Genomic DNA, 199,950 nt, shown 5'->3' on the forward strand with positions numbered 1-199,950 from the left:
GCGTCTTCTACGTGGTGCGCCGTCGTCGCTCCGGGGACGACCGGAGCACCGCCGAGCAGAGCTCCGCCTGACATGGGTGCGGGCCATGCTCACAAGCTCTACCGGCACGGGCACTCGCCGGTCCACGGGCTGCCCGCGCACTGCAAACTGGTGGCCGTCCTGTGCTTCGTGCTCGTCGTGGTCTCCACACCGCGCGAGGCCGTGTGGGCGTTCGCTCTGTACGCGGCGCTGCTCGGCACCGTCGCCGCGGTGGCCCGGATCCCGGCGGGCTTTCTGCTCAAGCGGCTGCTGATCGAGATCCCGTTCGTGGCCTTCGCGCTGCTGATGCCGTTCGTCGTCCCCGGAGAGCAGACCCAGGTGCTCGGCGTCTCGCTGAGTGTCCAGGGCCTGTGGGGCGCGTGGAACATCCTGGCCAAGGGCACCCTCGGCGTCGCCGCGTCGGTGCTGCTCGCCTCGACGACCGAGCTGCGTTCCGTGCTGCTCGGGCTGCAACGGCTGCGGTTGCCGTCGCTGCTGGTCCAGATCGCTTCGTTCATGATCCGCTACAGCGATGTGATCGCCGACGAGATGCGCCGGATGTCGATCGCCCGCCGCTCGCGCGGCTTCGAGGCGAGCGGGGTGCGCCACTGGGGCGTGCTGGCCAAGTCGGCGGGTGCCCTGTTCATCCGCTCCTACGAGCGCGGCGAGCGGGTGCATCTCGCGATGGTCAGCCGGGGCTACACCGGGACCATGCCGGTCCTGGACGAGGTGCGCGCCACCCCCGCCCAGTGGTCGTACGCCGCCGCACTGCCCGTGACCGCGCTCGCGGTCTGTCTGCTGGGATGGACCCTATGACCCCTTCGCTGGAAGTGCGCGGGCTCGCGTACGCCTACCCCGACGGTCACCAGGCCCTGTTCGGCGTCGATCTGACCGTCGGGCGCGGCGAGCGGGTCGCCCTGCTCGGCCCCAACGGCGCGGGCAAGACCACGCTCGTGCTGCATCTCAACGGCATCCTGGGCGGCGGGGTCGGCTCCGTCACGGTCGCCGGGCTGCCGGTCGCGAAGGCCAACCTGGCGGAGATCCGCCGGCGGGTCGGCATCGTCTTCCAGGATCCGGACGACCAGCTGTTCATGCCGACCGTCCGGGAGGACGTCGCCTTCGGGCCCGCGGCTTCGGGGCTGCGCGGCGCCGAGCTGGAGGCGCGCGCCATGGCGGCGCTCCGGCAGGTGGGCATGGAGGAGTTCGTGGACCGGCCGCCGCACCACCTCTCGTTCGGCCAGCGGCGCCGCGTCGCGGTCGCGACCGTGCTCGCCATGCAGCCGGAGATCCTCGTCCTGGACGAGCCGTCGTCCAACCTGGACCCGGCGTCCCGCCGCGAACTGGCCGACATCCTGCGCTCGTTGGACGTCACCGTCCTGATGGTGACGCACGATCTGCCGTACGCGCTGGAGCTCTGTCCGCGCTCGGTGATCCTCAGCGACGGCGTGATCGCCGCCGACGGCACCACGCAGGAGCTGTTGGGCGACGACGGGCTGATGCGGGCTCATCGTCTGGAGCTGCCCTTCGGCTTCGACCCGAAGTCCGTGACAATGGGCGCGTGAACCGCTTGAAAGAGGACCCGACCGGGTCGGCCGCCCCCTCGCTGCTGCTCGACGACCAGCTGTGCTTCGCGCTGTACGCGGCCCAGCGCGCGGTGACTGCGGCCTATCGGCCGCTCCTCGCCGAGCTGGGACTGACGTATCCGCAGTATCTGGCGATGCTCGTGCTCTGGGAGCGCGGTGAGGTACCCGTCAAGGAGCTGGGTGCCGCACTGCGGCTCGACTACGGCACGGTCTCGCCGCTGCTCAAGCGGCTGGAGTCGGCGGGGCTGGTGCGGCGCGAGCGTTCCGCCGCCGACGAGCGCTCGGTGCTGCTGGTGCTGACCGGCGAGGGCGAGGCGATGCGCGAGCGGGCCGAGCGGGTGCCGGAGAGGCTGCTGGTGAGCACGGGCCTGGAGGCCGCGGAGATCGCGCGACTGCGGGGCGAGCTGCACCGGCTGGCGGAGCGGGCCGCCGCGGCGGCGCCCGAATGACGTTCTAAACCCCCGAGTAATAAAGACGTACCCGTCTCCGATACATTGTGCGCAATGTATTTCTGTTGCTGATACGGCTTGCCGTGCCGAGACCTCGGGGACGCATCATGAGCGAGACGGTCGAAACCCTCGACACCCGCCCGACGAAGATCATGTACGTGGCGGAGGCCACCGCCCACGGCGGCCGCGACGGCTTTGTGACCAGCCATGACGGCCATATCGACCTGCGCGTCGCGATGCCGCCCGCGCTCGGGGGCGACGGCAACGGCACCAACCCGGAACAGCTCTTCGCGGCCGGCTACAGCTCCTGCTTCCACAACGCCCTCGTCCTCGTCGGCCGCCGCGCGGGCCTCGACCTGACGGCATCCACGGTCGCCGCCAAGGTGGGCATCGGGCCCAACAGGGCCCGGGGCTACGGACTCGCCGTCGCGCTCAGCGTCTCCCTCCCGCTCGTCGACCAGGAGCTCGCCTCCCGGCTCGTGACCGCCGCGCACCAGGTGTGCCCGTACTCCAACGCCACCCGCGACAACATCGACGTCTCCATCGTCCTGAGCTGACCCGGCCCCGAGCAGACGTCCGTCCTCGGCCGGCGCTCCGACAGGGGCCGCCCCGCGGACCGGGCGGTCTGGACCACGTTGCACCATGGGGGGATGGACGGCAGCGAAGGAGCAGACGTGGTGGACGTCCGGGGCACGGTGACGGACGGCTTCGAAGCGGTCCGGGACGCCTTTGTGCGCAACTTCGAGCAGCGCGGCGAGCGCGGAGCGGCCGTCGCCGTCTACCGGGACGGGCGCAAGGTCGTCGACCTGTGGGCCGGCTCCCGGGACGTCGACGGCCACGAGCCGTGGGCCGTCGACACCGCACAGGTGGTCCGCTCGGCGACCAAGGGCGTGGCCGCCGCCGTCGTCCTTCTGCTGCACCAGCGTGGACAGATCGACCTCGACGCGCCCGTGGGCACCTACTGGCCGGAGTTCAAGGCGGCCGGCAAGGAACGCGTCCTCGTACGTCACCTTCTCTCCCACCGCGCCGGACTCCCGGTGCTGGACCGGCCCCTGACCCCCGCCGAGGCCGCGGACGGCACGAGCGGCCCGGCCGCGCTCGCCGCCCAGGCCGTCGCCTGGGCGCCCGGCACCGCGCACGGCTATCACGCGCAGACCTACAGCTGGCTGCTCGGCGAACTCGTCCGCAGGGTCACCGGCCGTACCATCGGCCGCTGGGTCGCCGAGGAGGTGGCCCGCCCTCTCGGCCTCGACTTCTGGATCGGACTGCCCGCGGACGAGACCCACCGCGTCGGCACGATCGGCCCCGTACCCGAGCCCGAACCCGCCGACGGCGGCGGTCTGAAGCTGCGGCCCAAGCGTGCCGTCTCCGAGGCGTACCGGGACCCGGCGTCGCTGACCCGCCGCGCCTTCGGTGCCATCGACCCGCTGCCCGACGAGAACGACCCCGCCTTCCGCGCCGCCGAACTGCCCGCCTCCAACGGCATATCCACCGCCCGCGCCCTCGCACGCTTCTACGCCGCGACCCTCGGCGAAGTCGACGGCGGCCCGCGCCTGTTCGCGCCGGCGACTCTCACACTTGCCCGCACCGAGGAGTCCGCCGGACCCGACCGGGTGCTCGTCGTCCCCACCCGCTTCGGCCTCGGCTACATGCTGCACAGCCCCGCGTCGCCGATGCTCGGCCCCGGTTCCTTCGGCCACGCCGGCCGCGGCGGCTCCCTCGGCCTCGCCGACCCGGAGTCGGGCATCGCCCTCGGCTACGTGACGAACGGGATGCGCAAGGGAGTCACCGCCGACCCCCGTGCGCAGGCACTGATCCGCGCGATACGTTCGGCCCTGTGAACCGCTTCGAGGGGTACGCCGTACTGATCACCGGCGCGGCGCGCGGCATCGGTGCCGCGACCACCCGCCGTCTGGCCGCGGAGGGTGCCCGGGTGCTCCTCACGGACATCGACGAGGCGGCCGCGGAGCAGACCGCCGCGACGGTCCACGGAGCGGAGCCCTTCCGCTGCGACGTGGGCGACCGCGCATCGGTCGAGGCCGCCGTCGCGTATGCCGTCGAGCGCTTCGGCGCCCTCGACGTCCTGGTCAACAACGCGCTGTCGGCCGCCATCGACCCCCCGCTGCTGGAGGACCTGCCGGACGACGCCTGGGACCGGGACATCGACATCTGCCTGACCGGCGCCCTCCGGTGCGCGCGGGCGGCACTGCCCCACCTCGCCGAGGGCGGCAGGGGCGCGATCGTCAACATCGGTTCCGTCAACGCCGAGCAGTCCTTCGGCGGCCACGCCTACAGCGCGGCCAAGGCCGGTCTCGCCTCGCTCACCCGCACCCTGGCCGCCGACGCGGGCACGCGCGGCGTCCGCGTCAACCAGATCAACCCCGGCACCGTCCGCACCCGTGCCTGGGAGGGCCGCGAGGCCGAACTCGAGGCGCTGGCCGACGTCTATCCCCTCGGCAGGGTCGGCGAACCCGAGGACATCGCCGCCGCCGTGGCGTTCCTCGCCTCCCGCGACGCCGCCTGGATCACCGGCACGACGCTGCGGGTCGACGGCGGACTGCTGGCGGTCAACACCGGGTTCCGGCTGGCGGCGGAAGCGGGCGGCGGCCGGCCGTCGCCGCCGCCAGCACGAACGTGACCGTGATCAGCAGCGCCCACGCGCCGAACTTGGCCACGGCCACCGGCTGCCAACCGTCCAGTTGGTCCGGATAGCTCCAGGCCCCGGCGTATGTCGCGACGTTCTCGGCGACCCACAGGAAGAACCCGATCAGGACGAACGACAGGGCCAGCGGCATCCGGAGATCCTGCTCTCCCACCCGGAACCGCACCCAGGTCCCCGCCGTAGCGCACAGCAGCAGGACGCTCAGCGCCCAGCGGCCGTCGGGCAGCCAGTGGTGGCTGAAGAAGTTCACATAGACCGCGACCGCGAGCACCGCCATGGCCCGGGGCCGGTAGCCGGTCAGCCGCAGGTCGAACAGGTGCCAGGCCCGGCAGACGTAACTGCCCACGGCGGCATACATGAACCCGCCGTACAACGGCACGCCGCCGACCTTCGTCAGCGCGTCCTCCGGGTAACTCCACGAGCCCATCCGCACCTTGACCAGCTCGAAGAGCAGCCCGATGAGATGGCAGCAGGCGATCACGGCGGTGTCGCGGGTGCTGTCCCAGCCGACCTTGCGCGCGAGCACGGCGAGGGAGACGCCGTAGAGCAGCAACAGGTCGTAGCGGGCAACGGGCAGTTCGGGCAGCACGGCCGAGACGGCGATCCCGCCGACGAGCGCGACTGCGAAGGCACAGCAGCGTGCCTGCAGCAGGGCGAACCGGAGCAGCTGGCGTATCCCGTGCGTGATCGTTCCCATGGCGTGGAGGACGCGCACAGTGGCCGAAACGGTTCGCCCCGGCTGTCAGCCCGCCTTGAGCATCAGCCCGATCCCCAGCACCATCAGCCCCGCCGCCGCGATCCTCGGCGCCCCGAACCGCTCCTTGAACAGCACTGCCCCGATCGCCGCACCCACGATGATCGACGACTCGCGCAGTGCCGCGATCGGCGCCAGAGGCGCACGGGTCTGGGCCCACAGCACCAGGCCGTACGCGGCGATGGACATCGCCGCGCCGAGCAGCCCGCGTCCGACGTACGGCCTCAACTGGGCGACGAGGGCGCCCCGGCGGGAGTACACCGCGTAGGCCGGGATCAGGATGCCTTCGAGGATCATCAGCCAGGCGATGTAGCCGATCGGCGTACCGGACGCGCGGACACCCACGCCGTCGACCACCGTGTACGCGGCGATCGACAGCCCGGTCGCGAGCGCCGCGAGGATCGCCGCCCAGTGCGGGCGCGTACCGCTCCCCTTGATGCCCCACAGCGCGACGCCCACCAGCCCGGCCGAGGCTACGGCCACCCCCGCGAGCTGCCAGCCCCCGATCCGCTCGCCGACGAACAGGGCCGCGGCGACCGTCACCACCAGTGGCGCCGTACCGCGCGCGATCGGGTACATCTGGCCGAAGTCGCCGAGACTGAACGACCGCATCAGCAGCGCCTGGTAGCCGACGTGCAGCAGCGCGGAAACGACGAGGTACGGCCAGGCACCCGAGGCGGGCAACGGAACGAAACAGGCCATGACCGCGCCCATGACCGCGGCGCCGCCGGCGATCAGGGTGAAGGCGACGAGCTGGTCCCTGATCCCGTGCGCCAGGGCGTTCCAGCCGGCGTGTGTGACGGCCGCGGCGAGGACGGCGGCGGCGACCAGCAGCGTCACGCCGTGCGCTCGCGGACGTCCACGAGGGTGCCGCCCGCGTGGGCGATCAGCGTCTTGGGGTCGAGCGGGAAGACGGTGTGCGGGTTCCCTGCAGCCGCCCAGACCAGGTCGTGGTCGAGCAGGGCGCGGTCCGCGAGCACACGGGTGCGGGTGCGGTGGCCGAACGGCGGTACGCCGCCGATCGCGTACCCGGTCGTCTCCCGCACGATGTCCGCGCCCGCGCGGACCACGGACTCGGCGCCGAGCTCCTGCCGCACCCGCTCCAGGTCCACCCGGGACGAGCCGTCCATCAGCACCAGCACCGGCGCGCCGTCCGCCTCGAAGATCAGCGACTTGACGATCTCGCTCACGTCGCAGCCGATCGCCTCGGCCGCCTGCGCCGCGGTGCGGGTGGCGTCCGGGAAGCGGCGTACGGGGACGTCGAGCCCGAGCTCGCGCAGAGCCTCGGCGAATCGGGGGTGGGCCTCGGCGGAGGGTTGAGTGCTCATGGCCCGCACGCTAGCGGTAGCTGTACGGGCCATGCGACTCCGTTTCGGCCTGTGGGCGTCAGCGGGCGTTCAGCACCTGGGCGACCACCGGACCGGCCGCTGCGCCGCCGTGCCCGCCCGCGTCCACGACCGCGGCGGCGGCGAGGTCGTCCGCGTAGCCGGTGAACCAGGCGTTGGAGTCGCCCTGGCCGTCGACCTCGGCGGAGCCGGTCTTGGCACCCTTGTTCCCGCCGACCGGGGCCATGGCGCCGGCGGCCGTGCCTTCGCCCATGGCGGCGGCGTTCATCAACTGGCGCAGAGTCCCCGCCATCGAGCCGGGAAGCGGCGTGGCGGTGGCCAGTTGGCGGCCGTCCAGGTCCTGCGGCACGATCACCGGCTGGTGGAAGGCGCCGCCCTTCACGGTCGCGGCGATGGAGGCGACATTGAGGGCGTTCATCTGGATCCTGCCCTGGCCGATGTAGGAGGCGGCGGTCTCGGCCCCCGTCGACGCGGGCACGCTTCCGTCGAACGTCGCGATCCCCGTCTCCCAGGTCTCCCCGATGCCGAAGTACTTGCGAGCGGTGTCGCCCAGGGCCGTGCCCGCGTCGGCGCCGAGCGGCTTGACGGGCTTGATGAAGGTGGTGTTGCAGGACCTGGCGAACGCCCGCTGGAGCGTGGTGTTGCCGAGCGAGAAGTCCTCGAGGTTGTGGAACTTGCGCTCCCAGTCGACCGTCGCCGGGCACTCGACGGATGAACCCGGCCCGTTCACCAGCCCCTTGTCCAGCATCATCGCCGCGGTCACGATCTTCATCGTGGAGCCGGGGGCCTGGGCGCCCTGGAGCGCGGTGTTGAAGCCTGTCGCCGGGTTGTTGGCGACGGCCCGGATCCGGCCGCTGCTCGCCTCGACCGCGACGACCGACGCCTTGCTGTACTTCTTCACGGCCTTCTCGGCGGCCGCCTGCACACCCGCGTCCAGATAGGTCCGGAGCGTGCCCTCCTTGCCCTTGGAGAGCGTGAGCAGGGTCTTGTCCGGCACGTTCTCGTCGGTCGAGGTGATCGCCAGCTCGATGCCGGGTGTGCCGCCGGCCTTGTCGCCGTACTTCTCGCGCAGCCCGTCGAGGACAGGCCCGAGCGAGGGGTACTTCTCCGCCGTCAGCTCCAGGCCGTCCTTGTCGACCGCCCTGATCGGCGGTGCGGCGGCCTCGCCCGTGACGAGCGAGGCCCCCTTGATGAGATCCGGATGCACCACGGACGGCTGCCAGTCCACGAGCGCCTTGCCGGTGGTGAGCCCGCGCACCACGGTCAGCTCCGAGGAGTACGACCAGGGCTTGGACGTGCCCTCGAACTCCACCGTCGCCTCGACCGTGAACGGCACCTTCGCCCCGACCGCAGCCCCCGGCTCGATCACGGCCTTGGTGACATGGGCGTCATCGCCGTAACCGGTGAGCAACGGCCCCGCTTCGGCGGCGTTGTTGGTCAGCTCTGCGGCTCCGGGACCGTCCCCCGCGGCCCAGGCGGCGAGGAAGTCCTTCGCCGTCTTCTCGATCTCGTCCGCGTCGGGCGGCCCGGTCCTCTTGGGCGCGGACCGGGTGGACACCCCGTCGCCGCCGCCACCGGCCAGCCCGTTGTACAGGTTCCAGCCTCCGTACCCGACACCCGTCGCCACGACGGCGAACACGCCGCCGACGACGGCGACCTTCACACCACTGCGCATGACCGCAGTCCCCTCCCCGGAGTGCATCCTGAACGTGTTCAAGAATGCGAGTAAGGAGCACTTTACGGGACGGGGGTGACGCGTGCGGTTGTTGTTATGCGACCGCGACGAAGGCCCCGGCTCCTGGAGCCAGGGGTCCGGCCACGTCCGGTTGCGCCATTCGTCCATCGGGATCGGGGTGCCCGAGGTGAGCCGGGAGGTCGCATCTCACCTCAGTGGCTCATCACCCGTTGCACCGCCTCGCACCGCCAGGTGGGGTGGGATTCATGCAGCCAGAGCCTTCCTCCTCGGACGACCGGAACGTGCCGCCGCTCGAGCGGTCCCACTGGGTGGCGTTCGCCGGCATCCTCCTGATGCTCAGCGGCCTGTTCGACATCATCAACGGCTTCGTGGCCCTGCTGGACAAGGGCTACTACGAGACGACCGCTGATCACGGCAACCGCCTGCTCATCTTCAACTACGCCTTCTGGGGCTGGGTGTGGATCATCATCGGGATCGCACAGGTCCTGGCCGCCCTGGGCCTGTTCGTGGGGTCGAGGGGCGCGCGGATCACCGGCATCGTGCTGGCGGCCGCCTGCATGGTCGGCCAGCTGATGTTCCTCTCCGCCTTCCCCCTGTGGTCGGTGATCACCATGGCCTTGTCCGTGCTGGTCATCTACGGACTGCTCGCCGTGCCGCGGCATGTCCCTGGCGAGCGGGTCTGACCAGGAGGCGAAGGCGCGGCGGTGAACGTGCCGGATCCTGGCGGATCCTCGCATCATGGGAGCGCCGCCCGCGGGCGGGACGACCGCCCACCACCATCAACGACCGGGACGGGCCCGGCACCCACCGGTGCCGGGCCCGTCGGCGTCGCAGCCGGCCCCAGGTGTCCAGCCACATCCGGACCGCGGGCCAGCCGCCCCACGCGCAACCGACGCCCCCGCGCACGCGTCGCACAGCACATGGAACGCGAATGGCTCTTCTCGCTCATCCCGCTGACGATCGGCGCGGCCTTCCTCGGCTTCGGCGTGTACGGGCTCCGCCGCGCCGGCGCGCTGCGCCGCACAGGTGTCACCGCAGAGGCTCGGATCGTCCGACACGCTGTCAGGCGGAACGACGAAGGCGCCACGTTCTACCACCCGGTCGCAGCCTGGACGACCCGGGACGGCCGCGAGTGCGAGTACTCGTCCAGGTTCGGCCGCGGTGTCGTAGGAGGCGACTTCGGCGTGGGGACCTTTGCCACGGTCCAATACGATCCGGAAGACCCCCGCCGGTTTGCGATCCAGGGCTGGGACGTAGCGACGGTCGACCGGCTGTTCACCGTGTTGGGGGCGGTGTTCACGGCGGGCACCCTGGCGGTGTTGCTCGTCCGCCTGCTCACTCTCTGACCGCACCCGAGTCTCATTTCCGGGGGCTACTCGTAGATCAGGACACCGCCGAACCCGGGCCGCTGGGCCGTCCGGGGGCCGTCTGGGGCCGTCGAGGGACGTCCCCCGACAACCCGTGACCGCCACCGACGACCACGGCGGGCCCGGCGCCCACCGGTGCCGGGCCCGTCGTCGTCACCGCTACACCCAGGTGTCCAGCCACATCCGGTTGCGCCACTCGTCCATCGGGATCGTCTGGCCGGTGTAGATCGGATAGAAGTAGATGAAGTTCCACACGATCAGCAGGACCAGCACGCCGGCGCCGATCGCGCCCACCGCACGGCGGCGTTCGTCCGAGCCCGGCGGGCCCAGCATCGCGCCGATCATCATCGCCACCGCCAGGCACAGGAACGGCACGAACACGACCGCGTAGAACAGGAAGATCGTGCGCTCCTGGTACAGCAGCCAGGGTGCCCAGCCCGCGAGGAACGCGCACAGGATCGCGCCCGCCCGCCAGTCGCGGCGGAAGAACCAGCGCCACAGGACGTAGCAGATCGCGAAGCACGCCGCCCACCACAGCAGGGGCGTGCCCAGCGCCAGGACCTCGCTCGCGCACTTGTCGGCCGTACCCTCCGGGCAGCCGCCGCGGCCCGCCGACGGGTCCTCGTAGTAGTACGAGACCGGGCGTCCGAGCACCAGCCAGCTCCACGGATTCGACTGGTACGTGTGGCCCGACGTCAGGCCGATGTGGAACTCGTAGACCTGGGTCTCGTAGTGCCAGAAGCTGCGCCACCAGTCCGGGAAGAGCCAGCCCCAACTGCTCTCCTTGCCGGCACCCGTGCTCGCCCAGTTCCGGTAGTACCCCTTGTCGGTGGCCAGCCAACCGCTCCACGAGATCATGTAGGTGACCAGCGCGACCGGGACCGTCGAGAAGAACGCCGGCACCAGGTCCTTGCGGATCACCGCCGCGTACGGCCGTACCGCGCCCGCGGTGCGGCGCGCGCCCACGTCCCACAGCACGCTCATCACACAGAACGCGGCCATCACATACAGGCCGTTCCACTTCGTGCCCGCCGCCAGGCCCAGCATCACACCGGCCACGAGCCGCCACGGCCGCCATCCGAAACGCAGGGTCTCGGCGGTCGTCATGTCCGGGCGCAGCACGCCGTCCTCGTCCACGGGCAGCGCCGCCGCGAGCCGGGCGCGGGTCCTGTCCCGGTCCAGGAGCAGCGCGCCGAACGCCGCGAGCACGAAGAACATCAGCACAAGGTCGAGCAGCGCGGTGCGGCTCATCACGAAATGCAGCCCGTCGACAGCGAGCAGCAGTCCCGCAAGGCAGCCGAGGAACGTCGAACGGAACAGCCGCCGCCCGATCCGGCAGAGCATCAGCACCGAGAGCGTGCCGAGGACGGCAACCATGAACCGCCAGCCGAAGGGCGTGAAGTCGAACATCTTCTCGCCGAGGCCGATGATCCACTTCCCGACCGGCGGATGCACCACATAGCCGGGATCGGCGGGGATCTGTACGGACGAGCCGTTCTCGAGGATCGTCTTGTCGATCTCCTTGGGCCAGCTCGCCTCGTACCCCCGGTTGATGAGCGCCCAGGCGTCCTTGGCGTAGTACGTCTCATCGAATATCACCGCATGCGGCTTGCCGAGGTTCCAGAACCGCAGCACACCGGCGACGAGGGCGACGAGGATCGGCCCGCCCCATGCCGCGATCGTCAGGAGCGCGTCCGCATCGACACGCCGCCGGATGCCGAGCACCGGCCACAGCCGGTCGGAAGGGCGGGTGTACGGCGGCACCAGGCGTTCGCGCAGGCCGATCACGGGCCGGGGCGTATAGCCGAATCGGCGCAGTCGCTGCTGCCAGCCGGGCGGCGGCTGGCCTGCGTCCTTGCCCTCGATGGTCTGCGGCGCGGTACTGGTCACGGCGCCATCGTAGGGAACACGGCTGTGCGAGTGGTGCCTCCCGTCCTGGGAGGATGGCTTTGTGACTGGAACGCTGGTACTCGCAGGGACCCCCATCGGTGATGTCGCGGACGCGCCGCCCCGGCTCGCCGCCGAACTGGCGGGCGCCGACATCGTCGCCGCCGAGGACACCCGGCGGCTGCGCCGGCTGACCCAGGCCCTCGGTGTGCACACGACGGGGCGCGTCGTCTCCTACTTCGAGGGCAACGAGACCGCCCGCACTCCCGAACTGGTCGAGGCCCTCGCGGGCGGCGCACGGGTGCTGCTGGTCACCGACGCGGGCATGCCCTCGGTCTCCGACCCCGGCTACCGTCTCGTCGCCGCTGCGGTCGAGCAGGACATCAAGGTCACCGCCGTGCCCGGCCCGTCCGCCGTGCTGACCGCGCTCGCCCTGTCCGGCCTGCCCGTCGACCGCTTCTGCTTCGAGGGCTTCCTGCCGCGCAAGGCCGGCGAACGGCTCGGCCGGCTGCGCGAGGTCGAGGGCGAGCGCCGCACCCTCGTCTACTTCGAGGCCCCGCACCGGCTCGACGACACGCTCGCCGCGATGGCGGAGGTCTTCGGCGTGGACCGGCGCGCCGCCGTCTGCCGCGAGCTGACGAAGACCTACGAGGAGGTCAAGCGCGGCGGGCTCGGCGAGCTGGCCGCCTGGGCGGCCGACGGTGTCCGCGGCGAGATCACCGTCGTCGTGGAGGGCGCCCCCGAGACCGGGCCCGCCGAACTGGATGCCGGCGAGCTGGTGCGCAGGGTGCAGGTGCGCGAGGAGGCGGGGGAGCGACGCAAGGAGGCGATCGCGGCCGTGGCCGCCGAGGCGGGACTGCCCAAACGGGAGGTCTTCGATGCGGTCGTCGCGGCAAAGAATGCGGCGAGAACGGCACCGTGAGACGGTAAAGGACTATCGTAAAAGGCAAAGCGGAGACCGTGCAGCGGTCCTCTCGGCAAGGGGAAGCCAAAGAGCATTCCATTGTTCGACCGGCGCTGATGCGCTCCAGCCGGAAAAGGCGTCCACTGGACCAGTGGAAAGGAGCTGGCATGAGTGAGACCACCGGCACCGCCGTCGGCCACGAGGAATACTCCTTCGCCTGCATGTACTGCGGGCACGGCTGGGAGCAGTCGTACGACATCGAGCACCACACCGACGGTGAGGGCCAGGGATACGTCGTCTACAAGACCGACGGCGCGCGGGTGCCTTCCCCGCTCAAGGACCCGACCTGTGTGAACTGCGGTAGGCACCGCGTCCGGATCATGCGGGCGGGACGGGTCTCCTCGGTCAGGGACATGATGGCGCAGATGTACGGCCAGCCGTCGACACCGTCCGCAGCGGCCGCCGGCCTGCCCACCGCGGTACCGGAACCCGCCGAGATCGCCGCAGGGAACACCCCCGCGAAGGCCGAGCCCCCCGGCCCGGTCAAGGAACACCACTGGCAGCTCTCCGATCTCCTGCACCCCTTCCACCACCGCAAGTGAGGACCCGGGCGCGCGCCTCGTAGGATCGCGCGCATGAGCTCGAAGTCCGCACCTCCGCCACTGCCCGAACCGCTCGGGGTGGCGGTCGCCGATTCGCACACCCACCTGGACATGCAGGACGGCACCGTCGAGGAGGCCCTCGCCAGGGCCGCCGCGGTCGGTGTGACGACCGTGATCCAGGTGGGCTGCGACATCAAGGGATCCCGCTGGGCCGCGGAGACTGCGGCCGCGCACCGTGACGTGCACGCGGCGGTCGCCCTGCACCCCAACGAGGCGCCGCGGATCGTGCTCGGGGACCCCGACGGCTGGTCGCGCCAGGGGGCGCGGGAAGCCGGCGGTGACGCCGCTCTCGACGACGCGCTCACCGAGATCGACCGGCTCGCCGCCCTCGACGAGGTGAAGGCCGTCGGAGAAACGGGCCTCGACCGTTTCCGTACCGGCCCCGAGGGGATGGCCGCCCAGGAACGGTCGTTCCGCGCCCATATCGAGATCGCGAAACGGCACGACAAGGCGCTCGTCATCCACGACCGGGACGCGCACGCGGATGTGCTGCGCATTCTCGCGGAGGAGGGTGCACCCGAGCGCACCGTTTTCCACTGTTATTCGGGTGACGCGGAAATGGCCGAGGTGTGCGCCGCGGCCGGCTATTTCCTGTCGTTCGCAGGGAACGTGACCTTCAAGAACGCGCAGCCGCTGCGTGACGCCCTCGCCGTGGCCCCCGCGGAACTGGTGCTCGTCGAGACGGACGCGCCGTTCCTCACCCCGGCGCCGTACCGCGGACGGCCCAACGCGCCGTACCTGATTCCGGTCACTCTGCGGGCCATGGCCGCGGTGAAGGGCCTCCACGAGGACACCCTGGCCGCCGCGATCGCCGCAAATACCGCGCGCGCATTCGGCTACTGACCGGATCGGGCGGACCCGCCCACGTCGACGACACAGAGTGTCCGTTTCGCTTTGGAGAGTGACGAACGCTCCGCTACTGTCCGGTGCCACTTGGCCGCCGGATCTTACGGAGCGTCGTGAGCAATGCGCAGGGCAGTCACCGTGCCGCACGCGGCGGCCGAGGCATGTTCCGCACCGCGGCAGCGCCCGAACGGACGACGGGCGGCGGACCGGCGGCCGGCGGACCCTCCGGGCGCCGCTCCGAAGGCGCCTTCGCGGACGACGGAGCCGTACCGGCGCCACCTGCCGGATACGGCCGGGACACCCGGACAGACCCGTACGCCCACAGGCACAGCGACGCGGCCTACGCCGCCGCGCAGGCGCCGACCGCCGTCGACGTCCGGTTCGCGAACGCCTACGCGCCGACGCTGCCCTATCTCGACCTTGGCCCCGACGGCCGGGGCGGAGAGCTCCCCACCGGGCAGCCCCCGCCGCCGGAACGCCGCGCATCGGCCCTGCCGCGTCAGGCCCCGCCCGCCGCAGCGGAGCGCGACGTGCCTCACAAGGCCGCACCCGGTGCCGGAACCGAGGACGGCGCGCCCCGTGCCGGGGGCCGCGCCGAAGCACGGCGCCGTGGCCGGCGGCGGAACGCCGAACGCTCCGACACCCTGCGCCGGCTCGTCCCGCAGGCACTCGTCGTCGCCTTCCTCGCCGGCGGGACCTCCGCGTTCGTCGCCACCGACAAGTCCGTGCGGCTCACCGTCGACGGTGAGCCCCGCTCCCTGCACACCTTCGCCGACGACGTGCAGGAACTCCTCGCCGACGAAGGGCTCGCCGTCGGCCCGCACGACATCGTCGCCCCCGGCCCCCGGGAGGACCTCGACAACGGCGACGAGATCGTCGTCCGCTACGGCCGCCCCCTCGCCCTCACCCTCGACGGCCACCGCCGCACCGTATGGACCACCGCCCGCAGCGTCGAGGGCGCCCTGCGACAGCTCGGCGTGCGCGCGGAAGGCGCGTTCCTGTCCGTCTCGCGCTCCTCGGAGATCGCCCGCTCCGGGCTCAGCCTGGACGTACGCACCGAACGGTCCGTGACCTTCATGGCCGACGGACGCGAACGCACCATCCGCACCACCGCCGCGACCGTGCGCGAGGCCCTGGACGAGGCCGGCATCGCACTCCGCGGCCAGGACACCACCTCGGTGCCGGCGGAGAGCTTCCCCCGCGACGGCCAGACCATCACCGTCATGCGGATCACCGGCGCCCGGCAGGTGCGCGACGAACCTGTCCCGTACGCCGTCGAGAGGGCACCCGACCCGTCGCTGTTCGCAGGCACCGAAGTCGTCGACCGCCAGGGCGTCGCCGGCGTGCGCCGCGTCACCTTCGCGCTGCGCACCGTCAACGGCGTGCGCCAGAGACCCCGCAAACTCGCCGAGGAGATCGTCCGGGAGCCGGTCACCGAGCAGATCCGGGTCGGCACCCGGCAGCCGCCGTCGTCCGTCAGCGGCGCCGACGGGCTCAACTGGGGCGCGCTCGCCGACTGCGAGTCCGGCGGCCGCCCCGGCGCGGTCGACGCCTCCGGGAACTACGGCGGGCTGTACCAGTTCGACGCCGGTACCTGGCGCGCCCTCGGTGGCAGCGGCCGGCCGGAGGACGCCCCGGCCGCGGAACAGACCTACCGGGCGAAGAAGCTCTATGTGCAGCGGGGGGCGAGTCCGTGGCCTCACTGCGGCCGTAGGCTGTATCGGTGAGCACCACTGATCCCGACGCACTCCTCGGCCCCGCCGACATCCGCGAACTGGCCGCCGCGCTGGGCGTACGCCCCACCAAGCAGCGCGGCCAGAACTTCGTCATCGACGCCAACACGGTCCGCCGCATTGTGCGCACGGCCGGCGTACGGCCCGACGACGTGGTCGTCGAGGTCGGCCCCGGGCTCGGCTCGCTGACCCTGGCACTGCTGGAGGCCGCGGACCGGGTCGTCGCCGTCGAGATCGACGACGTGCTCGCCGCCGCGCTGCCCACCACCGTGGCGGCACGCCTGCCGGAACGGGCCGAGCGCTTCTCGCTCGTCCACTCCGACGCGATGCATGTGCAGGAGCTCCCGGGGCCGCCGCCGACCGCGCTCGTCGCCAACCTGCCCTACAACGTCGCCGTGCCCGTCCTGCTGCACATGCTGGACCGCTTCCCGACCATCGAACGCACCCTGGTCATGGTCCAGGCCGAGGTCGCGGACCGGCTCGCGGCAGGGCCGGGGAACAAGGTGTACGGCGTCCCCTCGGTCAAGGCCAACTGGTACACCGAGGTCAAGCGGGCCGGCGCCATCGGCCGCAACGTCTTCTGGCCCGCCCCCAACGTGGACTCGGGCCTCGTCTCGCTGGTGCGCCGCACCTCGCCGGTGCCGACGTCCGCCACGAAGGCGGAGGTCTTCGCCGTGGTCGACGCGGCCTTCGCGCAGCGCCGCAAGACCCTGCGCGCCGCGCTCGCGGGCTGGGCCGGATCCCCGGCCGCGGCGGAGGCCGCGCTGGTCGCGGCCGGAGTGTCGCCGCAGGCGCGCGGGGAGTCCCTGACGGTGGAGCAGTTCGCCCGGATCGCGGAGGCCAAGAAGTGAGCGTGACCGTACGAGTGCCGGCGAAGGTCAACGTCCAGCTGGCGGTCGGCGCGGCCCGCCCCGACGGCTTCCACGACCTCGCCAATGTCTTCCTCGCCGTCGGTCTGTACGACGAGGTGACGGTGCGGCCCGCCCCGTCGCTGACGATCACCTGCTCGGGGCCGGGCTCCGACCAGGTGCCCCTGGACCGTACGAACCTGGCGGCCCGCGCGGCCGAGAAGCTCGCGGCCCGCCACGGCATCTCGCCCGACGTCCACATCCACATCGCCAAGGACATCCCGGTCGCCGGAGGCATGGCGGGCGGCTCGGCGGACGGCGCGGGCGCGCTGCTGGCGTGCGACGCGCTGTGGGGCCTCGAGTCGTCCCGTACCGAACTCCTCGACATCTGTGCGGAGTTGGGCAGTGACGTGCCGTTCAGCCTGGTCGGCGGGGCGGCCCTCGGTACCGGCCGCGGCGAGCAGCTCACGGAGCTGGAGGTCCGCGGGACGTTCCACTGGGTGTTCGCGATGGCGGACGGCGGGCTGTCCACACCCGCGGTCTACGGGGAGTTCGACCGCCTGAACTCGGGCGCAGCCGTTCCCGCGCCGGTCGCCTCGTCCGCTCTGCTCGACGCGCTGCGCACGGGCGACGCCGCGGCCCTCGCGGACGCCGTCTCGAACGACCTGCAGCCCGCGGCCCTGTCGCTGCGCCCGTCGCTGGCGGCGACGCTCTCGACGGGCATGTCGGCGGGTGCGCTGGCGTCCCTGGTCTCGGGGTCGGGCCCGACGACGGCGTTCCTGACGAAGGACGAGGACACGGCGGTGTCGGTGGCGTCGGCGCTGGTGGCATCGGGCACGTGCCGTGACGCCCGGGTGGCGGCGTCGCCGGCGGTGGGCGCGACGATGGTGTAGGCGGGGAAGGGGACCGCTCGCCGCAGGCGACCACGTACTCACGCCGCGGATGAGTACCCGCGCTCTCCCGGCAACGGCAGCGACCCCGGCAACCTGCCCCCATGGCCACAAACGTCCGCGCGCTCGCCGCCGCCACCCCCGCCACCCGCGACCGGTACGTCGACCTCCTGCGGGTCGCCTCCCTCGGCGTCGTCGTCGGCGGGCACTGGCTCATGGCCGCCGTCACCGGCGGCGGGCAGGACGGGCAGGACGCCAAGGTCGGGAATCTGCTCGCCGTCGTGCCCGAGCTGCAGGCGCTCACCTGGGTCCTCCAGGTCATGCCCGTGTTCTTCTTCGTCGGCGGGTTCTCGCACGCCCTCGCGTACCGCTCCCTGCACCGCAGGCACGAAGGCAGGTCCGTGTACGCCGCGTTCCTTCGCGCACGGCTGCAGCGGCTCCTGCGGCCCACCATGGCCTTCGTCCTCGTCTGGGGCGTCGCCGCGCTGCTCGTGCAACTGCTCGGCGGGGGAGGCGGGATGACCGGTGTCGCGCTGCGGCTCGTCGCGCAGCCGCTGTGGTTCATCGGGATCTATCTCGCCATGGTCGCGTTCACCCCGCCGCTGCTGGCACTGCACGAGCGCTACGGCTGGGGCGCCTTCGGCGCACTCGCCGGCGGGGCGGTCGCCGTCGACGTGCTGCGCTTCGCCGCCGGCGTCCCCTTCGTGGAGTTCCTGAACTTCGCCTTCGTCTGGCTCGCCGTCCACCAGCTCGGCTTCCTGCGCGCCGACGGGCGGATCCGGATGCCCGACGTGCTCGCAACCGCCGGCCTCGCCGGTGCCGCCGCGCTCGTCGCCCTCGGGCCGTATCCGCTGTCGATGGTCGGGATGCCGGGGGAGAAGGTCTCCAACATGGCTCCGCCCACCCTCGCGCTGCTCTGCCACGGGCTCTGGCTGGTCGGTGCCGTCGAACTGCTGCGAGGACCTGGCACCCGGCTGGTGCAGAGGGCCCGCGTCTGGCGTGCCGTCGTCGCCGCCAACGGGATCGCCATGACCGCCTTCCTGTGGCACCTGACCGCGATGCTGGGGGTGTACGGCGCGATGATCGCCGCGGGTCTCGCGCTGCCCGAGCCGGCCACCGCCGCCTGGTGGGCGCAGACACCGGTCCGTATCGCCGCGGCCGCCGTGCTGACGGCCCTGCTCGTCGCCGTCTTCCGGTCCTTCGAGCGGCCCGGTGCGGCTGCCGTGGTCCCGGTGAACGGCACCGGGCCGATCGCAGCCACCGGGATCACTCTCTGCCTCTTCGGCATCCTCGGACTGTCGATGGTGGGCTTCGGCGGGCTGCTGGAGGGACGGACGGCGATGCTGGTGGCCGTACGCGTCAGCGCCCCGGCCGCCGTGCTGATGGCGCTGGGCGGCTGGCTCCTCGTGGAACGGGCCGGGCGGGGGAGTCACGGGTGACAAGTAGGCTGGGGGGTCGATCGTTCCCCCTGGCAGGAGAAAAATGGCCGTCAACCTCGTCAATGTCGAGGCAGTCAGCAAGGTGTACGGCACACGTGCCCTGCTGGACTCCGTCTCCCTCGGCGTGTCCGAGGGGGATCGCATCGGCGTCGTCGGCCGTAACGGCGACGGCAAGACCACCCTCATCCGGATGCTCGCCAAGCTGGAGGACCCCGACACCGGACGGGTCACCCAGAGCGGCGGGCTGCGGATCGGTGTGCTCACCCAGCACGACTCCCTCGACCCCGAGGCCACCATCCGGCACGAGGTCATCGGGGATCTCGCGGACCACGAGTGGGCGGGGAACGCCAAGATCCGCGATGTGCTGACCGGACTGTTCGACGGTCTCGACCTCTCCGGCTTCCCCCAGGGCCTCGACACCGTGATCGGACCGCTGTCCGGCGGTGAGCGCCGCCGTATCGCCCTCGCGCAGCTGCTGATCGCCGAGCAGGACCTGATCGTCCTCGACGAGCCCACCAACCACCTCGACGTGGAGGGCATCGCCTGGCTGGCGCAGCACCTGAGGAACCGCCGTTCCGCGCTCGTCTGCGTCACGCACGACCGCTGGTTCCTCGACCAGGTCTGCACCCGCATGTGGGACGTGCAGCGCGGCGCGGTGTACGAGTACGAGGGCGGCTACAGCGACTACGTCTTCGCCCGTGCCGAGCGCGAGCGCATCGCGGCCACGGAGGAGTCCAAGCGGCAGAACCTGATGCGCAAGGAGCTGGCCTGGCTGCGGCGCGGTGCCCCCGCCCGTACGTCCAAGCCGCGGTACCGCATCGAGGCCGCCAACGAACTGATCGCCGATGTGCCGCCGCCGCGTGACACCTCGGAGCTGATGAAGTTCGCCTCAGCCCGGCTCGGCAAGACGGTCTTCGACCTGGAGAACGTGACCGTCCAGGCGGGCCCCAAGGTGCTGCTGAAGCACCTGACCTGGCAGCTCGGCCCCGGTGACCGCATCGGCCTGGTCGGCGTCAACGGCGCGGGCAAGACGTCGCTGCTGCGCGCACTCGCCGATGCGGCGTTCTCCCAGGGCGACGAACAGCCCGTGGCGGGCCGGGTGGCCGTCGGCAAGACCGTGCGGCTCGCGTATCTCTCCCAGGACGTCACCGAACTGCCGCCCGCGCTGCGCGTGCTGGAGGCCGTGCAGCAGATCCGTGACCGGGTGGATCTGGGCAAGGGCCGGGAGATGACGGCGGGGCAGCTGTGCGAGCAGTTCGGCTTCGGCAAGGAGAAGCAGTGGACGCCCGTCGGTGACCTGTCCGGTGGTGAGCGGCGCAGGCTGCAGCTGCTGCGGCTGCTGATGGACGAGCCCAACGTGCTGTTCCTCGACGAGCCCACCAACGACCTCGACATCGAGACCCTGACCCAGCTGGAGGACCTGCTCGACGGCTGGCCGGGGACGATGGTCGTCATCTCCCACGACCGCTTCTTCGTCGAACGGACGACGGACCGTACGTTCGCGCTGCTCGGCGACGGCGCGCTGCGGATGCTGCCGCGCGGGATCGACGAGTACCTGGAGCGCCGGGCACGGATCGTGGAGACGTCGGCGCCGACACCGCCGCCGGCCGCGGCCTCCGCGACCAAGGAGAAGTCGGCCGCGGACACCCGCGCGGCGAAGAAGGAACTGCAGCGGATCGAGCGACAGCTCGACAAGATCTCCGACAGGGAGGCCAAGCTGCACACGCAAATCGCCGATAACGCCACGAACTTCGAGAAGGTTGCCGAACTGGACGCCGAGCTGCGCGAACTGGCGGGCGAACGCGACGAGTTGGAAATGCGCTGGCTCGAACTCGCGGAAGACGCCTAGAGAGCCGTCGGTAGAGAAGCCGTGGAAAGCGCGTAACAACAGCATCACGGGCCGGTCCTCCCTTGGGAACAGGGTGGACCGAGCCCGCTCCGCCTTCGTCGTGAGTGATACAAAGAAGCGCGCCCCGACCGGTTCTGTCCGGCCGGCGCGCGCTGTGATGTGTCCGATCGACTCTTTCGGATCGAGGTGCTGACCGAATCTCGCCTCACCGGAACAACGGGGCGGGTTGTCGCCCACGCCGAAGGCTGAGGGAGCGGCCGGGCAGCAGACCGTAGGAGAAGGGGGAGGGGCTGATGACTCAGCCACCGGATCGGCCTGCGCCGGACGGCGGCGTCACAGCTGCGCATGACCAGCAGCAGGGGGCCGCTTATCCACCGCCGCCTGCCCATGCGCCCCAGATGCCGCCCACTGCGCCCGCCGGGTACGGCGGGCCGCCGGCACCCGGGCCCGGGTACCCGCAGCAGCCCTATGGTCATCAGCCAGGCCCCTACGGCCGGCAGCCCGGCCCGTACAACCAGCCCGGCCCTTACGGGGGATATCCGGCGCAGCCGCAGCAGTTCGGCGCTCCGGCCCCGGTTGCCCCGGCTGCCCGCGGTGGCTTCCTGCGGGGCCGGACTGGTGTCGTCGTCGCCGCGGTGCTCGCGGCGGTGCTCGTCGTCGGCGGTGGTACGTATCTCGCCCTGAGCGGCGACGCCAAGGACACCACGTCCCACGCGGACAAGGGCGGCGCGGCACCCTCCGGCCCGTCCACCGGATCGCCGGGCGACGGAGCGGCGTCCAACGCCACGGCCGACGCAGGCGCCGACGACCTCAACGCAGGGCGCAGGCCCGGCGAGGCGAAGATCCTCTTCCTCGACCGCAACACTGTCGACGTGCCGGGCGGCGGAGCCGATGTCAACGGCCCCTGGGTCGTGGGCGACACCCTGGTGAAGGCCGTCTACCGCGAGATAGCCGGCTACTCGGTGACCGACGGCAGCAAGCTGTGGACCATCAAGCTCGGCACCGATGTGTGCCTGGCGGCGCCGGAACCCTCCGCCGACGGGAAGATCGTCCTCGGCGTCAAGAGCGGTCTCACCACCGAATCGGACTGCAGCGTCCTGCAGATGATCGACGCCAAGAGCGGCAAGGCGGGCTGGAAGAAGCCCATTCCCAAGCCCAAGGACCTCGTGGGCTTCTCCGACTTCATTCTCGCCCTCGGCGGGAACACGGTCACCGCGGCCGGTCTGGACACCTCGTTCGGGTTCCGGGTGAGCGACGGGAAGCAGCTCTTCGCCACCCCGGCCTCCGGGTGCCTGCGCTTCGGGTTCGCGGGTATCGGCCCCGGGATGATAGCCGCCGCGAGCTGCCCGACCGGGGAGTCGGAGACGATCAAGCAGGAGCTCCAGGGCGTCGACCCCGCCACCGGAAAGACGGTGTGGCGGTACCCGCTTCCCGCCGAGTGGGAGGTCGAGAAGGTCTACGCGACCACCCCGCCCGTCGTCTCCATCCGGCAGCAGGACAGCGACGGCGAGCGCATCGCGGGAAGGATCGTCGCGCTGACGGCCGAGGGGAAGCTGCGCTCGCAGTTCCCGGTCGGCAAGGAAGTGGACGTGCCCCGGTGCAGCAGTGCGACCGTCCAGTTCCGCGGTGACATCCACGGATGGTGCAGCGGCGTCGCGGCCGACGCGGCCACGCTCTGGATGGCCACGAAGGCCGGCGGGAGCAACGAGGTCGTCGCCTACAACCTGGACAGCGGCAACGTGAAGTGGCGTTCGGCGCCCGGTCCCGACCGCACGATGGTTCCGGTGGCCGCGGAGAACGGCAGTGTCGTCGTCCACATCGCGCCCTACGGGGATCAGGCCGGTGCGGTCGCCACGATCGGGCCGGGCGGCGGCTCCCCCAAGATCCTTCTCAAACATCCGAGTTCGGCCGCCGAGGCCGAGGCCGACCTCGTCAACCGCCGGGCGCGCACGGCCTACGCGAACGGCAGGTTCTTCCTCGTCTCCCCGAACATCAGCGCACTGAACGACGACGATGAACAGAAACTCACCAGCATGATGGCTTTCGGCAAGTGAACGCGGTCTGGGTCATCCGGACATCTCCCACTCCTAATCGCATCTCCCCACTCCAGAGGTAGTACGCCATGACACAGCCGCCGAACCAGCCGCCCCAGCCCGGCTTCGGAGCCCCCCAGGACCCGCAGGGTGTTCCCCAGCCGCCCGCCCAGCCGCCGCAGATGCCCCCTGCCCCGGCAGCTCCGCCCACGCCGCCCGCAGGTGCGCCGGCGCCCGGCTACGGATACCCGCAGCAGCCGCCCGCGCCCCAGCCCGGTTACGGCTACCCGCAGCAGCAGCCCGGCCAGCCCGGCCCCTACGGCCAGCAGCAGGGGCCGTACGGCCAGCAGCCCGGCCCGTACAACCAGCCCGGCCCTTACGGCGGTTACCCGGCGCAGCCCCAGTACCCGGGTGCGCCGACGCCGCCCGGCGGCGGGTCCGGGAACTTCTTCAAGGGGAAGACCGGAATCATCGTTGCCGCTTCCGCGGCCGCGCTGCTCGTCATCGGCGGCGGCACGTGGTTCGCGCTCGCCGGTGACGACAAGGACGACAAGCCGTCCGTCAGCAAGTCCAGCGACGACCCGAAGCCGACCGGCTCGCCCACTGTCGACCAGGGCGACGGCAACGGCGACGGCGGCGGCCGTGACGGCGAGGACGACCTCAACGCCGGGCGCAAGGACGGCGAGGCGAAGGTCCTGTTCCTCACCAAGAACGACGTGGACCTGCCGCGCAACGGCGCCGACGTCTTCGGTCCGTGGGTGGTCGGCGACACCGTCGTCAAGGCCATGTACCGCGAGATCGCCGGCTACTCGGTGACCGACGGCAAGAAGAAGTGGAGCGTGCCGATCAGCACCAAGGTGTGCTCCGCACCCGTCAACGCCTCCGCCGACGGCAAGATCGTCTTCGGGGTCGAGGACGGTCTCACCGAGAAGGCCGAGTGCAACGACCTGCAGATGGTCGACCTCACGACCGGCAAGGCCGGCTGGAAGAAGCCCATCCCCAAGCCGACCGGCGCGTTCGCCTCGCTGGCCGACTACACCCTCGCCATCAGCGGCAACACGCTGGCGGTCGGCGGCGGCAGCAACTCGTACGGCTTCTCCCTCACCGACGGCAAGCAGCTCTTCGGCAAGCCGTCCGGCGACTGCAAGCCGTTCGCGTTCGCCGGCGGCCCGAAGCTGCTCGCCGGTGCGAGCTGCAAGACGTCCGACGTCAACAAGCCCAAGCAGCAGCTCCAGGAGATCGACCCGGCCAGCGGCAAGCCCAAGTGGACGTACAACACGCCCGAGGGCTGGGAGATCGACAAGGTCTACTCGGCGAGCCCGCTGGTCATCTCCATCACCCAGCGTGAGCCGAAGAAGTGGTCGATCATCTCGCTGACCGACAACGGCAAGCCGCGCGCGACGATCGACGGCGGCAAGGACAAGTTCGCCCCCCGCTGCGGCGGCGCGTTCGTGATCTTCGGCCAGAACCTCGAGGGCTGCACCGGTGTGGCCGCCGACGCCAAGAACTTCTACATGTCGACGGACACCGGCTACGGCACCGCCAACGAGGTCGTCGCCTTCAGCCTCGACACGGGCAAGTCCGTCTGGCGCTCCAAGGCCCCGGCCGAGCGCCAGATGACGCCGCTGCGGATCGAGGGCGGCAACGTCCTCGTCTACATGGGCGCCTCGTACGACAAGGGCGGCACGGTCGCCACGATCGCCCCGAGCGGTGGCGCGCCGAAGACGCTGCTGCAGCACCCGGCGTCGACCGCGCAGATCGAGAACACCTTCTACTCGCCGAAGATGGCGTACGCCGACGGCCGCTTCTTCCTCGCCAGCGGGCGGGTGAGCGCGAGCAACGACAAGGAGGAGAAGGAGGCCAAGACCATGATGGCCTTCGGCCAGTGACCGTCTCCTCCGTCGACTCAGTCCACTCCCGTACCCCAGAGGTAAGCCCGTCATGACACAGCCGCCACCACCGCCCAACCAGCCACCCAACCAGCCTCCTGTCGACCCGCTGGCGAAGCAGCCCCCTGCCGCTCCGCCGAACCAGCCCCCGCAGGGCGGTTTCGGCGCACCCCAGGAGTCGCCGGGCGGAGGGTTCGGCGCGCCGACGCCGCCGCCGGACGGCTCGTACGGCTATCCGCAGACCCCGCCGGGGACCCCTGCGCCGGGTCAGCCGCAGTACGGCTATCCGCAGCAGCCCGGTTACGGCTACCCGACCCAGCCTGCGCAGCCGCAGTACATGCCGCCGCAGAACGGCGGCAGCGGCGGCGGCAAGAAGCTCAGCACGCAGATGCAGATCATCATCGCCGCGTGCGTCGCCGTCGTGCTCATCGTCGTGGGCGGCGTCGTGTACGCCTCCTCCGGTGAGGACGGCGGCAAGAAGGAGGACACCAGCAGCGGCCCCGGCGGCGGCACCGGCGGTGGTGGCGGCGACGATGCCAAGGCCGCGCCCGACGGTCCCGGCAAGGAGAAGGCCGGCGCGAACACCGCCTCCAAGGTCGCCTTCCAGCTTCCCGAGCCCGCCCGTGAGGACCTGACCGCGGTGCCCGGTTCGTGGGTCACCGACAAGGCGTTCGTGAAGCCGGGCGTGAACTCGCTCGTCGGCTACGACGTGGCCAAGGGCAGCGTCCTGTGGACCACCAAGCTTGCGGGCCAGGTCTGCGGTGCCTCGCGCCATGTCAGCAAGGACAACAAGACGGCGATCCTCTTCGAGGCGAAGAAGCGCACGGCGCCCAAGTTCTACGAGCGGTGCACCGAGGTCGGTGTCGTCGACCTGAACACCGGTGCGCTGGTGTGGAGCAAGTCCGTCACGGGTGACGCCCGCGGCGACGAGAAGACGGTCTTCGAGCAGATCACTCTCAGCGGCAACACCGTTGCCGCCGGCGGTCTCTACGGCGGCGCGGCATTCGACATCGCCACCGGCGCCGTCCGGTGGAAGCCCACCGTCGACGCGGAGCAGTGCAAGGACATCGGCTACGGCGGCGGCAAGGCGCTGGTCGCGGTCCGCGCGTGCGGCGACTACGACACCCGCACCGCGATCATCCAGCCGGTCAACCCGGACAACGGAACCCCGCTGTCCTCGTTCAAGATGCCCGACGGTGTCGAGGACGCGCGGATCGTCTCCACCGATCCGCTGGTCGTCGCGGCCGACGTCGGCGACACCGGCACGTTCGGTATCTCGGACTTCTTCTCGATCGACGCCAAGACGGGCAAGCTGCGCGCCAAGATCGCTGCCCTGGGCGACAAGTACCTCGCCCGCTGCTCGGCCAGCGACGGAGTCGAGGGCTGCGAGTTCGTACTCGTCGGCAACGGCAGGATCTACCTGCCGACGACCGAGCACGACGGTGCCGGTGACGGTGGCCGGACCAACGAGATCGTCTCCTTCGACCTCGCGACCGGCAAGGGAACCAGCGACCGCGCGGACGCGGGCGACGGCTACCACGCCCTTCCGCTGCGGATGGACGGCGGCAGCCTCATCGTCTACAAGTGGCCCCCCTACGACAAGGGCGGCCAGATCGTCAGCATCGACGGTGCCACGTTCAAGCAGACGGTCCTGCTGGAGAACCCGGGGGACCGCTCGGTCCGCGACGCGGAGACCAGCTTCACCGAGAACGGCTCCGAGTACCGCTACGAGGCGGGACGCTTCTTCATCTCGCAGACCCTGATGAGCAAGCCCCGTGAGTCCGACTCGCAGTTCGGCAAGAAGTACCTGGCGATCTCGTTCAGCGTCGCCGACTGACCGCCCGACGCACGACCTGCCGGCCCGGCACCTCGGATCCCCGAGGTGCCGGGCCGCGGTGCAAGTGGCCCCGGTTGGCGATGAATTCGGCAATCTGGGGCGCTTCTGCCGGAGTTAGGGGCGCGCTGCGTGGCACGAGCGTGTAGCTTGCCGGGTCAGGAGGGCCGGGAGGCCTGCCAACGGGGAGGGTTGCTCGATGGGCGTGCGGCTCATCGTGGTCGACGACCACAGACTGCTCGCCGAGGCGCTCGCCTCGGCGCTGAAACTGCGCGGGCACCGGGTGCTCGCGGCCGCCGCTCCCGCCGCGGGCGCGGCCGAACTGGTCGTCGCCAGAGCACCCGAGGTGTGCCTGCTGGGGACCCAGGCGCCCGCCGCGCCGGGCGCCTTCGACCCGATCGTACGGATCAAGAAGGAACGCCCACAGGTGGCCGTCGTGGTGCTGGGGCCGGTGCCCAGCCCGCGCGGTATCGCCGCAGCCTTCGCAGCGGGAGCGTCCGGCTATGTCCGTCACGACGAGCGCATAGAAGGCGTGGAGCGCGCACTGGTGAAGGCGCGTGCGGGCGAGGCGGTGGTGGCGCCGCAGCTGCTTCAGGGCGCGTTCGCCGAGCTGCTCAACCCGGCCGCGCAGCCGGACGACGAGGGCCAGCGGCTCCTCGCGCTGCTCACTCCGCGGGAGGTGGAGGTTTTGGTGCGGGTGGCGGAGGGTGAGGACACCCGGTTGATCGCGGCGGGCATGGGGATCGCGTCGAGCACCGCGCGGACACATGTGCAGCGGGTGCTGATGAAGCTGGGGGTCGGCTCCCGGCTGGAGGCGGCGGCGCTGGCCGCGCGGACCGGGCTGCTGGACCGGGCGGCGATCGCGTCGCCGCCCGGACCGTATCCGCAGTAGCCAGGCCCTGTCCGGGCGATCTTCTCGGGCCCGCGACGCCGGCTACGGCATTCCCCCAGCCTTCGGCCGGTGGGGTCCCCCCGGCGGAGCCAGGGGGAGTGCCCCCACGCTGTGTTGTCAAAGTCGCCCGAGTACATCCAGTACGAGGACGATCTCCCCCGGCCCGGCCTGGCGGCCGGGTGGTGCCCCCACCGCCTTGCGATGCGTCCCCTCGGCCCTGGCGGGCCGGGGAGGCCCCATGCATCCGACGCCGCGGGCTGATCCTCGAAGATCGCCCGGACAGGACCTACTCGGCGGGTATCGGCGGCACGGTGGGCCGCAGCCTCAGCCAGACGAGGAAGAACAGCCCGAGGGCGAGCATCCCGAGGCCCGTCCACAGGTTGATGTTGACGCCCTGCGCCTTCTTCAGGTCCGCGTCGGAGGCGAACACGCCCGCGGTCGTGACGATGACGCCGTAGAGGGTGAACAGGCCGCCGATGATGCGGCGGATGTCGAAGAGCCGGGCCGCGGTGGCGGACTTGCGCTCCAGCTCGGAGACTTCGCGATGCAGGTCGGACATGGTTGTTGGGGCCTCCGATCGGTCAGAAGGAATAGGGGATGTAGCAGGCGGCGGCGAGGACGATCGCGCCCCAGCCCAGGAGCGCGGGCCTGCGGTACCAGGCGTCGTCGCCCTCGGCCGGTGCCTCCTCCATGTCCGGCGACTTCGTGCCGTAGACGAGACCGGCGAGTTCGGCCTCGGGCCGGGGCGCGGTGAAGAGGGTGACCAGGACCATCACGACCGCGCCGGCGGCGAAGCCGACGATCGCGGAGACGAAGTTGGCGCCCTGCTCGGACGGGATGTCGACGATGCCCTGCTTGTAGACGACGAAGTAGTTGACCATCGCGGCCGTGGTGCCCGCGAACAGGCCCCAGACACCGGACTTCATGGAGGCCCGCTTCCAGAACATGCCGATGATGAAGACGACGAACATCGGCACGTTGAAGAAGGAGAAGAGGGTCTGCAGGTAGCCCATGATGTTGGAGAAGCTGGAGGCGAGGAAGGCGGTGCCGATGGAGCACAGCACGCCGATCGCCGTGATCAGCCGGCCGAAGCGCAGGTAGTACCGGTCGTCGCGGTTCTTCTTCACGTACTTGGCCCAGATGTCGTACGTGAACATGGTGTTGAAGGACGACACGTTCGCCGCCATGCCGGCCATGAACGCGGCGAGCAGACCGGTGACGGCGATTCCGAGCACACCGTTGGGCAGCAGTTCCTGCATCAGCAGGGGGACGGCGTCGTTGTAGGTGAGGTCGGAGCCCGCGGTGCCGATCTTCGGTACGAGGACGGCGGCGACGAGGCCCGGGATCATCACCAGGAACACGATGAACATCTTCGGGAACGCGGCGATCAGCGGGGTGCGCTTGGCGGCGGAGAGGTTCTTCGCGGACAGGGCGCGCTGCACCTCGGCGAAGTTGGTCGTCCAGTATCCGAAGGACAGTACGAAGCCGAGGCCGAGGACGATGGTGAGCCAGTTGGCGCCGAGCGGGTTGGGGTCGCCGATGCCGGTGCCGCCCCAGGCGGTGAGGAAGTCCTCCCCGTGGCTCTTCTCCAGCGATCCGGTCAGTCCGTCCCAGCCGCCGACCCGCTTGAGCCCGAGGAGCGTCAGCGGGATGAGCGCCGCGAGGATCACGAAGAACTGCAGCACCTCGTTGTAGATCGCGGAGGACAGGCCGCCGATGGTGATGTACGCGAGGACGAACAGCCCGGCGACGACGATGGAGATCCACTGCGGCCAGCCGAGCAGGGCCTCGACGACGATGGAGAGGGCGTAGAGGTTGACGCCGGCGATCAGGATCGCGGCGAAGGCGAACAGCACCGAGCTCAGCAGATGTGCGGACCTGTCGAATCTCTGGAGCAGGAACTCGGGGACCGAACGGACCTTGGAGCCGTAGTAGAACGGCATCATCACCAGGCCGAGGAAGACCATCGCCGGGATGGCGCCGATCCAGTACCAGTGGACGACCGCGACGCCGTACTGCGCGCCGGTGGCCGCCATGCCGAGTATCTCGGTCGCGCCGAGGTTGGCGGCGACGAAGGCGAGGCCGGTGACCCAGGCGGGCAGTGAACGCCCGGAGAGGAAGAAGTCGAGGCTGGTCCTGACGCTGGCACGGGCGGCGAAGCCGATGCCCAGGACGACGGCGAAGTAGATCGCCAGGATCGCGTAGTCGAGCCCGTTCGTGGGGAGCCGGAGCCCGTCGGCCAGGTAGTGCATGCGTACTCGCTTCGTTGCGTGAACTGATCTGACCGGAACCTACGCGTCGATGTTCAGAAACTGAACACTTCTGTTGATGTTCTTTGTTTGATTGTGATGGGGAGTGAGGGGTGGGCTGCCGGATATGCCCTGCAGTGCCCCGAGGTGGGCATTCATGGCATGACCATTGACGCGCCCTGTTGGCTTGTGATTTGTTATGTGCGGTTCTGTTGGATGGGGAGTGGCTGAGGGAGCTCCGCGTGAAGAAGACGTCGACCCGGCTCGCCGACGGTCGTGAGTTGCTCTACTACGACTCCCGGGACGACGCCGTACGCGACGCCGTCGACCGGCGGCCCCTCGACGCCATCTCCACCACCTCGGAGATCCGCCACGACGTGCTCCTCGGCGACTCGGTCGCCATCGCCTCGCACCGCCAGGGCCGCATCTACCACCCGCCCGCCGACGAGTGCCCGCTCTGCCCCTCACGGGAAGGCCGCTTCAGCGAGATCCCGTCCGCCGACTACGACGTCGTCGTCTTCGAGAACCGCTTCCCCTCCCTCGCCGGCGGCTCCGGCCGCTGCGAGGTCGTCTGCTTCACCTCCGACCACGAGGCCTCCTTCGCCGACCTCACCGAGGAGCAGGCGGCACTCGTCCTGGAGGCATGGACCGACCGCACCGCCGAACTCGCCGAACTCCCCGGCGTCCAGCAGGTCTTCTGCTTCGAGAACCGCGGCGCCGAGATCGGTGTGACCCTCCAGCACCCGCACGGGCAGATCTACGGCTACCCGTTCGTCACCCCGCGCACCGAGCTGATGCTGCGCTCGGCGGCGGAGCACCGGGAGGCCACCGGCCGCAATCTCTTCGACGACGTCGTCGCGCGCGAACTCTCCGAAGGCGTCCGGACAGTGCTGGAGGGCGAACACTGGGTCGCCTTCGTGCCGTACGCGGCGCACTGGCCGTACGAGGTGCACCTGTACCCGAAGCGCCGGGTGGCCGACCTGCGGGGGCTCGACGACGCGGCGCGCACAGAGTTCCCACAGATCCATCTGGAACTGTTGAGGCGCTTCGACCGGATCTTCGGCCGCGGTGAACCGCCCACGCCCTACATCGCCGCCTGGCACCAGGCGCCGTTCACCGGCGCCGGGCGGGAGGAGTTCGCCCTGCATCTCGAGCTTTTCACCATCCGCCGCACTTCCGGCAAGCTGAAGTTTCTCGCGGGTTCCGAGTCCGGTATGAGCGTGTTCATCAACGACGTGCCGCCGGAAGCCGCGGCCGAGCGACTGCGAGAGGTAGCGAGCGAGTGAGCAAGAAGTACCTGGTCACAGGCGGTGCGGGTTATGTCGGCAGTGTGGTGGCGCAGCACCTTCTGGAGGCCGGCCACCGGGTGACCGTCCTCGACGACCTCTCCACCGGGTTCCGCGAGGGGGTTCCGGCGGGCGCCGAGTTCATCGAGGGCCGCATTCAGGACGCGGCCTCCTGGCTGGACCCCAGCTACGACGGGGTGCTGCACTTCGCGGCGTTCTCGCAGGTCGGCGAGTCGGTCGCCAAGCCGGAGAAGTACTGGGCGAACAACGTCGGCGGCACGATGCTCCTCCTGGACGCCATGCGCTCCGCCGGTGTGCGCACCCTTGTCTTCTCGTCCACCGCCGCGACGTACGGCGAGCCGGTCTCCACCCCCCTCACGGAGTCCGACCCGACCGCCCCCACGAGCCCGTACGGCGCCTCCAAGCTCGCGGTCGACCACATGATCAGCGGCGAGGCGGCCGCCCACGGGCTCGCCGCCGTGTCCCTGCGCTATTTCAACGTGGCAGGGGCGTACGGCGACTGCGGTGAGCGCCACGACCCCGAGTCGCACCTCATCCCGCTGGTCCTGCAGGTCGCACTCGGCAGGCGCGAGTCCATCTCCGTCTTCGGCGGGGACTACCCGACGCCCGACGGCACGTGCGTCCGCGACTACATCCATGTCGCCGACCTCGCCGAGGCCCATCTGCTCGCGCTGGACGCCGCGACCACCGGCGAGCACCTCATCTGCAACCTCGGCAACGGCAACGGCTTCTCCGTGCGCGAGGTCATCGAGACCGTGCGCAAGGTCACCGGTCACCCGGTTCCCGAGGTCGTGGCCGAGCGCCGCGCCGGCGACCCGGCGGTCCTCGTCGCCTCAGCAGCCGCCGCCCAGGCTCGCCTGGGCTGGCAACCGAGCCGCGCCGACCTGGCCGGCATCGTGTCCGACGCCTGGGCATTCGCCCGCGGGAGGGAAAACGCGTCATGAGCAACGGTGTGTGGGCAGCCCCCGGCAGGGTGAATCTGATCGGTGAACACACCGACTACAACGACGGGTTCGTGATGCCGTTCGCGCTGCCGCACACCACGGTGGCGACCGTGGCACGCCGCGACGACGGCGTGCTGCGGCTGCACTCCGCCGACGTCGACGACGGCCCGGTCGAACTGCGCGTCGACGCGCTCGCGCCGGGCGGCGCGGGCGGCTGGACCGACTATCCGGCGGGCGTGGTCTGGGCGTTGCGCGAGGCCGGCCACGCGGTCGGCGGCGCCGACTTCCACTTCGCGTCGACCGTGCCCACGGGCGCCGGACTGTCCTCGTCCGCCGCCCTGGAGGTCGTCACCGCCCTCGCCCTGAACGACCTGTACGAACTGGGCCTCGAGCGCCCGCGTCTGGCCCGCCTGTGCCAGCGCGCCGAGAACGCCTATGTCGGCGCCCCCACCGGGATCATGGACCAGACGGCCTCGGCGTGCTGCACCGAGGGGCACGCCCTGTATCTGGACACCCGGGACCTGTCCCAGCGCCAGATCCCCTTCGACCTGGCCGCCCACGGCCTCGAACTCCTCGTCGTCGACACCCGTGTGAAGCACGCCCACAGCGAGGGGGAGTACGGCAAGCGCCGCGCGGGCTGCGAGGCGGGCGCGGCGGCGCTCGGCGTCGCCGTGCTGCGGGACGTCGGGTACGGGGAGTTGGGCGAGGCGCTGGCCCGCCTGGACGACACGGACGTGCGTGGCCTCGTGCGCCACATCGTCACCGAGAACCACCGTGTGGAGCGGGTGATCGGGTTCGCGGAGGCGGGTGACTTCCGTGCGATCGGACCGGTCCTGACCGAAGGACATGCCTCGCTGCGGGACGACTTCCGGATCTCGTGCCGCGAACTGGACCTGGTGGTGGACACCTCGCTGGCCGCCGGCGCGCTGGGCGCGCGGATGACGGGCGGCGGCTTCGGCGGCTCGGCGATCGTGCTGACGGAGTCGTCGGCGGCGGCGACGGTGACGAAGTCGGTCCTGGAGGCGTTCGCCGCGCAGTCCCTGGACACGCCCCGGGTGTTCACAGCGGTGCCGTCGGCAGGAGCGAAGCGTCTTTCCTGAGACGGGTGTTCGGGCCGGATCGCCGCCGCTGCGGGGGCCGACCCGGTCGACTTCCGTCCCGATCCGGAACATGCGTCACACCATGAACACCCAGGGCGATCAGTTCTGCAAATAGCCTTCCGCTGCAGCCACCCGTCCGTACTCTGATGCACAACACCGGTGGGGGCCGGTGTTGATCAGGGGGCGACACCGTTGGGTACGGCGCCCGGGGCGGGGTATCAGTGAGAGCACGGCGGCGGCCGTGCGATGCGCTGGGCCTTCGACTCCGGGTCGCCGTAGCCGCGCCGTGCGTCCTCCGACACTGGGGGTGTCTGTGGTTCGAATCCGGGTGCTGGTCGTGGACGACCACCGAATCTTCGCCGAGTCGCTCGCCGCGGCTCTCGCCGCCGAGCCCGATGTCGAGGTCGCCGCGGCAGGCAGTGGGCCCGCGGCCCTGCGCTGCCTGGAGCGGGCGGCAGGCGACGGTCGGCGCTTCGACGTCATGCTCGTCGATGCCGATCTGGGCGACGCCGCCTCGGTGCCCGCACCGCGGGGTGTGCCCGACAGTGGTGGTGAGGGGTTCGTGGACGGGATCTCGCTGGTGTCGGGGGTGCGTTCGCTGGGGATCGCCGTACGGTCCGTGGTGCTGGCCGAGAAGGACGATGCAGGCCGGGCCGCGCTCGCGCTGCAGGCGGGGGCCTCGGGCTGGATCGCCAAGGACTGTTCGCTGCAGCGGCTGCTCGCCGTCATCCGGGGAGTGCTGCGCGACGAGACGCATGTGTCGCCCGCCCTGCTCACCGGCGTCCTGCGGGAGTTGACCGCCGCGCGCAAGCACCGGACCGAGAGCGAGCAACTCGTCGAGTCGCTGACCCCGCGTGAGCGGGAGGTACTGCGGTGCATGGTTGCGGGCCTGGGGCGCAAAGCCGTGGCCGAGCGCCTCTTTCTGTCTCCGCACACCGTTCGGACGCATATGCAGAACGTATTGGGGAAGCTCGGCGTCCACTCCACGCTGGCCGCGGTCGCCCTCGCCCGCCGAGCAGGCGTGGGACCTGTCGACCTAGCTGGGGATGTTGTCGAACGGGGCGGTCAACTGGCGTAGCAGTCCGGCCAGTTCGGCGCGCTGTGCGCGGGACAGCTCGGAGAGGATGGCGCGCTCCTGGGCGAGCAGACCGGCCAGTGCCTGGTCCGCCCGATCCCGTCCCTCGGGGGTGAGCCGCACCAGGACCCCGCGCCGGTCGCTGGGGTCCGGCAGTCGTTCGACCAGGTTCTTCTTGGCGAGCCGGTCGATGCGGTTGGTCATCGTGCCGGAGGTGACCAGGGTCTGGGTGAGCAACTGGCCGGGGGAGAGCTGGTAGGGGGCGCCGGCACGCCGCAGGGAGGTCAGTACGTCGAACTCCCACGGTTCGAGCTGGTGCTCGGCGAAGGCGAGCCGACGGGCGCGGTCGAGATGGCGGGCGAGCCGGGAGACACGGCTGAGCACCTCGAGCGGTTCCACGTCGAGGTCGGGGCGCTCACGGCGCCATGCTGCGACCAATCGATCGACCTCGTCCTCCATGTCGATCAGTGTAGAGGGTCCCTCGACATGAAGTCTCTTGACGTCAAGATATATTCTGCTTGACTATTGGGCAGGGTCGGGCCGGAACCGCTCTGTCTCGGCCTGATATTTCCTGCAAGGGGGACTCGAACGTGTATTCCGTACCCACCTGGGACCCACACCAGTACCTGCGCCACGCCGGGCATCGCACTCGCCCCTTCCTGGACATGCTCGCCCGCATTCCTCAGCTGCCCTCCGGCAGCCGTCCGGCCCGCATCGCCGACCTCGGCTGCGGTCCCGGCAACGTCACCGCGCTGCTCGCCGACCGCTGGCCCGACGCCCACATCACCGGGTTCGATCTCTCCCGCGAGATGCTCGCCCAGGCCGAGAAGGACCACGCCGGCGCCACCGCGGGCGGGGGATGGCTGGATTTCCGGCCCGCCGACGCGGCGCACTGGACCCCGGACGAACCGTACGACCTGATCGTTTCCAACGCGGCCCTGCAGTGGGTGCCCAACCACCCCGAGTCCTTCCGCGTCTGGGTGGACGGCCTCGCGCCCGGCGGCACGCTCGCCTTCCAGGTGCCGGGCAATTTCACCGCCCCCAGCCATGCCCTTCTCGGGGAACTGTGCGAGACCCCGCAGTGGCGTTCCCGCCTCGGCGACCACGGCCGACGCTATGTCCACATCCTGGATCCCGCGGAGTACCTCGTCCGGCTCGCCGACCTCGGATGCGACACCGACGCCTGGGAGACGACGTACTTGCAGCTCCTCGGCGGCGAGGACCCCGTGCTGGACTGGGTGAAGGGCACCGCCCTGCGTCCCGTGCTCACCGAACTCGCCGAAGACCCCGCGGCCGAGGCGGAATTCCTGCATCAGTACCGGGAACTGCTGCGCAAGGCCTATCCGCCGGGCCCGCACGGCACCGTGTTCCCGTTCCGCCGGATCTTCGCGGTCGCCCGGAAGGTCTCGTGATGCTCACCGCCGTCGACCACGTCCAGCTGGCCGCGCCGCCCGGCTCCGAGGACGCCCTGCGCGCCTACTACGTGGATGCCCTGGGGATGACCGAGATCCCCAAACCACCGGTCCTCGCGGCCAGGGGCGGCTGCTGGTTCCAGGTCGGCACCGTTCAGCTGCACCTGGGCATCGAGGCGGACTTCCGGCCCGCGAGGAAGGCCCATCCCGGGCTGCGGGTCAGTGGTATCGAGGCGTACGCCGCACGCCTGGAGACGCACGGCGCGAAGGTCGTGTGGGACGAGGACCTGCCGGGGCACAGGAGGTTCTACTCCGACGATCCGGTGGGGAACAGGCTGGAGTTTCTGGAGGCCTCCCGATGAGCCCCGTCGCGCACGAGCGCCCCGCCGCGGGAGGACCGCGGCGGGGCGCCGGTGGTGGGGCGGGATCCCGAGGGATCAGTGCAGGCTGGTGTAGGTGTTCCAGCCGGTGCCGATCAGCTTCTTGGCCTTGAAGCCGCCGGTGCCGTTCGCCTCGTAGCCGTACAGCTGACCCGCGGAGTTACGGGCCACGATGTCGGCCTTGCCGTCACCGGTGATGTCGCCCGGAGCCGCGAAGCGGTTGTAGGTGTTCCAGCCGGCGCCGATCAGCTTCTTGGCCTTGAACGGGGCCGTGGCGGAGCCGGTACCCGCGTACAGGTACAGGTTGCCGTCCTTGGCGCGGGCGATCAGGTCCGCCCGGCCGTCGCCGTCGACGTCACCCGCGCCGACGAGGATGTTGAACTGGCTCCAGCCGCTGCCGATCCGCTGCTTGGTGGCGAAGCCGCTGCCGGTGCCGTTGCCGCGGTAGAGGTAGAGGACGCCCGAGCCGTCGCGGGCTATCAGGTCGCCCTTGCCGTCGCCGGACAGGTCACCGGGGCCGACGAGGGTGTTGTAGACACCCCAGCCGCTGCCGATGGTCTGCATCCCCGACTTGTGGCTGTAGTTGTAGAGCGTGCCGTCGTAGACCTCGAACAGGTCCGCGGCCCCGTTGTCGTCGAGCGACGAGACATACGTGATCTTCGCGCTCTTCCAGCCGCCGACGTCGCTGGCCTTGTAACGCGGGGCGAACAGGCCGTTGTTCTCGTCGTAGTAGTGGTAGAGCGTGCCCTGCGTGTCGAGGGCGAACATCCCGTCCTTGCCCCACGCCGGGTTGTTGCTCGCGTTCGCGAACTGGCTGACGTTCCTGTTCCAGCCGCTCGCCACCTTCACCCTCGGCAGGAACGCGCCGGTGGCCGTGGAGTTGTACTGGTACAGGTCGCCGTTGGCCGCGCGCGCGTACAGATCGGCGTTGCCGTCCTCGTCGAGGTCGTCGAGGCTGAACAGCGCGTTGTAGATGTTCCAGCCGCTGCCGACCTTGACCTTGCCCTTGAACGGGCGGGAGGCCTCCCCGGTGCCGCTGTAGAAGAACAGCTCACCTGCGGTGTTGCGGGCGAAGAGGTCGGCGATGCCGTCGTTGTTCACATCGTTCATGCCGGCGAGCTGGTCGTAGACGCCCCAGCCGGAGCCGACCTTGATCCGCGCGCCCAGCGGCTCGGCGCCGTCGGGTGTGCCCGGGTACAGGAACAGGTCACCGGCGGAATTGCGGGCAAGCACGTCACCGGCGCCGTCACCGGTCAGGTCACCCGGCGAGAACACCTTGTTGAACTGCTGCCAGCCCGTGCCGGACCAGTAGGCGCTCGCCCAGCCGCTCTCGTTCACATAGGCGGTGAGGCGACCCGCGGCCGTCAGCGTGAACGTCACGGCATTGGGGCCGCGGAGCCCCGCGGCCGAGAAGATGTCCTTGTACTCCTGGCCGTCCGACGCGTGCACACCGTCGTCGATGAGGTAGGGGTACGGCTCGGAGTTGCCCGTGGAGACATAGACCTGCCCGTCCGCCCCCTTGTAGATCATGTCCGACCAGCCGTCGCCGTCGATGTCGCTGCGCGGAGCGGCGAGCGGGGCGTCGGGGTCCAGTGCCTTGGCGGAGGATCGATTCTCCTGTGCCGCCGCGGCGGGGTTCGGCTGATCACGGCCGGGCAGCTCCAGGCTCGGCAGCTCCAGCTCGACGGCGGGCTTCTCCACAGACCGGCCAGGCGGCCGGATGTCGTCCGCCTGCGCCGGGAGCGCGAGCAGCATGCCCGCGGACACGGCCAGAGCCGTGCAGGCCGCGACCCGGCGCGCCGCTCTGCGGCGAACGACGGCAGGGCGGCCGGAATCCACTGATGTCAAAGTCCCCCCCTGGGGAAAAGTCGTGATGCCGGGAATGAACAAGTCCGCGCCCAGTAGCGCCAGTTGCGCACTTGCGGGGGACTCATCCCGGAAAGCCGGATCTTACCGTCCCGTCACACAGGACAGGCATCGGATTAGACGACCAGGAGGGAACAAGGGATGTACGGAAAGGGCGAGCATTTCTGCCCGCCGCTCCCGTCAGCTCTTGCGGTGGCCTATCAGGCGCGGCTTCGGCTCCAGACCGTCCAGGCCGTGCCACGCCAGATTCACCAGATGGGCCGCGACCTCTGCCTTCTTCGGCCGGCGCGCGTCCAGCCACCACTGGCCCGTCAGCGCCACCATGCCGACCAGAGCCTGTGCATACAGGGGAGCGAGCTTCGGGTCGAAGCCCCTGTTCTTGAACTCCATGCCGAGGATGTCCTCGACCTGGGTGGCGATGTCGCTGATCAGTGAGGCGAACGTGCCCGTCGACTGGGCGACCGGCGAATCGCGCACCAGGATCCGGAAGCCGTCCGTATACGTCTCGATGTAGTCCAGCAGCGCGAAGGCGGCCTGCTCCAGCAGCTCGCGCGGATGGCCCGCCGTGAGCGCGCCCGTCACCATGTCCAGCAGCTGGCGCATCTCGCGGTCCACCACGACGGCGTACAGGCCCTCCTTGCCCCCGAAGTGCTCGTACACCACCGGCTTGGACACACCCGCCTTGGCCGCGATCTCCTCCACCGAGGTGCCTTCGAAGCCCTTTTCGGCGAAGAGGGTGCGGCCGATGTCCAGCAACTGCTCCCGGCGCTCGGCACCGGTCATCCGCACCCGTCGGGCCCGCCTGCCGCCCGACGACCGGGCCTTGTCCGCGCTCGTACCGCCGTCACTCGCCACGCCGTCAATCATGCCGCGTCGACGGTGGCGCTCTTGCGGCGGGCTTCGTCGCGGTCGGCATCCACCCGGCGGGCCTCGATACGGGACTGCTCCGGCCAGCGCACGTCGTACGCCCAGCCCGCCAGCTCGAACCAGCGGATCAGCCGGGCGCTGGAGTCGACCTGGCCCCGCAGCACCCCGTGCCGGGCGCTCGTCGGGTCGGCGTGGTGCAGGTTGTGCCAGGACTCGCCGCACGACAGCACGGCCAGCCACCACACGTTGCCCGACCGGTCACGCGACTTGAAGGGGCGCTTGCCCACCGCGTGGCAGATCGAGTTGATCGACCAGGTCACGTGGTGCAGCAGCGCCACACGCACCAGCGAGCCCCAGAAGAACGCGGTGAACGCGCCCCACCAGGACATGGTCACCAGGCCGCCCACCAGCGGCGGGATCGCGAGCGACAGCACCGTCCACCACACGAAGTCGCGCGAGATCCGGCGCAGCGCCGGGTCCTTGATCAGATCCGGTGCGTACTTGTGCTGCGGAGTCTGCTCCTCGTCGAACATCCAGCCGATGTGCGCCCACCACAGGCCCTTCATCAGCGCGGGGACACTCTCGCCGAACCGCCACGGCGAGTGCGGGTCACCTTCCGCGTCCGAGAACTTGTGGTGCTTGCGGTGGTCGGCCACCCAGCGCACCAGCGGCCCCTCGACCGCGAGCGAGCCCATGACCGCGAGCGCGATCCGCAGCGGGCGCTTGGCCTTGAAGGAGCCGTGGGTGAAGTAGCGGTGGAATCCGATCGTGATGCCGTGGCAGCCGATGTAGTACATCGCGACGAGCAGCCCGAGATCGAGCCAGCTCACACCCCAGCCCCACGCCAGCGGGACCGCGGCCAGCAGTGCGAGGAAGGGCACCGTGATGAACAGGAGCAGGGCGATCTGCTCGATCGACCGCTTGCTGTCCCCGCCCAGTGTGGCGGTCGGCGCGTCGGCGGACGGCGACCTGTCGGCGTCGTCCAGCACATCGGGACTACTGGTCATAAGGGTTCCCTGGGGGTGGGGAGAGATGGGGAATGGCGTGGCTACGGGACCGTAACCTACGGCGACGTAAGTATGGCAGTGCCCGGCTTCGCGGCAAGAGACCTGGGGACAACGTCAGGGAAATGGACACCTATCCTGTGTGTCGTCGGACAGCGCGGTCCGCAAGCCTCCAGTACCCCTCCAGACGTGCTCAAACACTGCAAGGAGCCGCACCTGTGAGCAGTGCCGACCAGACCCCCACCGCCAGCGCCGAACTTCGTGCCGACATCCGCCGACTGGGCGATCTTCTGGGCGAGACCCTCGTCCGCCAGGAAGGTCCCGAGCTTCTCGACCTGGTCGAGCGGGTCCGTGCCCTGACGCGCACCGACGGTGAGGCAGCAGCCGAGCTGCTCGGCGACACCGACCTGGAGACCGCGGCCAAGCTGGTCCGCGCCTTCTCCACGTACTTCCACCTGGCCAACGTCACCGAGCAGGTGCACCGCGGCCACGAGATGCGCGAGCGACGGGCGGCCGAGGGCGGGCTCCTGTCCCGTACCGCGGACCGCCTCAAGGACGCGGACCCCGAGCATCTGCGCGAGACGGTCAGGAACCTCAACGTCCGGCCGGTCTTCACCGCCCACCCGACCGAGGCCGCCCGCCGCTCGGTGCTCAACAAGCTCCGCCGCATCGCCGAGCTCCTGGAGCAGCCGGTCATCGCCGCCGACCGGCGCCGTCACGATCTGCGACTGGCCGAGCACATCGACCTCATCTGGCAGACCGACGAGCTGCGTGTCGTACGCCCCGAGCCGGCCGACGAGGCGCGCAACGCCATCTACTACCTCGACGAGCTGCACGCGGGTGCCGTCGGCGACGTGCTCGAGGATCTCGCCGCCGAGCTGGAACGGGTGGGTGTCGAGCTGCCGGCCGGCACCCGGCCGCTGACCTTCGGCACCTGGATCGGCGGCGACCGCGACGGCAACCCCAACGTCACCCCCGCCGTGACCTGGGAAGTCCTGATCCTCCAGCACGAGCACGGCATCACGGACGCCATCGACGTCATCGACTACCTGCGCGGGCTGCTCTCCAACTCCATCCGCTACGCGGGCGCCACCGAGGAGCTCCTCTCCTCCCTGGCGACCGACCTGGAGCGGCTGCCCGAGATCAGCCCCCGTTACAAGCGCCTCAACGCGGAGGAGCCCTACCGGCTCAAGGCCACCTGCATCCGCCAGAAGCTCGTCAACACCCGTGAGCGCCTGGCCAAGGGCACCCCGCACGAGGACGGCCGCGACTACCTCGGCACCGCCGAGCTCATCGCCGACCTCACCGTCATCCAGACCTCGCTGCGCGCACACCGCGGCGGACTGTTCGCCGACGGTCGCATGGACCGCGTCATCCGCACCCTGTCCGCGTTCGGCCTCCAGCTCGCCACGATGGACGTGCGCGAGCACGCCGACGCCCACCACCACGCACTCGGCCAGCTCTTCGACCGGCTCGGCGAGGAGTCCTGGCGCTACGCCGACATGCCGCGCGACTACCGGCAGAAGCTGCTCGCCAAGGAGCTGCGCTCCCGCCGTCCGCTCGCGCCCACCCCGGCGCCGCTCGACGCCGCCGGACAGAAGACCCTCGGCGTCTTCCACACGGTCAAGGAAGCCTTCGAACGGTTCGGCCCGGAGGTCATCGAGTCGTACATCATCTCGATGTGCCAGGGCGCCGACGACGTGTTCGCCGCCGCCGTCCTCGCCCGCGAGGCCGGGCTCATCGACCTCCACGCCGGCTGGGCCAAGATCGGCATCGTGCCGCTGCTGGAGACCACCGACGAGCTCAAGGCCGCCGACGTCATCCTCGACGGCATGCTCGCCGACCCTTCCTACCGGCGTCTCGTCTCGCTGCGCGGCGACGTCCAGGAGGTCATGCTCGGCTACTCCGACTCCAGCAAGTTCGGCGGCATCACCACCAGCCAGTGGGAGATCCACCGGGCCCAGCGCCGGCTGCGCGACGTCGCCCACCGGCACGGCGTCCGGCTGCGGCTCTTCCACGGCCGTGGTGGCACCGTCGGCCGCGGCGGCGGCCCCTCGCACGACGCGATCCTCGCCCAGCCGTGGGGCACGCTCGAAGGCGAGATCAAGGTCACCGAGCAGGGCGAGGTCATCTCCGACAAGTACCTCATCCCGTCACTGGCCAGGGAGAACCTGGAGCTGACGGTCGCAGCCACCCTCCAGGCGTCCGCCCTGCACACGGCGCCCCGCCAGTCCGACGAGGCACTCGCCCGCTGGGACGCGGCCATGGACACGGTCTCCGACGCCGCCCACGCCGCGTACCGCAGGCTCGTCGAGGACCCGGACCTGCCCGCGTACTTCTTCGCCGCCACGCCCGTCGACCAGCTCGCCGAGCTCCACCTCGGCTCGCGGCCCTCGCGCCGCCCCGACTCCGGCGCCGGGCTCGACGGACTGCGCGCCATCCCGTGGGTCTTCGGCTGGACCCAGTCGCGGCAGATCGTGCCCGGCTGGTTCGGTGTCGGCTCCGGACTCAAGGCGCTTCGCGAGGCCGGTCTGGACACGGTGCTCGACGAGATGCAGGAGCAGTGGCACTTCTTCCGCAACTTCCTGGCCAACGTCGAGATGACGCTCGCCAAGACCGACCTGCGGATCGCCCGCCATTACGTCGACACCCTTGTGCCCGATCACCTCAAGCACGTCTTCGAGGCGATCGAGGCCGAGCACGCGCTCACCGTCAGCGAGGTGCTGAGGCTGACCGGCAACGACGAACTGCTGGGCTCCAACCCGGTGCTCCAGCAGACGTTCGGCATCCGGGACGCCTATCTGGACCCGATCTCCTACCTCCAGGTCGCACTCCTCAAGCGGCAGCGCGACGCGGCCGAACTCGGCAAGGAGGCGGACCCGCTGCTGGCCCGCGCCCTGCTGCTCACCGTCAACGGCGTCGCGGCCGGCCTGCGCAACACCGGCTGAGCCGCACGGCCGCACGACGGTGCCCCCTGCCGGAACCCGGTTCCGACAGGGGGCACCGTCATGCCGGGCTCAGTGCTGACGTGCCGTACGGCGGCGGGCCAGCAGGTAGCCGCCACCGGCGACCAGCGCCGCGGCCACCGTCGCCAGCACGCCCAGCGGTGCGCCGTTGCCGGTCTCGGCGAGGTCACCGGGCGAGCCGTTCGGCGACGCCGCCGGGCTGGACGGTGCTGCCGCGGGCTCGGAGGCTGCCGGGGACGACGGCTCCTCCTCGGCGGGGGCGGAGGGCTCCTCGCCGGGCTTCCCGCTCGGCTCGCCGGGCTCGTCCTCGCAGTCGGTCTTGAAGACCTTGTGCTTGGCCTTGCCGTGCTCGCCCTCGAAGGTCCAGAACAGCTTGTACTGGCCGTCGGGCAGCGTCATGTCGGCGGTGCGCTCATGGCCATCGGCGTCGAGGGTGAGCGAACCGGACTTCACCGTCCCGCCCTTGGCGAGATCGTTGTTCGCCCAGGCCTCAATGTGCCAGTCGACCTGCTGACCGGCGTCGAAACCGAAGGCGTCGAGGTAGAACGAGCAGACCTTCGGCTCGTTTCTGCGGAGTTCCTCGCCGGTCGCGGCGTCGTGGATCTTCACGGTGCCGTTGTCGCCGGGCGGGGTGGCGTACGCGGAGGGAGCGGTAATCAGCGAGAACGCCGCGCCCGTGGCAAGGACGGCGCTGGGGACAAGGGTGCGCATGGGCAGTCCATGAGGGGAGAAGGGGTGCCGTGGGGGGCGGCTCAGCGTCCTGGCCGGGGCCCTCACCGGTCAAGACGCGTGGTGTCCCATCCGCGGCAACGATGACCGTCCGTCCGGATAGTCCGCATAACGATCAGGTGAATGAGGCGTTCCGGAACGGCACTTCACTGGTGAGCCCCCTGATCGGCTGTCGCCGCCATTGCCCGAAAGGGACCCGCGATCCGCCTTCTCACCTCCCGCCGACCCGGAGATCAGAGCGCCAGGAACGAGGCCACCAGCAACGCACCGCCCGCGCACGCGGACGCCCATGCCACCCGTGTCAGCCGCATCCCGCCACCGATCACCAGCGCCGCCAGCAACAGCGCGCCGCCCAGCGGCAGCCATGCGTACATCCCGCCGGCGGGTCCGGTGCGCACCGCCTGTGCCGTGCCCGGCTTCAGGACGACGGCGAGCGTCTCGCCCTTCTTCACCGCGACCGACTTCTCGATGGTGACCTTCGTACGGTCCGGTGACGGGTCCCTCGGCACGTACGTGCCGGTGCAGACCTTGTCGTCGCAGCGGGACACCGCGAGGGTGCCGTGCTCGCGGCCCTTCGAGAGCAGGATGTGCTGGGCATCGCGCCACGACGCCCAGAAGCCCGCGACCAGCAGCAGCGCGGCGACGAGCGCCATGGCCGCCATTCGCGCACGGGTCAGCATCCGGCCGGAGGTATTCCGCTTCATGGGCCGCGATCCTTGGCCATGGTGCTACTGAAGGTCAACTCTCGCTGGTCAGCGAAGCCGGGCAACCGGATCACTCAACGGTCCGCGGACGTGCCGGCCGACGCGTGGCTCAGGAGTTGTACGTGCCCTGAGCCCGCTCGAGCCCCTCGATCACCAGTGCCTGCGCCGCGTCCGCCGCACGGTCCACGAAGTAGTCCAGTTCCTTGCGCTCCGCCGACGAGAAGTCCTTCAGCACGAAGTCCGCAACCTGCATCCGGCCCGGCGGGCGGCCGATCCCGAAGCGCACCCGGTGGTAGTCCGCGCCCATCGCCTTCGTCATCGACTTCAGCCCGTTGTGCCCGTTGTCACCGCCGCCCAGCTTCAGCCGCAGCGTTCCGTAGTCGATGTCCAGCTCGTCGTGGATCGCGACGATGTTCGCCGTCGGCACCTTGTAGAAGTCCCGCAGCGCCGTCACCGGGCCACCGGACAGGTTCATGTACGACATCGGCTTCGCCAGGATCACCCGCCGGTTCGAGGGACCCGGGGCGCCGATCCGGCCCTCCAGCACCTGCGCCTGCGTCTTCTGCGCGCGCTTGAACGAGCCGCCCACGCGCTCCGCGAGCAGGTCCGCGACCATGAAGCCCACGTTGTGCCGGTTCGCGGCATAGCCGGGTCCGGGGTTGCCGAGACCCACGATCAGCCACGGTGCGTTCGGGTCGGACATCAGCGCTGCGTCTCCTCGTAGGACGGCCGTGAAAAGGGAAACGGGGTGGCGCGCCGCAGCCCGCCACCCCGTATCAAGTCGTCAAGCTCCGACAGAGCTTACGGCTCAGGCCTCGGCGGCCTCTTCACCCTCGCCCTCGGCGGCCTCGGCGGCAGGCTCCTCGGCCTGCGCGGCCAGGATCTGCAGGACGACGGTGTCGTCCTCGACGGCCAGCGTGGTGCCCTTGGGCAGCGTGATGTCCTTCGCGAGGATGGAGGCACCGGCCTCCAGGCCCTCGATGGAGACCGAGACGGACTCGGGGATGTGCGTGGCCTCGGCCTCGACCGGCAGGGCGTTCAGCACGTGCTCGAGCAGGAACGCACCCGGGGCCAGGTCGCCCTCGGTGTGGACCGGGATCTCGACGGTGACCTTCTCGCCGCGCTTCACGAGCAGCAGGTCGACGTGCTCCAGGAAGCCCTTTAGCGGGTCGCGCTGCACGGCCTTCGGGATGGCCAGCTCGTTCTTGCCGTTGATGTCCAGCGCGAGCAGGACGTTCGGCGTACGCAGGGCGAGCAGCAGCTCGTGGCCCGGAAGGGTGATGTGGACCGGCTCGGTGCCGTGACCGTACAGAACGCCGGGAACCTTGTTCTCGCGACGGACGCGGCGGGCGGCGCCCTTGCCGAACTCGGTCCGGATCTCGCTGGCGAGCTTCACCTCGGACATGTGCACTCCTCGTATACAGATGCAGAAACTGGTGGCGGTCACCCGGCCACGACAGGCCTGCTACGAAGAGCGCGTCGATAACGGACCACCGCAAGATGCGGTCTCCCTCGCCGAGCAACTTCGACAGTCTACCCAGCGGCCCCCGAGCTCCCAAATGGATCATCCGGACACGGAGAAGGGCCGCCCCGCGATCCGTGGGACGGCCCTTCTCGTGATGCCCTGGGGAGGATTACGCCTCTTCCTCGAACAGGCTCGTCACCGAACCGTCCTCGAAGACCTCACGCACCGCGCGCGCGATCGTCGGCGCCATCGACAGCACCCTGATCTTGTCGAGCTCCAGTTCGCCCGGCGTCGGCAGCGTGTTCGTCAGAACGAACTCGCTCACCTTCGAGTTCTTCAGCCGGTCCGCGGCCGGGCCCGACAGGATGCCGTGCGTCGCCGTCACGATGACGTCCTCGGCACCGTTCGCGAACAGCGCGTCGGCCGCCGCGCAGATCGTGCCCGCGGTGTCGATCATGTCGTCGACCAGCACGCACACGCGGCCCTTGACCTGACCGACGACCTCGTGGACCGTCACCTGGTTGGCGACGTCCTTGTCACGGCGCTTGTGCACGATCGCCAGCGGCGCGTCCAGCCGGTCGCACCAGCGGTCGGCGACCCGCACACGGCCCGCGTCGGGGGACACGATCGTCAGCTTGTTCCGGTCGACCTTGGCACCCACGTAGTCCGCGAGGACCGGCAGCGCCGACAGGTGATCCACCGGGCCGTCGAAGAAGCCCTGGATCTGGTCCGTGTGCAGATCCACGGTGAGAATGCGGTGCGCGCCCGCCGTCTTCAGCAGATCCGCGATCAGGCGGGCCGAGATCGGCTCACGGCCGCGGTGCTTCTTGTCCTGCCGGGCGTAGCCGTAGGACGGGATGATCACGGTGATGCTCCGGGCCGAAGCCCGCTTCAGAGCATCGATCATGATCAGCTGTTCCATGATCCACTTGTTGATGGGAGCCGTGTGGCTCTGCATCAAGAAGCAGTCCGCGCCGCGCGCGGACTCCTGGAAACGGACGTAGATCTCACCGTTGGCGAAGTCGAAAGCCTTCGTCGGGACGAGGCCGACACCCAACTGGTGTGCAACCTCCTCGGCCAGCTCGGGGTGGGCGCGGCCGGAGAAGAGCATCAGCTTCTTCTCGCCGGTCGTCTTGATCCCGGTCACAGCACTGTCTCCTCAGACGTGTTCCCTGGCCGCGGAAGTCCTGGGCGCGAGCCAGCCGAATTTGTGTGCACGTATCACGGTACGCCGAGTTCGACGCACCCGTTTCCGGTCAGTTCTCCTCGGCGACGTGCTCCGTTGCTGCCACAGCCGCCTGCGCGGCAGCACTACCGGGACGCTTGCGGGCCACCCAGCCCTCGATATTCCGCTGCTGGCCACGGGCGACGGCCAGCGAACCCGCCGGCACATCCTTCGTGATGACAGAGCCCGCGGCGGTGTAGGCACCGTCCCCGACCGTGACAGGAGCCACAAACATGTTGTCCGAGCCAGTACGGCAGTGGGACCCGATCGTCGTGTGGTGCTTCTTCTCGCCGTCGTAGTTCACGAACACGCTCGCAGCGCCGATGTTCGAGTACTCACCGATCGTCGCGTCGCCCACGTACGACAGGTGCGGCACCTTCGTGCCCTCGCCGATCGTCGCGTTCTTCGTCTCGACGTACGTACCGATCTTGCCCTTCGCGCCCAGCTTCGTCCCGGGCCGCAGGTAGGCGAACGGGCCCACCGACGCACCCGCGCCGACTTCCGCCGAATCGGCCACCGTGTTGTCCACGCGGGCGCCCGCGTGGACAACGGTGTCCTTCAGCCGCGTGTTCGGGCCGACCTCCGCGCCCTCCGCCAGGTGCGTGATACCCAGCAGTTGCGTGCCGGGGTGCACCAGCGCGTCCGGCTCGAACGTCACCGTCACGTCCACGAACACCGACGCCGGGTCGACGATCGTGACCCCGGCCGTCATGGCCCGCTCCAGCAGCCGGTCGTTCAGCAGCCGGCGAGCCTCCGCCAGCTGCACGCGGTTGTTGATACCCAGGATCTCGCGATGATCGCCCGCGACCGAGGCGCCGACCCGGTGCCCCGCCTCCCGCAGGATGCCGAGCACGTCGGTCAGATACTCCTCGCCCTGACTGTTGTCCGTCCGCACCTTCTTCAGCGCATCGGCCAGCAGCTGCCCGTCGAACGCGAACACCCCGGAGTTGATCTCACGGATCGCACGCTGCTCGTCGGTGGCGTCCTTGTGCTCGACGATCGCGGTCACAGCGCCCGTCGCCGCGTCGCGCACGATCCGCCCGTAGCCCGTCGAGTCCGGCACCTCGGCCGTCAGCACCGTCACCGCGTTGCCGTCGGCGTCGTGCGTCGCGGCCAGCACGGCAAGCGTGTCACCGGACAACAAGGGGGTGTCACCGCAGACGACGACCACGGTTCCGCGCAGCTCCCCGCCGAGCTCCTCGAGCCCCATGCGGACCGCGTGGCCGGTGCCGTTCTGCTCGGCCTGGAAAGCGGTACGGGTGCCCGCGTAGTGCGCACCGAGGTGCGCCTCGACCTGCTCCCGCGCGTGCCCCACGACGACGACGAGCTGCTCGGGCTCCAGTTCGCGTGCCGCGGAGACGACGTGTCCGACGAGCGAACGCCCGGCGATTTCGTGCAGGACCTTGGGGGTCTTCGACTTCATGCGGGTGCCCTCACCCGCTGCAAGAACGACGACGGCTGCCGGGCGATTGGCGCTCACGGGTATGCCCTTCGGCTTCGGGTGGTGGACATCCCGAAGGATACCGGGGGGTTTCGGGGAGGAAACGAGTGCGGGTCCTGACCGGAGAGGTCAGGACCCGCGCCAAGGGCTCCCGGGGAAGGAATCGAACCCTCATTCAATGGACCAAAACCATTTGTCCTGCCATTAGACGACCCGGGATAAATGCCCTCTATGTCCGATTCTCTGCATCGGTACCGAGGGCAGCCCCTACTATGCCGTACCACCAGCCCTCGACGCGACGGTAGAGCTCGGCGCTCTGTCGAACTTGGATCACGAGACAGCCGTGATAGCCCGCGGTGTTGCCTTTGCGGTTGGTCTTGGGGTTGTGGCGCTTGATCGTCGTCTTGCCGAACGTCGAAGGATGGAGCCCGGTGAAGTCTGCCCAGAACTTCTCCGCGCCACGGACATCTGCGGTCTCGTGAATGTGGACGTACGGTCGCAGGAGGTCATTCGGTACATCCAGCAGTCGAAGCCATGCGAGAAAGACTGCGATCATGTGAGGATCGCTATTGACGAACGTGATCCGTTCCTGGTTCCGGTGCGGTTTGGCTTTGGTTCCCTCTGCCCAGTAGAGGCCCACTCCGAGCAGGAAGAGCTCACGGTCGGTCATCGCCCCGATCTCGCTTGCCGCTGTCTCCTTGTCACGTCGGCGCTCCTCGGCCCGCTGCTGAAGTCTCACCTCCCAGCCCCGACGTGCGATCGCGGCAGCCTCCTCGCGGGAGCGCTTGCGCTCCGGCTTCGGGAGATCCCGCACCCACAGTGAGATCGAGCTCTTCGAGCAGCCCAGCTCCACCTGGATCTGGTCGTACGTCATGCCCTGGAGGCGGAGATCGCGTGCCTTCGCCCGCAGGTCGTCCTTGGCGTTCGGGCGCTTCGTCCACTCGGGGGGCGGTTCGCCCTGCACGAGGCGGTTGAGGATGTCGTTGTTGTCGATGTGGAGGCGGTCGCGGATCTGGCGGAGGCTGAGGCCCTCGCGGCGCAGGGACACAGCCTGCGCGCGGAGGCCTTCGAAGTCGGCGTACTTGTCGGCTGTGCGTGTCATGCGGCAATCGTCGTCCGGAATGCGGACGCCCGGGTCGAAACTCTGATCGGCTCACCAGTTCGAGTGTTTCTGGCGCATTCCGCAAGAAAGCGCGCACGATCCGTGCCCCCGCCCTTACGGGAAAACGACTCGCGCCCGCCCGTAGTCTGGAAGACATGACCACTACGGGGGTAGATCGGGACGCCGCGGGTTCGACCGCTCGCGCGTGGTTCTGGTGGGAACGGCGGCGTAGCGCCGTACTGGATGTGGGGCTGGGCGTCGCCTCCGCCTTGGAGTGCGCGCTGGAGGGCGTCGGTTTCGCGGAGCTCGCCGCGTTGCCGGTGCCGTTCGGGGTGCTGTTCGGGCTGGCTGTCGGGTCCGTGCTGGTGTTGCGGCGGCGGTGGCCGATCGCGGTGGTGCTGGTGTCGATCGCGACGACGCCGGCCGAGATGGGTTATCTGATGGCCGTCGTCGGCCTCTACACGCTGGCCGCGTCGGAGGTGCCGCGGCGGATCACGGCGACGCTGGCGGGCATGTCGCTGGTGGCGACGTTCATCGTGACGTTCGTCCGGGTGCGGCAGGACGTCGAGGGCGGGGACTTCGGGGCCTGGTACGTGCCGTTGATGGCGGTGTTCATCTCGCTGGGGCTGAACGCTCCGCCGGTGCTGTTCGGCCTCTACATAGGGGCGCGAAGGCGGCTGATGGAGAGCCTGCGGGAGCGTGCGGACAGTCTTGAGCAGGAGTTGTCGCTGCTGGCCGACCGGGCGGAGCAGCGGGCGCAGTGGGCGCGTACGGAGGAGCGGACGCGGATCGCGCGGGAGATGCACGACGTGGTGGCGCACCGGGTGAGCCTGATGGTGGTGCATGCGGCGGCGTTGCAGGCGGTGGCGCTGAAGGATCCGCAGAAGGCGGTGAAGAATGCCGCGCTGGTGGGGGACATGGGCCGGCAGGCGCTCACCGAGCTGCGGGAGATGCTCGGGGTGCTGCGTACGGGCGAGGGCGAGCAGCGGTCGCCCGTGACGAAACCCGTGCCGCTGGCGGCGGTGGGAGCTGCGGCCGCTGCGGCTGCCGCGGCGGCGGCCGAGGACGGGCCGTGTCTGGCGGACATCGAGGTGCTGGTGGGCCAGTCCCGGCAGACGGGGATGGTCGTGGAGTTCGCGGTGCAGGGGGATGCTCGCGGCTATGCGCCGGAGGTCGAGCAGACGGCGTACCGGGTGGTTCAGGAGGCGCTGACCAATGTGCACAAGCATGCGGCGGGCGCGAAGGTGATGGTGCGGCTCGCGCATCGCGACGCGGAGGTTGCGATGCAGGTGGAGAACGGGGCCCCGGAGGCCGCGGGTACGGCGCCGGGTCTGCCCAGTGGGGGCAACGGTCTGGTGGGGATGCGGGAGCGGGTGACGGCTCTGGGCGGGGTGTTCGTGTCCGGGCCGACGGATGTGGGGGGTTTCCGCGTCTCCGCGGTGCTGCCGGACCGGGCCGGGGCGGCCTGAGGGGGCGTTGCCTGCTACTCGGTGGTGAGCCGGGCGGGCTGGATGCCGGCCACGAGGGTGCCGAGCGCCTGGTCGATGTCGGGCCCGAGGTACCAGTCGCCGGTGTGGTCGACGCTGTAGACCCGGCCTTCCGTGTCCATGGCGAGCACGGCCTGCTGGTCGCCTTCCATGCCCAGGGGCGAGATCACGGTGTCGAGTGCGCGGCCGAGGTCGGCGAAGGTGCGGGCGAGGTGGAGTCCGGCGAGCGGGTCGAAGTGCAGGGGAGCGGGGGCGTGCTGGCGGCCGGGGCCCGGCGCGGTGACGGTGAGCCCGCCGAATTCGGCCCATGCCTCGACGACTGCGGGGAAGACGTTGTGCCGGTGTCCGGCGGGTGAGGCGTGTTGCCGCAGGGTGTCGGCCCAGTGCTCGGCCTGTTTGATGTCCCACCGGCCGGGCTGCCAGCCGGCTTCGCGCAGGGCCGCGTCGACGGCGACGGGGAACCGGGTCGTGCTGAGGTGGTCGGGCATCGGTGTGGGTGTCAGCCGTTCTCGGGTGCGGTCGGGTCGACGGGGCGTACGCCGAAGTGGTCGAGCATCGCCGTGCAGGACCTGCAGGGCGGCGCGTAGCTGCCGTGCAGCGGGTCGCCGTCCTCGCGGATGCGCCGTGCGGTGAGCTTTGCGTGTTTGAGGGCGCGCCGGGCCTCGCTGTGGGTGAGCGCTTTGCGCTGGGCTCGTTTGGAGCGCTGGGTCTCGGAGGCGCTCAGGTGCCGCGACAGCAGGATGGCTTCGGGGCAGCGGCCGGTGAAGCGTTCGCGCTGTCCGCTGGTGAGGGTGTCGAGGAAATCTTGTACGAGCGGATGGAGGGCGGGCGGCTGGTCGCCTTTGCCCGCGGTGCTGGTGAGGGTCTCGCCGCGTACGAAGAGCGCGGCGGCCACGGCGGGCAGGATGCCGTCGCGCCGGTGGTGCAGTCCGGGAGCGCGCGCGGCGTCGCTGCTCCAGCTGAGGCGTGGATCGCCCGATGTGCTTGGTTGCGCTGTGTGCATGGTGCTTGGGTCCCCTCCGTGCACTCCCCCGAGTATGCGGGGACAGCCTGCCAAATGGGGCGGGTGGTGTGGAAGCTGGGTAGCTGAAACGTGTCGCCCCGGGGGCTCTGGGTCACTCGAAAGTGACTGTTCGTTACGGAGGTGGAGCGTCGGCCGTCCCTCTTGCCGTACCGCTTAGGCTGTGCTGAACCAGCCAGACGCCACAGGGGGCAAATCGCCATGACGACAGGTCGGCAGGGCCTGGGGGCAGCAATGGGCCCCGGGGCCGGCGCGCGTACCGCGCCACCGAATGCGGCCTACGCCGGGCAGCTCGTGCACTTCCCGGATCCCGTCCGGGCTTCGCGGCATCCGCAGGGGGTGCGGGTTGACGACAGCGGCTTCCCGGTCTTCTCGCCATATGCGCGGGCGGCCGCGGAGATCGCCGAGCCGCCGGAGGGTTTCGGTGTGGACGAGTTGCGGCTCACCGACTTCGTGTCGGCGAATGCCGCGCTGCACGCGGAGGGGCATGAGCTGTGGGACACGGTTCCCTCGGTCGCCACACCGCACGGTTGGACCTGGCACCACGTCCCGGGGACTCGCCGGCTGGAGCTCGTACCGGTCGAGGTGAAGGCGTTGCTGCGCCATCACGGCGGTCTGGTGACGGCCCCGGTGGACCAGGGCAAGCGGGGGACGCGTCCGCTGCAGGAGACGCGGCCCGCGCACTTCGGGCTGCCGAAGAACGCGGTGTCGGTGACCGAGCAGCAACTGCTGGGTGTGGAGGAGGACCTGGGCTACCGGCTGCCGGGTGCCTACCGTTCCTTCCTGAAGGCGGCGGGCGGTTGTGCACCGGTGGGTGCGGCGCTGGACGCCGAGCTGGGTCTGCTCGTGGACCAGCCGTTCTTCACGGTGCGGGACGAGGCCGCGGTGAATGACCTGGTGTATGTCAACAAGTGTTTGCGGGACCATCTGACGAAGGACTACCTGGGCGTTGCGTTCGTCCAGGGCGGGATCCTCGCGGTGAAGGTGAAGGGCGCGGACACCGGGTCGGTGTGGTTCTGCGCGTACGACGATGCCCGTGACCAGGACGGGTGGAGCGTGCAGGAGCGGGTGGAACGGCTGTTGCTGCCCTGCGGCGAGGACTTCGACGCGTTCTTGCAGCGGCTTGCGGGCAATCCGCCGGAGCTGGAGACCGTGGCGAATCTGATGGTGGACGGCGGCTTCGCGCGGGCCGTGCCGGTTCCGGGCGAGGGGTGATGGTCCGATGGTGACGTTTGCACAGGCGCAGGAGCGCGCCGAGGAGTGGGTGAACGGCGATGTGCCCGCGTATCAGCACCGTGAGGTGCGGGTGCGGGAGTTCGAGCTGGGTTTCGTGGTGTGGGCGGAGGACCGCGAGGGCGGGGTCCGTTCGGACGGCGGGCAGCAGCGGCTCGTGATCGCCAGGGACAGCGGCGAGGCGACACTGTGGCCGGGGCTGCCGGTGGGTGAGGTCATCCGTCGGTACGAGGAGGAGTACGGGGTGCAGCCCGCCGCGGCGGCATCCGCGGCGGAGCCGCCGCAGCGTATCGATCTGAATCAGACGTCGTTCCTGCTCAGTCCTCCGGAGTGGTTGCAGGAGGCGGCGGACAGGCTCGGTATTCCGGACCGCCGGGCGGGGGCGTCCGGGGCGCCTTCCGGAGACGGGCCGGCCGTGGGGGCTCCGGCGCCCACGTCGACTGCCGACGAACCGTCATCCGATGGTGCGGGCAGCGGTGTTGGCGCCGGATCCGGTGCGCCGTTCGCAGGGGCGCAGTGGTCCGCCACGGACGGCGACCCGGATGCTTCGGGTTCGATCGGCAGCAATGCCTCGCAGGCGACGGGGAGTTCGTCGCCCGGCGGCGCGACGGCTTCGCCGTGGCCGGAGGCCGGTGTGTCGCCGTCCGGCGAGGACGCCTCGCAGAGCGGTTCGGTGTGGCCCGGTGCGGGCGGCGAGGACCATGAGCCGACGGCGTCGGACGGTGTGCCCGCGAATCCGGCCGGCGGAACGGGGTGGACGGACACGAGTGCGGGCGGTGGGGACGATGCGTCCGTGCCGCTGCCGGCGACGGTGTTCGCGCCGCCGATCCGGCCGGATGCCGACCGCACCCCGCCGCCGGTGGGCGCGGACGCGCCGACGGCGCTGATGTCGGGCGGCAGTCAGCTGCCGCGTACGGCGATCGCTCCGGCGCTGGGGCCGCAGGCCGGGCAGGCTCCGCAGGAGCCCGTCTCCCCGTCCCCGGCTGCCGCTTCGCCCTCGACGGGGGCGCATGCCCCCGGCGCGGCCGACATCGCGGACGCGGCGACGAGCAAGGCGGTCCTGCCGCCGCGCAGTGCGCGCGGAGGTTCGGGCGGTGCCACGCCTCCGCCGCCGCCGGGTGCCCCGGGTACTCCGGGCGCGCGCCCCGGTGCCACGCCGCCGCCGTCGGGTCCGGGTGCTCCCGGCGCGCCAGCGGGCGGCTATCTGCCCACGCAGCTCGTGCCCCAGACGGGCCCGGAGGGCCCGCAGTCTCCTGCTGCGCCGGGTTCGACGCCGCCGCCTCCGGGGCCTCCTGCTGCGCCGGGTTCGACGCCGCCTCCGGGTGGTGGGGTGCATCATGCGGCGACGATGCTGGCGGATCCGAGCCAGATGGGTCCGGGCGCGCCGCAGCCGCCCGGTCCCCCCGGTGTGCCGGGGGCGCCGCGTCCGTCGGGTTCGACGCCGCCGCCTCCGGGGCCTCCTGCTGCGCCGGGTTCGACGCCGCCTCCGGGTGGCGGGGTGCATCATGCGGCGACGATGCTGGCGGATCCGAGCCAGATGGGTCCGGGGGCCCCGCAGCCGCCCGGTCCCCCCGGTGCCCCGCGTCCGCCCGGCTCCACGCCGCCGCCTCCCGGTGCGACGCCGCCTCCGGGCGGTGGGGTGCATCACGCGGCGACCATGCTCGCCGGGCCCGCGCAGATGGGTCCGGGCGCGCCGCAGCCGCCCGGTCCGCCCGGCGCTCCCGGTCCCGTGCCGCATGCACCGCAGGCCGGTCAGCCGGGTCAGCCGCCCGCGTACGGCTATCCGCAGCAGCCGTCCGGCGTGCCGACGGTCGGCCCCGGCTACCAGGCGGTGCTGCGTTACCGCGCACCCGACGGTTCCGAGGCCCAGCTGATCCGCCGTTCGGCGCCCGGCACCCCGCATCCGGAGTGGCAGATCCTGCACGAGCTGCGTGCGATGAACGTGCCGCCGCAGCAGGTGCTGGAGCTGCACACCGAGCTGGAGTCGTGCGAGCTGCCGGGCGCGTACTGCGCGCGGATGATCCGCGAGACGTGGCCGCAGGCGCGGATCACGTCGATCGCGCCGTACGGCAAGGATCATGCGTCGCGCCAGCAGGGCATGCGGCAACTGCTCGCCCATCAGGGTGAGTTGCATCAGGTCGCGGACGGGCCCGCACGGCCGGCGCCGGTGCGGGCGCCGCTGCCGCAGGTGCCTCCGGCGCCACCGGTCCCGCCGGAGGGTGTGGCGCAGGAGCTGGCGGGTGCGTTCGGTCCGCAGGGCATCTGCAGGTTCGACCAGCGGGCCGTTTCGCGTCAGGGTGTGCCGGAGATCGTGGCGGCGACACTGGTGTGGGCGGGTCTGCCGGGGGACTTCAACCCGTTCTTCTGGGCTCAGCCTGCGCAGCCGGTGGTGCCCACGCTCGCCGAACTGGCCGCCCAGCGGCAGGTGCAGCCCGCTTCCGACGCGGGTTCGTATCTGGTGCTCGGCAGTGACTTCGGCCGCGCGATCTGTGTCCAGTACGGCACGGCGCACATCGTGGCGGTGCCGGTGGAGGCCGGGCCGGGCGGTCAGCCGGTGGCCCCGCAGTTCGTGAACACGGGCCTGCCCGAGTTCGTGCGCTGCATGGCGCTGCTGGGCCGTATGTGGCGGCTGCGCTTCGGGCTGACGCCGGAGCAGGCGGGGCGCTGGACGCTGGACTTCCAGGCGCAGCTGGCGGCTCTGGACCCGGCTGCCCTGTCGTCGCCGGAGAGCTGGTGGTCCGTGCTGCTGGAGCAGATGTGGGACGGGCTGCTCTGAGCGGCTCCTGACCTCTGATCGACCGAAAGGGCGCCCGGCCTGCATCGCAGGCCGGGCGCCCCTGTGTTCGCGCTGTGCGGGTTCAGGACGCGGCGGTGCCGCTCGCCGCCGGTGTGCCGGCGAGGATGGCCGGTTCCACCGCTTCGTAGCGCTGCCGCTGGCCGGCTGCGTCCCGTTCGGACAGGACTGTGCCGAGCCATCCCGCGAGGAAGCCCAGCGGGGCGGAGATGATGCCCGAGGTGGTGAACGGGAACCAGTTGAAGTCCTCGCCCGGGAAGATCGCCTGGGGCGATCCGGACACCAGGTTGCTGCCCGTCATCAGGACGAACGCCGAGACGCTGCCCACGATGAGCGTGCAGAGCAGTCCCGTACGGGAGAACCGGCGCCAGAAGAGGGTGTAGACGAGCGCGGGGGCGACCGCGGACGCGCCGATGCAGAACGAGAGGGTGAGCAGCGCCTGCAGGTTCAGGTGCCGTGCACCGGCCGCGATCGCGATCGCGAGGAGACCGACGCATCCTGCCGCACCGCGGGCGATGGCCATCTCCGTGGAGTGCTTCAGTTCCGCCTTGCGCAGCCCGTGCTGGACGAGGTCGTGCGCCAGGGTGTTGGCGCAGGCGAGGGTGATGCCGGCGACCGACGCCAGCAGCGTCAGGAAGATCGCGGTGGCGACGGCAGTGAAGATCAGCGTCTCGAAGGTCGTCTGCTCGTTGCCCATGACGGCCTGGCTGACCATGAGGAACGCGGTCTTGCCCTGCGGGTCGCCGGCGACGAGGCCCTGGCGTCCGACGATCGCCGCCGCGCCGAAGCCGATCACGGCGAGCAGCAGGCACGTCACGACGACGGTCGACACGGCCCAGGACATCGAGCGCCGCACCGCTGTCGCGCTGCGCGAGGTGAACATGCGCATCGTGATCTGCGGGAGGACGGCCGCGCCCAGCACGACCGTCAACTGGGTGCTGATCATGTCGAGTTCGTTGCCCTGGAACTGCAGCCCGGAGGCGAGGTACGCGTCCCCGGCCCCGCTGCCGCGCTTGGCGGCGTCCAGCAGCGACGGCAGGCTGAAGTCGAAGCGGTTGAGGACGAGCGCGGCGATCGCGGTGGCGGCGCCGAGCAGGACGACGGTCTTGACGATCTGGATGAACGCCGTGCCCTTCATGCCGCCGATCGCCGCGTAGGCGATCATCAGCAGGCCGAGGAACACGATCGACCCGGTCTTGAAGCCGTCGGCGTCGAAGCCGAGGACGACGGAGAGCAGATCGCCCGCGCCCGCGAGCTGGAAGACCACCAGAGGCAGCAGCGCGACCAGGGTGACCGCGGCCACGGTGATGCGCACGACGGGGCCGGGCATGCGGCGGGTGAAGACGTCGCCCATGGTGAACCGGCCCGCGTTCCGCAGCGGTTCGGCGAGCAGGAACATCATCAGCACCAGTGACAGGACGGTGCTCAGGGCGAGGGTGATCCCGTCGTAGCCGACGAGCGCGATGATGCCGATGGTGCCGAGCACGGTGCCGGCGGAGATGTAGTCACCGGCGAGGGCCAGGCCACTCTGCACGGGGGACAGCGAGCGGTAGCCGGTGTAGAACTCGCCCAGGTCGTCGCGGTCGGGACCGGTCATCACGCACAGCAGCAGCGTGACGGTGATGACGGCGATGAACGCGACCAGCGACATGGTCTGCGCCTCGGAGCTGAAGCCGGTCATGCGCGCGTACCTCCCGCGGACTGCTGCCATCCGCCGAGCCCGGGACGGCCCGGCCGTTCCTGCCGGGACTCGGCGGCCGCGGCCGCCTCCTCGGCGCGTTCGCGGATCGCGGCGGCGAGGGGGTCGACTCGCCTGCGGGCGATCCGCTCGTAGACGAGGATCGCGGCCAGTGCCACGGGCAGCTGGAGAAGGCCCAGCACGAGACCGGTGGTGAGTCCGCCGGACACGGTGCTGGTCATCATCCCGGGGGCGTAGCCGGAGAGGAGGAGGAAGAGGACGAAGTAGCCGAGCGCGGTGAAGGTGGCGACGCGGCGCAGGCGTCGGTAGGCCGAGCTGAGCCTGTTCAGTTCGGCGCGGTCGTCGGCGGCGGTGGGCGGTTCGGGCTGTGGAGCGTCCCAGGGCTGCGGCTCCTCCCACGACCGGGCGGCCGTCTGCGCTGCGGAGTTCCACGCCTGCGGTTCGGATTCCCAGGCCCGTTGCGGGAAGTCCCTGGAGGGCGGTCCGCTCGCCTCCCAGGACTGCTGGGCCGGCTCCTGACGGTGCCGCCCGGCGTTCCGCTGCTGGGGGACGGGAGGTGGGCCCGGGAAGGGCTGGTGGTACGACATGGTTCTTGCTCCTTGCCGCCCCGGGGGAACGGGCGGGTGGCGCTGGTGGTCCGCGTACGTTACTCAGCGGTACAGCCCTGGCGTAAGGGGGTTTCCGACCGCTCGGTATGTCGGTTCGGTGACGATTCTGTGTGCGCGGCGACGGAACCCGCGGTAACACCGGTCAGCGGGCTTTGCGCAGGCCGGAGGGCGTCTCACGCCACACCGGCGGGCTGTTCCCAATCCGCCGACGAGTACCGGCGGACGCTGCGGGCGCCCGGCCCCGGGGCCGGGTCCGGTGTCAGCCGGAGCGGTCGTCCGGCGCCGGCTCGGCGATGACCGGGAAGCGGCGCGGCGCCACGAAGATCAGGACCAGCAGAGCGAGGCCTGCCGCCACGGCCGCGCCCACGTAGACGTGGTCGACCGCCGCGGCCACCGCCCGGCGGAGCGTGTCGGTGGCCGCTTCCGACGTGGGGTGCTCCAGGGCGCGGGAGACCGAGTCGAGGTCGCCGCCGCCCAGCCGGGCGACGAGCACGGCGTTGGCGATCGCGCCGAACAGGGCCGCGCCCACCGACTGGCCGACCTGGCGGCAGAAGAGCACCGACGCGGTCGTGGTGCCGCGCTCCGACCAGCCGACGGTCGACTGGACGCCGACGATCAGCGGGAGCTGGAACAGGCCCAGCGCGCCGCCGAGCAGCAGCATGATCAGCGCGGGCTGCCAGGGCTCGCCCGGATAGGGGAGCAAGGGGAAGGCCAGCAGGATCAGCATGGCCAGGCCGATGCCGATGATCGCGGTCCGCCGGAAGCCGATGCGTGTGTAGACATGGTTGGACAGGGCGGCGCTGACCGGCCAGCTCAGGGTCATCACCGACAGGACGAAGCCCGCGGCGATCGGGCCGAGGCCGAGGACCGACTGCGCGTAGGTGGGCAGGAAGACCGTCGGCGCCACCATCAGCAGACCCAGCGCGCCCAGTGCGAGATTGACCGCGGCGATGGTGCGGCGGCGCCATACCCAGCCGGGGATGATCGGCTCCGCGGCGCGGCGTTCGACGACGACGGTGACGGCGACGAGGACGGCGGTGCCGCCGAGCAGGGCGAGCGACGGCGCCGAGAGCCAGGGCCAGGCGATGCCGCCCTGCACCAGCGCGGTCAGCAGTAGGGTGGCGGCGGCGAACACGAGCAGGGCGCCCGCCCAGTCGATGCGGGGACGGGCGGCTGCCCGCGTGCGCGACGGTTCGACGAAATGCCGGGCGACGAGCCAGAGGGCGACCGCGCCGACGGGCAGGTTGATCAGGAAGATCCAGCGCCAGTCGGCGTACGCGGCGAGCAGCCCGCCGATCGCCGGGCCGGCCACCGCGGAGGTCGCCCACACCGTGGACAGCCTCGCCTGGATCCGGGGCCGTTCCTTGAGCGGGTAGAGGTCGGCGGCGATCGTCTGCACCGTGCCCTGCAGCGCACCGCCGCCCAGCCCCTGCACGACGCGGAAGGCGATGAGCGAGGCCATGCTCCATGCCGCCGCGCACAGCAGCGAGCCGACGAGGAACAGCACGATGCCCACGATGAGGACGGGCTTGCGCCCGAAGGTGTCGGAGAGCTTGCCGTAGACGGGGAGGGTGACCGTGACGGCGAGCAGATAACCGGAGAACAGCCAGGAGAAGACGGTGAAGCCGCCGAGGTCGCCGACGATCTGCGGGACGGCGGTGGAGACGACGGTCCCGTCGAGTGCCGCGAGTGCCATCCCGAGCATGAGTGCGGCGACGACCGGCCCGCGCCGGGGCGCGGCAGGAGGCGTGGCAGGTGTGACGGGGCCGGGCGTGCGTTCTGTGCGACCGGTGCTTCCCACGGATTCCCCCAAGTCCTTTCCCCTTGCATCTATCTCCGGGGGACACCTTCTCACTTGCACCTGACGCAGCGGGAGGGTGCACGCTCGACCGACGGCGCCTCCACCCATGGGTGGAGAACCCCTAGGGACTCCTCCTTACTTCCGGTCAGGGGGCGTTCGTCCCGACGGACGACGTGAAGGGCCGAGGGCGTTCCTTAACTTGGTCTTACGGCCGCGACCGGGGCGGGGGTGGGGAAAACCCCCGCATCAAGACTGCGCCGCGCACCAGCGCGCCGGAACGTCCGCGCCGCAAGACTCGACACGTATCCGCGGCGACATCATTCGCTGATTTCCCAGAGCTAGGAGACCTACCGTGACAACGGCTGTAACCACCCCCGCACACGGGGAAACCGGAGGGCGCACGGCCGTCGCCGCACGGGGACGGCAGGTCGTCAAGGCTTACGGCGCCGGGGAGACCCGTGTCGTCGCACTCGACCACGTGGACGTGGACATCGCGCGCGGGCAGTTCACCGCGATCATGGGGCCGTCCGGCTCCGGCAAGTCGACACTGATGCACTGCCTCGCCGGTCTCGACACCGTCACCTCCGGCCAGATCTTCCTCGACGACACCGAGATCACCGGGCTCAAGGACAAGAAGCTCACCCAACTGCGCCGCGACCGGATCGGCTTCATCTTCCAGGCGTTCAACCTGCTGCCGACGCTGAACGCGCTGGAGAACATCACGCTTCCCATGGACATCGCCGGCCGCAAGCCCGACGCGGCGTGGCTCAACAGGGTCGTCGAGACCGTGGGGCTGTCCGACCGGCTCAAGCACCGGCCCACCCAGCTCTCCGGCGGTCAGCAGCAGCGCGTCGCGGTCGCCCGCGCCCTCGCCGCACGGCCCGAGATCATCTTCGGTGACGAGCCCACCGGAAACCTCGACTCCCGGGCCGGCGCCGAAGTCCTCGGCTTCCTGCGGCAGTCGGTCGACGAGCTGGGCCAGACCATCGTCATGGTCACGCACGACCCGGTCGCCGCCTCCTACGCGGACCGGGTGCTCTACCTCGCCGACGGGCGCATCGTCGACGAGATGTTCCGCCCGACCGCGGACGCCGTCCTCGACCGCATGAAGGACTTCGACGCCCGGGGGCGCACGTCATGACCGTGCTCAAGACCTCCCTGCGCAACTTCCTCGCCCACAAGGGCAGGATGGCGCTTTCGGCGGTGGCGGTCCTGCTGTCCGTGGCCTTCGTGTCGGGGACGCTGGTGTTCACCGACACCATGAACACCACCTTCGACAAGCTCTTCGCCACGACCGCGTCCGATGTCACCGTCAGCCCCAAGGGCGCCGGTGACGACGACAACCCGGCCACCGGCAAGCCCGAATCGCTGCCCGCCGCGCTCGTCGAGCGGGTCCGGTCGGTCGAGGGAGTCGAGTCCGCGGAGGGCGCGGTCTCCAGCCTGAGCGTGACCGTCGTCAACTCCGAGAACAAGAACATGGGTTCCACGACCGGCGCCCCGACGATCGCCGCCAACTGGACCGAGAACGACCTCAAGTCGATGGCGATCACCTCCGGCCGTGCGCCGCGCGGCCCCACCGACGTGATGGTCGACGCCGACACCGCCGACAAGCACCACCTGAAGCTCGGCGACGAACTGCGCACCATCGCGGTGACGGGCGACACCACCGCGAAGATCTCCGGTATCGCCTCCTTCAAGGTCACCAACCCCGGTGCGGCCGTCGTCTTCTTCGACACGGCCACCGCGCAGCGGGAACTCCTCGGCAAGGAGGGCCTGTTCACCCAGGTCATGGTCACCGCCGAGCCGGGCGTCACCGACGAGCAGCTCAAGAAGGACGTGGCCGCGGCGCTGGACACCCCGTACAAGCTGCAGACCGCGAAGGAAGCGGCGGACGCGGGCCGCGAGGAGGTCGGCTCGTTCCTGAACGTCATGAAGTACGCGATGCTCGGCTTCGCCGGAATCGCGCTCCTCGTCGGCATCTTCCTGATCGTCAACACCTTCTCGATGCTCGTGGCACAGCGCACCCGCGAGATCGGTCTGATGCGGGCCATCGGCTCCAGCCGCCGGCAGGTGAACCGTTCCGTGCTCGTCGAGGCGGTGCTGCTCGGCGTCGTCGGGTCGATCGCAGGCGTGGGGGCGGGCGTGGGCCTTGCCGTCGGCCTGATGAAGATGATGTCCGCGGTGGGCATGAACCTGTCCACCAGTGATCTGACCGTGAAGTGGACGACCCCCACGGTCGGTCTGACGCTCGGCATCATCGTCACCGTTGTCGCCGCGTACATCCCGGCCCGCCGGGCCGGCAAGGTCTCCCCGATGGCCGCGCTGCGCGACTCCGGAACGCCGGCCGACGGCAGGGCAGGCTGGATCCGCGGCACCATCGGCCTCGTCCTCACGGGCGGCGGCGCGGCCGCGCTGTTCGTCGCCACCCAGGCCGACAAGGCGAGTGAGGGATCGCTGTTCCTCGGTCTCGGCGTGGTGCTCTCCCTGATCGGCTTCATCGTCATCGGCCCGCTGCTGGCGGGTGTCGTGGTCCGTGTGATCAGCGCTCTCGTGCTGCGGATGTTCGGCCCGGTCGGGCGGATGGCGGAGCGCAACGCGCTGCGCAACCCGCGCCGTACGGGAGCGACCGGCGCCGCGCTGATGATCGGTCTCGCACTGGTGGCCTGTCTGTCGGTGGTGGGGTCCTCGATGGTCGCCTCGGCGACGGAGGAGCTCGACAAGTCGGTCGGCGCGGACTTCATCGTCCAGTCCACCTCCAACGACGGCAGGGCGATCGTGCCCAAGGCGCAGGAGGCGCTGGAGAAGGCGCCGGGGATCGCGCACATCACCGAGTACAAGTCCGTGGACGCGAAGATCACCGCCCCCGACGGCACCACGGAGGACGAGTCGCTCGCCGCCGCCGACCCGACGTACGCACAGGACCTGCGCCGGGAGACGACCGCGGGTGAGCTGTCGGCGGCGTACGGGATGGACGCGATGTCGGTCGGCAGCGACTACGCGCAGCGCCGCGGCGTGAAGGTCGGCGACACGATCGAGGTGGCGTTCAGGAACGGGCGGACCGCGGACCTGAAGGTCGCCGCGATCACCTCGGACGACACGAACGTCGACAAGGGCGCGATGTACGTCAACATCACGACCGTCGCGCGGTACATCCCCGCCGACAGGATGCCCGAGAACATGATCATGTTCGCGACGGCGCAGGACGGCAAGGAGAAGGAGGCGTACGCCGCCCTCAAGAAGTCGCTGGCCGAGTACCCGCAGTACAAGGTGCAGAACCAGACCGACTTCAAGCAGGACCTGAAGGACCAGATCGGTCAGCTGCTGAACATCGTCTACGGCCTGCTCGCGCTCGCGATCATCGTCGCGGTGCTCGGCGTGGTGAACACCCTCGCCCTGTCGGTCGTCGAGCGGACCAGGGAGATCGGCCTGATGCGGGCGATCGGCCTCTCGCGCCGCCAGCTGCGCCGCATGATCCGCCTGGAGTCGGTGGTCATCGCGCTCTTCGGCGCCCTGCTCGGCCTGGGGCTGGGCATGGGCTGGGGCACCTCGGCGCAGAAGCTGCTCGCCCTGGAGGGCCTGGGGGTCCTGGAGATCCCGTGGCCGACGATCATCACGGTCTTCGTGGCGTCGGCGTTCGTGGGGCTGTTCGCGGCACTGGTCCCGGCGTTCCGTGCGGGCCGCATGAACGTCCTGAACGCGATCGCCACCGAGTAGCCCCACCGGCGGGCCCGGTACGGGGGTCCGGTCCCACCGGTTGCGCCACGGCCCCCGGGTGTCCACGACGGACGCCCGGGGGCCGTGGCGTGCGTCCGCAGCCGGTGGCGGGGGCGGGCCCGATCCCTCGCGCGAGTGTCGGACCGACGCCGTAGTCTGGAGACCCCCGGCCCGTACCACGTGTCGGGCTTATCGCGTTGCCCATCCTCGCTTTCTCCCGGACGGAAATCCCTTCATGAGCCTGCACGGTCTGCTCGATGCCGTCGTACGTGACCCGGCGCTCGCCGAAGCGGTCAAGGCGGCCGGGGACGGCCACCGCATGCATGTCGACCTGGTGGGTCCGGCCGCCGCGCGGCCGTTCGCCGTGGCCGCGCTCGCCCGTGAGACGGACCGCACCGTGCTGGCCGTCACCGCCACCGGCCGGGAGGCCGAGGACCTGGCCGCGGCGCTGCGCTCGCTCCTGCCCGGTGAGGGCGTCGTCGAGTACCCCTCCTGGGAGACGCTGCCGCACGAGCGTCTCTCGCCCCGCTCCGACACCGTGGGCCGCCGGATCGCCGTGCTGCGCCGTCTCGCGCACCCCTCGGCCGACGACCCGGCCGCCGGTCCCGTGCGCGTCGTCGTCGCGCCCGTGCGCTCCGTACTGCAACCGCAGGTCAAGGGCCTCGGGGACCTGGAGCCGGTGGCGCTGCGCACGGGGCAGCAGGCCGATCTGAACGAGATCGTGGACGGCCTGGCCGCCGCCGCGTACTCGCGGGTCGAACTGGTCGAGAAGCGTGGTGAGTTCGCGGTGCGCGGCGGCATCCTGGATGTCTTCCCGCCGACCGAGGAGCACCCCCTGCGGGTGGAGTTCTGGGGCGACGACGTCGAGGAGATCCGTTATTTCAAGGTCGCCGACCAGCGCTCCCTGGAGGTCGCCGAGCACGGTCTGTGGGCGCCTCCGTGCCGTGAGCTGCTGCTGACCGAGGACGTGCGGCAGCGGGCGGCGGCGCTCGCCGAGGCGCACCCGGAGCTGGGCGAACTGCTCGGCAGGATCGCCGAGGGTATCGCCGTCGAGGGCATGGAGTCCCTCGCCCCGGTGCTCGTCGACGACATGGAACTGCTGCTGGACGTGCTGCCGCAGGGCGCCATGGCCGTGGTCTGCGACCCGGAGCGGGTACGGACCCGGGCCGCCGACCTCGTCGCCACGAGTCAGGAGTTCCTGCAGGCGTCCTGGGCGGCGACGGCGGGCGGGGGAGAGGCCCCCATCGACGTCGGTGCGGCCTCGCTGTGGGGGATCGCGGACGTACGGGACCGGGCGCGCGAGCTCGGCATGATGTGGTGGTCCGTCTCACCGTTCGCCGCCGACGCGGAGTTGGACGAGGACACGCTCAAGCTGGGCATGCACGCCCCGGAGACGTACCGCGGCGACACCGCCCGTGCACTCGCCGACACCAAGGGCTGGCTGGCCGACGGCTGGCGCACCGTCTACGTCACCGAGGCGCACGGCCCCGCCTCCCGCACGGTCGAGGTGCTCGGCGGCGAGGGCATCGCCGCCCGGCTGGAAGCGGACCTCACCGACATCTCACCGTCCGTCGTCCATGTCGCCTGCGGCTCCATCGACTTCGGCTTCGTCGACCCGGCGCTGAAGGTGGCCGTGCTCACCGAGACCGACCTGTCCGGCCAGAAGGCGGCCGGCAAGGACGGTCAGCGGATGCCGACCCGGCGCCGCAAGACCATCGACCCGCTGACCCTGGAGGTCGGCGACTACATCGTCCACGAACAGCACGGCGTGGGGCGCTACATCGAGATGGTGCAGCGTACGGTGCAGGGCGCGACCCGCGAGTACCTGCTCGTGGAGTACGCCCCCGCCAAGCGCGGCCAGCCCGGCGACCGGCTCTACATCCCCACCGACCAGCTGGAGCAGGTCACCAAGTACGTGGGCGGCGAGGCGCCGACGTTGCACCGGCTCGGCGGCGCGGACTGGACGAAGACGAAGGCGCGGGCGAAGAAGGCGGTCAAGGAGATCGCCGCGGACCTGATCAAGCTGTACTCGGCCCGGATGGCGGCCCCGGGTCACGCCTTCGGGCCGGACACCCCGTGGCAGCGCGAGCTGGAGGACGCGTTCGCGTACGTCGAGACGCCCGACCAGCTGTCCACGATCGCCGAGGTCAAGGAGGACATGGAGAAGACGGTCCCGATGGACCGGCTGATCTGCGGCGACGTCGGCTACGGCAAGACGGAGATCGCGGTCCGCGCGGCCTTCAAGGCGGTGCAGGACGGCAAGCAGGTCGCGGTCCTGGTGCCCACCACGCTCCTCGTCCAGCAGCACTTCGGTACGTTCTCCGAGCGGTACTCGCAGTTCCCCGTCGTGACCCGGGCACTGAGCCGCTTCCAGTCGGACACCGAGGCGAAGGCGACGCTGGAGGGACTGCGGGACGGCTCGGTCGACATCGTCATCGGCACCCACCGCCTCTTCTCCTCCGAGACCAAGTTCAAGGATCTGGGCCTGGTCATCGTCGACGAGGAGCAGCGGTTCGGTGTCGAGCACAAGGAGCAGCTGAAGAAGCTGCGCGCCAACGTGGACGTGCTGACCATGTCGGCCACGCCCATCCCCCGCACGCTGGAGATGGCCGTGACGGGCATCCGCGAGATGTCGACGATCACGACGCCGCCGGAGGAGCGCCACCCCGTGCTCACCTTCGTCGGCCCCTACGAGGAGAAGCAGCTCGGCGCGGCCATTCGCCGTGAACTGCTGCGTGAGGGCCAGGTCTTCTACATCCACAACCGCGTCGAGTCGATCGACCGGGCGGCGGCGCGGCTGCGCGACATCGTGCCCGAAGCCCGCATCGCGACCGCCCACGGCCAGATGCCCGAGTCGGCGCTGGAGCAGGTCGTGGTGGACTTCTGGGAGAAGAGGTTCGACGTGCTCGTCTCGACGACGATCGTCGAGTCCGGCATCGACATCTCCAACGCCAACACGCTCATCGTCGAGCGAGGCGACAACTTTGGTCTCTCGCAGCTGCACCAGCTGCGCGGACGTGTCGGACGAGGGCGGGAGCGGGGATACGCGTACTTCCTCTACCCGCCGGAGAAGCCGCTGACGGAGACGGCGCACGAACGCCTCGCGACGATCGCCCAGCACACGGAGATGGGCGCGGGCATGTACGTCGCGATGAAGGACCTGGAGATCCGCGGCGCGGGCAATCTGCTCGGTGGCGAGCAGTCGGGTCATATCGCGGGCGTCGGCTTCGATCTGTACATCCGCATGGTGGGCGAGGCGGTCGCCGACTACCGCGCGGCAGTCGACGGCGGTGTGGAGGAGGAGCCCCCGCTCGAGGTCAAGATCGAGCTCCCGGTCGACGCGCACGTCCCGCACGACTACGCGCCCGGCGAGCGGCTACGGCTCCAGGCGTACCGCGCCATCGCCTCCGCCAACACGGAGGCGGACGTCAAGGCGGTCCGTGAGGAGCTGACCGACCGCTACGGCAAGCTCCCGGAGCCGGTGGAGAACCTGCTGCTCGTCGCCGGTCTGCGCATGCTGGCGCGCGCCTGCGGGGTGGGCGAGATCGTGCTCCAGGGGCCCAACATCCGCTTCGCGCCGGTGGAGTTGCGCGAGTCGCAGGAACTGCGGCTCAAGCGCCTGTACCCGCGCACGGTCATCAAGCCGGCGGTCCACCAGATCCTGGTGCCGCGCCCGACGACGGGCAAGATCGGCGGCAAGCCGGTGGTGGGACGGGAACTGCTCGCGTGGACGGGGGAGTTCCTGACGACGATCCTGGGTTCGTAGCGACGGGGCCGCGGTCGGGGTGCGGCCGGCCGTGGCTCAGGGCGCGGGGCCGGGCGTGGCTCAGGACTGCGCGCGGGCCCGCCGTGGCTCAGGACTGCGCGGGGCCGGGCATCGCCTGTGCCAGTGAACGGAACACGTCCTGCGGGTCGCGGTCGCCCACCACCCGGTCCAGGTTGTGGCTGAGCAGCAGTGTCGCGAATCCGTGGGCCACCGACCAGGCGGCAGTCGCCATCAGGTCCGGGTCCCCGTCCGGCCGCCGGTCCAGGACGCCCGCGCGGAGCTCCGTGTTCGCGCGGGCCTTGGCCGCAAGCAGCTCCGGGGCGTCGGGGCGGTGGAGCTCGGGCTGGAACATGACCTGGAAGTGGGCCGGGTGCCCGATGGCGAAGCGGACGTAGGCCACGCCGCGTTCGCGTAGGTCCGGGGCCGTCGACAGGGCGTGGGCCAGCAGTTCGTACCCCTCCGCCGCGATGGCCGTCAGCAGCCCGGCCCGATCCTTGAAGTGGTGCGCCGGGGCCGCGTGGGAGACGCCCGCGCGGCGGGCGAGGTCGCGCAGGCTGAGGCCGGACGGGCCGTCGGTGGCGATCGCTTCGAGGGCGGCGGTCAGGACGGCGCGGCGCAGATCGCCGTGGTGGTACGTGCGCTCACTGCTCATGGAGCCAGGGTACGCAGAATCTAGTCATTGACAAGTTCCGGATCGGCGCGCAATCTGGTCAGTGACTAGATATCGGGAGGCGGACCATGACCGACGACCTCGGACGCGTACGGCAGATGTGGCACCTGCTCGAACCCCTGCACGCCGTCCTCTACTACGCACCCCAGGCCTTCGACGAGGCCGCAGCCCTCGGCCACCGCACGGACGAGCGCTGGCCCAGCTACTTCGCGTGGCGTGCGGCGCCGCTGGGTGACGTGGGGGCGGCGCAGGTCTCCTCGGCGTTCTACAGCTTCAGCCCCCGCATGGTGGAGCGCTACGTGCCGGACGCCTGGCGCATCGCCCCGCCCTCGGCGGTGCTCGCCGCCCGGCTGCGCGCCGTCGACAGCACGTACCGCGGGATTCTCGGGGACGCCGTCGGGTCGCCCGAGCTGGCCGAGGCCGCAGCCCTCGCCCGGCGGGCCGCCGAGGCCGCCGATCCCGCGGGCCGTCCGCTCGCCGCCGCCAACGCCGCCCTTCCCTGGCCGGACGAGCCGCACCTCGCGCTCTGGCAGGCCGCCACGATCCTGCGCGAGCACCGGGGCGACGGCCATCTCGCGGCCCTGCTGACGGCCGGTCTCGACCCGGTCGAATCGCTCGTGTCCTTCGCCGGGATCGGCGCGGCCCCGGCCGAGGTCTTCGCGAGTCGCGGCTGGAGCGGCGCCGAATGGGACGCCGCCGCTGAACGGCTGCTGAAGCGTGGTCTGCTGGACGCGGACGGCACCGCCACCGAGGCCGGACGTGAACTGCGCACGGAGATCGAGCGGCGTACGGACACATCCGCGGCCGCGCCCTGGACCGCCCTCGGCGCGCAGGACACGGCCCGACTGTCCGGCCTGCTCGGGGACTTCTGGGTCGCCGTGCTCGGAACCGGTCTGCTGCCCGCCGAAAACACCCTGGGTATCGGCAGGACGTGACCCGCCCAGTACGTTACGGGCGTGAACAGACACGGGGTGGCCAGGGGAGGGGCGGCGGCACTGCTCGCCGTAACGGTTCTCGTGGGCTGCGAGGGCACCGGGCTCGGCGGCGACGCCGAGCCCGCACCCGGCTCACCCGGCGGTACGAGCCCCTTCGACAACCCCGACGGCACCGGGCCGGGTCTTGCCGCGCTCACCACCGACGCCGAGCGGGCCGACGCCCGCCGCCTGATCGGCGACCTCACGACGAAGGGGCGCGGGCCCCGAACGGGGTACGACAGGGACGAGTTCGGCTACGCGTGGATGGATACGGCCGACGGGGTGCCCCTGGCGAGGAACGGGTGCGACACGCGGAACGACGTGCTGGCCCGTGACGGGAAGGCGTTGGCGTACCGCGCCGGCTCCGACTGCGTCGTCGTGGAGCTGACGCTCGACGACCCGTACACCGGCCGGACCATCGAGTGGCGCAAGCAGCGGGCCGCCGAGGTGCAGATAGACCATGTCGTGCCGCTGTCCTACAGCTGGCAGATGGGCGCGGCGCGCTGGCCCGCGAGCAAGCGCAGGCAACTGGCGAACGACCCGCTGAATCTGCTGCCGGTCGAGGGCCGCGCCAACAGCGCCAAGTCCGACTCGGGTCCGGCCTCCTGGCTCCCGCCGAACAAGTCCGTCCGTTGCTCCTACGCGGTGCGGTTCGCGCAGGTCGCGGCGGAGTACGAACTCGCGGTGACGGCCGCCGACAAGCAGGTCATGCTCGCCCAGTGCGGCGGTTGAGCGCGGCACGCCCGGTGACACGCGTCGCGACGAGGCGCGCACTCCATGGCCGTCATTCGGTGTCCGTCATGGTCGTGTACGCCTCGTGCCGCACGTCGGGGTGAGCGTGCCTGCGCAGCAGGCGCAGCAGAGCCTGCCACTCCGGCGGCCAGTCGAGGCGTCTGCCCGTGCCGGTCACCAGCCCGGTCGCCAGCATTCCCGCGGCCATCCCGCCGTCGCGGGCGAGGTGCTCCGCGGCGGCGTGCATCGTCTCCGGCTTCTCCGGCAGCGGCTGGTGCACGAGCGAGACCCACAGCCGTCCCGCCACTCGTGAGGCGACTGTCGCCGCGCCGCCTTCGAGGGCGTCCGCCAGCTCCCGCAGCCGGCCCAGCAGTTCGGGCAGGTCCGCGGTGGGGACGACCAGCTGGTGGAGCAGGTCGGCGCGCTCGGATGCCAGCAGCGGTTCCTGTGCCAGCTGGTCCGCGACCGTCACCAGCAGCTCCCGCTGCTCGGCAGTCCTTCCCGACAGGGCGACCAGCGACCGCAGCCGCTGCAGGGCCGGCAGGTCCCGGTCCGGCAGCGCCTCGTTGTCCTCCTCGCCCGCGCGGACCACGGTCAGCAGCTCGGCCACCGCACCGTGGAACACGCTGCCCGGAGCCGCACCGCCCACAGGGTGGGCCGCTCCCGATTGCGCGAGGTCGCGCAACGCCCCGACGGCGTGGCGGGAATGGGCGCGGCTGCCGAGGTCGCAGGCCGTACGGGAGAGCCGGTTCGCCAGCCCGGGGGAGAAGCGGGCCCACGCGCCGACGGCGTGGTACGTCCCGTACGCCTCCAGCTCGTCGAGCCGCGCCAGGTTCGCGTCGTACGTGTCACCGACCAGCTCGGCGTACCGAGCACGGTGCGTCCCTGCCAGCTCCCAGGGCGTGAACCGCAAGATGGCCTCGCGGACCTGGGGCGTGCCGTCCCGTGCGGCGTCCTCGAGGATGCGCCATGCCTGAGGGGCGGCACCGAGCAGCGGGGGCAGCGCGGAGACGACGGCGGCCCGGACGTCCGGATGCCGGTCCGGCGCGTAGTAGGCCCGCTCCAGAAGCGCCGCAGTCTGCCGCGGCGGCAGAAAGCGTGCCGCGATCCGTACGGCCTCCTTGCGGGCTGTCACCTTCGCGTGCGTCTCACCGGTCAGCAACGGGTCCAGGTGCGCGGCGAGTTCGGACGGGGCGGTGAAGCGCGCGGCACGCGATGCCGCGTACACCGCGACACGTGCCCGGTCGTCGCCTGCCCGGGCCAGCAGCAGCGGCAGAGTCTCCTGCGGCCGGTCGGTCCACGGCATGGCGCCCAGCGCCGCCTCGGCGACGACCACGTCGGTGTCGTCCATGTGCTTCGTGGCCAGCGCGCGGCCGAGTACCGGCACCGGTGCGGCGGACCGGATCATGGCGGCCCGGTCGTCAAGCGGCAGGGAGCCGTCCTCGGCCGCCTGTCCGGCGAGCCGGGCCGCGGCCCGCTGCTGGCGGGGCAGCCAGCGGCCGCTGCAGGAGAGATCGGGGAGCGGCCTGCGGCTGCCGCGCACCAGGAAGCGGCCGTACGGCGGCTCCTCGCCGAGCACGGCGTCGAGCAGGTCGGTACGCCGCCGGGCAAGCACCCGCAGTACGGGCGGCAGGACGACGGCCGACGGCTCCAGGGCGATGATCCGGGCCACCCGCTCGTCGCGGGTGCCCGGTCGGTCCAGCCACAACTCGGCGGCCGTCCCGAACGCCTCGTCGTCCGCGTGCTCCAGTGCCCGTTCCAGCATGCTCTGGAGCGCGGGCATCCGGCGCGCACGCGGGCCGAAGGCGCGCGCGAGCCCGAACAGGAGCCGGTGGTCGGCCCGTTCGCAGGCCGCATCGAGCCACGGGCGCAGCGCCTCGAAGACGTGATGCTCCTGCCCCCGCCGCAGCACGCGGTGCAGCGGGCCGAACTCCGGGACGCCGACGCGGCCGACGATGCGCTCCAAAGTGCGCAACGCCCAGTCGCGCAGGGCGGTTTCACTGTCCGTGGCGTGCTCGACCAGCAGGCGTTCGGCGATCCGGCGGACGGCCGTACGGCTGTCCGCCGAACCGTCCCGTGCCTCCAGGGCGTCCTGGACGATCCGCTCCAGCGGGCCGGTGTCGTCGGCCGTGAAGCACCGCGGGGGCACTTCGGCGAGTGCGCCGAGTGCGGCTGCGCGCACCGGGTCCTGCTCATTGCGCAGGCGCCGCATCAGGGTCAGCAGGTCGGTGACGGCCTCCCGGCCCCCGTCCCGCCCGGCGCACGCCACCAGCAGGGGCCAGGCATAGGCGCGGTCGTCGGCGTCGGAGCGCTCCAGGGCGGAAAGCAGTTCGGGCCGCGCCTCGACGAAGGGGCCGTGCGCGAGGGTGTCCAGGTCGTCGATCCAACTCCAGCTCTGCCCGGTGGAATCGGCCACCGAACGCCGCACCTCGGCCCAGCGCCGCTCGCGGGGCAGCACGGAGAGGACACCCAGAGCCGGCTCGCCCCGCGTCCCACAGCGGGTGACCTCGTCCAGGAAGCCCGTCCGGCGGGCGGGCGGCATGGCCTTCAGCAGCGCCGCGAAGTGGCCCTCCCGGTGCAGCCAGTGGCGGCCGAGCACGAGCAGGGACGGCGGGTCGGCCCGTACGAGCCTGCGCAGCACGCCCGGTGGAAGCACGCGCTCATGGCGTGGCGGCTGACGGTCGGGGGAGACGATCCAGCGGACCGTGCGCTCCGCGTCCGCGGTGACGAGCGCGCCCAGTCCGTCGGCGAGGGCAGGCGGCAGCGCGTCGGGACCGTACCGCTCCAGCAACGTCAGCACCCGCTCGGGCCTCAGCGACGCGACGGCCGTGAGCATCGCCCCGTTGGTGCGCCACCAGGCTTCGCGCCGGAGCTGTCCGGAGAACTCGGCCAGCGTCCGTTCGGCCTGGTCGAGTACGGGGTCGGGATGCCGGCGGGCCAGGAGGCCCCATCCGTCGACGGCGTGGGCGAGTTCGGGCAGCAGCCGGTTCACGGTGGTGGCGGAACAGGCGGGCAGCACACGCGCGGCATCACCGTCACCCCACTCCTCGCGCAGCCGCACGACCAGGCGCTCCGCGAGAGCGGTACGCCCGCCGGCGGTCACCGTACGTGCGAGTCTGCGCCGCAGAACGGCGGACGCGTCCGCGTAGGCCGCCTCGATCGCCGCGTCGGGCACGGCGCGGGCCCCTGCCAGGACGCGGGCGGCCCGCAGCGCGTACCCGGCGACGACGTCGTCCGGGTCGGCGAGCCGCTCGGCGAGGAAGCCCGTCTCCCGCCCGGCGAACGCGGCCAGTGCCCCGAGCCGCCGCTCGTACGGCCCGAGCCGGTCCAACGCCTCCAGCAGCGAGAGCAGTTCGCCGCTGCCGACCGCCCGTGAGGCGGTACGGGCCGTGTGTGCGAGGCGCTCGGGGAAGGACAGCGGTTCGAGTGCGGAGAGCAGTTGCTCCGCGGTGATCGGCATCCGCCGATTGTGCCGCCCGTCATGTCCACCGGTCGAACGTTTATCCGGGAGGTCGGGAGGTCGGGAGGTCGGGAGGTCGGGGGGTCGGTCGGGCGGTCGGGCGGTTTTCGGACGACGGGGACCTGTGCGTCGGTCACGCCGAAAGGCCGCCCGTGGTCGGCGGCCTTCCTGTGCGATGCGCCGGTCAGAGGGTGAGGTCCCACTGGGAGGCGTTGTAGTCGAAGCCGGGGGTGACCTCGACCGTCAGCGTCTTCGCGTCGGCCGGAGCGTCGAAGGCGTACTGCACCGTGGCCTTCTTGCCGGGCAGGACGGTGCCACTGAAGCCCGCGCCGGACTTGTCGTCGAGGATCTGCTCGGCGGGCACGCCGTTCTCGCCGGCGGTCGCGTCCACGCTGAGCAGCGTCGCGTCGAACTTCTCCTTGCCGCCGTTGTCGACGGTGACCGTGACGACGTAGGACTTGTTGCCCTTGGTGTGGCCGGTGGCGAACTCGCCCGGCGTGTACGGGGCGGGCTCGGAGACCGTGATCTGGAGGTCGTCGTCGTAGAGGGCGCCGTCACCGGCCGCCAGCGCCTCGTCCGCCTTCGCCTCGGCGTCGTCCGCGGCCTTGCCGTCACCTGCCTTGTCGTCCCCGGCTCTGTCACCCGCGGGTTCCTTGCTCGCCGAGTTGCCGGAAACGGCCTTGTCTATCTCGTCGACCGCGTCGCCGACCGCCTTGAACGTGATCACTGCGCCGACCACCGAGAGGATCAGCGCCGCGAGGCCGAGCACCGCTCCGGTCGTGGTCACACCCTTGTTGTTCGCCTCGCCGCGCTTGACGCGGCCCCGGCCGGACAGGCCCAGGATGAGCGCGATCAGGCCGAGGATGCCGGCCAGCCAGAACAGCAGGGGGATCAGGCCGGAAACGGTGCCGATGATGCCCAGCACCAGGGCCGTCACGCCGAGGCCGTTGCGCATCGGGTGCGAGGGCTCGGCGGGCAGGCCGGGGGTGGCCGGTTCGTACGGCTGCTGGACGGAGTGCGACATGGGTGTCCTCCCGGACGTGGAAAAGGCAGGTCATGGAGTGTGGCTGGGGATGTTTCCCAGGCCCCTGCGTGCCGAGGTCAATAAGAGCAGAGCTTGTGAACCGAGTCAACACTGCTCACGCGTGAGAGGTCGGGTCGCGCTGTGAAGGGGTGTCTGCTGAACGCGCCGCTATGCTCAGGCCACAGCAGCGGGCCGGGAGTCTCGGTCCATACGAGGGGAGCCGGTCAGGGTGGCGGAGCAGACGAACGAGGTGACAGCTGCCGACATCGCACGGCTCGCGGGCGTGGGGCGCGCGGCGGTCAGCAATTGGCGCCGTCGCCACGCGGACTTCCCCAGGCCCGTCGGCGGGACGGAGACCAGCCCCTCCTTCCCCCTCGAAGACGTCGAACGGTGGCTGCGTGAGCAGGGCAAACTCGCCGAAGTGCCGCTCCGTGAAAAGGTCTGGCAGCAGATCGCGGGCCACCCGGCGGGCCCTGTCGCCGCCCTCGTCCAGGCCGGCTGTCTGCTGTTGCTCGTACGCGACCGGCCGACCGACTGGCCGCAGATGTCCGCCGTCTCCGACAGCCGCCTCGCCCAGGTACTGCCCGACGCGCTCGAAGCCGCGCTCGCCCATCGCTTCGGCCCGCGGCGGGACCGCGCGGTGAACACCCCCGACACGGCGGCACTGCGCCCTTCGATCGTCCTGCTGCGCGGCGCCGCCGAACTGGCCGCGGAACTGGGCGCGCCGCAGGCCTTCGAGTTCCTCGTCGGGCGGCACCTCGACGCCAACCCCCGTCAGTACACGCTCACTCCGCCCGGCCTCGCCGCGCTGATGGCCGCCGTCGCGGGCCCCGCCGACACCGTCCTCGACCCGGCGTCCGGTACCGGTGCCCTGCTGCGCGCCACGCAGCGGCCCACCGCCCTGTACGCACAGGAGGTGGACCCCGACCTGGCCGCGCTCACGGCGCTGCGGCTCGCCCTGAGCACGAACGCCGAGATCCGCTGCGCCGCCGGCGACGCCCTGCGGGCCGACGGCTTCCCCGAGCTCGCCGTGGACGCGGTGCTGTGCCACCCGCCCTTCAACGAGCGCAACTGGGGCCATGACGAACTCGCCTACGACCCCCGCTGGGAGTACGGCTTCCCCGCCCGTACCGAGTCGGAACTGGCGTGGGTCCAGCACGCGTTGGCCCGGCTGAGGCCGGGCGGCGCGGCCGTCCTCCTGATGCCCCCGGCCGCCGCCTCCCGACGCTCGGGCCGCCGTATCCGTGCCGGACTGCTGCGCCGCGGCGCGCTGCGGGCCGTCGTCGCGCTGCCGGCCGGAGCCGCGCCCCCGTACGGGATCCCGCTGCACCTGTGGGTCCTGCGCAAGCCCGTCGCCGGCCAGATGCCGGCGCCCGGACTGCTGCTGGTCGACACCACCGAGCTGGCAGGTGCGGGCGGCGGCCGGGACCGGCTGGACTGGCAGGCCGTGGAGAACGCCGTTCTGGAGGCATGGGGACCGTTCGACCGGAACGGCGCGGCGCAGGAACGCCCCGGTGTCAGCCGCGCAGTGCCCGTCATCGACCTGCTCGACGACGACGTGGACCTGGCCCCCGCCCGCCATCTGCCACCGCCCGCCGCAGGCGGCGGCACCGAGGAGCTGGCCCGCGTGCGGGAACGTCTGACCGACACCCTTCGGCAGACAGGTGAGCTGACCCCGCCGCCGGCCCGTCCCGCTCCGGCGGTGTCCTGGCCGCTCACCACCGTCGGCGAACTGGTGCGCGCCGGGGCGCTGGTGCTGCGCGCCGGCGGCGCGCATACGGGCGCCGGGCCGGACTCGGGGACCGCACCCGTCCTCACCGAACAGGACGTCCTCGCCGGAACCGCTCCGTCCGGCGGACTGCCGGAAGGGCTCGACGAGGAGCCCGTACGCGTGGAGGAGGGCGATGTCGTCGTGCCCGTGCTCGGCGGCGGGACCGTGGTCCGCGTCGTCGACCGCGAGACCGCCGGCGCGGCACTGGGCCGCAACCTCCAGGTACTGCACCCCGATCCGGCCGCCCTCGACCCCTGGTTCCTCGCCGGGTTCCTGCGCGGCACGGCCAACAACCGGCAGGCCAGCAGCTATGCCTCCACCGCGACCCGGCTGGACGTACGGCGGCTGCAGCTGCCCCGGATGCCGCTGGCCGACCAGCAGCGGTACGGGGAACGGTTCCGCACCCTGGCCGCCTTCGAGGACGCGTTGCGGCTGGCGGGGCGACTGGGGGAGCGGCTCGTGCAAGGGCTGTACGACGGGCTGACGGACGGCACGGTCGGGACGTGACTTCGGGCCCCGGCAGCCGGGCGGACCACTGCCGCGGAAGCGGAAGCCGACGGGTGTGATCGGTTCGACAACGGTTCCGTACAACCCCTGAGACGTTGTCGGTGTCGGTGTATACGCTCATCCCGAAACTTCGCGTTTCTCAGGGAAAACACCGCGTTCTCAGGTCTTCAGGAGCCCCTATGCATGGCCCCGGCTACGCGCCGCCGCAGCCCCCGCGCGAAACGTCCGCGTCGGTGATCGTGCTCCGGGTGCTCTTCGCGATCCTGCCGCTGTTCAGCTGCGGAATGCTCGCCTGGGGCACGATGCTGCGCCTCGCGCTGGTGACCAAGCGGCCGCGGGACTGGTGGCTGTTCGGGGCCAGCGCGTTCGCGTTCGTCGGCTGCTTCGGCCTGATCCTCACCGACCCCACCGAGGACCTTCGGCTGATGCGGTCGTCGGTGGCCATCGTCGTCATGCTCATCGTCGCGGTGCTGGTGATGGGTTACTACCTGTACGCGGAGACCAAGCACTTCGCGAGCCGTCCCGCCGCGGGCCACGGCCCCGCGGCCGCCGGGCAGTTCGGCTACGTCCCCCCGCATCTCGGACCCACTGCCGTCCCGGCCGGTCCGCGGACCTTCCCGTCCCCGCACGACCCCCAGCACTCGCAGCCCTCCCAGCCGTACCAGCAGACGATGCCCGCGCAGACCGCGCCGACGCCTCCCCCGCAGCAGCCCCCGACTCCGCCCCAGCCCTCGACTCCGCCCCCGTCGCAGTCCCGCCCCCAGCCCGCCCGCATCGACCAGGTCCGCGCCGAACTGGACGAACTCAGCGACCTCCTCCGCAAGCAGGAAGGCCGGTGAACGGACGTGTGATCGCCGGGCGGTACGAGCTGTCCGCGGTGATCGGCCAGGGCGGCATGGGCCAGGTGTGGACGGCCTACGACCAGCGCCTGGACCGCCGGGTCGCCGTCAAACTGCTGCGCCCCGACCACATGGCCCCCGCCACCGCGGCCGACGAGATGCGTCGCCGGTTCGTGCGCGAGTGCCGGGTGACCGCCCAGGTCTCCCACCCGGGCCTGGTCACCGTCCATGACGCGGGCGGCGACGTCGACGACCTGTACCTCGTCATGCAGTACGTCGAGGGCGCCGACCTCGCCGACCACCTCGCCGAACACGACCCCTACCCGTGGGAGTGGGCCGTCTCCGTCGCCGCCCAGCTGTGCGCGGTGCTCGCGGCCGTGCACGCCGTGCCGATCGTGCACCGCGACCTCAAGCCGCGGAACGTCATGGTGAAGCCCGACGGGACGGTCACCGTCCTCGACCTCGGTGTCGCCTCCGTCATCGACACCGACACCACCCGGCTCACGCACACCGGATCGCCCATAGGCAGCCCCGCCTACATGGCGCCCGAGCAGGCGATGGGCGGCGCGGTCGGCCCGTACACCGACCTCTACGCCCTCGGCGTCCTGCTGCACGAACTCCTCAGCGGGAACGTCCCCTTCGCGGGCTCCACCGCCCTCGGCGTCCTCCATCGCCACCTGTACGAGCCGCCGCTGCCCGTCCGCCAGCTGCGTCCCGAGGTCCCGGAAGCACTGGAAGCGCTGGTCCTGCGGCTGCTCGCCAAGGACCCGCAGCACCGGCCGTCCTGCGCACAAGAGGTCTACGAGGCGCTGGTGCCGCTGCTGCCCACGCGCGGCACGCCCGGCAGCCCGCTGGACCCCACGCGACCCTTCCTGCGCCCGCACGCCCCGTGGCCCGACAGGGCGGGAGTCCCGCCGGGGCCCGTCGCCCCGCCCGTGCAGCAGCCCGCCCGGCCCGACGTCGCCGCCGCCGTCGACGAGGTCAAGCGGCTGCTCGCCGAGGGCAGCATCACCCAGGCCGTCGACATCCTGGGCAACCTCCTCCCGGCCGCAGCCGCCGAGCACGGCGAGCACTCCCCGGTGGTGCGGATCCTGCGCAAGCAGTACGCGACGACTCTGATGGACGACGGCCAGTACCGCCGCGCCCTGCCGGAGCTCCGCCGCCTGGCCGACGACCGCACCGCCGAGGCGGGCCCGGCCGACCCCGGGACCCTGCAGTTCCGCTACGACATCGCCCAGTGCCTGGAGCAACTGGGCCGACCGGCCGCCGCGCTCGTGGAGTTGCGGGCGATCCTGCCGTACTACGAGACCTCCCGGGCCGCCGGTGAGGATGCGGGCCGTGCCTTCGACGTCCGCCACCGGATCGGCCACCTGCTGCTCGCGGTCGGCGACCACACGGCGGCCCAGCACCAGTTCCGGTCCCTGCTGTACGACGCGGAGCGCGTGTACGGGCCGTACCACCCGCTGCCGGCGGAGCTGCGGCGCGCACTGGAGCGACAGCAGCAGTTCCGTGCGCGCTGAGGTGACAGTCCTCCCCCGGGGCTTAATCTGCCGGGATGGAGTTGACCGTGACCACCCTCGAGGAACGGCCCGAACTGCTGGGCCCGATGTGGCAGATGGAGGACACCTGGGCGGAGTTCGTCACCAACGACCCTGTCGCCTGGGAGCACATAGGGCGGATCGTCACCGAGCTGCCGCAGTACGCACTCGTGGCGACCGATTCCGAAGGCCGGGTCGTGGCACGGGCGTTCAGTGTTCCCCTCGCGCTCCACGCCGACGCCCGCGGGGGTGAGCTGCCGGACGGCGGCTGGGACCAGGTGATGCTGTGGGCGTTCGCGGACATCCGGCACGGGCGCACGCCCGACGTCGTCAGCGCGATCGAGATCACGATCGCCAAGGACTGCCAGGGCAAGGGGCTGTCGGGCCGCATGCTGGCCGCGATGCGGGACAACGCCGGCCGGCTCGGCTTCACCGAGGTGATCGCCCCGGTGCGGCCCAGCGCCAAGAGCGCCGAACCGCTGGCGTCGATCCACGAATACGCGTACCGGACCCGGGACCACGACGGGCTGCCCCACGACCCGTGGCTGCGCGTCCATGTCCGTGCGGGTGGCACCGTCGAGAAGGTGGCGCCCGCTTCCATGACGGTCTCGGGGTCGCTTGCGCAGTGGCGGGCCTGGACGGGGCTGCCGTTCGACAGAACGGGCCCGGTCGAGGTCCCCGGCGCCCTGGTCCCGGTCCACTGCGAGGCCGAACGCGGTTACGCGGTCTACGTGGAGCCGAACGTGTGGGTGCGGCACCGGGTGTGAGTCGCGCCCCGGTGCCGCTGTGCAGGCAGAGTCACTCGGCCCGCAGATAGGCCGACGTCGACACCCGGCCGAGCAGCCGGAGCCGGGACGCGCCGTCGGCCAGGTGCTTGTCCAGGGCGTCCTGCACGCCCGGCCACTTCTTGTCGCCGTAGTCGTCGAGCACCACGATGCCGCCGGGGGCGACGATCTTCTCGACCCATTCCAGGTCGGCGCGCACGCCCTCCTCGGAGTGGTCGCCGTCCACGATGACCACCCCGTACTCGCGGTCGGAGACGGCGTCCTGCACGTCGGGGTCGTTGGAGAAGCCCTGCTCGATGCGTGCCTCGAGGCCCGAACGGCTTCCGCAGAGCGCCAGGTTGGCCCGCACGACGTCCTCGCGCACCGGTGCGCCGGTCGGGTCGGCGCCGTTCGGGGTTCCGGGCTGGAGCTGGGAGCCGACCAGCGGGTCGACGATCGTCAGGTCGGGCTCGATCCCGGCCCGGTGAACCATCCGCAGCAGGGCGGCGGCGAACAGCCCGTACAGCGTGCCGATCTCGAGGATGTTGCCGTTCGGCGGCGACAGCAGCGGGATGGTGGCGAGCTTTCCGCACACGTTGGACGTGGATCCGGCGAGCCGGCCGACGCCGAGCGCCTCCATCGCGACCACCGTGCGGTAGGCGACCACGACGCTGCGGCGGGCGTGCTTGTCGCCGTCGCTGACGCCCTGGATCTCCCGGACGAGGGTGTCGATCGCGCCCGGGGTCGGCGTGCGGTTGGTGCCCCTGCCCGTGCTGTCGACCAGCAGGCCGAGCGCGTACTGCCGGTTCCGCATCTCCTCGACCTCTCTTCTGAGGGAGTCGACGTCGGCCCGGAGGGGCTTGTTCATCCGTTCAACACCCCGCAGCACACGCTGTTCGACCAACGAGAAGGCGGGGCGCAGGGCGCGCTTCGTCAAGCGGTTGGGCAGAGAGGACATGCCCGGGAACGTACGCGTGAACAAAGCCGCCGCCCACCACGGGGCGATGCTGCTCAGGTGAAGTCTTGGTGTCAGCGCAGTGAAGGAGGTTCCGGTTCGAGGTCGCGCGCAGGTGGCACGGGTGCGGGCCCGGTCGCCGCCGTGTCCGCGGCCCGGCCGCCGTCCTCGCTCCGGCATCGCCGCGTCCCGGCTGCCACGGTCACTGCCAGCGCGAGCAGCCCACCCGCGCCGGTCGCCACCCCCGCCCTCAGGCCCGGCGGACGGAACGAGCAGGTGATGGTCGTGCGTGAGCCGTCCAGCGGCACGGCGACCAGCCCCAGATACGTGTCCGCCGGCCGCCCCTCGCAGGTCCAGCCCGCGATCCGCGGCACCGCGAGCACGGCCGTGCCCTTCGTGCCCGGCGGCAGCTCGGCCGTGACGCCGCTGTCCGAGACCTCGACTTTCACGGCCCCGGTCCGCTTCAGCCGGTCGACCGCATCCCGCAGCCGCGCCCGGTCCAGGCAGCCGATGTCCGCCTCCCGCGGGGGCGCGCCCTCGTACACGACGGGAATGCCCGGCCGGCCGGCCGTACCGAGCGGGGCGAGCGCGGCCCGCCGCTTGGGCAGGCCACCACGCAGCTCGACCGCCGGTCCGTCGCCGAGCCGGACGGCGCCGGTGTGGTCGGGTGCCCACAGGAAGACGTCGGTGCCCGCCGGACAGGTGTCCCCGACCGGGGGGACGTAGACCCGTGCCCCCAGCAGCAGCTCCTGGTTGCGGAACGGCGAGCCTCCGTAGCGGGGTTCGGGACCGGGCGGCCGTACCGTCACCAGCGGGGGCACCTCCTGGCGCAGCACCCGCGGCTGCGTGCCGGGTCCGGTCCGCAGCCGCGCGCCCACCGAGAACACGGCGTCCGTGACCGGGTTGTCGAGCGACTGCACGTTGCGTCCGTTGGACGTCCAGCCCGCGCCGAGCGCCGCCGACGTGCGGGTGAGTACGTCGGGTGTGTGACTGCTGTAGTACGCAGCGCCCTGACCGCCCACCAGGATCGGGTCGTTGCCGGTGAGCTGTTCGCGGCCGGGGTCGGTGCGGTATGCGGGCCAGCCGTCGGCGCCGGCGACGGCCGCCGCCCGCTCGCGGTGGGCGGTGCCCCAGGGCGGATAGTCGTCGAGACGGCCGGGTCTCTCCCGGTCGGCGTACGCGGTGGTCGCCGCGGCCTGGCCGGCGAGCGCGCCGACCAGCAGCACGGCCGCCACCATCGGTCGCCGGCCGCGGGCGGTGAGCATCAGGGCGCCCAGCACCGCGGCCAGCCCCAGGGCGAACAGCGGATACGTCCAGCCGGTGACCAGCGCGCTGGGAGCCGCGCCGAGTGCGATCGCGACGACGACCGAGCCGCCGCCGAGCACGGCCCGCCGTTCCGGCCAGCCGTGGGCCAGACAGGTCCACGCGGTGATCACCACGATCCCGGCGAGGACGAAGGTCTGGCGGTACGGGCTCCCGTTGGGAGTGGCGAAGACATGCCACACCAGATGCGTGGGCCCCCACTGGAGCGAGAGGGCGACCGCGACCGTCAGCCCGGTCCACGCCCAGCGCTCCCGAACCGGCACCGCCCGGTTGAAGGCGAGGGCCCCGGCCAGCAGCAGTGCACCGCCGCCGATGAAGACGGCGGGCGTGAAGAAGCTGTACGTCGCCGGCAGCGCCCTGGCGAGCACATCGCTCCAGCCGGCCGGCGCGAACTCCCTCGTCCATCCCGGATAGGCGTGCCGGGAGCCGAGGAACACGGGGACGAGGACGGGGGTGGCGAGCGAGATGCCCAGCAGCACGGTCCACGAAGCCCGTGCCACGACCCGTATCCGGGCCCGTGCCCGCGGCTCCTCGGTCAGCAGCCGCAGGACGAGCACCAGCGCCGCGCCGATGGTCGCCATATAGGCGGTGTAGAAGTTGGCGGTCCACGCGAGCGCCACGATCAGCGGTCCCAGCAGCGGCCGCCGCCCCGTGCGCACCCACTCGCCGACCAGGCACAGCAGCGGGAAGGCGATCAGTCCGTCCAGCCACATCGGGTTGTACGAGGCCTCCATGACCGACCAGCCGCACAGGGCGTACGAAGCCCCGAGGACCCCGGCCATCCAGCGCCGGCCGCTGCCCCGGTGCAGTGCGGTGAGCAGCCACGTCATGGCGGCCGCGGCCGCGGCGGTCTTCAGCAGCGTCACGACGTACACGGCGAGGTCGATGCCGTCCCGCGGGAAGAGGCCGACGAGCAGGGTGAGCGGGCTCGTCAGATAGGTCCCGAGGTCGGGCAGGAAGCTCGTGCCGTATCCGGACTGCCAGTTGAGGAACAGCCCGCCGTCGGCGCGCCCGTGCAGCAGGTCCCACAGGTGGGCGTGGAACGGGACGAACTGGTTGCCGAGGTCGTTCACGCTGCGGGTGCGCGGCCCGAAGGGGAACGTGCGGGCGACGGCGTCACCCGTGCACAGGGCCGTGACGGTGATCAGCGCGGCGAAAGCGGCGGCACGGCCACGCGCGGAGGGCGGTTTCCACATGATGAACCGAATATGCCAGCGTAGATCGTGAAAACGTGCGGCATACGGGCCAGTTCACCCGATGGTCGCCTGGAGGTCACGTGGAAAACGGAGGGGCGCCATTCGGGCGGGTTGTTGTTCTCCCGTGCTGATCTCGATAGTTGTTCCGTGCTTCAACGAAGAGGAGATCATCGGCCGCTTCCACGACCATGTGACCGCAGAACTCGCCCTGCTGGAGCAGGAATTCGAGCTGGTCTACGTGGACGACGGAAGCCAGGACCGGACGCTCCCTCTTCTCCAGGAGATCGCCGAGGCCGACTCCCGTACGCGTTACGTCTCCTTCAGTCGCAATTTCGGCAAGGAGGCGGCGATGCTCGCCGGCCTCCAGCATGCCGGGGGCGACGCGGTCGTCATCATGGACGCCGATCTGCAGCACCCGCCGGAGCTGGTGCGCCGCATGCTCGCGCTCTACGACGAGGGCTTCGACCAGGTCATCGCCAAGCGCACCCGCAAGGGCGACCGGGTGACCCGTACCCTCACCGCCCGCGCCTACTACTGGCTGATAAACCGGCTCGTCGACGTCGAGCTCGTCGACGGTGTGGGCGACTTCCGGCTGCTGTCGCGGCGCACGGTCGACGCGATCCTGGAGCTGACCGAGTACAACCGGTTCTCCAAGGGGATCTTCGCCTGGGTCGGATTCCGCACGACGACCTTCGAGTACGAGAACGCGGTGCGTGAGCAGGGACGCTCCAAATGGAGCTTCGGGAAGCTGCTCAATTACGGCCTGGACGGACTGCTGTCCTTCAACAACAAGCCGCTGCGGGCCGCGATCTATCTGGGAATGCTGCTGCTCGCCGTGGCCATGGTCTACGCAGGCTGGATCGTCGGCGTCGCCCTGGTGAACGGCGTGGACACCCCCGGGTATGTCACCCTACTCGTGGCGGTCATCGCGCTCTCCGGCGTACAGATGCTGATGCTGGGAGTGGTCGGCGAGTACGTCGGCCGCATCTACTACGAGGTGAAGCGGCGACCGCACTTCCTGGTGAAGGCGACCAACGCCGGCCTTCCCGGACAGGACGACCGGCGGAACAGGCGCGCGGGGGAACTGGTAGGACGATGACGGTACGGGGCCAGATGGTCAGGTTCGCCCTGGTGGGAGTGGTGAACACCGGGACCTACTACGGCCTGTACCTGGCCCTGCTGACCTGGCTGCCCTATGTGGCGGCCCATGTGGTCGCCTTCCTGCTGAGCATGGTCGGGTCGTTCTTCCTGACCTCGTACTTCACCTACCGCACGCGTCCCACCTGGCGGAAGTTCCTGCTGTTCCCGCTGACCAACGCGGCGAACTTCGTGGTCACGACGAGCGGGGTGTACCTGCTGGTGGACGTGCTGCACCTGAGCAGCACGTACGCGCCGCTGATCGCCGCCGCGGCGGCGATCCCGATCACGTTCGTCGTCTCCCGCACGATCATGCTCCGCCCCGACCGCACCCCCGGCGCCCCCATCCCGGCGCCCGAGCCGGAACGCACTCCGGCGGCCTGACCGGCCGTGGTTCCGCGGGCGGCCTGCGCCGGCCGTCGGGAATGCCGAGCCCCGCACCCGAACCGCCTGCCGAATCGTTTGGCGAATCAGTGGCCCACACCACTCCGACTGCCTAACATCGATCACCGCAGGGTCTTGTGCACCGAAGCACAATCACCGGGAGGCTCCTTTGCACCGCCGCCGTCGCACCGCGCTCGCCGTCTCCGCCGCGCTCATCGCCGCCGCGCCCCTCCTCGCCGCCTGCGGCAACGAGGCACGCCCCGGCGCCGCCGCCGTCGTCGGCGGGCAGCGGATCGAGGTGTCCACCGTCCAGGCGCAGGTCGCGGACGTGCGCGACGCGCAGGAGGCCTCCCCGCAGTCGGCGCAGCTCATCAAGGACTCCGGCCAGCTCGGCCGCGCCAAGCTGTACGACCTCATCGTCGACAAGGTCGTCGAGCGCGCCGCCGCCGACGCCGGGGTGAAGGCCAGCCGCAAGGAGATCCAGGACGCCAGGGCCGTGCTCGTCGAGCAGTCCGGCGGCCGGCAGCAGATGGCCGCCATGTATCTGCAGCAGCGCGGTGTCGCCCCCGACCAGCTCGACGGCGTCGTGCGCCGTGACGTGCTCGTCGGCAAGATCGCCGCCGCCCTCGGAGCGACGAACAGTCCCGAGGGCCAGCAGAAGCTGAACCGGGCGTTCACCACCGCCGCGAAGGCGCTGCGCATCGACGTGAACCCGCGCTACGGCGCCTGGGACGACGCCAAGCTGGAGCTCGGCGCCTACAAGGCCCCCTGGATCACCCAGGTGACGAAGGAGTCGGAGCCCGTCGAGACCGGTGCGTGAGCCGGGGTAGGTTCGACGGGTGAACGAACCTGTCGAAGCCGGACGCATCGTCCTGCTCACCGCCAGCCACCGCGTGGCGCCCGGACTCCTGTCCTGGCCGGCGTGGCAGACCCTGCACGCCGCGGACCGGGTGCTGTGCGCCGACGCGGCGCACCCCCAGCTGCCGTATCTGCGCGAGGCGGGGATCGACGTGGAGCACTCCGCGCCGACCGCCGAGGAGGTCGTCGACGCCTGCGCGGGAGGCCGGACCGTGGTCGTCCTCACCTCCGGCAGCGGCGAGCAGCCCCTGACCGACGGCCTGGCCCGCCTCGGCGGCTCGGGTCGCCTGCGGATGCCGGACCTGGAGCTGCTCCCCGGCTCGTACGACCTGCCCGGGGCGCGGCTGCTCGACCTCGTCGAGGTCATGGACCGCATCCGCCGCGAATGCCCCTGGTCCTCGCAGCAGACGCACAAGGGGCTTGCCAAGTACGGCATCGAGGAGGCGTACGAACTCGTCGAGGCCATCGAGGACGGCGACCGTGACGAGCTGCGCGAGGAGCTCGGCGACGTGCTCCTCCAGGTCGTGTTCCATGCGCGTATCGCGGAGGAGGACGCCGACGGGCCGTTCTCCGTCGACGACGTGGCGGCCACGATCGTCGAGAAGCTGATCCACCGCCATCCGCACGTCTTCGGCGACGAGACCGCCGAGACACCGGAGGACGTCAAGGCGCACTGGCTGCGCACCAAGGCGATCGAGAAGCAGCGCGACTCGGTGACCGACGGCGTCCCGCTCGGCCAGCCCGGTCTCGCGCTCGCGGCCAAGCTGGCGTCCCGTGTGCGCACGGCAGGCCTGCGGGTGGACCTGCCCGCCGGGGAGGACATCGGTTACGAGCTCCTGGCCCTCGCCGTACGGGCGGAGGCGGGCGGCGTCGACCCGGAGGCCGCGCTGCGGGCGGCGGCCCGTGCGTACCGTGACGCGATCCGCGCGACGGAGGGACCGGGCGCCCCGGATACCGTCGAGGGGTGAACGACCCGAACACCGCGCCCGAACTCTTCACCTGGGAGTTCGCCACCGACCCCTATCCCGCCTACGCCTGGCTGCGCGAGCACTCGCCCGTGCACCGGACCACGCTCCCGAGCGGGGTCGATGCATGGCTGGTGACCCGGTACGCGGACGCGCGGGAGGCGCTCGCCGACCAGCGGCTGTCCAAGAATCCCGCGCATCACGACGAGCCCGCGCACGCCAAGGGCAAGACGGGCATCCCCGGTGAGCGCAAGGCCGAGCTGATGACGCATCTGCTCAACATCGACCCGCCGGACCACACCCGGCTGCGGCGGCTCGTGTCCAAGGCGTTCACCCCGCGCCGCGTCGCCGAGTTCGCTCCGCGGGTGCAGGAGCTGACGGACCGGCTCATCGACGGCTTCGTGGAGAAGGGGGAGGCGGACCTCATCCACGAGTTCGCGTTCCCGCTCCCCATCTACGCGATCTGCGACATGCTCGGCGTCCCGCGCGAGGACCAGGACGACTTCCGCGACTGGGCGGGGATGATGATCCGTCACGGCGGCGGGCCGCGCGGCGGGGTCGCCCGGTCCGTGAAGAAGATGCGGGGATATCTCGCCGAACTGATCCATCGCAAGCGCGAGGAGCCGGGGGACGACCTCATCTCCGGGCTCATCAAGGCGTCCGACCACGGCGAGCACCTCACCGAGAACGAGGCCGCCGCGATGGCGTTCATCCTTCTCTTCGCCGGCTTCGAGACGACCGTGAACCTCATCGGCAACGGCGTCTACGCGCTGCTGCGCAACCCCGCACAGCGCGAGCGGCTGCAGGCTTCGCTCGCCGCCGGCGAGAGCGCGCTGCTGGAGACCGGGGTCGAGGAACTGCTGCGCTACGACGGGCCCGTCGAGCTCGCGACCTGGCGGTTCGCGACCGAGGAGCTGACGGTCGGCGGGCAGCGGATCGCCGCGGGAGATCCCGTACTCGTCGTGCTCGCCGCCGCGGACCGCGACCCGGAGCGCTTCGGCGAACCGGACACTCTCGACCTCGCCCGGCGCGACAACCAGCATCTGGGCTACGGCCACGGCATCCACTACTGCCTCGGCGCGCCGCTCGCCCGGCTCGAAGGACAGACCGCGCTCGCGACCCTGCTCAGGAGAATGCCCGACTTGCGGCTTGCGGGCGATCCAGCCGATTTGCGGTGGCGTGGGGGTCTCATCATGCGCGGATTGCGCACTCTGCCCGTTGAGTTCACACCCGCCAAAATCTGACGGTGGATCAAGTTCGTGACTTTCACGTGATCTCCGCTGCATCGACTTGTGACTCACGTTCGAATGCGGCTACGTTCACCGTCGACTCGGCAGGCGTCAGCAGGCCGCTCAGTCCTCAGTAGTCACGCGAAAGGCATTCTCATGCGCTCCGGGAACGGACGGCACCGCCGACCCCGTCAGGCTCCGGCCATCGTCGTCGCGGCAGGGGTGACCGGCTCGGCCATCGCGATCCCGCTCCTCGGCGCGGGTTCCGCTTCCGCCGCGGACTCCGCCGCCTGGGACCGTGTCGCCGAGTGCGAGACCGGTGGCGCATGGAGCGCCGACTTCGGTAACGGCTACTACGGCGGACTGCAGTTCGCGCAGGAGACCTGGGAGGAATTCGGCGGCACCTCGTACGCGGTGAGCGCCGATCTCGCGAGCCGTTCGCAGCAGATCGCCGTCGCGGAGAAGGTGCTCGAGGCGCAGGGGCCGGAGGCGTGGCCCGGCTGCGCGACGATCGCGGGCCTGACGGACGACGGCGCCGACACCGGCGTGGACCCCGGCATGGAGCCGGGCGACCTGCTGCTGCCCGAGTCCGGCGCGAGCGCCGCACCGTCCGCCGGGGAGGGCGCGGAGGACTCCGCGTCCGGGTCCGACACGTCGCGGCCCTCCGGGTCGGCCGACTCCTCCGGGGACGACGGCTCGCAGCCGAGGGACGCCGACGCGTCGGCATCCCCGGACACATCTGATGAACCGGCTGAATCGGGCACTCCGGACAACAGCGAGGAAACCGCTCCCGCGGACGGCAGCGGCAAGCATCGTGGCGAGGCCGCCAAGGACGAGAGCGAAGCGGGCAATTCGGACGAGGGTCGCGAAAGCGGTCGTCATGCCTCACGGGGTGACGCATCGGTACGCGACGGGGCGGCGGAGGCCGGGGACGGCAGCTACACCGTCCAGCCCGGCGACAACCTGTGGGGCATCGCGGACGAGCGCGAGCTGCCGGGAGGCTGGACCGCCCTCTACGAGGCGAACCAGGAGACCGTCGGGGACGACCCCGACCTCATCGTCCCCGGTCAGAGTCTCGATCTCGGCCTGAATCAGCCGTAGTTCACGCGGTGGTTCGCGGTCGTTTGTCCGTTCTGTTCCAGTGAGACAAGGGTCTCTTTGCGGCAACTAACAGGTTTCAGCCAGCAAATTCGGCCAAGACGGTCACGACCTGCGTAAACGCCCCTGATTGCCGGGGCGGATTGGGCGATTTCTCCCCGATGTTCAGCTTTGAACATCGGGGAGCCGTGTGTTTACGGTCGGAACCGCTCGCCACCGCGGGCACCGTCGACCGTCACGCCGAATCCTGCCGTCGGTCGGGGGGAACACTCGTCGCTCAGTGCGCCGAAGGCAGGAGCGGGGGACCCAAGGTAAGCGCCGGTCCCGGTCGTTGAAGGTGAGCGACCGAGGAACGGCTCGGGGTGAAGCCATGCGCCAGACGCGTGGCCGGGCAACTCACATGGCCCGAACCCGACAGCTCACCTCGTAGGCGTCGGTGAGGAGAAGCTCCATGCTGCGTTCCAGCAAGGCCAAGCACCGCCGCGCGTCAAGGGCCGTCCGTATCGCCACGCTCGCCGGCGTCACCGGTGCCGCCATCGCCGCCCCCATGCTCGCCGCCACCTCCGCCTCCGCCGCCACCACCTCCGAGTGGGACTCGGTCGCGCAGTGCGAGTCCGGCGGCAACTGGTCCATCAACACCGGCAACGGCTACTACGGCGGCCTGCAGTTCTCCGCCTCCACCTGGGCCGCGTACGGCGGCACCGCGTACGCCGCGTCCGCCGACCAGGCCTCCAAGTCCCAGCAGATAGCCGTCGCCGAGAAGGTCCTCGCCGGCCAGGGCAAGGGTGCCTGGCCGAGCTGCGGCGTCGGCCTGTCCAACGCCGCCAACGACGCCGCTCCGGCCCAGCCTGCGCAGCCGAAGCGCGCCGAGGCCCCGACCACGCGCTCCGAGCGCGCCGAGGCCCCGGCCAAGAAGGCCGCCAAGCCCGCCGCCAAGGCCAAGTCCTTCAAGAAGGGCGACGGCGAGTACAAGGTCAAGGCCGGCGACACCCTGAGCAGCATCGCCACGGCCGAGAAGGTCAAGGGCGGCTGGGAGAAGCTGTTCGAGCTGAACAAGAACATCGTCGAGGACGCCGATGTGATCCACCCGGGCCAGCAGCTCCACCTGCGCTGACCCGCCTCCTGTCCGCGCTCCGCAGCGCGGACAGGACCCCCGAGCACCCCGGTCCGGCCCGCGTTCCCCCGTGCGCGCCGGGCCGGGGTTTCGGCGTTCAAGGCGTTACCTACGAGTAGCTTCCGGGTGTTTTGTCCCCCGCGCTCAGTGTTCACGCCCTTTTTCGTCCCACGGGGCGGGCATCGGCCGGCCTTTGCCCCCGAGGCGGTTAGGCTCTTGGCGCAAGGCCAAGCAGACCTCTGCACTTTTCTCGCGTCACATCCCAGAAGGAGATGCTCGTGCCGTCCATCGACGTCGTCGTAGCCCGGGAAATCCTGGACTCCCGAGGCAACCCCACGGTCGAGGTCGAGGTTGGCCTCGACGACGGCAGCACGGGTCGTGCTGCAGTTCCGTCCGGCGCCTCCACCGGTGCGTTCGAGGCCCTCGAGCTCCGCGACGGTGACCAGAACCGCTACCTCGGCAAGGGCGTGGAGAAGGCCGTCCTCGCCGTCATCGAGCAGATCGGCCCGGAGCTCGTCGGCTACGACGCCACCGAGCAGCGCCTGATCGACCAGGCGATGTTCGACCTGGACGCCACGCCCGACAAGTCCTCGCTCGGCGCCAACGCCATCCTCGGCGTCTCCCTCGCCGTCGCGCACGCCGCCTCCGAGGCCTCCGACCTGCCGCTCTTCCGCTACCTCGGCGGCCCGAACGCGCACCTGCTGCCCGTTCCGATGATGAACATCCTGAACGGCGGCTCGCACGCCGACTCCAACGTGGACATCCAGGAGTTCATGATCGCGCCGATCGGCGCGGAGTCCTTCTCCGAGGCCCTGCGCTGGGGCGCCGAGGTCTACCACACCCTCAAGAAGGTGCTGAAGCAGAAGGGCCTGTCCACCGGTCTCGGCGACGAGGGCGGCTTCGCGCCGAACCTCGACTCCAACCGCGCCGCCCTGGACCTCATCCTCGAGGCCATCAAGGAGGCCGGCTACGCCCCCGGCAAGGACATCGCGCTGGCGCTCGACGTCGCCGCGTCCGAGTTCTACAAGGACGGCTCGTACGAGTTCGAGGGCAAGTCCCGCTCGGCCGCCGAGATGACCGAGTACTACGCGGAGCTCGTCGACGCCTACCCGCTGGTCTCCATCGAGGACCCGCTGTTCGAGGACGACTGGGCCGGCTGGCAGACCATCACCGAGAAGCTCGGCACCAAGGTGCAGCTCGTCGGCGACGACCTGTTCGTCACCAACCCCGAGCGTCTGGCCCGCGGCATCGAGGACGGCGCCGCCAACGCCCTGCTCGTCAAGGTCAACCAGATCGGTTCGCTGACCGAGACCCTGGACGCCGTCGAGCTGGCCCAGCGCAACGGCTTCAAGTGCATGATGTCCCACCGCTCCGGTGAGACCGAGGACGTCACCATCGCCGACCTGGCCGTCGCCACCAACTGCGGCCAGATCAAGACCGGTGCCCCGGCCCGCTCCGAGCGCGTCGCCAAGTACAACCAGCTGCTGCGCATCGAGGAGATCCTCGACGACGCGGCGGTGTACGCGGGCCGCTCCGCCTTCCCGCGCTTCAAGGGCTGATCACGGGCTGACGCCCTGTCGTCCCTACGTCCCCGGCCTCGGTCCCGTACCGTGTCCGGGGACGTAGGCGTGTGAAGGGGAGGCGAGACCATGGCGCGCAGGCCGGACGCGGACCGGTTCTCCACCGCGACCCGGCTGCGGCTGCTCGGTGAGCAGACCGCTGCCCGGGTCTACCGCTCCCAGAACCGCCGCCAGGCCCGCCGCTCCCGGCTCACCGGCCGGGCGGCCTTCCTGGCACTGGTCGTCTGCTCCCTGGTCGTCGCCCTCGCCTACCCGATGCGGCAGTACGTCTCCCAGCGCGCGGACATCGCCGAGCAGGAACGCCTCACGCGCGAGGCCCGGGCGCAGGTCGAGCAGCTCCGGGACGAGAAGGCGCGGCTCCAGGACGACATGTACATCCGCCGGCTGGCCCGTGAGCATCTGCACTACGTGGTCCCGGGCGAGACCGGTTACACGGTGATCGACCCCGAGGCCGTGCAGGAACGCCGCGAGGACGACGGCGCCGCCGACCGGCCCTGGTACTCGAACGTGTGGAACGGCGTGGACAACGCCGACCGCAAGTAGACCCATCGCACAGCACTGAACTAGGCAGGCATGGAAACCCCTCCTCCCACCACCGAGCACACCGAGCCGACCGACGCGGACATCGCCGCGTTCAAGGAGCAGCTCGGCCGGCCCCCGCGCGGGCTGCGCGCGATCGCGCACCGCTGCCCGTGCGGACAGCCCGATGTCGTCGAGACGGCACCGCGGTTGCCGGACGGTACGCCGTTCCCGACGCTGTACTACCTGAGCTGCCCGCGTGCCGCGTCCGCGATCGGCACGCTGGAGGCGAACGGCGTCATGAAGGAGATGACCGAGCGCCTGGCCACCGACCCGGAGCTCGCCGCCGCCTACCGCGCCGCGCACGAGGACTACATCGCCCGCCGTGACGCGATCGAGGTTCTCCAGGGCTTCCCCAGCGCGGGCGGCATGCCCGACCGGGTCAAGTGCCTGCACGTCCTGGTCGGCCACTCGCTCGCGGCCGGCCCCGGGGTGAACCCGCTCGGCGACGAGGCGATCGCCATGCTGCCCGAGTGGTGGCGCAAGGGCCCGTGCGTGACCGGCTGCCTCACCGAGGGGGAAGAGGCGTGACCCGCGTCGCCGCCATCGACTGCGGCACCAACTCCATCCGGCTGCTCGTCGCCGATGTCGACCCGGAGTCGGGCCGGCTGACCGACCTCGACCGACGCATGATCATCGTGCGGCTCGGCCAGGGTGTCGACCGCACCGGTCGCCTCGCCCCCGAGGCGCTGGAGCGCACGTTCGCGGCCTGCCGCGAGTACGCCGCCGTGATCAAGGAGCTGGGCGCGGAGACCGTCCGCTTCGTCGCCACCTCGGCATCCCGCGACGCCGAGAACCGCGACGAGTTCGTCCGGGGCGTCCTCGACATCCTCGGTGTGGAACCGGAGGTCATCACCGGCGACCAGGAGGCCGAGTTCTCCTTCACCGGTGCCACGAAGTCGCTGGCCGGGCGCACCGACCTGGCCACGCCGTATCTCGTCGTCGACATCGGCGGCGGCTCGACCGAGTTCGTCGTGGGCGAGGAGCACTCCCGCGCCGCCTGCTCCGTCGACGTCGGCTGCGTCCGGTTGACCGAGCGTCATGCGCCGAGCAGCCCGGCGACGCCGGAGCAGATCGCGGCGATCCGCGCCGACATCGAGTCGGCGCTCGACGTCGTCGCCGAGACCGTGCCGATCGGCGAGGCCCGCACCCTTGTCGGCCTCGCCGGCTCGGTGACCACGGTCGCGGGCATCGCGCTCGGCCTGGACACCTACGACTCCGAGGCCATCCACCACTCGCGGATCTCCTACGAGCAGGTGGAGGAGGTCACCACGATGCTGCTGAACTCGACGCACGACGAGCGCGCGGCGATCGGTGTGATGCACCCCGGCCGGGTCGACGTCATCGCGGCCGGGGCGCTCGTCCTGCTCACGATCATGCAGCGCATCGACGCCCGCGAGGTCGTCGTCAGCGAGCACGACATCCTCGACGGCATCGCTTACAAGGCGGCCGAGGGCTGGTTCTGAGCGGTCCCGCTCAGGCGGCGGGCGGGGCCGGGGTGAGGACGACGAACTCCGCTCCCGCCGGGTCGTTGCACACCGCGAGGCGGCCGACGCCCTCCGCGTCCTCCGGCCCCATGGAGACCGAGCCGCCCTTCTCCCGTACGAGAGCGACCGTGGCGTCGCAGTCCGCCGAGCCGAAGACCGGGTGCCAGTACGGCTTGGTGTCACCGGACGCGAACATGTCCGGGACGGCCATGACACCGCCGAACATCCGCTCCGGCGGGAGGCCCTTGGGCGTCACCATCGTGTACGTACCGCCGCCGCCCGGCAGCTCCATGTCCTGGCCGGTCCAGCCGAAGACGGTGCCGTAGAAGCTCTGCGCGGCGGCCGAGTCGGTGGTGTAGAGCTCGACCCAGCCGAGGCTGCCGATGACGTCCGCGGCCTGGATGCCCGGGTAGGCGCCGGCCTGCCACACGGCGAACTGTGCGCCCTGGGGGTCGGTGAGCTGCGCGAACCGGCCCTCCTCCGACACCTCCGACGGCGCGGTGCGGACGGAGCCGCCCGCCTGCTCGACGCTCTTGACGGTGCTCTCGATGTCCGGGGTGTTGAAGTAGATCATCCAGGCCGAGCGGGCGCCCTCCTCGGTGAGCTTGCCGACCGCGCCCACCACCTTGCCGTCCAGCTGGAACATCTTGTAGTCGCCCGAGTCGTCGCCGCCCATCGACTGGGCCTGCCAGCCGAACACGGAGCCGTAGAAGGCGGCGGCCGCCTCTACGTCGGGGGCGCCCAGGTCGATCCAGCAGGGGGAGCCGAGGACGAAGTCAGTGGTGATCACGCGATTCCCTTTCTCCGGTGCCACCCCGGTGCGGCCCGGGGCTCTGTGGAGTGCATGCGGTGCGGACTTCCGCGTGCTCAGCCTGGCACCAGGCGCGGGTCCTCGCGCGGCGACCCGCGGGCCGCCGAACCGGTCACCGCGCAGGCACCGAGGTCACCGCGCCGGCACCGCGTTCTCCGGAGCAACGCCGAGAACGTGCTCCCGGCCCCACGCGCCGAGCGGCACCAGTGCGGCGTTGAGCGCCGCGCCGCGCGGGGTGAGCGAGTACTCGACGCGGGGCGGGACCTCGTCGTACTCCTCGCGGTGCACGATGCCGTCCGCCTGAAGCTCCTTCAGATGCGCGGCGAGCACCTTCTCCGTCACGCCGGGCAGCAGCCTGCGCAGCTCGCCGAAGCGGCGCGCGCCAGAGTCGAGGGCCCAGAGGATGAGCACCTTCCATTTGCCGCCGATCACGTCGATCGCCGCGTCGATCCCGCAGTGGTACGCCCCCGGCCTTCGCACGCCAGCCATGCCCCGGCCCTCCTGCCTGCTCGCTCACCCCGGGGTAACCACCCACTTGCAAGTGCGTACTTGATGGCTGCCGGGCCTGCGACGAGCCTAGTTCGCATGACTGACAAAGCCGCCCGATCGCGCCCCCTGTCCCTGCTCGGTCTCGGTGCCATGGGCACCGCCCTGGCCCGCACCTGGCTCGCCGCCGGGCACCCGGTCACCGTCTGGAACCGCACCCCCGCCCGGGCCGAGCCGCTCGCCGCGGAGGGCGCGGCGGTGGCCGCCTCCGCCGCGGAGGCCGTGGCCGCGAACGACCTCGTGGTGCTCTGCCTGCTCGACGACACGTCCGTCGGCGAGGTCCTCGCCGACGCCGACCTGACCGGCAAGGACCTGGTGAACCTCACCACCGGGAGCCCCGGTGACGCCCGCGCCCGCGCCGCGTGGGCACGGGAACGCGGGGCGCGTCTGCTGGACGGCGGGATGATGGCCGTCCCACCGATGATCGGCGTACCGGACTCCGGGGGCTACGTCTTCTACAGCGGCCCGCGCGACCTCTTCGACACCCACCGCGACACCCTGGCCGTACCGGCGGCTACCACCTACGTCGGTGAGGACGTGGGCTTCGCCGCCCTTCACGATGTGGCGCTGCTGAGCGCGATGACGGGGATGTTCGCCGGGGTCCACCATGCGTTTGCGCTGATCCGTGGAGAGGACATTGCGCCGAAGGAGTTCGCCGCGCTGCTCGCGGACTGGCTCGTCGCCATGGCGCCCATGGTGGGCACCGTGGCCGACCGGCTGGAGAGCGGGGACTACACCACGGGCGTCGTCTCCAACCTCGCGATGATGGTCGCGGGGAATGCGACGCTCCTGCGCACGGCCGACGAGCAGGGCGTCAGCCCGGAGCTGCTGACCCCGTCCATGGACCTGATGCGGCGCCATCTCGACGAGGGTCACGGCGACGAGGACGGCACCGGCGCGATCGATCTGCTGGTCCGCCCGAGCCACTGAGAGGGGCCTGGGGCGGGTCCGCCGAGAAAGTTCGTGAAGTTCTTCACAAGGAAAAGGGCACTGGGAGGCGCATCCAGCCCCGGAAACCCCCTCCTTGCCCTTCTGTCGGGCTTCCGAACGAGGAATCCAAGGCGTTCCGGGGCCGTCGGCCATAGAGGGCAAGGGGTGTGTGGTTCAGCTGCCGCGAGGCCTTAGGTGCCAGCTCACGAGGGGTGAACAACGTGCTCCGATACACCGTGGTTCCCCCACGACGCCATGACCTCGGTCACGTGGGCGGCGGAGTGTAGCAGAGTGCACCCAAGTGCTTGTGAAGGGGCTCACGAGCGCCCCCTCCGAGGGGGGTGGATACTCGATGGCATGAGCACCACGGAGCGTCCCAGGATCCTCGTTGTAGGCGGTGGGTACGTAGGCCTGTACGCAGCACGTCGCATCCTGAAGAAGATGCGCTACGGCGAGGCGACCGTCACGGTCGTCGACCCGCGCTCGTACATGACGTACCAGCCCTTCCTCCCTGAAGCTGCTGCCGGCAGCATCTCGCCTCGGCATGTCGTCGTCCCGCTGCGACGCGTGCTGCCCAAGGCGGAGGTGCTCACCGGTCGAGTCACGACCATCGACCAGGACCGCAAGGTCGCTTCGATCGCCCCGCTGGTCGGCGAGGCGTACGAGCTGCCCTTCGACTACCTGGTGATCGCGCTCGGCGCGATCTCGCGCACCTTCCCGATCCCCGGCCTCGCCGAGCAGGGCATCGGTATGAAGGGCATCGAAGAGGCCATCGGCCTGCGCAACCACGTGCTCGAGCAGCTGGACAAGGCCGACTCGACGACCGACGAGGACGTCCGCCGCAAGGCGCTGACCTTCGTCTTCGTGGGCGGCGGCTTCGCCGGTGCCGAGACGATCGGTGAGGTCGAGGACCTGGCCCGCGACGCGGCCAAGTACTACAACAGCGTCAAGCGCGAGGACATGCGCTTCATCCTCGTCGACGCCGCCGACAAGATCCTCCCCGAGGTCGGCCCGAAGCTGGGCAAGTACGGCAAGGAGCACCTGGAGGGCCGTGGGGTCGAGGTCTACCTCTCGACCTCCATGGACTCCTGCATCGACGGTCACGTGGTGCTGAAGAACGGCCTCGAGGTCGACTCCAACACCATCGTGTGGACCGCCGGTGTGAAGCCCAACCCGGCGCTCGCCCGCTACGGCATCCCGCTCGGCCCCCGCGGCCATGTGGACTGCAACGAGAAGCTCCAGGTCAACGGCACGGACTACATCTGGGCCGCGGGCGACAACGCCCAGGTCCCGGACATGGCCGCCCGCAACGCCGGTGTCGAGAACGCCTGGTGCCCGCCGAACGCCCAGCACGCGCTGCGTCAGTCCCGGGTCCTCGGCGACAACGTGATCTCCGGGATGCGCGGCTTCCCGCAGAAGACGTACGAGCACGCGAACAAGGGTGCGGTCGCCGGTCTCGGCCTGCACAAGGGCGTCGCGATGATCGTCATGGGCAAGGTCAAGATCAAGCTCAAGGGCCGGCTGGCCTGGTACATGCACCGTGGCTACCACGGCATGGCCATGCCGACCTGGAACCGCAAGATCCGTGTCTTCGCGGACTGGACGCTGGCGATGTTCCTCAAGCGCGAGGTCGTCTCCCTCGGTGCGATGGAGACGCCGCGCGAGGAGTTCTACGAGGCCGCCAAGCCGGCCCCGGCCGTCGCCAAGCCCGAGGCCGAGAAGGCCAAGGCGTCGTAACGGCACCTGCACAACGGTCCGAAGGGGCTGCCCGCCATCCGTGGTGCGGGCGGCCCCTTCGGCATTTTGCCTGCGCGTTGCGTAGTGCCGGGAAGTACACAGGGTGGTCATCCTGTTGACGGATGTGGAGCGTTACGCGGAACCACCGTCACGGAGGTGTGCGCCATGGCCGACGCCGCACTGCGGCTGACCACTCTTGCCGAGCAACTGCTGGGAGCTCCGCTCCCGGTCCGTATTCGCGCGTGGGACGGCAGCGAGTCCGGGCCGCCGGGCGCCCCCGCCGTCGTCGTCCGTCACCGTCGCGCCCTGCGGCGGCTTTTGTGGCGGCCGGGTGAGCTGGGGCTCGCCCGCGCATGGGTCGCCGGCGAGATCGACGTCGACGGCGATCTGTACACGGCGCTCGACCTGCTGGCCGGGATCGCCTGGGAGCGCGACCCGGACGCCCCCGTCGCCGCCCATCCGCTGCTCGACCCGCGGCTGCGTGCCGCCGCTCGGGGGCTGCTGCAGCTCGGCGGGGCAATGCCCCCGCCCGCCCCGCCGGCCGAGGAGGTGCGGCGCCGCACCGGCCCGCTGCACACCAGACGGCGCGACAAGGAGGCCATCAGCCACCACTACGACGTCGGCAACGACTTCTACGAGCTGGTGCTCGGCCCGTCGATGGTCTACTCGTGCGCCTACTGGGACGACGACAGCGGCACGCTCGAGGACGCCCAGCGCGACAAACTCGACCTCGTCTGCCGCAAGCTTGGGCTGAAGGAGGGCGACCGGCTGCTCGACGTCGGCTGCGGCTGGGGCTCGATGGCCATCCACGCGGCCAGGGAGTACGGCGCGCGGGTCACCGGCATCACGCTCTCGCGCGCGCAGGCGGCGTACGCCCGCAAGCGGATCGCGGAGGAGGGCCTGACGGACCGGATCGAGATCCGCGTCCAGGACTACCGGGACGTCAGGGACGGCCCGTTCGACGCGATCTCCTCCATCGGTATGGCGGAGCATGTCGGCCGCGTCCGCTACCGCGAGTACGCCGACCTGCTCCTCTCCCTGCTCGCACCGGGCGGCCGACTGCTCAACCACCAGATCGCGCGCCGCCCGGAGAAGGACGAATCGTCGTACGCGGTCGACGAGTTCATCGACCGCTATGTCTTCCCCGACGGGGAACTCGCCCCGGTCGGCCGCACGGTCGCGACGCTGGAGGAAGCGGGCTTCGAGGTCCGCGACGTGGAGGCGATCCGTGAGCACTACGCCCGCACGCTGCGGGCGTGGGTGACCAACCTCGAGAGGTCCTGGCCCCGCGCGACCCGACTGACGTCGGCGGGCCGTGCGCGGGTGTGGCGCCTGTACATGGCGGCGTCGGCGCTCTCGTTCGAACGCAACCGGATCGGGGTGAACCAGATCCTGGCGGTCCGCACGCCGACGTCGGGAACGTCGGGCATGCGAGCGCGGGCGCGGGAGTGGACCCGCGAGTAGGACGGGCTCCGCCGGCCCGAACTCCATCGCCGGGGGGCTGCTTTGCAGCCCGTCGGGCGATGGAGGACACCGCCCGAAGGGCGGTACGGCGTTCGGGCGCCCACCCCACCGCGACGGGCCCGTGCCCCCGACCACGGTCGGGGGCACGGGCCCGTCAGGGTAGGGGGCCGAGCCCCGCTACTCCGTCTTGATCGCCGTCAGCATGTTCAGCCGCGCCGCGCTCCGCGCCGGCCACAGCGCGGCCAGCACACCCACCACACCGGCCAGCAGCAGGAAGATCCCGATCCGGTCCCACGGCAGCACCAGCGCGTAACCGGGGATCTCGGAGCGGATCGTCTCGCCGATCGCCCAGGCCAGGAACCCGCCCAGGCCCACGCCGATCACCGCGCCGAAGACCGAGATCACCACGGCCTCCAGACGGATCATCCGCTTCACCTTGCCGCGGTCCAGGCCGATCGCCCGCAGCATGCCGATCTCCTGCTGGCGTTCGAACACCGACATCGCCAGGGTGTTGATGACACCGAGCACCGCGATGAGCAGGGCCATCGCGAGCAGGCCGTACATGATGTTCAGCGCGGTGTTGATGAAGCCGCCGAACATGTTCCGGATGTCCTGCTGGTCCATGACGCTCATCGCCGGGTTGTCGCCCAGCGCGTCCACCAGTGCCTGCTCGTTGGCCTTGGAGGCGCCGCCGTACATCGTCACCCAGATCTCGGGGATGTACGGCTTGGTCTCGTACGGGGCCACCAGCTCGGTCGGGAGCAGCACGGGCGACAGGAACTCGTTGCCCTTGTAGATCGCGCCGATCGTGACGTTCTTCTTCTTCGGCTCCTCCGTGTCGCCGAAGTTCGCCGGCAGTGTGTCACCGACCTTGTATCCATTGGACTTCGCGGTGTCCTCGGCGACCGCGATCTGGCCCTTGCCCAAGGTGGCGAGCGAGCCGGACACGGTCTTGAGGTCGAAGACCTTCTCCACGTCGCCGGGGGTGACCGCGGACGCCGAGTGCCACTCGTCCTTGATCTCCAGCGACGTCGCCTGCTGCGGCGACACCGCGCTGACGCCCTTCGCCTTCTCGATCGCCTCCAGCGCCGACTTGTCCAGCGCACCGCCGCTGGCCATGGAGACCATGTAGTCGGCCCGGATGTTGTCCGTCGTCATCTTGTCCACGGCCCGGCCCATCGTCGCGCCGAGCACCGAGAGGCCGGTGACCAGCGTCAGACCGATGGCCAGCGCGGACGCGGTGGCGCCGGTACGGCGGGGGTTGCGCACCGCGTTCTGGCCGGCGAGCTTGCCGGAGACCCCGAACACCTTGTGCAGCAGCGGGCGGACCAGCGCGATCACCGGCCGCGACAGCAGCGGGATCAGGATGATGATGCCGACGAGGGCGAAGAACGCACCCGCGCCGATGAGCATCCGGCCGTCCTTGCCCGCGGCCGCGCCGCCGACGATGCCGGCCGCGCCGAGCAGAGTGATGGCGCCGCCGACGCTGTTCCGCAGGACCAGCGACTTGGTGGTGGCGACCGCGTGCGCGCTGCCCATCGCGGCGACCGGCGCGATCTTCGCGGCCCGGCGGGCGGGCAGCCAGGCGGCCAGCATCGTGATCAGCACACCGACACCGAACGCCGCGCCGACGGCGACCGGCGAGACGATCAGCGGACCGGCGGGCACCTTCGCCCCGAACGTGCTCATCGCGGACCGCAGTCCGGTGGCGAGCCCGATACCCAGCACGAAGCCGACCACCGAGGCGACCGCTCCGACGACCATCGCCTCCAGGATCACCGAGCGCTTGACCTGACGGCGCGAGGCGCCGACGGCGCGCAGCAGCGCCAGCTCCTTGGTGCGCTGGGCGACCAGCATGGTGAAGGTGTTGGCGATCAGGAAGACACCGACGAACAGCGCGATGGCGGCGAAGGCGAGCAGCATCGTGTTGAGGTTCGACAGGCCCTCTTCGATCTGGACGGCCTGGTCGTCCGCAAGTTCCTTGCCGGTCTGCGCCGTGGCGTCCTCGGGCAGGAGGGGTTCGACGGCGTCGAGGATCTTCGCGTCGGAGGCCCCGGCCGCGGAGGTGACGGTGACGTCCTTGTAGTAGCCGGGCTGCAGATACAGCTTCTGGGCGACCGCGGTGTCGAACAGCACGAGGCTGCCGCCGGCGTTGACCGCGCCGTCCTCGGTGGTGAACACACCGGCGAGGGTGTACTCCTTCACCGGCCCGTTCGTGGCGACCCGTACGGTGTCGCCGACCCGGTACGAACCCTTGTCCGCGGAGTCCTTGTCGAGGGCGATCTCGCCGGCCGACTTCGGGCCCGTGCCGTCGGTGAAGTCGTAGGCCGTGTCCTTGCCGTCCTTGCCGGGGGCGAAGTTGGCCCCGGTGTTGGACCAGCCGTTGCCGATCAGCTTGCCGTCCTGGTCGGCGACTCCGGCGAAGCCGGAGACCCGCCCGGTGGCACCGGCCACACCGTCGATGGCCCGGATCTTGTCGAGGGTCCGGTCGTCGATGCCGGGGTTCTTGGTGGTGTCGTCCGGGTCGGCGTACGTCGTGACGGCGACGGCGACGTTGTCGTAGCTCTTCGCGGACTGCTTGCGATAGGCGTTGCCGAGGGTGTCGGTGAAGACCAGGGTGCCGGAGACGAAGGCCACGCCGAGCATGACGGCGAGGACGGTCATGAGCAGCCTGGCCTTGTGCGCGAGCACATTGCGCAGGGCGGTACGGAACATGGTGTGTCCTGGGAGAGGGCGCCCGGCCCCTGCGGGGGCGGGCGGAGCCAACGGGAGGGAGGTCTGGGTCTGCAGAGCCGGCTGCGGCCGACCGCGGTCCGGTCACCGGTGACGTGACCGGTCGGGGCGCCCGGAGTCCGCGGTGACGGTCCGGAGCGTGGCAGGCGACACCCGGCCGACGCCGCCGAGGGCGGCGCCGCGGCAGCGTCAGCTCGTACGGCCCTTGGCGTCGAACTCCTTCATGCGGTCGAGGACGCCGTCAGCGCTCGGGCTCACCATCTCGTCGACGATCCGGCCGTCCGCCAGGAAGATCACTCGGTCGGCGTAGGAAGCCGCCACCGGGTCGTGCGTCACCATGACGACTGTCTGCCCGAGTTCGCGCACGGAGTTCCGCAGGAAGCCCAGCACCTCGGCGCCCGAGCGCGAGTCCAGGTTTCCGGTGGGCTCGTCACCGAAGATGATCTCGGGGCGCGAGGCCAGGGCGCGGGCGACGGCGACGCGCTGCTGCTGTCCGCCGGAGAGCTGCGTCGGACGGTGGCTGAGCCGGTCCCGCAGGCCGACCATGTCGATCACGCGCTGCAGCCACTCCTTGTCGGGCTTGCGTCCCGCGATGTCCATGGGGAGCGTGATGTTCTCCAACGCGGTCAACGTCGGCAGCAGGTTGAACGCCTGGAAGATGAAACCGATCTTGTCGCGGCGCAGCTGGGTCAGCTGCTTGTCCTTGAGCGTGCCGAGCTCGGTGTCGCCGATGCGCACGGAGCCGGAGCTGAAGGAGTCGAGGCCGGCGACGCAGTGCATGAGCGTCGACTTGCCGGAGCCGGACGGCCCCATGATCGCGGTGAACTCCGCCTGGCGGAAGTCGACAGTGACCCCGTCGAGCGCGACCACCTGGGTCTCGCCCTGTCCGTACACCTTGGACAGATCCGTGGCGCGGGCGGCCACGGCGGTGGCGCGGTGAGCGATGGGCATGGTGGTCACGAGAAGGGCTCCTGTCGGCCTGTGTTGCGGGGACCACCCCATCCTGTCGGCCGCCGGTCCGTGAATCGTCAGTCCCGGTGCCCGTTCCCGGGGCCCTCTCCAGTCGGACCGCGCGGCCCGATCGTCATCCTTGGGTATGACGGCGTCCCCGAGACCGGATGGGGGACCGAGCCCGGCGCGGGCGGTGCGCCGGAGGCGGCGCTTTTCCGTCAATCGCGGGGATGCGGGAGATCGGCCGCGAGCCGTGCGGGGCGGGTACGAATGCCCCCGTACCTGCCCTGACGGTGCCTCAAGCGCCAATAAAATAAGACAACATCGGGCCATCGGTCCCGTGGCGGTTCGATCTCCACCGATAGGCTCGTGTGCCGACGCGGAGCCGCCTGTCACGCCCGGATGGTGGAATGCAGACACGGCGAGCTTAAACCTCGCTGCCCCTCGGGGCGTGCCGGTTCAAGTCCGGCTCCGGGCACCGTGGCGCTCGCCCCGATCGAGCTGCGCGAGCGTCTTCTGTTCCGCGAGCAACGCTCCGTACGCACGGTGGCATCCAAGGCCGCAGCCCCGGCGAGCAGCGCGGGATCCCGATTGCCGGACCACCGCACCGCCGCCGGGGCCGCGTTGTTCACCGCGTGGGGAGGGCTGCAGAATCCAGCAGCCCGCCGAGGAGTTCCTCAACGATCCCCGACAGCTCGTTCAGGTGGCCGGTGACGTCGTCGAGATCGGTGTCCTCACCGATGTCGGTGAGGTCGACGGTGCCGGTGATCTCGTCGAGGTCGGCCAGGTCGGCGGCGTCGGTGTCCTCGGTGGCCTCGTCGATGTCGGTGAGGTCGACGAACTCGTCGAGGTCGACGTCGTCGTCGGTGAGACCGGTGAGCTCGTCGAAGTCGAGGTCGAACTCGTCGTCGAACTCGTCGTCGGCGAGTCCGGTGAGCTGGTCGAAGTCGAGGTCGAACTCGTCGTCGGCGAGTCCGGTGATCTCGTCGAAGTCGAAGCCGGTGATCTCGTCGAGGAAGGGGTCGAGGTCGGTGATCTCGTCGAGGAAGAGGTCGAGGTCGGTGATCTCGTCGGCGTCGGTGTCCTCGGTGGCGTCACGGACGTCGGTGGGCAGCGCCGCCTGCATGGGCGCGGGCGTCGCCAGGGGGTGCTCAGCGGCCGCCGCCGTGGGCGCCGTCAGGCCGGTCGCGGTCGCGGCCAGAATCGTCGTGCTCACCAGCGCCGCCAGACGGGCCTTGCTGCGTACTGCCTTGCTCATGACCACTCCTCCGGTCCCATCGGTGAGACCTGCTCGGAGTAATCACTTTGGTGCAGAGTGTCACGCCGGGCGCCCGGGAGAGGGCCGAACGGGCTTGCCACCCCTGGTCACGATCCCGGAAAGATCCTCCCCGCGCACTAGAGAGTTCTCTTTGCTCGCGCATTACTCTTGACTTCTAGGCCGCGCACGGTGGCCAAGGAGGAGTGAGATGAGGAGCAGCAACCCGGTCTTCTCGCGACGGGGGTTCAGCCGCGACAACGGCTACGCGGGCTTCAACGCGCAGCAGCCGCAGGCCGGGGGGCCCGCCGCAGGAGCGAACCCCTACGCACAGGGCGCGGGCAACCCGTACGCGACCAACCCCTACGCCCCGGCGGACACCCAGCAGGGCGCCCCGCCGCAGGCACCCGCCCGCACCGGCGTGATGACGATCGACGACGTCGTCGCCCGCACCGCCATGACGCTGGGCACCGTGGTGCTCACCGCCGTCCTCTCCTGGGTGCTACTGCCCGTCGACGAGGCCAACATCGGCAAGTCGTACGGCATCGCCATCGGCGCCGCTCTGGTGGCGATGGTGCTGGCACTCGTCCAGTCCTTCAAGCGCAAGGCCTCGCCCGCGCTGATCCTGGCCTACGCCGCGTTCGAGGGTGTCTTCCTCGGCGTGATCTCCAGCGCGGTCTCCACGTACATCTCGGACGGCGTGGTCGCCCAGGCCGTGCTCGGCACGATGGCGGTCTTCGCCGGTGTGCTGATCGCGTACAAGATGCGCTGGATCCGTGTCACGCGCCGTTTCTACGGCTTCGTGATGGCGGCCGCGATGGGCTTCGTCCTGCTGATGATGGTGAACCTGCTGTTCGCCGTCTTCGGTGGCGGTGACGGCCTCGGCTTCCGCAGCGGCGGCCTCGGCATCCTGTTCGGTGTCATCGGCGTCATCCTCGGTGCGTGCTTCCTCGCCCTGGACTTCAAGCAGGTCGAGGACGGCATCGCCTACGGCGCCCCGCGCGAGGAGTCCTGGCTGGCGGCCTTCGGCCTCACCCTGACCCTGGTGTGGATCTACCTGGAGATGCTGCGTCTGCTGTCGATCCTGCAGGGCGACGACTGACCAGGCCGTCACCTGCGCGTGAGCTAAGCGCACGAAGGGCCCGCCCGGCAGCTGCCGGGCGGGCCCTTTCCGTTGTTCTCGTTCGGGGTACGACCTGCCTGCGACCGGCGCTAGAGCAGCTTGCGCGCGGCACGCCTCAGGTCGTACTCATGGATGATCGCTTTTGCGTGGCCGTACGCGAGGTTGTGTTCGCCGCGGAGCCAGCTGACCTTCTCCTCGAAGCGGAAGAGTGACGGACCTTCGTCGACGGTGCGGAGCCAGTCGGAGATCTCACGACCGGTGCATTCGGGGATTCGGGAGAGCAGATTTCGATGGGTCTCTTCGGAGAAGACTTGGGACATCGGCGCCTCCGGACGCATTGCGCGTGTGCTCTTCACGCCACCGTGCCTGAGCGTTCGCGTATTGGCAACAGTCCCGAGCGGGCGCGTAGGGTCGCGGCGTGCTTGATACGACGGATTTGACCACTGCGGTGGAGCGTCTCGCGGACCGGCTGCGGGCCGCTCCGCAGAGCCGCCTGCAGCGCGGCGCGGCGGCCGAAGGGCTTGCTCTGGCCAGGGAGTTGTCGGTGCGGGCGCAACGGCTGGAGGAGCCGGCGGGGGAGCCGATGATCATGCCTGACGCGGGGGTGTTCGCGGTCGCGGACCAACTGATGGTGGCCGGTCGAGATTTGGCCGAGGCGCTGCGGATCACCCCGTCGGGTCCGGACGAGGTTGACGCGGCGGTGTCCCTCGTCCGGGATGCGGCGGTGCGGGCCGGGTTCTAGGGCATCGACGGCCGGTGCCCCCTGGTCAGGAGACTCAAGGGCCTGCGGTCAGTGCGAGGCGATCACGCGGTCCGCGAGGATGTAGACGCTTTCCTCGCCGCAGGCGAACGTCAGTGCGTACGCTCCCGACACGGCCGATCCGCCCAGCAGCACCGGGGCGTCGCCTGCGCGCAGCGCGTCCGCGAGGCGTTCCGCGGTCTCGCGGTGGCCCGGCGTCATGCAGAGCGTCGTGCCGTCCGCGAAGACGTAGACGTCGAGCGTGCCCAGCGGGCCCGGCCGGACGTCGGCCAGCTCGGTGCCGGTCTCGGCCAGCTCCTCGAGGCGCGCCACCGTGCGCTCGTGGTCGGTGACCACCGGTGTCTGGACCGGGACGAAGTCGGGGTGCGAGGGGTGGCGGCGGCGGGCGGCGGCCAGCTCGGGGGAGTCCTCGGCGAACTCCGTCACCTCGGGCAGGTCGGCCATGTCGTCCAGCGCCTCCACGGCATCCAGGTCCATGGCCTCCAGGCCCGCGAAGTCGGCCTGGCGCGGCACGTAGAACGGCGGGATCTCGTCGCCGACAGTGCCGAATCCGCCGAGCAGTGAGCCGGAGCTCTCGCCGGGGAAGCGCGCGGAGGCGTCGGCGGCGTCACGCGCCTCCTGTGCGGCCCAGAAGGCGCGCGCCTCGGCCAGCTCGCGCTCACGCTCCTCGGCGAGCGCCTCGGCGACGGCCGCGCGTATCTCGGCGGTGTCGCTGGTGCGGGCGTGAGGTACGGAGGCGATGCGGCCGGGCCCGTGCGACGCGGCGAGCTCGTGGCGCAGGGCGACGACCTGCTTGCGGAGCCCGTGGGCGGCGTGCAGGGCAGCGGCGCCCACGGCCGTGGCGGCGGCCGTGGTCAGCAGCAGGGCAAGAGACATGGCGCTCACTGACTTACTCCCGGTTTCAATCGATACCCCCGACTTCCTACATCAGCTTGCGATGGGCCCGCGCGTTCTGTCAGTGCATTACGTCACGAATTGGACAGGACTTTATGCCCTGTGTTTAACCCCGGAACAGCTGTGACCTGCTAAAAGACCTCTCCCCCAGGAGATAGGTCACATCCTGGGGGAGATTGAGTCACGAACTGAGGTCCACTGCGCGTAGAACGCCGCGGTTCAGGGGCCGGCCGCGGGTGCCGGCCCGCTCGGCTCAGCGGCTCGGTCCGTCGGTCGCGCTTCGCTTCGCCACCGTTGCGGGCGGGTGCCGCCTTCGTGCCTCAGGCGACCCCCACCTCCACCACGGCTCAGCTCAGCCGCTCGATGACCATTGCCATGCCCTGGCCGCCGCCCACGCACATCGTCTCCAGGCCGAACTGCTTGTCGTGGAACTGGAGGCTGTTGATCAGCGTGCCGGTGATACGCGCGCCGGTCATGCCGAAGGGGTGGCCGACCGCGATGGCGCCGCCGTTGACGTTCACCTTGTCGATGTCGAAGCCGAGGTCGCGGTACGAGGGGATCACCTGCGCGGCGAACGCCTCGTTGATCTCGACCAGGTCGATGTCGGAGGTGGTCAGACCGGCTCGCTTGAGGGCCTGCTTCGACGCCTCGACCGGGCCGAGGCCCATGATCTCGGGGGACAGACCCGAGACGCCGGTGGACACGATGCGGGCGAGCGGGGTCAGGCCGAGCTCGCGCGCCTTGGTGTCGCTCATGATGACGAGCGCGGCGGCGCCGTCGTTGAGCGGGCAGCAGTTGGCGGCGGTGACGAGACCGTCGGGGCGGAACACGGGCTTGAGGCCCTGCACGCCGTCCAGGGTGACGCCGGCGCGGGGGCCGTCGTCCTTGGCGACGACGGTGCCGTCAGGGGTCGTGACGGGCGTGATCTCGCGCTCCCAGAAGCCGTTCTTGATGGCTTCCTCGGCGAGGTTCTGCGAGCGCACGCCGAACGCGTCCATGTCCTCGCGGGTGATGCCCTTGAGGCGGGCGAGGTTCTCGGCGGTCTGGCCCATGGCGATGTACGCGTCCGGGACGATGCCGTCCTCGCGCGGGTCGTGCCAGGTGGTGCCCTCCTGCGCCGCGACGGCGGCGGTGCGGGCCTCGGCCTCGGCGAAGAACGGGTTGTGCGTGTCCGGAAGGCTGTCGGAGTTGCCCTTCGCGAAGCGGGACACCATCTCGACGCCCGCCGAGATGAAGACGTCGCCCTCGCCGGCCTTGATGGCGTGCATCGCCATGCGGGACGTCTGCAGCGACGAGGAACAGTAACGGGTGACCGTGCAGCCGGGGAGGTGGTCCATCCCCATCTGCACGGCGACGATACGGCCCAGGTTGTTGCCCTGCTCGCCGCCGGGCAGACCGCAGCCGAGCATCAGGTCGTCGATGTCACGCGGGTCGAGCTCGGGAACCTTGGCGAGCGCGGCCTGGATGATGGTCGCGGTGAGGTCGTCCGGCCGCAGATCCTTCAGGGACCCCTTGAAGGCCCGGCCGATGGGGGAACGGGCAGCAGAGACGATCACGGCTTCGGGCATCACGGCTCCATGAGGAAGAAGGGCGGGAAGGGCTGTCTGGGAAGTTACCCGCACGTATCGCCCGGGTCACTGCGCGGGCTGTGTGATGCGGGCCTCTTTTCTAAGCGGGCGCTTGCTTATGAGTGTGCCCGAGAGTGTTCTCCCCCAGCCAGTCCCGTCCCGAAACCGGGGGCGAGGCCCCCGTACCCGGAGCCGCGGGGCCGTCGCGCCGAGGGCGCGACGGCCCCGCGGCCAGGCCCGGTCAGTCCGATTCCACGCGGGCCTCCGCATGCGCCGGAGCCGGGGCCGCCGGGGCCGGATCCGTCGTGGGGAGGCGGCGACGGCGGCGGTGCTTCAGCAGAGCCCACGGGGCGCGGGCACCGGTGACCTCCGTGCCCGCCTCCGCGGCCGCAGTGGCCGCCGCACGGGCCACCGGGAGCATGTCCTCGTCGCGGTCGGCGTCCAGGGTGTCGGTCTCCGGCCAGAGGCCGAGTACCGCACACAGGGTGGGCAGCATCGCCATCGCCGCCGTGGCGTACCCCTCCGCGGAGGGGTGGTAGTTGTCCGCGCCGAACATCTCCCGGGGGTTCGCCGCGAACTCCGGGCCCAGCAGGTCGCCCAGCGAGACCGTGCGCCCGCCCTGCTCCACCACCACGATCGTCTGCGCGGCCGCCAGCTGCCGGCTCACCCGGCGCGCCATCCAGCGCAGCGGCTGGTACACCGGTTCGATCGTGCCCAGATCCGGGCACGTGCCGACCACCACCTCCGCCCCGGCCGTCCGCAGCCTGCGCACCGCCGACGCCAGATAGCGCACGGACTGCGTCGGCGGCATCCGGTGCGTGACATCGTTTGCGCCGATCATGATCACGCAGACGTCGAGGGTACGGGTGCGGTCCGCCAGCAGCTGCGTCACCTGGCGCTCGAGATCGTCCGACTGCGCGCCCGGCAGCGCGATGTTGCGGACCTCGACCGGCCGCTCCGCCACCGCAGCGAGCCCCGAGGCCAGCAGCGCCCCCGGTGTCTGGCCCGCTCTGCGCACCCCCTGGCCCGCCGCGGTCGAGTCGCCCAGGATGCACAGCTGCAGCGGGTTGTCCCGGCCGAACGCCAGCCCGTACAGGCCGTTGCCGCGGGGCGGGATCGGCGCGGTGCCGCCGCCGACGGACCGCTTCGCCAGCTGGACCTCCGCCAGCACCAGCCCCACGGCCGCCGCACCGATCAGGCCGATTCCGCCTCCGCCGTATGCAGCGCCCGCCGCGATGCGCCTGGCCACCCTCGCCCTCGACACAGTTCGAGCCACCTCCTCGGGGCCATTGCAGGCCACCTCGCCGTACATGACCTAACTGCCCCGTAGCGACCGTCGCCCAATCACCCGCTCATCCGCATACGCTGGCCGCACCATTACGGAGACCCCGGAGAACATTGTGCGTATTCACAATTCGATGATCAGTCTCGTCGGCGACACCCCGCTGGTGAAACTGAACAACGTGACCGCAGGTATTTCGGCGACCGTCCTCGCCAAGGTCGAGTACTTCAACCCGGGCGGGTCCGTGAAGGACCGGATCGCCCTGCGGATGATCGAGGCTGCCGAGGAGAGCGGCGCCCTGAAGCCCGGCGGCACCATCGTCGAGCCGACCAGCGGCAACACCGGCGTCGGACTCGCGATCGTGGCCCAGCAGAAGGGCTACAAGTGCATCTTCGTCTGCCCCGACAAGGTGTCCACGGACAAGATCAACGTGCTGCGCGCCTACGGCGCCGAGGTCGTGGTCTGCCCCACGGCCGTCGATCCCGAGCACCCGGACTCGTACTACAACGTCTCCGACCGCCTCGTCCGCGAGACCCCCGGTGCCTGGAAGCCCGACCAGTACTCCAACCCGAACAACCCGCGTTCGCACTACGAGACCACCGGTCCCGAGCTGTGGGAGCAGACGGACGGCAGGATCACCCACTTCGTCGCGGGCGTCGGCACCGGCGGCACCATCTCCGGGACCGGCCGCTATCTCAAGGAGATCAGCGACGGCAAGGTCAGGATCGTCGGCGCCGACCCCGAGGGATCCGTCTACTCCGGCGGCTCCGGCCGCCCGTACCTCGTCGAGGGCGTCGGTGAGGACTTCTGGCCGTCCGCCTACGACCGGACCGTCACCGACGAGATCGTCGCCGTGTCCGACAAGGACTCGTTCCAGATGACCCGCCGCCTCGCCAAGGAGGAGGGCCTGCTCGTCGGCGGCTCCTGCGGCATGGCGGTCGTCGCGGCCCTGCGCGTCGCCGAGCGTCTCGGCCCGGACGACATCGTGGTCGTGCTGCTCCCGGACAGCGGCCGCGGCTACCTCAGCAAGATCTTCAACGACGAGTGGATGGCCGACTACGGCTTCCTGGAGGAGGCCGGCGGCGCCACCGTTGCCGAGGTGCTGCGCCACAAGGAGGGCGGCACGCTTCCCCACCTGGTGCACATGCACCCCGAGGAGACCGTCGGTGACGCCATCGAGGTGCTGCGCGAGTACGGCGTCTCCCAGATGCCGATCGTCAAGCCCGGCGCAGGCCACCCGGACGTGATGGCGGCCGAGGTCATCGGATCCGTCGTCGAGCGCGAACTGCTGGACGCCCTGTTCACCCAGCGCGCCTCGCTGCACGACCCGCTGGAGAAGCACATGTCGGCGCCGCTGCCGCAGGTGGGCTCCGGCGAGCCGGTGGCCGATCTGATGTCGGTGCTCGGCGAGTCGGCGGACGCGGCGATCGTGCTGGTCGAGGGCAAGCCGACGGGTGTGGTGAGCCGTCAGGACCTGCTGGCCTTCCTCGCGGGAGACGCGAAGTAGCCGACGGCCTACGGGCTTTCGCGAAAACGGTACGAGGGCGACACGTACACGCAGCACACGCTTAACACGCGTCCGGCACATTGGTGGATGTCGGCAGGGGGACCGGGCAGGTAACCCGGCCGACACGGACGGCGTCCAGGACTACGGAGCGGCTCCCGGACCTCCAGGACGCCCCGGACGCGACGACCGGCCCTGACCCGGTCCGTGTCCTCGCGGGGACCGCCGTCGTCCCGCCCCCCGGTTCGCCGGGGGTGCGGCGGTCCCCGCCACAATCCCTCCGCGGCGCAAGGCGGTGCGGTCCGCCGCACACAGGGCCCGGAACGTCTCGCTCTCCACCGGCTGTTCGCCCGCGAGCGCGGACACCCGCCGGTCGCAGGCGGTCAGTCCTCCCAGTCGGGCTTCTGCCGGTGCCCCCGCTGCCAGGGCCACAGCCGGGCGGAGTGGGCCACGTTCACGCCGACGATGCCGAGCCAGGTGACGACCAGGCCGGCGAGGTCCGCGTTGGCGACACCGATCGCCGACAGGGGGATGGCCAGGACCATCGTGACGATCGCGAAGCCGAAGCGTTCGCCGAAGTTCTGCTCGGCGGAACGGCCGGGACGCGCACCGCCACGGGCGACGACCATCTGCTGTTCGGCGAGCTGGCGGCGCACCCGGAGTTCCACGGCGCCGTCGAGCCGCTGCTCGACCTTCTCCAGGAACGATTCGACGAGAGCGGAGTCGTAGTCCTCGCCCAGCTCGCGGCGGGCGTGCAGGGTGGCGTCGAGCTCCTTCTTGAGCTCAGGGTCGCGGGCTTCCATGGCGCACACGCTACGGGCGGCGCCGGCCGCGCGCAGTGGGGCTGGCCCCCCTGTCAGGCGGGGGCCCGCCGGTCGGAACGGGTCGTCTTTCGCAGCGCTCCAGGACTGCGGTACACATACGGCGGCGGCGATCCGGCCGAAACGTCGTCGGCAGGCACCCTGACGAGGCCGTGGTCCGGGGACAGCGAGCACGCCGGATCCGTACGGGCGGCGTCCCCGGTGAGCGCGAACGCCTGACAGCGGCAGCCGCCGAAGTCCTCGTCGCGCCGGACACAGCTGCGGCACGGCTCGGCCATCCACTCGGTACCGCGGTAGCGGGTGAACGCCTTGGAGCGGTTCCAGATCCAGTCCAGCGGCCGGTCGCGGATGTTGGGCGGATCCAGGTCCGGCAGCTGGGCCGCGGCCGGGCAGGGGAGTACGGTGCCGTCGGGTGCCACGGTGAGCGAGACGGCACCCCACCCGCCCATGCACGGCTTCGCGACGCCGTCGAAATAGTCGGGCACGACCCAGACCAGCTCGGGCCGGCCCGAGCCCCCGCCGGCGGGGGAGAGCCGCTTGCGCCATCCCTCGACGGCTTCCCGCGCGCGGGAGATCTGCTCGCGCGTGGGCATCAGCGCGGCGCGGTTGAGCAGACCCCAGCCGTAGAACTGGGTGTTGGCCAGCTCGATGCGGTCCACGCCCCAGGACAGCCCCAGTTCGACGATGGCGTCGATGGCGTCGAGGTTCTCGCGGTGCAGGACGACGTTGAGGCCGAGGGGCAGGCCCGTTTCCCGTACGAGCGCGGCGGCATGCTCCTTCGCGGCGAAGGAGGGACGCCCCGCGATCCGGTCGGATGCGCGCGGGTCGGCGTGCTGAACGGACAGCTGGACACTGCGCAGACCGGCGCCGGTCAGAGCGCTCAGCCGGGCCTCGTCGAGACCGGTGCCGCTGGTGACCAGCTGGGTGTAGATGCCGGCAGTGTCGGCCGCGGAGACGATCTGTTCGAGATCCGGACGCAACAGCGGTTCGCCGCCCGAGAGATGGGTCTGGACGACCCCGAACTCGCCTGCCTGGCGCATCAGATCCGTCCACTGGTCGGTGGCCAGCTCACGCGACCGCCGCGTGAGCTCCAGCGGGTTGGAGCAGTACGGGCACTGGAGCGGGCAGGCGTGGGTGAGTTCGGCCAGCAAGGCCCAGGGGCGGCCGGGTGCGTCGGCCGCAGTCGCGGATGTCATCGAAGCCACCCCTCCTTCCGCAGACGGTCGAGGAACGAGGGAACGTCCGTGGCGACCGGGGCTCCGGGAAACTGTTCGGCCAGCTCGTCGACGATCGCGTGCACGCTGCGGGTCCCGTCGCACAGGCCGACGACCAGAGCGGCCTTGCCGGTGAGGACGACGACCCGTTCGGGAAGGACCAGCAGGTCCGCTCCCCGCACCTGATCGCGCCGCCGCACGATGGAGGGGGAGAGCGCGGGTTGCCAGTCGGTTTCGGTCGCTGTCCTCATGTCTCCTCCTCGTGGCCCGCCCTGTCCACCGCGTCGAGGAGCGACCACAGGACGTCGCACTTGAAGCGGAGCGCCGCCACGGCACGTTCCTGGTCGTCGCGGGTGCGCGCCCAGGCGAGGACCAGGCCGAGCGCCTCGGTGCTGTCCCGCCGGCCCTGGGAGACGCGGGAGCGGAAGTAGGCGAGGCCGTCGGGTTCGATCCACGGATAGTGGCGTTCGAAGGCGTCGATACGGGTGCGCATCAGGTCCGGGGCGGACAGTTCGGTCAGCGAAGCGGCGACGGCTTCGAGGGGCGGGCGCAGGCGGCAGAAGTTGACGTAGCCGTCGACGGCCAGCCGTACGCCCGGCAGCACGCTGTCGCCGCGCAGCAGCGGTTCGCGGTCGAGACCGGCCGCCTCGCCGAGCCGCAGCCACCGCTCGATGCCGCCTTCGCCCTCGGCCTGGCCGTCGTGGTCCTGGATCCGGCGCAGCCACATGCGGCGCAGCCCGGGGGTGTCCAGCTTGGCGGTGATCAGCGCGTCCTTGACGGGGATGTGGCGCTGGTAGTGGAAGCGGTTGGTGATCCAGCAGCGCAGCTCCGTCCGGCTCAGACCGCCGCTGTGCATCCGTCGGTTGAAGGCGTGGCGGTCGTGGTACCGCTCCTGGGGCACCGCGCGGAGCCGTGCCTCGAACTCCTCCGTGCTCCAGGGGTCGTCGACCGGGGCGAGCAGCGTGGTCACCACTCGATCACCATCCCGTCGTAGGCCACCTCGATGCCCAGTGCGGCGAGCCGCTTGTGCTGCGGTGCCGCCGGGTCGACGAGGGGGTTCGTGTTGTTGAGGTGCGTGTAGAGACATCGGGCAGTGAGCGGGGCGAGGAGCTCGGCGGTGCCTCCGCGTCCGTCGATGGGCAGATGCCCCATGCCGGTCGCGGTGCGGTCCGAGATGCCGGTGCGGCGGGGTTCCTCGTCGTCCCAGAAGGTGCCGTCGACGATGACGACGTCGGCCTCGGCGACGGCTTGTCGGAGACTGTCGGGCCAGGCGGCCAGGGCGGGCGCGTACACGGCCGACGCGCCGGTCGTGGCGTCGTACAGGCGCAGCGCGACGACCCAGGCGTCGTCGTCCGGGGCGTCGGCGGCGTATCGCGGGCGCTTGCCGGACACAGGGATGGCGCTGACCTGCACTGCCGACGCCCCGCCGTCCAGCGGCCCGGTCCCGTGCCGTGGCAGTTCCCGCCAGGTCACGGCGGCGTACGGGTCCAGCACCGCGCCCAGTCGCAGGCGCTCGAGGAGCGCGTCGCGCACGGGCGCCGTCGCCACCACCTCGAGGCTTTCCGCCTCGCGCAGCCGCGCGATGCCCAGGGTGTGGTCGAGTTCGGCGTCAGTGAGGATCAGCCCGGAGACCGGGGTCTGCCGGAGCCCGGGCCCGGGGTGAAGCCCTGCCCCGGCCTCGATCTGGTCGCCGATGTCGGGAGTGGCGTTGACGATGTACCAACTGCCTTCACCCGCCTGGACGGCGAGCGAGGCGTGGCGGCGGCGCCGCTGCGGGTGGGCGCGTGCCCCGGAGCATCCGGGGCACGCGCAGTTCCACTGCGGTGTTCCGCCGCCTGCGGCCGTGCCGAGCACCTGCAGCAGCATGGCGTCGGCTAGACGGAGTCGTCGCGGTAGTACCCGGTGACTTCCAGCGCGGTCTCGACGACCGTGTGATCCGGGGCCTCCCACGTGGTCTCGTCAGCCTCCTCCGCGACCCTCTGATCGAACGTCTGCGTGAGGTCCTTGGCTTCGTTCATCGTCCTGCCTGCCTTTCCGTTGGGGTGGGTTGGGACCTGTGCGACGGGACCTACTTGATGGTCACCTTGAAGATCCGGTCACCGCCGGCCCCGTTCCCGTTGCTGCCGAGCCACAGCTCGTCGGCACCGGGGACCTTCGTGATGGCACGCAGCCGGCCGTACGTGCCCGCATAGAACGCCTGCTTCGCGCCGACGGCCTCGGTGTTCCCGACGATCGGGACCCGCCACAGCCGCTGGCCGCGCAGAGTCGAGAGGTAGATGACGTTCCGTACGACGGCGAGCTGGGCGGGCACGCCTTCCTCGGGCTTCCAGACCTCCTTCGGGTTGGTCATGCCCGCGACGGCGCACCTGCCCTCGCAGGTGGGCCAGCCGTAGTTGGCGCCCGGCTTGATCAGGTTGAGCTCGTCGAACGTGGACTCGCCGATTTCCGCGGACCACAGTCGCCCGTTGCGGTCCCATGCCAGCCCCTGCGGATTGCGGTGGCCGTAGCTGTAGACGCGGGTGCCGAACGGGTTGCCGGGGGCCGCGGCGCCGGACTTGGTGATCCGCAGGATCTTGCCGTTCAGCGAGTTCTTGTTCTGCGCGAGGGCCGGCACGCGGGCGTCGCCGGTCGAGACGTAGAGGTAGCCGTCGGGGCCGAAGGCGATCTTGCCGCCGTTGTGGTCGCCGCCCCGCTGGATGCCGCCGACGATGGTGATGTAGTTGCTGAGCGACGTGCCGTCGTAGTCCATCCTCACCACGCGGGTGTCGCTCGCCGTGGTGTGCACGAAGAAGACGCGCTTGTCCGTCGTGCCGTTCCAGGTCGGGGAAGGCGCGACACCCAACAGCCCGCCGTTGCCCGCGGGTGCGACGGGACCCGCGACGGTGTTCGGCACCGTGCCGAGCTGTGTCTTGGTGCCGTCGCGGTGGAGCCGGAAGACGCGGTACGTGTGGCGTTCGGTCGCCAGCGCCGAGTTCCCGTCCGGCAGGAAGGAGAGCGTCCACGGCCCGGTCCACTTTTCGGACAGCGTGCTGACACCGGCCGGAGTGCCGCCGTCGGGAGCCGCGTTCGTGCCCCCCGCCTCGTCGGCAGTCGCTGCCGGCGCGGCAGCCAGCAGCGCCGCAAGGGCGGCGAGCGAAGCTATGCCCGTACGGGACGCGCTGCGGGAGCGGCTGCGGGAGGGGGGCGGCACGGGGCGCCGTGCATGGGTCATTTCGACACCTTTCTCGTTTTCTGGAGGCCGTCGGCACGCGAGGAGCGTCGAGGACCGGCAGGCGGGCCGAACGGGATGAGCCGTCCCGGGGCGGTTCGTCCGCGCCGGGACCGGAGCGGCGAACGACGCGCCGCGACCTTCTGTTACGGAGTCTTGACGCAACGCATCCGACGTACCACTCGGATTGACCCGTCAGGGCGGCCCTTGCCCGCCCGTCGGCTGCTGCATATGGTCATGCAGAGGCCTTGGTGGCTGAATAGATGGGGCCGAACGAGGGGGATGGCATGAACGACAGCCCTGCGGCGCGGCTGCAGCTGCTCTTCGAGGGACACCGGCTCACTCCCACCCAGCGGCGCATCGCGCACAGCATGGTCCGCCGGGCCGGGGACGTGCCGTTCCTGTCCAGCGTCGAGCTCGCCGAACTCGCCGGCGTCAGCCAGCCGTCCGTCACCCGGTTCGCCGTCGCACTCGGCTTCGACGGATACCCCGCGCTGCGCAAGCATCTGCGCGAGGTCGCCCCGCCGGAGGCCGCCGCCCACGAGGACACGTACAACGAGTACCAGCAGGCCGTGCAGGCCGAGATCGAGAATCTGCGGCAGCTGGCCGAGATGCTCGCCGATCCGGCTCTCGTGGAGCGCGCGGGCCGGGTGCTCGCCGCCTCCCGCCCGCTGCCCGTGCTCGGCCTGCGGGCCGCCTCCTCGCAGGCCCGGGGCTTCGCCTACTTCGCCGCCAAGGTCCACCCGGACGTACGGCTCCTCGACGAGGGGGGCTCGATGCTCGCCGACCGGATCGACGCGGCGCGCCGGGCCGGCGCGAGCGCCCTGGTCTGTTTCGCGCTTCCGCGGCACCCCAAGGAGGTCGTGGAGGCGCTGGAGTACGCCCGGTCGGCCGGGCTGAGCGTGGTGACGGTCGCGGACTCGGCGTTCGCGCCGGTCGCGGCGCACAGCGATCTGCTGATCCCGGCCGCCGTCGGCACCGGCCTCGCCTTCGACACGGCGTGTGCGCCGATGCTGCTCGGCCGGGTGCTCCTGGAGGCCATGTGCGACGACCTCCCCGACGCGCAGGCGCGGTTGGAGGACTTCGACGCGCAGGCCGCGGAACGCGGCCTGTTCGTGGAGTAGACGCCGAAGCGGGCCTTTCTCAGGTGCCGTTCAGAAACGGCCGCTAGCCTCCCCGCCGGACGGAACTCGGCGGAGGGGGCAAGAAGGTGCGCGGAACGCAGTCGCTGGCTCGGGTGGCGGTGGTCGTACGGGCGGGGGCGGCGCCCCTGTGGTGGCTGGGTGTGCTCGCCGCGACGGTCGGCAGCCTGGTGCCCGGACTCACCGGCCGCCGGATCGGCATCCTTGCCGCCGCCGCCGTCTTTCTCGTCACCGCTGTCGTCGTCGCTCTCGCGCGCCGCCGTCGCTATACGCATCTCGCGGGCTGTGCCACACGCGCCGGCCGCCACGACGTGCTCCAGGACCGGCGGGTGACACTGCGGGTGTGCCGCCGCGCCCGCCGCTGGTGGCTGCTGCTCGCCTTCGTCGCGGCCCTCGTCTCCTCTTTCGCCGTACCGGCCGTGGGCGGTGCACTGCTGGCCGGAGCGGGCGCGGGGCTCTGGGCCAAGGCCGTGTGGATCGGCAGGCGCGAACGTGCCGACGAGGCGCTGCTGTGGATCCGTACGGACTGGACGGGCACGGACCGGCTCGCCGGCGGCCCGGTCGGCAAGCAGGCCAAGGGTTTCCGCAGCACCGGGATCGCAGCGGGCGACGCCGCGCCCGGTGGGGCGCGACGTCGACGCTGAGGTGTCCCGAGCCGTCCTGAGCTGTCCCGAGCTGTCCTGACGAGGGCTCAGACGTCCAGTTCGGATTCGATCTTCTTCAGCTGGTGCCGGGCCATGGCGAGGTTCGCACGCTCCTTGTCCAGCGCGAGATAGAGGAACAGCCCGTTGGAGGAGCGGCTCTTGAGCAGCCGGATCAGGTGGTACTGCGAACCGAGGGTGATCAGGATGTCCTCGATGTCTTCCTTCAGCCCGAGGTGCTCCATCGTGCGCACCTTGGCGCGCACCACATCGGTGTTGCCCGCGGCGGCGACGGTGAGATCGAGATCCTTGCCGCCGCCGATGGTGCCCAGCGCCATACCGCTGGTGTAGTCGACGAGCGCGGCGCCCAGAGCGCCCTCGATGGTGCTGGCTTCCTTGAGTGCGGTTTCGGTGTTGGCCATGGCAGGCGTACGTTCCTTCCGTCCGGTGCGTTTTCTGGCGGGTGTTCGTGCGGGTGGTCGTGCGGGGGTGGCGGCCATCGGTCAGGCGTCCTGGGGTCGTTCGAGGGCGGAGTCGACCAGCTCCCCGATTCGGGCGCCGGCCCGGCGGGCCTCGAGATGGAGCCGGCCGACGTTGATGCGCGGTTCGGCCAGCAGGGTCAGTACGGCCGACGGGCCGGCCGTGTACGTGGCGACATAGCCGTTCTCGCCACGGACGAGCAGCTCCTTGAAACCGCCCTGACCGGTCGCCTCGGTCAGGCGCAGGGCGACACCGAGCGCGGCGGCGGTGAGTGCGGCGACCCCCTCGGCCTCGGCCGTGTCCGACGCCAGCACGAGGCCGTCCGCGCTGGCCGCAAGGGCGCCGGTCAGCTGCGGCACCCGGGCGCGCAGTCGTCTGAGCTCACCGAGCACGTCGGCCTCGGCCGTCATCAGCAGTCTCCTCTCGGCACGCAGCCGCAACGCGCGCCTCATGACGGATCGCGCCGGGCCCGACGGGTCGGACGGTGGGTCACAGGCTTGCCTCCAGTGCGTCGCGGAGCCGGCGTAACAGGGCGATGTCGGGGTCCGTGGAAAAGTCCGGGAGTCCGGCGGGAAGCCGGCTCCTGGTGCCGACCCCGGGCTCGGACGGCGTCTCGACGAGCCCCGCGGCGGCCATCCGCCGCACCTCCACCAGGGTGTTGAAGGCGGGCCGGCCCAGGGTCCGGGCGATGGCCGACGGGGTGCGCACCCCGTCGGCGAGGGCCAGCAGGGCCCGCTGCCTGGGGGAGGCGGTTCCCGCCGCTGCGCGGCGCAGCGGCGCCGTGTCGACCTCGGGATACGGCCACACGGCATCCAGCAGTCCGCGTCGCCTGCGCGCCTCGCGGGCGACATCCGCGGCGGGCACAGGGCGCACCCGTCCGATCCAGTGCGCGACGCCGTAGCGGAAGCGGGTGGGCCCGCTGCCCGGCGCGAGCGCGAAGAACGCGGCGTCGTGGAGGGCGCCGAGATGGCAGATCTCCAGCTCACCGCCCGCCAGTTGGCCGCTGTCGACGAGGAAGCGCGCCACCTCGCGGCGGGCGCCGGCGCGGGCGACGGCCTCCTCCCAGCCGGTACGGGCGAGCCGTCCGCTCGCCATGAGGAGGACGTCGATGCCCGGCGCGGCGGGGCTCTCGGCGTGCGCGACCTGGCCGTCCACGAGATACAGCGCGCCGTGGTCGCGTACGAGGACGCCGGTGGCCCGCTCGTCGGCGAGCCGGGCGAGCATGGGGGAGAGCGCGGGTGGCGCCGCGGTCATCCGAGCACCAGCCGTTCGGCGAGATCCGCCATGCGCAGCCGGGCCAGGGCCAGATTGCCGGTGTCCCGGTCCAGCCACAGGTGCAGGAACACGCTGCTGTCGAAGCTCGTCTCCACGAAGCGCAGTACGTGGTAGGCGGTGCGGGTGGTGACGATGAGGTCCTCGACGGGCAGCCCCTTGGCGCCGTCCGTGCCCGGCGCCGTGCCGCTCCCGGTCCCCTCGGGTGCGAACGACGGGTGCTCCGCGGCCATTCGGGCCAGTTCGGCCGTCTCCGCCGCGGTGGTCTCGACGTCACCGCCGGGCGTCTCCCCGACGGCGCCGAGAGCGAGCCCGCTGGTCCAGTCCACGATGGTGGCTCCCCGTGCCCCGGGCACCACCATGGCCTGCAGCAGACACTCGTCGATTCCGGGCACGCGGACTCCCCTCCCCGCCTCGGCGTGGCACGCCACGAGTGCGCGCCAGTGACGGAGAGATTACGCAACGTGGTGTCCGGTGGGGGGAGTTCTGGCATTTTCCATCGGGAAATGCCAGAACTCGATGGGGCCCTGGCCGGACTCAGTCCTCCGGGTGCAGTTTCAGCACGAGTTTGTTCACGCCCCAGAGCACGATCCCGATGCCGACGAGCACCCCGGCCCGGATGTAGACGTCCGCATCACGGTCGGCGAGCGGGCTGGCGAGCACCAGAGCCGTGATCGCGCCGATCACCGGCAGCACCGTCGGCGTGCGGAAGTGCGCGTGGTCCACGCGGTCCTTTCGCAGCACCAGCACGGCCACGTTGACCACGACGAACACGCACAGGAGCAGGAACGCGGTCGTGTCGCCCAGCCCTTCGATCTCGCCCGTGGACACCAGGCCGATCGCGAGCAGTGTCACGAAGGCGATGCCGGCGACAGGGGTGCGGCGCGTGGGGAGCACCTTGCCCATGCCGCGGGGCAGGACCCTTTCGTTGGCCAGTCCGTAGCAGAGCCGGGAAGCCATCATGATGTTGATCAGTGCGGAGTTGGTGACGGCGAACAGGGCGATCAGGGAGAAGAGTTTCGGCGGGAAGTCGACCCCGCCCGCCTTGACGACCTCGAGCAGCGGACCGCTGGACCCCTCCAGGGTGCGGTAGTCGACGAGGAGCGAGGAGACCAGCGCGACCAGCACATAGATCGTGCCGGTCACCGCGACTCCGGTGAAGATGGCGCGGGGGAACGTGCGCGCCGGATCGTGGGTCTCCTCGGCCATGTTGACCGAGTCCTCGAAGCCGACGAACGCGAAGAAGGCCAGCGCGGTGGCTCCCAGGACGCCGGTGATCGAGGCGTACCCGGTGCCCGACGCCTCGAACCCGCCCAGCCGCGAAGGCTCCCCGTCGCCGCTGAGCACGGCCCAGGCGCCGATCGCCAGGATCACCGCGAGACCGCTGAGTTCGACGAGGGTGAGCACGACATTGGTCTTCACGGACTCCGACACACCGCGCAACGCCAGGGCCGCGAGGGCGAGGATGAAGAGGATCGCGACCAGGGTGGGCGGGATCGCGTCGGTGAACTCCTGGAAGTAGTCACCGCTGAAGGCGCGGGCCGCCGCGCTCGCGGACGACAGCCCCGAGCACATGACCATGAAGGCGACGATGAAGGTCAGGAACTGCACCTTGAACGCCTTCTGGGTGTACAGCGCGGCGCCGGCCGCCTTCGGATACTTGCCGACCAGTTCGACATACGACGCGGCGGTCAGGATCGCGACCACGAAGCCGATGGCGAAAGGCAGCCACAGTGCTCCGCCGACCTTTCCCGCCACATTGCCCGTGGTGGCGTAGATGCCCGTACCGAGGATGTCGCCGATCACGAAGAGGATCAGCAGCTTGGGCCCGATGGCCCGCTTGAGCGACGGTTGCTGATCCGGTGCTGCGGTCGACCCTGATGTGGATGTGCTGCTCATGAGACACCTCTCCCGTTTCCGTGGGAGAGATTGCCCGACGGGCTTCGGGTGATGCCCCCGGGCGCCCGAACGAGTGCACGGCGCCGCTGACGCGGGGGTGCCGCGTCAGTGCCCGTGCCGCTCCACTGCCGTTGCCACGTCCTCCAGGTCCTTGGCGATCGCCTTGCGGACCGCGCGGGCGCCGAGGCCGCCCAGGAGCTTGGCGAGCAGGCCGGCGACGCCGGCGGGGGGTTCTGCCGAGAACGTCATCCGGACCGTCGTCGCGTCCTCGCCCGCGGCCAGCAGCCTGAACTCCGACACATAGTGCGCGCCCGCCGAGTCGGCCTCCACGACAAAGCGCTCGGGCGGCTCGCTCGCCGTCACGTACATCTCTTCGGTGGCCTCCTTGCCCAGCATCCGCCGGGTCTCCCGCCACCGTGTGCCCACGCCGAAGGCGCCCTCGGTGAGCACCTCGACCTTCGTCACCCCGCTGAGCACCCGCTCCATGTCCCCGAGGTCCGTCAGGGCCTGCCAGACCTGCCCGCCGGGGGCACGGATCACGCGTTCGACGACGACGCTCTTCACGGTCATGGGTCCATGGAACCACCGGGGACCGACAGCCGCCGCCGCGTCGCTCAGGGGAGCAGCGCGGCCGCGTGCTCCCCGCCGGACTCCGCGACGATCTCCGCGGTGCTCTGCGCGGACCGTACGGTCGTGAAGCGGATTCCGCCGTGCGGGGCGGCCGTCCACCCGTGCACGGCCGGTCTGGGCAGGCTGTTGTAGCCGTAGTGGCTGGAGAAGTAGTAGGCCCCGGTGTCCAGTGCGGCGATGACGTCGCCCTGTTCCAGCAGTGGCAGCGCCCTCTTCTCGGCCAGCAGGTCGCCCGCGAAGCACGCCGGTCCCGCGATGTCCTGCTCGACGGCGGGGCCGGACTTGGGCAGACCCTTGGCGTCGTACGCGGCGATGCGCAGCGGCCACGACATCGGGTCGTAGACGGTACGGGTGGCGAGCTGGACGCCGGCGTGGGTGACGGCGATGGGGCGGGAGCCCGCGGTCTTGGCGTACTCGACGCGGGCGAGGACGACGCCGTGCTTGGCGGTCAGCGAGCGGCCGAACTCGGTGACCAGTCCGTACCGCCCGTCGAAGAGGCCCGGGACGCTCTGCGACAACTGTCGCGCGTACTCCGCGAAGGAGGGGGTGTGCTCGTCGGAGGCGAAGTTGACGGGGAGGCCGCCGCCGATGTCGATGGTGTCGATCTGCTGTCGTCCGGCCGCCGCGTTGACCTCCTCGGCCAGCTCGTACACGACGCGGATGCCCTGGGTCATGCGCGCGAGCGGTATCCCCTGGGAGCCGGAGTGGGTGTGCAGGCGGGTCAGCCAGGGGCGGTCCAGGCAGGCGCGGACGACGGCCTCCCGTGCGCCCGGGTCGCCCAGGGCGAACCCGAACTTGGAGGTCGCGGTCGCCGTCGACAGGGCGCCGATCGAGCCGCCGCCGACCTGTGGATTGACCCGCAGGCCCACCGGCGATCCGCCGCTCCCGCCGGTGCGCAGTCCGTCGATGCGGGCCAGCTCCTGGGGGTTGTCGGCGTTGACGGCGATGCCCAGGCCGAGCGCTTCGCGCAGCTCGGCGTCCGTCTTGGCCGGCGAGTCGAGCACCGTGCGGCCGGGCGCCACGCCCGCCGCGCGTGCGAGCGCCAGCTCGCCCGGGCTGGCCACCTCCGCGCCGATGCCCTCGGCGTGCAGCAGCGCGAGGACCGGCACGAGCGGAGTCGCCTTCACGGCGAACGCGTGCAGCACCGGGGCGTCGGTGACGGCGGCGAACGCCTCCCGCAGGGCCGTGGCCGACGCGCGGATACCCGCCACGTCGAGCAGGGCAACGACCGGCTGCGTCTCGGAGAGAAGTCCCTGTTCGGCGGCCGCGCGTACGGCCCTGTCCCGGCTGTCGGCAGTCATGTGCATCAGCCAATCATCCGGCGGCTCGCGACGCAGCTGTTGACTAGAAGTATTCAGAGATACAAGATGTGAATAACAAATCCCATGGTCGAGTCGTTGTCGCGAGGAGGCATCGCATGTCAGGACCCCGCCCCGTACGGGCACCGCGCGGTACGGAACTGAGCGCGCTGGGCTGGCAGCAGGAAGCCGCACTGCGGATGCTGCAGAACAACCTCGACCCCGAGGTCGCCGAGCACCCCGACAAGCTCGTCGTCTACGGCGGCACCGGCAAGGCCGCCCGCGACTGGCGCTCCTTCGACGCGATGGTCCGCACGCTGAGGACGCTGAAGCAGGACGAGACGATGCTCGTCCAGTCCGGCCGTCCCGTCGGCGTGATGCAGACCCACGAATGGGCGCCGCGCGTCCTGATCGCCAACTCCAACCTGGTCGGCGACTGGGCGAACTGGGAGGAGTTCCGGCGCCTCGAGCAGCTAGGCCTGACCATGTACGGCCAGATGACGGCAGGCTCCTGGATCTACATCGGCACGCAGGGCATCCTCCAGGGCACCTACGAGACCTTCGCCGCCGTGGCCGCGAAGAAGTTCAACGGCACCCTGGCCGGGACGATCACCCTGACCGCCGGTCTCGGCGGCATGGGCGGCGCCCAGCCGCTCGCCGTCACCATGAACGACGGCGTCGCGATCTGCATCGACTGCGACCCGCGCGCGATCGACCGCCGCATCGAGCACCGCTACCTGGACGTGAAGGCCGACTCCCTGGAGCATGCGCTGCAGCTGGCCGTCGAGGCCCGCGACGCCCACCGTCCGCTCTCCATCGGCCTGCTCGGCAACGCCGCCGACCTGCTGCCGCGCATGCTCGCCGAGTCCGCGCCCATCGACATCGTCACGGACCAGACCTCCGCCCACGACCCGCTGGCGTACCTGCCCGTCGGCGTCGACTTCGACGACATGGCGTCGTACGCCGCGAAGGACCCGGCGGGCTTCACCACCCGCGCCCGCGAGTCCATGGCTCGGCACGTCGAGGCGATGGTCGGCTTCATGGACGCCGGCGCCGAGGTCTTCGACTACGGCAACTCGATCCGCGGCGAGGCCCAGCTCGCCGGGTACGACCGGGCATTCGCCTTCCCCGGCTTCGTCCCCGCGTACATCCGGCCGCTGTTCTGCGAGGGCAAGGGCCCGTTCCGCTGGGCGGCTCTGTCGGGCGAGGCATCCGACATCCACAAGACCGACAAGGCGATTCTGGAGCTGTTCCCGGAGAACGAGTCGCTGCACCGCTGGATCAAGATGGCGGGCGAGCGCGTCCACTTCCAGGGTCTCCCCGCGCGCATCTGCTGGCTGGGCCAGGGCGAGCGCGACAAGGCGGGCGCCATGTTCAACGACATGGTCGGCAACGGCACCCTCGCCGCCCCGCTCGCGATCGGCCGCGACCACCTGGACTGCGGCTCGGTGGCATCCCCGTACCGCGAGACCGAGGCGATGCTCGACGGGTCCGACGCGATCGCGGACTGGCCGCTGCTGAACGCCATGGTGAACGTCGCGTCGGGCGCGTCCTGGGTCTCCATCCACCACGGCGGCGGCGTCGGCATGGGCCGCTCCATCCACGCGGGCCAGGTCTCCGTGGCGGACGGCACCGAGCTCGCGGGCGAGAAGATCCGCCGCGTGCTGACGAACGACCCCGGCATGGGCGTCATCCGGCACGTCGACGCGGGCTACGACATCGCGGAGCGCGTCGCGGACGAGAAGGGCGTACGCGTCCCGATGCGCGAGGGCGAGGGCGCGTGAGCAGCCTCCGGGGCGGCGGCTCCCCCTCGTTCACCGAGATGTGGCGGGAGCTCGCGCCCATCGGCCGCCACGCGGAGAGCGGCGGGTACCGGCGCTACGCATGGACCGGAGCCGACGCCGACTGCCGGACCTGGTTCCAGGCGCAGGCCGAGGCACGGGGCCTCACCTACGAGACCGACCGCAACGGCAACCAGTGGGCCTGGCTCGGCGACCCCACCGCCGCCGATGCCGTCGTCACCGGCTCGCACCTCGACTCCGTTCCCGACGGGGGCGCCTTCGACGGTCCTCTCGGAGTCGTGTCCTCCTTCGCCGCGCTCGACGAACTCCGTCACAGGGGTGCGGAGTTCACCCGGCCGCTGGCGATCACCAACTTCGGTGACGAGGAGGGCGCCCGGTTCGGGCTCGCGTGCGTCGGCTCCCGGCTCGCCGCCGGGCAGCTGACCCGCGAGCGGGCGTACGCCCTCCGGGACGCGGACGGAGTGAGCCTCCCGCAGGCGATGGAGGCCGCCGGGTACGACCCCGGCACCATCGGGCCCGACCCCGAACGCCTCGCCCGCATCGGTGCGTTCGTCGAGCTGCACGTCGAGCAGGGCCGCGCGCTGGACCTGTCCGGCGACGCGGTGGGTATCGCGTCCGCGATCTGGCCGCACGGCCGCTGGCGGTTCGACTTCCGCGGCGAGGCCAACCACGCCGGCACCACCCGGCTCGTCGACCGGCGCGACCCGATGCTGACATACGCGGAGACGGTGCTCGCCGCGCGCCGCGAGGCGGAACTCGCCGGTGCCGTCGCCACGTTCGGCAAGATCTCCGTCGAGCCCAACGGCGTCAACGCCATCCCGTCGCTCGTCCGGGGCTGGCTGGACTCGCGTGCCCCCGGCCAGGCCGCCCTCGACACCGTCGTCACGGCGATCGAACGCGCCGCGCAGGAGCGGGCGGACCGCGACGGAGTGGAGCTCGCCGTCGTACGGGAGTCGTTCACACCGGTGATCGAGTTCGAGCACGCGCTGCGCGACGAGCTCAACAAGATCCTCGGCGGAGCCGTCCCCGTCCTCGGCACGGGGGCGGGACACGACGCCGGAATCCTCTCCGGATCGATCCCGACCGCCATGCTGTTCGTGCGCAACCCCACCGGCGTCTCGCACTCCCCGGCCGAATCCGCGACCGAGGACGACTGCGTCGCCGGGGTGATCGCGCTCGCCGACGTACTGGAGGGTCTGGCGTGCAGATGACGACGTACTGGCTGGAGCACGCCTGGCTCGACACCCATGTCGAGCCGGGCGTCGCCCTGGACGTGTCGGACGGCCGTGTCGCCGCGGTGCGGGAGGGCGTCGACGCCCCGCCGGCAGGCGCGGAGATCCTGCGGGGTCTGACCGTCCCCGGCCTGGCGAACGCCCACTCGCACGCCTTCCACCGTGCACTGCGCGGCACGGTGCAGGTCGGCTCCGGCACGTTCTGGACCTGGCGCGAGGTGATGTACCAGGTCGCCTCCGAGCTCACCCCGGACAGCTACTTCGCACTCGCCCGCGCGGTGTACGCGGAGATGGCGCTCGCCGGGATCACGGCGGTGGGCGAATTCCACTACCTGCACCACGCGCCCGGCGGTACCCCGTACGCCGACCCCAACGCCATGGGCGAGGCGCTGATCGCCGCGGCGACCGACGCCGGCATCCGCATCACGCTGCTGGACACGGCCTATCTGTCCTCGGGCTTCGGGGAGCCCCCCAACCGTCACCAGCTGCGGTTCAGCGACGGCACTGCGGACGCGTGGGCGGAGCGGGTCTCGCCGCTCAAGGACAGCGAGCAGGTACGGATCGGCGCGGCGGTCCACTCCGTACGGGCGGTCCCCGCCGAGCAGCTGTCGACGGTCGCCTCCTGGGCGGCCTCGCGCAACGCGCCCCTCCATGTCCACCTCTCCGAGCAGACCGCCGAGAACGACGCCTGCCTCGCGGCACACGGCGTCACGCCCACCCGGCTGCTCGCCGACCACGGGGTCCTCGGACCGCGCACCACCGGCGTCCACAACACGCACCTGACCGACGAGGACATCGCGCTGCTCGGCGGCTCCGGCACCGGCACCTGCATGTGCCCGACGACGGAACGCGACCTCGCGGACGGCATCGGACCGGCCCCCGCTCTGCAGGCGGCGGGTTCCCCGCTGTCGCTCGGCAGCGACAGCCACGCCGTGATCGATCTGTTCGAGGAGGCGCGGGCGATGGAGCTGAACGAACGGCTCCGCTCCCGCACGCGCGGCCACTGGACGGCGGCGGCGCTGCTGCGGGCGGCCTCGGCGGACGGCCACGCGGCACTCGGCTGGTCCGACGCGGGCCGCCTGGAGCGCGGTGCGCTCGCGGACTTCACGACGATCGCCCTGGACACGGTGCGGACTGCCGGCCCGGTGCCGAGGCTGGGTGCGGAGACCGCCGTTTTCGCGGCGGGCGCGGCGGACGTGCGGGACGTGGTGGTGGGCGGCCGCCGGGTGGTGCGGGCGGGAGCCCATGCGCTGGTCCCGGACGCGGCCGCGGACTTGGCGAGAGCGATTGCGTCGCTGCGCGCGTGACGGTTCCCCCCACCGAAAGGACCCCCATGCCCACCACCCTCCTCACCAACCTCACCAGCCTTGTCACCAACGACCCCGCCCTCGGTGACAACAGCCCCCTCGGGCTCATCGAGGACGCCGCGCTCGTCATCGACGAGACCGGTCACATCGCCTGGGTCGGCCGCGCCGAGAACGCCCCCGCCGCGGACCGCACACACGACGCCGGGGCCCGCGCTGCCATCCCCGGGTTCGTCGACTCGCATTCGCATCTTGTCTTCGCGGGCGACCGCACCCAGGAGTTCAACGCCCGCATGTCCGGCCGGGCCTACTCCGCCGGCGGCATCCGCACCACCGTCGCCGCCACCCGCGCCGCGAGCGACGAGGAGCTGGAGGCCAACCTCACCCGCCACCTGCGCGAGGCGCTCCGCCAGGGCACCACCGTCTTCGAGACCAAGTCCGGATACGGGCTGACCACCCACGACGAGTCACGCGCGTTGCGGATCGCCGCCCGGCACACGGACGAGGTGACCTACCTCGGGGCGCACATCGTTTCCCCTGACCACGCCGACGACCCGGCGGCCTACGTCGCCCTCGTCACCGGTGAGATGCTCGACGCCTGTGCGCCGTACGCCCGTTGGGTCGACGTCTTCTGCGAGAGGGGCGCGTTCGACGGTGACCAGGCCCGCGCGATCCTCACCGCGGGCAGGGCGAAGGGCCTCGTTCCCCGCGTGCACGCCAACCAGCTCGGCCACGGCCCCGGCGTGCAGCTCGCCGTCGAGCTGGACGCCGCGTCCGCCGACCACTGCACCCATCTCACCGACCAGGACGTGGACGCGCTCGCGAACGGCAACACGGTCGCCACGCTCCTGCCCGGAGCGGAGTTCTCCACCCGCGCCGAATGGCCCGACGCCCGCAGACTCCTCGACGCGGGTGCCACGGTCGCGCTGTCCACCGACTGCAATCCGGGCTCGTCGTACACGTCGTCGATGCCGTTCTGTATCGCGCTCGCCGTGCGCGACATGAGGATGACACCCGACGAGGCGCTCTGGTCCGCGACCGCCGGCGGCGCGGCGGCCCTGCGCCGCACGGACGTCGGCCGCCTGAGCCCCGGAGCCCGCGCCGACATCGTGCTGCTCGACGCCCCGAGCCATGTGCATCTGGCGTACCGGCCGGGTGTGCCGCTGGTGAGCGAGGTCTGGCGGGCCGGGGAGCGCCTCTACTGACCCAGCAGATGCGCGTAGCTGCGCGGGTGCTCGGCAAGCCACGCGCGCAGCGACTGCGCCGGGCGGCCCGTCAGCCGCGGCACCGCGTCCGAGACCGCCGCCATCTCGCCCGTGGCCATCGCCTCGTACGAGGTCACCCAGCCCGTCACTTCCCACTCCTCGGCGCCGTACCCGGCGCGTGAGGCGTACGCCTCGTCGTGGGACTCGGGTACGTAGCGGATCGTGCGGCCGGTGGCGCGGGTCAGCTCGGCCGCGGCCTCGGCGAGCGAGAAGGCGGCCGGTCCGGTCAGGTTGTAGACCGCGCGATCGTGCCGCGGTGTCCCGTCGAGGAGTACCGCCGTCGCGGCATCGGCGATGTCGTCGTGGGCGACGGCGGCGACCCTGCCCTGCCCGGCCGGGCCGCGCAGCACCCCGTCGGTGCCGGTCATCGACGGGAACGCGGCCAGATAGAAGTTGTCGCGCAGGAACGCGCGGCGCACACCGGCCGCTCGGATGTACTCCTCGGTGTGGAAGTGGTCGCGCGCGAACGTGAACGTCGCGTCGGGTGCCGCGCCCACGAACGACACGTACACGATCCGCCCGATGCCCGCCGCGAGCGCCGCGTCCACCGCCGTGTGATGCTCCTGCACCCGGCCCGGCGCCTCGTGCGCCGAGACCAGGAACAGCGTGTCCGCGCCGCCGAGAGCCCGCCGCATCGCCTCGCCGTCGCCGTACGCGGCCGGCGGCGCGACCACCGCGCCCGGCAGCTCGGGCAGCCGGGCCGGATCACGGCCGACCAGCCGGGTCGCGACGCCCGCGTCGGCGAGCCTGCGCGCCACCCGGCCGCCGACGCGGCCGCTCGCTCCGGTGACGGCGATGACTGGGGGCATGGCGGGTGTCCTCTCGACGGTGAACACGGGTCCGGTCAAGTGTCATGGGCAGCCCCGGCCGCGCGGGGCACGACATGCGACAGTGGCCCGATGCGAACCATCGGACTGATCGGCGGCATGAGCTGGGAATCCAGCGCGGAGTACTACCGCCTGCTCAACGAGCTCGTGAGGGAACGACTGGGCGGCCTCCACTCCGCCAGGTGCGTCCTGCACTCCGTGGACTTCGCCGAGATCGAGGCACTTCAGGTCACGGGCGAGTGGCAACGGGCCGGCGACATCCTTGCCGGGTCGGCGAAGGGCTTGGCTGCGGCGGGCGCGGATCTGCTGCTGATCTGCACCAACACCATGCACAAGGTCGCGGACCAGGTGCAGGCCGCCGTCGATGTGCCGCTGCTGCACCTCGGGGACGCGACCGCCGACGCCGTACGGGCGGCCGGCCTCACCACGGTCGGCCTGCTCGGCACCGCGTTCACGATGGAGCAGGACTTCTACCGCGACCGGCTCGCCTCGCACGGCCTCACCGTGCTCACTCCGGACGCGCAGGGGCGGGCCCTGGTGCATCAGGTGATCTACGACGAGCTGTGTCTCGGCGTCGTACGGGACGAGTCCCGCGCCGCCTACCGGAAGGTGATCGGAGAGCTCGTGGCGGCCGGGGCGCAGGGCGTGATCCTCGGCTGCACGGAGATCGAGCTGCTGATCCGCGCGGACGACAGCCCGGTGCCTGTGTTCCCGACGACCCGGCTGCACGCCGAGGCGGCGGTGACCGCCGCGCTCGCGCAGGGATAAGGGGCGCGTGTCGCAACAAGCGTGATGCTCCCTATCCTGTCGGGTTTTCTCCCGGTACCTTCCTCCCGGGGCAGCAGTTGAATGCTCAAGGGGGAGACCCGGGGGTCGAGTTGAGCGACGTACGCATCCATGTGCTGAAGCCCGCGGACATGACCGCGGCGGAGACGGACGCCTGGCGGGAGCTGCGGGCGAAGGCGGAGGTGCCGCAGAACCCGTTCATGGAGCCGGAATTCACCCTGGCCGTGGGCCGGGTGCGGCCTGCGGCCAGGGTTGCGGTGCTCCGGGAGGGCGGCCGGCCGGCGGGCTTCTTCCCGTTCGAGCGCGGACCGCTGGGCCGCGGGCGGGCCATCGGCCTCGGGGTTTCGGACTGCCAGGGCGCCGTGCTACGGCCAGGGCTGCGCATGGGGCAGCGTGAGCTGCTCCGCGCATGTTCGCTGGCCACCTGGGAGTTCGACAACCTGGAGGCCGGGCAGCAGACGTTCCGGCCGGGCGTGGCCGAGGGGTTCGGCTCGCCGGTCGTGGACATCGGCGCAGGGTATTTGGCCTACGAGGACGTCCTGCGTGCGCAGTCGCCCAAGTTCCTGCGGACGACTCTGGCGAAGGAGCGCAGACTGGGGCGGCAGGCGGGCGCGGTGCGGTTCGTCCTCGACGAGCGCGACCCGGCCGCCCTGCGCACCCTGATGACCTGGAAGTCGGCGCAGTACCGCAGGACGGGCAGGCGCGACCGGTTCGCGCAGGTCTGGATCGCCGCCCTGGTGCGCCTGCTGCACGACACGCACGCGCCGGGCTGCCGGGGCGTGCTGTCCGTGCTGTACGCGGGTGACCGGCCGGCCGCCGCGCACTTCGGGCTCCGTTCGGGCACGGTGCTGTCCTGCTGGTTCCCGGCGTACGAGCCGGCACTGGCCAAGTTCTCGCCGGGGCTGGTGCTGCATCTGCGGATGGCCGAGGCGGCGGCCGCCGAGGGCATCGGTCTGCTCGACCTCGGGCGCGGCGCGGCCGAGTACAAGGACGCGCTCAAGACCGGCGAACTGCGTGTCCACGAAGGGGTGTCGGTGGTGCCGGGGACGCGGGCCGCCCTGTACCGGCTGCAGCGGGAGCCCGTGCGCCGCGCCCATGCGTTCGTGCGCTCCCATCCGGGGGTCGCCGCCCGGGCGCGGCAGGTCCTGAACCGGGTGGGTGCGCTGCGCGTCGCGGCCGGAGGCCGCGCATGACGGGGCCGGGCGGGCTGCGGTTGCCGGCCGCGATGCGGGTCGTCGAGGTGGACCTGGCCGGTCCCGACGGCGAGGTGCTCTTCTACGGGCCGCCGGTGAGTGGTGTCCCCGCGCCCGTTCCGCCAGTCCTGTCGGCCGCGCCCGCGCCGGTCACCGGGCAGCCGTCCGCGGAACGCCCCGCGGCGCACGGCGTGACGGGGCCGGCCGGCGGGGCGCTTTGGCCGTACGCTCCCGGCGGGGACGTGTTCGCGCTCGTGCGGCTGCGCGGCCGTCCCGTCGCCACCGTCGTCTGCCGCGTCCCGCCCGGCCGCGTGCCCGCCGACGCCGTCGCCGTCGCCGCGCGCGAGCGGCTGGCCGGCCGCGAACCGCTACGGCTGCCCCCGTACGGCGACCCGCCGCGTACCAGCGTCGTCGTCGCCACCCGCGAACGCGCCGGTCAACTGGCGTGCGCACTCGACTCGTTGCTCGCGCAGGACCATCCGGACCACGAGATCGTCGTCGTCGACAACGCGCCCGTCACCGAGGCCACCCGCGATCTCGTCACGCGCACGTACGCCGGCCGGGTCCGCTACGTCCGCGAACCCGTGCCCGGTCTCGCCGTCGCGCACAACCGCGGGCTGACCGTCGCCGACGGCACGGTCGTCGCCTTCACGGACGACGACGTGGTCGCCGACCCGCACTGGCTCACCGCCCTCACCGCCCCGTTCACCGCCGACGACCGGCTGGGCTGCACGACCGGGCTGATCCTGCCCGCCCTGCTGCGCACGCCGGCGCAGATCCTCCTGGAGAGTCACGGCGGCTTCGCCAAAGGATTCGAGCCACGTACGTACGATCCCGCCCGGCCGCCCGCCGACCAACCGCTGTTCCCGTTCACCGCGGGCAGTTTCGGCTCCGGCGCGAACATGGCGTTCCGGGCCTCGGCGCTGCGCGGCATCGGCGGCTTCGACCCCGCCACCGGCACCGGCACCCCGGCCCGCGGTGGCGACGACCTGTACGCGTTCGCGGGCGTCCTCACCGCCGGGCACCGACTGCGGTACACCCCCGAGGCCCTCGTCTGGCACCACCACCGCGAGACCTGGGAGGACCTCGCCGGGCAGGCGTACGGCTACGGCGCCGGTCTGACGGCGTATCTCACCGCCCTGCTCGTGCACCGGCCCGCGCTGCTCCCCGCGCTGCTGCGCCGACTGCCGCGCGGGCTCGCGCACGCCCGGGCGCTGACCGCTCGGCGGGACGGGCAGGACGCGGCCGTGCCGGGCCGGTACGGCGTGCAGGACCACCCCTGGCCGCGCCATCTCTCACATCTTCAGCGCCGCGGGATGCTGGCAGGCCCGCTCGGCTATCTCCGGGCGCGGCTGCGGCTGCGGGGTGCCGAGCTGCCGGACGCCTGGTCCCGTGACGGGCAGGGGGCGTGAGATGACGGAGCCGATCCCCGTACTGCTGTACCACGCCGTGATGGACAACCCGCCCGACTGGATCGCCGAATTCACCGTCGCACCACGGCAGTTCGCGGCGCAGCTCGACGCGGTCGTCGCCGCCGGCCGTACCCCGGTCACCGTCGGCGCGCTCGTCGGCGGGCTGACCGGCGAGGTCCCGCTGCCGCCGCGGCCGGTGGTGCTCACCTTCGACGACGGATTCGCCGACCTGACCGGGCCGACGGCCGAGGCGCTCGCCGCACGGGGCCTGCCCGCGACCGCGTACCTCACCACCGGGGCCGTCACGCCGGGCCGCAGCAGCCTGCTCCCTCCGGCGCCGATGATGACCCTGTCGGGGGCGCCGCTGCTGGAGCAGTACGGCATCGAGGTCGGCGCCCACACCGTCACCCATCCGCAGCTGGACACCCTGACGCCCGGTGCGCTGCGACGCGAACTGCGCGACTCCAAGCACCAGTTGGAGGATGTGCTCGGCCACCGTGTCGCGCATCTCGCCTATCCGCACGGCTACAACAGCCGTGCCGTGCGCGCAGCGGCGGCGGCCGCGGGCTACGCATCGGCCGCCGCCGTGCGGCACGCCCTGAGCTCACCGTCCGACGAGCCGTACCGCATCGCGCGGCTGATCCTGCGCCGCGGCCACACGACCCGGGACATCGAGGCGTGGATGGCCGGGCGGGGTGCCCCGGCCGCGCCGTTCCGCGATTCGGCGGCGACGGTCGGCTGGCGGTGGTACCGGCGGGCCCGTGCGGCGGTGAACGGACCGCGGTTCGCGGGCTGAGCGCCGGTGGGGCGGGCGGCGAGCCCCCGGGCGGCCGTCAGGGGAGGCGCTGGTCGAAGTACGGGTCGGCGGCCGCCTCCGCGAGGCTTTGCCACGACGATTCCCCGGCCAGGGACAGGTCACAGCCGGGCCCGGGATCACGCCAGTTCCACTGGAGCACGGCCCGCACTCCGTCCAGTTCCTCGACGACGTCCGGAACCCGGCTGTACCACTCGGCCTGTGCCTCCGGACGCTCCGGGTCGTCGGCCGTGCCGAACTCGGAGAGCATCAGCGGCTTCTCGTCCGAGATGTGCTCCCGTATCCACGCGTGCGAGGCGGTCTGGGTCTGCTCGAAGGACTTCCACGGTGCCCGGTGGCAGCGGAAGTAGTTGTACTGGTTGTAGCCGATCCAGTCGACGTACGCGTCCCCCGGATACAGCCGCGGGAACAGCTCTCCGTGCCCGGTCCAGCCGGTGATGATCCACGTCCACACCACGTTGGTCACGCCCAGCTCGCGGAACCGGTCGTGGATGTGGCGGTGGGCGGCGACGTAGTCGGCGGGGCTGCCGTTCGCGGGCGTCCGGGTGTCCATCTCCAGATCGAACGAGAGGAACACCGGCTTCCCGTACGCCTTGAGCCGCGCCGCCTGCACATCGATCACGCTCCGGTCCAGCGCGCCGGAGGCGATCCGCCGCCAGGTGGGCTGCTGCCGCGGGGTGCCGTTCCACCACTTGCTCTCCCAGGACAGCAGGAGCAGCCGGTCGCCTCCGACCCGCTGCTCCTGCTCGGTGAGCAGCTGTCCTTCGAGACCGTCGGTGGACATGTCGTGGTACGCGTGGACGATGTCGAGCCTCCGGCCGAGCCGCCGTTCGTAGGCGAGGACCCGCTTCTCCAGATCGGTCTTGTCGTGCCGTACGTACGCTCCGAACCAGGCGCCGCACGGCGGCACCAGCAGTTCGGTCGCCCGGCACTGCGGACTGCCCCCGGCCGGTGTCCGGTCCTTGTCCGGGGAGGCGAACGTCAGCGCCAGCACGCCGCAGAGCAGCAGCGCCGACACGGCGGCCGTCCACGGCCTGCGGGCCTCGCGCTGCCGCCGGTGGGGATCCGTGAGACGGGCATGCGTCACGCCGCGCGCCCCTTGTGCGGGCACCGTCGCGCCGGGGGCCGGCCGGTGAGCGCCGGGCAGCAGGCGGCGAGGGTGGTGAACGCGGCCAGCAGCGTCAGCAGCCGGGGCCCGCTGAACGCCTGCGCCGCGAGCAGCGCGGTCGCGCACACGATCGCCGCGCTCACGCTCAGCAGCACCGCCAGGACGAGGTGCTCCAGCCGCTCGGAGTCCCGCACGAAACCGGCGTCCCAGCTCTCCACCGGCCCCGCCGCCCGCCACCCGCGCAGCGCAGGGGCGAGGACACGCACCGCCGCCGCGCCCGGCCCAGCGAACACGAACGCCACGACGGGAGCGGTGCGCAACGGTGAGGCGGCGGGCAGCAGCGTGGCCGCGAGCGCGCACCAGCCCAGCAGCGGCGGCAGCAGCCGGGCGGCGAGCGAGGCAGGGCTGTTCATGGAGTCCTCCCCGTGGTCGTGGCGATGGTGCGCTTCAGCTCGTAGACGGTGCCCGCGCTGTTGCCGCCCACCCGCTCGAACAGAGGTGACGCGGCCACGGACCGTTCGATCGCGCGCAGTTGTCCGGCGTCGAGCAGGCCGTTCATCTCGGAGTTGGCGATCTGGCCGCGGGTGAGCAGGAAGTAGGCGCGGCCCGGCGGCGCGACGCCCGCCATGTCGCGGGCGAGCGTGGCCGCCGGATCGGCGAGGATCTCGCGGACGTGGACGCGGGCGTCGTCGAGGAACCAGTAGTGCCGCAGGTCCCCGTACGAGGCGTACGCCAGCGGGTAGTTGCGGTGCGCGGCGACGATCAGCGACCCCTTGGGGGCACGGTCCACGACCCCCCGCACGAGCTCGACCTCCTGCGGCGGGAAGTAGCTGAGCCGGTCCTTGCCCGCGTAGGCGGGCACGAACGCGGCGGTCAGCGCGAGCAGCACCACTCCCGGGAGCACCACGAACCGGGCCCCCCTCGCGGCCTGTGGCGCACCGTTCCCGTCCGGCCGGGCCGCCAGTGGCCGTACGTCGGGCAGCAGCGCGGCCGCAGCGAAGAAGCACGCGCCCGGGAGCATGAACAGCAGCACCCGGAAGATCATTTCGCTGCCGTAGTCGTTGGCGACCAGCATCAGCAGCGGGACGGCCGTGAGCAGCAGCAGCGGCCGGGCCCGGTGACGCAGCACGGGCCGCCGCCAGACGCCCAGCACGGCGAGCAGCAGCACGGCCGCCGACAGGCCCCTCGCGACCCAGGAGACCAGCACCGGCCCGGTGCCCGTCGGTGTGGAGCCGTAGCCGGTGGCCAGATTGCCCCGCACATCGCCGAACGAGGCGACCATGTCGGGGACCGCCTCGCGCAGGAAAGGCAGCGACACGGTCAGGTTCCAGGCCAGGAACACCACCAGCACCACGCCGAGGACGACCGGCTCGCGGTACCGCCGCAACAGGCACAGTCCGGCGAGCGAGGCCAGCAGCATCACCGGGGTGAGCTGGTGCGACATGACCAGCGCGGCGACGGGCAGGACCGTCAGGGCGAGCACGGGCAGCCGTCCGCGCGCTCCGCGACCGGGTCCGCCGCCTCCGCGGCGCAGCACCAGCGCGATCACCCCGAGGTACAGCACCAGGGCGAGGGACTGCGGCGAGAAGTAGTCCTGGCCGACCCAGTTGGCGACGCAGAACAGCCAGACCGCCGTCCACACCAGCCTGCGGTCCTGGGTGAAGGTCCGGAACAGCAGGAGCAGCGGCGCGAGCAGCAGCACACCGGACAGCAGCGGCCACCACGCCATGTACGCGGTCGTGTCCGCGACTCCGGTGAGCCGCACGAGCGCGGCCTGCACGGCGAAGAACCCCGGCCACTGGTCGTGGACCGCCATCTCGCCGAGCCTGCCGCCGGTCGTCTCCAGCCTGCCGTCGGCGAGCAGGTGGGCCACGACGGCGTCGTGCTTCCAGGCCCATGAGTACAGCGGCGTCGGATAGACGAGGGCCTGCGTGCCGCGCTGCAGCAGCAACAGCGCCACGGTGTAGGCGAGCGGCCAGAGGTGGCCCCGGACAGGGTCGCGCACGCAGAACCAGAACCCGGCGACGAGCAGCGCCGTCGCCACCCAGTACGCCACGGGCAGCGCGCCCGCGAGACCGAAGTCGCCGAGCGCGGAGACGTCGGTGCGGGCCACCGCGTACGCCCACAGCCCGAGCGCGGCGATCAGCGGCGTGCCGAGCCGCAGGGCCGTGGCCCCGCGCGCCGGGCCGGGAACGGGCAGGTCGGCGAGGTCGGTGTCGGCTGGTGACGGCCCGGCCACGGACTGCTGCACGTGCTTTCTCCTTCGTCCGGTGAACGGGCCACCGCCCGCCAGGGCGCCGCGCAGCCCCGGTACGCACACCAGCGCCATCGCCGTCATCGACAGCAGCACCGCCCAGCCGGCGCCGGCGATCCCCGCGGGCCCGAGCAGCAGCGCCGCGCTGCCCAGCACCAGCAGGCACATGGCGCCCTGGAGTGCGGCGAGTGCCCCGGTGCGGCCCTGCACGCGCAGCACCCCGATGTACAGCTCGACCAGCACCCGCGGCAGCGCGGCCGCGGCGAGCAGCCGCAGCACGGCCGCGCCGTGGGCGGCGTAGTCGGCACCGAACGGGGCGAGGATCTGCGGGGCGAGAACGACGAGGACCAGGACGACGGGCACGAGGATCAGCGCCATCCGGCGCAGGGCGCCACGCACACCGGCGGCGAGGGTCCCGGGGCTGTGGGAGGCGTGCGCGGTCAGCGAGGAGGCCATGTTGATGGCCAGGAACTCCATCGTGCCGCCGACGGTGTACGCGATGTAGAAGAAGCCGTTGTGCGCGGAGTCGAAACGGACCGCGACCATCACCGGCAGCAGATTGATCATCGCGAGGGAGAACAGCGCGCCCACGGAGTCGCCCGCGAGGAAGCGTCCGACGTCGCGGAGGCTGAGCGGCTCGCGGTCGTGGTCGGTGGCGGCCTGCCGGGGGATGAGCCGCCGGAAGACCAGCCAGCCGAGCGGCAGCACGGACAGGGCGATGGCGGCGGCCCAGGAGACGAAGATGCCGAGGACGGGGAGCGCGGTGGCGAGGGCGACGAGCAGGGCGAGCTTGCCGACGGAGAACACGGCGTTGCCGACGGGCACCCACACGGCCCTGCGCAGGCCGGTGAGCACTCCGTCCTGGAGGGTGAGCAGCGCCCAGCCGATGCAGGCGGCGGTGAACAGCGCTCCGGCGGCGAACCCGCCGAGCGGCGCGTACGAGGGCCCCCACAGGTCCAGGCCGGCCAGGAACGCGAGGCAGGCCAGGCACACGACGAGCGAACTGAACGCGTACGCCCGCAGCACGAGGGCACCGGTCCCGCGTCCGGCGCGGGGCACGTACCGCACCACGGCGCCGATCATGGTGGTGGCGGTGAGGGATGACAGCAGTCGCATGGCGGCGATGGCGGCGGATCCCTGGCCGACGGCGTCCTGCGTGTAGTAGCGGGCGGCGACGAGCCAGAAGCCGAGCCCGAGCGCGGCGGAGACGCCGGTCGACAGCATCAGGGCGTAGGCGTTCCGGAACAGCCCGTCCGCACCCGCCGGGTGCGCCTGCGCCGCCGCCCACCGCGGGACCCGGGCTTCCGTGCCACGGGACCGGTCCGGGGCGGGGGCCGTGGCCCGGGGCCCGGCACCTGCGGGGTCCGCGGACGGGGCCGTGGCGGTGTGCTCGCCGGCGACGGCCCCGGCCCGGGCAGGACGCCGTGCGGCCGCGCCGGGGCCCCCGGTGCCCGCCGCGCCCGCCGCACGTCGGCGGGGCATCTCAGGCACCCGGCTCGGCCGCGCTCGGGACCGGGACGCGCGCCGGGCGGGTGCCCGCGGCCGTGAGGACGGCCGTCACCTGAGCGGCGCGGCGGGGGTCGACCGGCAGCGCGTGCCGGGCGAACCACGCCGCCGCACCCGGCGCCGGTGAGGCATCCGTGAAGCGGGCGCCCGCGTAGGCGTCCAGCGGCGGGTCGTACAGATACCCCACCGGTATCCGCCGCCGCGCCAGCGCTGCGACCGCCGCGTCGCGGTCCGCGACCAGCAGCGGCACCCGGAAGAGCGGCTGCGTTCCGCTCGCGCCGGGCACGGCCCACGGCGTGCCCAACAGCTGTTGTGTGCCGGCCAGATGCTGCCCGAGGCGTTCGTCGAGGCCCGCCAGGAGGCGCCGCACCCGGCGCAGCCGCTGCTCGCCGGGCGTGAGCCGGTAGTCGTGCAGGTCCACCCGCACCCAGGGGTGGAACGGCCCGAGGGCGGGCGCGGACCGGGCGGCCCGGGCCAGCGCATCGGGGCGCAGCGGCATCCGGATCGCCGTGCGCTCCTGGAGCCCGAGCAGCCGCTGCGCCGCACGCGCGGGCCCGGTCAGCCGTAACGCGTGGACCGCCGACTCGGCGTACGGGCGCAGCCCGTGGGCCAGTTCGGGGGTGGGCCGGGCCGGTTCCAGCAGGGCGTCGCGTGCCCGCGTCAGTTGCGTACGCAGTCCGGGGTCGGCGAAGGCGAGAAAGCCCCCCGTGCCCGCGCCCGCATGCTTGGAGAGGCTGAAGACGGCCGCGTCGCCGTATGTGCCGACGGGCCGCCCGCCGACCGTGCTGCCGATCGCGTGTGCCGCGTCCTCCAGCAGGGGGATGCCCAACCGGTCGCAGCGTTCGCGCAGTTCGGGCGCGGGGTCGGGGTTTCCGTACAGGTTCGTGGTGAGCACGGCGGACAGTCCGCGCCAGACGGACCCGGGCACCGCCCCGGCGTCGAGGGTGCCGTCCTCGGCCCGCAGCGGTGCCTGCACCGGCCGCAGCCCCGCCGCCAGCACGACGAAGAAGATCACGTCGTCGTTGACCGGGGACATCAGGACGCGCCCGCCGGGCCGGCACCAGTGGCGCAGTGCCACGTACAGCCCCAGACGGCAGGACGGCACGTAAAGGCATTCCCTGCCCAGGCGGCGGCGCATCAGCTCTTCGAGCGGTGCGTACGCCGACGGGCAGGCCTCCCCAAAGGCCATGTGTTTCCCCCCACTTGCCCCCAAGGGGGCGTCCCCTTGGTCAATGTGGACCAATCAGGACTGCCCCGTCAATAACGGGGAAGGGCCCATTCCTTGACGGAACGGGCCCTTCTCAAGTCTGTTTCGGGAGGCGGCGGGGGCGCCGCTCACTCCTCCAGAGTGAGCCCCTTGCGCAGCTTGACCAGCGTTCTGGTCAGCAGCCGCGACACGTGCATCTGCGAGATGCCGAGCTCTTCGCCGATCTCCGACTGCGTCATGTTCGCCACGAAGCGCAGGGAGAGGATCGTACGGTCGCGCGGCGGGAGACCGGCGATCATCGGCTTCAGCGACTCGACGTACTCGATGCCCTCGAGCCCGTGGTCCTCGTAGCCGATGCGGTCCGCGAGCGCGCCCTCGGAGTCGTCCTCGTCGGGCTGGGCGTCCAGCGAGCTCGCGGTGTACGCGTTGCTCGCCGCCATGCCTTCGACGACCTCGTCCTTGCTGAGGTCGAGGCGCTCGGCCAGCTCTGAGACGGTGGGCGTGCGGTCCAGCTGCTGGGAGAGCTCGTCGCCGGCCTTCGCGAGGTCGAGCCGCAGCTCCTGCAGCCGGCGCGGGACCCGCACCGACCACGAGGTGTCGCGGAAGAAGCGCTTGATCTCGCCCATGATGGTGGGCATCGCGAAGGTGGGGAACTCGACTCCGCGGCTCAGTTCGAAGCGGTCGATCGCCTTGATGAGGCCGATCGTGCCGACCTGGACGATGTCCTCCATCGGCTCGCTGCGGGTGCGGAACCGGGATGCGGCGAACTTGACCAGAGCCAGGTTGAGTTCGATCAGGGTGTTACGGACGTAGGCGTACTCGTGCGTGCCCTCTTCGAGGGTCGTGAGCCGCGCGAAGAGAGTCTTCGACAGCGCCCGAGCGTCCAGTGAGCCCACTTCGTCGAAGGGCGGAATCTCCGGCAGGTCTGCCAGGCCTTCGGGCTGATGCGCGGTGGCGGGGGCCTCCGGCTGCTGCGCGAGGGGAGCAGGGGCGGGCGGTGCCGACGGCGCGGTGGGGGTACGCGGGGCGTCGAGCCGGGGTGACATGGTCTCCTCCATCGTTCTCGGCATATGGCTGCCGATGCCATACATGCTGCTGCGGTGAGCGGCGCCTCCAAAGCCGGCCGTGTTGGGTGTGTCCCTACTAGCCCTACCCGCTCTGCACGGCAGACCGCAAGTGGCGTATGGACGATTTGTCCGATTTGAAGGGGAGTTCGGGTACCGGTCGGGGCGGGGAGGGCGTAGGGTTCGACGGACGTCCGCGCGGCCCGACGGCCTCGTGTGACGTGTTGCACTGAAACGGTGGACGATGCAGCGAACGACGGCGAAGAGGGACGGGCATGGACCGCGAGACGGTCGGCAGCGTGAACCGGGGCCGACTCCAGGTCGAGGTTCGGACCGAGGGCCGCAGCGAGATTGTGAAACCGGCGGGTGAGTTGGATCACCACACCGCCGAACTGCTGCGCGCGCCCTTGGACGAGGCGATCGGCCGAGGCCGTGTACGGCTGGTCATCGACTGCTCACAGCTCGAGTTCTGCGACTCCACCGGACTCAATGTTCTGCTCGGCGCCCGGCTGAAGGCCGAGGCCGGTGGGGGAGGGGTCCATTTGGCGGGGATGCAGCCCGTAGTGGCGCGAGTCTTCGAGATCACCGGAGCCGAGGCGGTCTTCACCGTGCACGACTCCCTCGAAGCGGCCCTGTCCGACTGAGCCCTTGGGCCGGGTCGGCCCGTGTAGTCCGCGTCACGTGTGCCGCGAGAGTCTCGTGGGTGTCGCAACGATCCGGCCGGGCAGGAGAATCCCGCGGAGCGTTGAACGCCCAGCACTCTGCGTACTGAATCCGTGGCGAATTGGTGAACCGGTGAATCGGTGAGGTGAAGCGCTGATGAGCACCACCCGGCAGCAGCAGCCGGGCGACGTCGGCCCCGAGCCGGGTGGCGCCGGCCAGGCGCCGGCCGTACCCGCCTCCGCCGACCCGTCCGGCGGCGTGCGCCGCCTGGCGCTCGGCGATGCCAGCGGCATCGTTCCGCTCGCCCGTGATTTCACCCGGCAGGCGCTGTACGACTGGGGCTGGCTGCCCGCCAAGTCCGCCGACCGCAGAGCGGCGGCCGAGGACGTCCTGCTGGTCGTCTCCGAGCTGGTCACCAACGCCTGTCTGCACGCCGAGGGCCCCGAGGAGCTGCGCGTCGGCTCCGACGGGAAGGTCCTGCGTCTGGAGGTCGTCGACCGGGGCACCGGACAGCCCGCGCCGCGCACCCCGCACCGGGCGGGGCGGCCCGGCGGTCACGGCATGTTCATCGTCCAACGCCTCTGCCTCGACTGGGGAGTTGTCCGGACCCCCGGTGCGGCGGGGAAGACGGTGTGGGCGGAGCTCGCCGCGCCCGCCTGAAACGCCCCGATTCTTGAAGCTCTTGTGGAGCACGCCGATACGGCGTGCTCTTTGTCTTCCCTCCCCAACGCCTCAGGCGTACCTTGAGCGCCCGATCTGATGTGCCGTCAGTAATGCCGTCAGTACATGTGCGCACGAGGGGAATCCGAGGTGTCGTACCGGAACCGCAAGCGGACAGCTCTCGCGGCGGGGGCCGCCGTGGCGTGCTCGGTGGTGCTGATGACCGCCCCCGCCGCACACGCCACCGTTGTCGACGTCGACTACCAGTGCCAAACCCCGATCGGCCCCAAGGGTGCCGTCTCGCCGATCGACATCAAGGCCGTCAAGAGCGGCAGCGCGTACAAACTCACGATGTCGTTCCAGAAGGGTGTCTCGTCCAGCCCCGTGGAGCTGGGCAAGGGGGCCATGAACCCGAGCGCGGTGATCGAACTGGGCGGCGCGGACTCCGGGAAGGTACCGGTGTCGGGCCCTCCCAACGCGGCGGCCATCCCCGCCAACACCCCGATCAAGATCAATGACCTGTCGGGCACGTACACACCGAAGAAGAGCGGCAAGGTCACCTTCACGGCCGGCGTCCTGACGATCAAGGCGCTGGGCACGACGACGACCTGCACGCCCAAGAACAGCCCCGGGCCGTCCCTCGAACTGGACGTCACCGCGGCGGGCGGCTCCGCACCCGCGACCTCGTCCGGAGAACTCCCGCGGACCGGCCCGCTGGACTCGGCGACGGCCCTCGGCACACTCGGCGGAACGGTGCTGCTGACCGGAGCGGCGGGTGTCCTGTGGCTGACCCGGCGCGGCGGCCGGACCGCGGGCTGAGACGTGCGGGCCGCGCTCGCGTTCGCCGTCGCGCCGCTGATCGCTCCGGCGATCGCGCTGAGCGCGGCGCCCCCGGGCGGCGCCGCGCTCAGCGCGCCGCCCGGCTGGGAGCTCGGCCGTGACTCCGTGTATCTGGAGGGTGCTCCTGGCGCCGTCCTGGAGGACCGGCTCACAGTGACCAACGCGGGAGGCGCCGCGCTCACCCTCCGCCTGCGGTCCGAAGCCGCCGGGCCGTGGATCGCGCTGGCGGCCCGTACCGTCAGGGTCCCGGCCCGCACCCGTGCCGAGGTTCCCTTCACCGTCACCGTCCCGGCGGACACCCCGCCGGGCGGGCACACCGCGACGATCACGGCGTCGGCCGCGGGCCGTGAGGTCCCCGTACGGCTCCATCTGCGTGTGGGCGGGCCGCAGTTGGCGGCCCTGACGGTCGAGGACGTGTCCTACGAGGACGGCGCGATCCGCTACGCGCTGGTGAACCGCGGCAACACGGCGCTGGCGCCGCGTCTCGCGGTCCGGGCGGACGGGCTGTTCGGCGAGGTCCTGGACCGCCCGGCCCGCGCCCTGCCGGAGCTGCCGCCCGGCCGCCGCGTCACCTTCACCGAACGCTGGGCGGACCCGCCGCACCTGGACGCGGTGGACATCCGACTGACGGTGACGGCGCCGGGGGACGTCCGCGCGCAGGGGGCTGCGTCCAGGACGTTCGCACCCTGGGCGGAGGTGACGGCGACGCTCGCGGCCGCGGCGGCGGCGGTGCTCGCGCTGTTCCGCGCCCGGAGAGCCCGCCGCGACGCCGGAGGTCGAGCACCGGAAATCGAGCCCCACCCGACGAATGCGGAGGCCTGACGATGCGCCACTCGCCACGTCCCGCCCGGCGCCCGGCGGGGAGGGGAAGAATCCTCGCCGCCCTCGTCACGGCCGCGTTCCTCCTGCCCGCCGTCCCCGCGGCAACCGCCGCCGATCCGGCCCCCGCCGTCGAGCTCTCCGCCCCCCAGGCGGGCAAGGGCGGGGACATCACCGTCAGCGGGTCCGGATGGCGGAAGAGCACCCTTCTCATGCTGCTCATCTGCGGGCAGTCCGCCCCGGGCAAGGGTGTGATCGGCGGTACCAACTCCTGTGCCAACGCCGAAGGGCGGGCCGTCACCACCGACGCCAAGGGCTCCTTCAGCAAGAAGATGCCGGTCGCCGAGCCGCCCGAGTCCTGCCCCTGTGTCGTCCACGTCGCCACTGTCACCGGCGAACAGCAGACCGTGGACACCGAGTTCGTCGTCGCGGGACACCCCACCGCGCCACTTCCCGAGCAGACCGGCGGCGGACGGCTCGCCGTGCTCACCACGACCCGTCTCGAAGGCGATTCCGGCCTGCTCGTCTTCTTCGGCGCCCCACCCTCGCGGACGCTGGAGTTCACGGTCGGCAACCTCGGCACCACCCCGGTGAAGGATCCCGTCTTCCGTATCGGCACCGCCCACGGCGTCTTCGCCCCGCAGTGGGAGGAACAGCAGTGGCGCGGCACGATCGGTCCCGGGGACAAGGCGAGGATCGAGCTGCCGGTGCAGCTGGCGGCCGGCGCCCACGGCGACTACGCGATCTCCGTGCAGTACGGCGGAAAGGTCCTGGCCGAGCAGCCGTGGGGAGTCCCCCGGCCCTGGGGCGTGACGATCTTCTGGATCCTGCTGGCCCTGGTCGTACCCGCCGCCCTGTTCCGTATCGGCATGGCGATCGTCGACCGCGTCCGTCCGCCGGGCTCCCGCCATGCGCGCCGCCGCCCGGCCGGTACGGCACGGACCGGGAAGCCCGCCCGGAAGGCGAACGGCACACCCACACCAGCCTCCACGGCCGCACTGCCGTGGTTCACACCTGACTCCGCACCGTCAGAGAACCGGCCCAACCGGCCCACGACGAAAGGACATTCGTGAGTACGCAACGGAGGATGAGCGCGGCCGGCGTCGCGCTGATGCTCGGCGGCGCGGGGATACTGCTGGCCGCGAGTCCCGCGCAGGCTGCCGAGGTGTCGTACGCGACGGAGTGCATCCCGCCGCCGATCTCGGGCCTGCCGCCCGTGCAGGGCACCACCAAGGTGCAGATCACCGCGCCCGCCGAGGCGAAGGTCGGCGACACGGTGGAGGTGATCTGGAAGACGGTGGAGGCCGCGTCGAAGAACCCGGATGTCCTCGACCTCCAGAAGGACACGGTCAAACCGACCGGCACGATCACGCTCGGCGGCGCGGCCACGGGTCCGCTGGCGATGGAGGGACCGCGGCAGAACCCGCCGATCCCGAAGAACAGCCCGATGGTGCTGCCGGACATGAAGGGCACGCTGAAACTGGAGAAGGCGGGTGAGATCACGCTGACCCCGGGGGCGTACGACATCAACGTCTCTAAGCCGATCTCGACGGACACGAAGTGCGCGCCCAAGGAGACGGTCGGCGTCGGCGCGACCATCAAGGTGACGGAGGGCGGGGGAACAACCACCGGCGGCACGACGGACGGTGGGACGACGACCGGCGGGACGACGGACGGGGGTACAACGACCGGCGGGACGACCGACGGCGGCACCACCTCCGGTGGAACGACCTCCGGCGGCGGCACGGACGGCGGCACCACGGGTGGAACCACCGGCGGTGGCGGCGGCCAGACCGACTTCGAGGGCAAGGAGGTCGAGGTCGCGTACGCCTGCAAGACCCCCATCGGCGACAAGAACGCGGTCTCCCCGGTCCGGATCGACGCCACGAAGAACGGCGGCAGTTACGGCCTGACCGTGAAGTTCTCCAAGTCCGTGATGGACAGCCCGGCGGACATCCCCGCGGACTCGGTCAAACCGTCGATGGAGGTGAAACTCGGCGGTGCCGACAAGGGCTTCGTGCATGTCGAGGGCCCGACCAACAAGGAGCCCATCAAGTCCGGCGACCCGATCGAGATCCCGGACCTGACGGGCACGTACAAGCCGGGAGCCACGGGAAAGGCGACGCTCAGTCCGGGTGTCCTCACGGTCAAGGCGCTCGGCACGACCACGACGTGCACCCCGCCTGCCGACGTCAAGGTCTCGCTGGAGCTCGACACCGCGGCCCAGCCGGGCGGCGCATCGGGCGGCACGGCAGGCGGCGGAACCACCTCGGGCGGCACGTCAGGCGGCAGCTCCGGCGGCCTCGCCCAGACCGGCGCCGAGGACACCGCCTCCCTGCACGCCCTCGCCCTGGTGGCGGGCACGGTGATCCTCCTGGGCGGCGCGGTGTTCACGTTCACTCCCTGGCAGCGGCTGCGACGCTGACCGGGGCAAAAGGCGAGGGGCCGCCGCACCGGATCGGTGCGGCGGCCCCTCGTACGCGTGGGGGCGTGTCAGTGCACGTCGCCCATCAGCGTCTGGACCTTCTTGCGGTACATCCAGATGGCGAAACCGGCGCCTACCGCCAAGGCGGCCTGCATGGCGATGATCCCGGTCCCGTTGAGGTCGACACCCGCGATGGACAGCAGGCCCGTCGCGCAGTCTCCGGCGGTGACGGCGAGGAACCAGACACCCATCATCTGCGAGGCGTACTTCTGCGGTGCCATCTTCGTGGTGACCGAGAGGCCGACCGGGGAGAGGCACAGCTCACCGATCGTCTGGATCATGTAGATCGAGACGAGCCACATCGGGGAGACCTTGGTGCCGTCACCGGCCATGGCCATCGGCACGATGAAGACGAAGAACGAGGCACCCACCAGCACCAGGCCCATCGCGAACTTCACGATGGTGTTGGGCTCCTGGTTCTTACGGGCGAGCCACAGCCACAGCCAGGCGAAGACCGGGGCCAGCGCCATGACGTACAGCGGGTTCAGCGACTGGTACCAGGTGGCCGAGAAGTCGATGCCGAGGACACTGCCCGCGGTCTTGTCGTCCGCGAAGAGGGACAGCGTCGAGCCGCCCTGGTCGTAGATCATCCAGAAGATGGCGGCGGCCACGAAGAACCAGATGTAGCCGTTCATCTTCGACTGCTCGCCCGCGCTCAGGTCCTTGTCACGCTTGATGCGGACGAGGACGGCGACCGGGATGATCAGGCCGGCGAGGGTGAGCGGGACCAGGGCCCAGTTCAGCGTGTAGAGGCCGAGCGCGACAACGGCGCCGTAGAAGACCGCGGCGGCGACGAGCACACCGACGACCTTGAGGACGACGGCCTTGCGCTCCTCCGGGGAGAGCGGGTTCGGGACGACGCTGCTCTTCGGGCTCAGGTTGCGGGTACCGATGAGGAACTGGAGCAGGCCCAGGCCCATGCCGATCGCGGCGAGGGCGAAGCCGAAGTGCCAGTTGTACTCCTTGCCCACCGTGCCGATGACGAGCGGGGCGACGAAGGCACCGATGTTGATGCCGATGTAGAAGAGCGTGAAGCCACCGTCACGGCGCGGGTCGTCGGGACCGTCGTAGAGGTGGCCCACCATCGTGGAGATGTTGGCCTTCAGCAGACCGGAGCCGGCCGCGACCAGGGCGAGACCGACGAAGAACATCGCCTGACCCGGCATGGCGAGCGACAGGTGGCCGACCATGATCACGGAGCCGGCGATGGTGACCGTCTTGCGGGCGCCCCAGACGCGGTCACCGAACCAGCCGCCCGGCATGGCCATGAGGTAGACCATGGAGACGTAGACCGAGTAGATGGCCGTGGCGGTCGCGGCCGTCATGGCAAGGCCGCCGCCCTGGCTGCCGGTCGCGGCGTCGGCGCCGCCCGAGACCAGGTAGTACACGAGAAGGGCGCGCATGCCGTAGTAGCTGAAGCGCTCCCACATCTCCGTCATGAAGAGTGTGGCCAGGCCGCGGGGGTGGCCGAAGAAGGTCTTCTCGCTGCCAGAGGTGCTGGCGGAGTCCTTCGTCAGGCTGGACGCCATGGTCGATCCTTGCTTGCTCGGGACGCGGCGCTTCGTGAGCGGGGACGCGCCCGGTGGGGGAAGCCGGCACCGGCGTGTGGACGTCCGGGCCGCACCTTCGCTCGTCGTGGGGACGAAGGCGGGAACGGGACGGGCCGCACCGGGATCCACGCCCCGTGCGCGTCTCGCGCGCGCAGGGCCCGGCCAACAGGTCATTCACTTTTCGCTGCCGTCAAGGACAGCAGGTCAACCCTTTGCAGAATTGAGACCTTTGGCGCGCACCGCGGCCAAAGGTCCCCAATCACTACTTCAGGCGTCTCGCCACCATACGACACGACAGTGCGGCATATGGAAGGACTTGAGACATGGATCACAGGCGATCATGGAACCGTCTGCCCTGAATCGAAGGTCGCAACCAGGATCTCATCCCTGAGTCGGAGCCCTTGTCGATCACGCCCCGACGGCCGTGTCCCGCGGACTACCATCACCTTCATGACCCGTGTACTGCTCGCCGAGGACGACGCATCCATCTCCGAGCCGCTGGCCCGCGCGCTGCGCCGGGAGGGGTACGAGGTGGAGGTGCGCGAGGACGGTCCGACCGCGCTCGACGCCGGACTCGCAGGCGGAGTCGACCTGGTCGTGCTCGACCTGGGGCTGCCCGGCATGGACGGCCTGGAGGTCGCCCGGCGACTGCGGGCCGAGGGACACACCATCCCGATCCTGGTGCTCACCGCACGCGCCGACGAGGTGGACACGGTGGTGGGCCTCGACGCCGGCGCCGACGACTACGTCACCAAGCCGTTCCGGCTCGCCGAACTGCTCGCCCGGGTCCGGGCCCTGCTGCGGCGCGGCGCCACCGAGCCCGCCCCCGCCCCCGCCACCCACGGCGTCCGCATCGACGTCGAGTCGCACCGGGCGTGGATGGGCGACGAGGAGCTGCAGCTCACCGCCAAGGAGTTCGACCTGCTGCGGGTCCTCGTCCGCGACGCGGGCCGGGTCGTCACACGTGACCAGCTCATGCGCGAGGTCTGGGACACCACCTGGTGGTCGTCGACCAAGACCCTGGACATGCACATCTCCTGGCTGCGCAAGAAGCTCGGTGACGACGCGGCGAACCCCCGCTACATCGCGACCGTGCGCGGCGTCGGCTTCCGCTTCGAGAAGTCCTGATACCCACATGTCATGCGCCGCCGTCTGATCAACTCCACGCTCGCCGTGGTGCTCGTCGTCATCGCCGTCTTCGGGGTCTCTCTTGTCCTCGTCGAGACCCGCACCATCAGCAGCAGTGCACAGGAGAGCGTCGACTCCGAGGCTCTGCGGCTCGCGAGCATCGTCGACAGCAGGCTCGTGGGCGGTGAGCCGGTCAATCCCGACATCATCGCCCAGCAGGGCGACATCACCCGCTACGCCCTGATCCGTATCGCCGGCCGGGCACCCATCGAGATCGGGGAGCGGCCCGTCGGCAGCGTCATCCGCGGCACCGTCGAGGGGGAGCGGAACACGACGGTCACCGTGGAGGAGTCCCGTTCGGCGGTGACCCGCGAGGTCGGCAGATCGCTGATGATCATCGGGGCCGTCGCCCTGCTCGCCGTGATCGCCGCCGTCCTGCTCGCGGTGCGCCAGGCGAACCGCCTCGCCTCCCCGCTCACCGACCTCGCCGAGACCGCCGAACGCCTCGGCTCCGGCGACCCCCGGCCCCGTCACCGCCGCTACGGCGTTCCCGAACTCGACCGTGTCGCCGACGTCCTGGACGCCAGTGCCGAACGCATCGCGCGCATGCTCACCGCCGAGCGCCGGCTCGCCGCCGACGCCTCCCATCAGCTGCGCACACCGCTGACCGCGCTGTCGATGCGGCTGGAGGAGATCACGCTCACGGACGACCCGGAGACCGTGAAGGAAGAGGCCAGCATCGCACTGACGCAGGTGGAGCGGCTCACCGACGTCGTGCAGCGGCTGCTGACGAACTCGCGCGACCCCCGCATCGGCTCCGCCGTCGCCTTCGACCTCGACGAGGTCGTCAAGCAGCAGCTGGAGGAGTGGCGCCCGGCGTACCGCAGCGCGGGCCGCGCCATCGTCCACTCCGGCCGGGGCGGTATGCGGGCGGTCGGCACCCCCGGCGCCGTCGCGCAGGTGCTCGCCGCGCTGATCGAGAACTCGTTGATGCACGGCGGTGGCACCGTCGCCGTACGGACCAGGGTCACCGGCAACCAGGCGGTCATCGAGGTCACCGACGACGGGCCCGGCGTACCTGCCGATCTCGGAGCGCGGATCTTCGAGCGGACGATCAGCGGCCGCAACTCGACGGGCATCGGGCTGGCCGTGGCACGCGACCTCGCGGAGGCGGACGGCGGCCGCCTCGAACTGCTCCAGCAGCACCCGCCGGTCTTCGCGCTGTTCCTCAGCCGGATCGCGAAGCGCCGCAAGGGCGAGGAGGAGCCGACGGTCCGGTGAAGCGCAGCACCGCGACGACGGCCGCGACGGCCTGGTGCACCCGCGTCAGCGGGCCACGCGGTCCCGCACCGGCTCGGCGTCCGGCCGCCGCTGCTCCAGGAAGGATTCGGCCTGCTGCACGGCCTCCCGGGCGGGCAGGGCCCGGAACACCCAGGTGCGGTAGGACCAGAACCGGAACAACGTGGCGATCCCGATGCCCAGGAACTTGAACACGTTGCTCTGCAGCGGGGTGTCCCAGCCGAAGCCGTACGTCGCCGCGTACAGGATCCCGTTCTCGACGACCAGACCGGCCGCGCTGAACAGGAGGAAGAGTGTGAGCTCCCGGGTCCGGCCGCTCTTGTCGCGGTCGCGGTAGGTGAAGTAGCGGAACCCGACGTAGTTGAACGCGATCGCGATGACGGTCGCCAGGATCGACGCCCGCACCACCGGGATGTCGGTCAGGTGCCGCACGAGATTGAACACCCCGAGGTTCACCAGCAGACCGGCGCCGCCCACCGCGCCGAACTTGGCGACCTCGCGCATGAGCTGCCGTAGCCGCCCGCGCAGTCCTCCGCCTCGTTCACTCATGGTGGCAGTCAGCCTCATCGGGTCGGCGGCGTCGAGCGGCAGTGTCGACACCGTCATGCTAACCAGCGGGCCCCCAGGGTGCCTGTGGGTCCTGGGAGTGATGTGACGCCTGCTACAGCCTTTGGCGGAACATACGGCGGACAGGGGTGGTCGCCTCGGCGGATACCCTGAAGGGGTGACGTTCCCGGTAGTCGGCATGGTCGGCGGCGGTCAGCTCGCCCGCATGACCCATGAGGCGGGTATCCCCCTCGGCCTGAAGTTCAAGCTCCTCAGTGACACCCCTCAGGACTCTGCGGCCCAGGTGGTCAGCGATGTCGTCATCGGCGACTACCGCGACCTGGACACGCTGCGTGAGTTCGCGCGGGGCTGTGACGTGATCACCTTCGACCACGAGCATGTTCCGTACGAGCATCTGCGTGCCCTCGAGGCGGACGGCATCACCGTCCGTCCCGGGCCGGACGCACTGGTGCACGCACAGAACAAGGGCGTGATGCGCGCCAAGCTCATGGAGATCGGTGTTCCCTGCCCGCGCCACCGCATCGTGGCCGACCCGGCCGACGCGGCGGCGTTCGCCGAGGAGGTGGGCGGCTTCCCCGTCATCCTCAAGACGGTGCAGGGCGGCTACGACGGCAAGGGTGTGTGGTTCGTCCGCACGCAGGCCGACGCCGAGGCCCCGTTCAAGGCCGGTGTCCCCGTCCTCGCCGAGGAGAAGGTCGACTTCGTCCGCGAGCTCGCGGCGAACGTCGTGCGCTCCCCGCACGGCCAGGCCGTCGCCTACCCGGTGGTCGAGTCGCAGCAGGTCGACGGTGTCTGCGACACCGTGATCGCGCCCGCGCCGAACCTCTCCGAGCGGCTGGCCGGGCAGGCGCAGGAGCTCGCGCTGCGGATCGCGGGCGAGCTGGGCGTCGTCGGCCATCTGGCCGTCGAACTCTTCGAGACGGCCGACGGCCGGATCCTCGTCAACGAACTGGCGATGCGCCCGCACAACTCCGGGCACTGGACCCAGGACGGCGCCGTCACCTCGCAGTTCGCCAACCACGTCCGCGCCGTGCTCGATCTCCCGCTCGGCGACCCGCGCCCACGTGCCACCTGGACCGTGATGTGCAATGTTCTGGGCGGTGACTACCCCGACATGTATGCGGCCTATCTGCACTGCATGGCCCGGGACCCGCAGCTCAAGATCCATATGTATGGCAAGGACGTGAAACCCGGCCGCAAGGTGGGGCATGTCAACACCTACGGCGACGACCTGGACGACGTTCTCGAGCGCGCCCGCCACGCCGCCGGCTATCTGAGAGGGACGATCGTCGAGTGAGCAGCATGAGCCGTCCGGTCATCGGCATTGTCATGGGGTCCGACTCCGACTGGCCCGTCATGGAGGCGGCCGCCCAGGCCCTCGACGAGTTCGAGATCGCCTACGAGGTCGATGTCGTCTCCGCCCACCGCATGCCGCGCGAGATGATCGCGTACGGCGAGGAGGCCGCCGGCCGCGGGCTCAAGGCGATCATCGCGGGCGCCGGGGGAGCGGCCCATCTGCCGGGCATGCTCGCCTCCGTCACCCCGCTGCCGGTCATCGGCGTCCCCGTGCCGCTGAAGTACCTCGACGGCATGGACTCCCTGCTGTCCATCGTGCAGATGCCGGCCGGTGTGCCGGTCGCCACCGTCTCCGTCGGCGGCGCGCGCAACGCCGGACTGCTCGCGGCCCGCATCCTCGCCACCCAGGACGAGGACCTGATGGCCCGGATGCGCGAGTTCCAGCAGGAGCTGAACGACCAGGCCACCGAGAAGGGCAAGCGACTTCGGACCAAGGTCGCAGGTGCGGACTCCTTCGGCTTCGGGAAGTAACACCCAATGGATTCCCCCACGGAGCACCTTGCCCGGGCGCGCGAACTGCTCGCCGCCCACCCCGTCGTCGACGGCCACAACGACCTGCCCTGGGCACTGCGCCAGCACGTCCGCTACGACCTGGACCGCCTGGACATCGCGGACGACCAGCAGGGCCGGCTGCACACCGACATCCCGCGGCTGCGCACCGGTGGTGTCGGCGCGCAGTTCTGGTCCGTGTACGTCCGCAGCGACATGGCGGGCGACGACGCGGTCAGCGCGACCCTGGAGCAGATCGACGTCGTCGACCAGCTCCTCACCCGCTACCCGGCGGATCTGGCCCGCGCGCTGAGCGCCGACGACATGGAGATCGCCCGCTCCGAAGGCCGTATCGCCTCCCTGATGGGCGCCGAGGGCGGCCACTCCATCAACAACTCCCTCGCCACCCTGCGCGCCCTGTACGCGATGGGCGTGCGCTACATGACGCTCACGCACAACGACAACATCGCGTGGGCGGACTCGGCGACCGACGAACCGGGCGTCGGCGGGCTCTCCCCGTTCGGCCACGAGGTCGTGCGCGAGATGAACCGCATCGGCATGCTCGTCGACCTCTCGCACGTCGCCGCGACGACGATGCGCGACGCGCTCGCCACCTCCGTCGCCCCGGTCGTCTTCTCGCACTCCTCGTCACGCGCGGTCTGCGACCACCCGCGCAACATCCCCGACGACGTGCTTGCCCTGCTGCCCGCCAACGGGGGCGTCGCGATGGCCACGTTCGTTCCGAAGTTCATCCTGCCCGCGGCAGTCGACTGGACGCGGGCGGCGGACGAGAACATGCGCGCGCACGGGCGGCACCACCTGGACACCACGGCGCAGGCGATGAAGATCCACGAGGCGTTCGAAGCGGCGAACCCGCGGCCCGTCGCCACCGCGGCGACGGTCGCCGACCACCTCGACCACATGCGCGAGGTCGCCGGCATCGACCACGTCGGCATCGGCGGCGACTTCGACGGGACGGCGTTCACCCCGGTCGGCCTGGAGGATGTCGCCGGCTATCCGAACCTGATCGCGGAGCTCATGCACCGCGGCTGGTCGGATGCCGACCTGGCCAAGCTGACCTGGCAGAACGCGGTCCGCGCGCTGCGCGGCGCGGAGGACGTCGCCCGCGGCCTGCAGTCGGAGCGCGGCCCGTCCAACGCGACGATCGACCAGATCGACCAGCTCGACACGGTCTGACGGACGGGGTGCGCCGCCGCCCGGCGGCGCACCCCGACGCTTGACGCACTTGTCCCCGGCGCACGCTCGGTGAGGGGCGCCCTGCTGCCGCTGCGGCCCCGCTCAGCAGGCGCAGAGGCAGAACGGGTGCCCCGCCGGATCGGCGTAGACCCGGAACGACCGTTCCCGGTCGTCCGCGTCCAGCACCGTCGCGCCGATCGCCAGCACCTGCTTCTCGGCGACGTCCAGATCGTCGACGGTCACGTCGAGATGGAACTGCTGGGACTCCGCCGCGGAGGGCCACTTCGGCGGTACGTGCCCGGGCGCGACCTGAAAGGCGAGCGGTGCCCCGTCGACGCCCTTGAGATCGACCCACCCGTCGCCGTCGTCCTCGATTTCTCCGCCGAGCAGCGCGGCGTAGAAGCGTCCGAGGGCGACGGGATCGGGACAGTCCAGGACGACGGCCCCGAGCTTGGCGATGCTCATGACTTCCTCCTCGTGTTACCTGTTATCGGCCTCAACCGGTAACGGTTACTGCATGGTCCCGCATTGGAGGTAACGTCGCAACCATGAATGACAGGTCATCCGCACCCGGCGGCCTCGCGCTCATCGAGGCGCTGGTCAACACGCTGGACGTGGAGACCGCCGCTGACACCCTGGACACGCCGGAGGCCCGCGAGCGCTTCGGCCTCGCGCCGCACGACGTCCCGGCGGCGCGTGAACTCCGCGAGGCCCTGCGCGCGGCGTGCCTGGCCCACGCCGGCCACGGCACCTCGACGAACCTGGACGCGCTGCTGGCCGAGGCGCCCCTTCGTGTCACGATCGCGGCGGACGGCTCGGCCGGTCTGCGCCCCGCCGGCCCGCCGACCCTGCTCGCGCGTGTCGCCGGGACGATCGCCACGGCGTCGGCGGACGGCACCTGGGCCCGCCTCAAGGCGTGCGAGGCCCCGGACTGCCGGTGGGCGTACTACGACCGCAGCCCGGCGGCCCGCCGCCGCTGGTGCTCGATGTCGGTCTGCGGCGCCCGCGCGAAGATGCGCACCTACCGCGCCAAACGCTGACGCGAACGTCTGCAGGCCGCCGGCCGGGGGACGCCGCCCGCCTCGCTTCGTGCCCACCCGCGGGCGGGGTCCTTGCGGCGGCGCGGCGCGGCAGAGCCGCCGCCCGCTCTTGGTAGGCGGCCCGTATGGGGGTGCCCTCACCGCGGGGCCGCCATCCCACCTCGGGCGGCGCCCACGCCCCGCGGGCGGGTCCTTGAGGCGCCCCGCGCGCGGCGTGAAGCTGCCGCCGCCCTTGCGCCGGGCGGCGCGCCCCTCCCGCTCCCGGCAGGGTTTCGGGAAGGGGCGGGGCAGGGGAGCTCAGGCCCGCGGACGCCCCATGGCTCGGTACGTCCAGCCCGCCCCGCGCCACGCGTCCGCGTCCAGCGCGTTGCGGCCGTCCAGCATGATCTTCGACGACACGACCTCTCCGAGCTCCGCCGCGTCCAGCTCCCTGAACTCGCGCCACTCCGTCAGGTGCAGCACCACGTCCGCACCGCGCACCGCCTCCAGGGCCGAGTCCGCGTACGCCAGCGTCGGGAACAGACGGCGCGCGTTCTCCATGCCCTTGGGGTCGTAGACGGTCACCTGGCCGCCCTGCAGCTGGATCTGGCCCGCCACGTTCAGCGCCGGCGAGTCGCGCACATCGTCCGAGTCCGGCTTGAACGCCGCACCCAGCACCGCAACCCGCTTGCCCAGGAACGAGTCCCCGCCCACTGCCTCGCGCGCCAGCTCCACCATGTGTCCGCGGCGGCGCATGTTGATCGAGTCGACCTCGCGCAGGAAGGTCAGTGCCTGGTCCGCGCCGAGCTCACCGGCGCGTGCCATGAAGGCGCGGATGTCCTTCGGCAGACACCCGCCGCCGAACCCGACACCCGCCCGCAGGAACTTCTTCCCGATCCGCTCGTCGTGCCCGATGGCCTCCGCCAGCTTCACCACGTCCCCGCCGGCGGCCTCGCAGACCTCGGCCATCGCGTTGATGAAGGAGATCTTCGTCGCGAGGAACGAGTTCGCGGACGTCTTCACCAGCTCCGCCGTCGGGAAGTCCGTCACCACGAACGGCGACCCCTCCCCGATGGGCGTCGCGTACACCTCGCGCAACAGCTTCTCCGCGTGCCCGCTGCGCACACCCACCACGATCCGGTCAGGGTGCAGCGTGTCGCCGACGGCGAAGCCCTCGCGCAGGAACTCCGGGTTCCAGGCCAGCTCCACGTCCGCAGGCGCCCGCTCGTCGAGCAGCGCAGCGAGCCGCTCAGCGGAGCCCACCGGCACGGTCGACTTGCCGACGACGAGCGCACCACCGCGCAGGTGCGGCGCGAGGGAGGCGAAGGCGGCGTCGACGTACGACATGTCGCAGGCGTACTCGCCGTGCTTCTGCGGAGTGTTCACGCACACGAAGTGGACGTCACCGAAGGCGCCGACCTCCTCGTACGACGTGGTGAAGCGCAGCCGCCCGCTGGAACCCTCGATCCCGGCCACGTGCTTGCTCAGCAGCACCTCGAGACCGGGCTCGTACATCGGGACGCGTCCCGACGCCAGCAGCTCGATCTTCTCGGGGACCACGTCGAGCCCCAGCACCTCGAAGCCCAGCTCCGCCATGGCCGCGGCGTGGGTGGCGCCCAGGTATCCGGTGCCGATCACGGTGATCTTGAGGGCCATGCGTGCTCCAGTACTGATGCGGGCGGGTGCGCGCCCGAGCATAACCGTGGTGCCCGCGAGGTCCCATTTCCCTGCTGTCGGCAAACTCACGTATGCCTGCGGCGACCTCGGCGTCTAAAATTGGGTTACTTAACGGTAGTTAGCGTTTGGGAGTGAGAGACCTTGGCAGGCTCGGCCGATTTCGATCTGTACCGCCCGTCCGAAGAGCACGACATGCTCCGCGAATCGGTCCGCTCCCTCGCCGAGGCGAAGATCGCGCCGTTCGCGGCCGCCGTGGACGAGGAGGCCCGCTTCCCGCAGGAGGCGCTGGACGCGCTCGTCGCCGCCGAGCTGGCGGCCGTGCACGTCCCGGAGAGCTACGGCGGCGCGGGCGCCGACGCGCTCGCCACGGTCATCGTGATCGAGGAGGTCGCCCGCGTCTGTGCGTCCTCGTCCCTCATCCCCGCGGTGAACAAGCTCGGTTCGCTCCCGGTGATCCTCTCCGGCTCCGAGGAGCTGAAGAAGAAGTACCTGGGCCCGCTCGCCAAGGGCGACGCGATGTTCTCGTACTGCCTCTCCGAGCCCGACGCGGGCTCCGACGCGGCGGGCATGAAGACCAGGGCCGTGCGCGACGGCGACTTCTACGTCCTCAACGGCGTCAAGCGCTGGATCACCAACGCCGGTGTCTCCGAGTACTACACGGTGATGGCCGTCACCGACCCGGAGAAGCGCTCCAAGGGCATCTCGGCGTTCGTCGTCGAGAAGTCGGACGAGGGCGTGTCCTTCGGTGCCCCGGAGAAGAAGCTCGGCATCAAGGGCTCCCCGACCCGCGAGGTGTACCTCGACAACGTCCGCATCCCCGCGGACCGCATGATCGGCGCGGAGGGCACGGGCTTCGCCACGGCGATGAAGACCCTGGACCACACCCGCATCACGATCGCGGCCCAGGCCCTCGGCATCGCCCAGGGCGCGCTGGACTACGCCAAGGGCTACGTCCAGGAGCGCAAGCAGTTCGGCAAGCCGATCGCGGACTTCCAGGGCATCCAGTTCATGCTCGCGGACATGGCGATGAAGATCGAGGCGGCCCGTCAGCTGACGTACGCGGCGGCGGCCAAGTCGGAGCGCGGCGACGCGGACCTCACCTTCCAGGGCGCGGCGGCGAAGTGCTTCGCCTCCGACGTGGCGATGGAGGTCACGACGGACGCGGTCCAGCTGCTGGGCGGCTACGGCTACACCCGTGACTACCCGGTGGAGCGGATGATGCGCGACGCCAAGATCACGCAGATCTACGAGGGCACGAACCAGGTGCAGCGCATCGTCATGGCGCGCAACCTCCCGAAGTAACCCGCACGCACCCGGCCGCGAGGCCGGATCGGCACACGCAACGGCCCCCGGCCTCACATGAGGCCGGGGGCCGTTGCGTGTGCACCCGTTACTCGGCCTGGGGCAGGTGGGCCTTGGCGTCCTCGTACGTTCCCTCGCCGACCGACGCGGCGGGGGCGTAGACGAGGTTCAGCACCCCTGTCTCGAAGGTCTCGGAGGAGATCAGCTTCAACGGGATCGGAGCCTCGCCCTCCTCGAACAACCGCATGCCCTTGCGGACGGCGATGGGATGCACCAGCAGGCGCAGCTCGTCCAGCACTCCCGCGGCAAGCAGTTGCCGGACGACGGAGACCGAGCCGCTGATGCCGATGGGGGCGGTGCCCGGTTCGTTCTTCAAAGCGGCTGCCGTCTCGGCGAGATCACCCTTGAGGAGCTCGGAGTTCCGCCAGGTGAAGTCGAGTTGCTGGTTCGAGACGACGATCTTCCGCGCGTCACCGAGGGCCTTGGCGAACGGAGCGTCCTCCCCGCCGGCCGCCTCCCGCTCGGGCCAGGCACCAGCGAAGCTGTCGTAGGTCTTGCGGCCCAGGATCAACGTGTCGGCCCCGCCGAGGGCGGCGTCGACGGCCACGCCCATCTCGTCGTTGAAGTAGGGGAAGTGCCACTGGTCGGGCGCCTCCACGACGCCGTCGAGCGAGATGAACAGCTGCGAAACGATCTTCCTCATGCCGGTTCCTCCATCGTCGTCATTGCCTTATTACTCAGTAGACGACGCGGGTGGGCCGAACTCATCGGCGACGCGAGGCACGTTGTCGCCGGCTCCGGGACGAGGACGCGTACCGGGATTCCGGCACCACCGGACGGGGTGTACGCGTTCGCCACGCGGAAGGGCCCGCCGGCGCTCCTGGCGCGGCGGGCCCTTCACGTGGACGTGAGGACGTCACTTGTCCGAGACGGTGACCTTCTCGTCGTTCTGGATCTGCTTCACCAACTGCTGCACCTTCGTCTTGTCCCAGACCAGGTTCCCGCCGTTGCTGCCCGACGTCGGCATGTTCAGCGAAGTGCCCTCGCCGTCCGTGACGCCCTTCATCGCGAAGAACATCTCGCCCAGGTCCCACAGGGACATGTCCTTGTCGACGATCAGGGTGTCCAGGCCGGCGCCCATCGTCGGGTACAGCTTGAACGGGTTGAGGATCGTGCCCGGCGTCGCCGCCTGGCTCGCCAGCGCCGACAGGAACTTCTGCTGGTTCTTCGTGCGCGCCAGGTCCGACTCCGCGAACGCGTACCGCGTGCGGACGAAGGCCAGTGCCTGCTCGCCGTCGAGGGTCTGCTTGCCGGCCTCGAAGTCGGCGCCCGACTTCTTGTCCTTGAAGCCCTTCTCGATGTTCATCTCGACACCGCCGAGCGCGTCCACGATGTTCGCGAAGCCGGCGAAGCCGATCTCCGCGTAGTGGTCGATGCGCAGGCCGGTGTTGTGCTCGACCGTGCGGACCAGCAGCTCGGGTCCGTCCTCGGCGTACGCGGCGTTGAGCTTCACCCGGCGGCCCGTGCCCTGGAACGTCTTGCCCGACTCGGAGCCCACGAAGGTGGGTATCTCGACGTCCGAGTCGCGGGGGAGCGACACCATCGTGTTCCCGCTGCCGCACGCGGCGAGGATCATCATCGAGTCGGTGCGCTTGCCCTCGGCGGAACCGGTGTGCAGCTTCTTCTTCTCCTCGGCGGACATGCCCTCACGGCTGTCCGAGCCGACGATCAGATACGTCGTGCAGTCGCCCTCCTGGGGGCGCTCGACGACCTTGGAGAGGTCCACCTCGCGCCGGACCTTGGAGTCGGCCCAGAAGTACGTGCCGATCGTCGTCGCGAGCACCGCGACGAGCACGATGATCGAGCCGATCTTGAACCGGCGCCGCCAGTCGGGCGCGGGTGCCGGGTACCGGTAGGGGTCGCCGCCCTGCGGCGGGATGCCGCCGTGCCCGCCCTGTCCGCCGCCGTAGACCTGGCCCGTGTTGTAGCCGCTGTCGTACCCGGGCTCGGCGTAGCCCTGGTCGTAGCCGCGCTGCTGAGGGGGCACCCCGCCGTGCTGAGGAGCAGCCGGGCGCTGGACGTGACGCATCACGCGCGCACCCTCGGGCTGCCCACCGGCGCTGCCGCGCCCGTAGCCTCGTCCGTTGCCGCCGTCGTCGGTCCATCCATCGGGCCAGTCGTTCATGCGGAACAGTGTGCAGGTGTGGACCCTCGCGCCGACAGAGCGGGTGGCGAATCACACCAGCCCTGTAGCGAACCTGATGCAATGCGACCGCCTCGGGGCCCCGGCATATGGTGGACGGCATGACAGATCAGGCCCAGCGCCCGGAGGCTGAAATTCCGGGCAAGCCCACTTCGGCATCACGTACCACCCTCAGCCACATCATGACCGGCAGTGACACGAATCTTCTGGGCACCGTGCACGGTGGCGTGATCATGAAACTGGTGGACGATGCCGCGGGCGCCGTCGCGGGCCGGCACTCCGGCGGCCCGGCGGTCACCGCCTCCATGGACGAGATGGTGTTCCTGGAGCCGGTCAGGGTCGGCGATCTCGTGCATGTGAAGGCTCAGGTCAACTGGACGGGCCGGTCCTCTATGGAGGTCGGCGTGCGCGTCATGGCGGAACGCTGGAACGAGTCGACGCCCGCGCAGCAGGTCGGCTCCGCGTATCTCGTCTTCGCCGCGGTCGACGCGGACGGCAAGCCGCGTCAGGTGCCGCAAGTGATGCCGGAGACCGAGCGGGACCAGCGGCGCTACCAGGAGGCCCAGATCCGGCGCACGCACCGGCTGGCGAGGCGGCGCGCGATCAAGGAACTGCGCGAGAAGCGTGCCGCGGAGGGCATGGGGGACTGAGCACTGCCCTTCCTACGGGCAGACGACCTGGTCGCCCGTGACCGCGCCGAACTCGCCGCGGTGCGGATCCTCCGCCCGCACCGGCGTCACGCCCTTGTAGTCGGACCCGACCATCACTTTCAGCGTCGGCCCCTGCTTGTTCACGGGCCGCATCTCGCAGCCCGGCAGGGCCGCCTGCAGCGACTTCGCCGAGCGGTCCCAACGTGGGTCGTACGTCACATAGGTGCGCCGCACCGTGCCGTTGCCGCCGTTCAGCGGGGTCTGCGTGGTGCGGAATCCGGTGGCGCTCAGGGCCTTGTCCACCCGGTCGCCGAGCCCGTCGGTGCGGGTGCCGTTGTAGACCTGCACACGGACCTGCTGCGGCGCCACGTCGACGAGCGTGGCCCGCGGCCGCTTCGGGTGGTGCGGCGCCAGCGGCTTGTCGTCCCGCAGCAGCTGGAAGAGCTTGTCGGACTTCGCCGTGTCCCACTTCACGGTGGAGCCGATGCCCTTCACCGGATGGCCGACGTCGCCGATGGGCACCGAGGTGAACTCCGAGGAGGCGGTGGTGAAGCGCCGCATCGCCTTGCCGAGCGCGAGCATCTGCTGGGTGCCGAACCCCTTGTCGGCCCGCACCGAATCCAGCATGGTCGTCGACACCTCGCGGAACTTCACCGGATTCAGCAGCACCCCGCTGCTGGTCGCGCGGTCGACGAGGGCAGCCAGGAACCGCTGCTGACGCTGCATCCGCCCGAGGTCGGCCGCCCCGTCGATATGGCGCGAGCGGACGTACTGCAGGGCCTGGCCGCCGTTGAGCTTGTGCGTGCCCACCGGCAGGTCCAGTCCGGTGTACGAGTCCTTCATGGGCCGGACCGTGCAGATCTCCACCCCGCCGACCACGTCCACGGTCCGCATGAAGCTGGTGAAGTCGATCTCCAGATAGTGATCGATCTTCACCTTGGTCATGTGTTCCACGGTCCGTACGGTCAGCCCCGGGCCGCCCTCCGAGAACGCGGCGTTCAGCTTCACCGGGTGCGTCTTGCGGAGCTTCCCCTTGGCGTCCGTGTACTCGGGGATCTCGGCGTAGCTGTCCCGCGGCAGGCTCACCACGCTGGCTCGCTCCCGGTCCTCCGAGATGTGCACCAGCATGATCGTGTCGGTGCAGCGGCAGCCGGTGCCGCCGAGCCTGTACCTCTTCTTCTCCGCAGAGGTGATCTTGTCCCGGCCGTCGGTGCCGACGACGAGGATGTTCATGCCGTGGGTGTCCCCGGGGCGGTTCTTCATGTCGCGGAACGGGTCGACCCGGTCGATGCCGGTGTCCAGGCCGGTGACCACGCCGTGCCCGATCCCGCCGACGCCGAGCACCAGCAACGAGAGAGATGTCACGATCCGCATGCCCCAGCGCGGCCGTTGCGGCACCCGTGGGGCGGGCCGCGTTCCCGGCCGCCGTCTGACCGGCCGCGGCTGGGGCGGGGCCGGGCGGCGGGGGCGGGGCGGTGGGGGCAAGGGAACACCTCCGCGGACGACAGGGGATGCCGAGCACCGTAGGCCCGTCCGATCTGCGACAACGGCCGCCGCGCCTGGGTGTCCCCCGTTCGCGGTAACGTGGCGGGCGATGAACGCCACGCCCGCTGTCTCCGTGATCATGCCGGTCCTCAACGAGGAGCGGCATCTGCGCAACTCGGTCCGTCACATCCTCGAGCAGGAGTACGACGGCGAGATGGAGGTGGTGATCGCGCTCGGGCCGTCCTCGGACCGCACCGACGAGATCGCCGCCGAGCTCGTACGGGAGGACCCGAGGGTCCACACCGTGCCGAACCCGACCGGCCGCACCCCGGCCGCGCTGAACGCTGCCATCAAGGCCTCGCGTCACCCGATCGTGGTGCGCGTCGACGGCCACGGCATGCTCTCGCCGAACTACATCGCGACCGCGGTCCGCCTGCTGGAGGAGACCGGCGCGCAGAACGTCGGCGGCATCATGCATGCCGAGGGCGAGAACGCCTGGGAGGACGCGGTCGCCGCCGCCATGACCTCGAAGGTCGGCGTGGGCAACGCGGCCTTCCACACCGGCGGCGAGGCGGGCCCGGCCGAGACGGTCTACCTCGGTGTCTTCCGCCGCGAGGCCCTGGAGCAGCAGGGCGGGTACAACGTGGAGTTCATCCGTGCCCAGGACTGGGAGCTGAACTTCCGTATCCGCGAGGCCGGCGGGCTGATCTGGTTCTCGCCGGAGCTGAAGGTGCAGTACCGCCCGCGGCCGTCCGTGCGCGCGCTCGCCAAGCAGTACAAGGACTACGGCCGCTGGCGCCATGTCGTCGCGCGTTACCACGCCGGCTCGATCAACCTGCGCTACCTGGCCCCGCCGACCGCCGTGTGCGCCATCGCCGCGGGCATCGTGGCGGGTGTCGCCCTGACCCCTTGGGCACTCGTCGTGCCCGGCGGCTACCTCGCGGCGATCACGGCCGGTTCCGTGCCCGCGGGCAAGGGGCTGCCGCTGAAGGCGCGTCTGCAGATCCCCGTCGCGCTCGCCACGATGCACATGTCGTGGGGATACGGCTTCCTGACGAGCCCGCGTTCGCTGGCGAGGAAGGTCATCGCGAGCCGCCGGCCCGCCGCGAAGACCGCGACCGTCTGACCCTCCGTCCCGTAACGGGACGGCCGGCCCGCCCCCTTCCCGGGGCGGGCCGGCCGTCGTTTCCGCGGATGCTCAGGTGAAACGGTACGGCGCGTAGATCTCCATGCAGGCGTCCTTGTTGTCGCCCATGACCGTCTCGGTGTTCTTCGGCGGTCCCGCGGCAGGCGCGGCCTTGGGGAACGTGTCCCCGGACCGCCAGTCCGCCCCGACGACCAGCGTGACGCCGGAGACGTCCGTCGACTTCTTCACCGCGCTGGTGGGCACCCCCATCGCCTTGGCGACGGAGTGCGCGTCGCCTTCGAGGTCCGCGCTCGGGAAGAGGATCCGGGTGCGCTCCTGCGGATCGAGCGTCCTGTCCGCGTCGGCCAGCGTGAAGCCCTCCTCCGCCAGCAGACCCGCGACCGCATTGGCCCGGCCCTGTGTGGCGGCCTGGCCGACACCGGTGCCGTTGCGGACCATGACGCCGATCTCGGCGCGGTCGGCGGCCGGGTCCTTGGGTGCGGGTGCCGACGTGGGCTTGGAGGTCGCCGCCTTGCCGTCGACGGGTACGTCGTCGCGCAGCAGCTGCCAGAGCTTCTCCGCCTCACCCGGCTCGGGCAGGACGTGGTTGTCCGGATTGTCCGGGTCAGGGATGCGCGGCATGGTGAGCATCGCGATCCGGCTGGTCGGCACGTCCTTGAGAGTCATGCCCAGGTCGAACAGCTTCTTGACCGTGCCGATCTCCTCGGAGACCTGCAGCGACTTGGTCGCGGTCTCGGCCAGGTCCATCAGCCGGCCGGTGTCCGTGAACGCGTTCTGGTCCTTCAGCTTGCGGACGACCGAGTTCATGTACATGTGCTGGGCCTCCGAGCGACCGAAGTCGCTGCCGAAGGCATGGCGGGTGCGCAGCCACTGCAGGGCCTGCTCGCCCTGGATCTCCTTGCTGCCCGCGGTCATCCGCAGCCCGGAGCCGCCGGGCACCCCCGGCTTCGGACCGTCGTACACGTTCTGCAGGACGCAGACCTCGGCGCCGCCGATCGCGTCCGCCATGTCCACCACGCCCGCGAAGTCGACCATCATCCAGTGGTCGATGTAGACGCCGGTGAGTTCCTGCCAGGTGGCGAGGGTGCAGCCGGGACCGCCGCGTGCGAGGGTCGCGTTGATCAGAACCCTGGTCGCGGCGAACTCGTCCCCGGTCTTGGGGTCGGTGCACTTGGGCACGTCGACCTTGGTGTCGCGGGGGATGGAGACCACCGAGGCGTTCTTTCGGTCGGCCGATACGTGCAGCAGCATCTGCACGTCCGCGAGCGGCGGCGAGCCGACATTCTTCTTCGAGCCGCCGAGCTTCAGGTTCTCGGCGGTGTTCCTGCTGTCGGAGCCGATGAGCAGGACGTTGAGCGGTGTCTGGCCCGCGGCGTTCGGCGCGGCCTTCGTCGGTCCTCCGTCGGCCGAACTGCGTTCGCCCTTGCGGATGTTGCTGTTGAGGTGCTGGTAGTACAGGTATCCCGCCCCGGCCGTGCCGAGTATCACCACGGAGACCGTGAGTGCCAACCAGCGCAGTATCCGGCGTCTGCCGCGTTTCGCGCGGCGGCGCGGCGCTCCGTGACGGGAGCCTGAGCCCTCCGCCGCCGTGTCCTTTCCACCCGATCCGGTCGGCTCGTCGTCCGGGGCGGTACGGCTGCCGGGCACACGCCCGGCCTCCTCGCCGTACAGCCCGTCGTCCCAGCCCAGATCGCGGGCGTGCGGTACGCGTTGTCGCCGCGTCCCCTCCCCACGCACGCTGCTGTGTCCCACCCCTAGAACCCCCTGTGTTCAGGCTCTCCCCAAGAGCCGATCTCCGGCGTCACTTGGCGCACACTTGTTTGTCCGCCTCGACCTTCTGCACACCTTCCGGCGCCTTCGCCGGACCGCTGATGGGCACTCCCGCGCCCTTGAAATCGGCGCCGAGGGTCAGCGTCATCGCTTCCAGTCCCTGGGCGTCCTCCGCGCCGGGCTTCAGCGCCGAGGCAGGCAGGCCCATCAGATCCGCGAGCTTGCGGGCCTGGTCGGCCTGGTTCGGCGCGTACTCCAGCTGTGTCTTGGTGACGTCGGCCGGAGCGTTGCCCTTGTTCGTGGACTTCAGAACTCCCTCCGTGTTCTGCAGCCAGTCCAGCGTCTTCTGGGCGGAGCCCGTGGGGCCACCGCCGTTGAACACGTCGACACGCACCTCGGAGGCGTCGGCCCGGGTGCCCTTGAGCAGCTCGGCCTGCTTGTCCTTGGCCGCCTTCTTCTTCTGCTCGACCTCGGTCAGCGAGATGTCGTCGCGGACCATGGCGAACAGGGCGTCGGACTTGGGTGTGTCGAGAACGACGGTCGCCTTGACCTTCTCCGTCGGGTTGTCCAGGACGGGGACCGTGGCGAACGTCAGGTTCTTCGTGTCGAACTTGCCGAGCTCGAGGCCGAGATCGCGGAGCTTTCCTATGTCGTTGATCTTGGAGTCGACGGTCAGGGCCTTGGTGCCCGCCTCCGCCAGCTTGAACAGCTTGGTGGGGCTGGTGAGCGTGTCGTTCGACTTCAGCTTGCGCATCAGCGAACTGAGGAACTGCTGCTGGATCTTGATGCGGTCGAGGTCACCGCCGAAACCCACGGCGTGGCGGGTACGGACGAACGCAAGGGCTTCCTCGCCCTGGATGTTGTGCTCACCGGCCGGCAGGTCGAGCTTGGAGTCCGGGTCGTCGATGTCCTTGGCCAGGCAGATGGGCACACCGTCGACCGCCGAGGTGAGCGTCTTGACGGCGTTGAAGTCGGCCACCATGAAGTGGTCCATCTTCACGCCGGTGATTTCGGTGACCGTCCGCATGGTGCAGCTCGGCGTACGGTCCGACTGTCCGAGGCTCTCGTTGAACCGGGTGTTTCGCGTGCCCGGGATGACCTTGGTGGTGCCGTCCTCCTGCGTGGTCGGACAGTCCGGAATGTCCGTGATGAGGTCTCGCGGAATGCTCATCGCGGTCGCGTTCGTACGGTCCTTGGACACATGCAGGAGCACGGTGGTGTCGGCGTGACCGGGGCTGTTCTTGTCGCCGTACTTCTCGTTGCCCGCGCCGGTGCGCTTGTCGGTGCCGATCAGCAGGACGTTGATCGCCCGGTCCTTGCTGAAGCCGCCGGTGCCCGCGTTGTCGTCGTTTATCGACGTGATGTTCGCGTTCAGGTGCTCGTAGTAGAGGTAGCCCGCACCCGCGGTCGCGATCAGCAGCACCGCGAGCGTGCCGCCGGTCCACCCCAGGACCTTCTTCTTCTTCGACTCGGGCCTGCGCTTGCGGCGGCCGGCCTGGGGCGGGACGCGGCCGCCCGAGGCATCGCCGGCCCGGCGACTGCGCTGGCCGGGCACATCGGAGCCCGGTGCTGCCGTCCTGCTGCGCCGGGCGCCCCCGGTACCCGTCGTGGCGTTCGCGGCTTCAGGGTCACGGCGGGCCCTTCTTGCGCCCGCGGCTCTGGAGGAGGAGGCTGACTGCGGTGCGGATTGATTCAGTCGCAGTTCGTAGTCGCCGGTCTGCGGGTTCAGTACCCACTGGTCGGCGGGGTCGATCTCGTCCGCCCGCCCACGGCTATGTGCATCCACGGTTGCTTGAGTCCTCCGTCGGTGCCACGCGAGGCGCCTCCCCCCGACAGGCGCTCGGTCTTTCGATCCAGCAGTGCGCGACACGGGGTCGGATGCACCGGATCGCGTCACACTATCCGCCCAGTTCAGCGTCGAGCGACGTCCGTGACAAATTCCACGCCCCTTACAAGCGGGCATTCCACCCATTCCAGGTGACCAACCCGTCTCTGTTTGGCCATTGCTTTACTCGCTGCTCAACTCGTAGCCCTACTCACACATGCCGTCGGCCGCGTTGGTGCCGGGGAAGGTCGGGGTCGGCATCGGGCTTCCGGTGACGCCCGCCTCCGGCTTGCCCGTCACGTCCTTGTCCTTCTTCTCGCCCTCGGGAACGACCGTGACCGCGGTGTCCTCGCGCAGCCTGTCGAAGAGTTCACCGGCTTCCGGTTCGACCAGCTCGTCCCGATTCGGGTTGAGATGATAGGGCTGCCGCGGAACCGTCAGGAATTGCACCTTTTCTGTCGGTACATTGCGCAGTGACCGGGTCAGTTCGTACAGGTCCTTCAGTGAGTCGAGCCCCTCGTCCGTGGTGATCGACTTGGTCGCGGCGTCCAGAACCGGGTACAGCCGGGTGGGATTGAGCAGAACGCCGTTGCTCTGCACCTTCTTGACCAGCGCGCCCAGGAACTGCTGCTGACGCTCTATGCGTTCGGTGTCGCTGCCGTTACCCAGCGTCTTCCTCGCCCGTACGAAGCCCAGCGCGTCCTCGCCGCGCAGCGTCTGCCGACCCGTCGGCAGCTTGAGGCGGGCGGCCCGGTCGTCGATCGGCTCGGTCAGACACACCTCGACGCCGTCCACCGCGTCGACCATGTCCTTGAAGCCGCGGAAGTCGACGACCATGTGGTGGTCGATACGGATCCCGGTGAACTTCTCGACGGTACGGATGGTGCAGGCCGCACCACCGAACTGGAACGCCCAGTTGAACTGTGCGATCTGTTCCCTCGTCCTGGTGCCGTCGGATTTGCCGCAGCTCGGAATGGTGACCATCAGATCGCGCGGGATGGACATCGCCGTGACGCTCTGATGGTCCGCCGCGATGTGCAGCAGGATCGTCGTGTCGGAGCGCTGGCTACCGCCCTCGTCCTTGCCGTAGGTGTCGTTGCCCTCGCCCTCACGGGTGTCGGAGCCGAGCAGCAGGATGTTCTGCGCGTCGACGGCGAGCGGTGTGGGGCGCTCCTTCTCGTATGCCTTCAGCTCCGCGGCTGCGGAGGTGTCCGTGGTGATGTTGGCATCGAGCTTGCGGTAGATCCACCAGCCGGCGCCAGCGGCGGCGAGCACGGCGAACGAGGTGCCGAGCGCGGCCCAACGCAGCCAGTGCCGCCTGTGGTTGGCGCCGGCTTCGTCGTTCGGGGCGTCCGCGGCGTCGGCTGGGGCGCCGGCTTCGTCGTTGCCGCTGTCCGTCGTGTCGGAGTGCGCGTTGTCCGGGTCGTCGGGGTGGTCCGTGTCGTTCTCGGCGTCGGGGTTCGGGTCGGGTGTGGTGTCGGCTTCGTCGTTCCCGCTGTCCGCCGTGTCGGAGTGCGCATCGTCCGCATCGTCCGCATCGTCCGTGCCGTCCGTGCCGTCCGTGCCGTCCGTGCCGTCCGTGCCGTCCGTGCCGTCCGTGCCGTCCGTGCCGTCCGTGCCGTCCGTGCCGTCCGCGCCGTCGGTGGCCGTCTCCCGGGCGGCGCCGGTGTCGGTCGCGTCCGTGCCGGCCGTCCGGCCGCCGTCGCCGGAGCCCACGCGAGCCGCCTCAGCCGCTGACGGCTCGGCCCCGTCCTCGCTCGGGCCGTCCGGTTCGGCAGGCGTGCCAGCCTTGTCCGTCACGTGTGCGTCCGTCCTTCATGGCGTCGGCGGCGCGCTGGGTCGCCGATCGCAGGGCTAGACGGCTGAACCTGGCGCTTGGTTGTGTGGGGAAACGCGCTTGTCGCCGATCATCCACCGCAGTTGACGCCCCGACGGGGAGGGCTCGGCCCGCGTGTGCGCCACATGAGTGGACGCCGACGGCTTGTCATACCGCTGCCCCGGCCTGCGCCGCCGTCCCCTCATACCGCTGCCCCGGCCTGCGCCGCCGTCCCCTCACACCGCTGCCCCGGCCTGCGCCGCCGTCCCCTCACACCGCCGTGCCGGTGACCCGCTCGCTCTCGATCCGCTTGGCGAGGCCGTCCTCGGACAACTCGCCCAGGTTTCGGCACAATACGACGGAGCCACCGGCCGCCAGCGGTGCGTACAGCCCGGCGGACAGTCCCTCCCAGGTGTCGTAGCCCAGCCCCGACAGCAGCCGCGACCCCGGCGCGAGCCCGAGCCGCCCGGCGTCCGCGCGCGCCCGCTCGACCAGTTCGGCCCCGGTCAGGGCCGTCCCGCCGACAGCGAGCGCCTCCGCGTCCGGGTCCACGGGCGCGTAGGCGGCGAAACGGTCGCCCTGGCTGGGCACCTCGACCGCGTAGTCGGCGTAGCCGGCGGGAGGGGAGGGAAACCGGCGGCCCAGCGGCGCGAGAGAGAGTGCGATGCGTTCGCCCTTGCAGGCGAGCCCGGCCTCGAACTGCCCGGGCCCGGCCACCACGTGGTCGGCGGCGGCTGGATCGCCACCGACGTCGGCCACGACGCCCACCGACGAACAGGCCAGCAGCCACACCGCGCTCTGCCAGTGCGCAGGAAGCAGCAGAGCGACCCGCTCGCCCGGCTCCGCGGACAGATCACCCTGAAGGAGATTGGCGGTCTTGGCCACCCAATTGGCGAAGGTGGCGACGGACAATTCGACGCGCTCACCGGTGGCATCGTCGTAGAAGGTGACCAAGGGGCGCGCCGGGTCCGCGGCGAGCGCGGATCGCAGCAGGTCGGCAGGGGTACGGTCGCTGGCGTTCACCCGCGCAAGCGTACGCCGCGCATACGCGCGGACGCCGCCGTACCGGTGAACGGTGTCCTCCGGTCGGACCGGTGGACCGTCATTTTTCGAGCAGGCGCACCCGGCGTGCGCGGCACAGGATCTTGTCCATGCGTGGATACCTGGCTTCTTCGATCGGAGTGGCGTGCGCTGCCGCGCTCGCCCTCCCGCTCTCGCTCCCGTCGGGCGCGGCCGCCGTGCCCCCTCGCGCGCCGGACGTTCCCGGCAGTACCCAGTCGCTCCCGCTCGAGCCACTCGGCAAGACCTTCTCGGAACGGTCACTCGGCCGGGCCGCGCAAGGGCTCCCCCGCCAGGAGGTGGATGACTTCTCCCTTGTCGGCCTCGTCTGGGAGGACGAGAAAGCGGAGCTGGACGGCACCGTCGAGGTCCGCACCCGCGACATCGACTCCGGCGAGTGGTCCCAGTGGCTGCAGGTCGAGACCCACAACAGCGATCACGCGGCCGACCGCGGCACCGCCGAGAGCGAGGCGGCCGGCGTGCACGGCTCCACCGCACCTCTGTGGGTCGGTGCGTCCGACGCCGTCGAGGCGCGCGTACAGCAGGCCGTCGACCGGATCAGCCGTCTGCCGGAGGGTATGCGTCTCGAACTCGTCGACCCCGGCGACGACCGGGGCACCAGAGTTACGGGCCCCAAGCCCGTCGCGGAGGGCCGCCCCCCGGCAGCCGGGATGGTGACCCCCGCGCTCAACCGGCAGCAGACGGAAGCCGAAGCGGCGAAGCCGGGCCGTCCGGTCGCAGACCCGGTGAAGGCCAAGCCGTACATCGGCCCCCGACCGGGCATCGTCACCCGCAAGGGGTGGGGCGCCGACGAGACACTCCGGGAGAGGTCCTTCCGCTACACGAAGACGGTGAAGGCCGCGTTCGTGCACCACAGCGCCACCGGCAACAACTACACGTGCGAGCAGGCGCCCTCCGTTCTCCGCAGTATCTACCGCTACCACGTGAAGAGCATGGGCTGGCGGGACATCGGCTACAACTTCGCCGTCGACAAGTGCGGAAACATCTACGAAGGCCGGGCAGGAGGCGTGGCCAACCCGGTGCTCGGCGCCCACACGCTGGGTTTCAACACGAACAGCACGGGCATCGCCGTGCTCGGCACGTACAGTTCCTCCAACCCACCGAAGGCCGCGGTGGATGCCGTGGCCAAGTTGACCGCGTGGAAGCTCGGGCTGCACGGGATCAACCCGAAGGGCAAAGTGACTCTCACCTCCGCAGGGAGCGGCAAGTACGCGAAGGGCAGGAAGGTCGAACTCAACGCCATCTCCGGTCACCGCGACGGATTCGTCACGGACTGCCCCGGTGGCCGTCTCTACGGCAAACTCGGCAGCGCCCGTTCGGCATCGGCCACCTACCAAGGCCGCTGACCCGGGCCCCTGGAACTGTACGCAGGCTGCCGCCCTGCGGCGCATGACGCGCGCCGCAGGGGAGGGGCACAACCCGCACTGCATAAACTGGCCGGTCCAACCAGCGAACGTGCCCGGCCCCACCAGGAAGCAGAGACCGCATTGAACCAGGCCCCAGAAGCGATTCTCCTGGTCGGAGGCAAGGGCACCCGGCTGCGTCCGCTCACCGTCCGCACCCCGAAGCCGATGGTGCCGGCGGCGGGTGTCCCCTTCCTCACCCATCAGCTCGCGCGCGCACGCGCGGCGGGTGTCGAGCACATCGTGCTCGCGACCTCTTATCTGGCCGAGGTCTTCGAGCCGTACTTCGGCGACGGCTCGGCGCTCGGACTGCACCTGGAGTACGTGACCGAGGAGGAACCCCTCGGCACCGGCGGCGCGATCCGCAACGTCGCCTCCCGGCTGCGGTCCGGCCCCGAGGACCCCGTCCTCATCTTCAACGGGGACATCCTCACCGGCCTCGACATCGGCGGCCTGGTCGACACCCACCGCTCGACCGGCGCGGACGTCTCCCTCCACCTCACGCGCGTCGACGACCCGCGTGCCTACGGGCTCGTGCCAACCGATGCCACCGGCCGCGTCACGGCCTTCCTGGAGAAGCCGCAGACGCCCGAGGAGATCGTTACCGACCAGATCAACGCGGGCGCGTACGTGTTCCGCCGCTCGGTCATCGACGCGATCCCGACGGGCCGCCCGGTCTCCGTCGAACGTGAGACCTTCCCCGAACTGCTCGGCTCCGGAGCCCATCTCCAGGGCATGGTCGACTCCACTTACTGGCTGGACCTGGGCACCCCGCACGCCTTCGTGCGCGGCTCGGCCGATCTGGTGCTCGGCCGGGCCCCGTCCCCGGCGGTCCCGGGCCGGCGCGGCGACCGGCTGGTGCTCCCGTCGGCGCAGGTGGCGGCCGGGGCGAAGCTCACCGGCGGCACGGTCGTCGGCGAGGGCGCCGTGATCGGTGAGGACGCCCATGTCGACGGCAGCGCGGTCCTCGCGGGCGCGGTCGTGGAGCGGGGAGCGATGATCTCCGGCTCGCTCGTCGGCGAAGGCGCGCGGATCGGTGCCCGTACGGTGCTGTCCGGCGTGGTCGTGGGCGACGGTGCGGTCGTGGGGGAGGACAACGAACTCCGGGAGGGCGCTCGGGTCTGGTGCGACGCGGTGCTCCCGGCAGGCGCGGTCCGCTTCTCGTCCGATCAGTAGCGACTGGCCTGATTCTCGTCCGACGAGTAGCGACTAGCCTGAGCGCATGGCTGGGCGTTTCGAACCGGGTGTGCGCCGCGCGACCGTGCGCGGCGGCGACACACGCGTACCCGTCGGGATACCGCGTCAGGCTGCCGCCGCCCGCACCCGGCGCTGGACCCCGCCATGGCCCCTCGACCTCGGTCTGGTGCTCGGGCCGCTGCGACGGGGGCCGGCGGATCCGACGTTCCGCACCACCCCGGACGGTTCGGTGTGGCGCGCGGCACGCACGCCCGAGGGCCCCGGCACCCTGCGGGTCGCCCTGCGGGGCGGGGTCGCGGAGGCCGAGGCGTGGGGAGCGGGCGGTGAGTGGCTGCTCGATCGACTGCCCGACCTGCTCGGGGCCTCGGACGAACCGGAGTCGTTCACCCCGCGGCACCGGCTGGTCGCCGCCTCGCGGCACCGCCGCCCCGGCCTGCGGCTGCTGCGCACCGGGCTGGTCATGGAGTCCCTGATCCCGTCGATCCTCGAGCAGAAGATCACGACCGACGAGGCGTACCGGGCCTGGCGCCTGCTGGTGCGTGCGTACGGTGAACCCGCGCCCGGTCCGGACGACCGCCTGTACGTCATGCCGGAGCCGCGTACCTGGGCGATGATCCCGTCCTGGGAATGGCACCGCGCGGGTGTCGACAACAAGCGTGCCTCGACGATCCTGCGCGCGGTGAAGGTGGCGCGACGCCTGGAGGAGGCAGCGGCGATGGCGCCCGAACAGGCCATGGCCCGGCTGGAGTTGATCCCCGGCATCGGCCCGTGGACCTCCGCGGAGACCATCCAGCGCAGCAACGGCGCACCCGACGCGGTGACGGTCGGAGACCTGCACCTGCCCCGGATCGTCGGCCTCGCGCTCGCGGGCGACCGCGACGCGGACGACGCGGCGATGCTGGAGCTCCTGGCCCCCTACGAGGGTCAACGACACCGGGCGGCCCGTCTGATCCTCCTCGCGGGCCGCACCCCGCCGCGCCGTGAACCGAAGATGCGCCGGGTGAACATCGCAAACTGGTAGTCCGCGGTGGTGCCTGGGCATTCGCGGCGGGGCGCCGGCACATCACCCGCCACCCCCTACCGCACCTCGATGAACGCCGACGCCTCCCGCACCCCCCGCGCCGCAGGCGCGGCCGCCGCGTGGCCGATCGCCACCGCGCCCATCGGGTCCCAGTCCGCAGGCAGGGACAGCACCTCGCGCACCACGTCGCGGCAGAACATCGTCGACGACACCCATGCCGAGCCCAGCCGCTCGCCCGCCAGCGCCACGAGGAAGTTCTGCACACCCGCTCCCGCCGCGACCACGAACATCTCGCGCTCCGCCGCGTCCCGGCGCTCGTCGCCGTAGGTGTGCGAGCCGTCCGCCACCAGGCAGGGCACCGCCAGATAGGGGGCCTTTCGCAGCACGTCGCCGCGGCGCACCCGCTTCGCGATCGACTCCTCGGACTTGCCGTCACGTCGCAGGTCGGCGATCCACGCGTCCCGCATCGCGTCCAGCAGGCGCAGCCGCGACGCGGGCGATTCGAGCAGGACGAAGCGCCACGGTGTCGTGTGGTGCGGTGCGGGTGCCGTCACCGCAGCCGCGACCGCGCGCCGCACCGCGCCCCCGTCCACCGGCTCGTCCGTGAACTCCCGGACCGTGCGCCGCAGGGTCACTGCTTCCCGTACGGCCTCCGAGGTGCCGAGGCGGAACATGTCGTCGGTGGCGCCGCGCACCAGTGCCTGTGCGCCCCCGGCTTCGTCGGACACGACGTGGGCCAGTCCGCGCACGACCGCGACCGGCAGGCCGTTCGCCTTGCCCTTCACCAGGTCACCCGCGGCGGCGAGTTCGTCGGCGGTCGCGACCACGGTCGCGTTCAGCGGGTTGCCGTGCGCATCCGTGCCGCCGCGCAGATCGTCCAGGACGCGTACACCTGCCGCGCCGATCGCGACGTCCGTCAGCCCGGTCCGCCAGGGCCTGCCGAAGGTGTCGGTGATGACGACCCCGATGTCGACGCCCAGTTCGTCCCGCAGCCCGGCACGGATCGCCCGCGCCGAGGCGTCGGGGTCCTCGGGCAGCAACAGCACCGTGCCGGCAGGGGTGTTGGAGGCGTCGACCCCGGCCGCGGCCATGACGAGGCCCTGCCGGTTCTCCACGATCCGCAGCGCGCCGCGCCGCGCCACCACGCGTACGGTCTCCGCGTCGATCGCCGCCTCGCGGTCCGACGCCTCGACGATCCGCCCCTCCGCCTTGCTGACGATCTTCGATGTGACCAGCAGGACATCCCCGTCGACGAGCCCGGGGGTCGTCGCGGCGATCAGCTTGGCGAGGTCGTCGCCGGGCCGGATCTCGCCGAGGCCGGGCAGCGCCCAGACACGGTACGACGCCGCGGTCACGCGCGGACCTCCCCGGCAAGCGCCAGCGCCGCACGGGCCATCTCCGCCGTCGCGGCCACGTCCGTCATCATCAGCGGCACAGCGCGGCAGCGGATGCCCGCCGCTTCGACATCGGCGACGGCGGCCTCGTCGACGCTGTCGACGAGCCAGCCGTCGAGGAGCCCGGAGCCGTAGTGCGCCGCCACGGCGGCGGCGGTCGCCTCCACGCCGACGGCCGCGAGGACCTTGTCGGCCATGCCGCGCACGGGCGCGTTCCCGACGATGGGGGAGAGACCGACGACCGGCACGCCGGCCTCGGCGACGGCCTCGCGGATTCCCGGGACGGCCAGGATCGTGCCGATGCTGACGACGGGGTTGGACGGCGGGAAGAGGATCACATCGGCGGAGGCGATGGCCTCCAGGACGCCGGGCGCGGGCTTGGCCTGGTCCGCGCCGACCGGCACGACGGCCTCGGCGGCCACGGACGCCCGCAGCTTCACCCAGTACTCCTGGAAGTGGACGACCTTGCGCTCGCCGTCGAGCGTGACGGCGACATGTGTCTCGACCCGGTCGTCGGACATCGGCAGCAGCCGTACGCCGGGGTTCCACCGGTCGCACAGCGCCTCGGTCACCGCGCTGAGCGGATAGCCGGCGCCGAGCATCTGGGTGCGGACGATATGGGTGGCGAAGTCGCGGTCGCCGAGCCCGAACCATTCGGGTCCGACGCCGTACGCCGCCAGTTCGCTCTTGACCTGGAACGTCTCGTCCGCACGCCCCCAGCCCTGCTCTTCGTCGATGCCACCGCCGAGGGTGTACATCACGGTGTCGAGGTCGGGGCACACCTTCAGCCCGAACAGATGGATGTCGTCACCGGTGTTGCCGATCACCGTGACGTCCGCCTCGGGGGCAGCCTGCTTGAGGCCGCGGAGGAAACGGGCGCCGCCGATACCGCCGGCCAGAACCACAATGCGCATGCACCCATCCTTGCAGGCGCCTGTGACGGGGTTGACCTCGTGTCAGCGCAGTGGCCGGACGGTCAGGCCGGTACGGCGCCGGTCTCCTGTGTGCAGTGCACGGCGCTGTGCATCGGCATCTCGGTCAGACCCGGGTAGTAGACGTGCAGGCTGACGGCCGGTTCGAGGGAGTCGTTGGTCACCTCGTGCGCGTAGCCGGGTGCGAAGACGCGCTGGGAGCCGGCGTCCAGCGCCCGCTGACCGCGTTCGGTGCGCTCGGTCAGTGCGCCCTCGAGGACGGTGAGGACACCGGAGGACGCTCCGTGCCCGTGCAGTCCGCTGCCCTGGCCGGGGACCCAGCTGAGCAGCCAGACCTCGTAGCCGGGGCCGGTCTGCAGCCGGTGGTACCAGCGCGAGGTGGCGTCGTACTGGACGAGGTGCTGCCAGCGCGCGCGGTCGGCGGCGATGGAGCGGGCGAGGCCGGCGAACTCGGCCACGGTGGCCGGGTGCTCACGGGCGGGCTGGAGCAGGTGCTGTACGGCGAGAATGTCGCCGGCGATCGAGAGGTCGCTGTCGCTGTTCATGGTGCGGGGGTTCCTCGGCGCTGAGTGCTGGGGTGTCGCAGAGCAGGCAGTGCGGGCGATGCAGGCATGCGGGGAATGCGAGAAGAAGCTGGAGCTCGGTGGCATCAACAGCTGGAACAGCAACAGCAACAGCGCGCCTGGACAGCACTGCGGAACCCGCGGTGGCGGGTCGCGAGGGGTGCTGAGGTCGCTGGCATGGGATCAAAGGTGACGGTTCCCCTTCCCGACTGTCAACCCAATGACCGATTTGGCGGCAATGTTTCACTACTTCCGGTTACCCCGAACGGAGAAAGGTTTGTGCAGCCGCGACCTGGGAGAGATGCGCCAGCAACCGTGCTCACAAACGCTGTTGATCCGCCGTGACCGTACTGTGATCCGGATCGCTTCGATGGCTTGATCGCAACAGGATCGATGTTTGTGACGTCTCCCTCTGTGAGGCCCGCGTGGGGTTCGTGGGGGAGGGGTGTGCGGAGCAGGCCGCTGGCATGTGTCAGGTTTTTGGTGATTTGAACACTTTCCGCATAGCCTTGGTTCCGCAGAGTGAATACCGGGCCCAATAGCAGATCTTGGCTTGACGGGTCTGGAGCACACACTTGTAATTTCACTCGTGTCGTTCGGCCGAAAACGATCGCGGCAACATCACGGGGACGCAAAGACAGACGAGGGGCGCACATGACCGAGCTGTTCCAACAACTGCTGGTCGAGGACGCGGACGAGGAACTCGGCTGGCAGGAGCGCGCGTTGTGCGCCCAGACCGATCCCGAGTCCTTCTTCCCCGAGAAGGGCGGTTCCACCCGGGAGGCCAAGAAGGTCTGCCTCGCGTGCGAGGTCCGCTCCGAATGTCTCGAGTACGCCCTCAACAACGATGAGCGCTTCGGTATCTGGGGCGGCCTCTCCGAACGGGAGCGGCGCCGGCTCAAGAAGGCCGCGGTCTGACGGCCCCGCCCGCATCCCGTGCGGAACACCAACCGGAACGCTTCCCGGGCCCCTGTCCGGCGAAAAAGTACAACTGCAGACATAACCAACGGTCCGCCGCCTGAGTCTTGTACACAGGCGGCGGACCGCTCGTATGTCAGCCGTTAGTGTGGGGCCCCGTCCGTGACGCACCAACGCCCCTTCGGGGCGACCCCCCGGCCGGAGGGCCCGTACCTCGATGTCCCCCACCACAGCCGCGTTCGTTCCGGCGCATGCGCCCGAGTTCCCCCGGCACGTCGTCACCGCCGTGCTCGTCTCCCACGACGGCGCGCGCTGGCTGCCCGACGCCCTCGCCGGCCTGACCGGCCAGGAACGCCCCGTTCAGAACGCCGTGGCCGCCGACACCGGCAGCGCCGACGAGTCGGCCCAGCTGCTCACCGACGCCCTCGGGGCCGAACGAGTTCTGCATCTCGCGCGCCGCACCGGCTTCGGCACGGCCGTCGACGAGGCCGCCCGCACCGCGAGCGAGCTGACCCCCGACGACCTGCCCTATCTGAAGCGGCCCAGCGGCTGGGACCCGGTCACCAGGACCTGGCGCGACGAGACCTACGACATGCCGGAACTGCCGCACGGCGAACCCGTCCAGTGGCTGTGGCTCCTCCACGACGACTGCGCGCCCGAGCCCACCGCGCTCGCCGAACTCCTGCGCGTCGCCGACTCCGACTCCTACGCCGCGATCGTCGGCCCCAAGCTGCGCGGCTGGTACGACCGCAAGCAGCTCCTCGAGACGGGCGTCTCCATCGCCAACAGCGGCCGCCGCTGGACCGGACTGGACCGTCGCGAGCAGGACCAGGGCCAGCACGACCAGGTCCGCTCCGTGCTGTCCGTCTCCTCCGCCGGAATGCTCATCCGCCGCGACGTCTACGAGGAGCTCGGCGGCTTCGACCGCAGGCTGCCGCTCATGCGTGACGACGTCGACCTGTGCTGGCGCGCCCACTCCGCCGGTCACCGGGTCCTCGTCGCCCCCGACGCCGTCCTGCGGCACGCTGAGGCCGCCGCACGCGAGCGGCGTACGGTCGACTGCGCCGGCCGCTCCGTCGCCAGCCCGCACCGGGTCGACAAGGCGGGTGCCGTCTACACCCTGCTGACCAACGCGCGGGGCGTCGCGCTGCCCTGGGTCCTGCTGCGTGTCGTCCTCGGCACCCTGCTGCGCACCCTCGCCTATCTCGTCGGCAAGGTGCCCGGACAGGCCGTCGACGAGGTCATGGGGCTCTTCGGCGTACTGCTGCGGCCCGAGCGCATTCTGGCGGGCCGCCGCAGACGATCCCGGCGCGCGGTCGACGCGAGAGAGCTGCGGCCGCTGTTCCCGCCGCCCGGCGCGACCGTCCGTGCCACCGTCGAGCAGGTCGTGTCCAACGTCGGCGGCTCGGACGCCGACTCCGGCGGCTCACGGCACGGCGCCGTCGAGTCCGGGCCGGGCGGCGACGACGCCGAGTTCCTGGAGATCGAGCAGTTCGCCCGGCTGAAGAAGATCGCCCGCAAGCCGGGGCCGGTCCTCTTCGCCGTCCTGCTCCTCGTCTCCCTGGTCGCCTGCCGCGGACTGTTCGGCGGCGGTGCGCTCGCGGGCGGCGCCCTGCTGCCCGCGCCCGACGACATCTCCGAGCTGTGGAGCCGTTACGCCGACAGCTGGCACGCAGTCGGCACGGGCGGCACCCAGACGGCGCCCCCGTACCTCGCCGTGCTCGCGGTCCTGTCCGCACTGTTCCTCGGCTCCACCGGCCTCGCGCTGACCGTGCTGCTGGTCTGCTCGGTCCCGCTCGCCGGCCTCACCGCGTACTTCGCCTCCCGGCCCGTCGTCGGGTCCCGGCTGCTGCGCGCCTGGGCGAGCATCGCGTACGCCTTCCTGCCCGCCGCCACCGGCGCGCTCGCCACCGGCCGTCTCGGTACCGCGGTCCTCGCGATCGTGCTGCCGCTCCTCGCCCGTGCCGCCGTCGCCGCGCACGGGCTGCGGGCCAAGGGCTCCGCACGCGGCAGCTGGCGGGCCACCTGGGCGTACGCCCTGCTGCTCACGTTCGCCATGGCGTTCACCCCCGTCGTCTGGCTGCTGGCCGTGGTCACCGGCATCGCGGTCCTCGTCCTGCGCCGCGACGACATCACCGCCTACGCGCTGCGATTCCTCGCGGCCGTCGGCACCCCGGTCCTCGTCCTCGCGCCCTGGTCGCTGTCGCTGCTCACCGGACCCTCGGGGTTCTTCCGTGAGGCCGGCCTCGCCTACGGCAGCGGTTCGGCCGACGCGCTCGACCTGCTCGGCTCCAGCCCCGGCGGCTCCGGTGCCGTCAGCGGGATCCTGATGCTCGGCGTCGTGCTCGCCGCGCTCGCCGCCCTGCTGCGGGGAGAGCGGCAGTTCGCGATCCGCGCATCCTGGGCCGTCGCCCTCGTGGCGCTCTTCTTCGCGGCCCTGACCAACGGCTCCGGCTGGGCCGGGCCCGCCACGCTCGTCTACGGCATCGCGCTGCTGTCCGCGGCCGTGCTGGGCGCCGAGGGCGGCCGCACGCGCGTCGCCGCCCAGAACTTCGGCTGGCGCCAGCCCGTGGCCGTCCTCGTCGCGTTCGCCGCCGCGCTGGCACCCGTCGTCGCCGCGGCGAACTGGATGATCGACGGCGCGGCCGGCCCGCTCACGCGCCGCGACCCCGTCCAGGTGCCCGCATTCGTCGCGGAGGAGAGCGTCACCCGCGACCAGCCCCGCACCCTCGTCCTCGGCGGCACCTCGGCCGCCAAGGTCTCCTACACCCTGGTCCGCGGCTCCGGCGGGCGGCTCGGTGACGCCGAGCTCGCCGAGTCCGGCGGCAGCGACGCCCGTCTCGACAAGGTCGTCGCCAATCTGGTCGCGGGCTCCGGCGCCGACCAGACCAACCAGCTCAGCGGCTACGCGATCCGCTACGTCCTGGTGCGCGACGGAGTGCCCCGCCAGACCAGCCGCGTCCTCGACGCCACCCCCGGACTGAGCCGCCTCAGCCAGCTCGACGGCAGTGCCCTGTGGCGGGTCGACCGCCAGGTCGCCCGCGCCACGATCGTCAGCGGCACGGGCGACCCGTTGCCCGTCGCCTCCGACGCCGTCGAGGCGCACGCCGAGATCCCGGCGGGCGCTGCCGGCCGCACCCTGCGCATCGCGGACAACGCCGCCGACGGCTGGCAGGCCACTCTGGACGGCCGGACGCTGCCGAAGACGACCGTCGACGGCTGGGCGCAGGGCTTCGAACTGCCCGCAGACGGCGGTCGGCTGGACCTGACCTACGAGGACCCGGCCACCCACACCGGGTGGATCTGGGCGCAGGCGTTCCTCGCGCTCGTCCTGGTGGTGCTCGCGCTGCCCGGCCGGCGGCGCGAGATCGACGACGACCTGCCGGAGGCGGAGGCCGTCGTGCCGGTGCAGCCGGAGGCGGGCGAGGGACGCCGGGCCCGCAGACTGCGTGCACAGGCCGACGCGGAGGCGGCGACGCAGGAGAGCGCGCCCGACCCCGATCCGTACGCCCAACAGCCCGGATCCCAGGACGCCTTCGCCGCATCCGAGGACGAACAGGCCGCGCAGTACGCCTCCGTGCCCCAACAGCAGTACGGCGATTGGGACGGCCGCGCCGACTACTCGGACGGCGGCTACGGGTACGGCGGCGAGCAGTACCAGGGCGGTCGGTACGCCGCGGAGCAGCCTTACGCCACGGATCAGCCGTACCCCGCGGAGCAGCCCTACGGCGCCGAACAGCCCTACGGCGCCGAACAGCCCTACGACAGCGCGCAGTACCCGCAACAGGGCTACCAGGGCGATCCGTACCAGGCTGCGCCCTACGACAACACGCAGTACCCGCAGGACGGTAGTGGCTACGACTCCTACGGATACGGCGATCAGTACCCCGACGGCGGCCCGTACCCGGAGCCGCCGGCCCAGGCCCCCGGCACGACGCGAGGCGAGTCAGAGTGAACCGCACGACCATCTCCCTGATCGCGGCCGCCACCGCCCTCGCCGCTGTCACCGGGTTCGCCTCGCTGATCGCCCCGGGCGGTGGTGACGCGACGCAGGACAAGGCGGCGGTGCGGCTGCCCGTCGAGCGCTCCAGCCTGCTGTGCCCGGCGCCGGGAAGCTCCGAGCTCGCGGAGACGCAGTACACGTCCTTCACCCCTGCGGGGGAGAAGGGCGAGAGCCGGAAGGGCGACGACGCGGAGCCGGATGCGGCCGAACTGCGGGCCACCGCATCCGTGTTGGCGGACCCGGACGCCGCCACGGCCAAGGACGGCGACAAGGCGAAGAAGGGCAAGGCCGGCAGCGACAAGAAGAAGCCCGTCCCCGACAAGGCCGTTGTCGCCCTGAAGGAGCCCGGCAAACCCGTCTCGGCCGAGGCGAACGGCGGGGACGCCCCTGCCCTTGTCGGCACGGCCACCGGTTTGCTGGCGCCCGGCTGGACCGCCCAGCAGACGACGGCGATCGCGGCCGGCAGCGGCCGCGGGCTGCTCGGTGTCAGCTGCACCGCACCCGACACCGACCTCTGGTTCCCGGGCGCCTCGCTCGCGGAGGGCCGTCAGGACTACGTGCACCTCACCAACCCGGACGACAGCAGCGCCCTCGTCGACATCGAGATCCACGGCAAGGACGGCGTGCTCAAGAGCACGCTGACGGACGGCATTCCGGTGCCGGCCGGCTCCAGCGTTCCCGTACTGCTCTCAACCCTCACCGCCGACAAGGCGGAGGACGTCACGGTCCATGTCACCACCCGTACGGGCCGCGTGGGCGCGGTCGTTCGCGCCGCCGACGAGACCGAGGGAAGCGACTGGCTCGCCGCGTCCGCGGACGCGGCGCCGACGGCGGTGCTGCCGGGTGTCCCGTCGGACGCCACGTCGGTGCAGCTGGTGGCCTTCGCGCCGGGCGAGGACGACGCCGACCTGAAGATCCAACTCGCGGGCGCGACCGGCACGATCACCCCCGCCGGGCACGAGACCCTGCATGTGAAGTCCGGGATGACGGCGAGTGTCGATCTCGCGGACATCACCAAGGGCGAAGCCGGTTCGCTGATCCTCAGCCCTGCCCAGAGCGGCCGGGGCACCCCTGTCGTGGCTGGGCTGCGCGTGGTGCGCGGAAAGGGCGCGAAGAAGGAGACCGCGTTCATCCCCGCCGCCGCGCCGGTGGGTGAGCGGTCGTCCGTTGCCGACAACCGGGCCAAGGGGGCGGTGCTTTCGCTCGCCGCGCCGGGAGGGGCGGCCGAGGTGAGAGTGACCGCATCGGCAGGCACGGGGGCGGGCGAGCGGGTTGCCAAGACCTACAAGGTGAAGGCCGGTACGACGCTGGCGATCACTCCGCCGGTGCCGGCCGGGCTGAAGGGCTCGTACGCGCTGACCGTCGAAACCGTGTCCGGTGGTCCGGTGCACGCGTCGCGGATGCTGGAGATCGCGGATGACGGCATTCCGATGTTCACCGTGCAGAACCTGCCGGACGACCGCGGGACGGTGGCGGTGCCGCAGGCAGAGCAGGATCTCTCGGTACTCGACGACTGACCGTCACGGACCGGGGCCGCGCGCCCGCCGGCAGTGACGCGGCGGTCAGTCCTGCCCGTAGCGCGGGTCGACCGTCTCCGGTGAGAGTCCCAACAGCTCGGCCACCTGCTCGACGACCACTTCGTGCACCAGCAGCGCCCGTTCGTCGCGGTTCTTCGTCCTGATCTCGATGGGCCGACGGTAGATCAAGATCCGTGCGGGCCGGTCCTTCGCCGCGGGAACGACGCCACCCAGTGGTACCGATTCGTCCGGTGCGCCCGGCACTTCCAGTGTCAGGAAGTCGACGTCGGCCAGCTGCGGCCAGCGCCGCTCCAGCCGTTCCACCGAGTCCTGCACCAGATCGCGGAAGGTCTCGGAGCGGCTGACGGAGAGCGGTACCTGGGGTGGTGCCACGGGCCCGCGCATGCCCCGGCCGTGGCGGTCGCGGCGGCGCGGTCTCGGCTCGGTCGGGCGGGGCGGTACAGGACTGTCCATCACTGACGCAGGGTAACTCTCCGGCGCGAGCCGCGATCGCCGGCGAGCCCCCGGCTGACCTCATGTCGCCAAATGAGCATTCCGGCCAACGTTGGGCTCGATTGCTCGCCTCCGGCGATCGGTGATCACATGGCGATTGACATTATTCACCCCAAGTCATGACCGGCTCACGTGTGGCAGTCGCCTGTGTGGTTCTCTTTCCGTGCAGGTCAGGCCAGTTGCCGGAACTGCCGTTTTGTCGGATGTCACACCACGACACGGGGGAGTGACCTGGTGGAGAGTCGTCGCAGCCCGCTCAAGAGTGCGGTACCGTCCAACGTCGTGAGCCCTGTACGTCGCTGTTCGCGCACCGCGTGCGGCCGCCCCGCCGTCGCGACACTGACGTACGTCTATGCCGATTCGACCGCGGTCCTCGGCCCGCTCGCCACCTATGCCGAGCCCCACTGCTACGACCTGTGCGCGGAGCACAGTGAGCGGCTGACCGCGCCGCGCGGCTGGGAGGTCGTTCGGCTCACCGACGGTTCCGCCCCCGCCCGCCCCAGCGGCGACGATCTCGAGGCGCTGGCGAATGCGGTGCGAGAGGCCGCGCGCCCCCAGGGGCGTACCGCGGAGGCGGGCGGCCAGGGCGGCCGCCGGTCGGCGGACCCGATGGAGGTCGCGCGCCGCGGTCATCTGCGGGTGCTGCGCTCGCCGGACAACTGAGCCCCCGTCCCCGCGGGCCCCGGGCCTTTCATTGAATCCTGTACGGAATCACGTACGGACCATTGACCTCCGCTTGTCGCGGACACGACGATTCTTTCATTCGTGAGAGATCGCTTTCCGCATCGCGGAAACCGGAGGTTCTGTCGTGTCCGTCCAGGCTGATTCCGTTCAGGCGGCGTTCGTTCAGGAGCTGGAACCCGTCGCCGGTTCGCTCGCCCTCTCCGCCCTTTGTGCCGCCCTCCCCCTCGTCACCGTGCTCGTACTGCTCGGCGCCGTCCGTGTGCGGGCCCACCGCGCCGGACTCGTCGGCCTCGCCGTCGCCGCCGTTGTCGCCTGGCTCGCCTACGGCATGCCCGTCGGCCAGACCCTCTCGGCCGGTGCCCAGGGCGTCCTCTTCGGCCTCTTCCCCATCATGTGGATCGTCGTCAACGCCCTGTGGGTGTACCGGATGACGGTGCGCACCGAACACTTCGACATCCTGCGGCGCTCCTTCGGCAGACTCTCCGACGACCCGCGCATCCAGGCCCTCGTGATCGCCTTCTGCTTCGGCGCACTGCTCGAGGCACTCGCCGGATTCGGCGCACCCGTCGCCATCTCCGCGGTCATGCTCGTCGCCCTCGGCTTCGACCCCGTCAAGGCCGCCGTCGTCGCGCTCGTCGCCAACACCGCACCCGTCGCCTTCGGCGCCATGGGTACCCCCGTGGTCACGCTTGCCCAGGTCACCGGCCTGCCGCTGGACTCCGTCGCCTCCGTCGTCGGCCGGCAGACCCCGCTGCTCGCGGTTGTCGTACCGCTCGTCCTGGTCGGCCTCGTCGACGGGCGGCGCGGTCTCAAGGAAACCTGGGTGCCCGCGCTCGCGTGCGGACTCGCCTTCGGTGCCGCCCAGTTCGCGGCGTCGAACTACGTCTCCGCCCAACTCGCCGACATCGCCGCCGCCTTGGTGGGTGCCGCCGCGCTCGTCGCCGTTCCCGGTGCGCGCAAGCCCGCCGAGGAGCCCGTACGCGCCGCGGTGCTCACCGGAGTCCGGAGCGAGGACCTGGACCGCGAGGACCCGCGGCGCGAAGTGCTGCGTGCCTACGCGCCGTACGCCCTGATCGTGGCGATCTTCTCCCTCGCCCAGCTGCCACCCGTGAAACGCGTACTGGCCGAGGCCACCCGCACCTTCGACTGGCCCTTCCTCGACGTGGTGAACCCGGACGGGGAGCCGGTCGGTGCGAACGCCTTCTCGCTGCCCCTGGTGGCCACCGGCGGCACGCTGGCCCTGCTGGCGGGTGTCGTCACCGCGGCAGTCCTCGGCGTACGGGCGAAGGACGCGCTGCGCGAATGGGCGGCGACCGTGCACGAACTGCGGTACGCCATCCTCACCGTGACCTCCGTGCTCGCCCTCGCCTACGTGATGAACCTGTCCGGACAGGCCGCCACCATCGGCCACTTCGTCGCCGCCGCGGGCGCCGGACTCGCGTTTCTGTCGCCCGTGCTCGGCTGGTTCGGTGTAGCCGCGTCCGGCTCGGACACCTCGGCCAATGCCCTGTTCGGCGCCCTCCAGGTCACCGCGGCACGCGAGTCGGGTCTCTCGCCGGAGCTGCTCGCTGCCGCGAACAGCTCCGGCGGCGTCCTCGGCAAGATGATCTCCCCGCAGAACCTGACGATCGCCTGCGCCGCCGTCGGACTCGCGGGAAAGGAGGGAGACCTGCTGCGCAAGGTGCTGCCGTGGAGTCTGGGGCTGCTGCTGGTGATGTGCCTGGTGGTGACGGCGCAGAGCACGGCGGTGCTGGGCTGGATGCTGCCGTAGGGCGTTTCTCCTGCGCCGGGCCACGAACCGGGTGAGACGACCCCCTCCGGGGCGGGTAGTTTGATGCGACCGCCAAGACTTCAGGAGGATTGGGCCCGTGGCTGCTGATCTGTCGCAGATCGTGAAGGCGTACGACGTCCGCGGAGTGGTGCCGGATCAGTGGGACGAGGAACTCGCCGAACTGTTCGGCGCAGCCTTCGTACAGGTGACGGACGCGGACGCGATCGTCGTCGGCCATGACATGCGACCCTCGTCGCCCGGTCTGTCCGGCGCGTTCGCCCGCGGTGCCGCGGCCCGCGGCGCGGACGTCACCCTGATCGGCCTGTGCTCCACCGACCAGCTCTACTTCGCCTCCGGACATCTCGGCCTGCCGGGCGCGATGTTCACCGCCTCGCACAACCCGGCGCAGTACAACGGCATCAAGCTGTGCCGCGCGGGCGCCGCGCCCGTCGGCCAGGACTCCGGCCTTGCGGACATCCGCGCACTCGTCGAGACCTGGTCGGCGCAGGGTGCGCCCGAGCCCGCCACCACGCCCGGAACGGTCACCGAGCGTGACACCCTCGAGGGCTATGCGGCGCATCTGCTGTCGCTGGTCGACCTGTCGGCGATGCGCCCGCTGAAGGTCGTCGTCGACGCCGGCAACGGCATGGGCGGCCACACCGTCCCCACCGTCTTCGGCGCGCTCCCGGTCACCCTCGTACCGATGTACTTCGAACTGGACGGCACCTTCCCCAACCACGAGGCCAATCCCCTCGACCCCGCCAACATCGTCGACCTCCAGGCGCGGGTGCGTGCCGAGGACGCCGACCTCGGGCTCGCCTTCGACGGCGACGCCGACCGCTGCTTCGTCGTCGACGAGCGGGGCGAGGGTGTGTCCCCTTCGGCGATCACCGCCCTGGTGGCCTCCCGCGAGCTGGCGAAGCACCCCGGCGGGACCGTGATCCACAACCTGATCACCTCCTGGTCGGTGCCGGAGGTCGTACGCGAACAGGGCGGCAGCCCGGTACGCACGCGCGTGGGCCACTCGTTCATCAAGGAGGAGATGGCCCGCACCGGTGCCGTCTTCGGCGGCGAGCACTCCGCGCACTACTACTTCCGCGACTTCTGGAACGCGGACACCGGCATGCTGGCCGCCCTGCACGTGCTCGCGGCCCTGGGCGGTCAGGAAGGCCCGCTGTCGGCGCTGGTCGCCTCCTACGACCGGTACGCGTCCTCGGGCGAGATCAACTCCCAGGTCGAGGACCAGGCGTCCCGTACCGCGACGGTGAGGGCGGCGTTCGCGTCCCGCGAGGGCGTGAGCACCGACGAACTGGACGGGCTGACCATCGCCGGCGCCGACTGGTGGTTCAACCTGCGCGCCTCCAACACCGAACCGCTGCTGCGTCTCAACGTCGAGGCACGCGACGAGGCCACCATGGCCAAGATCCGCGACGAGGTCCTGGCCCTGGTCCGCGCCGTCTGAGCCCAGGGGGTGCGCCCCTGGGGGCGCGCCCCCAGAACGAGCCGCACCCCGCTCCGCGGCGGTAGGCTGACGACGCCTGATCCGCCAGACCGTGACCGCATGTCGACGCGAGCGCTCGCATATCCGACCTGTGGCATGCCCCGAAGGGACACCGCTGTTATGCCGCTCGAAGCCGGCCTTCTGGAGATCCTCGCCTGCCCGGCGTGCCACGCCCCGTTCGACGACCGCACGACGGCGGAGACCCCCGAGCTGATCTGCACGGCCACCGACTGCGGCCTGGCCTATCCCGTACGGGACGGCATCCCGGTGCTCCTGGTCGACGAGGCACGCCGCCCCGCGTAACGCAGGACGGCCACAACCGCACACACCCCCCGCACGCGTACGGCGATCGGAGGCCCCACCCCATGCTCGACGAGTCGCTCCTCGACGCCGCGGACGCTCTCGCCCGCATCGACCACCGAGGCCTGCTGCGCGGCGCCGCAGAAGCAGGGGCCCGCGTACGCACGGCCGCCCGGCACGCCGCCGAGGCCGGTATCGCGGAGATCACCCCCGAGGGACGCCCGCGTGCTGTCCTCGTCGCGGGGCCCGGCACCGCCGCATCGGGTTCGGCCGACCTCATCGGCGCCCTCGCCGGGGCGTCCGCTCCCGTCATCGCGCTGCGGCCCACCGGCGTCGCACATGCCGCGGGCGCCCTGCGCTGGGCCCTGCCCGGCTGGGCGGGCTCCCTGGACCTCCTGCTCGTCGCGACCACCGACGGCAGCGAACCCGGCCTCGCCCTGCTCGCGGAGCAGGCCTACCGCCGCGGCTGCACCGTCGTCGCCGTGGCACCCGAGAGCTCCCCGCTGTCCGAGGCGGTCGACGGCGCACACGGACTGGTCGTCCCGATGGCCACCGCCCCCTACGAGTTGTACGAGGAGGGCCAGGCGGCGAGCCCGAGCGCGTTGTGGGCCCTGTTCACGCCGCTGATCGCGCTCCTCGACCGCGTGGGCCTGTTCGACGCGCCACCGGAGACGCTCGCCAAGGTCGCCGACCGCCTCGACCGCACCGCCGAGCGGTGCGGCCCCGCGATCGCGACGTACAGCAACCCGGCAAAGACACTGGCCGCCGAGCTGGCCGACAGCCTGCCCCTCATCTGGACGGAGGGCGCGGGCGCGGGCGCGGCCGGCCGGCGCTTCGCCGCCGTGCTCGCCGAGATCGCGGGACGTCCCGCCCTCGCCGCCGAACTGCCCGAGGCCCTGCCGGCCCACGGAGTGCTCCTGGTCGGCGACTTCGCGGCCGGCGCCGATCCCGAGGACTTCTTCCGCGACCGCGTCGAGGAGCGGCAGGCAATGCGCGCCCGCATCGTTCTGTTGCGCGACCGGCCGGCGGGCGGGCTCACCGCCGCACCGGCCGCGCGGGAACTGGCCCTCAGCCACGACACGCCGATCAGCGAGATCGAACCCGAGGAGGGGACGGAGCTCGAGTCGATCGCGGAGCTGCTCGCCGTCACCGACTTCGCCGCCGTGTATCTGTCCCTGGCGGACAAGGGCGACCAGCCCTAGACCGTGTCGCCGCCCTTCGCCCGCCTTCACCCGGTCCGCGCCGTGTCCGCCCGGCACGGACACCCGCCCGACACCGGGCGTCCGCCGTACCGACGCCCGGCCGACGAACGACCGGCCTATCAAGGCCGATGAGCGACGACTGCGCGCCGGCCACCGCGTACCGGCGACGATGCACCGGCAGACGTGGTCCGGGTGACCGCGCAGCGACGCTCCAGGGCCGGCCTGCCGGCCCGATGACCGCGCCAGCCGAAGCGACAAAGGACAAGAAGAGACCATGGACCGCCTCTCCAACACCGTGCGCCCCTACGCCTGGGGGTCCACGACCGCCATCCCGGAGCTGCTCGGTCTCGCCCCCACCGGCGAGCCGCAGGCCGAGATGTGGATGGGCGCCCACCCGGGCGCGCCCTCCCGCGTCAACCGCGGCGCACAGGGCGAGCAGTCCCTCTCCGAGTTGATCGACGCCGACCCCGAGCGGGAGCTCGGCGCCGCGGCCGTCGCCCGGTTCGGCCCCCGGCTGCCCTTCCTGCTCAAGCTCCTCGCCGCCGGCGCACCGCTCTCCCTCCAGGTCCACCCCGATCTTGCGCAGGCGAAGGAGGGTTACGCGACGGAGGAGGCCGCGGGCGTGCCCCTCGACGCGCCGCACCGCAACTACAAGGACGCCAACCACAAGCCCGAACTGATCTGCGCACTGACGCCCTTTGACGGACTGTGCGGCTTCCGGCCCCCGGCCGACGCCGCCGCACTGATCGCCGGGCTCGACGTCGACTCCCTCAAGCCGTACGTCGACCTGCTGCACGCCCACCCCGAGGAGGCGGCGCTGCGCGAGGTCCTCACCGCCGTACTCAGTGCGGACCGGGACGAGATGGCCGCCACCGTCTCCGAGGCCGCAGCCGCCGCCGAACGGATCGGCGGCCCCTACACCCCGTACGCCACCCTCGCGCACCACTACCCCGGCGACCCCGGCGTCATCGCGGCGATGCTGCTCCACCACGTCCAACTGCAGCCCGGCGAGGCCCTGTTCCTCGGTGCGGGCGTACCGCACGCGTACATCGACGGCCTCGGCGTCGAGATCATGGCCAACTCCGACAACGTGCTGCGCTGCGGACTGACCCCCAAGCACGTCGACGTACCCGAACTGCTGCGCATCGTCCGCTTCGAGTCGACCGACCCGGGCGTACTGCGCCCCGAGGTGTCGCCCGCCGGTGAGGAGGTCTACGACACCCCGATCGACGAGTTCCGTCTCTCCCGCTTCGTGCTGGCCCCCGGCTCCACGCCCTGCGACCTCACGGTCGCCACCCCGCAGATCCTGCTCTGCACGGCGGGCGGTGTGACGGTCGCCGGTACGGGTCGCGCCGACGAACTGCGTCTCGAGCCGGGTGAATCCGCGTTTGTCGCCGCCGGGGAGAACGTGCACGTCGCGGGCACGGACGGCGGTGCGGGCACGGTCTTCCGCGCCACCGTTGTGGCCTGAGACGGTGGCCTGAGACAGCGCCACCTTCGGGTGCTGCAACAATGGCGCACCGCAAAGGCCGGGCAAAGAACCGCCCGGTCCGTATCGCGGTCGGCGATCGACGAACGCAGCAGCAGCACATACGAAGGGACACTCGGCCACATGAGCGCGTCAGGCGGAACCAAGGCGATCGTGGCGGCACTTGCCGCCAACCTCGCAATCGCGGTAGCGAAGTTCGTGGCGTTCCTCTTCAGCGGCTCGTCGTCGATGCTCGCGGAGAGCGTCCACTCGCTCGCCGACTCGGGCAACCAGGGCCTGCTGCTGCTCGGCGGCAAGAAGGCCAAGCGCGAGGCGACCCCCCAGCACCCCTTCGGCTACGGGCGCGAGCGTTACATCTACGCCTTCCTGGTCTCCATCGTGCTGTTCTCCGTCGGTGGCATGTTCGCCATCTACGAGGGCTACGAGAAGATCAAGCATCCGCACGCGATCGAGGCCTGGTACTGGCCGGTCGGCGTCCTCGTCTTCGCGATCATCGCCGAGACCTTCTCGTTCCGTACCGCCATCAAGGAGTCCAACACCCTCCGGGGCAGTCTGACCTGGACGCAGTTCGTGCGCCGCGCCAAGGCCCCGGAGCTGCCGGTCGTGCTCCTCGAGGACCTGGGCGCGCTCGTCGGCCTGTTCCTGGCCCTCGGCGGTGTGGGCCTGGCGCTGGCCACCGGCGACGGAGTCTGGGACGGCATCGGCACCCTGTGCATCGGTGTCCTGCTGATCGTCATCGCCATCGTGCTCGCCGCCGAGACCAAGTCCCTGCTGCTGGGCGAGGCGGCCGGCGTGGAGGACATCGAGAAGATCAAGGCCGCCACGGTCGACGGCGAGACGGTCACCCACATCATCCACATGCGCACGCTGCACCTCGGCCCCGAGGAACTGCTGGTCGCCGCGAAGATCGCCGTGGAGCAGCACGAGTCGGCCGAGGAGGTCGCGGCCGCGATCAACGCCGCCGAGGACCGCATCCGCGCGGCCGTGCCGATCGCGCGCGTCATCTACCTGGAGCCGGACATCTACAGCGAGTCGGCGGCCGCGGCGGGCGTGAACCCGGGCAAGGCCCCGGGCGGAGCGGGCGACTCGGCGCACTGAGTCAGGGGCACTGGGACAGACGCACTACAGCAGGAGCACGCCGGAAGGCCCCGGCCCCGAACAGGGGGCCGGGGCCTTCCGGCTGCCCGGGTGTACGCCCAGGCTGCCCGGGTGTACGCCCAGGTCGGGACCGGTCAACGGACCTCGCGCAGCACGTCGAGGACGGCCTCCTCGTCCGCAGCCGCCGTCAGCCGCTCACGGAAGCCGGTGTCCATGAGCTTGCGCGACAGCATGGCGAGGATGCGCAGATGCTCGTCGCCCGCGGCCGCCTCGGGCACCGTGATCATGAAGATCAACTTGGCCTTGGTGCCGTCCAGCGAACCCCACTCCACGCCCTCCTCGGACCGTGCGAACCCGACGATCGGGGCCGTGACCGCATCGGTCTTGGCGTGCGGGATGGCGATCTCCTCGCCGAGCCCTGTCGAGCCCTGCTCCTCGCGTGCGAACGCTGCCTGCACCAGGGCCTCGCCGTCCGCCACCTTGCCGGTCGTTGCCAGCATCTCCGCCAGCTCGCGGATGGCGTCCTGCTTGTTCGCGGCACCGAGGCGTACCGTCACCGTCCGCGCGGTCAGGTACCCGGAAAGCACCTCGTCGTGCGAATGCCCGTCGTGGGAATCCTCGTCGGCGGCGTCGGCCGGAGCGGCCGTGTCGGCGGCGGCCGCATCGGCGGAGGCAGGTGCCTCGGCGGAAGCCGTCACACCGACGGCCGTGCCCTCCGTGACCGAGGCGGCCGGAGCGGCCTGGACCGCTCCGGAACCCGCGACGCCCTTGGCCGGCGCGCCGACACCGGCGAGCACCGGCTCGGCCGCCGGCACCCCGCCACCCACGGTTGCGAGAACCGGGCCGCCGGGGCTTGTCCGCTCCTTGATGCCGATCAGAGCATTCGTGGTGACCGCGGTGACGACCGTGCCGACGGCGACGGCCAGGAAGAACATCGGTACCCCGCCGACTGCGCCGAGGACCGCCACGATCGGACCACCGTGCGGAACGGCGTCCTCGACCCCGGCCATGCCGGCGATCGCACCGGCGACCGCGCCACCGAGCATGTTCGCCGGGATGACCTGCGCGGGGCGGGCCGCGGCGAACGGGATCGCACCCTCGGAGATGCCGAACATGCCCATGAACAGCGCGGCCATCCCGGTCTCGCGTTCCTGCTCCGAGTACAGCTTGCGACGGATCAGCGTGGCGAGCCCCTGCCCGAGCGGCATGACGGGGATGGCGGCCGCGCACATGCCCATGACGGTCTGGTTGCCGGTCGCGATGAGCCCGGCGCCGAACAGGAACGCGGTCTTGTTGACCGGCCCGCCCATGTCGAACGCGATCATCAGGCCCAGCAGTGCACCGAGCAGAATCGCGCTGGTCCCGGTCATGCCGGAGAGCCAGTCGGTGAGGTGGGTGAACACCCAGGAGATGGGCTTGCCGATGACGTGGATGAAGAACAGCCCCAGTGCCGTCGACGCCACGATCGGGATCACGATGATCGGCATGATCGGCTGGGCGAACCTGGGGACCTTGACCTTCTTGATCCACAGCACCAGATACCCGGCGAGGAAGCCGGTGACGATGGCCCCGATGAAGCCGGCGCCGGCCTCGGAGTCGTAGAAGTCGCCGTGTCCGGCGATCCACCCGCCGACCATGCCCGGCACCAGGGCCGGCCGGTCGGCAATCGCATACGCGATGTAGCCGGACAGGATCGGGATCATCAACTCGAAGCCGATGACACCGATCTTCTGGACGTCCTCCCAGAACGAGCCCTCGGGAATCACGTAGCCCTCGGGTGTGGCGTTACCGCCCAGCGCCAGGGATATGGCGATGAGCAACCCGCCCACCACCACGAACGGGATCATGTACGAGACACCGTTCATCAGCGCCTTGTACGCGACGCTCCGCTCCTTGCCGCCCGCGGAAGCGCTCGTCCCCGCGGTCCCGTCGCCGCCGGCCGTGTGGACCGGTGCGTTCTGCACCTGCTCGATCAGCTGCTCGGGGCGGTGGATGCCGTCGGCGACACCGACGGCCAGCACCTTCTTCCCCACGAAGCGACTGCGGTCGACGTCCTTGTCGGCGGCGATGATGATGCCGTCCGCGTCTCTGACATCGTTGTCAGAGAGCACGTTCTCGGCACCGATGGAACCTTGGGTCTCCACCTTCATCTCGACACCGAGAGCCTCCGCCGCCTGCGTGAGCTTCTCCGCTGCCATGTACGTGTGAGCGATGCCTGTCGGACAGGCCGTCACCGCGAGCAGCTTCAGCTTCCACTGCTCGCTCGTAGGACTGGTCACGTGGTTCTCCTCTTGCCGTCGCCGGATCGTGCGGTCGTTCCCGACGTCGGAGCATCGTGCACCAGATTCCGGCCACAGCAAAAGCCCGGAAACCGCGATCCTTCCGCCCCGCCCGCCGCGAAAACTGGCCGGAACCGGGGCCGGGGCGGGCTGGGGTCGGCTGGGCCGATCGGTGTAGATTCGTAACCAGTCAGACGTCGCTGCTGATGGCGGTCGGGCGGTCCTGTGCGGACCGGCCGAGGGAGAGAGGGCCTCCGACGGACTGTCCTGCGGACTCCCGGGCATTCGTATGCCGTAACGCATATGCCGTGTGTCCAGGCCGCCGCAGAGCCAGCCGTGTACCCACCCCTCGACCGAACCACGAGGAGCAGCTCGCATGTCGACTGTCACCAATGGCCAGGACTTCAAGGTCGCCGACCTTTCTCTCGCCGCCTTCGGCCGCAAGGAGATCACCCTCGCCGAGCACGAGATGCCCGGCCTGATGTCGATCCGCAAGGAGTACGCCGCCGCCCAGCCGCTGGCCGGCGCCCGCATCACCGGCTCCCTGCACATGACCGTGCAGACCGCCGTCCTGATCGAGACCCTGGTCGCCCTCGGCGCCGAGGTCCGCTGGGCCTCCTGCAACATCTTCTCCACCCAGGACCACGCCGCTGCAGCCATCGCGGTCGGCCCCGACGGCACCCCTGAGAACCCGCAGGGCGTCCCCGTCTTCGCCTGGAAGGGCGAGACGCTGGAGGAGTACTGGTGGTGTACCGAGCAGGCCCTGACCTGGCCGAACGCCGCCACCGGCGGTCCGAACATGATCCTCGACGACGGTGGTGACGCCACCCTCCTGGTGCACAAGGGCGTCGAGTTCGAGAAGGCCGGCGCGGCTCCGGACCCCGCCACCGCGGACAGCGAGGAGTACGGCTACATCCTGCGCCTGCTCAACCGCACGCTGACGGAGAACCCGCAGAAGTGGACCCAGCTGTCGTCCGAGATCCGTGGTGTCACGGAGGAGACGACGACCGGTGTGCACCGTCTGTACGAGATGCACCGTGACGGCACGCTGCTGTTCCCGGCGATCAACGTGAACGACGCCGTGACGAAGTCGAAGTTCGACAACAAGTACGGCTGCCGGCACTCGCTGATCGACGGCATCAACCGCGCCACCGACGTCCTGATCGGCGGCAAGACGGCCGTGGTCTGCGGCTACGGCGACGTGGGCAAGGGCTGCGCCGAGTCCCTGCGCGGGCAGGGCGCCCGCGTCATCATCACCGAGATCGACCCGATCTGCGCCCTGCAGGCGGCGATGGACGGCTACCAGGTCACCACGCTGGACGACGTCGTCGAGACGGCCGACATCTTCGTCACCACGACCGGCAACAAGGACATCATCATGGCCTCCGACATGGCCAAGATGAAGCACCAGGCGATCGTGGGCAACATCGGCCACTTCGACAACGAGATCGACATGGCCGGTCTCGCGCAGCTCCCGGGCGTCGTCAAGGACGAGGTCAAGCCGCAGGTGCACACCTGGACCTTCCCCGACGGCAAGGTCCTGATCGTGCTGTCCGAAGGCCGGCTGCTGAACCTGGGCAACGCGACCGGGCACCCGTCGTTCGTGATGTCCAACAGCTTCGCGGACCAGACGCTGGCGCAGATCGAGCTGTTCACCAAGCCGCAGGACTACCCGACCGACGTGTACGTGCTGCCCAAGCACCTCGACGAGAAGGTCGCACGTCTCCACCTCGACTCGCTCGGCGTCAAGCTCACCACCCTGCGTCCGGAGCAGGCGGCGTACATCGGCGTCGAGGTCGAGGGCCCGTACAAGGCGGACCACTACCGCTACTGATCACCGTCACCGATCCACCGGTCGTTCGATCACCTCCGATCGTCCATGACCGCCGGACCGTCGCCGACCCACCTCGGCGACGGCTGTGACTCGGTACAGGCAGGCCCCCGCACCCCCGTGTCGGGGGCCTGCCCCGTACCGTCCTCGAACGGCTCCGGTCAGGACGTGTCCCCACGCCCCCGAGCCTCACCGCACAAGGACACCCACGCCCCATGCCCCGCGGCCGCTATTCGCTCCACGATCCGCACGATCACACCCCCCTTGGTGAAGAGCACTTCCAATGCGCCCCCGGCCCGTCCGGCTGGCGCTACGTCTCCCGCGTCACCGCTCCCTCCGGCGAGCCGTCCGGCACGGTCGACCTCGCCCTCGACGACCTCGGCCGCCCCATCCGACTGGAACTCCACGCAGCGAACTGGCAGGTCCGCGGTGCCGCGCTGGACGGCGTCACCTGGGTCCGCACCGACCCCACCGGCACTCATGCCACCGAAGGCAATGTGCGCGCGCACACCTTCACCGGCACTTCCCCCGCCTTCCTCGTCGCCACTGCCCGTCTGCTGCGCCTCACCCCCGGCACCTCCGCGACCCGCGTACGCCTGGTCGCCTTCACTGACCCCGTCCTGGCCCCCCGCACCGTCGACCAGTCCTGGGCCCTGATGAAGAGTGAAGCGCACGCCACTGACAACGGCCCCCTGACCGTGGACGAATACCAGGTCAGCGCCCTGGACACGGGCGAACAGCATGTCGTTCACATCGCCGGCGACGTGGTCCTTGCCGCGCCCGGCATCGAACTCGAAGACCTGGAAACGCCGCCGTCGTTCTTCCCATGACCCAGGGAGGACCCAGCGGTGCCCCACGGGCGGCCGCTGTGGCAGGGCGTGCCGCGCCGCGGACGGACAACTTCGCCGAACCGACCACGTGCCGGGGCCAGGACGCCGCCGACGGTCCGAAGGGCGAGGCTCACGCGACCCGCGCCGGCGACCCATCAGGACTCTTCGCGACCCATCAGGACTCATCCGGCCCCACTCGTGGCGCGGGCATCGCGCACGAGGCATCCGGCGGCTGAGATCTGTAACTCAGCGGGACAGCAGGCTTGTTGCGCAGCCCTAGGCAGGAGGCGCGAAGCCACTGGCCGGCGGCGGTGTCACAACGGTGGGATCCGCCTGGCCCGTCCCCACCGAGGGGCCACCCGACCCGGCGACCTGGGTCCCGACCCGATCCTTACTCCCGGTCTCGGTCCCGGGTTCGGCCTGCACGGCGGCCCGCGGCCCCCGCGCAGGGGATCCGGCGGCCGCAAGATCGGCCTCACCTGTCTGCTCGACCGCCGACTCGACCGCCGACGGAACAGACACGGACCGAGCACCCGTACCGGCGTACCCGGCGCCGTCGACGGCCCCGACCGCCCCCGCCTTCGCCGCCGCGGCGAACGCCCGCCGCGTATCGCGGGCCTGCCGCTCGTTCACCACAGCCGCGAGATAAGCGGCAGGCGGCACACCCTCCGGCGCAGGCGTCCCGGTGCGAGCCGCCAGGTCTCCGGCCAGCCGCTGCGCCATGGACCAGCTCACCGCTGCGTCCAGCTGCCGCATCCGGGTCAGGTACTGACGTATCGCGAGCCACAGATCATCCGGGACCGCCGAAAGGTCGAGCGCGGCGAACCGACCGACCAGCCACGGTGGCGGAGGCGGAACGACCACGGCCCCACGCGCGGCGGGCACCCGCTCCCGCACCACCAGCGTGCCCGCGAACACATCACCGATCCGCCGACCCCGCGCCGAGACCAGCGACGCGATACACGCGATGACGCCGAACGACATCAGGATCTCCACCACACCCATCGCCCCGCGCACGAGCGCATGCCGGAACCGTATGGGCCCACCGTCGTCCCGGACCACACGCAGACCGCACGCCATCTTCCCCAGCGAACGCCCACGGCTGAGCGTCTCCGCAGCTATCGGCGCACCCACGAGCACCAGCAGGAACGTCGCGATCGACACCGCCATGACCGCGGCCTCGTCCAGCGACGCAGTCGCCATCGCCAGCCCGATGGAAACGAGCAGATAGGCCGACCACACCACCACGAGATCGATGGCGATCGCGAGAGCCCGGCTCGGCAGTTTCGCCGGCTGCAGCCCCAGTACGACCGCATCACCCGTCACAAGCCCGCTCACCGGCAGCCACCCCTCGCGTTTTCGGCCTTCCCTGCCCCTTGAATCAACAGTCTGCCAAGCTGACCCGCAGCGCGCCGCAGTAGTACGGACCGTACGCACCCAGTGCCTGGAGCAGCAGCCGACCATGGACCTCGACGTCTTCGTCACCGCCCACCGTGCCGAGTGGGACCGCCTCGATCATCTTCTGCACCGAGGACGGCGTCTCACCGGATCCGAGGCGGACGAACTCGTCGCGCTCTACCAGTGCACTGCCACACACCTGTCCCTGATCCAGTCCAGCGCACCCGACCCGATCCTCACGGGCAGGCTCACCCAGCTTGTCGCCCGCGCGCGGGCCACGGTCACCGGTACGCGGCGGGCAGGGTGGCGGGACGCCGTCGTCTTCCTCACCGCGGGATTCCCCGCCGCCGTGTATCGGTCCCGGCACTGGTGGATACCGACCGCCGTACTGTCCACACTGCTCGCGGCCGTCATCGGCTGGTGGATCGGAGCCCACCCCGAGGTCCAGTCGGCCATTGCGGCCCCGGAGGAACTGCGCCGGCTGACGGAGCCCGGCGGCGAGTACGAGACGTACTACTCGAGCCACCCCGCGGCCTCGTTCGCTGCCCAGGTCTGGACGAACAACGCACAGGCAGCGGCCATGTGCCTCACGCTCGGCGCATTCCTCTGCGTCCCGGTCATCTGGATCCTGTTCATCAACGTCCTCAACCTCGGCGTCGGTATCGGCCTGATGTCCTCGGCCGGCCGCCTGGACACGTTCCTCGGGCTGATCCTCCCGCACGGCCTGCTGGAACTGACGGCGGTGTTCGTCGCTGCCGGGACCGGGCTGCGACTCGGCTGGACAGTCATCGACCCAGGTCCGCAGAGCCGTCGCACAGCTCTGGCCCAACAGGGACGAGCCGCCATCGGGATGGCGATCGGCCTCGCGGTCGTCCTCTTCGTCTCCGGCGTGATCGAGGGCTTCGTGACCCCGTCGGGGCTCCCGACCTGGGCTCGCATCGCGATTGGTGTCGTCGCTGAGCTGGCTTTTCTCGCTTACGTCTACGTGCTCGGCGGCAGGGCGGCACGGACCGGCGACGCCGGCGACGTGGAGGAGGCCGACCGCAGCGCGGAGCTCCCCACCGCGGCGTGAGGGCGGATGTGCGTGGGGCCCCTGTGAGCTGCTAGTCTCCTCTTCGCCCACGAAACCCGTTGACACGGGGCGCGTGGGGAGGTAGATTTTAACGGTTGCCTCGGACTGGACAGTCCGGGCGGGAACATTTAGAGTCTGTCTCGCTCCTGCTGGGAATTCGATTTCCGCGGAGTTCTTTCGAGTCTTCATCCGGATCACGAAGCCGATTAGGTCGGCCGAAATGCTTCTGATAAAGTCGGAGTCGCTGAAAAGGAAAGCGCGAAAGCGAATACCTGGAAAGCAGCCCGCCGGCCGGGAATCGGACACGAAAGAGTCTGATAGAGTCGGAAACGCAAGACCGAAGGGA

Annotated in this window: 171 protein-coding genes, 2 tRNA genes, 1 pseudogene and 1 riboswitch (1 of these 175 running past the window's edge); of the genes and pseudogenes, 99 read left to right on the top strand and 75 right to left on the bottom strand. The window is 71.1% G+C overall.

The genetic code is table 11. The annotated features are described in order from the left end of the window. From AC067Z_RS04230 to AC067Z_RS04260, 7 genes are all read left to right on the top strand, one after another. On the top strand, positions 1–71 hold the end of the coding sequence (locus AC067Z_RS04230) for an energy-coupling factor ABC transporter permease (RefSeq protein WP_478787881.1). It extends 1,006 nt beyond the left edge of the window; the window shows 71 of its 1,077 coding nt (coding positions 1,007–1,077); its start codon lies beyond the left edge, outside the window; it ends in the stop codon at positions 69–71. A gap of 1 nt (position 72) precedes the next feature. Beyond that, positions 73–834 carry a cobalt ECF transporter T component CbiQ gene (gene cbiQ / locus AC067Z_RS04235; RefSeq protein WP_478787882.1) on the top strand — a complete coding sequence of 254 codons (762 nt, stop codon included), beginning with the start codon at positions 73–75 and terminating at the stop codon, positions 832–834. After that, positions 831–1,580 (top strand): energy-coupling factor ABC transporter ATP-binding protein, encoded by a 750-nt coding sequence (locus tag AC067Z_RS04240; protein WP_478787883.1) that lies wholly within the window; start codon positions 831–833, stop codon positions 1,578–1,580. Before cbiQ ends, AC067Z_RS04240 begins: the two co-directional genes overlap by 4 nt. Then, positions 1,577–2,050 (top strand): MarR family winged helix-turn-helix transcriptional regulator, encoded by a 474-nt coding sequence (locus tag AC067Z_RS04245; RefSeq protein WP_478787884.1) that lies wholly within the window; start codon positions 1,577–1,579, stop codon positions 2,048–2,050. Before AC067Z_RS04240 ends, AC067Z_RS04245 begins: the two co-directional genes overlap by 4 nt. Positions 2,051–2,157: 107 nt before the next feature. After that, the gene (locus tag AC067Z_RS04250; RefSeq protein ID WP_478787885.1) at positions 2,158–2,607 is read left to right on the top strand and encodes an organic hydroperoxide resistance protein; all 450 of its coding nucleotides are present in this window, start codon (positions 2,158–2,160) and stop codon (positions 2,605–2,607) included. 93 nt (positions 2,608–2,700) lie between these two features. After that, entirely contained in the window at positions 2,701–3,891 is a 1,191-nt protein-coding gene (locus AC067Z_RS04255; RefSeq protein WP_478787886.1) for a serine hydrolase domain-containing protein, read from the top strand. Then, positions 3,888–4,688, top strand: a complete 801-nt coding sequence (locus AC067Z_RS04260; protein WP_478787887.1) for an SDR family NAD(P)-dependent oxidoreductase — start codon at positions 3,888–3,890, stop codon at positions 4,686–4,688. The genes AC067Z_RS04255 and AC067Z_RS04260 overlap by 4 nt, the downstream gene beginning before the upstream one ends. On the opposite strand, the gene AC067Z_RS04265 is transcribed toward AC067Z_RS04260, so the two are convergent. Genes AC067Z_RS04265 through AC067Z_RS04280 form a run of 4 tightly spaced genes read right to left on the bottom strand, consistent with a single transcriptional unit; the run spans position 4,618 to position 8,487 of the window. Continuing rightward, a complete protein-coding gene (locus tag AC067Z_RS04265; RefSeq protein WP_478787888.1) occupies positions 4,618–5,409 on the bottom strand; it encodes a DUF817 domain-containing protein in 792 nt (263 codons plus the stop codon). The two genes, AC067Z_RS04260 and AC067Z_RS04265, sit on opposite strands and share 71 nt — an antisense overlap. A gap of 45 nt (positions 5,410–5,454) precedes the next feature. Continuing rightward, the gene (locus AC067Z_RS04270; protein WP_478787889.1) at positions 5,455–6,306 is read right to left on the bottom strand and encodes an EamA family transporter; all 852 of its coding nucleotides are present in this window, start codon (positions 6,304–6,306) and stop codon (positions 5,455–5,457) included. Beyond that, positions 6,303–6,794, bottom strand: coding sequence for a YbaK/EbsC family protein (locus AC067Z_RS04275; protein ID WP_478787890.1), 492 nt, complete (start codon positions 6,792–6,794; stop codon positions 6,303–6,305). Before AC067Z_RS04275 ends, AC067Z_RS04270 begins: the two co-directional genes overlap by 4 nt. A 58-nt stretch (positions 6,795–6,852) precedes the next feature. Further along, positions 6,853–8,487, bottom strand: a complete 1,635-nt coding sequence (locus AC067Z_RS04280) for a penicillin-binding transpeptidase domain-containing protein (protein WP_478787891.1) — start codon at positions 8,485–8,487, stop codon at positions 6,853–6,855. Between the two features lie 266 nt (positions 8,488–8,753). On the opposite strand from AC067Z_RS04280, the gene AC067Z_RS04285 reads away from it, so the two are divergent. Beyond that, complete coding sequence (locus AC067Z_RS04285) at positions 8,754–9,191, top strand: DUF7144 family membrane protein (RefSeq protein WP_478787892.1); 438 nt, start codon at positions 8,754–8,756, stop codon at positions 9,189–9,191. Positions 9,192–9,428: 237 nt separating this feature from the next. After that, the gene (locus AC067Z_RS04290; protein WP_478787893.1) at positions 9,429–9,854 is read left to right on the top strand and encodes a DUF3592 domain-containing protein; all 426 of its coding nucleotides are present in this window, start codon (positions 9,429–9,431) and stop codon (positions 9,852–9,854) included. 180 nt (positions 9,855–10,034) lie between these two features. Here the strand turns inward: AC067Z_RS04290 and AC067Z_RS04295 are convergent, their stop codons facing one another. Beyond that, positions 10,035–11,765 carry a dolichyl-phosphate-mannose--protein mannosyltransferase gene (locus AC067Z_RS04295; protein ID WP_478787894.1) on the bottom strand — a complete coding sequence of 577 codons (1,731 nt, stop codon included), beginning with the start codon at positions 11,763–11,765 and terminating at the stop codon, positions 10,035–10,037. A 61-nt stretch (positions 11,766–11,826) separates the two neighbouring features. On the opposite strand from AC067Z_RS04295, the gene rsmI reads away from it, so the two are divergent. The 12 genes from rsmI (at position 11,827) to AC067Z_RS04355 (ending at position 27,581) form a co-directional block, all read left to right on the top strand. Then, positions 11,827–12,684 (top strand): 16S rRNA (cytidine(1402)-2'-O)-methyltransferase, encoded by an 858-nt coding sequence (gene rsmI / locus AC067Z_RS04300; protein ID WP_478787895.1) that lies wholly within the window; start codon positions 11,827–11,829, stop codon positions 12,682–12,684. A gap of 149 nt (positions 12,685–12,833) precedes the next feature. Continuing rightward, positions 12,834–13,268 carry a hypothetical protein gene (locus tag AC067Z_RS04305; RefSeq protein ID WP_478787896.1) on the top strand — a complete coding sequence of 145 codons (435 nt, stop codon included), beginning with the start codon at positions 12,834–12,836 and terminating at the stop codon, positions 13,266–13,268. A 33-nt stretch (positions 13,269–13,301) separates the two neighbouring features. Next, positions 13,302–14,171 carry a TatD family hydrolase gene (locus AC067Z_RS04310; RefSeq protein WP_478787897.1) on the top strand — a complete coding sequence of 290 codons (870 nt, stop codon included), beginning with the start codon at positions 13,302–13,304 and terminating at the stop codon, positions 14,169–14,171. A 494-nt stretch (positions 14,172–14,665) separates the two neighbouring features. Next, entirely contained in the window at positions 14,666–15,901 is a 1,236-nt protein-coding gene (locus AC067Z_RS04315; protein ID WP_478788055.1) for a ubiquitin-like domain-containing protein, read from the top strand. Further along, on the top strand, positions 15,898–16,758 hold the full coding sequence (gene rsmA / locus AC067Z_RS04320; RefSeq protein ID WP_478787898.1) for a 16S rRNA (adenine(1518)-N(6)/adenine(1519)-N(6))-dimethyltransferase RsmA: 861 nt from the start codon (positions 15,898–15,900) through the stop codon (positions 16,756–16,758). The genes AC067Z_RS04315 and rsmA overlap by 4 nt, the downstream gene beginning before the upstream one ends. Then, complete coding sequence (locus AC067Z_RS04325) at positions 16,755–17,648, top strand: 4-(cytidine 5'-diphospho)-2-C-methyl-D-erythritol kinase (RefSeq protein ID WP_478787899.1); 894 nt, start codon at positions 16,755–16,757, stop codon at positions 17,646–17,648. Before rsmA ends, AC067Z_RS04325 begins: the two co-directional genes overlap by 4 nt. Positions 17,649–17,749: 101 nt before the next feature. Continuing rightward, on the top strand, positions 17,750–19,084 hold the full coding sequence (locus tag AC067Z_RS04330; RefSeq protein WP_478787900.1) for an acyltransferase family protein: 1,335 nt from the start codon (positions 17,750–17,752) through the stop codon (positions 19,082–19,084). A 43-nt stretch (positions 19,085–19,127) separates the two neighbouring features. After that, positions 19,128–20,933 carry an ABC-F family ATP-binding cassette domain-containing protein gene (locus tag AC067Z_RS04335; RefSeq protein ID WP_478787901.1) on the top strand — a complete coding sequence of 602 codons (1,806 nt, stop codon included), beginning with the start codon at positions 19,128–19,130 and terminating at the stop codon, positions 20,931–20,933. A 398-nt stretch (positions 20,934–21,331) separates the two neighbouring features. Beyond that, entirely contained in the window at positions 21,332–22,987 is a 1,656-nt protein-coding gene (locus AC067Z_RS04340) for a PQQ-binding-like beta-propeller repeat protein (RefSeq protein WP_478787902.1), read from the top strand. A gap of 68 nt (positions 22,988–23,055) precedes the next feature. After that, a complete protein-coding gene (locus tag AC067Z_RS04345; RefSeq protein ID WP_478787903.1) occupies positions 23,056–24,855 on the top strand; it encodes an outer membrane protein assembly factor BamB family protein in 1,800 nt (599 codons plus the stop codon). Positions 24,856–24,907: 52 nt separating this feature from the next. Further along, positions 24,908–26,692, top strand: coding sequence for an outer membrane protein assembly factor BamB family protein (locus AC067Z_RS04350; protein WP_478787904.1), 1,785 nt, complete (start codon positions 24,908–24,910; stop codon positions 26,690–26,692). 196 nt (positions 26,693–26,888) lie between these two features. Continuing rightward, positions 26,889–27,581, top strand: coding sequence for a helix-turn-helix transcriptional regulator (locus AC067Z_RS04355; protein ID WP_478787905.1), 693 nt, complete (start codon positions 26,889–26,891; stop codon positions 27,579–27,581). 286 nt (positions 27,582–27,867) lie between these two features. Here AC067Z_RS04355 and AC067Z_RS04360 read toward each other — a convergent pair whose 3' ends face one another. Together AC067Z_RS04360 and AC067Z_RS04365 are read right to left on the bottom strand one after the other, a co-directional pair. Then, positions 27,868–28,140, bottom strand: coding sequence for a hypothetical protein (locus tag AC067Z_RS04360; protein WP_478787906.1), 273 nt, complete (start codon positions 28,138–28,140; stop codon positions 27,868–27,870). Positions 28,141–28,162: 22 nt separating this feature from the next. Further along, on the bottom strand, positions 28,163–29,833 hold the full coding sequence (locus tag AC067Z_RS04365) for a sodium:solute symporter family protein (RefSeq protein WP_478787907.1): 1,671 nt from the start codon (positions 29,831–29,833) through the stop codon (positions 28,163–28,165). Positions 29,834–30,072: 239 nt separating this feature from the next. On the opposite strand from AC067Z_RS04365, the gene galT reads away from it, so the two are divergent. The 4 genes from galT to AC067Z_RS04385 all read left to right on the top strand — a co-directional run bounded on the left by galT (position 30,073) and on the right by AC067Z_RS04385 (position 34,259). Next, positions 30,073–31,116, top strand: a complete 1,044-nt coding sequence (galT, locus tag AC067Z_RS04370) for a galactose-1-phosphate uridylyltransferase (RefSeq protein WP_478787908.1) — start codon at positions 30,073–30,075, stop codon at positions 31,114–31,116. Beyond that, a complete protein-coding gene (gene galE, locus AC067Z_RS04375) occupies positions 31,113–32,081 on the top strand; it encodes a UDP-glucose 4-epimerase GalE (protein ID WP_478787909.1) in 969 nt (322 codons plus the stop codon). The genes galT and galE overlap by 4 nt, the downstream gene beginning before the upstream one ends. Then, complete coding sequence (gene galK / locus AC067Z_RS04380; RefSeq protein ID WP_478787910.1) at positions 32,078–33,181, top strand: galactokinase; 1,104 nt, start codon at positions 32,078–32,080, stop codon at positions 33,179–33,181. The genes galE and galK overlap by 4 nt, the downstream gene beginning before the upstream one ends. 313 nt (positions 33,182–33,494) lie before the next feature. Continuing rightward, positions 33,495–34,259, top strand: a complete 765-nt coding sequence (locus tag AC067Z_RS04385; protein ID WP_478787911.1) for a LuxR C-terminal-related transcriptional regulator — start codon at positions 33,495–33,497, stop codon at positions 34,257–34,259. On the opposite strand, the gene AC067Z_RS04390 is transcribed toward AC067Z_RS04385, so the two are convergent. After that, a complete protein-coding gene (locus AC067Z_RS04390) occupies positions 34,218–34,715 on the bottom strand; it encodes a MarR family winged helix-turn-helix transcriptional regulator (protein ID WP_478787912.1) in 498 nt (165 codons plus the stop codon). The two genes, AC067Z_RS04385 and AC067Z_RS04390, sit on opposite strands and share 42 nt — an antisense overlap. Before the next feature lie 131 nt (positions 34,716–34,846). Between AC067Z_RS04390 and AC067Z_RS04395 the strand changes: the two genes are divergently transcribed. Next, positions 34,847–35,668, top strand: a complete 822-nt coding sequence (locus AC067Z_RS04395) for a trans-aconitate 2-methyltransferase (RefSeq protein WP_478787913.1) — start codon at positions 34,847–34,849, stop codon at positions 35,666–35,668. Next, positions 35,668–36,030, top strand: a complete 363-nt coding sequence (locus AC067Z_RS04400; RefSeq protein ID WP_478787914.1) for a VOC family protein — start codon at positions 35,668–35,670, stop codon at positions 36,028–36,030. The genes AC067Z_RS04395 and AC067Z_RS04400 overlap by 1 nt, the downstream gene beginning before the upstream one ends. 75 nt (positions 36,031–36,105) lie before the next feature. Here AC067Z_RS04400 and AC067Z_RS04405 read toward each other — a convergent pair whose 3' ends face one another. The 3 genes from AC067Z_RS04405 to AC067Z_RS04415 all read right to left on the bottom strand — a co-directional run bounded on the left by AC067Z_RS04405 (position 36,106) and on the right by AC067Z_RS04415 (position 39,788). Continuing rightward, positions 36,106–37,887, bottom strand: a complete 1,782-nt coding sequence (locus AC067Z_RS04405) for an FG-GAP-like repeat-containing protein (protein ID WP_478788056.1) — start codon at positions 37,885–37,887, stop codon at positions 36,106–36,108. A gap of 207 nt (positions 37,888–38,094) precedes the next feature. Next, positions 38,095–38,781: a TetR/AcrR family transcriptional regulator gene (locus tag AC067Z_RS04410; protein ID WP_478787915.1), complete on the bottom strand. Its 687-nt coding sequence runs from the start codon at positions 38,779–38,781 to the stop codon at positions 38,095–38,097. Continuing rightward, complete coding sequence (locus AC067Z_RS04415; RefSeq protein ID WP_478787916.1) at positions 38,778–39,788, bottom strand: acyl-CoA desaturase; 1,011 nt, start codon at positions 39,786–39,788, stop codon at positions 38,778–38,780. The genes AC067Z_RS04410 and AC067Z_RS04415 overlap by 4 nt, the downstream gene beginning before the upstream one ends. Before the next feature lie 215 nt (positions 39,789–40,003). Between AC067Z_RS04415 and ppc the strand changes: the two genes are divergently transcribed. Continuing rightward, entirely contained in the window at positions 40,004–42,733 is a 2,730-nt protein-coding gene (gene ppc / locus AC067Z_RS04420) for a phosphoenolpyruvate carboxylase (RefSeq protein ID WP_478787917.1), read from the top strand. Between the two features lie 69 nt (positions 42,734–42,802). On the opposite strand, the gene AC067Z_RS04425 is transcribed toward ppc, so the two are convergent. The 8 genes from AC067Z_RS04425 to AC067Z_RS04460 form a co-directional block, all read right to left on the bottom strand. Then, the gene (locus tag AC067Z_RS04425; RefSeq protein ID WP_478787918.1) at positions 42,803–43,462 is read right to left on the bottom strand and encodes an LPXTG cell wall anchor domain-containing protein; all 660 of its coding nucleotides are present in this window, start codon (positions 43,460–43,462) and stop codon (positions 42,803–42,805) included. Positions 43,463–43,713: 251 nt separating this feature from the next. Further along, positions 43,714–44,184: a hypothetical protein gene (locus AC067Z_RS04430; protein ID WP_478787919.1), complete on the bottom strand. Its 471-nt coding sequence runs from the start codon at positions 44,182–44,184 to the stop codon at positions 43,714–43,716. Between the two features lie 109 nt (positions 44,185–44,293). Next, positions 44,294–44,887 carry an aminoacyl-tRNA hydrolase gene (gene pth, locus AC067Z_RS04435; RefSeq protein WP_478787920.1) on the bottom strand — a complete coding sequence of 198 codons (594 nt, stop codon included), beginning with the start codon at positions 44,885–44,887 and terminating at the stop codon, positions 44,294–44,296. A gap of 105 nt (positions 44,888–44,992) precedes the next feature. Continuing rightward, positions 44,993–45,589 carry a 50S ribosomal protein L25/general stress protein Ctc gene (locus AC067Z_RS04440; protein ID WP_478787921.1) on the bottom strand — a complete coding sequence of 199 codons (597 nt, stop codon included), beginning with the start codon at positions 45,587–45,589 and terminating at the stop codon, positions 44,993–44,995. 229 nt (positions 45,590–45,818) lie between these two features. After that, entirely contained in the window at positions 45,819–46,796 is a 978-nt protein-coding gene (locus AC067Z_RS04445) for a ribose-phosphate diphosphokinase (RefSeq protein ID WP_478787922.1), read from the bottom strand. Positions 46,797–46,905: 109 nt separating this feature from the next. Further along, positions 46,906–48,354 carry a bifunctional UDP-N-acetylglucosamine diphosphorylase/glucosamine-1-phosphate N-acetyltransferase GlmU gene (gene glmU, locus AC067Z_RS04450; protein ID WP_478787923.1) on the bottom strand — a complete coding sequence of 483 codons (1,449 nt, stop codon included), beginning with the start codon at positions 48,352–48,354 and terminating at the stop codon, positions 46,906–46,908. Between the two features lie 109 nt (positions 48,355–48,463). After that, positions 48,464–48,534, bottom strand: a tRNA-Gln gene (locus tag AC067Z_RS04455). Between the two features lie 10 nt (positions 48,535–48,544). Next, entirely contained in the window at positions 48,545–49,417 is an 873-nt protein-coding gene (locus tag AC067Z_RS04460) for a hypothetical protein (protein WP_478787924.1), read from the bottom strand. A 155-nt stretch (positions 49,418–49,572) separates the two neighbouring features. On the opposite strand from AC067Z_RS04460, the gene AC067Z_RS04465 reads away from it, so the two are divergent. Beyond that, positions 49,573–50,886 carry a sensor histidine kinase gene (locus tag AC067Z_RS04465; RefSeq protein ID WP_478787925.1) on the top strand — a complete coding sequence of 438 codons (1,314 nt, stop codon included), beginning with the start codon at positions 49,573–49,575 and terminating at the stop codon, positions 50,884–50,886. A 14-nt stretch (positions 50,887–50,900) separates the two neighbouring features. On the opposite strand, the gene AC067Z_RS04470 is transcribed toward AC067Z_RS04465, so the two are convergent. Together AC067Z_RS04470 and AC067Z_RS04475 are read right to left on the bottom strand one after the other, a co-directional pair. After that, a complete protein-coding gene (locus tag AC067Z_RS04470) occupies positions 50,901–51,392 on the bottom strand; it encodes an SUKH-3 domain-containing protein (protein ID WP_478787926.1) in 492 nt (163 codons plus the stop codon). An 11-nt stretch (positions 51,393–51,403) separates the two neighbouring features. Continuing rightward, complete coding sequence (locus AC067Z_RS04475) at positions 51,404–51,907, bottom strand: YwqJ-related putative deaminase (RefSeq protein WP_478787927.1); 504 nt, start codon at positions 51,905–51,907, stop codon at positions 51,404–51,406. A 219-nt stretch (positions 51,908–52,126) separates the two neighbouring features. Here AC067Z_RS04475 and AC067Z_RS04480 point away from each other — a divergent pair, with 219 nt between their 5' ends. Continuing rightward, positions 52,127–53,140 (top strand): SMI1/KNR4 family protein, encoded by a 1,014-nt coding sequence (locus AC067Z_RS04480; RefSeq protein ID WP_478787928.1) that lies wholly within the window; start codon positions 52,127–52,129, stop codon positions 53,138–53,140. A gap of 7 nt (positions 53,141–53,147) precedes the next feature. Then, positions 53,148–55,934 carry an SUKH-4 family immunity protein gene (locus tag AC067Z_RS04485; RefSeq protein WP_478787929.1) on the top strand — a complete coding sequence of 929 codons (2,787 nt, stop codon included), beginning with the start codon at positions 53,148–53,150 and terminating at the stop codon, positions 55,932–55,934. 82 nt (positions 55,935–56,016) lie between these two features. Here the strand turns inward: AC067Z_RS04485 and AC067Z_RS04490 are convergent, their stop codons facing one another. The 3 genes from AC067Z_RS04490 to AC067Z_RS04500 all read right to left on the bottom strand — a co-directional run bounded on the left by AC067Z_RS04490 (position 56,017) and on the right by AC067Z_RS04500 (position 60,060). Then, the gene (locus AC067Z_RS04490) at positions 56,017–57,633 is read right to left on the bottom strand and encodes a sodium/solute symporter (protein WP_478787930.1); all 1,617 of its coding nucleotides are present in this window, start codon (positions 57,631–57,633) and stop codon (positions 56,017–56,019) included. After that, entirely contained in the window at positions 57,630–58,238 is a 609-nt protein-coding gene (locus AC067Z_RS04495; RefSeq protein ID WP_478787931.1) for a DUF485 domain-containing protein, read from the bottom strand. The genes AC067Z_RS04490 and AC067Z_RS04495 overlap by 4 nt, the downstream gene beginning before the upstream one ends. Positions 58,239–58,518: 280 nt before the next feature. After that, complete coding sequence (locus AC067Z_RS04500) at positions 58,519–60,060, bottom strand: MFS transporter (protein WP_478787932.1); 1,542 nt, start codon at positions 60,058–60,060, stop codon at positions 58,519–58,521. A 352-nt stretch (positions 60,061–60,412) separates the two neighbouring features. Between AC067Z_RS04500 and AC067Z_RS04505 the strand changes: the two genes are divergently transcribed. From AC067Z_RS04505 to mfd, 3 genes are all read left to right on the top strand, one after another. Further along, on the top strand, positions 60,413–61,201 hold the full coding sequence (locus AC067Z_RS04505) for an ABC transporter ATP-binding protein (RefSeq protein ID WP_478787933.1): 789 nt from the start codon (positions 60,413–60,415) through the stop codon (positions 61,199–61,201). After that, on the top strand, positions 61,198–63,774 hold the full coding sequence (locus AC067Z_RS04510; protein ID WP_478787934.1) for an ABC transporter permease: 2,577 nt from the start codon (positions 61,198–61,200) through the stop codon (positions 63,772–63,774). The genes AC067Z_RS04505 and AC067Z_RS04510 overlap by 4 nt, the downstream gene beginning before the upstream one ends. A gap of 235 nt (positions 63,775–64,009) precedes the next feature. Next, positions 64,010–67,540: a transcription-repair coupling factor gene (gene mfd, locus AC067Z_RS04515; protein ID WP_478787935.1), complete on the top strand. Its 3,531-nt coding sequence runs from the start codon at positions 64,010–64,012 to the stop codon at positions 67,538–67,540. 88 nt (positions 67,541–67,628) lie between these two features. On the opposite strand, the gene AC067Z_RS04520 is transcribed toward mfd, so the two are convergent. Next, entirely contained in the window at positions 67,629–68,192 is a 564-nt protein-coding gene (locus tag AC067Z_RS04520; RefSeq protein ID WP_478787936.1) for a TetR/AcrR family transcriptional regulator, read from the bottom strand. A gap of 86 nt (positions 68,193–68,278) precedes the next feature. On the opposite strand from AC067Z_RS04520, the gene AC067Z_RS04525 reads away from it, so the two are divergent. Continuing rightward, complete coding sequence (locus AC067Z_RS04525) at positions 68,279–69,145, top strand: SCO6745 family protein (protein ID WP_478787937.1); 867 nt, start codon at positions 68,279–68,281, stop codon at positions 69,143–69,145. A gap of 21 nt (positions 69,146–69,166) precedes the next feature. Beyond that, on the top strand, positions 69,167–69,916 hold the full coding sequence (locus AC067Z_RS04530; protein WP_478787938.1) for an HNH endonuclease family protein: 750 nt from the start codon (positions 69,167–69,169) through the stop codon (positions 69,914–69,916). A gap of 52 nt (positions 69,917–69,968) precedes the next feature. Here AC067Z_RS04530 and AC067Z_RS04535 read toward each other — a convergent pair whose 3' ends face one another. Both AC067Z_RS04535 and AC067Z_RS04540 read right to left on the bottom strand, forming a co-directional pair. Then, positions 69,969–73,376, bottom strand: coding sequence for a hypothetical protein (locus AC067Z_RS04535; protein ID WP_478787939.1), 3,408 nt, complete (start codon positions 73,374–73,376; stop codon positions 69,969–69,971). 184 nt (positions 73,377–73,560) lie between these two features. After that, positions 73,561–74,400: a DUF4352 domain-containing protein gene (locus tag AC067Z_RS04540; RefSeq protein WP_478787940.1), complete on the bottom strand. Its 840-nt coding sequence runs from the start codon at positions 74,398–74,400 to the stop codon at positions 73,561–73,563. Between the two features lie 229 nt (positions 74,401–74,629). Here AC067Z_RS04540 and AC067Z_RS04545 point away from each other — a divergent pair, with 229 nt between their 5' ends. From AC067Z_RS04545 to AC067Z_RS04560, 4 genes are all read left to right on the top strand, one after another. Then, a complete protein-coding gene (locus tag AC067Z_RS04545) occupies positions 74,630–76,678 on the top strand; it encodes an N-6 DNA methylase (protein WP_478787941.1) in 2,049 nt (682 codons plus the stop codon). Positions 76,679–76,857: 179 nt separating this feature from the next. Next, entirely contained in the window at positions 76,858–77,517 is a 660-nt protein-coding gene (locus tag AC067Z_RS04550; RefSeq protein WP_478787942.1) for a hypothetical protein, read from the top strand. After that, positions 77,514–79,037: a serine/threonine-protein kinase gene (locus AC067Z_RS04555; RefSeq protein ID WP_478787943.1), complete on the top strand. Its 1,524-nt coding sequence runs from the start codon at positions 77,514–77,516 to the stop codon at positions 79,035–79,037. The genes AC067Z_RS04550 and AC067Z_RS04555 overlap by 4 nt, the downstream gene beginning before the upstream one ends. Before the next feature lie 35 nt (positions 79,038–79,072). Beyond that, on the top strand, positions 79,073–79,822 hold the full coding sequence (locus tag AC067Z_RS04560; RefSeq protein WP_478787944.1) for an N-acetyltransferase: 750 nt from the start codon (positions 79,073–79,075) through the stop codon (positions 79,820–79,822). Between the two features lie 31 nt (positions 79,823–79,853). Here AC067Z_RS04560 and AC067Z_RS04565 read toward each other — a convergent pair whose 3' ends face one another. Then, the gene (locus tag AC067Z_RS04565; RefSeq protein ID WP_478787945.1) at positions 79,854–80,777 is read right to left on the bottom strand and encodes a class I SAM-dependent methyltransferase; all 924 of its coding nucleotides are present in this window, start codon (positions 80,775–80,777) and stop codon (positions 79,854–79,856) included. Between the two features lie 71 nt (positions 80,778–80,848). Next, positions 80,849–83,293 (bottom strand): YfhO family protein, encoded by a 2,445-nt coding sequence (locus AC067Z_RS04570; RefSeq protein ID WP_478787946.1) that lies wholly within the window; start codon positions 83,291–83,293, stop codon positions 80,849–80,851. A gap of 124 nt (positions 83,294–83,417) precedes the next feature. On the opposite strand from AC067Z_RS04570, the gene AC067Z_RS04575 reads away from it, so the two are divergent. From AC067Z_RS04575 to AC067Z_RS04625, 11 genes are all read left to right on the top strand, one after another. Then, positions 83,418–84,392, top strand: coding sequence for a glycosyltransferase family 2 protein (locus AC067Z_RS04575; RefSeq protein WP_478787947.1), 975 nt, complete (start codon positions 83,418–83,420; stop codon positions 84,390–84,392). Next, complete coding sequence (locus AC067Z_RS04580; protein WP_478787948.1) at positions 84,389–84,814, top strand: GtrA family protein; 426 nt, start codon at positions 84,389–84,391, stop codon at positions 84,812–84,814. Before AC067Z_RS04575 ends, AC067Z_RS04580 begins: the two co-directional genes overlap by 4 nt. A 169-nt stretch (positions 84,815–84,983) precedes the next feature. After that, positions 84,984–85,634, top strand: coding sequence for a SurA N-terminal domain-containing protein (locus tag AC067Z_RS04585; protein ID WP_478787949.1), 651 nt, complete (start codon positions 84,984–84,986; stop codon positions 85,632–85,634). A 19-nt stretch (positions 85,635–85,653) separates the two neighbouring features. Further along, positions 85,654–86,640, top strand: a complete 987-nt coding sequence (locus tag AC067Z_RS04590) for a nucleoside triphosphate pyrophosphohydrolase (protein ID WP_478787950.1) — start codon at positions 85,654–85,656, stop codon at positions 86,638–86,640. Further along, complete coding sequence (locus AC067Z_RS04595) at positions 86,637–87,881, top strand: cytochrome P450 family protein (RefSeq protein ID WP_478787951.1); 1,245 nt, start codon at positions 86,637–86,639, stop codon at positions 87,879–87,881. Before AC067Z_RS04590 ends, AC067Z_RS04595 begins: the two co-directional genes overlap by 4 nt. 141 nt (positions 87,882–88,022) lie before the next feature. Beyond that, complete coding sequence (locus tag AC067Z_RS04600; RefSeq protein ID WP_478787952.1) at positions 88,023–88,967, top strand: transglycosylase family protein; 945 nt, start codon at positions 88,023–88,025, stop codon at positions 88,965–88,967. Between the two features lie 270 nt (positions 88,968–89,237). Then, a riboswitch (cyclic di-AMP (ydaO/yuaA leader) is annotated at positions 89,238–89,412 on the top strand. Between the two features lie 3 nt (positions 89,413–89,415). Further along, entirely contained in the window at positions 89,416–90,078 is a 663-nt protein-coding gene (locus AC067Z_RS04605) for a transglycosylase family protein (RefSeq protein ID WP_478787953.1), read from the top strand. A 272-nt stretch (positions 90,079–90,350) separates the two neighbouring features. After that, complete coding sequence (eno, locus tag AC067Z_RS04610; protein ID WP_478787954.1) at positions 90,351–91,637, top strand: phosphopyruvate hydratase; 1,287 nt, start codon at positions 90,351–90,353, stop codon at positions 91,635–91,637. 90 nt (positions 91,638–91,727) lie between these two features. Beyond that, on the top strand, positions 91,728–92,201 hold the full coding sequence (locus AC067Z_RS04615; protein WP_478787955.1) for an FtsB family cell division protein: 474 nt from the start codon (positions 91,728–91,730) through the stop codon (positions 92,199–92,201). Between the two features lie 30 nt (positions 92,202–92,231). Continuing rightward, positions 92,232–92,768 carry a DUF501 domain-containing protein gene (locus AC067Z_RS04620; RefSeq protein WP_478787956.1) on the top strand — a complete coding sequence of 179 codons (537 nt, stop codon included), beginning with the start codon at positions 92,232–92,234 and terminating at the stop codon, positions 92,766–92,768. Continuing rightward, on the top strand, positions 92,765–93,703 hold the full coding sequence (locus tag AC067Z_RS04625) for a Ppx/GppA phosphatase family protein (protein WP_478787957.1): 939 nt from the start codon (positions 92,765–92,767) through the stop codon (positions 93,701–93,703). The genes AC067Z_RS04620 and AC067Z_RS04625 overlap by 4 nt, the downstream gene beginning before the upstream one ends. Before the next feature lie 10 nt (positions 93,704–93,713). On the opposite strand, the gene AC067Z_RS04630 is transcribed toward AC067Z_RS04625, so the two are convergent. Together AC067Z_RS04630 and AC067Z_RS04635 are read right to left on the bottom strand one after the other, a co-directional pair. Further along, a complete protein-coding gene (locus AC067Z_RS04630; RefSeq protein ID WP_478787958.1) occupies positions 93,714–94,514 on the bottom strand; it encodes a VOC family protein in 801 nt (266 codons plus the stop codon). Positions 94,515–94,667: 153 nt separating this feature from the next. After that, a complete protein-coding gene (locus AC067Z_RS04635) occupies positions 94,668–95,024 on the bottom strand; it encodes a winged helix-turn-helix transcriptional regulator (protein ID WP_478787959.1) in 357 nt (118 codons plus the stop codon). Positions 95,025–95,120: 96 nt separating this feature from the next. Between AC067Z_RS04635 and AC067Z_RS04640 the strand changes: the two genes are divergently transcribed. The 3 genes from AC067Z_RS04640 to AC067Z_RS04650 all read left to right on the top strand — a co-directional run bounded on the left by AC067Z_RS04640 (position 95,121) and on the right by AC067Z_RS04650 (position 99,212). After that, complete coding sequence (locus AC067Z_RS04640; protein WP_478787960.1) at positions 95,121–96,011, top strand: NAD(P)-dependent oxidoreductase; 891 nt, start codon at positions 95,121–95,123, stop codon at positions 96,009–96,011. Positions 96,012–96,368: 357 nt separating this feature from the next. Beyond that, positions 96,369–97,748, top strand: coding sequence for an NAD(P)/FAD-dependent oxidoreductase (locus AC067Z_RS04645; RefSeq protein WP_478787961.1), 1,380 nt, complete (start codon positions 96,369–96,371; stop codon positions 97,746–97,748). A gap of 165 nt (positions 97,749–97,913) precedes the next feature. After that, positions 97,914–99,212: a class I SAM-dependent methyltransferase gene (locus tag AC067Z_RS04650; protein WP_478787962.1), complete on the top strand. Its 1,299-nt coding sequence runs from the start codon at positions 97,914–97,916 to the stop codon at positions 99,210–99,212. A 177-nt stretch (positions 99,213–99,389) separates the two neighbouring features. On the opposite strand, the gene AC067Z_RS04655 is transcribed toward AC067Z_RS04650, so the two are convergent. Further along, positions 99,390–101,927 carry an ABC transporter permease gene (locus tag AC067Z_RS04655; protein ID WP_478787963.1) on the bottom strand — a complete coding sequence of 846 codons (2,538 nt, stop codon included), beginning with the start codon at positions 101,925–101,927 and terminating at the stop codon, positions 99,390–99,392. Positions 101,928–102,134: 207 nt separating this feature from the next. Further along, the gene (locus tag AC067Z_RS04660) at positions 102,135–102,905 is read right to left on the bottom strand and encodes an ABC transporter ATP-binding protein (RefSeq protein WP_478787964.1); all 771 of its coding nucleotides are present in this window, start codon (positions 102,903–102,905) and stop codon (positions 102,135–102,137) included. Positions 102,906–103,292: 387 nt separating this feature from the next. On the opposite strand from AC067Z_RS04660, the gene AC067Z_RS04665 reads away from it, so the two are divergent. Continuing rightward, positions 103,293–103,374, top strand: a tRNA-Leu gene (locus AC067Z_RS04665). A 150-nt stretch (positions 103,375–103,524) separates the two neighbouring features. Here the strand turns inward: AC067Z_RS04665 and AC067Z_RS04670 are convergent. Then, a complete protein-coding gene (locus AC067Z_RS04670) occupies positions 103,525–104,154 on the bottom strand; it encodes a hypothetical protein (RefSeq protein ID WP_478787965.1) in 630 nt (209 codons plus the stop codon). A 208-nt stretch (positions 104,155–104,362) separates the two neighbouring features. On the opposite strand from AC067Z_RS04670, the gene AC067Z_RS04675 reads away from it, so the two are divergent. Next, positions 104,363–105,253 carry a Bax inhibitor-1/YccA family protein gene (locus AC067Z_RS04675; protein ID WP_478787966.1) on the top strand — a complete coding sequence of 297 codons (891 nt, stop codon included), beginning with the start codon at positions 104,363–104,365 and terminating at the stop codon, positions 105,251–105,253. A 110-nt stretch (positions 105,254–105,363) separates the two neighbouring features. On the opposite strand, the gene AC067Z_RS04680 is transcribed toward AC067Z_RS04675, so the two are convergent. Next, positions 105,364–105,594, bottom strand: a complete 231-nt coding sequence (locus AC067Z_RS04680) for a DUF4287 domain-containing protein (RefSeq protein WP_356637552.1) — start codon at positions 105,592–105,594, stop codon at positions 105,364–105,366. 98 nt (positions 105,595–105,692) lie between these two features. Here AC067Z_RS04680 and AC067Z_RS04685 point away from each other — a divergent pair, with 98 nt between their 5' ends. Beyond that, positions 105,693–106,016: a hypothetical protein gene (locus tag AC067Z_RS04685; protein WP_478787967.1), complete on the top strand. Its 324-nt coding sequence runs from the start codon at positions 105,693–105,695 to the stop codon at positions 106,014–106,016. Between the two features lie 48 nt (positions 106,017–106,064). Here AC067Z_RS04685 and AC067Z_RS04690 read toward each other — a convergent pair whose 3' ends face one another. The 3 genes from AC067Z_RS04690 to AC067Z_RS04700 form a co-directional block, all read right to left on the bottom strand. Beyond that, positions 106,065–106,910 (bottom strand): hypothetical protein, encoded by an 846-nt coding sequence (locus AC067Z_RS04690; RefSeq protein WP_478788057.1) that lies wholly within the window; start codon positions 106,908–106,910, stop codon positions 106,065–106,067. Between the two features lie 365 nt (positions 106,911–107,275). Further along, positions 107,276–108,496, bottom strand: coding sequence for an acetyl-CoA C-acetyltransferase (locus tag AC067Z_RS04695; protein WP_478787968.1), 1,221 nt, complete (start codon positions 108,494–108,496; stop codon positions 107,276–107,278). A gap of 241 nt (positions 108,497–108,737) precedes the next feature. Beyond that, positions 108,738–109,745 carry an SGNH/GDSL hydrolase family protein gene (locus AC067Z_RS04700; protein WP_478788058.1) on the bottom strand — a complete coding sequence of 336 codons (1,008 nt, stop codon included), beginning with the start codon at positions 109,743–109,745 and terminating at the stop codon, positions 108,738–108,740. Between the two features lie 151 nt (positions 109,746–109,896). Between AC067Z_RS04700 and AC067Z_RS04705 the strand changes: the two genes are divergently transcribed. Continuing rightward, positions 109,897–111,285, top strand: a complete 1,389-nt coding sequence (locus AC067Z_RS04705) for a cystathionine beta-synthase (RefSeq protein ID WP_478787969.1) — start codon at positions 109,897–109,899, stop codon at positions 111,283–111,285. Positions 111,286–111,665: 380 nt separating this feature from the next. Here AC067Z_RS04705 and AC067Z_RS04710 read toward each other — a convergent pair whose 3' ends face one another. From AC067Z_RS04710 to AC067Z_RS04740, 7 genes are read right to left on the bottom strand one after another with little or no spacing between them, the layout of a single operon-like run. Next, positions 111,666–112,085, bottom strand: a complete 420-nt coding sequence (locus tag AC067Z_RS04710) for a hypothetical protein (RefSeq protein ID WP_478787970.1) — start codon at positions 112,083–112,085, stop codon at positions 111,666–111,668. 53 nt (positions 112,086–112,138) lie between these two features. Further along, positions 112,139–113,299, bottom strand: a complete 1,161-nt coding sequence (gene pqqE / locus AC067Z_RS04715) for a pyrroloquinoline quinone biosynthesis protein PqqE (RefSeq protein WP_478787971.1) — start codon at positions 113,297–113,299, stop codon at positions 112,139–112,141. Beyond that, positions 113,296–113,568 carry a pyrroloquinoline quinone biosynthesis peptide chaperone PqqD gene (gene pqqD, locus AC067Z_RS04720; protein WP_478787972.1) on the bottom strand — a complete coding sequence of 91 codons (273 nt, stop codon included), beginning with the start codon at positions 113,566–113,568 and terminating at the stop codon, positions 113,296–113,298. Before pqqD ends, pqqE begins: the two co-directional genes overlap by 4 nt. Beyond that, entirely contained in the window at positions 113,565–114,287 is a 723-nt protein-coding gene (gene pqqC, locus AC067Z_RS04725) for a pyrroloquinoline-quinone synthase PqqC (RefSeq protein ID WP_478787973.1), read from the bottom strand. Before pqqC ends, pqqD begins: the two co-directional genes overlap by 4 nt. Further along, positions 114,284–115,183 (bottom strand): pyrroloquinoline quinone biosynthesis protein PqqB, encoded by a 900-nt coding sequence (pqqB, locus tag AC067Z_RS04730; protein WP_478787974.1) that lies wholly within the window; start codon positions 115,181–115,183, stop codon positions 114,284–114,286. Before pqqB ends, pqqC begins: the two co-directional genes overlap by 4 nt. A gap of 8 nt (positions 115,184–115,191) precedes the next feature. Continuing rightward, on the bottom strand, positions 115,192–115,335 hold the full coding sequence (locus AC067Z_RS04735; protein ID WP_478787975.1) for a pyrroloquinoline quinone precursor peptide PqqA: 144 nt from the start codon (positions 115,333–115,335) through the stop codon (positions 115,192–115,194). A 50-nt stretch (positions 115,336–115,385) separates the two neighbouring features. Beyond that, positions 115,386–116,528 carry a PQQ-dependent sugar dehydrogenase gene (locus AC067Z_RS04740; RefSeq protein WP_478787976.1) on the bottom strand — a complete coding sequence of 381 codons (1,143 nt, stop codon included), beginning with the start codon at positions 116,526–116,528 and terminating at the stop codon, positions 115,386–115,388. A gap of 284 nt (positions 116,529–116,812) precedes the next feature. On the opposite strand from AC067Z_RS04740, the gene AC067Z_RS04745 reads away from it, so the two are divergent. Next, complete coding sequence (locus tag AC067Z_RS04745) at positions 116,813–117,649, top strand: MurR/RpiR family transcriptional regulator (protein ID WP_478787977.1); 837 nt, start codon at positions 116,813–116,815, stop codon at positions 117,647–117,649. A gap of 86 nt (positions 117,650–117,735) precedes the next feature. Beyond that, positions 117,736–118,311, top strand: coding sequence for a hypothetical protein (locus tag AC067Z_RS04750; protein ID WP_478787978.1), 576 nt, complete (start codon positions 117,736–117,738; stop codon positions 118,309–118,311). A gap of 47 nt (positions 118,312–118,358) precedes the next feature. On the opposite strand, the gene AC067Z_RS04755 is transcribed toward AC067Z_RS04750, so the two are convergent. From AC067Z_RS04755 to AC067Z_RS04785, 7 genes are all read right to left on the bottom strand, one after another. After that, positions 118,359–118,730, bottom strand: coding sequence for a hypothetical protein (locus tag AC067Z_RS04755; RefSeq protein WP_478787979.1), 372 nt, complete (start codon positions 118,728–118,730; stop codon positions 118,359–118,361). An 81-nt stretch (positions 118,731–118,811) separates the two neighbouring features. Continuing rightward, positions 118,812–119,240, bottom strand: coding sequence for a roadblock/LC7 domain-containing protein (locus tag AC067Z_RS04760; protein WP_478787980.1), 429 nt, complete (start codon positions 119,238–119,240; stop codon positions 118,812–118,814). A gap of 37 nt (positions 119,241–119,277) precedes the next feature. After that, positions 119,278–120,042 (bottom strand): transcriptional regulator, encoded by a 765-nt coding sequence (locus tag AC067Z_RS04765; protein ID WP_478787981.1) that lies wholly within the window; start codon positions 120,040–120,042, stop codon positions 119,278–119,280. Beyond that, a complete protein-coding gene (locus tag AC067Z_RS04770) occupies positions 120,039–120,455 on the bottom strand; it encodes a roadblock/LC7 domain-containing protein (protein ID WP_478787982.1) in 417 nt (138 codons plus the stop codon). Before AC067Z_RS04770 ends, AC067Z_RS04765 begins: the two co-directional genes overlap by 4 nt. Before the next feature lie 142 nt (positions 120,456–120,597). Further along, positions 120,598–121,959, bottom strand: a complete 1,362-nt coding sequence (locus tag AC067Z_RS04775; RefSeq protein ID WP_478787983.1) for an APC family permease — start codon at positions 121,957–121,959, stop codon at positions 120,598–120,600. A 105-nt stretch (positions 121,960–122,064) separates the two neighbouring features. Further along, on the bottom strand, positions 122,065–122,529 hold the full coding sequence (locus AC067Z_RS04780; RefSeq protein WP_478787984.1) for an SRPBCC family protein: 465 nt from the start codon (positions 122,527–122,529) through the stop codon (positions 122,065–122,067). A 44-nt stretch (positions 122,530–122,573) separates the two neighbouring features. Further along, on the bottom strand, positions 122,574–123,890 hold the full coding sequence (locus tag AC067Z_RS04785) for a type III PLP-dependent enzyme domain-containing protein (protein WP_478787985.1): 1,317 nt from the start codon (positions 123,888–123,890) through the stop codon (positions 122,574–122,576). A 116-nt stretch (positions 123,891–124,006) separates the two neighbouring features. On the opposite strand from AC067Z_RS04785, the gene hutU reads away from it, so the two are divergent. From hutU to hutI, 4 genes are read left to right on the top strand one after another with little or no spacing between them, the layout of a single operon-like run. Continuing rightward, positions 124,007–125,671 carry a urocanate hydratase gene (gene hutU / locus AC067Z_RS04790; RefSeq protein ID WP_478787986.1) on the top strand — a complete coding sequence of 555 codons (1,665 nt, stop codon included), beginning with the start codon at positions 124,007–124,009 and terminating at the stop codon, positions 125,669–125,671. Between the two features lie 38 nt (positions 125,672–125,709). Further along, positions 125,710–126,900, top strand: coding sequence for an allantoate amidohydrolase (locus AC067Z_RS04795; protein WP_478788059.1), 1,191 nt, complete (start codon positions 125,710–125,712; stop codon positions 126,898–126,900). Continuing rightward, positions 126,897–128,228, top strand: coding sequence for a formimidoylglutamate deiminase (locus AC067Z_RS04800; RefSeq protein ID WP_478788060.1), 1,332 nt, complete (start codon positions 126,897–126,899; stop codon positions 128,226–128,228). Before AC067Z_RS04795 ends, AC067Z_RS04800 begins: the two co-directional genes overlap by 4 nt. A 26-nt stretch (positions 128,229–128,254) precedes the next feature. After that, positions 128,255–129,430 (top strand): imidazolonepropionase, encoded by a 1,176-nt coding sequence (gene hutI / locus AC067Z_RS04805; protein ID WP_478787987.1) that lies wholly within the window; start codon positions 128,255–128,257, stop codon positions 129,428–129,430. On the opposite strand, the gene AC067Z_RS04810 is transcribed toward hutI, so the two are convergent. Beyond that, positions 129,424–130,299, bottom strand: coding sequence for an NmrA family NAD(P)-binding protein (locus AC067Z_RS04810; RefSeq protein WP_478787988.1), 876 nt, complete (start codon positions 130,297–130,299; stop codon positions 129,424–129,426). The two genes, hutI and AC067Z_RS04810, sit on opposite strands and share 7 nt — an antisense overlap. A gap of 90 nt (positions 130,300–130,389) precedes the next feature. Between AC067Z_RS04810 and AC067Z_RS04815 the strand changes: the two genes are divergently transcribed. From AC067Z_RS04815 to AC067Z_RS04830, 4 genes are all read left to right on the top strand, one after another. Next, positions 130,390–131,085, top strand: a complete 696-nt coding sequence (locus tag AC067Z_RS04815; protein ID WP_478787989.1) for an aspartate/glutamate racemase family protein — start codon at positions 130,390–130,392, stop codon at positions 131,083–131,085. 149 nt (positions 131,086–131,234) lie between these two features. Further along, positions 131,235–132,296, top strand: coding sequence for a GNAT family N-acetyltransferase (locus AC067Z_RS04820; RefSeq protein WP_478788061.1), 1,062 nt, complete (start codon positions 131,235–131,237; stop codon positions 132,294–132,296). Continuing rightward, complete coding sequence (locus AC067Z_RS04825; protein ID WP_478787990.1) at positions 132,293–133,708, top strand: glycosyltransferase family 2 protein; 1,416 nt, start codon at positions 132,293–132,295, stop codon at positions 133,706–133,708. Before AC067Z_RS04820 ends, AC067Z_RS04825 begins: the two co-directional genes overlap by 4 nt. A gap of 1 nt (position 133,709) precedes the next feature. Further along, positions 133,710–134,504: a polysaccharide deacetylase family protein gene (locus AC067Z_RS04830; RefSeq protein WP_478787991.1), complete on the top strand. Its 795-nt coding sequence runs from the start codon at positions 133,710–133,712 to the stop codon at positions 134,502–134,504. Positions 134,505–134,541: 37 nt separating this feature from the next. On the opposite strand, the gene AC067Z_RS04835 is transcribed toward AC067Z_RS04830, so the two are convergent. The 5 genes and pseudogenes from AC067Z_RS04835 to AC067Z_RS04855 all read right to left on the bottom strand — a co-directional run bounded on the left by AC067Z_RS04835 (position 134,542) and on the right by AC067Z_RS04855 (position 141,655). Beyond that, positions 134,542–135,609, bottom strand: a complete 1,068-nt coding sequence (locus AC067Z_RS04835) for a glycoside hydrolase family 26 protein (protein ID WP_478787992.1) — start codon at positions 135,607–135,609, stop codon at positions 134,542–134,544. Next, positions 135,606–136,043, bottom strand: a complete 438-nt coding sequence (locus AC067Z_RS04840; RefSeq protein ID WP_478787993.1) for a hypothetical protein — start codon at positions 136,041–136,043, stop codon at positions 135,606–135,608. Before AC067Z_RS04840 ends, AC067Z_RS04835 begins: the two co-directional genes overlap by 4 nt. Next, a pseudogene (locus AC067Z_RS04845) lies at positions 136,040–139,138 on the bottom strand (hypothetical protein); the annotation flags it as partial. The gene AC067Z_RS04840 and the pseudogene AC067Z_RS04845, both read right to left, overlap by 4 nt. Before the next feature lie 229 nt (positions 139,139–139,367). Continuing rightward, positions 139,368–140,579: a DegT/DnrJ/EryC1/StrS family aminotransferase gene (locus AC067Z_RS04850; RefSeq protein WP_478787994.1), complete on the bottom strand. Its 1,212-nt coding sequence runs from the start codon at positions 140,577–140,579 to the stop codon at positions 139,368–139,370. A 146-nt stretch (positions 140,580–140,725) separates the two neighbouring features. After that, on the bottom strand, positions 140,726–141,655 hold the full coding sequence (locus AC067Z_RS04855; protein WP_478787995.1) for an RNA polymerase sigma factor SigF: 930 nt from the start codon (positions 141,653–141,655) through the stop codon (positions 140,726–140,728). 281 nt (positions 141,656–141,936) lie between these two features. Here AC067Z_RS04855 and AC067Z_RS04860 point away from each other — a divergent pair, with 281 nt between their 5' ends. From AC067Z_RS04860 to AC067Z_RS04885, 6 genes are all read left to right on the top strand, one after another. Next, complete coding sequence (locus tag AC067Z_RS04860) at positions 141,937–142,305, top strand: STAS domain-containing protein (RefSeq protein WP_478787996.1); 369 nt, start codon at positions 141,937–141,939, stop codon at positions 142,303–142,305. 175 nt (positions 142,306–142,480) lie between these two features. Next, positions 142,481–142,984: an ATP-binding protein gene (locus AC067Z_RS04865; RefSeq protein ID WP_478787997.1), complete on the top strand. Its 504-nt coding sequence runs from the start codon at positions 142,481–142,483 to the stop codon at positions 142,982–142,984. 126 nt (positions 142,985–143,110) lie between these two features. Then, positions 143,111–143,803 carry a peptidase gene (locus AC067Z_RS04870; protein ID WP_478787998.1) on the top strand — a complete coding sequence of 231 codons (693 nt, stop codon included), beginning with the start codon at positions 143,111–143,113 and terminating at the stop codon, positions 143,801–143,803. A gap of 3 nt (positions 143,804–143,806) precedes the next feature. After that, the gene (locus tag AC067Z_RS04875) at positions 143,807–144,646 is read left to right on the top strand and encodes a COG1470 family protein (RefSeq protein ID WP_478787999.1); all 840 of its coding nucleotides are present in this window, start codon (positions 143,807–143,809) and stop codon (positions 144,644–144,646) included. Then, positions 144,643–145,716: a hypothetical protein gene (locus AC067Z_RS04880; protein WP_478788062.1), complete on the top strand. Its 1,074-nt coding sequence runs from the start codon at positions 144,643–144,645 to the stop codon at positions 145,714–145,716. Before AC067Z_RS04875 ends, AC067Z_RS04880 begins: the two co-directional genes overlap by 4 nt. A gap of 14 nt (positions 145,717–145,730) precedes the next feature. Then, the gene (locus AC067Z_RS04885) at positions 145,731–147,068 is read left to right on the top strand and encodes a hypothetical protein (protein ID WP_478788000.1); all 1,338 of its coding nucleotides are present in this window, start codon (positions 145,731–145,733) and stop codon (positions 147,066–147,068) included. 68 nt (positions 147,069–147,136) lie between these two features. On the opposite strand, the gene AC067Z_RS04890 is transcribed toward AC067Z_RS04885, so the two are convergent. Then, positions 147,137–148,657, bottom strand: a complete 1,521-nt coding sequence (locus tag AC067Z_RS04890; protein WP_478788001.1) for a peptide MFS transporter — start codon at positions 148,655–148,657, stop codon at positions 147,137–147,139. A gap of 471 nt (positions 148,658–149,128) precedes the next feature. On the opposite strand from AC067Z_RS04890, the gene AC067Z_RS04895 reads away from it, so the two are divergent. Both AC067Z_RS04895 and AC067Z_RS04900 read left to right on the top strand, forming a co-directional pair. Further along, positions 149,129–149,806, top strand: coding sequence for a response regulator transcription factor (locus AC067Z_RS04895; RefSeq protein WP_189469346.1), 678 nt, complete (start codon positions 149,129–149,131; stop codon positions 149,804–149,806). Positions 149,807–149,818: 12 nt separating this feature from the next. Continuing rightward, positions 149,819–151,087 carry an ATP-binding protein gene (locus tag AC067Z_RS04900; protein ID WP_478788002.1) on the top strand — a complete coding sequence of 423 codons (1,269 nt, stop codon included), beginning with the start codon at positions 149,819–149,821 and terminating at the stop codon, positions 151,085–151,087. 45 nt (positions 151,088–151,132) lie between these two features. On the opposite strand, the gene AC067Z_RS04905 is transcribed toward AC067Z_RS04900, so the two are convergent. After that, the gene (locus AC067Z_RS04905; protein WP_478788063.1) at positions 151,133–151,654 is read right to left on the bottom strand and encodes a GtrA family protein; all 522 of its coding nucleotides are present in this window, start codon (positions 151,652–151,654) and stop codon (positions 151,133–151,135) included. A gap of 196 nt (positions 151,655–151,850) precedes the next feature. Here AC067Z_RS04905 and AC067Z_RS04910 point away from each other — a divergent pair, with 196 nt between their 5' ends. From AC067Z_RS04910 to AC067Z_RS04920, 3 genes are read left to right on the top strand one after another with little or no spacing between them, the layout of a single operon-like run. Then, the gene (locus AC067Z_RS04910; protein WP_478788064.1) at positions 151,851–152,969 is read left to right on the top strand and encodes a 5-(carboxyamino)imidazole ribonucleotide synthase; all 1,119 of its coding nucleotides are present in this window, start codon (positions 151,851–151,853) and stop codon (positions 152,967–152,969) included. A 5-nt stretch (positions 152,970–152,974) separates the two neighbouring features. Then, a complete protein-coding gene (gene purE / locus AC067Z_RS04915) occupies positions 152,975–153,499 on the top strand; it encodes a 5-(carboxyamino)imidazole ribonucleotide mutase (RefSeq protein ID WP_478788065.1) in 525 nt (174 codons plus the stop codon). Positions 153,500–153,505: 6 nt separating this feature from the next. Then, positions 153,506–154,714, top strand: coding sequence for a dipeptidase (locus tag AC067Z_RS04920; RefSeq protein WP_478788003.1), 1,209 nt, complete (start codon positions 153,506–153,508; stop codon positions 154,712–154,714). A gap of 102 nt (positions 154,715–154,816) precedes the next feature. On the opposite strand, the gene AC067Z_RS04925 is transcribed toward AC067Z_RS04920, so the two are convergent. Further along, positions 154,817–155,179, bottom strand: a complete 363-nt coding sequence (locus tag AC067Z_RS04925; RefSeq protein ID WP_478788004.1) for a VOC family protein — start codon at positions 155,177–155,179, stop codon at positions 154,817–154,819. An 83-nt stretch (positions 155,180–155,262) separates the two neighbouring features. Here AC067Z_RS04925 and AC067Z_RS04930 point away from each other — a divergent pair, with 83 nt between their 5' ends. Continuing rightward, the gene (locus AC067Z_RS04930; protein ID WP_478788005.1) at positions 155,263–155,754 is read left to right on the top strand and encodes a CGNR zinc finger domain-containing protein; all 492 of its coding nucleotides are present in this window, start codon (positions 155,263–155,265) and stop codon (positions 155,752–155,754) included. A 297-nt stretch (positions 155,755–156,051) separates the two neighbouring features. On the opposite strand, the gene AC067Z_RS04935 is transcribed toward AC067Z_RS04930, so the two are convergent. Further along, positions 156,052–157,389: a UDP-glucose dehydrogenase family protein gene (locus AC067Z_RS04935; protein ID WP_478788006.1), complete on the bottom strand. Its 1,338-nt coding sequence runs from the start codon at positions 157,387–157,389 to the stop codon at positions 156,052–156,054. Between the two features lie 162 nt (positions 157,390–157,551). Here AC067Z_RS04935 and AC067Z_RS04940 point away from each other — a divergent pair, with 162 nt between their 5' ends. Then, entirely contained in the window at positions 157,552–158,712 is a 1,161-nt protein-coding gene (locus tag AC067Z_RS04940) for an acyl-CoA dehydrogenase family protein (protein ID WP_478788007.1), read from the top strand. Positions 158,713–158,800: 88 nt separating this feature from the next. On the opposite strand, the gene AC067Z_RS04945 is transcribed toward AC067Z_RS04940, so the two are convergent. Both AC067Z_RS04945 and AC067Z_RS04950 read right to left on the bottom strand, forming a co-directional pair. Next, a complete protein-coding gene (locus AC067Z_RS04945) occupies positions 158,801–159,415 on the bottom strand; it encodes a dihydrofolate reductase family protein (RefSeq protein ID WP_478788008.1) in 615 nt (204 codons plus the stop codon). Between the two features lie 213 nt (positions 159,416–159,628). Further along, the gene (locus AC067Z_RS04950; protein WP_478788009.1) at positions 159,629–160,897 is read right to left on the bottom strand and encodes an LCP family protein; all 1,269 of its coding nucleotides are present in this window, start codon (positions 160,895–160,897) and stop codon (positions 159,629–159,631) included. A 119-nt stretch (positions 160,898–161,016) separates the two neighbouring features. Here AC067Z_RS04950 and AC067Z_RS04955 point away from each other — a divergent pair, with 119 nt between their 5' ends. After that, complete coding sequence (locus tag AC067Z_RS04955; RefSeq protein ID WP_478788010.1) at positions 161,017–161,565, top strand: acyl-CoA thioesterase; 549 nt, start codon at positions 161,017–161,019, stop codon at positions 161,563–161,565. 12 nt (positions 161,566–161,577) lie between these two features. Here AC067Z_RS04955 and AC067Z_RS04960 read toward each other — a convergent pair whose 3' ends face one another. After that, positions 161,578–163,050, bottom strand: a complete 1,473-nt coding sequence (locus tag AC067Z_RS04960; protein ID WP_478788011.1) for an LCP family protein — start codon at positions 163,048–163,050, stop codon at positions 161,578–161,580. A gap of 109 nt (positions 163,051–163,159) precedes the next feature. On the opposite strand from AC067Z_RS04960, the gene AC067Z_RS04965 reads away from it, so the two are divergent. After that, positions 163,160–164,176 carry a glycosyltransferase family 2 protein gene (locus tag AC067Z_RS04965; RefSeq protein WP_478788012.1) on the top strand — a complete coding sequence of 339 codons (1,017 nt, stop codon included), beginning with the start codon at positions 163,160–163,162 and terminating at the stop codon, positions 164,174–164,176. A gap of 72 nt (positions 164,177–164,248) precedes the next feature. Here the strand turns inward: AC067Z_RS04965 and AC067Z_RS04970 are convergent, their stop codons facing one another. The 4 genes from AC067Z_RS04970 to AC067Z_RS04985 form a co-directional block, all read right to left on the bottom strand. Continuing rightward, positions 164,249–165,949 (bottom strand): LCP family protein, encoded by a 1,701-nt coding sequence (locus AC067Z_RS04970; RefSeq protein ID WP_478788013.1) that lies wholly within the window; start codon positions 165,947–165,949, stop codon positions 164,249–164,251. Between the two features lie 49 nt (positions 165,950–165,998). Continuing rightward, the gene (locus AC067Z_RS04975; protein ID WP_478788014.1) at positions 165,999–167,753 is read right to left on the bottom strand and encodes an LCP family protein; all 1,755 of its coding nucleotides are present in this window, start codon (positions 167,751–167,753) and stop codon (positions 165,999–166,001) included. Between the two features lie 246 nt (positions 167,754–167,999). Then, positions 168,000–169,592, bottom strand: coding sequence for an LCP family protein (locus tag AC067Z_RS04980; RefSeq protein WP_478788015.1), 1,593 nt, complete (start codon positions 169,590–169,592; stop codon positions 168,000–168,002). Between the two features lie 286 nt (positions 169,593–169,878). Next, positions 169,879–170,631, bottom strand: coding sequence for a TIGR03089 family protein (locus AC067Z_RS04985; RefSeq protein WP_478788016.1), 753 nt, complete (start codon positions 170,629–170,631; stop codon positions 169,879–169,881). 128 nt (positions 170,632–170,759) lie between these two features. On the opposite strand from AC067Z_RS04985, the gene AC067Z_RS04990 reads away from it, so the two are divergent. The 3 genes from AC067Z_RS04990 to AC067Z_RS05000 all read left to right on the top strand — a co-directional run bounded on the left by AC067Z_RS04990 (position 170,760) and on the right by AC067Z_RS05000 (position 174,309). Continuing rightward, the gene (locus tag AC067Z_RS04990) at positions 170,760–172,034 is read left to right on the top strand and encodes a peptidoglycan recognition protein family protein (protein ID WP_478788017.1); all 1,275 of its coding nucleotides are present in this window, start codon (positions 170,760–170,762) and stop codon (positions 172,032–172,034) included. 141 nt (positions 172,035–172,175) lie between these two features. Then, a complete protein-coding gene (manB, locus tag AC067Z_RS04995; protein WP_478788018.1) occupies positions 172,176–173,267 on the top strand; it encodes a mannose-1-phosphate guanylyltransferase in 1,092 nt (363 codons plus the stop codon). Positions 173,268–173,313: 46 nt separating this feature from the next. Next, positions 173,314–174,309, top strand: coding sequence for a DNA-3-methyladenine glycosylase family protein (locus AC067Z_RS05000; RefSeq protein ID WP_478788019.1), 996 nt, complete (start codon positions 173,314–173,316; stop codon positions 174,307–174,309). A gap of 56 nt (positions 174,310–174,365) precedes the next feature. On the opposite strand, the gene AC067Z_RS05005 is transcribed toward AC067Z_RS05000, so the two are convergent. From AC067Z_RS05005 to AC067Z_RS05015, 3 genes are all read right to left on the bottom strand, one after another. Further along, positions 174,366–175,664, bottom strand: coding sequence for a coenzyme F420-0:L-glutamate ligase (locus AC067Z_RS05005; protein WP_478788020.1), 1,299 nt, complete (start codon positions 175,662–175,664; stop codon positions 174,366–174,368). Continuing rightward, entirely contained in the window at positions 175,661–176,617 is a 957-nt protein-coding gene (gene cofD, locus AC067Z_RS05010) for a 2-phospho-L-lactate transferase (RefSeq protein WP_478788021.1), read from the bottom strand. The genes AC067Z_RS05005 and cofD overlap by 4 nt, the downstream gene beginning before the upstream one ends. Before the next feature lie 62 nt (positions 176,618–176,679). Next, positions 176,680–177,180, bottom strand: coding sequence for a cysteine dioxygenase (locus tag AC067Z_RS05015; RefSeq protein ID WP_478788022.1), 501 nt, complete (start codon positions 177,178–177,180; stop codon positions 176,680–176,682). Positions 177,181–177,852: 672 nt separating this feature from the next. On the opposite strand from AC067Z_RS05015, the gene AC067Z_RS05020 reads away from it, so the two are divergent. The 3 genes from AC067Z_RS05020 (at position 177,853) to AC067Z_RS05030 (ending at position 183,636) form a co-directional block, all read left to right on the top strand. Beyond that, positions 177,853–178,116 carry a WhiB family transcriptional regulator gene (locus AC067Z_RS05020; protein WP_018846780.1) on the top strand — a complete coding sequence of 88 codons (264 nt, stop codon included), beginning with the start codon at positions 177,853–177,855 and terminating at the stop codon, positions 178,114–178,116. A gap of 217 nt (positions 178,117–178,333) precedes the next feature. Then, positions 178,334–182,071 carry a glycosyltransferase family 2 protein gene (locus AC067Z_RS05025; protein ID WP_478788023.1) on the top strand — a complete coding sequence of 1,246 codons (3,738 nt, stop codon included), beginning with the start codon at positions 178,334–178,336 and terminating at the stop codon, positions 182,069–182,071. Further along, a complete protein-coding gene (locus tag AC067Z_RS05030; protein ID WP_478788024.1) occupies positions 182,068–183,636 on the top strand; it encodes a DUF5719 family protein in 1,569 nt (522 codons plus the stop codon). The genes AC067Z_RS05025 and AC067Z_RS05030 overlap by 4 nt, the downstream gene beginning before the upstream one ends. Positions 183,637–183,681: 45 nt before the next feature. Here AC067Z_RS05030 and AC067Z_RS05035 read toward each other — a convergent pair whose 3' ends face one another. Beyond that, positions 183,682–184,110 carry a metallopeptidase family protein gene (locus AC067Z_RS05035; RefSeq protein WP_478788025.1) on the bottom strand — a complete coding sequence of 143 codons (429 nt, stop codon included), beginning with the start codon at positions 184,108–184,110 and terminating at the stop codon, positions 183,682–183,684. A 273-nt stretch (positions 184,111–184,383) separates the two neighbouring features. On the opposite strand from AC067Z_RS05035, the gene AC067Z_RS05040 reads away from it, so the two are divergent. From AC067Z_RS05040 to AC067Z_RS05070, 7 genes are all read left to right on the top strand, one after another. Beyond that, the gene (locus tag AC067Z_RS05040) at positions 184,384–184,812 is read left to right on the top strand and encodes a DUF3499 domain-containing protein (protein WP_392328680.1); all 429 of its coding nucleotides are present in this window, start codon (positions 184,384–184,386) and stop codon (positions 184,810–184,812) included. 145 nt (positions 184,813–184,957) lie between these two features. After that, the gene (locus AC067Z_RS05045; protein ID WP_478788026.1) at positions 184,958–186,604 is read left to right on the top strand and encodes an L-lactate permease; all 1,647 of its coding nucleotides are present in this window, start codon (positions 184,958–184,960) and stop codon (positions 186,602–186,604) included. Positions 186,605–186,701: 97 nt separating this feature from the next. Continuing rightward, the gene (locus tag AC067Z_RS05050; RefSeq protein ID WP_478788027.1) at positions 186,702–188,066 is read left to right on the top strand and encodes a phosphomannomutase/phosphoglucomutase; all 1,365 of its coding nucleotides are present in this window, start codon (positions 186,702–186,704) and stop codon (positions 188,064–188,066) included. 159 nt (positions 188,067–188,225) lie between these two features. Next, positions 188,226–188,408, top strand: coding sequence for a Trm112 family protein (locus AC067Z_RS05055; RefSeq protein ID WP_478788028.1), 183 nt, complete (start codon positions 188,226–188,228; stop codon positions 188,406–188,408). Positions 188,409–188,470: 62 nt separating this feature from the next. Further along, positions 188,471–189,607 carry an SIS domain-containing protein gene (locus AC067Z_RS05060; RefSeq protein ID WP_478788029.1) on the top strand — a complete coding sequence of 379 codons (1,137 nt, stop codon included), beginning with the start codon at positions 188,471–188,473 and terminating at the stop codon, positions 189,605–189,607. 274 nt (positions 189,608–189,881) lie between these two features. Further along, on the top strand, positions 189,882–191,078 hold the full coding sequence (gene manA, locus AC067Z_RS05065) for a mannose-6-phosphate isomerase, class I (protein WP_478788030.1): 1,197 nt from the start codon (positions 189,882–189,884) through the stop codon (positions 191,076–191,078). A gap of 141 nt (positions 191,079–191,219) precedes the next feature. Continuing rightward, complete coding sequence (locus AC067Z_RS05070; RefSeq protein ID WP_478788031.1) at positions 191,220–192,194, top strand: cation diffusion facilitator family transporter; 975 nt, start codon at positions 191,220–191,222, stop codon at positions 192,192–192,194. Positions 192,195–192,328: 134 nt separating this feature from the next. On the opposite strand, the gene AC067Z_RS05075 is transcribed toward AC067Z_RS05070, so the two are convergent. Next, positions 192,329–194,392 carry a fructose-specific PTS transporter subunit EIIC gene (locus AC067Z_RS05075; protein WP_478788066.1) on the bottom strand — a complete coding sequence of 688 codons (2,064 nt, stop codon included), beginning with the start codon at positions 194,390–194,392 and terminating at the stop codon, positions 192,329–192,331. 457 nt (positions 194,393–194,849) lie between these two features. Between AC067Z_RS05075 and ahcY the strand changes: the two genes are divergently transcribed. Next, a complete protein-coding gene (gene ahcY, locus AC067Z_RS05080) occupies positions 194,850–196,307 on the top strand; it encodes an adenosylhomocysteinase (RefSeq protein WP_478788032.1) in 1,458 nt (485 codons plus the stop codon). A 212-nt stretch (positions 196,308–196,519) separates the two neighbouring features. Then, the gene (locus AC067Z_RS05085; protein ID WP_478788033.1) at positions 196,520–197,134 is read left to right on the top strand and encodes a hypothetical protein; all 615 of its coding nucleotides are present in this window, start codon (positions 196,520–196,522) and stop codon (positions 197,132–197,134) included. A 276-nt stretch (positions 197,135–197,410) separates the two neighbouring features. On the opposite strand, the gene AC067Z_RS05090 is transcribed toward AC067Z_RS05085, so the two are convergent. Continuing rightward, entirely contained in the window at positions 197,411–198,472 is a 1,062-nt protein-coding gene (locus AC067Z_RS05090; protein WP_478788034.1) for an RDD family protein, read from the bottom strand. 124 nt (positions 198,473–198,596) lie between these two features. On the opposite strand from AC067Z_RS05090, the gene AC067Z_RS05095 reads away from it, so the two are divergent. Beyond that, on the top strand, positions 198,597–199,604 hold the full coding sequence (locus tag AC067Z_RS05095) for a stage II sporulation protein M (RefSeq protein ID WP_478788035.1): 1,008 nt from the start codon (positions 198,597–198,599) through the stop codon (positions 199,602–199,604). The last annotated feature ends 346 nt before the right edge of the window (positions 199,605–199,950 follow it).

The sequence above is a fragment of the Streptomyces sp. NPDC043812 genome, from assembly GCF_056436245.1.

Excerpts from the sequence above, each read along its gene's own strand:
- cbiQ (WP_478787882.1), top strand. The coding sequence starts at position 73 with ATGGGTGCGGGCCATGCTCACAAGCTCTACCGGCACGGGCACTCGCCG.
- AC067Z_RS04240 (WP_478787883.1), top strand. The coding sequence starts at position 831 with ATGACCCCTTCGCTGGAAGTGCGCGGGCTCGCGTACGCCTACCCCGAC.
- AC067Z_RS04250 (WP_478787885.1), top strand. The coding sequence starts at position 2,158 with ATGAGCGAGACGGTCGAAACCCTCGACACCCGCCCGACGAAGATCATG.
- AC067Z_RS04255 (WP_478787886.1), top strand. The coding sequence starts at position 2,701 with ATGGACGGCAGCGAAGGAGCAGACGTGGTGGACGTCCGGGGCACGGTG.
- AC067Z_RS04265 (WP_478787888.1), bottom strand. The coding sequence starts at position 5,409 with ATGGGAACGATCACGCACGGGATACGCCAGCTGCTCCGGTTCGCCCTG.
- AC067Z_RS04275 (WP_478787890.1), bottom strand. The coding sequence starts at position 6,794 with ATGAGCACTCAACCCTCCGCCGAGGCCCACCCCCGATTCGCCGAGGCT.
- AC067Z_RS04280 (WP_478787891.1), bottom strand. The coding sequence starts at position 8,487 with ATGCGCAGTGGTGTGAAGGTCGCCGTCGTCGGCGGCGTGTTCGCCGTC.
- AC067Z_RS04285 (WP_478787892.1), top strand. The coding sequence starts at position 8,754 with ATGCAGCCAGAGCCTTCCTCCTCGGACGACCGGAACGTGCCGCCGCTC.
- AC067Z_RS04290 (WP_478787893.1), top strand. The coding sequence starts at position 9,429 with ATGGAACGCGAATGGCTCTTCTCGCTCATCCCGCTGACGATCGGCGCG.
- AC067Z_RS04305 (WP_478787896.1), top strand. The coding sequence starts at position 12,834 with ATGAGTGAGACCACCGGCACCGCCGTCGGCCACGAGGAATACTCCTTC.
- AC067Z_RS04310 (WP_478787897.1), top strand. The coding sequence starts at position 13,302 with ATGAGCTCGAAGTCCGCACCTCCGCCACTGCCCGAACCGCTCGGGGTG.
- AC067Z_RS04330 (WP_478787900.1), top strand. The coding sequence starts at position 17,750 with ATGGCCACAAACGTCCGCGCGCTCGCCGCCGCCACCCCCGCCACCCGC.
- AC067Z_RS04335 (WP_478787901.1), top strand. The coding sequence starts at position 19,128 with ATGGCCGTCAACCTCGTCAATGTCGAGGCAGTCAGCAAGGTGTACGGC.
- AC067Z_RS04340 (WP_478787902.1), top strand. The coding sequence starts at position 21,332 with ATGCCGCCCACTGCGCCCGCCGGGTACGGCGGGCCGCCGGCACCCGGG.
- AC067Z_RS04345 (WP_478787903.1), top strand. The coding sequence starts at position 23,056 with ATGACACAGCCGCCGAACCAGCCGCCCCAGCCCGGCTTCGGAGCCCCC.
- AC067Z_RS04350 (WP_478787904.1), top strand. The coding sequence starts at position 24,908 with ATGACACAGCCGCCACCACCGCCCAACCAGCCACCCAACCAGCCTCCT.
- AC067Z_RS04355 (WP_478787905.1), top strand. The coding sequence starts at position 26,889 with ATGGGCGTGCGGCTCATCGTGGTCGACGACCACAGACTGCTCGCCGAG.
- AC067Z_RS04360 (WP_478787906.1), bottom strand. The coding sequence starts at position 28,140 with ATGTCCGACCTGCATCGCGAAGTCTCCGAGCTGGAGCGCAAGTCCGCC.
- AC067Z_RS04365 (WP_478787907.1), bottom strand. The coding sequence starts at position 29,833 with ATGCACTACCTGGCCGACGGGCTCCGGCTCCCCACGAACGGGCTCGAC.
- galK (WP_478787910.1), top strand. The coding sequence starts at position 32,078 with ATGAGCAACGGTGTGTGGGCAGCCCCCGGCAGGGTGAATCTGATCGGT.
- AC067Z_RS04390 (WP_478787912.1), bottom strand. The coding sequence starts at position 34,715 with ATGGAGGACGAGGTCGATCGATTGGTCGCAGCATGGCGCCGTGAGCGC.
- AC067Z_RS04400 (WP_478787914.1), top strand. The coding sequence starts at position 35,668 with ATGCTCACCGCCGTCGACCACGTCCAGCTGGCCGCGCCGCCCGGCTCC.
- AC067Z_RS04410 (WP_478787915.1), bottom strand. The coding sequence starts at position 38,781 with ATGATTGACGGCGTGGCGAGTGACGGCGGTACGAGCGCGGACAAGGCC.
- AC067Z_RS04415 (WP_478787916.1), bottom strand. The coding sequence starts at position 39,788 with ATGACCAGTAGTCCCGATGTGCTGGACGACGCCGACAGGTCGCCGTCC.
- AC067Z_RS04425 (WP_478787918.1), bottom strand. The coding sequence starts at position 43,462 with ATGCGCACCCTTGTCCCCAGCGCCGTCCTTGCCACGGGCGCGGCGTTC.
- AC067Z_RS04430 (WP_478787919.1), bottom strand. The coding sequence starts at position 44,184 with ATGAAGCGGAATACCTCCGGCCGGATGCTGACCCGTGCGCGAATGGCG.
- pth (WP_478787920.1), bottom strand. The coding sequence starts at position 44,887 with ATGTCCGACCCGAACGCACCGTGGCTGATCGTGGGTCTCGGCAACCCC.
- AC067Z_RS04440 (WP_478787921.1), bottom strand. The coding sequence starts at position 45,589 with ATGTCCGAGGTGAAGCTCGCCAGCGAGATCCGGACCGAGTTCGGCAAG.
- AC067Z_RS04460 (WP_478787924.1), bottom strand. The coding sequence starts at position 49,417 with ATGACACGCACAGCCGACAAGTACGCCGACTTCGAAGGCCTCCGCGCG.
- AC067Z_RS04465 (WP_478787925.1), top strand. The coding sequence starts at position 49,573 with ATGACCACTACGGGGGTAGATCGGGACGCCGCGGGTTCGACCGCTCGC.
- AC067Z_RS04470 (WP_478787926.1), bottom strand. The coding sequence starts at position 51,392 with ATGCCCGACCACCTCAGCACGACCCGGTTCCCCGTCGCCGTCGACGCG.
- AC067Z_RS04475 (WP_478787927.1), bottom strand. The coding sequence starts at position 51,907 with ATGCACACAGCGCAACCAAGCACATCGGGCGATCCACGCCTCAGCTGG.
- AC067Z_RS04480 (WP_478787928.1), top strand. The coding sequence starts at position 52,127 with ATGACGACAGGTCGGCAGGGCCTGGGGGCAGCAATGGGCCCCGGGGCC.
- AC067Z_RS04485 (WP_478787929.1), top strand. The coding sequence starts at position 53,148 with ATGGTGACGTTTGCACAGGCGCAGGAGCGCGCCGAGGAGTGGGTGAAC.
- AC067Z_RS04490 (WP_478787930.1), bottom strand. The coding sequence starts at position 57,633 with ATGACCGGCTTCAGCTCCGAGGCGCAGACCATGTCGCTGGTCGCGTTC.
- AC067Z_RS04495 (WP_478787931.1), bottom strand. The coding sequence starts at position 58,238 with ATGTCGTACCACCAGCCCTTCCCGGGCCCACCTCCCGTCCCCCAGCAG.
- AC067Z_RS04510 (WP_478787934.1), top strand. The coding sequence starts at position 61,198 with ATGACCGTGCTCAAGACCTCCCTGCGCAACTTCCTCGCCCACAAGGGC.
- mfd (WP_478787935.1), top strand. The coding sequence starts at position 64,010 with ATGAGCCTGCACGGTCTGCTCGATGCCGTCGTACGTGACCCGGCGCTC.
- AC067Z_RS04520 (WP_478787936.1), bottom strand. The coding sequence starts at position 68,192 with ATGAGCAGTGAGCGCACGTACCACCACGGCGATCTGCGCCGCGCCGTC.
- AC067Z_RS04525 (WP_478787937.1), top strand. The coding sequence starts at position 68,279 with ATGACCGACGACCTCGGACGCGTACGGCAGATGTGGCACCTGCTCGAA.
- AC067Z_RS04535 (WP_478787939.1), bottom strand. The coding sequence starts at position 73,376 with ATGCCGATCACCGCGGAGCAACTGCTCTCCGCACTCGAACCGCTGTCC.
- AC067Z_RS04540 (WP_478787940.1), bottom strand. The coding sequence starts at position 74,400 with ATGTCGCACTCCGTCCAGCAGCCGTACGAACCGGCCACCCCCGGCCTG.
- AC067Z_RS04550 (WP_478787942.1), top strand. The coding sequence starts at position 76,858 with ATGCATGGCCCCGGCTACGCGCCGCCGCAGCCCCCGCGCGAAACGTCC.
- AC067Z_RS04560 (WP_478787944.1), top strand. The coding sequence starts at position 79,073 with ATGGAGTTGACCGTGACCACCCTCGAGGAACGGCCCGAACTGCTGGGC.
- AC067Z_RS04565 (WP_478787945.1), bottom strand. The coding sequence starts at position 80,777 with ATGTCCTCTCTGCCCAACCGCTTGACGAAGCGCGCCCTGCGCCCCGCC.
- AC067Z_RS04570 (WP_478787946.1), bottom strand. The coding sequence starts at position 83,293 with ATGTGGAAACCGCCCTCCGCGCGTGGCCGTGCCGCCGCTTTCGCCGCG.
- AC067Z_RS04580 (WP_478787948.1), top strand. The coding sequence starts at position 84,389 with ATGACGGTACGGGGCCAGATGGTCAGGTTCGCCCTGGTGGGAGTGGTG.
- AC067Z_RS04600 (WP_478787952.1), top strand. The coding sequence starts at position 88,023 with ATGCGCTCCGGGAACGGACGGCACCGCCGACCCCGTCAGGCTCCGGCC.
- AC067Z_RS04605 (WP_478787953.1), top strand. The coding sequence starts at position 89,416 with ATGCTGCGTTCCAGCAAGGCCAAGCACCGCCGCGCGTCAAGGGCCGTC.
- eno (WP_478787954.1), top strand. The coding sequence starts at position 90,351 with ATGCTCGTGCCGTCCATCGACGTCGTCGTAGCCCGGGAAATCCTGGAC.
- AC067Z_RS04615 (WP_478787955.1), top strand. The coding sequence starts at position 91,728 with ATGGCGCGCAGGCCGGACGCGGACCGGTTCTCCACCGCGACCCGGCTG.
- AC067Z_RS04620 (WP_478787956.1), top strand. The coding sequence starts at position 92,232 with ATGGAAACCCCTCCTCCCACCACCGAGCACACCGAGCCGACCGACGCG.
- AC067Z_RS04635 (WP_478787959.1), bottom strand. The coding sequence starts at position 95,024 with ATGGCTGGCGTGCGAAGGCCGGGGGCGTACCACTGCGGGATCGACGCG.
- AC067Z_RS04640 (WP_478787960.1), top strand. The coding sequence starts at position 95,121 with ATGACTGACAAAGCCGCCCGATCGCGCCCCCTGTCCCTGCTCGGTCTC.
- AC067Z_RS04645 (WP_478787961.1), top strand. The coding sequence starts at position 96,369 with ATGAGCACCACGGAGCGTCCCAGGATCCTCGTTGTAGGCGGTGGGTAC.
- AC067Z_RS04650 (WP_478787962.1), top strand. The coding sequence starts at position 97,914 with ATGGCCGACGCCGCACTGCGGCTGACCACTCTTGCCGAGCAACTGCTG.
- AC067Z_RS04655 (WP_478787963.1), bottom strand. The coding sequence starts at position 101,927 with ATGTTCCGTACCGCCCTGCGCAATGTGCTCGCGCACAAGGCCAGGCTG.
- AC067Z_RS04670 (WP_478787965.1), bottom strand. The coding sequence starts at position 104,154 with ATGAGCAAGGCAGTACGCAGCAAGGCCCGTCTGGCGGCGCTGGTGAGC.
- AC067Z_RS04675 (WP_478787966.1), top strand. The coding sequence starts at position 104,363 with ATGAGGAGCAGCAACCCGGTCTTCTCGCGACGGGGGTTCAGCCGCGAC.
- AC067Z_RS04680 (WP_356637552.1), bottom strand. The coding sequence starts at position 105,594 with ATGTCCCAAGTCTTCTCCGAAGAGACCCATCGAAATCTGCTCTCCCGA.
- AC067Z_RS04690 (WP_478788057.1), bottom strand. The coding sequence starts at position 106,910 with ATGTCTCTTGCCCTGCTGCTGACCACGGCCGCCGCCACGGCCGTGGGC.
- AC067Z_RS04695 (WP_478787968.1), bottom strand. The coding sequence starts at position 108,496 with ATGCCCGAAGCCGTGATCGTCTCTGCTGCCCGTTCCCCCATCGGCCGG.
- AC067Z_RS04710 (WP_478787970.1), bottom strand. The coding sequence starts at position 112,085 with ATGGAAGCCCGCGACCCTGAGCTCAAGAAGGAGCTCGACGCCACCCTG.
- pqqE (WP_478787971.1), bottom strand. The coding sequence starts at position 113,299 with ATGACATCCGCGACTGCGGCCGACGCACCCGGCCGCCCCTGGGCCTTG.
- pqqD (WP_478787972.1), bottom strand. The coding sequence starts at position 113,568 with ATGAGGACAGCGACCGAAACCGACTGGCAACCCGCGCTCTCCCCCTCC.
- pqqB (WP_478787974.1), bottom strand. The coding sequence starts at position 115,183 with ATGCTGCTGCAGGTGCTCGGCACGGCCGCAGGCGGCGGAACACCGCAG.
- AC067Z_RS04735 (WP_478787975.1), bottom strand. The coding sequence starts at position 115,335 with ATGAACGAAGCCAAGGACCTCACGCAGACGTTCGATCAGAGGGTCGCG.
- AC067Z_RS04740 (WP_478787976.1), bottom strand. The coding sequence starts at position 116,528 with ATGACCCATGCACGGCGCCCCGTGCCGCCCCCCTCCCGCAGCCGCTCC.
- AC067Z_RS04745 (WP_478787977.1), top strand. The coding sequence starts at position 116,813 with ATGAACGACAGCCCTGCGGCGCGGCTGCAGCTGCTCTTCGAGGGACAC.
- AC067Z_RS04755 (WP_478787979.1), bottom strand. The coding sequence starts at position 118,730 with ATGGCCAACACCGAAACCGCACTCAAGGAAGCCAGCACCATCGAGGGC.
- AC067Z_RS04760 (WP_478787980.1), bottom strand. The coding sequence starts at position 119,240 with ATGAGGCGCGCGTTGCGGCTGCGTGCCGAGAGGAGACTGCTGATGACG.
- AC067Z_RS04765 (WP_478787981.1), bottom strand. The coding sequence starts at position 120,042 with ATGACCGCGGCGCCACCCGCGCTCTCCCCCATGCTCGCCCGGCTCGCC.
- AC067Z_RS04775 (WP_478787983.1), bottom strand. The coding sequence starts at position 121,959 with ATGAGCAGCACATCCACATCAGGGTCGACCGCAGCACCGGATCAGCAA.
- AC067Z_RS04780 (WP_478787984.1), bottom strand. The coding sequence starts at position 122,529 with ATGACCGTGAAGAGCGTCGTCGTCGAACGCGTGATCCGTGCCCCCGGC.
- AC067Z_RS04785 (WP_478787985.1), bottom strand. The coding sequence starts at position 123,890 with ATGACTGCCGACAGCCGGGACAGGGCCGTACGCGCGGCCGCCGAACAG.
- hutU (WP_478787986.1), top strand. The coding sequence starts at position 124,007 with ATGTCAGGACCCCGCCCCGTACGGGCACCGCGCGGTACGGAACTGAGC.
- AC067Z_RS04795 (WP_478788059.1), top strand. The coding sequence starts at position 125,710 with ATGTGGCGGGAGCTCGCGCCCATCGGCCGCCACGCGGAGAGCGGCGGG.
- AC067Z_RS04800 (WP_478788060.1), top strand. The coding sequence starts at position 126,897 with ATGACGACGTACTGGCTGGAGCACGCCTGGCTCGACACCCATGTCGAG.
- hutI (WP_478787987.1), top strand. The coding sequence starts at position 128,255 with ATGCCCACCACCCTCCTCACCAACCTCACCAGCCTTGTCACCAACGAC.
- AC067Z_RS04810 (WP_478787988.1), bottom strand. The coding sequence starts at position 130,299 with ATGCCCCCAGTCATCGCCGTCACCGGAGCGAGCGGCCGCGTCGGCGGC.
- AC067Z_RS04815 (WP_478787989.1), top strand. The coding sequence starts at position 130,390 with ATGCGAACCATCGGACTGATCGGCGGCATGAGCTGGGAATCCAGCGCG.
- AC067Z_RS04820 (WP_478788061.1), top strand. The coding sequence starts at position 131,235 with ATGACCGCGGCGGAGACGGACGCCTGGCGGGAGCTGCGGGCGAAGGCG.
- AC067Z_RS04825 (WP_478787990.1), top strand. The coding sequence starts at position 132,293 with ATGACGGGGCCGGGCGGGCTGCGGTTGCCGGCCGCGATGCGGGTCGTC.
- AC067Z_RS04830 (WP_478787991.1), top strand. The coding sequence starts at position 133,710 with ATGACGGAGCCGATCCCCGTACTGCTGTACCACGCCGTGATGGACAAC.
- AC067Z_RS04840 (WP_478787993.1), bottom strand. The coding sequence starts at position 136,043 with ATGAACAGCCCTGCCTCGCTCGCCGCCCGGCTGCTGCCGCCGCTGCTG.
- AC067Z_RS04850 (WP_478787994.1), bottom strand. The coding sequence starts at position 140,579 with ATGGCCTTTGGGGAGGCCTGCCCGTCGGCGTACGCACCGCTCGAAGAG.
- AC067Z_RS04855 (WP_478787995.1), bottom strand. The coding sequence starts at position 141,655 with ATGGAGGAGACCATGTCACCCCGGCTCGACGCCCCGCGTACCCCCACC.
- AC067Z_RS04860 (WP_478787996.1), top strand. The coding sequence starts at position 141,937 with ATGGACCGCGAGACGGTCGGCAGCGTGAACCGGGGCCGACTCCAGGTC.
- AC067Z_RS04865 (WP_478787997.1), top strand. The coding sequence starts at position 142,481 with ATGAGCACCACCCGGCAGCAGCAGCCGGGCGACGTCGGCCCCGAGCCG.
- AC067Z_RS04870 (WP_478787998.1), top strand. The coding sequence starts at position 143,111 with ATGTGCGCACGAGGGGAATCCGAGGTGTCGTACCGGAACCGCAAGCGG.
- AC067Z_RS04885 (WP_478788000.1), top strand. The coding sequence starts at position 145,731 with ATGAGCGCGGCCGGCGTCGCGCTGATGCTCGGCGGCGCGGGGATACTG.
- AC067Z_RS04890 (WP_478788001.1), bottom strand. The coding sequence starts at position 148,657 with ATGGCGTCCAGCCTGACGAAGGACTCCGCCAGCACCTCTGGCAGCGAG.
- AC067Z_RS04895 (WP_189469346.1), top strand. The coding sequence starts at position 149,129 with ATGACCCGTGTACTGCTCGCCGAGGACGACGCATCCATCTCCGAGCCG.
- AC067Z_RS04900 (WP_478788002.1), top strand. The coding sequence starts at position 149,819 with ATGCGCCGCCGTCTGATCAACTCCACGCTCGCCGTGGTGCTCGTCGTC.
- AC067Z_RS04905 (WP_478788063.1), bottom strand. The coding sequence starts at position 151,654 with ATGAGTGAACGAGGCGGAGGACTGCGCGGGCGGCTACGGCAGCTCATG.
- AC067Z_RS04910 (WP_478788064.1), top strand. The coding sequence starts at position 151,851 with ATGGTCGGCGGCGGTCAGCTCGCCCGCATGACCCATGAGGCGGGTATC.
- purE (WP_478788065.1), top strand. The coding sequence starts at position 152,975 with ATGAGCCGTCCGGTCATCGGCATTGTCATGGGGTCCGACTCCGACTGG.
- AC067Z_RS04920 (WP_478788003.1), top strand. The coding sequence starts at position 153,506 with ATGGATTCCCCCACGGAGCACCTTGCCCGGGCGCGCGAACTGCTCGCC.
- AC067Z_RS04925 (WP_478788004.1), bottom strand. The coding sequence starts at position 155,179 with ATGAGCATCGCCAAGCTCGGGGCCGTCGTCCTGGACTGTCCCGATCCC.
- AC067Z_RS04930 (WP_478788005.1), top strand. The coding sequence starts at position 155,263 with ATGAATGACAGGTCATCCGCACCCGGCGGCCTCGCGCTCATCGAGGCG.
- AC067Z_RS04935 (WP_478788006.1), bottom strand. The coding sequence starts at position 157,389 with ATGGCCCTCAAGATCACCGTGATCGGCACCGGATACCTGGGCGCCACC.
- AC067Z_RS04945 (WP_478788008.1), bottom strand. The coding sequence starts at position 159,415 with ATGAGGAAGATCGTTTCGCAGCTGTTCATCTCGCTCGACGGCGTCGTG.
- AC067Z_RS04950 (WP_478788009.1), bottom strand. The coding sequence starts at position 160,897 with ATGAACGACTGGCCCGATGGATGGACCGACGACGGCGGCAACGGACGA.
- AC067Z_RS04955 (WP_478788010.1), top strand. The coding sequence starts at position 161,017 with ATGACAGATCAGGCCCAGCGCCCGGAGGCTGAAATTCCGGGCAAGCCC.
- AC067Z_RS04965 (WP_478788012.1), top strand. The coding sequence starts at position 163,160 with ATGAACGCCACGCCCGCTGTCTCCGTGATCATGCCGGTCCTCAACGAG.
- AC067Z_RS04990 (WP_478788017.1), top strand. The coding sequence starts at position 170,760 with ATGCGTGGATACCTGGCTTCTTCGATCGGAGTGGCGTGCGCTGCCGCG.
- AC067Z_RS05000 (WP_478788019.1), top strand. The coding sequence starts at position 173,314 with ATGGCTGGGCGTTTCGAACCGGGTGTGCGCCGCGCGACCGTGCGCGGC.
- cofD (WP_478788021.1), bottom strand. The coding sequence starts at position 176,617 with ATGCGCATTGTGGTTCTGGCCGGCGGTATCGGCGGCGCCCGTTTCCTC.
- AC067Z_RS05015 (WP_478788022.1), bottom strand. The coding sequence starts at position 177,180 with ATGAACAGCGACAGCGACCTCTCGATCGCCGGCGACATTCTCGCCGTA.
- AC067Z_RS05020 (WP_018846780.1), top strand. The coding sequence starts at position 177,853 with ATGACCGAGCTGTTCCAACAACTGCTGGTCGAGGACGCGGACGAGGAA.
- AC067Z_RS05025 (WP_478788023.1), top strand. The coding sequence starts at position 178,334 with ATGTCCCCCACCACAGCCGCGTTCGTTCCGGCGCATGCGCCCGAGTTC.
- AC067Z_RS05035 (WP_478788025.1), bottom strand. The coding sequence starts at position 184,110 with ATGGACAGTCCTGTACCGCCCCGCCCGACCGAGCCGAGACCGCGCCGC.
- AC067Z_RS05055 (WP_478788028.1), top strand. The coding sequence starts at position 188,226 with ATGCCGCTCGAAGCCGGCCTTCTGGAGATCCTCGCCTGCCCGGCGTGC.
- AC067Z_RS05060 (WP_478788029.1), top strand. The coding sequence starts at position 188,471 with ATGCTCGACGAGTCGCTCCTCGACGCCGCGGACGCTCTCGCCCGCATC.
- manA (WP_478788030.1), top strand. The coding sequence starts at position 189,882 with ATGGACCGCCTCTCCAACACCGTGCGCCCCTACGCCTGGGGGTCCACG.
- AC067Z_RS05070 (WP_478788031.1), top strand. The coding sequence starts at position 191,220 with ATGAGCGCGTCAGGCGGAACCAAGGCGATCGTGGCGGCACTTGCCGCC.
- AC067Z_RS05075 (WP_478788066.1), bottom strand. The coding sequence starts at position 194,392 with ATGGCAGCGGAGAAGCTCACGCAGGCGGCGGAGGCTCTCGGTGTCGAG.
- ahcY (WP_478788032.1), top strand. The coding sequence starts at position 194,850 with ATGTCGACTGTCACCAATGGCCAGGACTTCAAGGTCGCCGACCTTTCT.
- AC067Z_RS05085 (WP_478788033.1), top strand. The coding sequence starts at position 196,520 with ATGCCCCGCGGCCGCTATTCGCTCCACGATCCGCACGATCACACCCCC.
- AC067Z_RS05095 (WP_478788035.1), top strand. The coding sequence starts at position 198,597 with ATGGACCTCGACGTCTTCGTCACCGCCCACCGTGCCGAGTGGGACCGC.